Genomic DNA, 230,686 nt, shown 5'->3' with positions numbered 1-230,686 from the left:
CAGCATCCTCGGCACAATCACCGCCGGAGATACCGCAGCCACCACCGTACCTAAGATCAGCGCATCCAGGATACCCAGCCCCAAAAACCTCGGCGCCAGAAGCGTCACACCTAAGATTTCAAATACTGCAGGAACAAAGCACAGAAGCACTGCGGGTCTTCCCACCTTCCTAAGATCCTTAAGATCCAGGTTAAGTCCTGCCCTGGTGAGAATGATGATGAGCGCAATCTTTCTCAGTTCAGAAGAAATCCCCAGGATGCTCCCATCAATATAATTCAGCATATAGGGTCCAAGGAGCACTCCAGTGAGAAGCATTCCCAGGAGCTTTGGGAGTCCCAGTTTATCAAATATCTTCCCAAGAAGCATCCCCAGCAGAAAAATCAGGGCTAATGAAAATAACATAAAAATACACTCTCCATTCCTCTTCAGGGCATAAAAAAAGCCAATGCCCCTACGATTTTCGTCGTAGAAGTCATCAGCATACTTGCGGTTTTGGCAGCTATTGCCATGGAAGCACTTCATTTCCAGAAGTCTATCTTAGTACACTTCCTTCCATAGAGTCAAGGCTATTTTCTGTATTTCCTTATTATTTCAATCATCTGCTGATACTCCCGCTCCATATCAGAAACAAGCTTCATCTGATTTCGGGCTCTGTGAAGATTGTGCTCCGGATAGGAGATCTTGTAGTAGATGTCTCCCTCCAGATAATCCTTCAGAAATCTCATGCCGCATTCGTAGGTCATGATTTTTGCTGCAAAAGGGAGGTATTCAATCTCAAGGTCCGTCAAAAACTCTCCCTGACTGAAGTAGCCACGTACATAGGCTTCAAAAAGAGACAGGTCAAAATGCACCTTGCTGAGATCTTTCTCATCCTCCAAGGCTGTGGTGGCTCCAGACCGTATGGCATCTCCAAAATCATAAAGCGACACTCCCGGCATAACGGTATCGAGATCCACAAGACACACCGCTTCTCTGGTCTCATCATCAATCATGACATTGTTGTATTTCGTGTCATTATGGGTAACACGCACCGGAAGTCTTCCTTCCCGAAGCAGTCCATTGATGATCTTTGTGTCCTTCTCTCTCTCCAGATAGAACTGAATCTCATCCGCACACTCTATTGCGCGGTTGGCAGTGTTATCTTCTACAGCTTTCTGAAAGTCCACAAAGCGTTTCTCTGTGTTGTGGAAATCTTTGATGGTCTCATGGAGTGTCTCTCCCTCAAACTCTCCAAGCAGCCTCTGAAACTTCCCTAAGGCCTGACCGGATTTATAGAAATCCTCAGGACCTCCCACAATTTCGTAGGACCTCGCTCCTTCAATGAAGCGGTAACATCTGTAGAACTCCCCTTCATGAAGCACATGATGGGCTCCTTCTTTCGTATGGACCACTTGGAGCACTTCTTTATCCACATCTCCGCCTGCTTTTTCCACACATTCTTTCAGATACTCTGTGACTTTTACAATATTGTCCATGAGCGCTACAGGATCCTTGAATATGGAACGGTTGATTCTTTGGAGAATATACCGTTTTTCCAGGTCTTTATCCATATGGACACTGACGCGGTAGGTATCATTGATGTGTCCTTTTCCGTATCTGATGATTTCTATGATTTTTCCACCCTCTGAAAATGGAAGAAAAATCTTCTCTAGTTCCTCTCTCATACTTCCTCCCACAGATTTCGGGGATACTGCCCCTTTTGGACTTTCTCAAGAAGTCCTTCTGCTACATAATGTTTATCTTCCGAGTAGGTCATCCCCAACCAGGTTTCTTTACTTTCTCTCACCAGAACCTCCAGCTCTTTCCTGTCCACAAGAGCCTGAATGGCTTCTGGCAGCAGAAACTCTTTTTTCAGTTCTTGTCCTGAAGTTTTGAGAAACGCTGCGAATTCTTTCTCCAGCTGACTGAAAATGGTCGGATGAAATCCCCATACATTCATGGATACCGGCTGGCTGGGAAGCACTTTCAGATCCGCACATTCCTGAGAACAGATGTCTTCTCCCTCATAGGAAAGATCCTTGATTTCCCGCACATGAAGAAGCATGCCGTCTTCCTTCGCAGTGACGAGCCCCCGGGATACGCTGCCGAACCTGCTCATGGTTTTCTCCAGCTCATAAGAAACCAGCGCTCCCTGCTTTTCATCCAATCTATCCAGTATACCGGACATCTTCTCGAAGGTTTCTTCTCCGTAAAAATCATCGGCATTGATGACCATAAAAGGTCCGCTGATTTCGTGTCGTGCCGCATATACCGCCTGTCCTGTTCCCCAGGGTTTTTTACGTTCTGAAGACAGAGCGTCCTCACCAATCCCCTTCGGCACATCTTCTTTCTTCTGATAGGCATAGGCAATCTTTCCATAAGGATTCATTTTGTCCGCAAAGGCTTCTTCAAAGAGATGCTGATTCTCCTTGCGGATCATCAGCACAACTTTTGTGAATCCATGTCTGAACGCATCAAACATGGAGTACTCCAGAATGCACTCTCCGGATGGACCTACAGGGGTCAGCTGTTTCAGGCCGCCAAACCTTGAGCCCATGCCCGCAGCCATAACCAGCAGCGTTTTTTCTCTCTTTTGTCTGTTCATCCTTCCCCTCCTTAGCGTTGTGCCGCGTTATAAAGATAAAGATCTCCAAGAAGAAGGCCCAGGCCGAGGATCATGATCCCCAGACCTGCCAGACCTTGTATTCTATGACCTGTAAAGAGGAGCACCAGTCCTGCCAGGAAAACTCCTGTCATAAGAATCGTCTTACTCTTCATTTTTCTCCATCTCCATCCATCTGATCTCCTGGGGCGCTAGAACCGTCACGGTCTTTCTGCCCTGTTCATCATAGACTGCAGTTTCTTGCTCTATATCAGTATTGTTCACCAGAGCATATCTTCCAATCTCCGGATATCCATGCACTTCCACATAAATATTTTCGGCAAAAAGCTTATGAAGGTCCTCTTCCTTATGGGCTGCATAATACATGGACCTATGAAGGAGCCTTGCATTCTCAAAGTTGAAGGGAAGTCCTGCAATGTAGATGCCTCTTCCTTTCCCGAAGTCATGGGCAGAGAGCTCCACCTGACCGTCATGGTAGCTTAAAATTTCGGTGTCTTTTCCTAAAGCATAAATATTTTTCATGCCTTCACCAAAGTCCAGTGAAGATTCTATCCCCTCTGTGATGAAATGCTTCTCTTTGGCTGTGTGGAAGTATTTGTCTGTGCTGAGACTGAAGCCCAGCTCTTTGTCCACGCCAAGAATGTCTGCCAGCTGGAAGTATCGTCCGCCATGATGCACCGCAGAAGGTTCTCCCACCCCGATGAATCCGCCGCCTTCATGGACCCATTTTCTGATGGTGGTGACAAGCTTCTCATCCAGCCACTCCTCTCCACCAGAAAATGCAGTTCCTGCATCCCCTGCATTGAGAATAACGTCCACATCCTGTGGCACGCCATTGGTTTTCACATCTTCGAAAGACAGGAAGGATACTTCGACGCTGTCTCCACTTAAGGCTTCCAAAATACCCAAGTAGGAGTAGATCTGCTTATACCACAGTGCATGGGCTACCATATGGGTCTGCCAGGACCTGAGGGTACCCCAGGAATTTAGAACCGCTACTTTGAGTCCTGTGTATGGTTTTTTTCCTTTAATGTTGTCGTAGATTTCTCTAAATTCATCTGTAACCTTTTCGATATAATCCACAAAATTAGGGAACTGATAGGCAAGAGAAAGGTATCCGCCGTATCCAATCCGGTCCACAGGCTTTCTCATGATGGCACGTCTGGCCATTCTCCAGTTTTCTTTAGCTTCGATGGTAGGATCATTGCCTTCCCGGAAGGTATCCGGGAAAAAGTACGGCAGGAATCTTCCTTCCGTGTACTTTACTCCTGGAATCTCGGAAATCATCCGAAGGGTTGCTCCCCCGCCTACGGAGCCGACCACAGCATCTAACCCGATTTTCGGGAAGTACTTGCCGTAGGGCTCTGTGCCAATCCAGTTGTCTCCCAGGAACATCATGGCTTCTTTTCCGTGCCTGTGCACCTCATCCACCAGTTTTTTCGCCTGGTCTGCCACATAAGCGCTCTGGAAGTCAATAAAGTCCAGATACTCCTTTGTGGGCACTCGGAAAGCTGTATTATAGTATCCTTTGTCCACAATATGCTCTGGGCGGAGTCTGTAGCCCTTTTCCTTGGCAAAGGCTTCTAAAGCATCTACAGAAATGCTGGCGCTGTATCCGAACCAGTCCACAAACTTCTCTTTTCCAAGATCATTGAACACCAAAGTGAAATGATAGAAGAAAGTGGTGAATCTTACGACGTCCGTTCTTGGATTCTCTTCCAGCCACTTGGTCATGTAACTATGGATGTATTCATTGGAGTGCTTCTTTCTCACATCAAAGGGAATGTCGTGCTCTTTGTCTCCCCAGTTGTTGGTGATGTGGTTGTACATCTGGGTGGGATCCCAGATGGCTTTCACCAGGAAAGACACGGTGTACTCATGGTAAGGCGTGATATCTTTCAAAATCACCTCATCACTTTCAAAGGAAAGTTCCCAGTTCTCCAAAGGTACGACTTCATCCATGGTCCGGTCTATGACTTCCCAATAGACTTTGGGGTCATGAACGTAATCCGGCGTCACCTGCTGGCGGAAATATCCGTCCATAAAAGAAATGCGGAGAGTGGTGTCCACCGCTAAAGTATGGCGGCTCATGAGATACATGGACTGGGTTTCATCCATATGATTTCTTGAAAAATCATTATGTCCTCTGCTGACAAAATAGGTTGTGTAGATTTTGGCATCCAGGTTTTTCAGATCTTCTGAAAGCTTTGTGCCGTCACTGTCTCTGATGGCATCAGCGCCCCAGCGCTCCATCATTTCCTTGGTTTCTTCCAAAAACCCCGTTTCACTTGGCAAGGTCACTCGACCTTTTGTTTTACTCATATTATCCTTTCACTCCTCCAACAGTCATTCCTTCAGTTAGTTTCTTTTGTACAAGCACATAGAGAATCAAGGTCGGCAGCATCACCAGCACAAGACCAGCGTACATAGGACCATAGTTTGCCGCACCTCTTTGGGACTGCATCAGATTGATCAGTCCCACCGGCAGCGTTTTGGTGCCGCTGGGCATTAGAGTCAGGGCAATAATATATTCATTCCAAAAGGCCAGGAAGTTGAACAGAATCACCGTGATGATGCTGGGTTTTGCCATGGGTATCATAATAGACACCATGGTTTTGAAGTGGCTGGCTCCATCCACACTGGCCGCTTCCTCAAACTCCTTGGGAATGGTTCTGAAATAATTGGACAGAAGATATACAGTAAAAGGAATGGCTGTGGCTGCATACACCAGGGCCAGCACAAACCGGTTGTCCAGGAAGAATCCTCTGTCAAAGCGTCCCCGAAGAGCGATGTCCCAATCAAGAAGCATCAGAAATATCGGTACGACGATGTAGTTCACGTTGATAAAAATCCCCGCCTGAAAAATGCCCGAGAGGATTTTCCGTCCTTTAAACTCAAATCTTGCAAGAGCATAGGCACAGGGAATAGAGACCAGAAGAAGAATGCCAATGGCCAGGGCCGTCACCACAATGGAGTTTGTGAAGTACTCTCCCATATTGGCAATCTCCACCGCTTCTTTGAAGTTCTCCCAGCGGATGGCTTTAGGCAGGCTCCAGGGATTTCCGTAAAACTCCTGATTGTCTTTGACGGAAGCCATGAAAACCCAGAGAACCGGAACGATGATACTGACTGCAAGGGCAATCAGTGCACTATAGATGAAGAGCTTATAGAGATTGATCTTTTTCTTTTTCATCCGTTCCTCCTATTAATACTGGTACTGTTCCCGTTTCGTCAGCTTGTTCACAAGAAGAGACAAGAGGAACGAAAAGAGAAAGATCACAACACCAATGGACATACCATATCCGTAACTGGAATTGGTATACGCCTGGTTGTACATATAGTTCAAAATTACATTGGAGGCACCGTCAGGTCCTCCGGAGGTCATCACCTTCACAAAAAGAAAACTCAGATTGATGGAGCTGATGACATAAAAGGTCAAGGTGGTCCTCACCGTATCCCACACGAGAGGCAAGGTGATGTTGAAGAACTGCTTGACTTTGCCAGCGCCCTCAATATCTGCCGCTTCGTAAAGATGGACCGGGATGCTGCTCATACTGGCCATGTACATGACCATGTAGTAGCCCACCGCCTGCCAGATCATGGCCACGATGATGGCATAGAGCACGATTTTCTGATTGCCCAGCCACTGGATGTTCTCAAATCCCTCTCCACGGATGCCTCTTAATAGTCCATTGAGAAGTCCCATACTGGGGTCATAGATGGCCGAGAAGATGGAAGAAATTACCACCACTGACAGGATATTCGGTATGTAGAACACAATTCTGAAAAAATTCTGCCCTTTGATCTTTTCCCGCACAAGAATAGAGGCGAAGATCATGGCCACAGAAAGCGTCACCATGGTGACAAGGACAATGATCATCAGGGTGTTCTGCAGGGACCGTATAAAATTGGTGTCCTTTGTGAGTAGAAGAAAATTATTCAGTCCAACGAAGGTCTTGTTTCTCGAGAGACCTCCCCATTTGTATAAAGACATGATGAAGACATTCAGCGTAGGATACGCCATAAATACAAGAACAAGGATCAAGGCCGGCGCAATGCAGGCAGCGATGAATCTTTTCTTTGCTCTGTCTTTCATTCATATCACCCCTTTCAAAAATGAACGGTGGAAGAGTTTTCTTCCACCGTGGTCATCCGTAAAATCAACTCATTAGTTGTTCATTGCTGCACTGATTTTGGTCACTGCATCCACAACTTCCTGATGCCATGTATCCACTGTCTTATCTCCTGTGGCTACAGAATTGATGGTGCCAAAGAGAATTCCGGTGCTGCTCACAAGATCTACACCTTCCACTGCTGGCGCAGACTGGAAACCGCCCATGGCTGCCTTTGCTCCATCGTCATATACAGAATAGTAAAGCTTGTTTGGATCCTCATCCGTCATGAAGGAGGAGGCTGTAGTCACAGGCATAACTGCACCGGACTTCTCATAGATGATCTTTGCTGCTTCATCTGAGTACATGTACGCAATGAACTCTTTTGCAAGATCTGCTTCTTTTGCACCTTCAGGAATGTACATCTGTTCAAAGAATGTATAGGAGTAGCGGTCTCCACCCTTTTCCACTGCTGGCAGTGCGGTGAATCCCCACTCAAAGCCTTCTGCTCTTGGTGCTTTTTCCATTTCTCCTGGCAGCCAGGTACCGTTTGGAATAAACAGTGCTTTGTTGTCCAGAATCAGCTGCTGGTTCTTGGTGAATCCTTCATTGTTTGCCTGGGCCACTGTGTCAGGATGATTGTAGGAAACAAGTTCACCAACGATAGCGAAAACTTCTTTCATGGTATCGCTGTTCCAGGTTTCCACATCAAAGGTCATGGCCTTGTTGAAGAAGTCAGCACCACCCACCTCATTGACCAGTGCATAGAAGAACGCATCAAAGTATCCTGTGGTAGGATAGGTGAACAGGGAGCTTCCATTGGCTTTTGCTGTCTCATTCAGTGCAAAAAGCTCTTCAAAGGTTTCTGGAAGGGCATAGGTCTTTCCTTCTCCCACCAGACCGCTGTTATAGAACAGTCCTGTTGGTCCATAGAAAAGAGGTGCCAGGTAAGTCTTGCCATCTCCATAAGGATTGGTGATCAGCGTATCGGTAAAGCCTGGGATGATTTTTTCACCAACGGTGACTTCTTCTCCAGGAACTTTCATGGAGAGCACATCTGTGATATCCACAACAGCATTTTCTTTGATGAGAGTTTCTGTCATCATACCTTCACGGCCTACAGAGATATACATAAGATCCGGTACATTCATGGCCTGAATCTGAGGTCTCAGAACATCTTCGATGTTCTTTTCCAGTGTCAGTTCCACAGTAACGCCAGGATTGTTTGCCTCAAACTTCTCGGCAACGGCCATCCAATGCTCTTTTCCGTATCCTCCCTCTAGACCCGCAATCTTCAGGGTTCTTTCTTCGGTTTCGCCAGGGGTTTCTGATGGTGTTTCTGTACCTCCTGGAGTAACAGGATCATCTTCAGTTTTCTGACCGCAGGCTGAAAGGCCAACGACCAGGGTAATGGACATAAGAAGTGCTAAAATTTTCTTCATGGGACCCTCCTAGTTAATCATTGCTCTACGCAACTTGTTATCTTTAGTATAAATTTCGGTAAACGTTTTTAGTATCATTATCTTGTGATGAATTATCATTATATTGCTATATCAGATAATTGTTTTATAATAAGGTAAAAGGATTACATGTCCAGAGGAAAGGAGCTGCCAGTTTGTCCAATATTGTCTATAAGATCATCAACCACAACAACGAACGGATTTCCGCCAGTCTCATCTATGTCTCCAAGGCACGCTACGAAAAAGACTGGCACTCCACCATGCACAGTCATCCCTTCACAGAACTTTTCTATGTGGTGAAAGGATCCGGGAACTTTCTCATTGAAGACAAAACCTTCCATGTGGTGGAGGATGACCTTGTCATAGTCAACGCCAATGTAGTGCATACAGAGTCCTCCAAGGATGCGAATCCATTGGAGTATATTGTGCTGGGCATCGACGGGCTCTCTTTATCCCTTCAGGAGACAGGCCATTCTCAGGAAGAGAGTCTTTACAGTTTTCATAATTACCGCAAGTACCGGGAAGAAATCCTGACCGTATTCCAGTCTCTCATCAGTGAGGTGGAAAAGAAGGAGGATGCTTATGAGTACATCTGCCAGAACTACCTGAACATCCTGCTCCTTAATCTGGTTCGAAGGACCAAAGCACCTTTGAGGCTCGCACCACAGAAAAACACCACCAAAGAATGCACCTACATCAAGAACTATATTGACATCCACTACTCAGAGCCCATCACCCTGGACACTTTGGCCAATGAGACCTATCTTGATAAATACTATCTGGTCCATGTGTTCAAAAAGCACTTTGATACGACGCCTATCCATTATCTCATAGACAAAAGAATTGAGGAATCCAAACACCTTCTGGAAACTACACATCACACCATCTCACAGATTTCAAACATCGTAGGCTTCAATTCTCAGTCCTATTTTACCCAGACCTTCAAGAAAAAGCTGGGGCGCACTCCTGCAGAGTTCAGAAAAGAAGCGCGAAAAAACAGCACCCTAACAAAATAAGCGGTGATTCTTTGGAATCACCGCCATTTTTATCCTCTAGAACAGCCCCACAATATTTCCTTCTTCGTCGATGTCCATGAGATTTGCTGCAGGTACCTTTGGAAGGCCCGGCATGGTCATGATGTCACCGGTGAGGCATACAATAAAGCCTGCGCCGTTACTGAGTTTCACTTCATTGACTTTCACTTCAAAGTTCTTGGGTGCCCCCAGAAGCTTCGGATTATCGGATAAAGAGTACTGGGTCTTGGCCATGCAGATGGGTTTTTTATGGAGTCCCATGGCTTCAATCTCTTTGATGGTTTTCTCAGCCTGTGCGCTGTAAGCCACAGAGCTTCCACCATAAATCTCTTTTACAATGGTCTCTATCTTTTCTTTGATGGATTTTTCCACGTCATACAGCGGTTTATAGGTTCCGGATTTTTCAGCAACTTCCACAACTTTATGCGCAAGAGCCTCTCCGCCTTCTCCGCCCTTTTCCCATACTTCCGTAAGAGCCACATTCACGTGGATATTGTTTAGGAACTCTTCAATGAACTGAAGCTCCTCCACGGAATCGGACATGAATCTGTTGATGGCAACCACAGGCTCCAGATTGAACTTTCTGATGTTCTCAATCTGTTTCTCCAGGTTCACAATTCCTTTTTTCAGCGCATCCACATTAGGTGTGGAAAGATCTGCTTTCAGAACACCGCCGTGATGTTTCAGGGCTCTTACCGTGGCCACGATGACCACAGCACTTGGGTTCAGCCCACCGAATCTGCACTTGATGTCCAGGAACTTCTCTGCGCCAAGATCCGCACCAAATCCAGCTTCTGTTACTACATAGTCTCCAAGCTTCAGTGCGGTCTGAGTGGCCAGGATGCTGTTGCAGCCATGGGCAATATTCGCAAAAGGTCCACCATGGATGATGGCGGGTGTGTTTTCCAGGGTCTGGACAAGGTTTGGCATGATGGCATCTTTCATGAGAAGCGCCATGGCTCCCTGCACTTTCAGGTCTTTGGCAAATACCGGCTCTCCCTGAAGATTATAACCAATCATGATCTCACCCATTCTTTCTTTCAGGTCTTCCAAAGAAGTGGCAAGACAAAGAATGGCCATGACTTCAGAAGCAACGGTGATCATAAATCCGTCTTCTCTCGGGAATCCGTTTGGCTTTCCGCCAAGTCCTACATTCACCTGTCTTAAGGATCTGTCGTTCATATCCATGACTCTCTTGAAAAGAATTCTTCGGATATCCAGGTTCAGCGCATTTCCCTGATGAATATGGTTGTCGATGGCTGCTGCCAAGAGGTTGTTCGTGGTGGTGATGGCGTGCATATCTCCAGTAAAATGAAGATTGATGTCTTCCATGGGAACAACCTGGCTGTATCCTCCACCTGCAGCTCCGCCTTTTACACCAAAAACGGGGCCTAAAGATGGTTCACGCAATGCAATGACTGTCTTCTTGCCGATTCTGTTCAGCGCCTGACCAAGTCCTACGGTCACGGTGGACTTTCCTTCCCCTGCAGGAGTGGGATTGATGGCAGTGACAAGAATTAGCTTGGCATCTTCCTTGTCCTTGTTTCTCTTCAGCACATCCAAAGAGATCTTGGCTTTATACTTGCCATAAAGGTCCAGGTCATCCTCAGAAAGACCTATCTTCCCTGCCACATCTCTGATGTGGAGCATGGTGGATTCTTGAGCGATTTGAATATCGGTTTTCAACAATATGTACCTCCCAGTTCTATATATTAATTTAAGAGTTATGCAATTTATCCATGAACTTCTGCCGGTTCACAAGAACTCTCTCATGATGCGCTTCTCCCAGAAGATGTTCCTTTTCAAAGGCCAAGAGATGAAACTTCACTTTCTTCCCAGATGCCTCCGTAATCTTTACCTTCAGCAAGACGTCTGCACCAACAAGGCTGGCTCTCACATGTTTCATTTCCATAGAAATGCCCACCGTGGTCTCTTCCGAAGATAGATATGGCGCAAGGCATTCCTTCGCCCCATATTCCATGAAAGCAATGAGTCCCGGTGTGCCGTATACCGGTAAATCTCCGGATCCTAACATCTCAGCGGTATCTTTTTCTTCTACAGACCGTCTAAATTCTTTTTCCAGTCCAATGAGTTTTTCTGTCAAATGAACACCTCCAATCCATTTAATTATAGCACCCCTTCTCCATTCCCGAAACATGGAAAGGTGAAGTTTCTGTAATCATTTACATAAATTCCCAAAAGAAAAGGCAGCTTCACTGCCTTTTCTGACTGCTCTGTTTCAGCTTGAACTACACCTGTTTTCAAGCCTCTGTCAGAGGATTGCCTGTAAAGTTCTCTTCTTTGGTATCTTCTTCTTTGGAGATCTCTTTCTCTGCTTTTTTTACAGAGTCATTCTTCTTCTCCAAAGGCATCTCTCCATGGGTACGTTTGGTGATGTTCCCAGTGGTGAAGAGTTCTTCAAACTCTTCTGCTTCAATCTTCTCAAATTCCAGAAGTTTTTCAGCAAGAAGATGGAGCTTGTCGATGTTCTCTTTCAGAATCTCTTCTGCTCTCTTATAGGAGTTATCCACCAGCTCTTTCACTTCATCATCGATGAGTTCTCCCATCTTCTCAGAGAAGTTCTTAGACTTTGAAAAATCACGTCCCAGGAACACTTCCTGATCTTCTCCAAAGGAAATAGTCCCCACCTTTTCACTCATACCATATTCAGTAACCATGGCTCTTGCGATTCTGGAAACGCGGTCGATGTCATTTTTGGCTCCTGTGGAAATATCCTTCAGAACCAGGGACTCCGCCACACGTCCACCTAGTAGCGCAACCATGCTGTCCATCATTCTGGATTTACTCATATAAGAGCGGTCTTCCGTCGGCATATGCATGGTGTATCCACCTGCCATCCCTCTTGGAATGATGCTGATCTGATGGACTGGATCCATATTGGGGAGGACTCTGCCGATGATGGCATGCCCGGCCTCATGATACGCAGTAAGTCTTCTTTCATGGTCAGAAACCACTCTGGATTTCTTTTCTGTTCCAGCAATGACTCTGGTGATGGCTTCATCCAGTTCACGCATGGTGATGAACTTTTTATTGGCACGCACCGCAAGAAGTGCCGCTTCATTGGTGAGATTTTCAAGATCTGCGCCTGTAAATCCGCTGGTCATCTTCGCCAGGGCTTCCAGATTCACATCTTCTCCAAGAGGCTTCTTGCGTACATGAACCTTGAGAATCTCTTCTCTGCCCTTAGCATCGGGATACCCTACCGCAATCTGTCTGTCGAAACGGCCTGGTCTTAGGAGTGCATTGTCAAGGATATCCGGTCTGTTGGTGGCTGCCACCATGATGATGCCTTCATTGATGAAAATGATACATGGTGCATTTTTCTTAGCCTGTTCAAACATGTCACGCACTCGGGAAGCTCCGACACCGACAAACATTTCAACAAAGTCTGAACCTGAAATACTGAAGAACGGTACCCCAGCTTCTCCGGCTGCTGCCTTTGCAAGAAGGGTTTTACCGGTTCCTGGAGGTCCTACAAGCAAAATCCCCTTAGGAATTCTAGCGCCAACTTCAAGATACTTCTTGGGGTTTCTTAAAAACTCCACCACTTCCTGAAGTTCAAATTTTTCTTCTTCTGCTCCAGCCACATCTTTAAATGTGACGGTTTTATTGTCCGGGTTTGCCATTTTGGCTCTGCTTTTACCGAAATTCATGGCATTCCGGTTGCTGGAGCCCATATTCTGGTTCTGCTTGTTCATAAAGAAGATGAAGAACACCACACCACCCAATAGAAGCAGCGGTGTAATCACCGTCCAGATGGAGAAATCAGATCTTGGGGCATAGCGTTCCACAACAGCCTCATTATTGTTTTCATTTAAAAACTGTGCCAGTCTTTCTGGTGCTGCTACCGTTGTGAAAATGGTGTCATCGGTCATTACGCCCCGGATGGTCATGCCATCAGAAGCTACATTGATCTCTTTTACCTTGTTTTCAGAATAAGCCGTGGTGAACTCATTGAATGATATGGAATTTTTTTGCGCATCCAAATCGCTGAAATAGATCATAGCAATGACAAGCAGCATGATCACAGCGATGAAGCTGAAAAGATTTGGTCCTCTTTTAGTCGTATTCATCGTATTATCAGGTAAACTGAATTACCCGCTCCTTTCCTCTGTTACTTTGTATTATGAAGCAGAAGCCTCAATTAAATTGTATGCTACTTATTATACTCCATAAACCTTAAACTTAACATTATTTTTTTGCCTATTTTTTGTAAACTTCATCCTTGAGAGACGCTACGTATGGAAGATTTCTGTACTTTTCCGCATAGTCGATGCCATAGCCAATGATAAACTCATCCGGCACTTCAAATCCTACATAGGTCACAGGGATATCTCTTACTCTTCTTTCCTTTTTATTGAGCAGGCACACAATGTCCGTTCCTGCTGCTTTTCTTGCTTTCAGGTATTCTACAAGATAGCTTAGGGTGAGTCCTGTATCTATGATATCTTCTACGATGAGGATGTGTTTCCCCGTGACGTCCTCATCCAGATCCTTGATGATTTTTACGACGCCTGAGCTTTCTGCTCCAGACCCATAGCTGGATACTTCCATGAATTCGATATTGCAGGGTATGGTGATTTCTTTCATAAGATCTGTCATAAACACCACAGAGCCCTTGAGAATTCCCACAAGAACAAGTTCCTTGCCTTCATAGTCTTTACTGATTTTCGCACCCAGTTCTTTACATTTGTCCGCCAAAGCTTCCCGACTGATCAGGATATCCTTCACATCATTTGCAATCATTTCATTTCCTCCTCAAATATCCCGATTTCCAGGATTCTCTCTGTTTTCTCTCGTACTTTATAGTCTTCACTGATCATCATGTGACCAATGTAGATGATGTCTTTTTCATACTGGAACACCAGAAGCTCTTCCCGGTCCTCCCGGCTGACCTTCCTGTCAATGAGAATATTCTTCAGCTTCCGGTATCCATTCATACCGAAAGGTCTCATCCGGTCCCCCTCATCTCTGTGTCTCACAAGGATTTCCCCATTGATGAGATCCCCATTGAAGAACCGGAGCTGTTTGTCTTTTTTCATCTCTTCCCGTTCAATATAACGGAGTGTGATTTTCTGGCCTTTTACATGATAGGTTCCTGGTATACTCAGCACTTCGTGCAGCATCGAATTTTCCCTTTCTGTCTTTTCTTTTTTTATTTCAATCAGGAGGTCTCCATAGTCATTTCTTCCCTGTATTCCTTCTTTGATATCCAGTTTTTTTCCTGTCTCCTTCAGAAATAGCTGAAGAAGATCTCTGATATGGACCTCTTCAATATCCCTGAGATTTCCTTTCACCCTTTGGACTGCCTCCATGAGAAGCCTGGAGGAAATGGCATATGGAAGATCCTTCACCTTTTTAGAAAACCGAACCTGGTCACCTGCTTCCTGGAGGAAAAGCTCTTTTGCCTTTTCCACTTCCCCTTCAATGAATTTCAGATCTTCCACAAGAAGCCCTGTCATCCTGGAGATGCTTTCTGAAACGTCTGCATTGAAGTGCTTTTCCAGATAAGGCAGCACTTCATTTCTGATCCGGTTTCTCTGATACTCCACTTCATCGTTGGTATGGTCATGACGGAATGAAATCTGATTCTTTTCAAGATACGCCAAAAGCTCACTCTTCTTATAGGAAAGCAGCGGTCTCACATAACGGCCACGAAGGGGAGAGATCCCCGTAAGGCCTTTTAATCCCGTGCCTCTCATAAGATTCAGAAAAACCGTCTCCACCTGATCATCCAAATGATGGGCGGTGGCACATTTTGAGAATCCTTTTTCCTTCATCACTTCTTCAAAGAAGGCATATCGGAGTGTTCTTCCGGCCATTTCAAAGGAAACCTTCTCCGCTTTCGCATAGGCTTCCACATCCATTTTTCTGGAGAAAAATGGTACTTCCTTTTCTTCACAAAAACTTCTGCAGAAGGCCTCATCGGCATCCGCATTCTCTCTATAACCGTGATTGAGATGAGCAGCTCCTAGCCTTAATCCAAAAGACTCTCTCACTTCGAGAAGAAGGTTTAAAAGCGCGACAGAATCTATCCCGCCCGAAAAGGCAACAAGTATCTTGTCTCCTTGTACAATGATTTCTTCTTTCATGAGTGTTTCCCGAAATTTATTTGTCAGCATTTCATACTCCCAAGGACTTATTTTGCTACTCTTACTAGTTTACCTTCTTTTTTCTTTCATATCAATTGAAAAGGCAAGGATTTCTCCCTGCCTCTCTTTCTCAGTTCTTCAAAAAATATCTTCCGGTAGATTGAGATCCACCACTGTGTCCGCTTTCTGGGACGGATCCTCATGGATGTCTTTCATGCCCCGCATGGTGTTCAGAGATTTACAGCTCTGACATTCATAGCCTCCCTCTACAGGAATGAAATAAGTGATTTTTTCACAGTTCACGCAATATGCATCTTTTGCTTCCAACATGTTCACCATCCCCTTTCCAGTTGATTTGTAGTTACATTATACAAACATCTTCTGAGACGCTCATGAAGACTTTAGAAAAAAACTGTGAACATTATGAATTAGGCCGACGAAATGCTCAGAGCAAAGTTCAATGAAGTTTCTAAGGAATCAGACTTAAGAGCGATTCTCCCTTTAGTTCCTCTTTACTCCATGGAATCATCACAAAACGTCCTTCCATCTCTTCGTAGACCCGATTGGCCCATTTACGCTCTTCTTTCTGTTTCTCTCGGACAAAAAGGGAGTGATCAGAGAGCTGCTCTAGCGTCTGATTGAGAATCCAGCTGTCCACATGAATTCCTGCTCTAATGAGGTCTTCCTTCAACCTCTTCGCTTCATAAAATGGAGTGGGTTCAGGAAGTGATACAATGAACACTTTGGTCTCTTTCTTATTTCTAAGTCTGGGCAGAAGTGTTCTTACCGCTTCCGGAATTTCTCCCTGGCTTCTCTCTACTTCTTTATGGTAACTCTCTGTGCTGTCCAAAAGGAGCAAAGTATGCCCCGTTGGTGCTGTGTCAATAATCAGAAGCTCTTCTCCGCTTCCATGAACAATCTCTGCAAACTTCCTGAAAATGGCAATCTCCTGGGTACAGGGACTTCGAAGGTCTTCTTCTATATAAGCAAGATCTTCTTTTGAAGCTCCCTCCGCTTTTTTCAGGACCTCTTCTTTATATCGCCTAAGCTCTTCTTCTTCATCGATAAAGGAAACCTTCAAGTTCTCCGATGCATCAACCGTTTCCGTCAGATGATTCGCTGGATCTGTTGTTGTCAGATGCACTTTCACTCCATTTTTTGCAAAATACATCGCCATAGCCGAAGCTACAGTTGTCTTTCCAACTCCTCCTTTCCCCATGGTAAAGAGAACTCTGGTGCCGTCTTTTCGGATCTCTTCCAGCAGCAGCTGAAAATCCATGGAAGAATGAGCTTCATGTTCTTCGTTCACATACCTTCCTGAAGTGCTTGTAAGCATTCTTCTGATGTTTTCCACTGAATCCATAGCATAAGACCTTAGGGGAATATAGAAAGTTTCCATATTCTCAAGTTCTTCTGGTTTCTCATGCCAAGCGTGCTCCTGCTTCAGCTTCATCATCTCCAGGACACCTTCTGGACGTTCCTCTGTGATGAGCCCATTGACGAGAAGAAGCTGATTTCTGACGCCAAGCTCCTTCAGTTCTTTCGATGCTCGGGAAGCCTCCAGAAGTGGTGCTCTGTCCGGTCTTGTGACCAGCACCATCCTTGTCTTTTTCTTGTCCTTTAATACTTCTACCGCTCCTTTATAGACCTCCCTGCTTTCTGTGAGCCCTGACAGCTGCCCTAAACAGGATGCCCCTGAGGTGTTTTGGTCCAGAAAACTGGTCCAGGCAGAGGGCAGCTCCAGCATTCTTAACGTATGACCCGTTGGTGCTGTATCAAACAGAATGTGATCAAACTCTTCCTGGATCGTTTTATCTGCCAGAAGCGTGGTGAACTCATTGAATGCAGCCACTTCCACAGTGCAGGATCCAGAAAGCTGCTCCTCCATGTTCTGGATAGCAACGTCTGGCAAGATGCCCCGGTAAGGAGCTACTACAGATTCCTTGTACCTTTCAGCAGATACAATCGGATCAAGATTCATCAGGTACAGATTTTTCACACTCTCCACTTCTGTCTTCTCATTGGAAGCTTTGAGCTCAAAAAGATCCTGAAGATTTGAGGCGGGATCCGTACTTACCAGAAGAACCTTCTTTCCAATCTCAGCCAAAGCCACTGCTGAAGCCGAAGCTGCAGAAGTTTTGCCGACTCCCCCCTTGCCTGTGAAAAAAACATACTGATAGGATTGCAGGTCTTTCGGATTGTATACTCTCATAACGGCACCCTATAGGGTCAGCAGCTTGTCATTGCTGCCTTCAAGGTCTTCTTTTTGAACTCCAGTCCATGTGGAAAGCTCCTCAGTGCTTGGATACTGGCCTGTCTTCACAATCTCTCCATTCAATAGTGTAACAGGAAGCACGCCCATTCCTTTTTCCTTCATAAGCTGCGTCAAAGCTGTATTCTTCGCAAACTCCATGGGATGCATAGATAGATTGTAGCGTCTTGCTCCAAATCCTTTTTTATTCAGCCCCCTTATAACGGTGGTGATTCTTAGAAGCTCCGGATCCACCGAAGGACCACAGACGCCAGATTCACAGCACAATGCTTTTTCATAGATTTTGATTTCGCAGTTTTCATTCATATTAAACAATCCTCTCTTCATTCATAAACAGCAGCACATTTTCTTTCAGAGACTCACAATTATAGTTTTTCACTCTATACTCTTGAAGTCTCTTCCGATCCTCCTCATAAAGCTTTTCCTCTTTCAAAGATTCAATCATAGAGGTTATAAACGGATAGGCGTTCAACGTCTCCCTTTTCAGCCTGTAGTAACTGTACTTGGCGTCCTTCCTGAAATCTGTCACAAGGGCTTCATTCAGCTTCGCCAAGTGCCTGGAAACATTGGACTGGCTCATGGAAAGGATCCCTTCCAGTTCGCAGGCACATAGTTCCCCTTCTGACAAAAGATGTAATATTCTCAACCGGTTTTGGTCTCCCAAAGCCTTTGTGATCTTTAACACATCCAGATTCTTTCGCCTCCTTCATATTATCATATTCAATTATAATCATATGACATTGCTCCAAAGATTACAATACCTCGCAATGATTACCACAAATTTCTCTTGGGGATTCCGTCACAATCCCTTGAATGTTTTTCTACCTTAGGCTATAATTAGTAATGTTCATCGGGGTGTAGCGCAGATGGTAGCGTGCTAGACTGGGGGTCTAGAGGTCGCAAGTTCAAGTCTTGTCACTCCGACCATAAGAGCTTTTTCCATAGCATTTGGAGAAAGCTCTTTTTTCTTTCGATATAGAGGAGCTACTGAATAAAAAGAACCGGATGCCTTCATTTGAAATGAAGAAATCCGGTTCTTTCTCTAAAAACTAGGCTCCCCCAAACATCACAAGGCTTGCTGCCATGACCATCATGCCAGAGATGAGTCCATAAATGGCAATATGGTGTTCTCCATATTTCTCAGCTGTGGGCAAAAGCTCATCAAGAGAAATATAAACCATGATCCCTGCCACAATGGCAAAGATAATACCAAACATGGATTCCGAAAGGTAATTCCGCAGCAGGAAATAACCAATGATGGCCCCCACCGGCTCAGAGAGTCCTGATAAAAAGGAATACTTGAACGCCCGTCTTCTGCTGCCTGTGGCATGATAGATGGGCACAGAAACTGCAATCCCTTCTGGGATGTTATGGATGGCAATGGCCACGGCAATACTGATTCCCATGGCCGGGTCTTCCAGGGCACCAATGAATGTGGCGAGCCCTTCCGGAAAATTATGGGTGGCAATGGCCAAAGCCGAAAACATCCCCATTCTCATAAGGCTATGGTTTTCTCTGGCTTTCTTCGCCTCTTCGAGATCTTCAATATCCCTCATCTCGTGGGGATTCTCCGCCTTTGGCACCAGTTTGTCTATGAGGGCGATGATAAAGATTCCCCCGAAAAATGCCACAGTAGTATACAGATACCCTTTCTCAGATCCGTGAACTGCCTGCAGAGAATCTTTCGCTTTTACGAAAATCTCAATCATGGAGACATAGATCATGACTCCTGCAGAAAAACCAAGAGCAGCGGACAAGAATTTTTTGTTGGTCTGTTTTGTATAAAAGGCCATAAGGCTTCCTACACCCGTTGCAAGACCTGCAAATACCGTGAGCATAAAAGCAAACAGTATACTGCTTACGTCATATTCCACATAGATCACCTCATTTTTCATATGCTTTTTATCTAGTGTAGCAAAAGAAGCCCTGCTTTTATAGTCAAATAACCTAAAAAAGGCAGATTCCTCCGTTTATTGAGGGGTCTGCCTTTTAATCTTTTTTTATAGTTGTTTTTGCCTTATATTCTCTTCAGATTTCTTTCCACTTCTTCCACGCTCTGACAGTATACATCCGCCCCCGTTTCTGTAGCCACATTCCCTACATTGAGAAAAGCTCTTCCTCCAATAATAATGGTGGGGGTCTTGGTCCCAAACTTCTGTTTGATGACATCAATGAGAAGCTTCGCTGAATCAATGTGATAGGGCATGGTGACGGAAAGTATGATGGCATAAGGCTTTTTGTCCTTAATCGCCTGGACAATATTATCCGTGGGAATCATATTCCCAAGATACATGACATTGTGTCCATTGGACTCGAGAATATCTCCTACCATTTTCAATCCGATATGATGCTGCTCCGCTCCTGGCGTCAGAAGTAGAATCGGTCTTTCTCCGTCCCCTTCCTGGAACTTTCTTCTTTTCACCAGCGCCATATTCTCCAGGGAGATCTCTGAAATAAAATGCTCTTTCCAGATGGGCATTTCTCCCTTTTCCCAGAGCTCCCCTGTTTCTTTCAGTGAACGCTCGATGTAATCATGATAAATCACTTTGGATGGAACACCTTTCTTCAGCAGATGGAGAAGAATCTTCCGCACCATCTTCTTATCCCCTTCCAGAAGGCTTTTCATATAAAGCTCATAGGGATAATCTTTGGAATCCTCTGCTTCTTTGTTCTCCGCTTCTTTTCTCACATACTGATCATCTCTGCCTAAAAGATAATCTACAGATACTTTGTAGAGATCGGCAATCTCCGATACTTTAGAAAGATCTGGAACTCTTGTGCCATTCTCGTAGTTCGCAATGGTGGTCTGTCCGATGCCCAAAGCAGATGCGGCATCCTTCTGGGTCATACCATATTTTTTTCTCAATTCTTTAATACGGGATGAAAACTCTTTGCTCATGCTTTATGGTACACCGAAACCCTTGTGTACCAACCCTCCTTTCACTTTGTTCCAACACACAATACGTGTTAATTATTGTTTTCTTACTTATTTAAATACATTAAATCACGTTTTGTGATAGACTGCAAGTTATTCAATTCAATTGTTTGCAATATTTCATTACGTGGTATATTATTGTTGTAAGAAATAACTAATTGAACAAGAGGTGTGTTATGAATCAGCATTTAGAAGAATTTACCCAACTGCTGGAACAAGAAAACAGAAATGAAGCCCTTACATATATCCTGTCCCTTCTAAAACAGGGAACGTACAGTCTTATGGAAGTCTATGAAGAAATCCTTGCTCCATCCTTAAATACAATGAAGAGTACAGGAAACGAAGAGCAGGATATTTGGAAAGAACACGTCAGGACCTCCATCATCCGCACCATTGTGGAAAACTGCTTCCCTTATGTGATGAAGGAGCGGGAAGAAAAATACGGTGTCACCAGTCCTAAAACGGTGGCTGTGGTTTGTCCTCAGGACGAACATCACGAACTGGGTGCAAGAATGATCACAGACTACTTCACCATGCTTGGCTACAACGCAGTCTTTGTGGGCAGCAATACCCCGAAAGAAGTCTTCGTGGCAGGACTGAAATCCCAAAAACTGGACTACATCGCTTTAAGCATCACCAATCCGTATCACTTGGTTTCTGCAAGAAACACCATCGCAAAGATCCGGGAAGCAAGTAAAGAGACCAAAATCATCGCAGGCGGCTACGCCATCTCAAAACTTGGCGAGAAGAGAGAAAGCCTCGGTGCTGACTATTATATGACAACATTCCATGACATTATTTCCATCTCTGGAGGGGACATAAAATGAAACTAGCATTTCAAATCGCAACCCGATTTTTAAAGTCCAGTAAAGGACAGACCATACTCATTGCCCTTGGTATCGCCATTGGTGTTTCGGTTCAGATTTTCATCGGTTCCCTGATTCAAGGCCTTCAGAAATCTCTGGTGGATACCACCATCGGCAACCAGCCTCAAATCACTTTAACCTCGAATAATGAAGAAAAACTCATTGCAGACTATGAAGAAATCGTGGAAAGAATTTCTGAAAATGAGGAAGAAGTCATCAACCTTTCCGTGGCTGCAGACGGTCCCGCACTGATTTCAAAAGATGAGGAGACCTACAGCATCCTTCTTCGGGGATTCAACATTGATGATGCAGACAAAATCTTCAATATCAAAGAAAGCCTTGTGGATGGAGCTCTTCCTGAAAAGGAAGGTGAAGTGCTCCTCGGTGTGGACCTCAAAGAGGAAGCCGGCATCTCCATCGGCGATAAGATTGAGCTTCTGGCAAACTTTGGAGACACTTCAACTGTTACAGTCACCGGATTCTTCAACTTAGGTGTCGCTTCTTTAAACAAGTCCTGGACCATCACAAACCTTGAAACGGCTCAGAGTATCTTCTCCTATGACGATCAGGTCACCAGCATCAACATGCAGCTGAAAGATGTCTTTTTAGCGGATACGGTGGCTGATTCCATCAAAGAGAGAGAAACCTCCGAGACCTTAATAGTAGATAACTGGAAAGCCCAGAATGAAGATCTTTTAAGCGGTCTCAACGGACAAAGCGTATCCAGCATCATGATCCAAGTCTTCGTCATGATCTCTGTGCTCCTTGGCATTGCCAGTATCCTGGCCATCACTGTGGTGCAGAAATCCAAGCAGATTGGTATATTGAAAGCCATGGGCATTAAAGATAAAGACTCCAGTCTCATTTTTCTCTTCCAGGGACTCCTCCTGGGGGTACTTGGCGCAATACTGGGTGTAGCTCTAGGCCTTCTTCTGGCCTTCACCTTCACAAAGTTTGCCCTGAATCCCGATGGAACTCCTGTAGTGCCACTATTCATCGACCCCGTCTTTATTACATTCTCTGCAGTGATTGCTGTGGCAGCTTCTGTCATTGCTGCCCTTATCCCTGCAAGAACCTCCAGCAAACTAAGTCCAATAGAGGTGATCAGAAATGCCTAATAATGTAATTGAACTGAAAAACATCAATAAAATATACGGAACTGCAGTAAAGACCCAGGTACTCTATGATTTGAACCTAGAGATCAGAGAAGGAACTTTCAACTCCATCATCGGACAATCCGGCTCCGGTAAGAGCACCCTCCTGAACATCGTGGGCACCCTGGATAAGCCCTCCAATGGAGAAGTGTATATCGGCGGAAAAAGAACGGACCAGATGAACAAGGAAGAGCTGGCGGTTCTTCGAAATGAAACCATGGGATTCATTTTCCAGTTCCACTACCTGCTCCCTGAATTCACAGCCTTTGAAAATGTTCTGATGCCTTATAAGATTCTGCATGGGAAAGTGACAAAGGAAGCGGAAAAAAGAGCCCACGAGCTGATGAACCTGGTGGGTCTTGAAAAAGTAAAGAACAATCTGGCCACCAACATGTCCGGAGGTCAGCAGCAGAGAACAGCCATTGCAAGGGCGCTCATGAACAACCCAAAGATCATCCTTGCGGATGAGCCCACGGGAAATCTCGATTCTGACACCACGGAAACCATCTATAATCTGTTAAGAGACATCAACAAGAAATTTAACACCACCTTTGTGATCATCACCCATGATCGAAGAATTGCAGAAAAAGCAGACCGTATCATCGAAATCAAAGACGGACGTATTGGTATGGACGTTTAACTATAGAAGGAAGGAAGATTGAAACATGATTCATAAGGAGCGGATAAAGCGCCTCAACGAGGTAAAAGAAACAAACGGAGACTATGTGCTGTACTGGATGCAAGCCTCACAAAGGCTTCACTACAACCCTGCATTTTTATATGCGCTTCTTGAATCAGAACGCCTTTCTCTTCCTCTTGTGGTGTATTTTGGACTCATGGACCACTTCCCTGATGCAGCACTGCGTCACTATCAGTTCATGGTGGAGGGGCTTCTGGAAGTAAAAAGAGAGCTTTCCAAAAAAGGAATCCGTTTTGTGGTGGTCCATAACTCTCCTGAGATTGGCGCTTGGAAGCTTTCTGAAAATGCCGCAGTTCTTGTGACAGACAGAGGATATCTTCGGATTGAGCGTGAGTTTAGGAGCCGGATCAAAGAAAAGGTTTCTTGTCCTTTCATCCAGGTGGAATCCAATGTGGTGGTTCCCGTGGACACGGTCTCCCAGAAAGAGGAATATGCCGCTGCAACCATCCGAAGAAAAATCGAACGGCTGCTTCCAGAATTTACGCACCCCATGAAGTTTCCGTCTTATGATTTCCCAGAATATACAGGAGCATTTCCTGTGGAAGAGATGGCCTTTGAGAACCTTGCCGAAATCCTAGCTGCCCTGGACATAGATCGGAGCGTTTTTCCAGTCTCTCACTATTTCCGTGGGGGATACTCCGAAGCTAAAAAGCACCTTCAGAGGTTCCTCCAGGAAAAATATACGAACTTTGCCTCTTTGAGAAATGATCCTGCTGTGGATGCCGCTTCGAACCTTTCTCCCTATCTTCACTTCGGGCAGATTTCCCCCTTGGAGATCTACCTTTCGCTACCTCAGGCTCCTTCAGAAAACAGAGCCTCAATGGTAGATGAACTCATTGTAAGACGGGAACTGGCCATGAACTTTGTAGAGTATAATCCGCAGTATGACACCTTTGGGTCCATCTCTTCTTTTGCAAGAGAAACACTTCTCTCCCATAAAAACGATCCACGGCCCTATCTTTACACAAAGGAAGAGCTAGAACAGGCAAAAACCCACGACCCTTACTGGAATGCTGCTCAAAGTGAAATGGTGGTAAAAGGAAAAATGCATGGCTACATGAGAATGTACTGGGGAAAGAAAGTCATCGAATGGACATCTTCACCGGAAGAAGCCTATGACATCCTTGTTTATCTTAACAACAGATACAGTCTAGATGGCCGTGATCCCAATGGCTATGCGGGCATTGCCTGGTGCTTCGGAAAGCACGACAGAGCCTGGAAAGAACGGGCGGTATTTGGAAAAGTCCGGTATATGAACGACAAAGGCCTTGAAAGAAAATTCAGTATCGGTACTTATGTGAACAATGTGGATGCACTGAAACAGGGGGAGGATTCGAATGGATAAAATCAATGTCATCGTTCATGACAAAGCACCCCTGGGCATCACAGATTGTGATTATGAACTTCATAGAACCAAACTTTCTTCAGAAGGATTAGAAGGCATTTCAATCCTTATCCTGGATAAAAACAGTGAAACTTCCCCACCCTTTGTCCTTGGTGAGGTTAAGGAGCTGGATGAAGCCTATTTTGTTCCTATATCTACTTTCGAGGATCCACTCAAGCTATGGGACCTCAAAAGAAGAATCCTTGCTTACCACTGGATGAAAAGTGTTCCACTGCCCCACCGTCAGAGCCTTTTTGAAAGCTGGTATATCCTGAAATTTCTTTGCCAGGAGCTCAAGAATGTGGACGCAAGGCAATTGGGACGGGACATTGCCGCTCTTCAGTCTGATGCAGGTATAGAGGTTCTAGAAGAGTTTCGCGGAAAGATCCTTTCTCTTCTCCAGTACCCTTCCACACCAGAAAAAATACGCGGAAGTCTTTGGAAAAACTACACCAATCAGCTGAAGAAGACCCATCACCCTCTTTCTGAGATCAAGGATCCTAAAGATGGTGTCTTTGAAGACACCTTGGTCCATGAGCTTCACCTTCTGGAAGAAGAAGCCATGAAAAAGCATATTTTCTTTGGCACATCTCCAGTCCTCTATAAGGAAAAAAAGCCTGTAATATCAAGCCAAGCTTGAAAATATAATAGATTGTTCAACCTTAGCGCCCTTGAATAAAGTACAATAATAGTAACAATAGACAGGAGGTATCATCATGCAGTTTTTGAAAGTCTATGCCCTGACCTTAGTCATCTTCTTTCTTGTGGACATTGTCTGGCTGGGAGTCATTTCCAAGAAGCTCTATAAGGAGTATCTGGGACATCTCATGGCACCAAATGTCAACTGGGCCGCAGCACTGGTCTTTTATTTTCTCTTCATTGCAGGCCTTGTTTTCTTTGTCATTATGCCTGCTATTGAAAAGGGCGATCTCATGTATGCCATTACCCTTGGTGCCTTCTTTGGACTCATCACCTACGGAACCTATGATCTTACCAATCTAGCCACATTAAAAGACTGGCCACTGAACATCACAATTATTGATCTCATCTGGGGTACTTTCTTAAATGCAGCAACCTCAGGGATCACCTACTTTGTAGCCACCAGCCTTTTAAAAATGTAACAGTCAAAGGAGAAATCTTTATGAGTATTCAGTATCTGGACAGCGAAAAACTTTACTATTCTTTTCTCTCCGGGGCCCAAGAAGTCATCCGGAACAAAAGAATCCTAAATGAAATCAATGTGTTCCCCGTCTCTGATGGAGACACAGGGAGCAATCTCGCCCACACGATGCATTCCATTCTTCAGGAAGCCCAGATCAAACCCACTGTGAAAGATACCATGAACTCCATCGCGGATGCAGCCCTTACCGGTGCCCGCGGAAACTCCGGTATCATCATGGCGCAGTACATCAACGGAATCTTCATGAGCCTTCCCAAAGAAGAATCCATCACCATGTCCGGATTCTCAGAAATGGTCAACGGTGCTGTGCCTCATGCCTATCATGCCATTGCGAACCCCGTGGAGGGTACCATCATTACGGTGATCAAAGATTGGGCTTCAGCCATTCACCGGTACAAAGACCATGCAAAAGACTTTCATGAGCTCCTTTCCTCTTCCGTCAACGATGCCATGACTTCTCTGAAGCATACCCCGGAGAAACTGAAGGTATTGGAAGACGCAAAGGTCGTGGATTCAGGAGCAAAGGGTTTTGTGTGCTTTCTGGAAGGTTTTGCATCTTTCTTAAGTACAGGACTCTTCAAATCCGATCAGAATCTTTCAAAGGAGACCATCGATTTCACAGAGTATCCTGGTCATGACCATGACGAGATTCACGAGAGATACTGCACAGAAGCACTGATTTCAGGAGAAAACCTTGATTTAGATGCACTTCGGGCGGAACTCTCCTCATTGGGCGATTCTCTCATCGTTGCAGGGAACCCCAATAAAGTGAAAATCCACATTCACACCAATTCTCCTGTGGATTTCTTCCAGAAACTGAAAACAAAAGGGACCATCCTGCAGCAGAAGGCCGACGATATGATCCGCCAGAATGAAGCAGCCTATAAGAGAAAATATCCCATCGCCCTGGTCACCGATTCCATCGCGGATCTTCCTCTATCCTATCTGGATGAGGAGCAGGTTCATATGCTGCCCTTGAACCTTGTGTTTGAAGGCACAACTTATCTGGACAAAGTCACCATGACGCCGGATGTATTTTATCCTCTTCTGGATGAAGCTTCAGAATATCCAAAATCAGCTCAGCCTAATCCGAAGACTGTGGAAGCCTTCTTAGGCAGTATTGCCGCACATTATGACGAGATCCTTGTGATCACCGTGGCAAAAGTACAGAGCGGCACCCACAACGTCTTTGAAAAAGCTGCAGAAAAGCTGAGAACTGAAGGAAAGAAAATTTATGTGGTGGACTCCAAGCAGAACTCCGCCGCCGAGGGTCTTCTTGTGATGAAGGCTTCAGAACTGATAAAAGAAGGAAAACCCTTTGAAAAGATCGTAGAAACCATTGAAGCTTTACGGGATCAGACAAAAATCCTCGTCAGCGTGAACACGCTGACGTATATGGTACGATCCGGCAGGCTCAGTAAAGTCACAGGATTTGCCGGTAAAATCATGAACCTGAAACCCGTGGTCTCTTTAGACTCGGAGGGAAAAGGCTCCATTGCCGCCAAAGCCTTCAGTGAGAAGGCAAATACTCAGAAAATCATAGATATTATGAAAAAAGACCATGAAGAAAGCGCAATCACACGCTACAGTATTGTCCACGCCAACGACGAAAAGCGGGCTTTGGCCATGAAGGCCAAATGTCAGGAGTATTTGGGATTTGAACCCCTATACATCATGAACATTTCAACCATCGTAGGCATGAGCGCCGGTGTAGGTTCTGTAGCATTATCATACATGCGCGAGAAAGGAGATCTTCTATGAATCCCTATGTAGGCACAGCATTGATGCTGCTGGTATTTTTTACATTACTTTTTATTCTTGCACAGTACCTGGAGAACAATTCCATCGTGGACAGTTTCTGGGGTCCTTCTTTTCTGCTGATTGCACTTTACACCCTGATCACCGCTGAAAACCCAGGACTTCGTCAGAATCTCTTAACCGCAGTAGTGGCCCTTTGGTCCCTCCGGCTCTTTTATTACATCACACTTCGGAACTGGAACAAGCCTGAGGATTACCGTTATGTGAATATGAGAAAAAGATGGGGCACAAAACTGCCAAGGCTGAAGGCTTACGCCAATGTATTCCTTCTTCAGGGAGTACTCTCCTATCTGGTGGGTCTTCCTCTTATCAGAGGAAACAGCTCTGATGTTTCTTCCCTGAGTCTTCTGAACTATGTGGGAATTGCCCTCTTCGCCATTGGATTTTTCTTCGAAGCCGTAGGGGATGCACAGCTGAAAAACTTCAAAAAAGATCCTGCGAATAAAGGTAAACTCATGACCACCGGACTCTGGGCTCTGACCAGGCATCCGAACTATTTTGGAGAATCTGCCATGTGGTTCGGTTTCTACCTGATTTCCTATTCAGGTCTGAAGGATCTGCCCTTTGTGTTCAGTCCCATCCTCATGACCCTTCTCCTCCTCTTTGTTTCTGGAGTGCCACTCCTGGAAAAGAAATATAAGGACAGAGAAGACTTTAAAGCCTATGCCAGAAGAACCAGCAAGTTCTTTCCCTGGTTCCCCAAAAAAGTATCCTGAATCTCTATCCAGCCATTGGTGAATAACCGATGGCTGCTTTTTTTTGATATGCTTTCAGCCAGATTGCTTTCATCACAAAGATTCTGTTTCAGTCGGCGTGAGAAACCTCTATAATATGAAGTGGAGGTGGAATGATGAAACTGCTAAATTCCATGCATTTGAAACTGATTGCCCTGATTACCATGATCATTGACCATACAGGTGCTATTTTCTTTAGTGGACAAGATCTCTATCGGATCATAGGCCGTCTCGCCTTTCCCATTTACTGTTTCCTTCTGGTGGAAGGCTTCTTTCACACAAAGAGCAGAGAAAAGTATGCAGCAAGGCTTTTCATTTTCGCCCTGATCTCAGAGCTTCCCTTTGATTATGCGTTCTTTGGCGGTTTGAATGGCAGCCATCAGAATATATTCTTCACTCTGTTTCTTGGGCTTTCGGGAATTTGGATCTCAGAAAGCTTCCGGTATAAAATCCCTCTGGTTTCTATTGCTGGTTTTGTAGGTGCCGCGGTGCTGGCAACACTTCTGAACACCGACTACACCATTCTCGGCATCCTCTATATTCTCATTTTCTACTTTGCAAGGAGCATGCCTCATGGTCTGAAAGAGATCTATATACTGCTGGCAATAGGCACTGCAACGTCTTTTCTCTCGGGCTCCATTCAGATGTACGCCATATTTGCTGTGATTCCAATCATGCTCTATAATGGCAAACCAGGCCTTGGAAGCAGACTGATCCAATACGGCTTTTATGCGGCTTATCCGGTACATCTCATGATTCTTTACCTGATACAAATTTCGATGAACTGAAGATTTCCATTAATAAAGGAGAAGGATCCATCGTGTTGATAGATCCTTCTCCTTATTTCTAGTTCTTTGATTTCTTATTGAGGAACATGCCTGCTTCCAGGATATCCATGACTTTTTCCACCACTTCATCCAGATTGTCATCCTTGTCTTCATCAAACATCACATATTTCAGTCCAATGAAGTTTGAAACCCCCATGAGGAAATAGCTGAGGATCGTGGTGTCCACATCCACGACTTCTCCTTTTTCCTGGGCTTTCACAAGACCTGTGGCATACCGTCCTGCAAAGTCCTCATAGTACTCAATAAACAGTGTCTTGTCGATGTAGAGTGACTCCCAGATGATATTGTAGACATGTTTATGGTCTCTGATATACACCAAAAACGCCTTCAGACCTATTTTTTCCGCTTCGAATCTTGTATGGCTTGGCTTGATATCCAAAGCAATGGCTTTTCTGATATCGTGGCTGTAACTTAAAAGCAGAAATTTATACAGACTGTATTTGTCCTTAAAATAAATATAGAAGGTGCCCAGAGCAATATTGGCTTCGTTGGTAATATCGATGATGGAAGTGGCATGGTAGCCCTTCTCAAAGAAAAGCTCCTCAGCCGCACGGACGATATTATCTAAAGTCTTCTGTCCTCTTTTGGTTTTTGGTAAATTTACAAACTCTTCCAAAGTATCTCCTAACTGCCAGTCTTACTCTTTTGGGTCTTTGACTGGTCTCTTCAAATTATATCATTTCGATTTTATCACAACAGGAACAATTATGAAACACTATCATTCTCAAAAGATTATAGTACTGTCATTTCTAAATCGGAAGCATTGATATAACCTAGAGTCAGCGCGGTAAAAAGTGCTGGTCTTTCATACATGGAGCCGTGTCCTGTTTTTGGCAGCATCACATAGTCAGAGTTCACAAGAAGTTTATGAAGGGCTTCCTGTTCCTCTTTCGGCGTGATGAAGTCATTCTCGCTGCTCACAATGAGTGTTCTGGTTCTGATGTCTTTCAGATCCTCTGTCACATCATGGGTCTCTGCGCTTCTTGTCAGGCGCACCATGGCGTCCATAAAGTTTTTGTCACTGAATACAGTGGCTGTAAGAAGTTTCTTCCGGTTCTCCATCCATTCCCTGTTCCGGTTGTAAAACTCAGGGGAATAAATCACAGGAATGGTAGTGAGGTAGTAATCCAGTGCATTGTCTCTACTTAAGTTCCACGCATCTCCGATGTCTTTCAGCCAAGGGCTGGTTCTGTGGGACGTATTGAACAGCACAAGTCTGTCCACCAGACCCTCATACTTTGTGATGAATCTTAGTGCAACTTCTCCACCATAGGAGATACCAAGAAGATTCACTTTATCGTAGTTCAGCTCTTTGATGAGCGCATTGAGCACTTCCACCTGGAGATCTTGGGTGTACTCTTCTACTACTTTATCAGACTGTCCCTGATCCAGAAAATCCAGAAGGATCAGTCTGTTGTTTGCACTGAAGGCATCTTTGAAGATGCCCCAGCTCTTTGTGGACATCATGATGCCATTGAGGAGAATCAGGGGTTTTCCTTCACCATGGGTTTCATAATATACGTTTTTCCCCTGAAATTCAAAAAATGCCATTTCTTCACCTACTTATCAAAAATCAGGCCCAGCTCATGTGCTTCCTTGAGGATCTCATCTCTGAAATCAGGGTGTGCAATGGCAATGAGTCTTTCGATTCTTTCTCGGACATTGGTGCCACGAAGATGAGCGATGCCATATTCTGTAACGACCATATCCACATCGTTTCTGGAAAGGGTCACAATGGCTCCTGGTTTCAGGAATGGCACAATCTTTGATTTCTCTTCTCTTTCACCAGTTACTGGATTTTTTACCATGGCTGTGGAGTAAAGGGCAATGAAGCTTCGGCCATTCTTGGCATTCTGAGCCCCAACAGCTGTGTCCGACTGTCCACCTGTACCAGAGAACTGAATATGTCCAATGGACTCTGAGCACACCTGGCCGGTGAGATCCACTTCCAAGGCGGTATTGATGGAAACCATGTTGTCATTGAGTCCGATGACCGCAGGATCATTGACATACTTTCCGTTGAGAATCATGACAGAAGGATTGTTGTTGATGAAGTCATAAAGCTTCTGATTGCCTAGAGCAAAGGTCGCCACATGCTTGCCTTTATGAAGCGTCTTCTTCTTTCCTGTCACAGCACCGCATTCAATGAGCTCCACCATGCCAGAGGTCATCATCTCCGTATGGATGCCAAGATCCTTCTTTCCCTTCAGCGCAGATGCCACGGCGTTGGGGATACCGCCGATGCCCAGCTGCAGCGTATCACCATCATGGATGAGGTCTGCAATGTACGCCCCAATTTTCAGGTCCTTCTCATTGGGTACTGTGTCTGGAAGTGAAGGCACCTTATAATCCGCTTCAATGAAATAATCAATGTCCGAATAATGAATCTCCACATCCCCAAAGGTTCTTGGATAATTGGGGTTGATCTCCAGAATCACAATCCCTGCATTCTCAATCATCTGGGATTCATAGGTATTGGAAGTGGATAGAGAGATGAATCCATGCTCATCGGGCATGGAAGCGGTACCGACAAAAATATCAGGCTTCACATGGTCCAGTCTCTTCCATCCTGCCAGATGGAGATGATTTGGTATAAACGATACATTTCCATTTTTGAATGCTCTACGCAGTGGTGGGGAGAAGAACCATCCGTCGATGTTGAATGCATCTACGTATTCTTCTTTTAGAAATTCCCCACTGGCCATGGAAAGGCAATTGGTGATGGTGACATTCTTCACTCTGTCTGCGATGGTGTGGATATTATTCATAATAAGCTGAGCTTCTCCCGCACCAAGACCTGTTACTACATTCATATCGGATTGGATCATAGCTAATGCCTGTTCCAGACTGATCACTTTTTCTTTATAGGACATAATTAGGCGCCTCCTGATTTATTTTTTTAAAAAAGGGCAGGTCTTCACCTGCCCTTTATGACCATTATGTTTTCCCTTTGATACAGGTTTCCTGTTACTAGAATAGGATATTTAAAACTTTGATGATAGGGGATTTTAAAATGTTTGCATCTTTTAGGAAATCATATCGTCTATGTGACTTTACTCTATTTTCCTAGAAGGGAATCCATGGACTGAAGTCCGTCTACTGGCACCCAACCTGGTGCATTTTCCACCAGACCAACCTTGGACAGGTTCATTTCCTGTGTACCTGCTCTCAGACCGTCTGCATAGTTGATTTCTCCACCAAATGGGTTCTTGATTGGAGCGCTTTCCAGTGCATCCATGTACTTGTCCCATGTAACGGTTCCTTCTACTCTCTTCAGACCTTCTACAAAGAAGTGTCCAGCGATCCATCCAGTCATTGCATATACGTTAGTAGCGTAGTCTGGAGCCCATTCAGCAAATGCTGCAAGGTTGTCTGCGTTTTCTACAAGGTCAACCCAGCCCAGTCCGTATACATCAAACTTGCCGTTGATTTCATTGATGACAGCTTCAGAGATGACTGGGGATACATTCACGTAGGTGGTGATGACATCTTTGTTTACGTTCTGAGCAGCCAGTTCCTTCACGATGGTAGGAATGGTTGCCTGAATTGCAGCACCGATGATGAAATCTACATTGGCATTCTTGATGGAAGTCACTGCGGAAGAAACGTCTGTTGCACCAGCAGCTACCTGCTCTGCAACGATTTCTACGCCAAGTTCCTTCGCTTTTGCCTCTACACCAGCATAAAGATCCTTACCAGCATCGTCGTTGGTGTAGATTACACCAATCTTCTTCGCTTCGAAGTCACCTACAGCTCTTGCTACCATGATCTGTCCTTCAGTCTTGTAGATTGGCTGTACAGGGAAGATTCCTCTGTCTTTGCCTTCAGCCTTGTCATTGTATAGCTGACCGATACCTGTTGCAAAATAAACTGCTGGAATTCCATATTCCTTCACGTCTTCGATGGTTGCGCCAACTACTGGTGTGCCAAAGTGTCCAACAAGAGCGAAGATCTTTTCATCTTCAACCAGTGTGGAAAGAGCAGCCTTACCCTTCACTGGATCAAATTCATCATCAATATGCTTGAATTCAATCTTTCTTCCGTTCACGCCACCTGCTTCATTGATCATCTTGAAGTAAGCTTCGATACCAGCGTTGAATGGTACACCAACAGGAGCATAGTTTCCGGATGTGGCAGCAGAGTTACCAACGACGATTCGATCATCGAATACACCCTGAGCTGGTTCTTCATCTTCTGGCTCTTCTGATGGAGTTTCGGTACCAGGTGTTTCAGTTCCTGGGGTTTCTGGGGTCTCTTCCTTTGCGCCACAAGCCGCAAAAGATGCAACTATTGCTAGGGATGCCAGCATAGCAACGATTTTTTTCATGTAGTGTTCCTCCTTAAATTACAATGATGATTCATTGTTTTAAACTTAATAATGGTAACTTGGGTTGGTATGTTGTGTTGTTTAGGTTCTGGTATGTTGTATGTTGTTTATTTAAGTACAAAAGTACCTTAAATATAAGATTAGTGTTTGCCCAGGTAGGCTTCCACAAGTTTAGGATCATTGGCAAGATCGCTGGCTTTCCCATGAGTGTTCACAAGGCCCAGCTCAATGACGTACCCGTAATCTGCAATTTTCAGTGTCTGTGCAGCATTCTGCTCCACGATGATGACGGTGGTACCCTCTTCCTTGATTTCCTTCACGATGTTCATGATATCCTGCACAATAAGTGGTGCAAGACCTAAGGAAGGCTCATCCAGAAGAAGCACTTTTGGACTGCTCATAAGAGCTCTTCCGATGGCCAGCATCTGCTGTTCTCCGCCGGATAAGGTGGAGGATACTTGGTTCTTTCTTTCCTTCAGCACTGGGAAGTATCTGTATACTCTGTCAAAATTCTTCTGAATGGTCGCTTTGTCCTTTACAGTAAAAGCACCCGCTTTCAGATTCTCTTCAACTGTAAGATCTCTAAATACCGCTCTTCCCTCAGGAGACATGGAAATACCAAGTCTTGCAATCTTTTCAGGTTCCATCTTCGTGATGTCCTGACCATAGAGCTCTATGGATCCACCTTCACTTTCGATGATTCCGGATATTTTCTTGAGCGTCGTGGTCTTTCCTGCTCCATTGGCTCCGAGAATCGCCACTACATCTCCCTCATATACCGTAAGGTCAATGCCTTTCAGTGCTTGAATGGCACCGTAGCTCACTTTGAGATTTTTGATCTGTAATGCTATTTTCTTATCACTCATACTACTCCACTCCTAAATATGCTGACTGGACAGCAGGATTTTGCTGTATCTCCTTAGGGGTGCCGATGGTCAGGAGTTTTCCGAAGTTGATGGCGCAAATGCGGTCACAGATATCCATCACAAGTCTCATATCATGTTCCACCAGAAGGATGGCACAGTTGAACTCATCTCTGATCTTCTTGATCAGTTTCGCAAGTTCCAGGGTTTCACTGTCATTAAGCCCTGCAGCAGGTTCATCCAGAATGATGAGTTTAGGCCTTGCCATAAGAGTTCTTGCCATCTCCACCTTCTTCAGGATTCCGTATGGTTGACCTCCGACAAGCATATCCTTTCTGTCGAGAATGCCTAAGTTTTCAAGGATTTTCTCAGCTTCTTCCCTGTACTGCTTCTCTTCTTTTCTCGCCTTTGGCAGTCTCAGCGCCTGAGAGAATGTATTCGCCTTGAAGTCGATATGACCTCCGATGAGCACATTGTCGATGATGCTGAGCTCTCTGATGAGCTCTACATTCTGGAAGGTTCTGACCAGTCCCAGCTTGATGATGTCATGTACAGGCTTTGTCGTCAGTTCTGTTACCTGATCGCCGTGCCCTCTAAACAGGATTTCTCCAGTATTCGGCTTATAGAACTGTGTGATGCAGTTGAACACAGTGGTCTTTCCTGCTCCATTAGGTCCAATCAGCCCGAAGATTTCTTTTTCTTTGATATCGAAAGAAAGATTGTCAACAGCTTTCAGCCCGCCAAAGGCAATGGAAAGTCCCTCGACACTCAGTACACGGTTCTCCATCTTACTCATCTTTCTTTCCTCCTTTTCTCAGTTTTCTGAAGAGTTTCTTGATGTCATAGCCAATCCCCACCAGTCCGTTCGGATAGAAGATGATGACCACGATGATCAGAAGTCCATTCAGTACGTAGGACAGATTCTCAAAATAAGGAATCTGCTTCAGGAAGAGGTCTGGTACTGCAAAGACGATGAATGCCCCAAGTACTGTTCCGTAGATGGACCTTAAACCGCCTATGATGATGATGGCCAGGAAGTCCAAGGAAAGCTTCAGGATCCAGGTGCTGGGATAGGAGAATTTAATGAAGTGCACATAGAGTACCCCTGCAATACTGGCAAATACAGTAGCCAGTGCGAATGCGATGAGTCTGTGGGTAAGAAGATTCACACCCATGGCCTGAGCCGCTGCTTCAGAACCTCTCATGGCGTTCAAAGCACGTCCAAGCTTTCCGTTCATCATGTTATAAGTAAGGATCATCACAATGACCAGAATGGCCACGATGAAGTAATACGTTGTTGTTCTGTCGAGTTCGAATACACCAAGGAGCGTTGGATAATCCGCAGATTTTCCACTGAATCCGCCAGTAAATGGCACCAGCTCTTCAAAGGTCTTTCTAAGAACCTCTGACACAGCCAAGGTTGCTATGGCCAGGTACAGTCCTTCAATCTTCAGGGAAACCAGTCCAACCAAGATGCCAAGAAGTGTTGGAATCAGGACCGCCAGGATAAATGCCGCTTCAAAAGGAAGCTCCAGGTCTATGGTCAGGTAAGCAGAGATATAGGAAGCCAGTCCCATAAATCCAGCTGTACCCAGAGAGATCAGTCCGGACCACCCCAGAAGGATATTGAGTCCAAGAGCTGCAATGGCATAAATGAGTGTCCCACCGATGGTGGTGATGTATCCATTCTTTAAGACTCCTGCTTCCGCCAGAGGTGGAACCAGAGCCAGAACAGCGCCAAAAAGAATCAGGCCTAGAATCGGATATTTCTTTAAAATGTTTTTCTCTTTCGTCATACTCTTCATCCTACACCTTCTTCACAATCTTTTTCCCGATGAGTCCATATGGTCTGAAGACAATGAACACCAGGATCAGAATATAGAGAATCTGTCCGCCCCAAACGGAGGACACATAAAACAGCAAGAGGTTTCTTACGATACCCATGATATACGCACCTATAACCGGTCCGTGGAAGGTTTGGAATCCACCAAGAACACAAGCAACCAGGGCTGTGATCTGTACTTCATCCATGAGATTCAGCGTAACTGAAGTCATTGGCGCAGTCATGACACCAGCTATGACACCCAGAACTCCCGCAACTCCCCAGGCTGCCATGGTGACATTCTTTGTAGGAACCCCCATGAGCCTTGCCACATATTCATTGGAAGCTGTGGTCCTGATGGCAAGTCCCCATTTTGTCTTCTGCAGGATATAAAACATCAGAAGCATGATGGCCAAGCCCAAAGCAATATTGAAAAGCCCATTATAGGAGATAGATGCCCCAAGAAGGGAAAGATCTCCTGATTCAATGAGTCTTGGAAGTCTCAGCGGATCCACCCCAAAGAAGATGGGTGCAAGTCCAAGGACAATCATGATGAGGCCTAGCGTAATAATCTGCTTTGCCACCGGAGACACATTTTTCGTATGTCTTAAGATCAGCACATCGATGAGAAATCCCATGAGGATAGCACTTAAGATCCCACCGATGACCGCCAGCCATAGAGGCAGTCCGAACTTATTGAAGAGGAAGGTCACCACAAAGGTATTGAACATGGCCACGGCTCCCTGAGCAAAGTTCGTGGTATAGGAGGTTCTGTAGATGATGATGATACCTAACGCAGCAAGTGCATAGATGCTTCCTGTTTCCAAACTTCTAAGAATAATTTGTATGAAAGTACTCAATTAGCTTTCACCCCATTTAATGACATTGGCAGCCCACACATAGCCGATTCCTGCTGCCACCATGCTTACAACGCTTCCGTCCTGAACCTTTCCTTCCTGGAGAGCCAGGTGCAGAGACAGAATCTGATCCACCTGTCCGATATGTCCATAATCTTCCAGATAGATGGACTGGTCTTCCCTAAGCCCCAGTTCATTCAGCATGGCCACGTGGCCGGATCTCTTCATATGAAGAATTGCCAGATAGTCAATATCCTTTCTTTCAAGATCTGATTTTCTTAATGATTCGTCGATGCACTTGTACCAGTTGGGCATCGATACCTCATTCAGTCTGTCTTTCATCTTCTTGGCATCCATGAGTCTCAGACTCTTATAAGCCTCGTCTCTGTTTTCAGGAGTGATCGGATTGCAAGTGCCTCCGATCTCCACTCCGGCAGTTCGGGCCAAAGATCCGTCTGCAATGATGTGGGATCCCAGAAGAAGGTTCTTACCATAATTTTTCTTGAGGATGATGGCACCGCCGCCAGCCCCCAGATTGAACATCATAGACATATTTTTGTCGCTGTAGTCTACAAAGTCTCCATTTCTGTATCCGCCTGCAATGAGGATGGTGTTGATGGAGTCATCGTTCATGAGCATATCCTTTGCAATCTTCATCGTAGATACAGTGGTGCAGCATCTGTTGGCAAGGTCTATGCCCCAGGCATTCACTGCGCCGATTCTGTCCTGGATATACAGCGCTGATGTCGTCAGTGGATACTCTTTCCACTCTTCTCCGACACAGAGAATCACATCAATATCCAGAGGATCGGTGCCAGTATTCTTCAGTGCATCCAGCGCTGCCAGAGCCCCCATTTCCTGTGTGCCGTCCTGTGCTCCAGGGATCGGTTTCTTTCTGATGCCAAGCTTGTCCACCACAGCCTCTTCAGACCAGACACCCATGGTTTTCTCAGAGATTTCCTTCCCCGTCATAAAGGATTCTGGAATATAAATCCCAGTTCCTACAATTCCTACATTCGTCATGCTAAACCTCCTTACAGTCTCATGCCTCCGTTGACAGACAGATTGTGACCTGTTACGTAAGAAGATTCATCGGAAGCCAGGAACAGTGCAGCGTTTGCAATTTCCTCAGGCTGAGCCAGTCTTCCAAGCATGGTCTGTGCAGCAAATTTGTCCAGAAGATCCTGTGGAACAGTCTTCAGGATATCTGTCATGGTGTAGCCAGGAGAGATGGCATTGACTCTTACCTGTGCACCCTTCATAGCAAATTCCTTGGCCCAGGTCTTTGTCATTCCAATGACACCTGCTTTTGTCGCAGCATAGTTAGCCTGTCCGATGTTTCCGAATTCTCCTACTACAGAAGAGATGTTGATGATGGATCCCTTGCCGTTTGCCTGCATCTGTGGTCCTACGTGTCTTGTGAGATTGAATACCCCCTTCAGATTCACGTCTATCACCAGATCCCACATCTCATCGGTCATTTTTCTTGTGAGGGCATCTCTTGTGATTCCAGCGTTGTTCACAAGAATATCAATTTTACCATACTTCTCTGTAACATAATCCACAAATGCCTTACAAGCTTCACCATCTGCAACATTCAGCTTATAGCCTTCCACATTTGGATTCTCATAAGCTAAGTCGCCCATATCCGCAGCAATGACTTTAGCACCTTCCTTCACAAAAAGCTCAGCCATGGCCTGTCCAAGCCCACGAGCACCACCTGTAATTACTGCAACTTTGTCTTGTAATCTCATTTTTCTACCTCCATTATTTTCCCTATTTCATATCGTTTCATTTGACCCTCTACTGTGCATAAACAGAGAATCAAATACCAAGATATGAAACATGAATCAATCTTCATGTTCAGAATAAATGATAAGGTTTGCAAAGTCAATCAATTTAACAAAACAAAGACATAATTAATTATCCGTTTAAAAATAGTGAACAGTTCTATAATTTATTTAATAAAATAAGCTTTTATCTGATAAATCGTTGATTTAGATGTAAACAAATGAAAAGGTTGTCATTTAGGTTTCTTGTGTTTTGTTATTTTATTATCATAAATTGTATTGTATTAATACACATTTTTGACCTTGAAAGCCAAGTTGTTTTCGTATTTCCAACACATGCAATCATCCGTAAGGAGTACACAGATCTCTTACACTTTCGCCATTTATTGTGATGAAATTGCCAACATGTCAATACTTGTCCATTTGCTGTTTTCTTTTTGTTATTTCATCTACAAGTTAATTTTTGTCAGGATTGACAGAAATGTTCGCTTTTACCATGGAGTGCCCTGAAAACATCCTGTATAATAAAAGTGGTTGTATTATTTCTTGAAAGGCTTGTTTCCTTGTCTTCCAAGTTCAAAATTCATTTTCGTTAAATTAATAACAAAACTTTCTCCAAATCTATTGTATTTTCTAAACGAAGGAATATAATAGAATTAAACATGAAAGGTTCATCATGTTAAACAATTACACGCGAACCTTTCGTTATTAAATTATCATATGGAGGTTACGATGAAAGGAAAAACCATTCACGATATGAGAATCGGTGATCAGGAATCCTACGAAAGAACCGTCACAGAAACAGACGTTGTTCTATTTGGCGGTATTTCCGGTGATCTGAATCCCGCACATTTCAATGAGACCTATGCGAAAGAAACCATGTTCAAGGGAAGAATTGTCCATGGCATGCTCACTGCCTCTTATTTTTCAACAGTTCTTGGCACTCTTCTTCCAGGACCAGGCACCATTTATCTTGGACAGGACTTAAAATTCACGAAGCCAGTGCGGTTTCAGGATACCATTAAAGCTGTGGTGACTGTATCAGAGATTATCGAAGAGAAAAATATCGTCAAACTGGATACCATTGCATACAACCAGCATGGAGACGTTGTGGTGAAAGGCACCGCTACCGTCATGCCACCAAAATAGGAGGACCGTATGAATTTTGAACTAAGCAAGAAACAAGCCCTTTCTCTGAAATTATTTAAAGAATTCTCCCTGAATGAAGTGAAACCTTTGGCACAGGAAGTTGATGAGCTGGAGCGATTCCCAGTGGAAACTGTAGAAAAAATGGCAAACATAGGAATGCTGGGCATACCAGTCCCTGAGAATTATGGGGGCTCAGGCGGTGACAACCTGACCTATATCATGGCCGTAGAAGAGCTTTCCAAGCATTGCGCCACCACAGGCGTCATTGTATCCGCTCACACTTCATTGGCCTGCGCTCCCCTTCTCGCCTTCGGTACAGAAGCGCAAAAAGAAAAATATCTGCTTCCTTTGGCTTCCGGTGAAAAACTTGGCGCATTTGGCCTGACAGAACCCAATGCCGGGTCCGATGCTGCCATGCAGCAGACCACAGCAGTGAAGGAAGGAGATTTCTATAGAATCAACGGCTCCAAGATCTTCATCACCAATGGCGGATTTGCGGACACCTTCATCATCTTTGCCATGACCGATAAGCAGAAAGGCACCCGTGGCATCTCTGCCTTCATTGTAGAAAAAGGCATGGAAGGTTTTTCCATCGGAAAGACAGAACATAAACTGGGCATCAAAGGAAGCTCCACCACGGAGCTGATCTTTACAGATCTCATGCTGCCCGCGGAGAATCTTCTGGGTCAGGAAGGAAAAGGATTCGGCATCGCCATGAAGACCCTGGATGGTGGAAGAATCGGTATCGCAGCGCAAGCTCTTGGTATTGCCCAGGGCGCTCTGGATGAAGCCATCAAGTACATCAAAGAGCGTAAACAGTTCGGAAAACCCCTTTCTGCTTTCCAGAACTCACAGTTCCAGATTGCAGATCTTCAGACGAAAATTGATGCTGCAAGGCTTCTTACATACCGTGCTGCTGTTCTGAAGGATGAGGGAAAGCCTTATTCCACAGAAGCTGCCATGGCAAAGCTTTACGCCTCTGACATTTCCATGGAAAGCACAAGAATCTCCCTCCAGCTTCTGGGCGGTTACGGTTATACCAGAGAATATCCTCTGGAAAGAATGTTCCGTGACGCAAAAATCACCGAGATCTACGAAGGCACATCTGAAGTTCAGAAGATGGTCATCGCAGCATCTTTACTGAAGTAAAGGAGAGAAATGATGAATATTGTAGTACTTTTAAAGCAAGTTCCAGATACCACAGAAATGAAGATAGACAAGGAAAAGGGCACGCTCATCAGAGCCGGTGTCCCCACCATCACCAATCCAGATGATCTGGCCGGTCTTGAAGCAGCTCTTCAGATCAAGGACAGACAAGGCGCTAAAGTGACTTGCGTGACCATGGGGCCTCCCCAGGCAGAATCTATGCTGAGAGAACTTTACGCCCTCGGCGCCGATGAGTGTGTGCTCATCAGTGATGGAAAGTTTGGCGGTGCTGACACCTGGGCAACTTCCAATACCCTGGGTGCTTACCTGGCAACGATTCCTTATGATCTGATTATTGCAGGCAGACAGGCCATCGATGGCGACACCGCCCAGGTAGGTCCTCAAACCGCCGAAAAGCTGAACCTGCCACAGATTACCTATGTGGATGAGATTCTCTCCATCTCAGAAGAGAAGATCAGAGTACGCAAAGCGCTGGAAAACCGCTATGAAATCCTGGAGTCTGAGATGCCTTGCCTCATCACCACACTCAGTTCCATTGCAAAACCACGCTATATGCATGTACGTGAAATCATGAAGGCTTTTGATAAACCTGTGACGGTCATCACCAATGAGCACCTGCAGCTGGAACAGAAGGACATTGGCCTCAAGGGCTCCCCCACAAAAGTAAAGAAGACCTTCACCAAGGAAGTCCATAAAAATTCAGATGTGCTGACTTTAGAGCCAAAACTGGCTGCGGCAAAAATTCTGGACGTGCTTCTAGAGAACCAGTTTATCGGAAAGTAGGAGGAAGTAGAATGAACATACAGGACTATAAAGATCTTTATGTATTCATCGAACATGAAGAGAATAAAATACACGAAGCGAGTTTAGAACTTCTTGGAGAAGCCAGGAGACTGAAAGAAGACAGACCCTCTCTCAACTATCAGGTGGTTGCCGTTCTTCTGGGAGAAGTAAGTGAAGATCTCCTTTTTGAGCTTGCCGCCCGCGGTGCAGATGAAACGGTATATCTCCACCACAAGAAACTCAATGAATACAGTACACTTCACTATACCCATCTTCTCCATCAGATGATTGAGGAAAGAAAACCTGATATTTTCCTCATACCTGCAACAGTTTTAGGCAGAGACCTGGCACCAAGACTGGCCGCCAGATGTGATACCGGACTTACAGCAGATGCAACAAAGCTGGAGTTTGATCCGGAAAATCCAGACTCTTCCCTCCTTTATGTCACAAGACCGGCCTTTGGCGGAAATCTTTTTGGCACCATCATCAATGAGACCAAAAGACCCCAGATGACTACCATAAGACCTGGCGTCATGGATAAAATGCAGAGGAATACCGCTCTTACCGGAAAAGTGTCCATGCAGGATGTAAGCCTTGATGGACTGAAAGATCCTGTAAGCATTCTGGAAGTGCTGAAGAAGGACCACATGGCCGTGGACATCGCCAAGGCAGATATCCTCATCTCCGGCGGAAGAGGCGTTGGCGACAGATTTGATCTTCTGCGGGAGTGTGCTGATATGATCGGTGCTGAAGTGGCAGGCTCCAGAGCCGCTGTGGATGAAGGCAGAATCGAAAAGGACTACCAGGTAGGACAGACTGGAAAAACTGTAAAACCTAAAGTCTATATTGCCTGCGGCATTTCTGGCGCTGTACAGCATCTGGCAGGTATGGAAAAATCAGATTACATCATCGCCATCAATAAAGATCCGGATGCACCGATTTTCCAGGTAGCAAACATCGGACTTGTCGGCAATGCTTTGGAAATCCTTCCGCTCCTCACAAAAGAAATCAGAAACTACCGGGAAAGGCCTTCATAGGCCTTTCCTTTCCTTTGAGAAGAGGGCTATAGAGTTCTCTTTTCGCCGTAACTGTTTACAAAACTATTGCACTTGCGATAGAATACCCATAAATAACCCATGAAAGGACGGTTTAGCAGTAATGAAGACTTATCCCAAGAAAGACATTCAGACAAGCAGGCTGAAAATCTCCTACCTGGAAGCAGGGAATGAAGAGAAAGAGCCTCTTCTTCTCCTCCACGGAAACACCTCCTCCAGCCTCTTCTATGTGCCTACCATGGAGATCCTGGAAGAGCATTTCCATATTTACGCTCCAGACTTACGAGGCTACGGCTATACAGAAAAGCTTCCCATCGATTCCACACTAGGCATGAAAACCTGGTCTGAAGATATCAGAAGCTTTGTGGATGCTCTCTCCATCAAAAATCCTCATATCATCGGCTGGTCCATGGGTGGCGGTGTTGCCATGCAGTATACGCTGGACTACCCGGAAGAGGTAAGAAGTCTTGGACTCATCAATCCACTATCCCCTTACGGATTCTCTGGTACAAAAGATGCAGACGGAACCATCACCACAGCATCTCATGCTGGTACCGGTGGTGGTTTTGTGAACCAGCAGTTCGTAGAAAATCTCAGAACTAAAAATAAGGATCTCAATGATCCCACTTCCGCCCCTAATGTACTGAAGGGTCTCTTCGCTCCCACCTTTACCCTTTCAGAAGAAATGAAGAACCTCTTTGTGGACTCCATGTTTCTCATGGAGATTGGGGAAGGGTTCTATCCTGGAAGCTCTCAGCCCGCCCCAGAGTGGCCCTTCCTAGGCCCTGGCACAACAGGCATCGGCAACACCATGAGCCCGAAATATGTCAATTTGTCCGGCATCAGTAACCTTCCTGTAAAACCCCCTGTAATCTGGTTTAGAGGCGTTCAGGACAAGATTGTCTCTGATCAGTCCTACAGCGATGTGGGATTCCTTGGGCAGCTGGGCATTCTCCCAGGCTGGCCTGGACTGGAGGTTTACCCTCCACAGCCTATGGTTTCCCAGACAAGAAGCGTCTTTGAGGAATATCAGAAAAATGGCGGCCGCTTTGTAGAAGCTGTATTTGAAAACTCGGGTCACAGCCCTCAGATTGAGGAGCCTGAAAAATTCGTAGCGGATTATCTTGCATTTTTACGAAAATAATCCATTTTTTAGAATACTCTACGGGCGTATATGATATACTGATTTTTGAAGAAAAAATGCATCCTCCACTTATGGAACCTGATGCTTATGAAAGAGGTATATCATGGAACTGAAAGAAATGCTAAGAGCTCTGCTCTTTATCACCGCTGCTGTTTCCTTCGGCATCTCTGTTCTCAGCTTTTTCACTTACGTGAAACTGAAAAAGGTACCGAAGAAAGAAAGAAATCTCATGGAGTTCCAGAAGGTGAACCAGTATGTGAAACTGGGCCAGGTCTCCCTGGGGATTGCCACCGCAGCACTTTTAGCCGCTCTTTGGCTGTCATAATAAGAAGCAAAAAGAACGCAGCAAGGATTTCGTCCTGCTGCGTTCTTTTTCTATCTTCTTAATAGAGGTCTTTTTTAAGTTTTTTCTCCATGGGCACAAAGGAAATGCCATAGATCTCCTGGACCTCCTCTTTCAGCGTAAACCCCAGGGCTTCATAAAAGGGCATTGAAGACAGCGTGGCATTGAGCCTGATGACTTCTCCCTCTTCCATCCGGCTTTTCAGAATCTCCTCATAGTACGTAAAGAGGGCTTTCCCAATCCCTTCACCTCTTCTTTGTACGTAGAGATGGGTAAGAAAGAATCCTTCTGCACAAAGAACGCCAACAAGAGCCAAATCCTCATCAAAAGCCCCCAGAAAAACAGTTTTCTCATCGGACAGAATTTGCTGAAAAGCATCTCTGGTCTGCATTTTCAGGAAGCTGTCCACTGCACGTTGAGAAAGTCCTCTTGACTCCGTTTGAAGAAACACTTCACGAATCAGAAGAAACGCTTTCTCCACTTCATGGCTATGAAGAAATCTCACGTTCATCAATACCTACCCCCAAAAGTTCAAAAGCAGGCTCTCTTCATGAAGCCTGCCTGAAATGCGATTTGTTTGATCAGCTCTCCTTGGTCCATGACTTGGGCACAAGAAGGGCAATGATGGTGAAATGCTCCAGTCTGCCTAGAAGCATCACCAAAGAGAGAAAGATTTTTGTAAAGTCCGAGTAGTGTGCAAAAGTCACTGTAGGTCCCACAGCACCAAACCCAGGGCCGATGTTATTCAGCGTTGCGGCCACCGCAGACATGGAGCTCTCCATGGTGCCTCCTTCGAGTGAAACCACAAGAGATCCTATGGTGAAGATCACCAGGTGAATGGCTGTGAAACTGTTGATCCTCGCAATGATCTCATTGGAGACAATTTTTCCGCCCACCTTGATGGGAATCAGTGCCCGAGGGTGAAAAATCTTTGACACCTCTCTTTTGATGAGTTTCAGCACAATCATAATTCGGATGACTTTCATTCCACCGGCAGTGGATCCAGCAGACCCTCCCACAAACATCAGAAAAAAGAGAATCATTTTGCTGAAGGTGGGCCATACGTCAAAGTCCACTGTGCTGAATCCTGTGGTGGTCATGATGGATGAAACCTGGAAAAAAGATTCCCGGAGCCTCACCAGAGCATCTCCACCAAAGGTCATAAAAAGATTCCATGCAATCAGCACCACGGAACTTCCCACAAAAAAGAGATACAGCCGAAGCTCACGGTCCTCAAGAAAGTCTTTGTATTTCTTTCGGAAGAACAGGAAGTACAAAGAAAAATTCACGCCGGACAGCACCATGAAGATGCCTGTCACCACCTGAACATAAGGGCTATAGCTTGCCAGACTGTCATTTCTCGGACCGAAACCTCCCGTCCCCACTGTACCGAAGGTAATGACAAAGGCGTCCAGAAGACTTACCCCTCCGAGTAGTAGAAACAGCACCTGCATGGCGGTCAGAAGAATATAGGAGATATAAAGAACCCTCGCGGTATCTTTCATACGGGGCACAATTTTCCCGGCCACGGGGCCCGGAGACTCCGCCTTGAAAATCTGGAGGCTTCCTACGCCAAGGGCTGGAAGAAGCGCCAGGGTAAACACAAGAATCCCCATCCCACCGATCCAGTGGGTCATGGAGCGCCAGAAGAGGATGCCTTTATCGAGGCCGTCCACATTGGCAATGACAGAGGCTCCTGTGGTGGTAAATCCAGATACGATTTCGAACACGGCATCAATATAAGTAGGGACGCTCCCCGATGTCCATAAAGGTATGGCACCGAACAGGGAGATCATCACCCAGCCCAAGGCAACAATGACGATGCCGTCCTTTGCCCGGATATGGTGATCATTTTTCCGTCTTAACTTTGCCATGAGGATACCCAGTATCACCATGACCACAATGGTCCAGATGAAGGGATGATGAGCATCCCCGCCATAAGCATAAGAAATAAAGATAGAAGGGGACATAAGAAGGGCTTCAATCAGCAGAATACTCCCTAGCACCTTTATCACGATTCCATAGTTCACTAAATAGTCCTCTCTTTCCTGGAATAAACAGTTTCTTTAAGTTCTCTGTGTCCTCCGCCAAGGAGAAGACAACGATACGGTCATTGGGACGAATCACGGAGGACCCCTTTGGAATAATCACTTCCCCATTGTGTACAATGGCACCAATGATGATCCCTTTCGGCAGGTGCAGATCCTTCAGCGGTTTCCCAAGGTATGGCATATCCGGTGTCGCAATGATCTCTGTCACTTCTCCATCGCCCCCCAGGAGCAGAGAAACAGAAAGGACTTTTCCGCCACGCACAAACTTCAGAATATTGGATGCAGTGATGTTCACAGGATTCAGCGCTGCGTCAATATCCAGTTTATCGATGATTTTGGTATAGTTTCTTCGGCTCACCTTCGCGATGCACTTTTTGACACCATACTGCTTTGCCATAAGGGCCATGAGAAGATTCTGCTCGTCATACCCGGTGGATCCAATGAACGCATCCATCTGGTCGATGTTCTCTTCCTCCAGTATGTTCACATCTGTTCCATCCCCATGAATGATCAGCACGTGCTCCAATGTTTCCGCAAGTTTCAGCGCACGGACTCTGTCCTGCTCAATGAGGGTAACACCAATACGGGCTTTCGAAAGCTCTTTTGCCAGGTAGTATCCCACATTACCGCCACCGATGATCATCACATTATCCACATGAGTGTCCGGAGTGATCAGTTTATGCTTTTTGCTGAGCTTCAGAAGATCCTCTTCTTTTCCAATAATATGGACCACATCATCCGCTGCAATCTCTGTATTTCCGTTTGGAATAATCAGTTCGCCCTCTCTTGAAATCGCTGTGATGATGAGCTTGTCAAAATCTTCCAACTCAAAAAGCTTTTTGCCAACAAAAGTGCTCTTATAGGAACACTTGAAATCAATCATCTTTACGCGGCCATCTGCAAAATCTCCGGAATAGAACATGATATTTTTAAGCAGATACTTTGAAATGGACGTTGCAGTGGCAAGATCCGGATTCATGATAAGATCTATCCCCAGTTCATGACGTACGAAAGTAAGCTGCTCTGTATATTCCGGATTTCTGATTCTTGCAATGGTCTGATTACAGCCCAGCTTTTTTGCAAAGGTGCAGATCACTGCATTGGTCTCATCATTCTCTGTACAGGCAACAATAATATCATATTCCTCTATATTCATTTCCTTCAGCATGGTGATGCTGATTCCACTGGCCACAACCGTCAGCACATCCAAATGCTCATTGATCTTCTCAATAACTTTTGCATCACTGTCTACCAGAGTAACATCCATATTTTCTACGGTCATAGCTTCAGCAAGCTTTACGCCAAGCTTACCCGCGCCTACGATCATTACTTTCATAACTCCTCCAATAACGTTTATTAGAGATATTGTAACATAAGAATGGAGAAAACATTCAAAAAATACCGATCATTTCCGTGATCGGTATTTTCAGCTCTTAGATCATATAAATCTGCTATATTTTATTCTATAGGAAGCTCAATTCTTGTCAATAAATCTTCTGCACTCTTCACATCCATGGGAGAGTTATAGTAGATCTCATAAGCCATTCCTTTTGCCTTGTACCCATGGAGACTCATATAGGCATTCATTTCGTCATAAACTGCACTCATTTTCTCATAGGGTCCTTTGTACATACAGGACACCATATTCCCCTGAACCATCTCTGAAGGGCACAAATCTCCTTCACCAGGAAGCACATCTTCTACAGGAAAACCAATCTCCACATCCAAATGCTCCATATCCAGATTATAGTAGCAGACAAAAGGAGGCCCCGCGGGGTTCACATCCATCTCTTTCAGAAACAGCATGATTCTTTCATAGGTTTCACCGATGAGCTGTGGAAGCTTACTTACGGAAGAAATTGTTCGGACACTCATGACAGGCTGAAAGTGCTGCTCTCTGACTTCAATGGCATATTTTGTTTCTGTCATTTTAATCTCTCCTTCCATTTTTCGGAAATAGTTTAACATAAAATCTTTTCACTTTCGTGAAGTTTTTGTCAAGTGATGTTCATAACATGAAAAAAACAGCCTAACATCGTTAGACTGTAATTAATGGTAGCGGGGGCAGGACTTGAACCTGCGACCTTCGGGTTATGAGCCCGACGAGCTGCCAACTGCTCCACCCCGCGATATTCAATAACTTGGTGCTGAAGACCGGAATCGAACCGGTACGGTGTCGCCACCGCAGGATTTTAAGTCCTGTGCGTCTGCCAGTTTCGCCACTCCAGCGTATAAATAAAAATGGTAGCGGAAATAGGACTTGAACCTACGACCCTTCGGGTATGAACCGAATGCTCTAGCCAGCTGAGCTATTCCGCCACATTTGATGCCGCCTTATCTTCGCGACAAAATTAATTATATAGCATGGTAAATGCCTTGTCAACAACAAAAGTAAAAAATAATGCCCAGAAATCTGGGCATTAAAGCGTCTTCAGCGAAATGTATTGAGAGCCATCACTTAGCTTCTTCTGCTCTTTGTTCTGACTTCCTGTTTCTTTTTGTAATCAGACATCACTTCTTCACTTTCCTTCATGAATTTGGACATGATGTCTTCAAAATTGTTGGAAGCCGGCTTCTTCTTTTCAGGCGCACTCCACTCCACCTCAGCTGGTCTGCTGCTTCTCTTAGGAGCAATCTGGACACCCTGTTTGATGGATAAGCTGATTTTGCCGTTATCGTCAATTCCTAAAACTTTGACCTGTACCTTGTCGCCTTCTTTGATAAATTCTTTGATATCCTTCACGTAGGTGTCAGCCACCTCGGATATGTGCACGAGCCCGGTTTTACCGCTCAGATCAATAAAAGCGCCAAAGTTCGTGATATTTACGACAGTTCCTTCTACAATGTTTCCTACCTCTAAGGTCATGTTAATAAGAATCCTCCTTAAAATTAAAAAAATATATGTACTAACCCAATCAGTTGACTGACGAGTCAATTACCGGTACTTCTCCTGGTCTCAAAAGACCAAGTCTCGTTCTGGCACTCCTTATAGTATAATCTTCAGTGCCTATGCTGTCCACTATATTTGCCAGTTTTTCATTCTCTTCCATGACCTTTTCCAGCTTAACGGATTCTTCTTTCATATTTTCCCTGATGTGTGCCATCATCACCTGCTGTTTATACACAGTCAAGGAGATGACCCCTACAAAAAGGATCAGAAGCAATCTGATTAGAACTTTCCCCCATCTCATGGCAATCCTCCTAGCGTCGGAAAGGATTTTTACTCCTCTTCGTCTGTATCTTCTTCCCCTTCCAGGATTTCGTACATCTTGGAAGCATCGTCTTTTCTTACATGTTCTGCAATGTTCAGGATCTTTGCTTTGATGCTCTTATCCTTATACGCAATTTCAATGATGTCTCCTTCTTTGACTTCTGTGCCTGCTTTTGCAATCTTACCGTTGATGGATACTCTTTTTCCGTCGCAGGCTTCCTTTGCCACAGTCCTTCTTTTTATAATTCTGGATACCTTCAGATATTTATCTAGTCTCAATATGATCACCTCAGTCGTCACAATGCTTGAAATATTTTTATAAGTTCATCCATTGTGTATATTATATATTTTGATGGAACTAATGTGAAGCAAAACTTTGATATTTCAGTAACTTAGACCATTATATAGTATAAAAAAATAAGAGGGCAGAAGAAATTCTTCTACCCTTCCTATCATGACTACTTATTTCTTCTTCTTAGGAGCAGCCTTCTTCTTCTTAGGAACTACGTTTACTTTTTCCTTGAAGTCTTTACCAGGCTTGAAAACTGGAACCTTGGATGCAGGAATCTTAATCTCTTCCTTGGTTCTTGGGTTTCTTCCAACTCTTTCTTTTCTTTCTCTTACTTCGAAGGTACCAAATCCAACGAGTTGAACTTTTTCACCCTTCTCAAGAGTTCCTACCACAGTGTCAAGAAAAGCCTTCAGGAAAGCCTCAGAGTCTTTCTTGGTAAAACTGGTAGATTCAGCCAATGCAGCGATTAATTCAGCTTTGTTCACAATAAATTCCTCCTTAATATTGTTTAATAATGGAATCTACAGTTATTATTCTACAGAAAACTCTGAAACCCTTTATTTTAAAGCATTTTTTTTAGAATTTTTCTTCTTTTTTTGCTTTTTCCCAGTATTCATCCAGTTCTTTCAGTGAAAGATCCTGAAAGACCTTCAGATCAGCCTCTAAGAGCTCCTCCATCCGGGTAATTCTCCTAATGAATTTATCGGATGTTTCATTGATGGTGATTTCAGGATCCGCCTGAAGGAACCTTGCAAGATTCACCACCGCAAACAGCAGATCCCCAAGCTCTTTCTTCACATGTTTCTCATCCTGATCCATCAATGCCTGCCGGATTTCAAGAAGCTCTTCCTCTACTTTCAGGAACACATCTTTGATGTCATCCCAGTCAAATCCGTATTTCCGTGCTTTCTTCTGGATTTTTTCAGCTCTGGACAGGCCTGGATAATATTTAGATATGGCCCGGAGAGAATCACTTAAAGTCTCTTCCCCTTTTTCTTTCTTCTTTAAGGCCTCCCACTGGATCAGCACCTCATCTGAAGTCATATCCCTGTCTTTCTGGAATACATGAGGATGACGGTAGATCATTTTTTCAGAAACCACCTTCATCACTTCGTGAATGTTGAACTCTCCTTCCTCTTCCGAGATGGCACTGTGGAGCAGCACCTGTAGCATCACATCTCCAAGCTCTTCCCGAAGCGCATCAAAGTCTTCAAGATCAATGGCTTCCAAAGCCTCATAGCTCTCCTCAATGAGATAGGGCTTCAAGGACTCATGGGTCTGCTCTTTATCCCAGGGGCATCCGCTATCCTTATCCCGTAACCTTTTCACAATGTTCATGAAGTCATAAAAGCTGTATCTTCCTTCCATGGGCGGCACATAAACACTGGTCAGATCATCCGCATCTCTTTGGCGGTCCAGCTCATAAAGTGGAATCCTTCTGATGACTTCCTCCTCCGTACCCGCAGCTCGTATATAGATGATTTCATCCTCATCATTCAAATAGGCATTGAGAGCAATCTTCACCCTACTGGCGATATATGGAGAAAACACCTGAGTGATGAGCGTACCTTTGTGATAGTCCGGCACCTCTTCTTCAATGCCCAACGCATCCACGATGCGGAATCCATTGATGGGATCCACTTCCAAAGCTTCAAAAACCGCATCCACAAAGCTCACCGCGGGGTGGATCTCATAGGGAATGCCTTTCTCTTTGCATTTTTCAATAAGCAGAAGAACAGACTTCTCCGCCACCAGCGGATGCCCAGGAACTCCATAGACAAAGGTTTCCTTCTCCCCTTTACTGCTCAGAAGGTCTGCTATGGTGCTGTACACCTCATCAAAAGTCTCCGATTTTTCATAGACAGAATCAAAAGCTTCATAGGAAATCCCTTCCTCCACCAAGAAAGAGACCGTGGGATGTTTTTCTGTTCTGAGAAATACCGAATGGCTTTTCAGCGCTTTTAACGCGCCCAAGGTAAGTGCATCGCTCTGTCCTGGTCCGAGACCAACAATATGAATCATAATTTCACCTCAACTACTAAACTTAGTTTTATTATAGCACAGCCCCCGATTGGGTACTAAAAAAGAAAAAAACCCGGGATTTCTCCCGGGCACATGGATCCGATTAACGGATTTTATCCTCATAAACTTTGACATTCAGCTCTTTCTTCCATTCTTCCATGGTGGAAAGATACTTCTCGCTCTTTTTGTTTGCTGTAAGTGTGGAAGTGATGGTTTCCTTCACATCCTCCAGCGGCTTCTGCACTTCTTCTGCTTGAATGCCATCTACTTTAATGATGTGATATCCAGCTGTGGACTTCACAACGTCAGAGATTTCATCTTCCTTCAGCTTCTTCACATGGTCCATGAAATCAGCATAAAGCTCTGTGTTCTCATAGCCATAGTATCCAAGAAGTCCGCCGGCCTCTGCAGAAAGATCTTTTCCGTACTCTTCTGCCATCTCAGCAAAATCTTTGCCTTCTTCCTTGATGAGCTTCAGAACTTCTTCGCCCTTAGCCTTAGCTTCATCATCGTTACCGAAGTAAATATGATAGATATTGGCACCTGCTGGTGTCACATAGTTCTTCTTATTGTCCTCATAGTACTTTTCGATGTCCTCGTCGGAGACGGTCACGTCTGCCACGATGCTCTCATAGTACTTGCTTCTGACAATGTCTTCCTGCACAAAAGTCTTATAGGTCTCTTCATTGAATCCAGCTTCTTCCAGAGCTGCCAGATACTTTTCATCATCGCCATAGGTCTTCTTCACCTGGTCAATTCTTTCTGTCACTGCCTTGGTGATCTCTTCTGTATCAGTCTCCATACCGGATTCTTCAATCTTCTTGTCTAGGATTCTCATCTCCACAAGACTGTTCAGAATATCCACCTTCAGATCCTTGATGACCTGCTTTCCTTCTTCCTGTTCGAGAATTTCTTCTCCATACTGTACCTTCAGGCTGTCGATGTAGGATTTCGCTTCAGTATCCACATCTTTCTGGGTGATCTCCACATCTCCTACTTTTGCAAGGACAGTGGCATCAATGGATTCCTGTGTTTCCTCCACAAGGCCGCATCCCGCAAGGACTGCAGTCAATACGGAAGCCGCAAGGACCGTAACTACTTTTTTCTTTAAAGTGATCAAGTTTTTTCCCTCTCTTTTACTCTCGATTTCAGTTCCAGACTCATCATATCTTTTCTTTGTTACAATGGTGTGACACATTTCATAATTATATAGTCTTTAAGCCACTTTTGCAACTTTTAGAGCGTACTGAGCTCTTTCATCATTTTTGTCAGGAACATGATGGTTTCATCCCGGTCTTTTTCCAGGTTTTTCACAGAAAAACCGGGGGTGCTTCTGATAAACTCCACACGTTTGCTGTATTTTTTCATCAGATGTGATACTTTTTCTTCTGTGAGCTTTTCAGAGCTGACAAAAGTCACCAGGATATCTTTCATGCGGTCCTTAAGTTCAAGAACCCCTGCTCTATTGGCATAGAACTTCAACCTGGCGATATCCATCAGATTGTAGAGTGAATCCGGAATGTCGCTGAACCTGTCCAGCAGCTCTTCCTTAATGTCTTCGTAGTCTTCTTCACTCTCCATGGATGCAATTCTTTTGTAGACCTCAATTTTATGCATCTCATCGCTGATATAACTGGAAGGTATATAGGCATCCACACGGATGTCGATGGTGGTATCGACTTTTTCCTCCTGAATCTCCCCTGTGAGCATTTTGATGGCGGTATCCAGCATTTTCACATAAAGATCATACCCCACCACAGACATCTGCCCATGCTGGGCTTTCCCCATGAGATTGCCCGCGCCTCTTATTTCCAGATCCCGCATGGCAATTTTAAAGCCGGACCCCAGTTCTGTGAAATCCTTCAGGGCTCTTAGCCGCTTCTCCGCAATTTCTGTGAGCACCTTGTCTTTCTTATAGGTCAGGTAGGCATAAGCGATTCTGTTGGTTCTGCCTACTCTTCCACGGAGCTGGTAAAGCTGAGAAAGTCCAAGCTTGTCCGCATGGTCCACAATGATGGTATTGACGTTCTGAATGTCCATGCCTGTTTCAATGATGGTGGTGCTGATGAGGACATCGGTATGTCCGTCCATGAAATTCTTCATGGCATTCTCCAGCTCTCTTTCATTCATCTGACCATGAGCCACATCAAATATCACTTCAGGAACAAGCTTCTGGAGATAACTGTGCATCACATGAATGTCATCCACTCTGTTGTGGACAAAGTACACCTGCCCGTTTCTGGCCTTTTCTCTTAAGATTGCATCACGGACCAGCTGCTCATTGAACTCCACCACATAGGTCTGAATGGGATACCGCTCTTCCGGCGGAGTTTCAATCAGAGAAATGTCCCGGATTCCGGATAAAGACATATGAAGCGTTCTTGGAATCGGTGTTGCAGATAAAGTCAAGACGTCCACATTCTTCTTGGCGGATTTCAGCTTTTCTTTATGGGCTACACCAAACCTCTGCTCCTCATCCACAATGAGAAGACCCAGGTCTTTAAACTGCAGGTCTTTTGAAAGGATCTTATGGGTTCCGATGATGATGTCCACATTTCCTTCTTTCACCCGCCGCATGGTTTCCTTCTGCTCTTTTGGACCCCTAAATCTGGAGATCATATCAATCTTGATGGGGAACCCCTTAAAACGGTTCCTGAAAGAGTGATAATGCTGCTCCGCAAGGATGGTGGTAGGGACCAGCACCGCTACTTGTTTTGAGTCCATCACCGCTTTAAACGCCGCTCTCATGGCCACTTCTGTTTTTCCATAACCTACGTCTCCACAAAGAAGACGGTCCATGACCCGCTCCCGTTCCATATCTCTTTTGATTTCCTCTGAGGAGCGCAGCTGATCTTCTGTCTCATCATAAGCAAACTCATCCTCAAACTGTCTTTGCCATTCAGTGTCTGGCGTGAACGGATAGCCTTTGACCTTTTCCCGCTCTGCATAGAGCTTCACCAGGTCTTCCGCAATCTCGTCCACAGAGCGTTTTACCTTGGCTTTGGCTTTGCTCCACTCCTGGCCACCCAGCTTATTGATTTTGGGCTGTTTTCCTTCTGTACCGATGTAGCGCTGGATCATATCCAGCTGCTCCACCGGGATAAAGAGCTTATCGTTCTTGTCATAGGAGATTTCTATATAATCCCGGACAAGACCCGAGGACTCCAGCTGTTTGATGCCAAGAAAAACCCCGATGCCATGATTCACATGAACCACGTAATCGCCCTTTCTCAGCTCTGTGAAGCTCTGGATTTTTGTGAGACCCTTGCCCTTTTTCGGCGCTTTCCGCTTCTTTCTTTTGGCCTCACCAAACACTTCCTTGTCCGAAATCAGAGAAAGCCTGATGTCTGGAAACTCAAATCCACGGAGCTGGTTTCCGAAGGTTATGATAACATCAGAATAATCCAGGGTGCTTAAAGTATCCTTATAGACAGACTCAATGTCCTTGTCTCTCAATATATCTACAAGTCTTTCTCCTCTAGGTCTTGTACCCGCAAGGATCACCACTTTGTATCCTCTTCGTTTTCGGTCTTTGATGTCATCAATGAGAAGATCCAGCTGTCCCTGATAATTGTAGATGGTAATCTGATTGAAATTCACAAGGCTTCTTGGGGGCAAAAACCGCTCCGTCTTCTGGAACTGGTTCAGTGTGATCACGTCTTTGTTTTTTAAAGTCTCCAGGAGCAGGTCTTTCTCCAGCATGAGACTGCCTTGGGAAGGCATAATCTCTCCACGGTGAAGAAATGCATCATAATCCTCCTGAAACTCCTGATAGACAGACTCCAGCTTTCCTAGTGAATGCGCTGTGTCATCCACAATGATTTTGGCCTCTCCCATGAAATCGAAAAAGCTGGATGGGTTTTCAAAAAAGAAGGGCAGATAGGCATCAATGTTTTCAAAGAACACGCCTTCCTTGAGATATTCCAGATTGCTCGAAACATGACTCTTCAGCTTTTCAAAAGCTTCGTTGTCATAGGCCTTGCGCTTCTTCTTATCCTTCAGGATATCCTGAAACTCTTTTTCAATACGCTCCGCTCCTTCTTTCATCCGCTCCTCTGTAAGAATGAGCTCTTTTGCTGGAAAGATCTCAAAGGACGGCACCTGCTCGATGCTTCTCTGGTTTTCCGGATGAAAGGTTCTGATAGAATCAATCTCATCTCCAAAAAGCTCCACACGGTACGGCTGGGCGCTGTCAGGTGGGAAGACATCCAAAATGCCCCCCCTCAGTGCATATTCTCCTTTACCCTCTACCAGCTCCACTCTTACATATCCAGAGCTTTGGAGTCTTTTGCCCACTTCTTTGAGATCAATCTCCATACCCTTTTCCAAGGAAAAATGATAGGCTCTGAAATACTCATAGGGCGCATATTTCGCAGTCAGCGCATCAATGGTGGTGACAACGATTTTCTTCTTGCCGTTCTGGAGCGCTTTCATGACCTTTAAACGCTCCCACCGGAGGTCTCCGGAGATGGCATCAATGTTATAGAACACCAGATCCTTTGCTGGGAAATAATACACCTCATTCTCATAAAGAAGAAGATCCTCATAAAGATTCTTCGCATCCATATCCTTGGATGTGAAAATGAAAATGCTGTCTTTTTCCTTTCCGAAGAGTGTAGAAATGAGGTAAGCCCTTGCGGACTCTGATACACCAAATACTCCTACTGGGAACTTCCTCTCTTTGATACTTTTACGGAGCTCTTTGAACGAACCATCCTCATAAAGCCTCTGTCTTAGTCCTTCTAATCTCACATTATTCACCTACTCCGCTCTAAACCCGTTATACTCACTGATGGCTGAATCGATCCCATGATCCAGGATAGCATGCACTGCATCCACGGCCGCAGAGATGGTTTTCTCCATCTTCTCTTCTTCATCCTCCTGAAACTTTCCGAGCACATGATGGACGAGATCATGCTTCGGGGCTCCAACGCCCACTTTAATTCTGGGGAAGTCTTCTGATGCCAGATGAAGGATGGTGCTTTTGATGCCATTATGACCTCCTGCGCTTCCTTTTTTCCGGATTCTCAGTTTCCCCACATCAAGGCTCACATCATCAAAAATCACCAGTACTTCTTCATTGGGAATCTTATAAAAATCAGCCGCTTCCACGATGCTCTCCCCAGAGAGGTTCATAAAAGTCTGCGGTTTCAGAAGAATCACTTTCTTTGTGCCGATTCTTCCTTCTGCCACCTTGCCTCTGAATTTATTTTTATCAAACTGAACATTCAGCTTCTTAGCCAGTTCATCCAGGACCATAAATCCTGCGTTATGTCTGGTCTTCTCATATTCTTTTCCTGGATTGCCAAGGCCAACGATCAAATGCATCACCCAGCTCCTCCTTTATCACGCTAAAAAACGGTTCTTTTTCATATCCTATACATTATACTATTTTATCCACTTTTTGTTTACAAAAACCTTACTCCAGGAATCTGAACTTCCATGTAGAACACCTGCAGCAGTCAGATCCATAAAAAAAAGAGAACTTCACGTCCTCTTTAGTCCACACTGGTCCCGTATAGGGTGGCTTCCACTTCAATGATTTCTGAAACCCTTCTGAAACGGATTTTTACAACATCCCCCACTTTTCTGGTTTTGATGTACTCTTCTATGGTGGTGCTGGTTTCGATGGGCAGATTGTCTATGCTGAGAATGATGTCGGTGGGTCTTAGACCCGCACGGTCAGCAGTGCCTTCTGGTGCAATTCTCTGCACATAGAATCCGCTCTCTTCCCCTTCCACTTCAGGAACAAGGTCCCCATAGACCCCAATGAAGGGAACCAGGTCTTCTCCTGAATTGATGAGGGATCTTGCAATATTTCTTGCCTCATTGGCCGTGATGGCTGCGCCAAGACCGCTTCTGGATGAGCTGGAAAGCCTCAAGCTGTTGAAGCCCACCACTTCTCCGTTCATATTAAGAAGCACTCCTCCGCTGTTGCCCGGCGTTACTTTGGCATCTGTTTCGATGCCGAACACCTTCACATCCCGGTTGTCATAAGAAAGGATGGGATACGCTTTATTCACAGTGGACACCACACCAAAGGTCAATGTCCCCCGATCACTGTCTCCGAAGGGATTGCCCATGGCGATGACCGACTGGGCCACTTTCACTGTACTGGAATCGGAAAACTTTGGTGGTCTTAAACCTAACCCTTCCACCTGAAGTACAGCCAGGCCGGAAGCGGTATCTCGCCCGACAACCTCAGCCTGATAGATTCTGTCATTGTCACGGTCTGTTCTGATAAAAATTTCTGAATCCGTCAGATTTGTCACATCATAGGGCACAAGTATGTATCCTTCAGAGTTCATCACAACGCCCGTATAGACGCCTTCATAACTGTCTCCGTAGAAGAGCTCCGGATTATTGGCTACACCAACCAAGGAAAGGGACACTTCCTTGTAGATCTCCCTGATCCGGGTTCGGTCGTAAAAGGCATTCCCAAAATTATCCAGGGACTTACGGATCATCTGGGAAAAATTGCTGTTGTCATCAATGACCAGAGGATTCTCCTGAATTTTTCTGGACACATAGGTTGCTGTGGTCACTGAGGTCACAATGACCACAATGAACAGCGTAATCAGTTGGAAGGCTCCATTCTTGATTCTTGATTTCTGGTCCAAACGGTACCGGATCTCTCCAGATTTCGCATGGTCCTTCTGTCCGTTATTCTCTATTTTATTGTCTCTGTCCAGATTGTTTTTATCTTCCATGTTTTACACTCCTAGGTCATGCTGAGGGTAAATGTGAACTGAACCCCTTGCTGTTTGTTCTCCACCCAGATATCTTCACCAAACTGCGTGATGATGTTTCTGACAATAGGAAGTCCAAGTCCTGTGGACACTTTATTGGTCCTGGATTTATCCCCTTTGTAGAATCGGTCCCAGATATTTTTGATATCGTGGTCCGGAATGGCATTTCCATCATTATAGACACTGACAAGGACCTTCTTTCCTTTGGTCCTGGTCTGAACTCTGATGTTCCCATTATCCGGGCAATGCTTGATGGAGTTGTCAATAAGGTTCGTCATGACTTGGATGAGGCGGTCTCTATCCCCGGCGGCATAAAGGTGGTCTCCCTCCAGGGTGACATTCACTTTAAGCGCCTTATCATCAATCTTTGTTTCAAACCGGGTGATGCACACCTTCACAATCTCATTGATGTCCAGCTCTGTCAGCTTGAAAGAGAATTTTCCCGATTCCATGGCTGAAAGATCAAGAAGATCATTCACAAGACGTGTGAGCCTCTGGATCTCATCATAGACAATCTTCAGGTAATACTTCTCCTTGTCCATGGGGATGATTCCATCCAGAATCCCTGCGATGAACCCACGGATAGATGTGATAGGAGATCTCAGCTCATGGGATATATTGGACAGGAAGTCACGACGGTTCTTATCCGTTTCCTCGAGAGACTCCGCCATGGAATTGAACGATTCTGAAAGCTGGCCGATTTCATCAGAAGAAGTCACAAGAACTCTTTGCGTCACTTCACCCTTTGAAATCTTCCTGGCGATGGTGTTCAGCTCTGCCAGAGGCCTGAACAGCATCCTTTGGGCAAGATAATAAATGAATATAATTGACAAAATCACAGCAAACGCTGTGATACTCCAAATTCTGAGATAAATCTCACGTAGAGGTGCTTCTATGGACTTCAAGGGTGTATACACCACAATCGCTCCCTGATAAACGCCATTGTTCTGAATAGGCTTGATATAAAGAGACATCTCCTCTTTTGTGACGGGGTTCATCTCCCCATTGATTTCAATAGAATTGCCCTCTACCAGCCGGTCCCTGTCAGGAAAACTGAATCTTGTGAACATGAGACTTTCATAAGCCTCATTGGTCACAAAGAAAATATACCCGGAAGCGTCCACCAGGAGAATATCCCCTTTTTCAACACCTTTCACGAGAGACAGGTTTCGCATGAGCTCCGTATCATCAATTTCCTTATTAAGATATAAAGGGACACTGGAAGAGGCAAGAATTGCTGTCTCCTCCAGGTCCGCCCTGTTCTTTTCCAGAAAATAATTTTGGAACCATAGTGAAAGAACAACAGCTATCAGAACATACCCTACAGTTACAACCATGGCAAAGGTTGCAACGAGTTTTGTTACAAGAGAACTGTTTTTCATAGTTATTACTCCCTACTATTTGACTTCAAACTTATAGCCAACGCCCCATACGGTCTCCAGCTGCCAGTTCGGTCCACCGTGAAGCTTCTCACGAAGACGCTTGATGTGCACGTCCACTGTTCTGGAATCTCCTGGATAGTCATATCCCCATACCTCACAGAGAAGCTGCTCTCTGGTAAATACACGGTTCTTATTGGAAGCCAGATGATAAAGCAGCTCGAACTCCTTCGGTGGCATTTTCACATCCTGGCCTTTATAGACCACATTGTAGGAATTGACATCGATGTTCAGTTCCGGGAAATTGAGCACTTCTTTTCCGCCGCCGTCTGTGTTGAATCTTCTCATGACCGCTTTTACTCTGGCCACAACTTCCTTTGGCTCAAAGGGCTTCACCATATAGTCATCCGCTCCCAGTTCAAGGCCCAGAACCTTGTCAAAGGTGTCTCCCTTAGCCGTAAGCATAATCACTGGAGTGTCATAGTCTTTTCTAATCCATTTTAGAACATCCACACCATCTATATAGGGCAGCATGATATCCAGAAGCACCAGATCCGGTTTGTAATCCACAAACACTTCCTGGGCTGCTTTTCCATCTGCTGCTACACGGATATCATATCCTGAGCTTTGGAGATACATTTTAAGGACTTCGCTGATGTTCTCATCGTCATCGACTACCAGAATTTTACCAATTTTACCTTCCATGTTACATTCCCCTTTCTCCTTTAGATTCAGCTCATGTGAATCAATCTAACTCTATGATAGTATAAAAAGGGCTTAAAATCTCGCTCTTCATAATTATTTCACGTTATCCCCCTGAATATTAACAGATTATACTTATTCTAATGTATTAACATTCAAGGGGCATCCTTTATCACTGTCATGAACATCCGGTTCATGAGGATATCCATGTTCTGATTTTTGCATATTTTTACCTGTTTTTAATGTGGAATACACATGAATACGATATAATAGTTGAAAAATTAACAGACTGAGGTGAGCCTAATGATAATTGAAGTGTCCAATCTGAAAAAAAGCTACGGTCCTCTTGTGGCCGTAAATAGCCTCTCTTTTCATATCGAAGAGGGGGAAGTCTTTGGACTTCTCGGCCCCAACGGCAGCGGAAAAACAACAGCCATCAACTGTATGCTGTCTCTTTTAGATTTTGAGGAAGGGAGCATCCGGATCTTTGGCAAGGAGATGCAGCCCGATGCTTATGATCTTAAAAAGGACATCGGCGTTGTCATGCAGGAAGTGGCGGTTTTCCACGAACTCACTGTGTACGAGAATATCGATTACTTCTGCGGTCTTTATGTCTCGGATAAAGCAGAAAGAAAAAAACTGGTGGAAGAGGCACTGGACTTCACAGGACTTCAGGAGTTCAGAAAGTTTTTGCCAAAAAAACTTTCCGGGGGACTTCTCCGGAGGCTGAACATCGCCTGTGGTATCGCCCATAAGCCAAAGCTCATTTTTCTGGATGAACCCACCGTGGCTGTAGACCCTCAAAGCAGAAACAGTATCCTGGAAGGGATTTTAAAACTGAACAAGGAAGGCTCCACCATCGTCTACACCTCCCACTATATGGAGGAGGTGGAAACCATCTGTTCCAGAATCATGATCATCGATAAAGGGGAAGCCATTGCCACAGGTACCAAGGAAGAACTGAAATCCATGATCCATCTGGGCAGTAAGATTTCCTTCGATGCTTCTACCATAGATGACGAGCAGCTGCGAAACCTCTCCTCTCTGCCTCATGTGACGGAAGTGAAGAAAAGCGGAAGCTTTGTCACCCTAAGGGCCTCTGAGGAAAATGGAACACTAGAGAGCATTCTGGCATTTTTAAAAGCAGAGCAGATTCCCTACAACAATATCCATTCAGAGATGCCCACTCTAAACGACGTGTTCCTGGAAATCACCGGAAAAGAACTCCGGGATTGAGGTGATGGAAATGTTTATGCATGTTTATAAATACAGGCTGAAAAAGCTTCTCCGGACAAAGGAGATGATTTTCTGGACCCTTGCTTTCCCCATTCTCCTCTCTGTGTTTTTCCATCTGGCCTTCCAGAACCTGGACCGTGCAGAAGCCTTTGACCCCATCGCTACCGCCGTAGTGGCGGACGCTGCCTACCAGGAAAACAGCTTCTTTCAAGAGGTTCTAAAGGAAGTTTCCAGTGGCCAGGAGCCCCTTTTGACATACCGCGAGGTATCCTTGGAAGAAGCAGAAGCACTCCTTGGAAGTGGAGACATCTACGGTTATTTTCTGGCGGGGGATCCCATCGCCATGACCGTAAAAACCTCCGGCCTCTCCCAGAATATCCTGCGTCTTTTCCTGGACCAGGTGAACCAGCGCTTCTCGATGATCAAAAGCATCTCTATGGTAAACCCTGAATCCATGGAGAGCTTCGTGAAAGCTTTGGGAGAGTCCGTGACCTATACCATTGAAAAAGAAAAGAGCACAGCGCCACCCAGTCAGATCCTCAATTATTTCTATTCCCTCATCGCCATGGCTTGTATGTACGGCGCATTCTTCGGCAGCGATGAAATCACAGACATCGAGGCAAACATCAGCATGCGGGCAGCAAGAATCCAGGTGGCTCCTGTACACAAGCTCAAGGCTTTTGCGGCCAGCTCCCTGGCGTCCTATACGGTGCTTCTTGTGAACACGTCCATTTTGCTCCTGTTTCTCTCCTACGTCCTCGGCATCGACTTTGGAGAACGGGCTTTTTACATTGTGCTTACAGCCTTTGCCGGCACCCTCACAGGCATCACTTTTGGCTCCTTCATCAGCAGTCTCGTGAAGAAAAATGAGAACATAAAAGCTGCAGTCATTGTGGCTGTGACCATGGGGGGCTCTTTCCTGGCTGGCATGATGTATGCTCAGATGAAATACATCGTTTATGATAAAGTCCCGGTGCTTGCCTACCTGAATCCAGTAAACCTCATCACGGATTCTTTCTACTCTCTTTACTATTTCACAGACATGGGCAGATACTTCCAGAACCTCGCCCTTCTTCTTGTGATGACCGTCGTCTTTGGACTGGGCACTTATCTATCTTTAAGGAGGCGCCGCTATGCAAGTATTTAACGTCAGCATGAAAGTATTAAAGAGAAATGCGCCTTCCATCCTCATCTATCTTGGCATTTTCCTGGGTCTTTCCTTGCTCTTTGCCTCAAACTCCTCAGAGCAGGAAGCAGAGTATGCTTCCTTTGAAACCGTAAAAACCCCAGTGGCTCTCTTTCTGGAAGAGGATACCCCTCTGACAAGGAGTTTTGAAGAGTATCTAAAAGAGAATGCCTATCTAGTAACGGTGAAGGATGAGGAAAAGACTCTAGCAGATGCCCTGTATTTTCGCATTGTCACCTACGTCATCAGAATCCCGGAAGGGTTCACGGATAGTTTTCTAAATGGAGAACCTCTCCCCATTGTAAAAGAGACACTGCCAGATGCCATCACGAACATCTACACGGATCTTTCCATAGAGAATTTTTTCAACACCGCAAGAGTCTATAGAGAAAGCCTTCCGGATGCCTCTCTTTCGGATGTGCTGGAAAAGACAAAAGCCACACTTTCATTGAAAACCCCCGTACAGGTGGAAACCTATGGTGGAGAAAAGCCCAGCAGCTATACGAGATTTTACTATAACTACATGTCCTATTCCATGGTATCGATCCTGGTCCTAGGCACCAGCATCATCATGCTTCTTTGGCGTGATCTTCCTCTGCGAAGGCGTACAGAAGTCTCTCCTTTAAGAAAGTCTTCCATACAGCTCCAGAAAGTGCTGTCTTTAGGGGTCTTTACGCTCCTGACCTTTGTGCTTCTCAATGTTTTTTACTTTCTGGTGAACAGAAATGCCGTGCTGGATGACAAAACACTGCTGCACATAGGGAACTCCTTCATCCTGGCCTTTACTTCTATGGGGATGAGCTTTCTTGTGGGTACCCTGCTGAAAAGCAGAAATGCCATTACCGCTGTCAGCAATGTGGTTTCTCTAGGACCTTCATTCATCAGCGGAGTGTTTGTGCCTCAGGCGCTTCTTGGCGAAGGTGTGCTCACCTTGGCAAGGGTCACGCCAACCTACTATTATGTCACCGCCAATGAACTCATCGCGACCCTCGGAAACACCATGAATGAGAAGATTTATACCAATATGCTGATTCTTTTTGCTTTTGGCATCGCTTTCTTCCTTCTTGCTTTCTATTTCGGACAAAGGCGCAAGACAAAAGTATCAGACTAAAGTGGAACCCCGACAAAAAACCCCTTGCATCCTACGAGCAAGGGGCTTTTATTTATAAATTTTGTTTCTTAATCAAACAGTTTGGACAGTGGCACATCATCGGTGATTCTCTTGATGGCCTCTGCAAATAGTGGAGCTACAGACAGACAGGTGAATTTTTCCATGTCATCTCTCTTTGGCTGTGCGATGGTATCCAGCATCACCAGTTCCTTGATGGCACTCTGGTTGATTCTGTCAATGGCAGGTCCGGAAAGTACCCCGTGGGTGCAGGCAGCATATACTTCCACAGCGCCAAGGTCCATCAGCGCGTTGGCCGCATTGGAGATGGTTCCTGCGGTATCGATCATATCATCAATGAGGATACAGGTTTTGCCCTTGATGTCTCCAATGATGTTCATGATTTCAGATACATTGGCCTTGGGTCTTCTCTTGTCGATGATGGCCATAGGCGCATGCAGTCTTTCTGCAAGTTTTCTGGTTCTTGTAACAGAGCCCAGGTCTGGAGAGACGATGACAACATCAGGATTTTCCATAAATCCTTTCTTGATGAAGTAATCAGCAATGATTGGCATACCCAGCAGATGATCCAGAGGAATATTAAAATACCCTTGAATCTGTGCCGCATGAAGGTCCATGGTCAGCACCCGGTCTGCACCTGCTGTGGTCAGAAGGTCTGCAACAAGCTTTGCGGTAATTGGATCTCTGGACTTTGCCTTACGGTCTTGTCTTGCATAGCCGTAGTAAGGAACCACTGCATTGATTCTTCCAGCGGACGCTCTCTTGAAGGCATCAATCATGATGAGAAGTTCCATGAGATTATCATTCACAGGATTGTTGGTGGATTGAACGATAAATACATCGCATCCTCGAACGGTTTCATTGGTTTCCACGAAAATCTCACCATCGGAGAAAGTGCCTACCTTGTTGTCTCCAAGTTTTACCCCCAGGATATCTGCAATCTGCTTGGCAAGCTCTGGATGGGAGCTCCCTGCAAACACCTTGAAATTGCTGTACTGCTTTAACATTCTTTTATCCTCCTAATATTTACCGCTTTCTTTTCTTTTTTGAACCCAGCCTTCTTTGTTGACCTGTTTTGCTCTTGCAATACCCAGGCCTTCTTTGGGGACATTCTCTGTGATGGTGGAACCGGCAGCTGTAAATGCACCTTCATGCACCGTCACAGGAGCCACAAGGTTTGTGTTGCATCCGATAAACGCATGGTCTTCCACTACAGTCTTATATTTGTTCTTGCCGTCATAGTTCACCACAACGGTGCCACAGCCGAAGTTCACATGTTCTCCTACCTCTGCATCACCAATATAGGTCAGGTGGGAAATCTTCGTTCCATTGCCGATGGTAGATTTCTTGATCTCCACAAAATCTCCGACCTTGACGTGCTCTCCTATGACGGAATCCGGTCTGATATAGGCGAATGGCCCTACTGTAGTTTTCTTTCCCACTTTGGAACACAGAATCACAGAAGAGGCAATGGTCACCTCATCTTCAATCACTGAATCCTCAATGCGGTTGTTTGGATGAAGAAGAACTCCTTTGCCAAGGACGGTCTTCCCTTCCAGTGTGTTATTGGGATAAATGATGGTGTCATTTCCTATGACAACATCCGCACCAATGTAGGTTGTCAGGGGATCGATGAGGGTTACCCCATTTTCCATATGGAACTCATTGATTCTCTTTCTCAGGATGGCTTCCGCTTCTGCAAGCTGAGCTCTGGAGTTCACGCCTCGTGTTTCATCAAACTCCGTGATGACCGCGCCAACTTTCAGATTCTTTCCTTTCATGATCTCAATGACATCTGTCAGGTAGTATTCCCCTTGGGCATTGTCATTCTTAAGAAGTAGAAGAGCTTCCTGAAGCTCTTTGGCATCAAAAAGATACATGCCTGCATTGATTTCTTTAAGCTTCAGCTCTTCCTCGCTGCAGTCCTTATGCTCTATGATCTTCTCCACGTCATTTCCTGAACGCTGGATTCTACCGTAGCCTGATGGATTCTCAATCACAGACGTCAGAAGGGTCGCGCTGTAGCCTCCCTCTTCGTGGCTTTTCAGCATTTCCTTTACCGTCTCTTCCCGAACCAGTGGCGCATCTCCTGTGAATATGGCAACAGTTCCTTCTTTATCCTGAAGAAACTCCTTTGCGCACAGCACAGCATGTCCTGTTCCAAGCTGCTCTTCCTGAACAGAGTAGCTCACATTTCTAGAGGAGGTTTTGTCCATCACCTGCTCTTTGCTTCTGCCAACGATGACATTGACATCCTCAAATCCTGCATTTCTCATGATGTCAATCACGTGATTGACCATTTCCTTGCCGCAGACCTTATGAAGAACTTTTGAAGTCTCGGACTTCATTCTCTTTCCTTCTCCAGCAGCAAGGATAAGTGCATATTTACCCATACTTCACCTCTTATTATATTCACCGACATGACAATGAGCTTTTGGCAGATCATACCAAAAGCCATACATTTTCTATTTTATTATAGAGTAGGTTCGTGTTTATTTCAACCAATCTCAGGGCATTCCACAAGAAGCACAGCATAAATGCATTAGTAGTCAAAAATAATGGCAATCCCTTTAAAAAAGTAAGGAAATAGATACAATCACCTATGAATTATCAATAAGTTACCGAAGGAACAGAGAAAACGAAAAATAACCCCGCAGGGTTATTTTCAAAGGTTAATCGATGGCAATGGGTTCATCCACAATGGGCTCCTCTTCCAGTCTTACCTTCTCATACTCTTTAAGAATGGAGGACTGAAGAGCTTCTCTTGTTTGTGTGTTGATGGGATGAGCGATATCCTTAAATTCTCCATCAGGTGTCTTTCTCGATGGCATGGCGATAAAGAGACCGTTCTGGCCTTCGATGACTTTGATGTCATGGACCACAAACTCGTTGTCAAAGGTGACTGAGACAATGGCTTTCATTTTGCCGTCCGCAGCGATTTTTCTGATTCGTACATCTGTAATGTTCATAAAGAACCTCCTTCGTTTGTCTTTTTCTTTACTGTCCTTGAAATCCGTTTTTGAATATTCAGAATTTAAGGATTATACCTCATTATAAACTGTAATGGATTACACACGCAACAGGAAAATGAAAATTGCGAAAATTATAGAAAAGCCATGATGCTTGGGGGTATTTCATTTCCAATCTCATGATTTCCCTGTCTTTTTTTGCGTTTTTTCTAACAAACATCCCTGTATTAACAGATTCTCAGCAAGGAGCGTCCTTTTTGCCAAGTTATCAGGCACGGTTTTTCCCATTTCACACTGAATTTCTTGTACAATAGACCCATACCACAATCTATTACAGGAGATTTCAAGCATGACTAAGATAAAACTCATATGCATCGATGTGGATGGAACACTCTACAACGACGATAAAAATATTCCAGAAGAAAATATCAAAGCGATACAGAAAGCCCATGAGAAAGGCATTCAGATCGCCATCACCACCGGAAGAATGTTCAATTATGGCAAGCTCTATGGCAGCCTTCTTGGGGTTCCTACCCTCACCATTGCTTCCAATGGGGCCTTTGTGAAGTACAAGGATCAGATTTTGAACCATCAGAGCATTTACTCAACAGACCTTCCATTCATGATTTCTGCAGTGAAAGACTCTGGTCTTTTTGCCCATTTCAATGCTTGGAACACACTTCTTTGTGAGGGGGACCTGGGGGATGGCAATGGGTATGTGAAAGCCAACGGACTGCTGCCAGATGGAGACCGGATTGAAATGATTGTCACAGAAGATCTGGAAAAGTCCCTGAAAGACACAGGAAACATCTTAAAAGCCATCGTCTTTTCAAAAGGGGACCAGGAAGCTCTTCTGAAACTTCGAAAAGTCTTTGAAAACCATTCAACGCTGCAGACGGTATCTTCGTCCAAGCACAACCTGGAGATCTTCAGAAAAGATGTGAATAAGGCTGTGGGCATTGAGAAGCTCATGGAGCATCTTGGCATCCGTCAGGAGGAAGTCATGGCCATTGGAGATGAGGAAAATGATCTGCCCATGATTTCCTTTGCCGGTCTTGGCATTGCCATGGGAAATGCCTCCCAGGCCGTAAAAGAAGCTGCATCATACATTACAGCCACCAACAATGAGGCTGGTGTGGCAAAAGCCATTGAGAAATTTTGTCTATAAGAGTTTTTACTGAAGAAACACGTAAAGGATAAAAATACATAAAAAGGAGCTTCTGCTATGGCTTATCTATGGACCACCATCCACGTGATCAATCTGAAAGAATCCATGTTATTTTATGCGAAAGTTCTGGGGCTAAAACCTGAACGGGAGTTTTCGCCCTCACCACACATGCACATTGCCTTCCTTGGAAATGGAGAGACCAAGATCGAGCTCATTGAAGCTTCTGATGCACCTTCTCCAAACTATGGACAGGACTTCTCCTTGGGTTTTTCCGTATCCTCTCTAGAAGAAATGATCCATTTTCTTGAAAGAGAAGGGATTCCAATTCTTTCCGGTCCACTTTCTCCCCATCCCGGCATCCGGTTTCTCTACATTCTGGATCCCAACGGGCTGAAGATCCAGCTGGTGGAGCCGCTGGGGAGCTAGTCCAGTTGCTTCTGCCTGTTGTAATTCCCCTATCAAATTCAAAAGGACTCCTTAACCCTAAGGAATCCTTTTTTTGTGTCTATAGCTTTCTTACCATCTTATACTCAATGGTAAATTCGATCTCCCGATCTCCATAATGCTCCGTATGAAGAAAAACTTTGCCTCCATTTCCTAAGCCCTTGGTTCTGACATAGAACGCTCCTTGCCCACCGGAAAGGGAGAAGAGCTTCGGTCCAAGAATCTCCACCGCTCCTTCTGTTTTGAGAAGGACAGGTTCAGTGGAATAAGAAAGCACATCTTCATGCTCGTCCAGAAGCTGTATGGAAATCATGGCCACATCATAGGTTTCTTCCACTGTAAGGATATTTTTCTGTGGCTTAACAACCATTTTATGCTCTCTTCTTTGCCCTCTTGTGACGGTCTTCACCTCTTTCCCGTCTTTATATCCCGTAAAGGTATAGGTAAGTCCTTCCTGCCCCCATCCTGCATAGTACTTACTGAAAAGCCTCACTGCATCTTCCATGCTCAGCTTGTATTTTAGAAGGATCATCCCCATGGTTGCCTTGTCGAAAAGGGGAAGATTGAGCCCATGGACTGCGGCGGATTTTAGAACTTTTTTAACTCTTTCCGCATCCCTTTTGGAAAATCCCTCCTCTTCCTCGAGAAGTCCGCCAATGAAGTCCTCCATGACAATGGGCGGATGCTTCAGTCCCTGGCCTTTTTGCTTCCCGTACTTCTTTACAAACTTTCCATTCTTATAAAGCTCCACATAATCACAGTTGGTGAATGCATACACTGTCCCTAGACTGCCCCCATCATGGTCCCCAATGTTCATAGAGGAGGAAACCATGAGAACCGGCTCATCCTCTTTCTGGCTGCTGTAAACATAGGCTGCCAGCTTCTTCTGACGGAACATATTAAGAACGCCATGATGACAGATCCGATCTCCGCTGCCAAAATCACCATGGGTGTTGTAATCCGTCATGCACCAGCCAATGGCTCCGGATATCTTGGTGCTTTCCATCATCTCCGAAAGGACTTTGCTGTGGCGCAGCGCATGAGACACTCGTCTGTCCTCAGGATCGCTGGTTTTTGTGGGAAACATGTGGCCATTGAATTCTGTCACAAGATACGGAGCCTTACGGGGGAGAACCTCCGTGGGATCGCTGAGCCCTCGGTTCTGCCCATTATGGATAAAATCATTATAGGTATAGACATCTTCAAGAAGCTCGCTCTTCTGGAAATTTCTGACGCCACCGGTGGGTCTCGTCTCATCATAAAGATGGGCAATCTTGTTCATTTCACTGTAAAAGGTGGTGTCATCCCGGGATTCATTGATTCTCACACCCCAAAGGATGATGGAAGGATGATTCCGGTCTCTTTTGATCATTCTCTTCAAGTTATATTTACTGATCTCCTTGAACTGCTCATCTCCTATATGCTGCCATCCTGGGATCTCTTCAAACACAAGGAGTCCCAACCTGTCACAGGCATCCAGGAACCATTTGGACTGAGGGTAATGGGAGGTCCTGACCAGATGGACACCAAGGTCCTTCTTCAGAATCTCTGCATCCAGCTCCTGCATGGATTTGGGCATGGCGTATCCCACATAAGGATAACTCTGATGCCGGTTCAGCCCTCTCAGTTTCAGCTTTTCTCCATTGAGATAGAATCCATCTTCTTTGAAAAGCGCCTCACGGAATCCGATCCTCACAATCCTTTCATCTAAAAGATCTCCATCTTCTCCCAGAAGAGACACCTGAACGAGATAAAGCTTCGGTGTGTCCATGGACCAAAGAGAGGTATTTCTCACCTTCAGTGTGTGTCTCATTTTCTGATTCTCCACAGATCTGATTCCAGAGCTCATGGTTTCTCCTAAGCTTCTTTTCTCTTCGTCCTCGAAGAGCTTGTAGACAAGAGTGCCTTTATGGTTTCCAGAAAGCCTGGTCTCTATAATAAGGTCCTTTTCCTCCTTCAGCACCTGCTGCCCGAAGGCAAACACATCCTCAATGAAATAACTGGGAAGCACATGAAGTTGAACTTCTCTGTAAATACCGCCAAAGGTCAGAAAATCCACTACATTGCCAAAGGGTGGTATATAGGGAAGCTCTCTAGAGTCCACCAGAACCTCGATGGTGTTTTTTTCTCCAAACCGAAGCTCACCAGAGATCTCTTTTGCAAAAGGCACAAAAGGACTTTCGCTGTGGAAACTCCTCTTCCCATTGATGTAGATCACCGCCATATTGGCGACTCCTTCAAACTCCAGAAAGATTTTCTTTCCCATGAACTGCTCCGGAATGTCTACGGTCTTCTCATAAAGATAAACTCCCTGATAGGAATGCTCATCAAAATAATCAAGGGGAAGTAGTTTCACCGTATGGGGTATATCTATTTTTTCTTTCTTCAGACTTTCCTTCTCCGCCTGGAAATTCTGCTCACTTCTGATTTCGCCATAAAATGTCCATCCATCATTCAGATGATACAGCTCTCTCATATGATTTCCTCCCTGTATGTTCCTTGTGTTCCGTGAAGCATCGTTCACCGATCTTTTCATTGGTTTCTGTTTTCATGTAAAACAAAGGCCTCTTCCTCAGAAAGAGAGCCCCTTGTTGTCCTCCACAGTACCCAGAAGTCCTATATTCTCCCGTTCTGCCATCACAGACAGGAACTCCTTGGGTGTGATTCCATATTCATTTTTGAAAGCCCGGAAAAAATTGGAGTAATCGCCAAACCCGCAGTTCTCATATACGGAAGTGATGGGCTGGCCTTCCAGGATGAGCCCTTTGGCTTTGATGAGCCTTTTCTGCACCACATAACGGTACAGCGTGGTTCCTGTGTACTTCTTGAATTCCCTGGAAAGATGATACTTGCTGATATAGAAATGGGAAGCCAGATCATCCATGGAGATTTCTTCCTCCAGATGTTCATTGATATAACTGATGACAGAATCAATGAGCTGATTTTTCTTGATTTGAGGAGGAAGTGTCTCCTCTTCCTCAAAGGACATACGGTTCAACTCCACCATCAGTTCCATGAGAAGCGCCTTCGGGAGCAAATCCTCCCCAAACCCCCGATGGGTTTCCTCCGCGTGGAGCTTATCCAGAATTCCTCTTAGAAGCTGCTGGTTTTCCATACTCATACGAAGAAGCGTTTTCTTGTTCTTGTCCAGAAAGCATCTTGTTAAATCCGTTTTACGGCTGGACAAGGATTTCAGATACTCTTTATTGATCCAGAGCACATACCGCTCATAGTTTTTTTCTGTTTGTCCGATGACGGCCTGGTGCAGCTCTTTATGATTCACAAGAATGATATCTCCGGGAAACAGATGGTAGTTGCGCCCTTCAATCTGGTACTCCACCTCACCGCTGACAAAATAATACACCTCAAAAAAATCATGGTGGTGCAGAGAGACGTTTTTGAACTGCTTGTGCTTATAGTAAAAAAGCTCATAGTCCGTTCGCTCCATATGTTGCCTTGTGGAATAATCATTGTTTCTCTTCGCCATGATTCTAACTCCCTTATCGTAGTACTTCCATCTTAATCTATAATGAGCAATATTTGCAAGTCCCATAGCAAGTATCATCATCTTCAGAAAACTCTTTTTTGTGGTACTATGGAAGAAAGAAAGCGATTTCTTATGGACTTCATGTTTATGAATAAAGCTTAAACAGTTTGTAAATCCTCCTTGGAATTTACAGTGTTCTGAGTTTTAGACAGACATTTGGCAGCATGACCCCATAAATAATAATGTACAGGAGTTGAATGGAATGAAATTATCTTTCCGATGGTACGGAGAAGACGATCCGGTGAAGATCGGCTACATCCGACAAATCCCCAATATGTATAGCGTTGTTACCGCCGTGTATGACGTTCCCGTAGGCGAAGTATGGTCTGTGGAAAGCATCGAAAAACTCAAGAAAACCACAGAAGACAATGGTCTTCACTTTGACGTCATTGAGAGCGTACCTGTTCACGAGGACATCAAGCTGGGACTTCCCACCCGTGAGAAGTTCATCGAAAACTACAAAGAAAACATCAGAAGACTCGGCAGTGCAGGCGTGAAAGTAATCTGCTACAACTTCATGCCGATATTCGATTGGACCAGAACACAGCTGGATTATGTTCTTCCAGACGGTTCCACTGCTCTTGTGTATTTCAAGAAGCAGCTGGAAAAGATGGATCCCCTCACTGGTGAACTTTCACTTCCAGGATGGGATGCAAGCTACACCAAGAAGGATCTCAACGACCTCTTCGAAAAATATAAGAGTGTGGATGAAGAGAAACTCTTCGAAAACCTGGAGTATTTCCTGAAGGCTATCATTCCTGTAGCGGAAGAAGCAGGGGTCAAAATGGCCATCCATCCGGATGATCCACCATACTCCATCTTCGGACTGCCAAGAATCATTACTGGTGAGGAGAATCTGGACCGCTTCCTGAAGCTTGTGGACAGCGAATATAACGGACTCACCTTCTGTACTGGATCCTTCGGTTCCAGCAACAAGAATGATGTTGTGGCTATGGTGGACAAGTATGCGGCCATGGGCAGAATCCACTTCATGCACATCCGTAACGTCAAGCTCTACGAAGACGACAGCTTCGAAGAAAGTGCCCATTATTCCACATGCGGATCTCTGGATATCGTAGCCATCATGAAGGCTCTTCATAAAAACGGCTTCGATGGGTATCTGAGACCAGACCACGGAAGAATGATCTGGGGCGAAACAGGACGTCCAGGCTACGGCCTCTACGATAGAGCACTGGGTGCCTCCTATATGACCGGCATCTGGGAAACCCTTGATAAACTGAAGTAATCTCTAAAAACCCTTCCCATACAAAAGGAGCATTCCACCCGGAATGCTCCTTTTCATTTTCTATGTTTCAATTATGGCCTTTTGGATGCTTCTACGCTTATGTTACCTTCTTCATCCACACCTCTGTAATCCACAAGTGACACATATCCTGTAGGCATCTTCTTGACTACTTCCTTGTTGTCCACAAGGACACCAATGCCCACCAGCTCTGAGTCAAACTCATTTAAGAGATCCGAGATTCCATGGACGGTGCCTCCAGCTCTCAGGAAGTCGTCAATGAAAAGACACTTGGAGGAGGACTTCAGTGTCCTCTTGGCAAGCCCCATGTTTCCAAGCCTTCCCGTGGTACCGGACACGTAGTTGATGGTGACGCTGGTACCCTCTGTCACTTTGGAGTTCTTTCTTGCGACGATGAGAGGCACGCCTAAATATCTGGCCACCTCATAGGCAAGAGGGATTCCCTTGGTTTCCACCGTGATCACATAGTCCGCTTTCACTTTAGCAAACTTAGAGGCCAGGATGATGCCTGCCTTGTGCACAATGGCAGGGTCCAGCATGATGTCCGTGATGTATAGAAAATTACCAGGAACAATCCTTGATTTATCCCTCAGTGTCTCACAGATGGACTCTTGAAAGGCCTCTTCCTCTTCTCTGCTCATTCGGGCCAGATAACGGACTCCACCAGTTGCCCCTGCAATGGTCTCTACTTTACCCATTTCCATGGCTTCCAGAATCTCACGGATCACAAGAATATCCTCACTGATGGTGGACTTTGCAGCATTGAGCATTTCTGAAAAATAATTGAGACTCATAATTTTATTGGGATTTTCGATTAGAATCTTGGTGATTGCACTGATTCGGCTGTTCCTCGAATACTTCTGCATGAACGGACCTCCTACTTAACTATTCTCATTCTATATTTTAGCTTAAAATCGAATGTTTTTCAACACATCTAACACGAATATTCGTATCAATACCGGGTGTTTTTTTATTATTCCTCTCTTCATTCCGAATAAAAAGCTCTTTCTGGCTCTTCTTTTTTGGTATATGATAGGTAAGGAAGGAAGTGTAGAAAAAATGTTATTTGATTTAAAAGAGTATGAGAATAAGAAGGTTCATTTTATCGGAATCGGCGGAGTCAGCATGAGCGGTCTTGCTGCCATCCTTCTGAACAATCAGGTAAAGGTCACGGGCTCTGATTTTAAAGAGTCCAAAAATACAGAGAAACTGAAAGAAAGAGGCGCCATTATTTTTTATGGCCATCATAAAGAAAATATCACAGATCAGGACATCGTCGTCTATACAGCTGCCATCCGGGAAGACAATGAGGAGCTGAAAGAAGCACGGGCAAAGGGCATCAAGACCTATGACCGGGCAGAATTCTTAGGTCACCTCATCAAGAACTTCACCAATTCCATCGCGGTGACCGGAACCCATGGAAAGACCTCCACCACCTCCATGCTCTCTGCCATTTCCCTGGCGGATGAAAAAGACCCCACCATACTTGTGGGGGCAAATCTCCCACTCATTGGCGGAAACTACCGTATCGGAGACAGCGATTTCTTTATAACAGAGGCTTGCGAATATAAAGCATCCTTTATGCAGTTCCCAGGTAAAGTGGCCCTGATCCTCAATGTGGAAGCAGACCATCTGGATTACTACAGAGATCTTCAGCACATTTTAGATACGTTCAAGGAATATATCACCGTTATGCCAAAAGAAGGTACTGTGGTTGCCAACGCCGATGATCCGAACATGGACTACATTCTTCAGGATGCTGAAGTGGAAGTCCTTACCTTCGGGATTCATAAAGGCAGACTGAAAGCTGAGAATATAAAGTTTGATGAGATGGGAAGAGCTTCCTTTGATGTAATCCTTGATGGAAAGCTTCTAATGCCCATCCATCTGAAGGTGCCAGGGGAGTTCAACATCTATAATGCGCTAGGTGCCATTGGCGCGTCCCTTTCTTCGGGAATCTCTATGGAAGGGATCAAAAAAGGACTGGAAGGGTATGAAGGGGTAGACAAAAGATTCCAGCACCTCTACACCAAGAACGGCATCATCGTGCTGGATGATTACGCCCATCATCCAGGGGAGATCAAAAACGCTCTGGACACCGTCTTAAAGATGAAGCACAATAAAATCCACGTGGTGTTCCAGTCCCATACCTACACCAGAACAAAAGCACTGTTCCAGGAGTTCTCGGAGTGCTTTGATGACATAGATACACTTCTCCTTCTGCCCATTTTTGCAGCAAGGGAACCAGACACCGGTCTTGTCTCCTCCGAAGAGCTGGGAGATGCCATCCGGGCGAGAGCCACTGTGAAAACCATAAATGTCACAGACTTTGACGAAGCAGCGAGGCACCTGAAAGAAGTTGCCCAGCCAGGGGACATCATCCTTACCATGGGTGCGGGTGAGTCTGTAAAAGTGGCAGAAGCTCTGGAACCATTGCTTCTTGACTAAAAGATATCGGAGGTGTGTATGATGAAGATTCATTGCCGAAGACTGGAACTTGAAGAATCCGGACGCATCCGGGAAATCAACGCTTCCCAGTATATCAGACGCGCCTACCGGGAAGTGGATGAAATCCGGCAGCTGGTGGATATCAACTATCAGGATCCTGATTTTCCGGAAGGTTTTGAAAATCATCTGGAAAGACTTCAGAAAACCATACGGTCCGGTGGATTTGCTTGTGGCGCTTTTCATGAGGATGGCGCTTTGGTTGGATTTATCACAGTGAATCCGGAAGTTTTTGGATCCACTTCAAGATATGTATTATTGGATCAGCTTTTTATTTCTCTCCCCCAACGGGGAAGAGGAATTGGCACCCTGCTCCTTCATCACGCCAAAGAGACTGCATCCTCCTGGGGTGCAGAAAAGCTCTATATCTGCGCAGGATCCGCCGAGGAAACCATCGCCTTCTATTTCGCTCAAGGCGCCGTGGAGGCTTCGGAAATCAATCCGGTGCTTTATGAAAATGATCCCCGGGATTTCCAGCTGGAGCTTTCTCTTTAGGTCAGCGCCTCGACCCCATAGCTTTCAATAAAGCTTTTCACCCCTTGTCAGTCAAGGGGTTTTGTTATATACTTAGGAAAGCACAAATGCTATATGCGAAGATGGGAAGAGTACAAAAGGAAACCTCTTGAAGAGAGCCGGGAATGGTGGAAGCCTGGCAGTAAGGACCTTTTCGAAAAACGACCCGTAGCATCCCTTTGGAAGGAAGAGTACAGAGGGACGGACCTGCCGTTATCGGATAAAGTTGACAGGGCATTGCTCTGTAAATTGGGTGGTACCGCGAGATCCTCGTCCCTTTGTGGAGACGATGGTCTTTTTTTATACACTAGAACAAATTGAAGAAAATAAAGGAGTGAAGTCCCATGGTAAAAGTAAAAGAACTTTATAGAAACGCACAGGACTATGAAGGTCAGTCTGTCCGCCTCAGCGGCTGGATCCGCACCTCCAGAGTGTCCAAATCTTTTGGTTTTATTGAACTGAATGATGGAGGATTCTTCAAGAACGCACAGATTGTTTTTGACGAGTCTCTGGAGAACTTTCAGGAAGTAGCCAAATATCACATTGCCACCGCCATCACTGTGGAGGGTACCGTTGTATATACCCCTGATGCGAAGCAGCCTTTTGAAATCAAGGCCAGCGAGATCCTTATGGAGGGATCTTCTTCCTCTGATTTTCCGCTGCAGAAGAAGCGTCATACCTTTGAATACTTACGAACCATCGCTCATTTAAGACCAAGAGGAAACACCTACTCTGCTGTTTTTAGAGTGCGCAGCCTTGCAGCCTTTGCCATCCACAAATTCTTCCAGGAAAGAGGCTTTGTCTATGTCCACACCCCCATCATCACTGGAAGCGATGCAGAAGGTGCTGGAGAAATGTTCCATGTATCCACACTGGATCCAAAGAACCCTCCTCTTAGCGAAGCAGGCGACGTGGACTATACCGAAGACTTCTTCGGTAAGATGGCAAACCTTACGGTATCCGGTCAGCTGAACGCTGAAGCCTATGCCATGGCCTTTAAGGATGTCTATACCTTCGGTCCTACCTTCCGTGCAGAAAACTCCAACACTGCAAGACATGCTGCAGAGTTCTGGATGATTGAACCTGAGATCGCTTTTGCGGATCTTAAGGACAACATGAAGCTTGCAGAAGATATGCTGAAATATGTCATCTCCTATGTCATGGAAGAAGCACCAGAAGAAATGGCTTTCTTCAACCAATTTGTCGATAAGACTCTTCTGGAGAGACTGAACTTTATTGTAAACTCAGAATTTAAAAGAGTCACCTACACCGAAGCTGTGGAGCTTCTGGAAAAGTCCGGCAAGAAATTTGAATACCCTGTCAAGTGGGGCAGCGATCTGCAGACCGAGCACGAAAGATATCTCACAGAAGAAATCTTCAAAATGCCGATCTTTGTCACCGACTATCCAAAGGAAATCAAAGCCTTCTATATGAGACAGAATGAAGATGGAAAAACTGTAGCCGCCATGGACTGCCTTGTTCCTGGCGTTGGTGAAATCATCGGTGGATCCCAGAGAGAGGAGCGCCTAGATGTCCTGGTGGAGAGAATCAAGGAACTGGGTCTTCATGAGGAAGATTACTGGTGGTATCTGGAGCTTAGAAAATATGGCGGTACAAAACATGCTGGTTATGGACTGGGCTTTGAGCGACTCATCATGTACATCACTGGAATGACGAACATCAGAGACGTAATCCCCTTCCCAAGAACCACAGGAAATGCAGAATTCTAAAAAGAGCCTTCGGGCTCTTTTTCTTTCGCATATCATTTCTAAATTTTCCGTTAAATTGTCTTAATTTTCAATATATTAGTGGTAAAATAGAAGCATAACCATAGACAAAGGGGGACTTACTGATGTTTAAAAATCTACTCGTCATCAAAGAACAGCTTCCTTACGACCATCACGTGCTTCAGTTTGCAAAGTCTCTGAAGTTTCTGGGTGCAGAAGAGATTACCCTTGCCAGCCATCTGCTTCCCCATCCAGAGAAGAGACACGATAAATACGACCCGGATGTGGTCACAAAGGATCTGGAAGAGCTGAAAGAAATGGGCTATACTTTGGAATCCATGGATCTCGAAGGACTCCCCGTAGAAAAAGTTCACGACCTTGTAGAGTATATGGAACCCTATGACTCCCTCATCCTTGCTGGCGCAAAAGTATCTTCAATCGGTAAGAGGATTTTTGATTCAGAGTTTGCTTATGAACTCATTCAGATGCCAAGTAAACCCATCCTTCTGGTCAGAGTGAAAGAAGAAGAGGACGGAAGTTTCACCTCCATCCCACAGGATGGCCTGAACGAAATGAGCCATGTGCTCTTCCCCACTGACTTTTCAGAAAATGCCTACCACGCATTCACCTACTTGGAGAAAATGGTCGAGAAAGGCCTGAAAAAAGTCACTCTGATGCACATTCAGGACATCGCAAAAATCAGCCCTTATCTGGACTATCGGATCATTGAGTTCAACCAGATTGATCGGGACCGGCTGGATGCTTTACGAAAACGCTTGGAAGAAAAAGGCGACGTGGAAGTGGATGTAGTCCTTGAAATCGGCAGGCCTTTTAGAGAAATCAACCGTGCCATCGATGAAAAGCACTTTGATCTGGTTATTTTAGGAAGACAGGGCAAAGGCATCATGATGGACCTTTTCATCGGCAGCAACAGCAACAACCTGGCAAGACGTGCCAAAACCTCCGTACTCCTGATTCCAAGAGCGGACGAGAAGTAACCTGTCGCATCGTAAAAATTCAAAGGATCCGGTGAAGAGTTCACCGGATCCTTTTACATTCTCTATTTTACGTATAGCTCTTTGGGATAGCTGTTCAGCACTTCATAGCCATCTTCTGTCACAAGGACAAGATCCTCAATACGGACACCAAACTTCCCTTCCAGATAAATCCCTGGTTCCACAGAGAAAATCATCCCTGGTTCCAGAAGACTGTCATTGGCTGAGGACACATCTCCTGTTTCATGGACCTCAATGCCAATGGAATGACCTGTACGGTGGGTAAAGTAAGGTCCATATCCTTTCTCCTCGATGACACTTCGGGCAGCTCTGTCGATATCACTGAATCTTACACCCGGTTTCACCAAAGAGATGGCTTTCTTATTGGCTTCCAGCACCGTTTCAAAAACTTCTTTCTCTTTTTCTCCCGCTTCACCAAAGAAAATGGTTCTGGTCATGTCCGAGCAGTAGTTGTTTTTTCTGCATCCAATATCAAGAATCACAGCATCCCCATGCTTCAGAAGTCTTCCTCCGTTCTCATGGTGCGGATTGGCGCCATTTTTATCAAAAGCGATGATGGGTGTGAAAGAAAATCCTTCTGCGCCCAGATCAAAATAAATCTTCTTCAAAAGATCCTCTGCTTCCAGCTCCGACATATTTTCTTCTAAGGATTCGATGAGTATATGCATGGCTTCATCATTGAGTCTGGAGGCTGCTCTCATGAGCTTCTTCTCCTCCTCATCCTTAACTGCTCTGATTTGATCCAGCAGAATGGATGAGTTCTCTACATCACTGGTACCCATGATTTTCATGAGTCCAATGAGAAATCCCGATGGCCAGTTCTTGTCCACTCCGATGGTTTTCCCCTTCTCCAAATGCTCTGACAAAATGCCGATGGCATCAGAGGTATCCTTCAGCCATACAAAATCAAGCTCCTCTGATTCCTTTTCCGGAAACAGTTCATTGATGAAAAGACAAGGTTTCCCCTCTTCCTTCACCAGGAGAACCAGGAGTCTTTCTCCCGCCTCAATCCACCTGCCTGTAAGGTAGAAGATGGACGCAGCGTCTGTCACCAGCACCTGGGACAGGGCACCCTCTTTCATCTTTCCTCTCAATGCTTCCAGTCTGTTCTGATACATGAAATCACCTCCAAATATTCTCCCTAAGATGGGGCTTAACAGCCGCCTTTGTTCTCACCCTTCACATAGTAGTAAAGAGTCTTCACAGGCATACCCGTCGCTCCCTTAGGAAGATATCCTCTGGCACTTTCAATGTCTGATGTGCCAGCGATGTCCAGATGTACCCATGGCTTTCCTTCCACAAACTCTTCAATGAAGGCCGCTGCTGTGCTGGCACCACCCCATCTTCCGCCGGTGTTCTTAAGATCTCCACGGTCTCCCTTGATGAGATTCTTATACTCTTTGGAAAGAGGAAGCTGCCAAAGGGGTTCTCCCGCTTCTTTTGCTGCTGCCTTGATCTTGTCAAGAAGCTCCTCATTGTTGGTGAATGCACCCGTATTGAATGCACCAAGCGCAACTACGCAGGCTCCCGTTAATGTGGCCACATCCACAACCTCAGCCACATGTTCATGGGTGATGGCATAGTAGACAGCATCCGCCAGGGTCAGTCTTCCTTCTGCATCCGTACTGTGGATCTCAATGGTCTTGCCCAGCATGCTTCCCACAACATCTCCAGGCACATAGGCATCCCCAGAAATTACATTGTCTGTGGCAAGAACCACTGCAGTGACATTCTTTTCCAGCTTGTTCAGTGCGATGGCCTTCATGGCACCAATCACTGCACCGGAACCACCCATATCCCCATTCATGGTGTACATGGATGGACCGGGCTTGATGGAGTATCCGCCTGTATCAAAGGTGACCCCTTTCCCCACAAGGCCCAGTGGTGCTTCATCTTGGCCACCCTTGTAGCGCATGATGATTCCTCTTGGTTCATTGGTGGATCCTTTGGCCACAGCCAGGAACGCTTTCATGTTGAGAGCTTCGCAGGCTGCTCTGTCTAAGATCTCCACTTCCACGCCTAGAGGCTCTAAAGCTTCCTTTGCTCTTTTGGCCAGTTCCACCGGCGTCAGGGTGATGGCAGGTTCATTGATGAGATTTCTTGTGAGGAACACCCCATCCATGAGATGATCCATTTCTTTCAGTCCTGGCAGAACTTTCTCTTCCTTTCCTTCCAAGAGTCCAAAGGAGACTTCCTCCAGATGGAACTCCTGCTTCTTGGAAAGATATTTGTCAAATCTGTATTCTGCATGGTAAAGACCTTCCGCAAAAGCTTTGGTGGACTTTTTATAGCACAGCTTTGTATGCTTCTTCAGTGATACAGAAGCTTTCTTCACTCTCAGCTTGGACAGCTCCTTTGCTCCCTTAAAAGCTACAAGCCTCAAAATCTCTTCGTCGACCTTTGCTTCTTCTCCCAGTCCCAGGAACACCAGAGTTTTATCCTCAGAAAGATTCACATAACTGTAAACCTCCCCTTCTTCTCCCTTGAAAAGATTCTTTCCCTTCAACTGTTCTACGATGTCTCCATAGGCATCTGAGACCAGGTCCTTAGAAACCAGAATCAGTTCTGCATCATATTGATTTCCGATGGTTATTTTCATGTATTGTACCCCTTTCAAAATTGATATCTATTCTCTATTTTACAATAAGCGCATGAGAAAAAGTATCAAAAACTGAAAAACTGCTCACGGAATACAAATCTCTGTACTTCAAAGTGCTTTTCCTGTGAGGTTTTTTCCCTTGCTGTTCACGGCTTCTTCATTGAATGCAATGGTTTCAGGTGTTATACTTTAGAAAAAGAACATTCTTTTGGAGGAAACTATGCAAAAAATCGCAATATTTACAGACAGCGCTTGTGACCTGACCGATGCGGAACTGAACGAATACGGCATCCGGTTCCTTCCGCTACAAATTATTTATAAAGACAATTCCTACAAAGACCGTGTGGAAATCAGTGCAGATGAAGTGTACGGCAATCTGGAAAAAGAAGTGCCAAAAACCAGCCTGCCCACGGGTACAGATATTGACGCTCTTTTCCTGGAGCTTAAGAAAGAAGGCTATACCCATGCCATTGGCGTCATGATCTCTGGAGGTCTTTCCGGTACTGCAAATTCCGTAAAACTCATGGCGGAGGAGCATCCAGAAATTGAAACTTATATATACGACACCAAAAATCTGTCCATCTCAGAAGGGATCATGGCATTGAAGGCTGCTAAAATGGTCAAAGACGGCCTCTCCTTTGAGGAAATCAAAGAAGCTCTGCCAGAGGAGAAAAAGAGCGTGGACACCTACTACTGCCTGGCCACCTTGGAGTATCTCATAAAAGGCGGAAGAATCGGCAAAGTTTCCGGAACCATCGGACAGATGCTCAGCATCAAGCCCATCATCTATGTCAACGAAGAAGGCGTCTACGTCACCTTAGATAAAGCAAGGGGAACCAAGCAGGCTTACATGAAGCTTGTGAGCATCCTGAAAGAAAACCTTGAGAGGACCAAGTGTAAAGTTTATGTCATGCATGGCGGCGCGAAAAAAGAAGCCCAGGACATGGTGGATAGAATCAAGGACCTTCCTGGCATTCTGTCCCTGGAGTTCAGACAGATTTCTCCTGCCCTTGGTGTGCATACAGGACGTGGACTCATCGGTATCGCCGTGGAGCGAATATTCGGTTAGGTCACTTCTTGACAAATAATAACAGTAATACTACAATAGAGCCATGGCTAGGGGTGCTTTCAACAAGCTGAGAGACAATATCATTGTCAACCCTGTTACCTGATCTGGTTAGTACCAGCGTAGGGAAGCGGATAAACGAATGTTTTAACTGCCTTACCCTAAAAAGTAAGGCAGTTTTTGTTTTTATCCTAGCCTTCGAAAAAAAGGAGGTATAATCATGTCCAATCTACTCGAAAGCGTAAAAGAAGCGCTTCAGTCCCTTGTCACAAATCCCACGTCCATCGGTGCCCTGGTGATTCTTTTCGCCCTCATCGTCTTTGTGATGGTGGTGAAAAAGGTGAAACTGACTCCACTGCTCATGGCTCAGATCAGTCTTTCTGTGGCCATTTGCGCGGTGCTGAACGCATTCCCTCTCTTCAAGATGCCCCAGGGAGGAAGTGTAACGCTGGCTTCAACTCTTCCCATCGTCATCATGGCCTTTGCCCATGGTCCCGAAGTGGGAATGCTCACAGGATTTCTTTTTGGTGTCGTGAACCTTTTCCTGGGGCCTTACATCATTCATCCGCTGCAGACACTCCTTGACTATCCGCTGCCCTTCATGCTGGTAGGTGCTTCCGGATACTTCAGGCAGCGCCACCTTGGTAGCATTGCGGGGCAGGTGCTGAGACTTCTCATGCATGTGCTGTCCGGCGTCATTTTCTTTGCTTCCTATGCCCCAGTTGGTCAGCAGGAGGGCCTCGGACTTTGGCTCTACTCCATCAGCTACAACGGAAGCTTCGTTCTTCTGGAAACAGTGATTCTTCTCGTCATCATCACGGTGCTGCCCTGGGAGAGATTCATGAAAACCTTGGGGAGCCGGAGGCAATTCACGCTGAAGAAACCTGAGACCCATGCACTATAGACCAGAACCTTTGGGAGCCTCGGGCTCCCTTTTTTGCTCTTTAAAAAAAAGACCATCCGGTTTCTCTCCAGATGGTCTTTTTTTCTATAGGAATGGAATGGTCTTTTTCTTCACTGCTTTATTTCTTGCATATATTTCCTGCTCATCATTTCGGAACGCTTCCATGATGACGTCATACTCTGGATTTGTTGCAGCGAATCTTTCCGCCTGACCTGCCTCCAGATGCTCACTGAAATCAGGGTTTATGGGAAGCTCCGCAAGAAGGGGAAGTCCCATTTTTTCCGCCTGGCTTTCTGCGGTGTTTCTTGTGAACACATTCATCTTTTCCCCACAGTGGTTGCACTTGATGTAGGACAGGTTCTGAATCACTCCCTTTACAGGGATCTCCAGTTTCTCTGCCATGTTCACTACTTTCTGCACAATCATGGAAACCATGTTCTGTGGAGTGGACACCATGACAAGGTAATCCACAGGGAACTGCTCCATGATGGTCATGGCTACATCTCCGGTTCCTGGCGGCATATCAATGAGAAGATAATCCAGTTCACCCCAGTCCGTATCTGTGAAGAGCTGCATGAGGACATTGCCAAGCACTGGACCTTTCCATAGAAGAGGTTCCTCCTCTTCTATCATAAAGTTCATGGAAATGGTCTTGATGCCTAGACCTGTTTCCACTGGAACAAACTTGAACACATTCTCCACATCTGTAGGTGCATATCCAGTTCTTTCCTTCTCCAGACCAAAAAATCTTGGCATGGATGGACCTGTGATGTCTCCGTCCAAGACGCCCACCTTATAGCCAAGCTTTCTCAGCTGAACTGCAAGCACTCCTGTGACGGTGGATTTTCCAACACCGCCTTTTCCGCTGATGACACCCACCACATGTTTGATCTTCCCATACTTAGGTTTGATCAAGTCACATTTCATGTCTTTGAGACATTTATTCTTTACTGCGCAAGTTGCACATTTAATCATAAGAACCTCCCTAGAATCCCTCCGGTTTAGTATCTGACAGAATCGTTTCCCATCCTGTCATTTCATTGGCATACTTTCCATAAACGTAGTACACCTTCGATGTATGGTCGCTTTCCACCTTTGCCGTCACTTCTGCTTTGTAAACGATGGTGGTATACCCTTGGGTCTTGACCTCCAAAACCACATCTGCTTTCTCTCCATGGGAAAGAATCACAGCGCCTTCTTTCAGGGCTTTCTCCCTGAAATCTTCGATGTCTCTGGAAAGCTGGTACTTTAGCGTCTCCACATCATTATAGAATTTTATGCCAATACTCTTCCCATTATACTCTTCTTTCACCATTTTGATAAGGTCCAGAAAAGACCCATAATAAATGTCCTCGAAGAACTTTGGCTTCCGGATGGCATAGAGGTTTTGAATGAGGTGGTTGTCGATACGGTCCGTCACGATGTACTTCTCATCCTCACTATAGAAATTGGCTTTCTTCTGATTGGACATACCGGCCACATAACTGTAGTACCGCACATTCCCGTCCAAATCATGGATTTCAAAGATATAGTCCGGCTCATGACTGATGATCTCATCTGCATGCTTCGCGGAAGAGAGGCTCTCATAAAGACCGTTGATGGTGCTTTTATCCGTGACGATGAACCGGAACCCCTTATCTCTTGTGCTTTGAATGATGATGGTGGAAATATCCGGGGACTTTAAGTATTCAAAATCCGTATTCTTGAACCCATACTTCACTTTCAGATCTTCCAGTCTGCCACATCCCGCAAAAAGAAGCAGTACGAGGAGCAGACTGAAAAAAACCGTCAGCCGTTTCCTCCTCTTCATTTCACTCTCTCCTTTATGACATTGGAAAGCTCTGCGAATTTCTCCACTGACAAGGTTTCCCCTCTGGCTTTCAGATCAATTCCCGCTGCCTCCAGCACCTCTTCAATGAACTCCCGGGTATATCCCATGGACTTCAGATTGTTAGAGAGGGTTTTTCTTCTCATGGTGAACACCATCCGTACGATTTTGAAGAACAGCTCTTCATCTTTCACATAAGCTCTTGGCTTTTCAAGCTTTGTCAGACGGATTACAGTGGAATCCACTTTAGGTCTTGGCATAAAAGATTCCGGCGGTACATTACGTACAATTTTTGTATCACAATAATACTGGACCAACACCGATAAGCTGCCATAGTCTTTGGTTCCTGGTACAGCATCCATTCTCTCTGCCACTTCCTTCTGGATCATGATGGTCAAAGAGGAAAAAGCCACCTTGTCATTTAAAATCTTCGTGATGATGGGCGTTGTCACATAGTACGGAAGATTTGCCACGAGTTTGATTTCTTTTCCTGGATAAACCGCGTCCAGCTGCACCTTCGTAGCATCGCCATGGATGAGATGAAAATTCTCATAGTCTTTCAGCTCTTCCTTTAGAATGGGCAGAAGCTTGTCATCCAGTTCTATGGCCGTCACGGAAGCTGCCTCTTTCAGCAGTTCCCTCGTAAGGGTTCCCACCCCAGGACCGATTTCAATGACGAAATCCTCTTTTGTCACTCCGGCACCTTTGACGATATCTCTAACAATGTTCTGGTCCACAAGAAAGTTCTGACCCAGACTCTTGGTGAACCTGAACTGATATTTCTCTACTAGTTCTCTTGTATTACTCATCCCTAAACTCCTCAAAATTATTCACAACCGCTTCCATAAACTCTTCTTTTGAAATCCTGAAAGAATTCAGTTTCGATAAGAAGGAACTGGAATTTCCATATCCTATGCCCAGTGCCTTTCCTAAAATCTGTCTTCTGTTTTTGGAGTCTTGCGCACCCGTCAGCTTGAAATACTGCATATCCCGTATGCTGAAGGTAATGACAGCATCTTCCATCACCGCTTTCGCTTTGGAGAGGGCTCTTAAGATCGCTTCAGGGGCAGCATTTTCCACACCGATGTCTCCATCTTTATAGCCTTCCTCCCGCATGATATAGGCATGCTTGGCCTCTGGCACTCTTTTGGCAATCATCCTCCTGATTCTTTCTCCTGCGTGATCCGGATCTGTCAGGATGATGACCCCGGTTCTTCTGGAAGCTTCTTTGATTTTGTCCATGGAGGCTTTATTGATGCCATATCCGCTGACAGAAATCACCTCTGCATCCACAGCCTTTTTCACCGCCGACACATCATCTTTTCCTTCAACCACAATTACTTCTTTAATCATTGTTTTTACTCACCTTCAAAATTTCTACCCTTTATTATAACAGATAATCTGAAACTTCCCAAAAAAAGGACCAAGAAGCATACTACTTCTCAGTCCTTTTGGAATGTCTTTGATGGAATTACTCCAGAATGTAAATGGTGACGGTTCTTCGTCCCCAACGGTAGGCTTCTGCCGTGCTGTTCACATAGATGTCGATCTTGTTGCCTTTAATGGCTCCACCTACATCTTCTGCGATGGCATATCCGTAGTTTTCTACATATACTTTTGTTCCCAGCGGAATGACATTTCTGTCTACCGCGATGGTGGACCAGCCGCTCGGATTTCTTACAGGTTTTGTACCTGTTGCTGTAATGCCGTGTCCCGCATAGGCTGTGGCTTCAACTCTAAACGCCTTGGAGTAGTTTAAAGAGCTTGGTATGGCTGAGCCTCTGGATGCATTGATAGAAGATGCCGATGGCTTCTTTCCATATACTGTGGTATTCTTTGTGCCCACATGAACAATCTTGTCTACAGCCTCTTTCAGCACTTCAGTGGATAGAACTTCTTCTGATACCTGAACGCCGTCTTCAAAGGTCAGCTTCTTGGTGACAACACGCTCACCCTTGACGCCTTCCTGCTTCACAACAGTCTTTCCTTTGTCTATGGTGCTGTCCTTCTTCTCTTGAACAGTAAATGCAATACTCTGGTTTTCCTCTACCACTTCAGTGGTGACACGGATGATGGTGATGGCCATCCCGTTTGCTATGGCATCTTCCATAGAAGAAGAAACTTTGTCGAGTTCATTGACTACCACTTCTTCAGCAGTAAAAAATGCACCTACAGTCTTTTCTGGAGTCAGATATGTAACTTCCTGTCCATCCGCGATGAGGGTCACACCAACAGCACGGTCAATGTTGACCTTCATGCCGCTTGTTACTTCATCTTCCAGGGATGCGGATACTTTATCCTTCTCCATTACAGCAATATTCTCAGTTTCAAAAAAAGCACCAACGGTTTTCTCTGGGGTCAGATATGAGGTGACAGTCCCGTCAATAGAAACCTGCACAGGAACTGCGCGGTCAATCTGGATCATATCTTTCTTTCCTAGGGTTTCGTTTGTATTTTTGCTTAATTTGTCTTTCTCAGCAATGGTGATTCCATTTTCTTCTAAAACTTCCTCAACAGTGTCTTTAAATGTTGATACTACTTGCTCTTTTCCATCGATAACAATTGTAATGTTCTTCATCATACTGTCTACAGCAATAACCACTGTCATAATTACAGCGGCTGCAAACAGGGCAATGAATACACTCTTTGAAAAATATCTTTTCATATTACCCTCCTTTGAGCTACGGACCTATTATATCCGCGCCTCAAATCGGTGTCAAAAAATAGCGATAATCATTGACGCTCAATAACTATCGCTATTAAATATTCTAAATATGAATAAATTGTTAACAGGATTCTTCACAAGTCCCAGTCTTAAATCTTGAAAAGTTTTCTCATGTTCTTTTCTGTTGCCAAAAGCACTTCTTCTTTTGTCATATTTTTGATCTCGGCGATCTTTTCTGCAACCCCATGAAGGTAATCAGAACGGTTTCTTTTTCCTCTATAAGGAACCGGAGCCATATAAGGGGCATCGGTTTCAATCAGAAGCCTTTCCAGGGGAATTTCTGCTACCACATCTGGAAGCTTTCTGGCATTTTTAAATGTCACCACACCAGATATCCCTAGATATCCTCCCATCTTCACAATCTCTCTTGCCATCTCCACACTTCCAGAATAGGAATGAAAAACAGACGTGACCTCTTTGTACTCCTTTGCCATGGAAAGCACATCCTCATGAGCTTCCCGGTCATGCAATATAATTGGAATCCCAAGGGTTTTCGCTATCTCATACTGAGCTCTTAAGGTTTTTTTCTGCACCTCTTTGGGTGGGTTCGACTCCCAGTAGTAATCAAGACCTACTTCTCCCACTGCAACAAATTTTTCTCCCTTTAGAATCTCCAGAAGTTCTTTCTCCACTTCTTCATTATACTCATCCGCATGCTCCGGATGGATCCCCACAGCACCGTAAATAAAGTCATGATTTTCCACCAAGTCCACAGTCTTTTGGACAGAGGCATAGTCGGAGCTCATATTTAAAATAGCTCCTACTCCATTTTCCTTCATTTCTTTCAAAAGCTGTTCCCGATCTTCATCAAACTGCTCGTCATCATAGTGTGCATGGGAATCAAAAATCTTCTCCATAACCTTCCTCCTGCTTCTCACTTGTGAAGTGAAAACTTTACATTCATGTACGAATTGTAAACATATTAAGCGAATGTTCATTATTTGTACATAATTATAAAAACCCATTGATTCTCAAGGACTTTTCCACTTGTAAAGGACTCTTCACAGCTATTAATTTTCTAAAACGTCTCTATTTCGTAAGTTTTTTGTCATAATTGGACCCTTTTTCGCACTGTTTTTTTACTTTTCTTGGTCGTACGCACTAAAAAATAAGTCCTTTTTCAGTGTATCATGAATTATTGTGCACATCAAAATCAAAAGCTGAAATTCACATCTCTCATTTCAACATTCATCCACAGTCTATCCTCTACATCCAGCCCTATAGCATGAAAAAGGAGGCTCTGCACATCTCTTCAACGTGCAGAACCTCCCTTCCTTATATATGTAGTGATAGGATTTAGCTCACTACTGTTCCTTCTTCCATTTCTTTATCCAGTGAGACGATGGATAGTGCATCCTCATCAGAGGCTGCCAGAATCATTCCTTGAGAAAGTTCTCCTCTAAGCTTCACAGGTTTCAGATTTGCTACCAGGACCACTTTTTTACCAATGAGATTCTTTGGCTCATAGTGTTCTGCGATGCCGGACACCACCTGACGGATCTCGTTTCCAAGGTCCACTTTCAGTTTCAGAAGCTTCTTGGCTCCCTTGATCGGCTCGCATTCCAGCACTTTTACCACCCGAAGATCAAGCTTTGCAAAATCATCAATGGTGATCTCTTCCTTCAATGGCTTCACTTCTTTCTTTGGGGTCTCGGGTGCATTTAGCGCATCCAGCTCTTCCAGCTTCTTCTCCACATCAATTCTTGGGAAGATGATTTCTCCCTTGGCTACAGAAACACCCGCTTTGGTTCCACCGAAGCTCTTCACGCTGTCAAAGGAAATATCTTCTGCGCCAATCTGCTCTTTGACCTTCTGCGCTGTAGTAGGCAGGAAAGGCTCCACTAGAGCTGCGACAATTCTTAAAGTCTCCACCAGGTTGTACAGTACGCCCCCAAGTCTTGCTTTCTTTTCTTCATCTCTTGCAAGGATCCAAGGTGTAGTTTCATCAATGTACTTATTCGCTCTGCCAATGAGGGTCCAGATATGGCTCAGCGCCTCTGGAATCTTCAGTGTATCGATGGCTTCTCCAACGAGTACACTGGTCTTTTCTGCAAGCTGCACCAGATCCTTGTCAAAGTCTCCTTCGTCACATCTCTCTGGAATGACTCCTTCAAAATACTTGTCCACCATGGAGACGCTTCTGGACAGAAGGTTTCCAAGATCATTGGCAAGGTCGGAGTTGATTTTCTTGATGAAGGTTTCATTGTTGAAAAGTCCGTCGCTGCCAAAAGGAATCTCTCTTAATAAGAAGTAACGCACCGCATCCACGCCAAAATGCTCTACAAGAACCACTGGGTCCACCACATTTCCTTTGGATTTGGACATCTTTCCACCATCCACAAGAAGCCAACCGTGGCCAAACACCTGTTTGGGGAGTTCGATATCTAAAGCCATGAGCATGATGGGCCAGTAAATGGTATGGAATCTTAGGATGTCCTTACCAATGAGATGCACATCGGCAGGCCAGTACTTCTTATATAAGGTGTCATCATTTAAACCATATCCCAAAGCTGTGATATAGTTGGAAAGCGCATCGATCCACACATAAACCACATGGCCCTCATCGAAGGTCACTGGAATGCCCCAGTCGAAACTGGTTCTGGATACACAAAGATCCTGAAGACCCGGTCTTAAGAAGTTGTTGAGCATTTCATTCTTCCGGGATTCTGGCTGAATGAAATGAGGATGATCCTCTATGTGCTTGATGAGTCTATCTGCATACTTGCTCATTTTAAAGAAGTAGGCTTCTTCCTTAGCCTTTTCTACTGCTCGTCCACAGTCTGGGCACTTGCCATCCTTCAGCTGTGAATCTGTCCAGAAGGATTCATCCGGTGTGCAGTACCATCCTTCATAAACACTCTTATAAATGTCTCCCTGGTCGTAAAGCTTCTTGAAAATATCCTGCACCACTTTGATATGATCTGCATCGGTGGTTCTGATGAACTTGTCATAGCTGATGTCCATGAGCTTCCAAAGGTCCTTGATGCCTGCAACAATATGGTCCACATACTCTTTTGGGGTCACGCCTTTGTCTTCTGCGAGTCTTTGGATTTTCTGGCCATGCTCATCGCTTCCTGTGAGGAACATCACATCAAAGCCGTCTTTTCTCTTGTACCTTGCCAGGGCATCTGCCGCCACTGTGGTATAAGTATTTCCGATATGCAGGTTTGCTGATGGATAGTAAATGGGGGTTGTAATGTAATAGGTTTTCTTCATGAATCCTTCCTCCTAAATCAGTTCAATGTTACAAATAAAAAAGTCTCTATGATCTGAATCCAGATCATAGAGACGTGTTTTACAACGTGTTACCACTCTACTTTGCAGCCGCTTCACAGCAAGACTGCCTCAAAAGGTGACTACTCATCACCCTGCCCTTTAACGGTGGCATCCGTGCATCCTGATTATTCAGATGCAAGACTCCAAGGCCATCTTCCAGAATTTCCTCTTTACCCCTCTTACACCAAACCGGAGGCTCTCTGAAAAGCATTCATTCTGTACTCTTCTCTTCTACGTCTATATATCGTACTTTATTCTAGCAAAGAAGATGAAAATATGCAATGATTCCTTCTTTTTTGTTCTTTTTCACTCTTCCTCCCGGCAGGACCTTGTAAAACCTCTGCTGTCCAAGGAAAAACCAGCGCTTTCTTTTGAAGGAGCATCTGCGATTCAAGGTTTTATCATGCTTTGAAGAATTTTTATCTCCTTTCCTATAGATATTTTCTCGTTCCTGTTATATAATATAATTTGTTTGGGGGCGTAGCTCAGCTGGGAGAGTGCCACACTGGCAGTGTGGAAGTCGTGGGTTCGAGTCCCATCGTCTCCACCATTCATTTTTTAACTGTCAGGAAATAAACCCTTGACAAAACCCTATGAACACTGATATAACAGTATAGTAGGTTTTAAACAGAATATGCAGATATGGCGGAATTGGCAGACGCGCTAGCTTCAGGTGCTAGTGGGGGAAACTTCGTGCAGGTTCGACTCCTGTTATCTGCACCACAAAGAATGATCTTTTCTATGAAGAGATCATTCTTTTTTTTACTTTCACTAACTCAAAATTCTACTTTAATAAATACACAAGACTATTCATCAAACAAGATAATCATACGATATTTGCTTACTAACTATTTTTGCGGGGTCTATATTGTTTAAAAACAGCAACAGCTAAATTTAAGCACATTTGAGCAGCCATACTTTGCATTTCTCTCTTTAGTGTTTATTAATTAATCTAACGCTTCATTGGACTTCGAGAAGCCCATAAAACTAAAGTGCTTATCCCAAGCCCAACATATGGGTCCTCTCTAATATTCTCAATATGGACTCTTTGTTAGTTGCACAGATTTAGAGTATCATCTTTATATATATATTACACAAGAAACTGTTTTTCCCGCATTTTTAACAAAGACAGTTCTGATGAAAGACATTCTGCTTTTTGAGAATTTTACTAACAGGACCAGCTCTTTCATAGCGTTGATAAGACTATATGCAACAGCAAGAATCGAGGCTTTCGCCTAATCGGCTATGAAGGACGAACTCTTTAAATGATCTAGTTTAATATAATCCTGAATTACTAGTTCTAGTTGTCTATGTTGCCACGTTTGCTGTAGTTTTTTAAAATATCAGGAGTATGTAACATCATTGAATTTATGATAATGCTATTGTGGGGACTAGTTCCCCAGTAGAACCTTCAATCTTGAGTACTACATGCCTGTTTCTATCCAAGAATTTTATCAGGTAGAAGAAGTCAACATAATTACAGTGATATTTTCAATAATAAGTCTTATAGCTGGTTAAGATCAGATTTTCCTCATAACTTGAGAATTTATGTAATATTGCACTGGCCATCAGCTAAACAAATAATAAGTCCCCATATTCTTCAAGGAAATCAAATAACTGAAGGGCAGAAAAACTGTTATCACCTCTCACAAGAATTGTTTCTTCCGTAACCGCTATCCTTTAGGAGAACAAAACAGAATCAATTAAGTTAATCATTCCAATAGAAGTATACTCGCATCCTTTACGGAGCATAAACTTCATAATATCTCTGGTAATTCACACTTAGAGAAGCATTGGATGCTACCCTTTAGTGTCGTAGTGATAGATATATATTTTTATATCATAATTTCCATAGATTTCAAAATTAGTGGGGTCTAAAACTAGGACGATTTACTATTTTTTAGAGGGGTTATGTGTCATATTATCGCAATGCTCTGGAATATCGTTGAACATCTTTATGTCATTCTGTTCGAAAGAGATCACGATTCTTAAATTGCGGGTTGTGAGGCTAGCGCTTCCTTCTCAAGTACCGCAGAAAACAGAGTATCGTAACGTTAATAATCGGCTACATCATCTACATGATAACCAGCTATGTTTATATTAATCAGCTGTTCAATAACAGAATCGAGGGAATGAACTTTTCTTCAAGCTATCGCGAAGTATTATTTAAGAAGGCAATCAACTCCGATATTATGATTAGATACTCTGATGAAGAGTAATCCGAGATCATAAGACAGATTACTACACCTGAAATCAAAATAGTATTATATTGAAGTGCGTACTACAGTAAACTCATCATGTAAAGAACTTATTTATATTTTATTTTGGTTTCGCAATAATCCTTAACAGAAATTCGAGTTCATTTAATTTATCATAATAGTCACAAAGCTAGTAAAAGATCTAAGCCCTTAAACTCATAGGTTTCCAATTATTTAGGTTAAATAATTGAATGATTTAAGTTCAATATACTTTTCACGTGTTTTTATCATTATAATATTTTACTAATCACTAATTGTTGCAATCTATAAATTTCCAATCAATTTATTATTCGTATATATAATTAAACACTTAAATAATATTGATAAATTATTGGACTTTAGTTATATCAATGGATTATTTTCAAAGTTTAATAATCGCATAATCGATGATTAATTTATTTAAAATACATACTATTAAGTGCATGAATTTTTCTTCTTCCACTTTTTCTTATACACAAATCATTATATAATCTAATATGAAAGGTGGGATGTAAAAGTGAAAGATATTAAAATTAAAGACCTTTATGCTGGAAAACCAGATGCAAAAGATGAGATTAAATTTGATGGTTGGGATAATTTTATTAAGACATTTGTTGTAGCAGATCACTTTAACCTACATCAGTTAACACATGGAACCCATTGCTTTGTTACAGGTTTTAAAGGAACGGGTAAAACTGCACTTTTATTCTACTTAGATAATGAACTAAAAACAATCGACCAAAGTACTTGCTCTTCATTTATTTTTTTTAAAGATGACTTTACAGACGCCAGAAGAAATGTACTTCAAGAATTTTCAAATCAGGTATTATCTTCTATAGTAGTAGAACAAGGAGCATTGATTGATGCTACAGAATTTGAATATGTTTGGCGTTGGATTTTGTTCAAACAAATAGTAAACGACAACGAAACATACGGAAGGAATCTATTTATTGATAACGAGCATTGGAGAAAATTTGAAAAAACTGTTGAGCAAATTAAAACCTCGAGTACCAACAGAAAATTTTCCTTGGCAAATAAAGTAAAACTTTCTATGCCTTATAGAGATGTTACTACTATGACAGAAGTATCGCCTGAACTTGAAGTTGATTTGCAAAATCCTAACAGTAAGCCTTATCATGACTTTGTGTCAATAGTAGATAAAGCTGAAGAAGCATTTTCTCATTTAACTCGTTCAGACATTCCATACTACATCTTTATCGATGAACTTGAAGCTTATTATGGTGATTTAGATGTTTTCAAGCGAGATCTATATATTATTCGAGATCTAATCTTTACTGTAAAGCGTTTAAATACAAATTTTGCATCAAATAATTTTGACAACACTAAAATAATTTGCTCAGTAAGAAGCGAAATTTTGACAGCAATATCACGATATATTGTAACAAAAGAAATCAATAAGGTGACATCCGGTTTTTCTGTCCCGCTTAATTGGAGTTATACTAATAGTAATTCACATGCTCATCCAATTATTCAAATATTGCTCAAAAGAATTGCCGTTTGTTCTGAAGTATATCCTAATGATAGTTTAAACATTTATCGTCAATGGTTTCCCGAGAAAATTCATGGAATGGAAGCAGCTAGCTATATCCTTAATAACAGTTGGTGTAAACCCCGAGATATGGTACGCTTAATAACCGTTGCACAAAGCAGTTTACATAATCAAACAAAAACATTCTCTCAAATATTGTTTGATTCCACTTCAAAAGTATATGCTGAAGATAGTTTACAAGAAATAAAAGAAGAGTTACGAGCGTTATATACGTCCGAAGAAATAAATGATATCATAACGTGTTTTACTGGATATCGTACAACTTTTTCTGTAAATGAACTATCTAAAAAAATATCCCAATTTTACTCAGGGACGGTTTTAGAATTAAAATTTAGACAAGTTATCGAAGATTTATATCGCTTAGGTTTTTTAGGTAACTTCCTTCCTGTGTCTCAAACCTATCGTTGGCAACATAAGGGAGATTCATCTGTTATTTTGACAGACGAGTGGAGACTATGTGTGCACTATGCTCTTCATAGCGCATTATCAATTGGAGCTCGTATTAATAAAGGACTAGACAAAGGACGAGATGTGCAAATTGGAGATATTATTCATGCCACAGTGTATGATGTAATAGATCACTTTGCATTAGTAGAGTTTAGAATGTACGGAAACACATACAATGGAAACATTCATATTTCTGAATTTGGAAAATTGGGGCATGGATATATAAAATGTTTATCAGACAAAGTTCATTCTGGAGACCAATATAAGGCTGTTTTAACTGAATATGATGAGAAACACTCAGCTTGGAAACTGAAAATTCAACCCATTGAAAAAGAAAAGTAATCTTACTTGTCATTTTTATTCATATCAAATAAAGCTAACCTAATATTTTTTGATATTTTAATTAATTATGGTAGCCAAAATAGTCCTCACAAGAATTAAATGCATGAACGATTAGTTCATGCATTTAATTCTTATTAACTTACTGCGAGAAACGCTTCTACCTCTTCAGGACGTATTGGAATGTCAATGGAGAGATTCTCCATACCGTCTTTGGTGATCAGGATGTCATTTTCCAGCCGGATGCCGATGCCTTCCTCTTCAATATAGAGACCCGGCTCCACTGTGATGACCATACCTTCTTCCAGGAGACCTTCTCTTCTGCCCACATCATGGGTATCCAGTCCCAGGAAATGGGAGGTATTATGATAATAGTACTTTCTCACCTCTTCATCTTTTTCGATGAGGCCCAGAGCCTTCAGTTCTTTTGCATAGATCTCATGAACCAGTTCATTGATTCTTGCATAAGGAACACCGGGTTTCAGCATCTTCAGCACTTCATCATGGGCTTTCAGAACGATGTCATAAAACACTCTCTGCCTTTCGGTGAACTTACCGCTGACAGGGAAGGTTCTTGAAATATCAGCGCTATAATAGCCATACTGTGCGCCAAGGTCCAGAAGCACCAGATCGTTCTCCTTCACTTCTGCGTCATTGGCCACATAATGAAGCACTGTGGCATTTTGCCCCGCGGCACAGATGGTGGTGAATGCAAAGTCCTTCACGCCATGACTCTTCAGTGTGAAATTGAAATGTGCCTCCAGCTGATATTCTTTCATGCCAGCCTTGGCATTTTTCATGAGATTTCCAATTCCTTCTTTAGTAATCTCAATGGCCTTCTTCATGAGAGCGATCTCTTCTTCTGTCTTATATACTCTCAGCTTGCAGATTTCATTGTAAATGTTCTTCACACGAACCTGAGGATACTTGGCTGTAATTTCTTTTGCAAACAGCACGCCCTTCGTATCTGGACTTCCATAACCGTCTTTCTCAAGGTCCAGATAGATCCTTGATAGATCATCTTTAAAAATACTCTGGTTGAGGAACCCTTCAAAGGTATCGAGGAATCTTACTTCCTCTACACCAGATACTTCCTTTGCTTTTTCTTCAGATATGGTTTCTCCTACCCATTTCACCAAAACCGGATCTCTTCTTTTGATAAAAAGAATCTCTTCCACTTTCCCCGGGGTTTTTCTCAGGGCTAAGATTACATGCTCCTCTTCTATGCCTGTCATATAGTAAAAGTTTCTGTTTGGTGTGAAGTCATAGGCTGCATCCGCAGACTTCTTAGGGGCTTCTCCTGCAAAAAGAAGCAGCAGAGATCCTTCTTTCATCCCATCCGCAATGCGGCTTCGGTTGTTCTTATGAAAATCTTTCATGACATCCTCCTCAAATATACGATAGTCTTCTTTCTTGATTGTATCACAGCTGAAAAAATCTAAAACCCAGAAAATACTGAAATCTGATATATTTCACTAAAAACTAGTACTGAACCCGTATGAATATAAGAGTTACTGTGCATCCTGATTTCTCCTTCTCAATTAATTGGGCTAAACTTAATCGCGCCTGTGTTATTTCTTGTGAAAATGTTGAAAAAGTCTTCCGGATTACATACAATGAAAGTAGGCAAAGTAGGTTGATGTGCGTTAAGTGCCAGATGGACGGGAAGTTGCCACTGGACGAAAAACTGCTTTACAAGTTTACGGTACATCATCCGCATTCCGTTGCCACACAAGGAGTCTTCTCTTTATGTGGTGAATCACCAATAATAAGGGAGGTCATTTTTTTGGAAAAAATGATGCACACAGTCAAGTTGTCCGCACAGGAGATGAGAAAAACCTCCGTGGTTACCATCGGTGGAGTCCTCATCGCCATCAGCGTCGTCTTATCTTTCTTTAAAGTCCCACTGGGTCCGACCCTGCAGATCAGTTTCGCCTCGCTGCCCATAGCCGCCGGGGGAATGCTCTTTGGACCATTTGTAGGCGCTGTCATTGGTTTTGTCAGCGATCTATTGGGATTCATCGTAAGACCAAATGGGTTCTTCTTCCCAGGATTTACCCTGAACGCCATTCTCATCGGTGTTTTCTATGGATTCTTTTTCTACAAAAGAAAGGTAACGCTTCTGAACGTCATTCTCAGTTCCTTACTGGTGACCCTTGTCATCAACCTGGGACTCACAACTCTTTGGCTCAGCATGATGTATGGAGATGCTTTCATTGTGCTTCTCGGTGCACGTGTCCTGAAAAACGTTCTTTTGTTCCCCATCGACACTGCGCTTCTTTTCATGATTTTAAAGGTCATGGAGGATCTAAGGCATCGCTTCAAGATCAGTTAGCTCCCGAACACACCACTTACCCAATGACGATTTCTAAGGCAGTTCATTTTTTGAACTGCTTTTTTATTTTATCAATCTTTCATGAAGTCTTCAGATTTTCATCAGTGGATATCCCCCCCTATATGTTATACTCTTTTTGATAATACTATTAAATCTTGTATACTATCCATCTTCAAAACTATATTGTCATAGAGGAGAGGTGTTCCGTGAAAAATAACTTACTCAGTAAACTGTTGAAAAAGCTTGCTGCAGCTGCAGGCATCCTATTGGCTTTCGTTCTCCTTCTTTCTCTTGCTGGTTCCTATGGCCGATACCAGGACCAGAAGAACACGAAAGAACTAGTTCTAGATCATCTTGATTTCCTCAATGATAGTATTGAAAGCGAGGACTATGAGAGAATTCTTGAGCTTGAAGGTGTACAGAAATTAAGGTACTGGAAAAATGATGGGGAAAGTCTTATCATAGAGTATTTCTGCAAAGGTGCAGGCATCGCACCTGGTGGCAGATATGCTGGATTTTACTACACCAGTGAGGATCAACCTGTGGGCTATGAGGGCACTGCCTCAAACTTTACCAAGGAAAAGAACGGGTGGAGATGGGAAGAGAAGAATGGTGACAACTATGAGTACACAGAGAGAATTGCAGACCATTGGTACTACTATGAAGCCGGATTCTAACCCTTACCCCCGTCGTCATTCTGTAGCCTCATATAGAACAACTGAAAAAACACAACAAAAAAGAGCACCCTCGTGCTCTTTTTTAGTGTGTTTATTCCACTGCCACCAGCTGGACAGTGATGATATACTCTTCTTTCTCAAAAATGTCCAGAAGCTCTTTCACACCAATGTTCATCTCCTGAGTATCGATGGTGAGATTCATGCTTGCCGCATTATTGATCGGAATATCCTGGTTGATGGTGATGATATTCGCATTGAACTGACGGAGGGTCTCCAGAATCTTGGAGAGAACGCCCGCCTCGTGGCTGATCAGGAATGAAAATGTCGCTTTTCTTCCCTTGCTTCCTTCTGAAAGAAGAAAGACATGATCTTTATATTTATAGTACGCACTTCTAGAAATACCTACTGCCTTTACACCTTCACTGATGTCTTTCACTTTTCCGGTGTGAATCAATGTCTTCACTTCCAGTACCTTTGTGAAAATCTCCGGCAGGATTCTGCTGTTGACTACATAGAGCTCATCGCCCATAAATTCACCTTCTTTCATGTTCCCTTACCTGTCCTTGATATTAAGCTTGATACGAAGCTTTTCCAGCATATCCTTGGTCATGGCTGCCAAGTCATACTCTGTCTTGAAGCCCCATTCTTCTATGGCAGCTGTGAAGTCAATGTTGTCCGGCCAATTGTTTGCGATGCCTTGTCTTACTGGATCCACCTGATAGGTCATGGTGAATTCAGTAATGTGTTTTTTGATTTCCGCTGCAATCATCTCCGGATCAAAGGACATGGCGGAGATGTTGAATGCGTTTCTGTGAATCAGCTTCTTAGGATCTGCTTCCATGAGCTGGATGATGGCATTGAGCGCGTCGGGCATGTACATCATATCCATGAAGGTTCCTTTGTCTATGTAGGATTCATAAGAACCTTTCTTCAGTGCATCGTAATAGATGTCCACTGCGTAATCTGTGGTTCCGCCTCCTGGTGGTGTCACATAACCGATGAGTCCCGGGAATCTTACCCCTCTCGTGTCCACCCCGAACTTCTGGAAATAATAATCACAAAGGAGTTCTCCTGCCACCTTTGTCACACCATAAATGGTGGTTGGTCTCTGAATGGTATCCTGAGGTGTATCCTTCTTTGGTGTGCTTGGTCCAAAAGCTCCAATGGAACTTGGTGTGAAAAAGCTCGTATTGTTCTCCCTTGCTACTTCCAGCGCATTCACCAGACCACCCATATTGATGTCCCAGGCAAACTTTGGATTTCTTTCTGCAGTGGCAGAAAGAAGAGCTGCCAGATGGATGATGGTATCCACCTTTTCATTCTTCACAATTTCCGCCATTTTCTGTCCATCCAGAACATCAAGCAGCTCGTATGGACCTTCCAGTAATGGTGAACCCTCTTCAGGTCTTCTGATGTCTGTACCAATGACGTTGTTTGCTCCGTAATGATCTCTTAAAACAGTGGTCAGTTCTGATCCCAGCTGGCCCATGGCACCTGTGATGAGTATTTTTTTCATAGTAGCTCTCCCTTATATTACGCCTAATTCTTTTCCAATTTTTTCATAGATTCTCACTGCTTCCAGAAGCATTTCTTTGGTATGCTGGGCTGTTGGCATATTTCTCACTCTACCGGTACCCATGGGCACGGTTGGGAAGACGATGGATTTGGCATAAACCCCTTCTTCGATGAGTCTTCTGGAGAACTTCTGTGTCAGTGTCTCATCTCCAATGATTACAGGTGTGATTGGAGTCGCAGACTCTCCAATGTTGAAGCCCAGATTCTTCAGTTCTTTCTTCAGAAAATCTCCGTTTTCCCAAAGCTTCTGATGAAGGCTTGGATCTTCTTCCATGATCCGGATGGCTTCAATACAAGCTGCCGCATTGGCTGGGGTGAGAGATGTGGAGAACAGGAAAGGTCTTGCACGAACCTTCAGCCAGTCAATGAGATCCTTGGTTCCTGCCACATATCCCCCGACGACGCCAATGGCTTTGGACAGTGTCCCCATCTGGAAATCAATGTTCTTGGCATGACCGAAATGCTTCACTGTACCAGCACCTTTTCCCATGACGCCTGATCCATGAGCATCATCGATATAGGAAATGATATCCAGCTCCTTGCATACTTCTACAATGCCATCGATGTTTGCCACATCCCCATCCATGGAGAAGACGCCATCACTGATGTACATGATTTTCTCATAAAGTCCGGAAGCAATGGCTTCCTTTGCTTTCGCACGGAGATCTTCCATATCCTGATGCTTCACACGGATGATCTTTGCACCGGATAGTCTGCAGCCATCTATGATGGACGCATGGTTGAGTTCGTCAGATAAGATGGCATCCTTCCTTGTCATCACCGCAGAGATTGCCCCCATATTGCAGTTGAACCCAGATTGGAAGGCAATGGCCGCTTCCGTTCCTTTAAATCTTGCAAGGGTCTTTTCCAGCTCATCATGAATGTCCATGGTACCATTGATGGTTCTTACCGCACCTGCACCTACGCCATATCTGTCTGTAGCCTCTTTAGCCGCCTTCTTCAAACGCTCATCGTTTGCCAGTCCAAGATAGTTGTTGGAAGAAAGATTAATCAGTTCTCTTCCTCTAATCTTTATCTTGGGTCCATTGGCCCCTTCCAGAATATCAATCTCATTATACAGTCCTTTGCTCTTCAGATCGTCCAGGTTCTCTGATAGGAACTTTTCTAACGCTTTACTCATTTCGACCTCCTGTGTACTTCGTGTATTTACAAATAGTTTTATTTGTCCGTATACTCAATTATAACAGAGGGGAATCAGTTAGAAAACCCTCCCCGTAAAATTGATTACTTTATAAGAAATCCTTTACATTCATCGATAATCTGATAAAAGAAAAAAGTCTACCCATACAATGTGATAGACTTTCTACTTATCCAGTTTATGAAGTTCTGACTGAATCTTGATGATCTGCTGCAGCTCTTTCACGGACAGATCCACTTCTTTGCTTCTGTGAAGAATACCATGACAATTATCACAGACGGGGATAAAATCTTTCTCCAGATCCAGCTCCTCCAAACTCTTGCCTTCACTGCCGATCTGGTGGATCTGGATGTAGCCCTTTGCCACATCTCCATAGATGTGTTCAAAGTTAAAACCGCAGATGCCACAGCTGACCCCATGGATTTTGAGAACCTTTAGCCGGACGTCTGGATCCAGCTCATAGCGGGCCTTCACTCCATAGATGAATTTATCCTCATGGAGCATATACTCCTTGGCATCCTTCTCCACTTCCTCTGGAAATATCACATCGGCTCGGAAGGTGAGCCTGTCCACCTTCTCCAAACGGAGAAGCGGTGCATTTTCTTCCCGGATGTCATACCCGTAGCTTTCATAAATATATTTTGATGCGGTGTTTCTCAGCTCTCTTGTAAGCTCTTTGCCCCACCGGAGCTTCCCTCGGAGTCTCTTGTAGTCATCCAGATACAGCACTCCATAGTAAAGGGAATGATGATAGGTGATTTCAATATCCCACCGGTCATGCTTCTCCATCTCATGAAAATGAAAAAAGTCCCGAAGATAATTGGGAATGCGGATTTCTCCATAGGTAAGAAGAGACTTGTCTATTCTTTTAATGATGATGTTTTCATTGATGATCTCAAAAGAATGTACTGTTTTTTCCAACCGCTCCCTCACCTCCATGGATAAAAATTAGCCCAGTATTTATCTGGTGTCTTCTGCATGAACTTCTTGAAGGTCCAGATTCAAATCTTCATGTTCATTCCAAAACCCTCATGGGAGAACTTTTCCAGACACCTTAAAACTGTTTGAAATTTCCCATTGGTCTAATTTTCAGTATATTATCTATTATAGGGGAAGGAGCATAATTTCTCTACCCACTTGAAAATCTTTTTTCCTTAGCCCCATAATCTTTATTGCATAAAATGCATCTTAGTGCTAACATAGGGAAGAATTATTCCTAAGGGAGGAACTCGTGTGAATTTAAATGAAGTCATGAAGTTTGTAGAAAGTGAATATATCATCATCAACAATACCCCTTGCGAACTCTGCGGTGGTAACTTTCTCACTGAATCGGTGGGTCTTCGCTTTGACAGCGGAAAGCCCGAAAATATCACCCTATGTATCTGTGAAGACTGTGGACATGAAAGAGAATTCTCTTTCAGAGCTCCTTTCATACATCCCATGAGTGGGGAACAGCAAGAAGAATTAAACTAGAGGTGTAGAATGAAAAAAGAAATACTGGATGCAATCAACGAAGACATCGAAGCAGCATTAACTGATGTAAGCGAAATGGAAGCCATTTTAACAGAAGATAGTGCAGAAGAAAAAATCAAAGAAAAATTCAGGATGCTGTCTCACAAAGTATCCAATCTGGAATCCCTGCTGAAAAAAGAAGGTATACTGGAATAGTAAAAACAGGATGCTTATGGTATCCTGTTTTTTAAGCTGTAGTGATTATCGACAAAAGGACAGGTGAAGCTATGCTGCTAGAAACTGGATGCAAGTGCAGCTGTGACAGCTGCAAGAGAAATGGAGTCTCCTGCGTAGATCAGATTACTCTTTTTGACTCCCTTACTTTTGAACAAAAGAGACTGATTTTGAGTAAATCCGTCCATAAAACCTTTGATAAAGGAGAACTCATCTTCTCTCCTGGTGACCCTGGGGACAATCTCTATATCATCAATATGGGAGAAGTGAAGATCTATAAGCTGTCCAGCCAGGGGAGACAGCAGATTCTCCACGTTCTTGGACCCGGAAGCTTTTTAGGTGAACATGCTCTTTTTGACAGTCAGCCCATCTTGAACACAGCGGAAGCCATGAAACGGACCAATCTCTGCATCCTAAAGGGACAGGACATCAAAGAGCTCATCCTCTCCCATCCGGAAATGGGGCTGAAGATTCTGGAGCAGTACGCTAAGAAAAATGTGCAGATTCTGGATATCGTAGAATCCATCGGGCTCTATGATGTGGAGCAGCGCATCGCCAAGTATCTTCTGGATCTTTCCAATGAATTCTCCATGAAAGCTTTCAAACTTCCTTTCAGTAAAGGAACTCTTGCCAGCATCATTGGTACTTCCCAGGAGACTTTAAGCCGTAAGCTTTCTGCTCTCCAGGATGAGGGGATCCTGTCTCTTCAGGGACAAAGAAACATCACCATTCTGGACCAAGAACGGTTGAAAGCCATACTGGACCGGGAATAGCTTTCCTTTAATCAACTAAGACCATGCAAAAAATGCATGGTCTTTTATTATATGATTGGAAATCTACTTTATAAAGAATATTCCATCAATATCAAGTATACTGTGTGTATACAGGTCAGATTACGGGTATCCTTACACAAGCCTTTGAACCCACATAAAGATATCCTTTTTTTATCATTCTGGTAAGCAATAAAGGGGGAAAACCATGATAGTTTTAGCGGTCATGCTCATGTCACTTGGATTAATAATGTTTTTCAAGACGGATTGGTTTTGGAGACTCACCGAGTCCTGAAAATCAGAGAAAGTCTCTGGTCCATCAGAGCTCTATGACATTAACATCAAATTTGGCGGGATCATGTGCTTCCTCGTGGGTTTGGCAGGCGTTGTAACGGAGCTGTTTTTTAGATAAGAAATAATACTGGATAACACAAAAGGGATTTGCTGCAAATCCCTTTTGTTATGCTTTCATTTTATACTTACTGATGATTTGTTTCTTGAAAAAGGCAGCTATATAAGGACACCCACGAGGTCATACTCCAGTGCCTCTATGATTTTCACGTCCACAAAAGATCCTACCATCAGGTCCTTCTGCGTTTCGATGATGATCATACCATCCACTTCCGGTGCCATTTCGAAGCTTCTGCCATAATAGCCGTCTTCTCCCATGCCCTCCACAAGGACCTCATAGGTCTTGCCTACTTTACGTTCCAGAATTCTTCTGCTGACTTCCTGTTGCCTTGCCATGATGAGGTTTCTTCTGCGTTCTTTGACATCCTTACGGATCTGCCCCTTCATGAGTGCCGCTGCAGTTCCTTCTTCTTTGGAATAGGTGAATACACCCAGCTTGTCAAACTCAATCTCATCCACAAAGTCATAAAGCTCTTTAAACTCCTCATCGGTCTCTCCCGGGAATCCCACGATGAGAGACGTTCTCAGCACCAGATCCGGAATTTCATGTCTCAGGGTTCTTAAGAGAGAAAGAAGATCCTCTTTTTTAGTTCTTCTGGCCATTCTCTTCAGAACACCATCACTGATGTGCTGGATGGGAAGATCCAGATACTTCACTACCTTCTCATTGGTCTTCAGCTCTTCAATGAGCTCCTCGGTGAACTCTTCCGGATACAGGTACAGCACACGGATCCACTTGATGCCTTCGATTTCCTTCAGCTTTCTTAAAAGCTCCGGCAGTGCCTTTTTCCCGTAAAGATCCGTTCCGTATCTTGTGGTGTCCTGTGCCACCACGATGACTTCCTGAACGCCTCCTTTGGCAAGGGTCTTCGCTTCTTCCAGGATCTTCTCCATGGGTCTGCTTCGATAGGTTCCACGAATCTTTGGAATGATGCAGTACGTGCAGTGATTGCTGCAGCCTTCTGAAATTCTTAAATAGGCTGTCTGTCCAAATCCAGTGGTGAGGATTCTTTCTCCTTCATTGATCCCAGAATCGAGATAATCCACTGCCATGATTCGCTCACGGGTCTTGATGAATTTTTCCACATACTGGTCCAGGAAGCCGTAGTTGTTCACCCCAAGAATGATATCCAGCTCCGGCATGAGTTTTAACAGCTCTTCCCCATAGCGCTGGGTGAGGCACCCCGTAGCCATGAGAAGCTTGCAGTTATGATCCTTCTTATACTCCGCCATCTCTAAGATGGTGTCAATGGACTCCTGCTTGCTGCTTTCAATAAAGCCACAGGTGTTCACTATGATGATGTCCGCTTCCTTGGGCTCTTCGGTGATCTCATAGGTGTTTTTCAGCATACCCAGCATGATTTCTGAATCCACCCGGTTCTTGTCGCAGCCGAGGCTCACAAGCCCTAATTTATATTTCTCCATACAATTCTCCCTTTATCCCATAAGTTTCCACTTTTTTACAACGTTACTATTATATCTTTAATTGGAAACCGTGCCAAGAGCATCACAACGAATGAAAAAACTTAGCCCACCTAGGATTTATCCATTCTCTTTGGAAGAGTCACATCCATTTTCCCATCTCTTTTTCAATGAAGGACAAAGCTTCTTTCATTTCTTCCTTCATATACTTATCTTTATGCCAGATCAGGTGGAAGGTTCTTAGGAAAGGTTCTCCTTCCATCTTTATTTCTCGGAGCAGCCCCAGCTTGATGGAAGGCTCCACGATGAAATGAGACAGCACGGCGACCCCTAGATTCTCTCTTGCAGCAGAAACCAAGGATTCATTGGTGCTGCTCTCCATGAGCACTGTGGGCTCTCCACTCATATTCCTGAACCGCTCATCCAGAAGATCTCTTCCAGCGCTTCCTTTCTCTCTTAACAGCAGCGGTTCTTCTGTAAGCTCCTGCCATGAAAAAATCCTATGGGAATCCAGATGATACTTGGGAGAACAGACTGGTACCAACCGGTCTCTTAGAATCACTTTACTGTCTATGGACGAGTCTAATGAAGGAATTTCAATGATGCCCACATCCAGAATATTCTCCTTGATTTTCCTTATGATGCTTTGGGAGTTCTCCACCTGCACCGAGAACTTGATGCTGCTGCTCTTCTCTTGGAGGAGCCTCACCACCTGAGGAAGAATATACGTACCAATGGTCAGACTGGATCCAATCCTCAGATGGAGGGTTTTTTCATGGTCTTTCATGGCCTCTTCCAAAGATTCTTTTTCATGGATCATGCGACGCGCATGATAAAGAAAAGTTTCTCCTGCTTCTGTAAGCAGTGTTTTTTTCCCGAAACGCTCAAAGAGCTGAACCCCATAAAGGTCCTCCAGCTGCTTTATGGTCCTTGAAACACTGGGCTGCGCCAGATACAGTTTTTCTGAAGCTTTGGTGAAACTGCCCGACTCCGCCACAGCAAGAAATATTTCCAGATCCCGTACTTTCATCTTCTCACCTCTATAACAGTTTCGTTATGATTATTCATAAATTATACTATTTCACTTATACATCTACAAGGAGTATCATGGAAGAAACAAAAAAGAGGAGGGATTCTCATGAAAGAACCACAAAATTTATATATAACCCTGTTCACCTCAACCTTTATGCTCAGCGCTTTTACCTTTGGCGGAGGTTATGTCATCGTGCCCCTCATGAGAAAGAAATTTGTAGAGGAACTGAAGTGGATCGACGATGAGGAAATGCTTAACATGATCTCCATTGCCCAGTCTTCTCCCGGCGCTCTTGCCGTAAACACCTCTGTGATTCTGGGGTACAAGCTGAAAGGCATCAAAGGAGCTCTTGTTACAGTACTCGGCACCATTCTTCCCCCACTTCTTCTGCTCTCTCTATTATCTCTATTTTATGCTTCCTTCCGGGACAATGCTCTGGTTGCCGCAGTCCTTTCCACCATGCAGGCTGGGGTTGCCGCCATCATCCTTCATGTGGTGTATACCATGACTAGAAGCATCCTGACATCGAAAAACCTGACATCTGCCTTGATTCTTTTCACAAGTTTACTCCTGGTGATTCTGTTTCAAGTGCCCATTCTGCCTGTACTCATTCTCTCTGCACTGGCTGGCTTTCTGCCAGATCTCTCCATAAATAAGGAAGGTGAATCCCATGATGCTGTATCTTGAACTGTTCCTCAGTTTTGCCCAAATCGGCCTCTTCAGTTTTGGTGGAGGTATGGCAGCCCTTCCCCTCATTGAAAACCAGGCGGTTCGGGTGAAGGGATGGCTGGCGCTTTCTGAATTTGTGGATCTCATCACCATTGCAGAAATGACTCCTGGTCCCATTTCTGTAAATTCTGCCACCTTTGTAGGCACCAAGGTGGCGGGACCGCTTGGTGCAATCTCTGCAACCCTTGGTGTCATCTTCCCCTCCGTTGTCTTAGTCCTTGTCCTTGCGTCACTGTATCACAAGTATAGAGATCTGCCTGTGCTAGCAAAAGTGCTTCGGGGGCTCCGTCCAGCTTCTGCAGCACTCATCGGTGCAGCAGGCTTTGCCATTGTAACGGTCGCTTTGAAAAAGACACCTCAGGAAGCTCTCAGCCTTCAGAACTTCAGTGGGTTCTCTCTGCTTCTTCTCATCGCTTCCTTTTTCCTACTGGTCCGTTATAAAAAGAGTCCCTTGTTCATCATTGGGCTCACAGGGCTCATTGGCGGCCTCTCCTACGTTCTCTTTTCCTGACGCACTGAAAGGATCCTATCTATATGAGCAGATGCTGCAAAAAGCACTCTACAGATGGTCGCCCATTCTATAGAGTGCTTTGCTTTTTTCTTCTTATGATTCCTTTTCGGAACTGTTTTTTCCTATTTTCAGTTTGTTTTCTTTCGGCAGCTGCACCTCAATCATGGTGCCGCCTTCTTTGCGACGTTCTGCCCTTATGGTGCCGCCATGGCAGTCTGTGATCCATTTTGCGATGGAAAGACCAAGGCCTGTGCCGCCATTGTTTCTGTTTCTCGCTTTATCCTCCCGGAAGAACCGGGTAAACACTTTATCAAGGTTCTCTTCCTTGATGCCCACGCCATTGTCCAGCACCCGAATGATGCCTTTGTCCTTGGAGGAGGTGATGGAAAGCTCAATGACCCCTTCATCCTTGGTGTATTTTAAAGCATTGTCCATGAGAATGATCAGAAGCTGATGAAGATTCTCATAGTTTCCTTCAATGATCACTTCTTCTTTGGGTGTATAAACAAACTTCTTGTTCTGAATGGCTGCAAACTCCCCATAAATAATGGCAATGTCATCGCCAAGCTTCCGAAGGTCAAACCTTTCCATTTTATCTAAAGTCGCTCCCGCGTCCGCACGGGTAAGGATCATAAGATTGGAAACCATTCTGGAGATTCTTCTGCTCTCCCGAAGAGCAGGCTCGATATACTCATACCGGTCAATGATCTTCTCTTCTGGATTCCGAAGAAGTCCCTCGAGTCTGCTTTGAATCACCGCAATGGGGGTTCTCAGCTCATGGGAAGCATCCTGAAGAAAAGCTCTCTCCTTCTCAATGGACTCTTTCATGGGCTTGATGGTCCTGTTGGCCAGCACATAGCTGATCATGATGGACGCAAAAATAATGAGAATACTTCCATTCACAAGGATGCTCTTTAAGCTGTTCAGAACCCTAATATCCGAATCGATGTTATAAAGCACCTGCACGTCCCGGACTTCTTCCCCCAGCATCAGCTGGAACCTGGTGGTCCTGTAGTGGCCCCCTTTATAGGCAACGGTTTTCACTTCATCCAGTGGAAATGCCTCAAACATCTTTAAAGACTCTTCATAAAACTCCGATACAGGAAATCTCATATCAAGCTTTCCATCTTCTTCTCGGACAATGGTGATAGTCTTAGGATTCAGCGGCAGTGCCACATGAAGGTCATTGTCATATACCCTTACAATTGCATTTTTAAAAAGCTGCAGGTCTGTATCCACCTTCTTCATCTGATTGTGGGACACAAACATAAAGATGCTCATGGAGAAAAGGCAGATGATCACAAAAAATATGGACGCATACGTCAGAAGAATCCTAAGCTTTTTCTTCTTCATCAGACTCTTCCTCCACAGAAAACATGTATCCTAAGCCCCGCACTGTCTTGATTGGTAAAGAATACCCATAGTTTTTCAGCGCTTTACGGAGATTAGACACATAAACTTCCACCACACTGACCATGGTGTCAGAATCAAAGCCCCAGATTCTGTCAAAGATCTGTTCTTTGGTGAGGATGGTGTCCTTATTGGAGATGAGATACTCCAGAAGATCATACTGCTTCCCTTGAAGGAAAATCTCCTTCTCTCTCAAAAATACTCTCTTGGTCTTCCTCTCTAAGGTGAGGTCCCGGTACTTGATGGTGGCAATATCCAGAAGCCTTCCGCTTCTTCTTAGGACCGCTTCCACTCTTGCCAGAAGCTCTTCTCTGAAAAATGGTTTCACAATGTAGTCATCGGCGCCCAGTTTCAGTCCTTTGATCTTGTCCTCCAGACCATCCTTGGCGGTAATCATGATCACCGGCGTGGAGATGCCTTGCTTTCTTAACGCTTCCAGCACCTCATAGCCATTCATTTCCGGCATCATGATGTCCAGAAGAATCAGATCATAGATATCTTTTTCCGCCTCATAGAGGCCTTCTTCGCCATCCTTGGCCAGGTCCACAGAGAAACTGTCCTTCAGATAGTCTTTGATGGATTCTGCCAAGAGCTTATCATCTTCAATGATGAGCATTTTCATTTTACTTTCACCTCTATATCCTTCCTGTCTCTAGAAAATGCAAAGATTTTCAGAAACCTCATGTTATAATGGATTATATCCTTTCATAATTAAACTTCTCTTAAAGGAGGCTCGCGCCATGGATTATCTCATAATACTGCTGGCTGTCATTGCTGTGGTGACGGTGCTTAAGATCGTAAAATCAGCATTTAAGTTTGTGCTCACCGCCATCATCATTCTTTTTGCACTGTACTATATGGACATGCAAGGATTCATCGATCTGGGTCCGTTCCTGGATGCTTTGGGCATCTAAGATATGAGAATCTAAAAGAGGACAGAACGCTTCACGCTTTCTCTCCTCTTTTTTCATCCCTATAATTTCTTCAGCACATCCTGTAAGGTTTTGGTTGCCTCATGAAGCTTCAGAAGATCATCTTCTGACATTTCCGAAAGCCTCTCTCCAAGCTTTTCTTTTGCTTTTTCGTGGAGCATATGGATGAACGCTTCTCCATCTTCTGTGATTTCCACCACCAGCTTTCTTCTGTCTTTCTGCGCTTCTTTCCGTATAATGAGCTTTTCTTCCAGCAGCCTGTCCACAATGGGCGTAAGGTTCGGTTTCGACACCTCCATGATCTTGGCCAGCTCGCTCATGGTTTTTTCTCCCATCTTTTTCAGGAAAAACAGCACCTTGATATGGCTGGGCGGAAGATCCGAGATCTTTGCCATGTTCTGAAAGTTCATGAGCTTGCTGTGCATCAGCATATTCACATGAAATATATATTCTCCTGTTTCACAGATGATCTCTTGCCTGTCCAACTGCCCATCTCCTTTTTTTCTTCTATACTCTATTATAAAGAAAAAATGTAAGACTTCAAGGTTTATTTATGAATTCATAATTATTATTGACTTATAACTTTCTCTAAAATATAATGAGTAAGATACAAAAAGAAGTAACAAATGAAAGCCAAAGGAGTGACCCGATTCATGCTGAAACTCATGCAGTTCCTTAAAAAATACAGCGTGCATATACTGATCATCATTGCACTCCTCTTTGCTCAGGCTTCTCTTGAGCTGTCGCTTCCGGACTATATGTCCAGAATCGTCAACGTGGGAATCCAGCAGGGAGGGATTGAAAAAACTTATCCTGAAGTCTTATCCGGAGAGCAAAGAGAGATTCTGACTCTTCTCATGTCTCCTGAAGATCTGACCTCTTTCAAGGAAGACTATGCACTCTATGATGGGGGAGATGCCTCATTAGAGAAGCTTTACCCCAATCTGGCCTCAGGCTCAGACTACGTGCTGGTAGAGGGAGAAACCTCCGAAGATAGCCTGTCCTACCTCACCCCTTACCTGGTCATGGCTTCCGGCCTCCAGGGAGAAACGGGAGAAAACAATCCCATTGCCGGGGATGCCTTCGCAAACCTTCCGGAAGGCATGACGCCGCTGGAAGCGCTGAAGATGATGCCAGAAGCCCAAAGGTCTGAGATCCTCGGTAAAATCACAAGCGCTCTGGATGCTCTGCCAAAAAGCATTCAGGACCAGACTGCAACACAGTTTGTCAAAGGAGAATACGAGACCCTTGGAAGAGACATCGGAAAGATCCAAACAAGCTACGTGATCACCGCTGGACTCCAAATGGTGGGTCTTGCGCTTCTAGCCATGGTGGTTGCTGTCCTGGTGGCTTATATTTCCAGTAAGGTTTCTGCCTACCTTGGCAGAGATCTGAGACTGTCTCTCTTTAAGAAAGTAGCTTCCTTCAGCAATGAGGAGTACAACGAATTTTCCACAGCCTCTCTCATCACAAGAAGCACCAACGACATCCAGCAGGTGCAGATATTCACCGTAATGCTTCTGAGAATGGTGTTCTTTGCTCCAATCCTTGGTATCGGCGGTATCATCAAAGCTCTAAGAACCAATCAGTCCATGGCCTGGGTCATCGCTGTTGGCGTTCTAGGCATTCTGATCCTTGTGGTCACCATGTTTACCGTAGCTCTGCCCAAGTTCAAATCCCTCCAGAAACTGGTGGATAAAGTGAATATGGTGGTCAGAGACTCCTTGGTGGGTCTCATGGTCATCCGTGCTTTTAACACAGAACGTCATGAAGAGAAAAAATTTGAGGAAGCCAATGAGAACCTCACCAAAACAAATCTCTTCATCTCCAGAATGATGTCTCTCATGCAGCCTCTCATGATGCTCATCATGAATGCCCTGGGTATTCTCATCGTCTGGGTAGGCTCTTATGAAGTGGACCTGGGCAATATGCAGGTGGGCGATATGATGGCGTATATCCAGTACACCATGCAGATTATGATGTCCTTCCTGATGCTTTCCATGGTCTCCATCATTCTGCCAAGAGCTTCCGTTTCTATGAACAGAATCGGAGAAGTTCTTGATAAAGATCTCAGCATCACAGACCCTCTCCAGCCCATGGCCATGGAAAAAGGTATGAAGGGAGAGATTGAATTTAGGAATGTCTCCTTCAAGTATCCAGGGGCAGAAGATTATGTGCTGGAAAATATCACCTTCTCTGCAAAACCTGGAGAGACCACCGCTTTCATCGGATCCACCGGTTCTGGAAAGTCCACGCTGGTGAATCTGATTCCAAGATTCTATGACGCCACCGAAGGAGAAATTCTTCTAAACGGAGTCAACATCAAAGATCTGATGCTGAAGGATCTGCGATCAAGAATCGCCTATGTGCCACAAAAGGGCATTCTGTTCTCCGGCACTGCGGAGTCCAACATCAAATACAGTGATGCCAATCTTTCTGATGAAGCCATGAAAAAGGCGGCAAGAATTGCCCAGGCGGAAGACTTCATCCTGGACAAAGAAGACGGCTATCAGTTTGGTATTGCCCAGGGAGGCGCCAATGTCTCCGGTGGCCAAAGACAAAGACTTTCCATCGCCAGAGCTCTGGCAACGGACGCGGAAGCCATCATCTTTGATGACAGTTTCTCGGCTCTGGACTATAAAACAGATTCAGCCCTGAGAGCTCAGCTGAAAAAAGAAGTGAACAACACGGTGCTCATCGTAGCTCAGAGAATCAGCACCATCAAAACCGCAGAAAAGATCATTGTACTGAACGAAGGAAAAATTGCCGGACAAGGCACCCATGAGGAGCTCATGAGAAGCTGCAGTGTCTATCAGGAAATTGCTTCCTCACAGATGACAAAGGAGGAGCTGGCATAATGCAAGATGAAAAAAGAAATACACAAATGAAAGCTCCCCGAGGACCTGGAGGTCCTGGCATGGGCCATGGAATGCCCATGGGAGATAAACCGAAAGACTTCAAGAAGACCTTTGGAAAGCTGAAAGACTTTCTGAGGCCCTACTTTTTACCTCTTATTTTAGTGGTATGGTTTGCCATCGGCAGCACCATCTTCGGCATCACCGGACCTAAAATTCTTGGAAATGTCACCACTAAGATCTTTGAAGGGCTTTTAAGCAAGATCACCGGAGGTCCCGGTATTGATTTTGAAGGCATCCAAAGAACACTGCTGCTCCTTTTGGGCGTCTATGTCATATCCAGCATACTGGGCTTTATCCAGAGCTATATTGTGGCTGGCGTTGCGCAGAAGGTCTCCTATAACTTAAGAAAATCCATCGAAGAGAAAATCAACCGGCTGCCTCTTAGTTATTTTGACAAGAACAGCCATGGAGATGTCCTCTCCCGCATGACCAATGATGTGGATACGGTGTCTCAGAGCCTGAATCAGTCTCTGTCCCAGATCATCACTTCCATCACCACCATCTTGGGTATCCTTGTGATGATGATTTCCATCTCTGTACCAATGACCCTCATCGCACTGCTCATTCTCCCCATCAGCATGGGACTCATGGTCACCATCATCAAGAGAAGCCAGCGCTTTTTCAAACAGCAGCAGGAGCTTCTTGGTAAAGCCAACGGATATGTGGAGGAAGCCTTTGGTGGACACATCATCCTGAAAGCCTTCAACCGGGAAGAAAAAGCGGTATCAGAGTTCACGGAGATCAACGAGGACCTGAAGGATTCCGCCTGGAAATCCCAGTTCTTCTCTGGACTCACTCAGCCGGTCATGATGTTTGTAGGTAACCTCGGATATGTGTTTGTTTCCATCTTAGGTGGGTACCTGGCCATCATCAAAGCCATTTCCGTCGGAGACATCTTAGCCTTTATCCAGTACATCCGACGTTTCACTCAGCCCATAGCTCAAGTGGCTCAGATTTCAAACGTTCTGCAGTCCACTGTGGCAGCATCAGAAAGAATCTTCGCCTTCCTGGAAGAAGAGGAAATTACAGAAGACGGCACTTTATCGCTCCGTCAGGAGGATGTGAAAGGTGAAGTCACCTTCCGCAATGTGCAGTTCGGATATAAAGAGAATGAACTCATCATCAAGAACTTCAGTCTTCATGTGGAGCCTGGCCAAAGGGTCGCCATCGTCGGCCCAACGGGTGCAGGTAAGACAACCCTCGTGAAGCTTCTGATGAGATACTATGAACTGAACAGCGGTTCCATCGAAGTGGACGGCACAGACATCAAAAACCTGAAAAGAAGGGATCTCAGAGACTCCATCGGTATGGTGCTTCAGGATACTTGGCTTTTCTCCGGCAGCATCATGGAAAATCTCCGCTACGGAAAACTGGATGCATCAGATGAAGAAGTCGTGAGAGCTTCCAAAGCTTCCTATGTGCATCACTTTGTAAAAACACTGCCCAACGGCTATGATATGGAGATTAATGAAGAAGCTACCAACATCAGCCAAGGCCAGAAACAGCTTCTGACCATTGCCAGAGTCTTCCTGAAAGACCCTGCCATTCTGATTCTCGATGAAGCCACAAGCTCTGTGGATACCAGAACAGAAGTACTCATTCAGGAAAGCATGGAAAAGCTCATGAAGGGCAGAACCAGCTTCATCATCGCCCACAGACTGTCCACCATCCGAAACGCAGATGTGATCCTCGTCATGAACGAAGGGGATATCGTGGAAACCGGAACCCATGAAGAGCTTCTTGCGAAGAAAGGCTTCTATGAGAAGCTCTATAATTCACAGTTTGAAGGCTGATAAGCTCCACTAAGAACCAAGATCACGATGAAAACCGTCCTTTTCCACTAAAGTGGGAGGACGGTTTTTTTATTGACAAATCCCATTCCATTGTTCAGTATGAAGATAGGATTAGATATAATTTTGTTATTATTTATCACAATAAGCAACTTATCCCCATACATTGCAACTCATCCAAGTTCCCTTGAAGCTCAATCTCTTTCAGGAATATACTGAGCACATAGAAAAACTTGGAGGTATCGATTATGTTTTATGTAATATGGATTCTGTTGCTTCTTTTGGAAACTGCTCTCTTTTATTTCAGCCTGAAACAGCAGAACAGACTGCTTCAGGAAAAGTGTATTGCCTACTCTGCTTTCACATTGGTTCTACTGCTTCTTTTTGGCGCAAAGATTCTCCCCTACAGCTTCCGATTTATCCCGCTGATGCTGTGGCTCACAGGAAGACTCCTTACAAATGGAGTCCTTCTCTTGAAAAAGAAGAAACGCCCTTTTAAGAAAGTAAAAGCCGGGATCCGCTACACCAGTGCAGTTTTCACACTTCTCCTTTCTCTGGTTCCGCTTCTTCTCTTCCCGCCTTTTGAACCCCTAGAGGCCAGTGGTTCCTATGAAGTGGAGACAAAGAAGTTCACTTATACAGACCAGAACCGGATGGATCCTTTCAGTGATGAGAAGTCGCCCCGCAAGGTCACCGTGGATTTTTACTACCCCAAAACGGAGAACGGGAAGTTCCCTCTCATTCTGTTTTCTCATGGTGCTTTCGGATTCAGCGGCAGCAACTTCTTCACCTTCCAGGAACTGGCTTCCCATGGATACGTTGTTGGAAGCATCAGCCACACCTCCCATGCTTTCTTTACACTGGATACCGTGAAGACCCTCACACTGGCTGATCCGGATTTTCTTCAGAAAGCCGTAGAGATCAATGGGCTGAAAGACACCAGCCGGGAAGAGGAGATCTTCCACATCACAAAGGAATGGATGAAGCTCCGAACAGAAGATACCCATTTTCTTCTGGATACCATCCTCGGTGAAACCAGAAGCATTACTCCAGGCCTTCCCTTCTCCCTCTTAAGCAGTGATGCCATCGGGCTCTTTGGTCATTCCCTGGGAGGAGCATCCTCCGCAGAGACAGCAAGAGAACGAAATGATGTGGATGCGGTGATCGTTCTGGACGGCACCATGCTGGGCGAAGAAGTGGACTTTATAGATGGACATGTGGTTCTTAATGATACCCCCTATCCAGTACCCCTTCTGAATGTATACGCAGAAGATCACTACGAAAGTGCCATGGAAACCCAAGGAGATGAATATGATAACTTCTATGCTTCTGCCCATGCCTTGGATGCCCGGGAGACGGTTTTCAGAGGTACAGGACATCTGAACTTCACAGACCTTCCCTTATTCTCCCCCATCCTTGCTGAAAAACTGGGGATTGGCCCCGCAGATGCAAGGTCTGCCATCGTCACCATGAATGAAATTGTGCTGGAATTTTTCAACAGCTATCTGAAAAATGAGGGTACGCCTCAGATTGAAAAGGAATATTTAGATGAAAGTACAAGTGCGGAAAATTAACGAGAAAGATCAGGAACAGCTTATCATTGAATGTGTGGAAGTCACAAAAGAGGTGGAAGAGATCAAATCCTTTGCCCTTTCAAAGGGGACCACACTCACAGGAACTCTTGAGGAAAGGATATTCACCTTTCCTCTCTCTGCTGTCTACTATTTTGAAGCGGTGGATGAACGGGTTTTCGCCTACACCAAAAACCACAGCTACGAGATGAAGGTGCGGCTCTATCAGATAGAAGAACTCTATAAAGAGTATCATTTCATCCGATGCGGAAAGTCCTTTGTCATCAATCTCCTGAAGCTTCAGAGCATCAGTCCGGCCCTCAATGGCCGTTTCACGGCGCACATGAAAAACGGGGAAAAGATCATGGTTTCCAGGCAATATGTGCCCTCTCTAAAAAAGGCCGTACTTGGAGGTGCGTTCTAATGGATTTTAAAACATTTATGATAAAACGAGTCATGATGAGTTTTTTCATCTCCGTGACTCTCATAACCTTCGCCATGGCCATCGTCGGACTGATCTTTGAGCCTCATATGACCTTTGGCTATGAAGCGTTTTTTTCTCCTCTTATTTTCGGAGCCATCGCTTCTTTTCCCATGATGGTCTTCTACAGTAACAAAGACCAGAGCATCAAAGAAGTCCTTCTGAGGTCACTTCTGCATTTTTTACTACTGGAGATTCTCATCCTCTCAAACCTGTATATTTTTGGAATCCTCACATCTCCATCCATGGCTTTATCTCTTGCACTCACCATTTTTATCATCAATCTGGCAGTACATCTGGTGTCCTATGTTCATGACAGACGAGTTGCTGAGGAATTCAACAGCGCTCTTAGGCTTCTTCAGGAAAAGATACAGGATACAGAACCTTAGATGGCTTAAAATAGAAAAAAGGAACAGCTTCATCCGATGCTGTTCCTTTTATGTTCTATGCAATTATTTTTCAGAGATTCTTAAAGGCTCGCTCCAAGCTTTTTCTCCACATTTTCTTCAATCTGATCTTTTCTCTCCTCACGGTACTGCAGTTCATCCCGATGGAGATTCTTCATTTCGGCGATGAGAACCACTGCGGTCACTGCGGTGGCAATGAAGTCCGCAATAGGCACTGCAGTCCAGATCCCCATGAGTCCAAAGAAATTCGGCAGAATGAGAATCAGTGGAATGAGCAGAATCACCTGTCTTAACATGGACAGGATGAAGGACTTCTGAGCCTTTCCTATGGCCTGGAAGAAGTTCGCACTGATGATCTGTGTTCCAATTACTGGCATCATGAGCATGAATCTTTTAATGCCTTCCACACCCATGGTCCTGATTTCAGGATCCTTGGAGATGAAGTTGATGAATACTTCAGGCATAATCTGTACAAACAAAAATCCAACGACACAAACTGCTGTTGCAGAAATCAGTCCCACATTCAGGGCTTCCCGGACTCTTCTGAAATTCTTTGCCCCGTAATTGAAACCAATGATGGGCTGAAGACCCTGATTCATACCAAAGATCGGCATAAAGAAAAGGGTCACCACAGAGTTGATGGCTGCGTAGGCACCAATGGCCAGAGAACCACCATAAGTGGAAAGACTCTGATTCATGAGAATTCCCACAACGCTTCCTGCCACCTGCATGGCAAAAGGTGAAGCTCCGATGGACATGATCTTCAGTACCAGTGAATTTGAATAACGGATGTACTCTTTCTTCAGTTTCAGTATGCTCTTCCCAGTGACAAAATAGGACATGGTCCAGACAAAGCTCGCAAACTGGGCAATGATGGTGGCCCAAGCAGCACCTGATACACCCATGTTGAATCCGTAAATGAGAATTGGGTCCAGTACCGTATTGGTGATGGCCCCCACCAGCATGGTATACATGGCAATCTTCGCATTTCCTTCTGCACGGATGATGTTGTTGAGTCCAAAGGCGATGGTATTGAAGATGTTTCCGTATAAGATGATCCTTAGATAATCCTTGGCGTATACTCGTATGGTATCATCTGCACCATAAAGATTGACAATCTGCTCCAAAAAGATCAGGCCAAAAACTGTAATGGCAACGCCAGCCGCCGCCAGCATAAAAAATCCTGCTCCGAAAATTCTCTCTGCGTCGTCTTTCTTGTTCTGTCCCAGCTTAATAGAAATATTCGCTCCGGAACCAATACCAAAGAGCATACCAAATCCCATGATGATAAAGGTGATGGGCAGTACTACCCCAATACCGCTGATGGCAAGTCCACCAACCAAAGGAATATTACCAATAAAAATTCTGTCCACAATGTTGTACAGGGACTGGACAATCATCCCTAAAATAGCTGGAATTGAAAACCTCAAGAACAGCTTGAAGATTTTCTCCTCTCTCATCAGCTTTGCACGATCTCCCATAATTTGAATCCTCCTCGGCCTTACGGCAAACTGCAACGCTAAAATATGTCTCACAGTTTTATTTTTTTTATTTAATCATTGTACCTTATTAGGCATAACCATTATGATATTACTTTTATCCGGTTCTGTACAGTCATTTTTTCATAGAAAGAGATACAGATTTGAAAAATCTGTACTGCTTCCAAACAAAAGGAAAAGACACACAGTCCTCACTGTGCATCTTAAGCCTTTTCTTCTATGATCTGTCTGAATGAGCGAGTCTACTGGCAGCTGCCGCAGCTAAAGCTGCAACAATATCATCCAGGAAGGTGTTCACATGGATGCCATGTTTTTCCTCATCCAGTTTTTTGATGATCCCGATTTTTTCTTTATCCAAATAACCAAAGTTTGTCAGTCCAATGCTTCCATAGACATTGACGATGGAAAGAGGCAGGATTTCATCTATTCCATAAAGCCCTTCATCACTTTCCACGATCTCCTGCAAAGGTTCCGGCAGAAGCTTTTTCTCTGCGATCTCATCGATGGCGATGCCCGTCAGTACCGCATGAATGATTTCACGCTTCCGAAGAACCGCTTTGAGATTTTCCACACACATTTCTTTGGTGAGGCCCTCATAGTATTTCTCCTGAAGAATCATGACGATATCTGCGATATCTTCTAACGTAACGCCACGTCTTTCCAGAGTCTTAATGGTCATCTCATGGAGCTCCTCCATGTTGTATTTATAAGCCATGGCACTCTCCTTCTTACTTCTTTACAGAGTCTCTTTCCACTAAGTAGTACTGAAGTACATACTGGTTGTCTTCCAGAGGCTTATTGTTTACAGCTTTGATGAGCATTCTCATACCTACAGAACCCATATCATACATTGGCTGTGCAATGGTGGTAAGCTTTGGATAGAATACAGCCGCCATGTTTACGTCATTGAATCCCATGACATCCACATCTTCAGGACAACTTAAACCCTTGTCTCTTAATGCGTTGATGGCTCCCATGGCCGCTTCGTCAGAAGCGCAGAACACCGCATCAATTTCATGGTTTTCCAAAATCACATTGATTCCGTTGTATCCATCTGCAGGTTTCAGATCCCCAAAGTACACAAGGCCTGGGTCCACTTCCATGCCGCTGTCCTTGAGCGCTTTCTCATATCCGTTATAACGCTTGGATACCGCGTTGTTTCTGTCTTTCTTGAGTCCGATATAAGCAACTTTCTTATTGCCTTTATCGATGAGATACTTGGTAGCATCATAGGCCGCCTTCTTGTTGTCGATGGTGACGCTTGGCAGCTTTCCACCTGAAATCTTGGTTTCCACAAGAACGGTCTTCAGCTCCAGCTCATCGATAAGATCCAGAATCTCCCCTTCCAGGGAAGAACTCATATAAAGCATCCCGTCTACCATTTTTTCCTTCAGCACACGGATGTACTCTTTTTCTTTTTCAAGATCAGAATCCGAGTTGCAAAGAATGATGTTGTAATCATAAATATTCGCAACGTCTTCTGCCCCTCTGACGACTTCTGGATAGAACTGGTTAGATACATCCGGAACGAGAATTCCGATGGTCTTTGTCTTTTGTGTCTTTAAGCTTCTTGCCACGATATTCGGTCTGTAGCTCAGCTTTTTAATGGCGTCCTGCACCTTTTTCTTTGTATCCTCATTGACTACATCCACATTGTTTAACACTCGAGATACGGTGGCGATGGAGACGCCCGCTTCTCTTGCAACATCCTTAATTGAAGCTGCCATTTTACCCACTCCTCATCTATTCATTTTCATTGATTTACATTTCACTTTCAGATTCACTTTGCGAATTTACCGGTTTCGTAAACCTTTCCAATTCTATTGTAATATAGATTTCATGAAATAATTTTGAATTTTTCATGAAAATGTAAACCGATACCAGTTTTACATTTAATGATACTATCATATCACCTTCCACTCCATCATGTAAAGGTTTCATGAAAATTATTTACATTCTTTACTGTATTTTCACTGTACAAAAAACCAGCTGCCTGTTAAGCAGCTGGTTTCCTTGAAAATCCTTAGATTACTTCACAACTTCTACTGCAATCTGAAGCGCTTCTCCATTGATGTTGAACTCCTCATAGGCATGCTCTTCACCATAGTGGAGCTCTTCTGTCAAAGTCTCCTTCTTCAGATGGTCTTCAAACTTCTTCATGATGCTTTCCAGTCTTTCATTCCCGGCAACATACAGTCTGATTTTATCTGCCACTTCAAAGCCTGTTTCTTTTCTGAGATTCTGAACCTTGGAGATGATTTCTCTCACATCCCCTTCTTCCTTCAGTTCAGGTGTCACATTGGTGTCCAAAATAACACCCAGTTCACCCTGACCTGCAAAGGCATAACCAGGCAGACCCTGCATGGTCACCAGTAGATTCTCGGCATTGAGGATGATTTCTTCCCCATCTATGTCCACAGGGACTTCCTGACCACCATTAATCTTGGATGCCAGATCCATCTGGTTCATGGCACCGATGGCCGCTCTGATCTTTGGAATCATCTTGCCGTAAGTCTTTCCAAGAACTGGAAGATTTGGCTTGATCTCGAAATTCACGTACTGGGACAAATCTGCACCTAGTACAACTTCCTTAATGTTCAGCTCTTCCTTGATGATGTCTCCATAGTACTCTGGAAGCTCCTTTTCAGAAATCAGCATCTGGGACAGCGGCTGACGGTTCTTCATATTGGAGGTGTTTCTTGCACTTCTTCCTAAAGCCACCAGACTGTAGGCAAGTCCCATCTCTTTCTCAAGATTCTCATTGATGAGACTTTCGTCTGCTTCAGGGAATCTGGTGAAGTGGATGGACTCTTCTGCTGTACTGTCCAGATTCACCACCAGGTTCTGGTACATGCTTTCAGCAAGGTATGGGATAAATGGCGCTGCCGTCTTCACTAGAGTCACCAGCACATGGTACAGGGTGGTGTAGGCACTGATCTTGTCCTCTGACAGTTCATCAGACCAGAATCTTGCTCTGTTTCTTCTGACATACCAGTTGGACAGGCTGTCTGTGAACTCTTCAATGGACAGCGCCGCCTGGGTGATTCTGTAGCCATCCAGGTCTTCCGTCACTTTCTTCACGAGAGAGTTCAGCTTGGAGAGGATCCATTTGTCCATGACATTGTCTGATACATGGTTCTTGTACTCCAGCGGGTTGAACTGATCCAGATCCGCATACAGTACATAGAAGGAGTAGACGTTATAAAGGGTCAGCAGGAACTTTCTCTGGCTTTCTGCCACATCATCTTCTGAGAATCTTGTGGGCAGCCATGGCATGGATGCTGTGTAGAAATGCCATCTGGTGGCATCTGCTCCCTGCTCGTTGATGACCTTCATCGGATCTACCACATTGCCCTTATGCTTGGACATCTTGATGCCCTTCTTGTCCAGAACGTGGCCCATAACAATGACATTCTCAAAAGGACTTCTGTCAAAGATGGCTGTGGAAATGGCCAGAAGAGTATAGAACCAGCCTCTGGTCTGATCCACTGCTTCAGAGATGAACTGTGCAGGGAAGTTCTCCTCAAACATTTCCTTGTTTTCAAAGGGATAGTGCCACTGGGCAAAAGGCATGGAACCTGAATCGAACCAGGCATCAATGACCTCGTGAGTTCTCTTCATGTCTCCGCCGCACTTTTCGCAGCTCAGGTGCACTTCATCGATGTATGGCTTATGAAGCTCGATGTTTTCCGGTACATGCTTGCCCTTTTTCTTCAGCTCTTCAATGGAACCGATGCATTCCTTATGGCCGCACTCGCATTCCCAGATTGGCAGCGGGGTTCCCCAGTATCTGTCTCTTGAAATGCCCCAGTCGATGACGTTCTCCAGGAACTTGCCCATTCTACCGGTTCTTACATTATCTGGATACCAGTTGACGCTGTTGGAGTTTTCCAGAAGTTTGTCTCTTAAGGAGCTCATTCTCACAAACCAGCTGTCTTTTGGATAGTAAAGAAGTGGTGTGTCACATCTCCAGCAGTGTGGGTAGGAGTGAGTGTACTTCTCTGTATGGAACAGCTTGTTTTCTTGTTCCAGCCAGTCCAGGATGGCTTTGTCTGCCTTTCGGACATCCATGCCCTTGAAAGGCTCCACTTCATCCACAAACTTTCCTTCTTCATTGACTAAATGGATGAATGGGATGTTGTTCTTCATACCCACCATATAGTCGTCTTCACCATAGGCTGGTGCGGTATGCACCACACCGGTACCGTCAGATAGGGTGACAAAGTCCCCGTGGATCACAAAGAACGCTCTCTTCTCAGGTGTATGGAAGGGCATCAGCTGCTCGTAATCGGTGTTTACCAGCTCTTCGCCCAGGAACTCTCGGACAATCTCATACTCTTTTCCTTCCAGAACTTTTTCGCAAAGCTCCTTGGCCAGAATGAGGATCTCCTCTCCCACTTTCGCTTCCACATACGTAAAGCTCTTATTTACAGCCAGAGCCGCATTGGATGGCAGTGTCCATGGGGTTGTGGTCCAAGCCAGAATGTACTTGTTTTCTGTGCCCTTCACTTTGAACTTTGCAATGGCGGTAGAGTCTTTGACGTCCTTATACCCCTGTGCAACTTCATGGGAAGAAAGACCCGTTCCGCATCTTGGGCAGTACGGCATAACCTTGAAGCCCTTATAGAGAAGATCCTTCTCCCACATGGTCTTCAGTGCCCACCACTCGGATTCGATATAATCATTTTTATAGGTGATGTAAGGATCTTCCATGTCTACCCAGAAACCGATCTTCTCAGACATTTCCTTCCACATGCTGGTGTACTTGAATACACTTTCCTTACATTCATTGATGAAGTTTTCTACGCCATACTCTTCAATGCCTTCTTTTCCATTGATGCCCAGCTTCTTTTCGATTTCAAGCTCTACAGGAAGACCATGGGTGTCCCATCCGGCCTTTCTTAAAACCTTGTACCCTTTCATCACTTTGTATCGTGGAATAAGATCCTTGATGACTCTTGTGAGCACGTGTCCTACGTGTGGTTTTCCATTGGCCGTTGGAGGGCCATCAAAGAAAGTGAACACTTCCCCATCCTGATTCAGTTTGTAGTTTTTTTCTACGATGTCTTTCTCATGCCACAGTTCACGGATCTCATCTTCCATGGAAACAAAAGATTTTCCCGCTTCTACTTTTTTGTACATGCTCTCAACAACTCCTTCTTTCCCTAATAAATAAAAAAGACCTGCCCAAATAGGGCGAGGTCTCGCTATACCACCTAAATATAAATCTTCGGATACAGGAAGAACATCTTCTTCTTTTATATCCTATTTCCGTAACGTGAAATCACGTATCTTCTTACTTTAAGGTTCAGAAGATCCGCTCCCAGGTGATTTTCTCATCTCTCCGCTTAAGGTTTTGCACCATCCAACCTCTCTCTGCAAGCGGCAATAAAGAAGATACTCTTCCTGATCACAGCGTTTGACCACATAATTATAGTATATGCCTTATACCTTGTCAAACAACTTATTTGACTGTTTAGCCCACCATCTGCCAGAACTTAGGATGGATTTTTACGTCCGAGATACGCTTTCATGGAAACTACATTTTTGTTCTCCAGCTTTTTCTTTGGATGATGGTCAAAGGAATACCCTAAATAGCTCCATCGGGCCACTTTATTCACATAATCCATGAATCTCTTACGGATGTCTTTGATGCTCTCCTTCTGACTCAGGGTGATACCGCTGAAGAACTCCTCCACAATGACCTCCGGATGAGGATGCTTTCTTGCCAGGTCCATGGTGAAGTTCAGGAACATCAGAAGGATCACCTCTTCCGGCACCTGATAGAAAAGGTCCTCTGTAAGCTCTTCTGAAACCTCGGCTTCTTCCATGGATAGATAAAGATCCATGAATTCCTCCTCATTTTCTACAAAGTCCGGATCTCCTGCCTGAAGGAGTTCTTCTCTCGTGAGGGGGCGATAGCCGTAGAGCTTTTCTTTCATTGAAATCTCGGTTAAGTCATAAAAGTCCTGATAATCCGCAGCTAGAATATACTCTGTATCACCGATGTCCACAGACTCATACAGCCCATCCAGGGTCAGTTTGTAGGACAGCACCCGATTGAAGAACGTGAAATCCATATTGCCGTGATTGGTATGAACCAGCTCAAAAAGCTTCTCTAGTGGCAAAGCGCCATAGTAATACAGTGCACCTTCCACCATACGGGCTGCTTCATCCAGATACCCCGCAAAGCTTCTTCTTTCCGGTTCCAGATAGGATTCAAATACAGAAAGGAACTCTTCACTGACAAATACATCCGCAAGCTCGCTATCCTCATCAAATTTTGAAGTCACGATGCAAAGATCCAGGAGTCTGTCCACTGCATCCATGAGTTCATGGTTTTCTTCATTCATATCCACAGTGATCATGCCGTTTGCTTTCTTTATTGTGTTTAGTAGAGCAAGGTCTTCCTGGGAAAGCATATAGAATGCTTCTGTAGGGTAGGCTTTCTGAGCTTTCTCGAGCTTCTCCACCAGGACTTCTCTAGGATCTTCCTCACTGAAGTCCTCATCAAAATGGTCCAGTGCAATGACAAGGTCCTCCATTTCACAGTGTAACAAAAGTTCTCTTATGGTCTTATATCTAAAATTCATCTGTTTCTCCTTTGACTTATACTGACTCCTTCATTATAAGGAATCTGTCTTCTTCTATTCATTATAACGGATAGATGTGAAAAGGGAGAGAAGATTCTTGTGAAATGGCAAAAAGAAAACCGCCAGGGAGGATTTCCTCTCCAGCGGTGCTTCACTATCTGATTTCTACCGTGATCCGATCTGTCTCTTCGGGAAGCTCCAGAAAAAGAGCCAACAGCGCTTCTCCATAAGATCCCAGATTTTCCAGGATGCAGTCCTTATGAAGAATAATAATGTCCGTATCTTTTCCAAGGGTGGTCAGAAGATCCCACAAAGCATCCAAGTTCTTTCCGTAATAATCCGGGAAATCAAACTTCCGTTTGAGATATGCGTGGGTCACTTCTTTTGAGATCATTCTTTTTCCGTTCAAATGCACTTTTTTCATGGTACTGCCCCTTCCGCATCATAGAGCTGAGTAAAGGACTCATAATGGTCTCCCGTATAATAAATGAGTCCATCGCTGGAATAAACAATCCTCTTCTCATTCCGGTATCCGCCAGCATAGTCGATGTCACACTCATACCACTTTCTGCCGCTGGCACTGGGAAGAAGCCCTTCCCGGTTCCCGAACCGGTCTCCTCCGATGCTCATCTTTTCTGTCACTTCCCAAAGATTCCCTTCACTGGCTTCCCAGCCAAGATCTTCCGCTTCCCTTTTTGTCAGGTAATTTCCTGGAAGCTTCCCGAAGGTATATAGATAAAGGGCCACCTCTTCTTTGCTGGTATAGAATCCCTCTTCTGTAATTTCCTTCACACTGGTTTCCGGGTGTTCTTCCTCCTCCGGCGACTCCACACCTTCAGACTCACCAGGGTTTTCTTCAGATACCCCCGGTGTATTTACCGCTTCCTCCACCACAGCATCGAGGATGCTGCATCCTGCAAAAAATGTAGACAGCAGAAGGACCAGCAAGAAGGAAAGACTTTTTTTACGGATTCTCTTCATTACTCCCAGTCTCCTTCCTTGTAGCCATCAAGGAGCCCTTTAATTTTCAGGCCGCATCGTCTTCCTCTGCATTCTCCTGTCATGGCTCCTGTCGCTTCACTGACTTTCATCACCGTATCTGCCCCTTGTCTTATGGCATCCTTTATTTTCCTTCTGGGAATGGCTCTGCAGATACAGACCTTGGTGATGTTGTCCATGATTTGTTCCTGTTTTTGATCGTCCATCAATATTCACCTGATTTCGTCTTTTTCTCTATTATAACTTTTTCTGGCAGCTACTACTACCTCTGAAATTATTCATAGGATTGTCATCCTGGCTTCATTGAGTTTCTTTCAGAATAATGTCATAATAAAACTAAGTTTTCCAAACATCGGAGGTGTTTTCAAATGGAAGATAAAATTCTTGTCGTCACCCACAGCATTCTGGACCAGGGTATGCTCCCAGTTGAGAAGAGATTTGGTATGGGACCATTGCCTGTGGTAAAAGATCTGATGGATTTATCTATGAATCTTGTGGCTTTGCCTAATGTGGAAAAGCAGTATGCGCTGTTCCAGAAAGATCAGACCGATCGGAATACAGTTGTGGAAGAAGACTATGAGAAATACATCAAAAGAAGCCTTGCCCCCCTGGTCAATGAGGTTATGGAAAGGGTTAAAAATGGAAGCACCTTTCTTGGCGTGCTTTCTTATCAAGGAGATGATACCCAGCGGGTGGAGCCGGAGACTTCCCCCATCATGATTGAACTGTTCCGGCTTTTTGACAGAAACTGCATGCTGACTCCTTATTTCGAGATCAGCGACAAAATCTCACAGGAAGAGATGGAACTTGTCATCTCAGACATTGTCCTCTCTCTCGGGATCTGACTATGAGACACCTTGTGGTGAAAAATCATATTGTCAATGAAGCCAACCTCATTGAAGTCAAGAAAGATGACCGGGTTCTCCGCCTGGAAGAATACATTGGAAATCCTGTTTGGAAAAACTGGGTCTACTGCCTGTCCCATGACACGCTAGCAGAAGGCTGGATTCCAAGAGCATATCTGAAAGACATTGGAGATGAGTCCATACTTCTGGAAGATTACTGTTCCAAAGAACTTACCGTCACCGTAGGGGATGTGGTGGAGCTTGTGAAATTCATCAACAGCTGGGCTTATTGCATTCATGAAAAAAGCGGCAATACCGGCTGGCTGCCCCTGGAGAGTCTTGAACCGATATTTATGTAAAAATGTAGGATACCTGAAAAATCAGGTATCCTTTTTTAGAATCGTTTATAGGTTTTTTGAAGATAGAACTCTTCGCTGACACTTACCAGTTTCTCTCCCTGAAAAGTAAGCTTCACAATATAAGGCATAAAATCGATGATCCTGAAGAAATCCTCCACCTGGAAGGCTGGATTGTAGTGATTGAGAATCATACTTAACGCCGTGCCATGGGTGCCCACAACAACAGTTTTCCCTGCTTCTTTTTGGAGAATCTCAGTTAAAGCTTCCAGGTTTCTTTTCTGAACCATGGTGAGGGACTCTCCCTCTTCTTCATGGAAATGGAAATCTTCCCAGCGCTTCCTGATCATCTCTTTATTATTCTCACTCTTTCCGTTTTCCCGCTCTCTCAGTCCGAAGTGCTCCTCTATTCCTATGCCTTTCTCCTCTGCGCTGCCCCGGATGGTGTCTTTACTCCGAAGATACGGGCTGGAATAGTAGACGTGCACTTCTTTCTCTTTGAAAAAATCTGTGACTTTCTTAGCATCTTCGTGACCTTCTAGGGTCAGGGGTCTTGTCCGGTCTTCTTTATGACCATGCACAGGCTCTGCATGCCTGACAAAATAAACCGTTGTGACTCTGTCTTCTCTATTTTCCAAACTTTTCAGCTCCTTCAAAATATCAGTCTCTCTCTCAATCCAACGGAAATGAAGGTCTTCTCCTTTTTGAAGCACTTTTTCATTGCCTGAAATGGCCTCCTCCAGGGATACCCAAACGGGAGTGAACTGAAGATCCAGCTCATACCCTTCCAGTGCTTGGACGCCTTGCTCTCCGGATATGCTGCAAAGATAATAATAAGATTCCATCTCAAAGGTGGTATCTTCCAAAAATTCATCTTTCTTCCGTTCCAGTACTTTCCCCAGATACGTTCCTACTTGTGAGAGGCAGAATCCAGTCTCTTCCATCACTTCTCGTCGAAGTGCCTCTGTATCTTCTTCCTCTTTCTTGACTCCACCTCCTGGAAACTTATAGTCTCCATTTTTCGTCTGAAGCATCAGAAGCTTCCCATTTTTCATGATCACCGCACGTACCGCTTTTCTATAGGTTTTTTGTCTATAAAGCGGCAGGTTTTGAGGTTCGTAGAGACGTTGAAAAAACATAGGCTCCTCCTTAACATGATTCCATACTACACAACATTCTCACTGAGACGGATGACACCATTTTTATATTCGGGCACCACTTCCAGAAGGTCTTTCTGGAAGCAGTAGGCAAGATCCTCTTCCAACTGAAGATTCTCGAGCACTTTATAATGCTTCGCCTCTTTCACATAACTGATTAGGTCCGGATGACTTTCATAGATGAAAAGTGAGGTCCTGGCAATATCTGTCAGCTCATAGGGCTTCTCCTTCAGCATCTCATGGATCAGCGCTCCTGTGGTGATGAAATCGTCCATACTGAACTGTCCGTTGGTTCCGGAGTTCACCACGATGATGTCCGTGTCCTCCCTTACAGCTTCCTTTGCCACAGCTGTAGCATTCAGAAGAGCTCCGATGAGCACTCTTTTGGCCGCACTGCTTCTGGTGATGGCCAGAGTCCCATTGGTGGTGGTCAGAATCACATTCTTATCATGGATGGCCGTATGGGTATATTCCAGAGGGGAGTTAGACAGATCAAACCCTTCAATCTTCTGGGCCTTTCTTTCACCGCCCAGAACCACCTGCTCCAGTTTTTTCTTTGTGAGAAGAGCCTCCTCCACAGACTGGACAGGAACCACGCTTTTTGCACCATTTTTCAGCGCCGTGATGATCACAGAGGTGGCTCTCAAGACATCCACCACCACTACAGCAGTACCTTTCACCTGTTCTGGGCTGACTTCTTTTCCCGTCAGAATCACATCAATCTTCATTCTTTTCTCCTGTTCCAAGCATTTCCGCTTCTTTTGTTTCTTTTTTTCTATAGTTTTTCCCCTGATAGAGATCATGGTCCACAAAGTACTGGTCAATGGCATTGAGCACTTCCCATTTCTTCAAGGACCACAGAGGTCCAATGAGAAGATCTCTGGGCGCATCTCCAGTGGTCCTGTGAATCACCACAGACTCCGGAAGCATGGCAATGGACTCCGCCACCAGGGATACGTACTCTTCCATGGAGAGAAACGTAAGCTTTCCCCGTTCATAAAGGTGCACCATGGGGGTATCCTTCATGAGATGAAGAAGATGGAACTTCACCCCTTGGATATCCTTTGCAGCCAGATAGCGCACCGTTTCTTTCATATCTTCGAGGCTCTCACCAGGGAGGCCAAAAATCACGTGGACCACCACATCTATGCCACTACTTCTCAGCTTCGACAGAGCCTCCTCAAACACCGGCAGATCATACCCTCGGTTGATTTTTCTGCCCGTCTCATCCGATACCGTCTGAAGCCCCAGTTCCACAAAGGTATAGACTTCATCCCGGAATTCCTCCAGCACTTCCAGCACAGGTTCTCCCAGACAGTCTGGTCTTGTGGCAATGGAAAGCGCCACCACCCCTTCCTTGCTGATGGCTTCCCGGTATTTCTCCCGAAGCACTTCCGGCTCTGCATAGGTATTGGTATAAGCCTGAAAATAGGCGATATACTTTCCGCTGTGCCATTTTTTCTCCATCATGCAGCGGATATCCTCAAACTGCCTTGTGATGCTGAAATTTCTGTCCCCGGCAAAATCACCGGACCCCCGCTCGCTGCAGAAAATGCACCCTGTGCCATGGATGGTTCCATCCCGGTTTGGGCAGGAGAATCCTGCATCCAGACTGATTTTATATACTTTATCCTGAAACTTCTCCCTTAAGAAGGCGTTCAGGCTGTGATATCTTTTGTTTTCCCAAGTTTTCATTCTGCACCATGTCTTTCTTCTTTCTATCTGAAACAAACATCTACTTAAAATTATACATCCTTTTGAGCTAAAAAAAAGAAAAACAGCACCTTCTGGCATAGAGCCCGGTACTGTTCACAATTCTAGCTAGGACTATTCTAAAGAAAAATACGCTTTGATCCCTTCTACCATACCTTCCACAAGTTTTGTCTGATAGGCTTCCTCGGAAAGAAGAACATCCTCCTCGCGGTTGGACATATACCCCATTTCAATGATGGTGGCAGGGACTTTAGACCAGTTTAGACTTGCCATATGGTCCATGGGTACTGCACCCACAGGATTTGCGCCTGTCTTCTCCACCATGGCATCATGAAGAAGCTCTGAAAGCCTTTGGCTTTCCACACTTAGATGAGAAACAAATGGATTGTCCTGGGATGGATAGATGGTGAGAATTCCTCTTTTCTTGCTGTTCTCACTTCCATTGGCATGGATGGAGATATAAAGATCCGCTCCCCAGGCATTGGCCAATTCTGCCCGTTCCTTGTTGCTGATGGAAACCTCATGGGATGTCCGAACCATTTTCACCAGGAATCCTTCTTCCAGCAGTCTCTTTTCCAGTTTCTCTGCCATGAGAAGATTCAGCTCATACTCGTAAATACCCGTGGCCACACCTCTGGTTCCAGAGGTTACACGGTTTTTGGTCTCACTGCTGCCAGGACCCAAAGGCTCCTGATTCTTATCCTGCACCTTCTGGTGCCCCGCATTGAGGACAATCAGCTTCTTGGGTTCTTCAGGTTTGTTCTTCTCTTCCAGAATGGTTTCATGAAGGACCAGAATGTCAGAATCTTCCCCTCTTAGCCTTTCATATTCTTTCAGAAGAGCCAGGGCCTCATCAAAGGCCTCTTTTTCCAGAAGCGTTTTTCCTTTGGTGAGAAACTCCTTTTTCATATCCTCCAGAAGAGCCTCTTTCAGGAGCACACCTTTTTCATCCTCCTGATGGACCCCTTCCAGAGATTTCAGCACCTCCTGGTAGTTTTCCTCCTCAAGGTAGGCTTCCGCTTTTTTCAGTGCATTTCTAGACGCCTCCAGAGTAATGGCATACTCCAGCTTCTCCATGAGGGTGATGCTGTCACTGTTTTCCTTATATAGAGCCTCAAAATACTCTACCGCTTCCCCATACTTCTCCGCCTGAAGGAGCACTTCTCCTTCTTTCATTTTTGTGTTGAATGCCTCTCTGCTGCTGGATTTGCATCCAGTAAAGAGCACACTGAGGGACAGGAGTAAGACCATGAGGAAAATCCTTTGTTTTCTTTTCATGACAATGTTTCCTTTCACCCCTTCTAGACCCTTTCAATATCACGATGCTGGGTCACTGCTGGGAATCCTTTTTCTTTGAGATACTCCGCAGTCCTTCTGGCAAAGGATACAGAGCGGTGCTTACCACCAGTGCACCCATACGCAATGACCAGCTGGCTCTTGCCCTCTTCTGTATAGAGAGGAATCAGGTACTCAATGAGATCAATGAGTTTCAGAAACAGACTCTCTGCCTGTTCTGTCTCCATGACATAATGAAACACCTCATCCTGTAGTCCTGTCTTCTCCCGAAGCTCTGGAACATAGTAGGGATTTGGCAGATACCGCAGATCAAAAACAAGATCCGCGTCGTTGGGAATTCCGTATTTGTATCCGAAAGACACTGTTTTGATCTGCATTCTGTGATTCCCTTCCACAGAAAAGAGATTATTCACTTCCTTCTTCAGCTTCTGGCTGGAAAGAAAGGTGGTATCCAAGATATAGTCTGCACGGCTTCGGATGGTTTCAAAGGAAGTCCGCTCCAGATCAATGGCTTTTTCCAGAGAGGTCAGCTCACTATCCATCAGTGGATGCTTCCTTCTGGTTTCCTTATACCGGTTCAGGAGCACCTCATCGGATGCATCCAAAAATAAGAGCTTATAGCGGATTTTATTCTCATCCAGAAGATTGATCTCCTCGTTGAGACTGGTGAAGACATTTTTGCTTCTGGCATCCACCACCAGCGCAATTCTGTCATTTTTTCCTTTTGTACCGATACTGAGCTGCGCAAACTGCAATAGGAACTGTGGCGGCAGATTATCCACACAGAAAAAACCCAAATCCTCCATAGCATTCACCGCAACTGATTTTCCAGCGCCGGACATTCCTGTGACGATGACAAGCTCCATGACGCACCTCCTGTTTCTGTTTTACATATCGATGTCGTTGACCCTTGTTATTTTGAGTCTTCCTTCTTTCTGATTTTTTCCCCTTCATAGAAATCCTTGGCGATATTCTTATAGCCCATTTCCTTCAGAACGCGGACCACGACACCTCGGATTTCATAGGTGGATGTAATGCCTTCTTCCCCTCGGACCTTACGGATGGTTTTCTCCACCTGATGGGAGATGAGATCCAGCTCCTTCTCGGTCACCTGGATTTCCGAATCTCTGGCGCTGTTGGCCACAGACACTTTGATGCGTTCCAGATCAAAATCAATAATTCTGCCGTCTCTTTTTACCACTTTCAGCATGATACTCCCACCTTTTATTATATTCTTGCCTTTATTATACTATAATCCTTGAAAATTATAAGGTTCTACAGGATTTTTACCCGGAAAAACCAGAAGATCCTCTTTATGGCACTTGAGATTATGAACCTGTCTTAAACATTCTAAGCAAACTATAAACCCTTAGATAATATACTTTAAATAATCTGTTTATTCCGCCATTTATTCTCCAGTGTGATGTATAATAATAATTGTCGGATGTCGGATATACGTTTGTATGAGGAGTGAGTGATTATGAGTAATACAGTATATCAAGTATCAAATCGAAGTGGTGTAAAAGCCAAAAAACTCAGAAGAGATGGGATTGTCCCAGGTGTTGTCTATGGAAGAGAATTCAAGGACTCCATCCCTTTGGAGATGAGTCTGTCAGAAGCCAACAAGCTTTTGAAGGAAAACACAAAGACATCTATTGTAAAACTGGAAGGTCTTGAAAAAGCTGTCACCGCCATTGTGAAGGAAGTCCAAAGAAATGGTGCCACCTTCCTGCCGGAACACATTGATTTTCAGGCCATCTCATTAAGAGAAGTCATTTCAGTGACCGTTCCTCTCCATATACTCGGTGAGGAAAGCCTGACCCACAGAAGACTTCTGTTCCAGCCGAATGTGCAGGAACTGATTCTGAAGGGCCCTGCAGAAGATCTGCCTGAAAAGCTGGAAATCGACGTCACAGGGCTGAACTTTGAAGATAAAGTGCACCTCAGTGCCCTCTCAATCCCTGAAGGAATTGAAGTAGAAGCCGAAGAAGATGTGCTGCTCGGAGTCGTTCTCTCCGCTCAGATGGCAGAAGTGGATGAAGATGCAGAAGAACCTGCAGAAGACAGCGCTGAGCCCAAGGTCATCGGTGAAGAAGAATAGCAACCTAGCTTATAGAGACTGTTCCCCTGCGGAACAGTCTTTTTCTGTGAAATGCATACTTTACATACCTTTCGTTCATGTTTCTTTCAAATTCTGTTCAATAATTTATTGTATAATAAGAACACTCATAGGAGAGGTCTTTCCTTATCCTAAAATGTCAGAATATTACGATTAATTTAGGAGGTATACTATGGCGTACATCGTTGCAGAAAGATTCCCGCATCCTATCATTGAAAACGGAGAGCCCCCTTTTGTTTCCATCTACATGCCTACCAGCAGACTAACCACTGAAACAAAGGATAATGAAATCCGCTTCAAGAATCTGCTGAAAAAAGCAGAAGATCTACTCGCTAAAAATTATCCCGGAAGAGCGGGAGAGGAGATATTAAGTGATTTAAAGACCCTTCTTGAGGATAAACCATTCTGGAGCTACCAGCTGGATGGTCTTGGCGTTCTGGCCAAAAGAGACGAGATGGTTGTGTACAAGCTTCAGCGTGACGTGAAAGAATATGTGGAAGTCTCGAAAAACTTTTATGTAAAACCTCTTTTGAATGCCTATCAGACCGATGACAGCTACCAGATACTGGCCCTCTACAAAACGAACTTCACGCTCTTTGAAGGAAACCGCTACGGCATCAGAGAAGTGGAGCTTCCTAAGGAAGAGCAGAAATCCCTGAAAGACGTGGTGGGCAGCTTTTATGAGGAAAACAGAACCCATGGCGTATCCATGGGCACCAGTGGTAAAACCATGTATGGCGGCGGCGGTGACAACCGGGATGAGGAAGCCGTGGACCAGGAGAAGTACTTCCGATGGGTGGACCGTTATATTCATGAGAACCACTCCAAGCGCACCGATCTTCCACTGATCCTTGCTGCACTTCCAGAGCACCATGCAGAGTTTCAGAAACTCAGCCACAACCAGTATCTTCTGAAAGACGGCATTAAAAAAGATCCCCAGACTGTCACACCAGAGGAGTTCATCTCCTTTGCCTGGAACCTGCTTTCTCCAAAATATACCGAGAACATCCGAAAGCTCCATGAAAAATATGAGTTCAATAAATCCAGAGAACTGGCTTCCGAGGATCTTAGCGAGATCGCACGGGCTGCAGCTACCGCCCGGGTGGATACACTCATTGTAAATCTCGATGCCACTGTGCCTGGAAGCATCAACAAAGATCTTGGTCACCTCAGCCATGAGGATACGGGCACCGATCTTCTCAACGATCTGGCTCTTCTTGCACTGGAGCAGAAAGCAAAAGTCATCGTGGTCTCAAACGGGGAGATTCCCTTAGAGACAGGCGTTAAATCCATCTTCCGTTATCCGGAGCCAAATAGAGCATAGTCTTTTCGGCAGCGGTGAATGAAAATTTCCTGCTGCCGAGTTTTCTTTACCCCTGAAAACGATGCCCTATGATATACTGACCTTGAAGAAAGTAGTTTCATATTTGGAGGTAAATTTTATGAAGTTATTTGTGACAGATTTGGATGGCACTCTTCTGGCTTCCGATCATACCCTTTCCCCCTACAGCCTTGCATCCCTGAACAGCGCCATGGAGAATGGTCTCCCTGTGTGCATTGCCACTGGAAGATCCTATTCTGACATTCTGGAGATCATCAAGGATTTTAAAATCAGACCTTATATCATTTCCAGCAATGGAGCCAGTATCTACGACAATAACGGGAAGAAAATCTACTCCATCTCCATTCCAAAAGATCAGGTGAAAGACATCATTCAGTATCTTCAGGGGCAAAACCTGGAGTACGAGGTGGCGGATGATGATTATACCTATATCACAAAGGAGAGTCTTGCGATTCTCCATAAAGAACTGGAGGATGTTGGAGCATTGGATTCTGCCAAAAAGAAAGAACTGGAGCAGGATATTCTGGGTCTTGTCTTATCTCAAGGAAACCTGAAAGTGGTGGAGGATATGGAGACTTTATTAAACTCCATTGACAGCGGAAACAGTGTGTCTTCCATCAGTGCGTACCTCAATAAAATACACAAAGCGATGGAGTATTTTACCATGGATAAGAGAATCCGGACCTTCAGCTCCTGGAAATATAATTTTGAGATGACCAGCAGCAAAACCAGTAAAGGCATCGCCCTGACCCATCTTTGTGAGATCCTTCAGATAGATCTTCAGGATGTGGCAGCCATTGGAGACAACTATAATGACCTTTCCATGATCAAAGTGGCCGGCATCAAGGGAGCCATGGGAAATGGCGTAGAACATATCAAAGCCATGGCAGATTACCTGGCCCCCACCAACGATGAAGATGGAGCAGTGAAGTTTTTACAGCACTTAACCGAAAAAGAATAAGGAGTCGATTGTTATGCGTGAATTAGGCGAATTCTTAGGTTGGTTTACCGTGGTTTTTTTCTCTCTTTCCTTTCTCAACCCTGTTGTGAAATATGTGCAGAAAACCTTTGGTAAGACCCTTCTTAAAAAAGAAACCCTCAAAAAACCCTGGCAGATGTTCATGAAGTTCATTGTAAAAAACCATAGACTTTTTGGCCTCATAGCAGCCCTGGGCGCTGTTGGACACTTCCTTGTCCAGTACAGCCGTTGGGGATTTGTTCTTAGTGGTGTCGTTCCGGCAGTACTGATGCTCCTTCAGGGAGCCCTTGGGTATCTGGTTTCCAAGGCGAAGAAAGAAACCAAGAAAACGCTGCTTCTCGTTCATAAAATCATCGCAGTACTGATGGTTCTTGCCATAGGTACGCATCTTATTCAGATGGGGTAGCTGCATCCTGAACGATATAACCAAATATGATGATTGCATCAGGTTCCCCTTTGGATTATAATGGGCTCAAATTATCATCCAAAGGGGGCTATTTTTATGTCATTTTTCGAACTAGATGGAATGAAGCTTTATTTTGAGCTGCGGGGAAATCCAGAGGGAAAGGAAACCATTCTTTTTCTCAATGGCGTCATGGCATCCACAAACAGCTGGTACGTACTGTCAAAACCTTTTGAGGACTCAGGTTACCGGGTGCTTCTCCATGACTTCAAGGGGCAGCTGAAGTCCGGCAAACCACAAGGACCCTATACGTTCAAAGAGCATGCGGATGAAACCGTGAAACTCATGGATCATCTAGGCATCCAAAAAGCACACCTGGTGGGCACTTCTTATGGGGGAGAAGTGGCCATGAGGCTTTCCATGCATCATCCTGAGAGAGTGCAAAGTATGGTGGTCATCGACTCCACCAGCGAGAAAACCGCCGTGGGCAGCTCCTTTGTCTCCTCCTGGAAAGCACCAGCTCTAGCAGGCGATGGGGAGTCCTTTTTCAACACCCTGATGCCTTCCATCTACGGAGAAAAGTTCATCAATGAGAACAAAGAGTTCCTGTCCCAAAGGGCAAAAGCCACTAAAGGCATCGGACAGGACTATCTATCCGGGCAGGTGACTCTATATGACAGCTTTCTTCAGGATGTACAGATGTCAAAAGAAGAGCTTCAGTCCATCAAAGCCCCTTCTCTCATTGTCTGCGGAGAACAGGACATCCTGAAAACACCGGAGGAGTCCCTTCGAATCCACCACCATATTTCCGGATCAGAATATGTGACCCTTCCGGAGTGCGGTCATGTATCCATCTTCGAGAAGCCCAATGAAGTGACAACACTTCTTCTAGGGTTCATTCTAAAAAACAAAGCGAAGTAGAATACAGCCACATCCATATAAAGCATCCATCCTAGAGGTTTTTCTTTAGGTATGGATGCTTTTTTCATTGGTTTGAAAAACCTCTGAAATTTCACAGATTCAAAGAGAAAACTATTTCATGCTTAAATTGTTTCAATTTATCAGTTAATTTACCTCAATTAATGAGGAAATCTTTATTATTTCTTTGTCTGTCAAAATGTATCTCTTTTGACAAAGAAAAATCAGAAGCGTAACATAGAAAACGTCGTTTTAGGAAAGAAAGGAGACTTTATGCAATTATTAATTCTTATTTTGAAAGATCTGGACTGTATCAGTACCCTTCTCACCTCCCTGGCAGAAGCCGGAGTGAAAGGCGGAACCCTACTGGAAGGAAAAGGTATGGCCAACATCCTCATGAAGCAGGAAGAAGTGCCGATTTTTGGTATGCTGAGACACCTCATGAATGACACCATTGAGGAAAAGAGCCATGTGCTGCTTTTCGTCCTTCAGGAAGAGCAGGTGCTGGCAACGAAATCCACCATCAAGCGTATCACTGGAGACCTCAACAAGCCTGGTGCAGGAATCATGTTCTCTATTCCCATCACTTCTGTGGAAGGGTTGGGTGAATAAACATGGAAAACAGTCTTTTTATACATTTGGGCATCGCTCTGATTCTGGCTCTTCTTTCCAGCAAGGTGGTGAAGAAGATGCACCTTCCAAACGTTACAGGATATCTTCTCATGGGCATCCTGGCAGGACCCTTTGTTTTGGGGATCCTTTCAGAAGAGTCTGTGGCGAGCTTTCATTCTGTCTCTGAGTTTGCACTGGGTTTCATCGCCTTTTCCATTGGTGCAGAATTTAAACTCAGTTATCTGAAGAAAGCGGGTAAAGCCCCCATCATCATCGCCATCCTGGAAGCCCTGCTTGCAGTGGTTTTCGTAGACGCCGCACTCATTGCCACAGGGCATAACCTTCAGTTCTCTCTCATGCTGGGTGCCATTGCTGCAGCTACTGCTCCAGCAGCTACCCTCATGGTGGTAAGACAGTATAAGGCCAAAGGGCCTGTAACAGAAACCCTCATGCCCGTGGTTGCCATTGATGACGCCATCGCCCTGATGCTTTTCGGCATCTCCCTGGCTGCAGTAAAAGCTCTTGGAGCTACAGGCACCAGCCCACTTTGGCTGACCCTTGTGACACCGGTTCTTGAAATCATTCTCGCTCTTTTACTCGGTGCTGCCATGGGTGTACTTCTGACCCTTCTTGTCAAATGGTTCTCCAATAAAGGAAACCGGCTTTCCATCGCCATCGCGATGATTGCGCTGACGGTAGGTCTTTCCAAGATGTTCGGACTTTCAGAGCTTCTTTCCGCCATGGCTATGAGCGCTCTATTTGTGAATCTCTCCAAGGATTCTGAAGCCATCTTCAGTATGGTGGACGGATTCACGCCTCCCATCTTTATGCTGTTTTTCTTCTTCTCCGGAGCAGACCTCAACATCGGTATTCTCCCCTCAGTTGGCGTAACAGGCCTCATCTATGTGCTCGTTCGGGTTCTAGGCAAGGTTTTTGGCGCAACCCTGGGTGCTACCCTATGTCATTCTCCTGAACCAGTAAAGAAGTATCTCGGATTCACCTTGATTCCTCAGGCTGGTGTAGCCATCGGTCTTGCGACCCTCTCTCTCACGGTGGTGCCGGAGTTTGGACAAACCATCAAGGTCATCATTCTCGCTGGCACAGTGATCTATGAACTGGTAGGTCCTGTGGCCACGAAGATTGCTCTGACCAAGGCTGGCGACATTGAACCTGCCATGAAAAAGAAATTGAATCCAGCTCTATAACAAAGAAGACCTGACAGATTTTGTCAGGTCTTCTTTTTATCTCTATGTTTCATCGTGATATGCTTTGAAAATCCCAAAACACATCCTCTTCATCTTTTTTGATGTTACTTCTTCGTGAGCTCCAGGAACTTCTCGATGTCTCTTTCTACAATCTTTAAAGAGTCTCTGAAAAAGTCCGGCTTTGTCACATCAATGTCCATGAGCTCTGCCACTTCTTTGATGCTCTTCTTTCCAGTCACAGAGAGCAGCGCATCATACTCTGGCACGAAGGATTCTCCACGCTTCAGATAGATGGCGTACAGCCCCTTGGAGAATAAGAGTCCAAAGGCATAAGGGAAGTTGTAGAAATTTCTGCCCGCAGAGTAGTAGTGGGTCTTATTGAGCCACATATAGGGATGCAGCACTTCCTCATCCAGTCCGTCTCCATAGGCTTCCTTCTGAGCTTCCAGCATAAAAGCGTTGAGCTCTTTCACAGAAAGAGGATGGTCTTTTCTTGTTTCAAAAAGCTTGGTTTCAAAGAGGTATCTGGAATAGATGTCCACGATGACCTGGGTGGCATCGGAGATGCTCTGCTCCAGAATGGTCACAGCCTCTCTATCGCTCATTTCCTTCAGCGCTGCCTGGACCACAATGGTCTCACAGAAGATAGACGCAGTCTCTGCGATGGGCATAGGGTAGCTGCTGTTTAAGATGGTTTCCTCTTTCAGGTTGAACCCATGATAGCCATGGCCCAGCTCATGGGCAAGGGTTGTCATGTTGCTGAAGCTTCCATCAAAGTTTGAGAGAATTCTTGATTCTCCGATGACATGAAGATTGGAGCAGAAGGCGCCGCCTCTTTTTCCTTCCCGAGGCTCCACATCCAGCCAGTTCTTCTCATAGGCTTCCTTGGCATACTGTCCGAGTTTCGGGCTGAAGGTGCTGAAATTCTTCACGATATAGTCCATGGCTTCCTCATAAGTGAACTGCATCTCACTTTCTCCCATGGGGGCAAAAAGGTCATAGAAGGGCAGTCCCTTTTCATGTCCAAGAAGCGCTGCTTTTCTCTTAAGATATTTTCTGAAGCTTGGCAGAGATTCTCTTATGGCGTCAAACATGGCGTCTAGAGTTTCCTTTTCCATACGGGACTGGAAAAGAGTTTCATGAAGGGGCGTCTCAAAGCCTCGCAGCTCTGACACTGTGAGCACTTCTCCTTTGATGCCGTTTAGGGCAGCAGCAGAGGACTCCTCCACTTTTTTGTAGGCAGCAAGCTCTGCCTCATAGGCAGCTTTTCTCACGGCAGGATCCTTGTCATAGGCAAGATTTCTTACAGCAGGAAGAGGCAGAGACACATTCTCTCCTTCCTTTTCCATCTCCACCAGCAGGGTGGAAGTAAGGATGTTCTGAAGATTCGTCCAGGCTTTGGAGCCTGTATTGGACATCTTTGCAATGAGCATTTCTTCCGCATCACTTAAGAGATACTGCCCTTCCTTTTTCGCTTCTTCTAAAAGAAATCTGTGCTCCGTCAGGAAGGTGCTTCCACGGATGATTTCTTCCAGATTCTCAAGTTTTTGCACGAACCTCTTAAAGAGGACTTCTGCCTTCGTAATGGCAGAAAGCTTCATGGCAATTCTTGAGAAATGTTCTCTGGCTGCTTCATTTCTCGCGTCCGTGGACATGGTGAGGTTTGCAAATCCCATGACCCTTGACACAAGATTTGACATCTCCATCTCATAGTGAAGATAGGTCTCAAGTTTCTCCTTGGCCCTCTCCACCTCCTGAAACTCATTCTCTGCGTAGGCATTCACTTCTTCAATGAGGGTGAGGATCCTTTTTGAATCCCTCAAAAATTCAGGGGATTCAAAGCTCTCATACAGTTCTTTCAGACTCCATTTCATAGTACTTCCACCTTTCTTTGTTCCATTTCGTTATTCCGATTATAACATTCACTTCAGAGAAACTGAAAAGAGAGCCGTCATTTCTGTACGGCTCTCCAAGATTCTGTGTCATTGGGTATAAATCGTTCTTTTCTGCAGCTCTTCCAGGGAAAGCTCCACAATCACTGCCAGAAGGGTCACAGGAATGGACCCCATGAGGATGAGGATCATATCAAAGGTCCTGACCCCGTTGACCACAAGAACCCCAAGACCACCAGCTCCTGCTGCCGCCGCTAAGGTTGCGGCGCTGATGTTGATTACCGTAGAAGTTCGGATGCCACCTAAAATGGCATTCATGGCCAACGGAATCTTCACTTTTCTATAGATCTCCGCTTCACTCATGCCCATGCCCTTGGCAGCCTCCACAACACTTTCCGGCACTTCTTCAATTCCCACCACCACATTGTAGACAATGGGCATCAGAGCATACAGGTACAGCGCAATGAGTGCACCCTTGAGGCCATAGCCCACCACGGGCACCACCAGAGCCAGAAGCGCTGCCGAAGGAAAGGTCTGTCCAAGGCTCACCAGTTTCAGAAGTGAATCTTTAAAGGGTGCTCCTACTTTCGTGGTGAGAAAGATGCCCAGAAAGATTCCTGAGGATATGGCCAAGGCACTGGAAATCACAACCATCTCCATGTGCTCGATAAAAAGCTGAGATAGTGGCGTTCTGGATCCTTCGGGAAACTTGGAGAGGAAATATCTGCCGAGAAACTCCTCAAACTCTTTGGGAAAGAGGAGAAGAAGCAGAAGAAGCACACTGAGAAGAAGTGCGGCATAAAGTCTACTCCTCTTCATGGCTCCACCTCCTGATGACCTCCATGATGGCTGCCAGCGTGATGCTGCCGCCACCAATGGGAAGTCTTCCTACGCCAAGAAGCATCATGGTGGAGAGGGCTTCTTTCAAGGTAGTCTCCTCTGGAAGAGGCTCCCCTGGAAGGGGCTTCTCTTCCCTGAAATCCATGGCTTTGAATCTGGTGAGAAGACTCAAGGTTCCTTCTTTACCAAAGAAGTCCTCCACAAAAGGGTCCTTGGGTCTTAGAATCACCTCTTCCGGTGTTCCTTCCTGAACGATGTTTCCTTCTTTCATGAGGCAGATCCGGTCCGCAAGAAGCAGAGCTTCCTCCACGTCATGGGTCACAAAAATAACGGTTTTCCCAAGCTTTTTCTGAATCTCCCGGAACTCTTTCTGAAGCCTTACCCTGCTGATGGGGTCCACCGCCCCAAAAGGCTCATCCATGAGAAGAATTTGAGGATCTGCCGCCAGGGCTCTTGCTACACCCACTCTCTGGGCTTCTCCTCCTGAGAGCTCCTTTGGAAGCTTCTTGCCATATACTTCCGGAGACAGTCCCACAAGCCTCAGCATCTCCTCTCCTCGTTTTCGGATGTCCACTTCCTTCCATTTGAGAAGCCGGGGCACCGTTGCGATGTTCTCCTCCACGGACATGTGCGGAAAAAGCCCGGTGCTCTGGATGACATATCCCATTTTCTTCCGAAGGGACTCCACTTTGAAGGCGTCCACAGGTTCTCCCTCCACAAAGATCTCCCCCGAGGTGCGGTCGATCATCTTGTTGATGAGTCGAAGCGTCGTGGATTTTCCACAGCCTGAAGGTCCCAAAAGCACATAAAGCTCTCCTTCTTTGACCTCTAGAGAGATGCCCTTCACCGCCTCATAACCTTCATAATTTTTCACAACATTTTGCAGTTTAATCACAATTCATCCCTCCTCAATCTCTTCACCAGCGCTTTCAAGGTGCTGTCCAGCGTAAGGGTCATGACCACAATGGGAATGACCCCAAGAAGCACAAGATCCGGCGATCCTTCTGCAAGCCCCAGGAACACAAAGCTTCCAAGCCCACCGCCCCCCACAAGGCCAGCCAATACTGCGCCTCCTAGGGTCTGGACCATGGCGATGCGAAGACCCGTCAGAATGATGGGCAGCGCCAGTGGGAAAAGGATCCGGCGGAATATTTCAGACCTGTTCATGCCCATGCCTCTGGCCGCTTCGATGACACTCTGATCCACCGTGGAAAATCCCACTAAAGTGTTTCGGCCGATGGGCAAGAGTGTATAGAGGGTGAGGGCAACAAAAGCCGGTGCCCATCCGATGCCGCTGACGCCAAGGGCTTTAAAAAATGGAAGTCTTCCCAGGGCAGCCAAAGGAACCAAAAGAACACCAAAAAGAGATAGGCTGGGTATGGTTTCCAGAATGGACAGAGGCACCATGACAAAAGACTCCAGCTTTTTTCTGCGGTATGCCAGATACCCCAGGGGAACTGCAAGGAGCATTCCTGCCAGCACAGAGCCCATGGAAAGGAACAGATGCTCCGTGAAGCTTGTGAAAAACTGGGCTCTTTTATTCTCAAACTCTTTCATGATGGAAAACACCTGAAACTGTCCGGAAGCAAGAAGAAAGACCACCACTGCACCGCTGAGAACAAGTCCCATGTAGATGAGATACTGCCTTCTGGGTTTCTTCGACAGCCCATGCCCTACGAGAAGATACACCATGAGAAGAATCCCGTAGAAGCCAGCGGAAAAGCTGAGCCTCATGGTAGGCGCATCTTTCGCCATCTCCAGAGAGACTCTGCCCAGCACAAAAAGGATCCCCGTAAAGAGAATCGCGGAAAGGATGCCGGAAACCACGGCCTTTTTTTCCGAAAAATCATAGGAAAGGAGCATCAGCACAAGAAAGCCCATGACAAAAATCATCATGGGCAACCCGGAAAGCTCATAGAGCCTATACCTTTCTCCTGGTGCAATACGGTTGGGCTTCACTTCGGATATATTCAGTAAAAGCAGTGCCAGCAGCCCTAAAAAGCTGTACACCAATTGGGGATAATCCAGTTTCTTCTTCAAAAGCAGCACCTTCCATCTCGTCTGTTATGGCAGCAGTTTATTTTCAGTGAGGAATTCCTTCGCCACATCCTTGGGGGATTTTCCATCCACGATGACGGCTTTGTTCATTTCCTGCAGATTTTCTTTCGTCAGGAGAGCAAATACTTCCTCCACGATTTCCTTCACTTCCGGATACTTGTCGAGGACTTCTTTCCGGATGATGGCAGAGGGCTCATAGACCGGCGGAATGGACTTTGGATCTTCAATGATCCTAAGCGCCAGATCCACCAGGGATCCATCTGTGGCATAGGCGAGAGCCACATTGACACCATCTGTTCCACTGGCGAGAGCTTTCAAAGTCTCTGCTGTGTTTCCATGGGGCAGAAGAATCAGCTGGCTTGGCTGCAGCTTGAATCCATAGGCTTTTTCCAGTCCCAGAAGTCCCTGCTCTTTTTCAGCGAAGAGCTGAGAGGTGATAAGCTTCACTTCCCCACCTTCATTGACATATCTTGCAAAATCTTCCATGGTGGCAATATCATTCTCTTCGGCAAAGTCCTCTTTCACTGCCAGAGCTTCCGTATTGTTTGCTTTGGCAGGAGCCATCCAGATGAGACTGTTCTCTTTTTCATCATAGGCTTGAATGGCTTCATAGCCCTTCACCGCATCCACCCAGACCGAAGGATCTATGCCTTCTGAGTAGAACTGTCCGTTTCCTGTATAGTCGATGCCAAGATCAAGTTCTCCTTGCAGAAGCGCATTTCTGTGCACATCCGGCGTTCCGAACTGCACTTTGTCTTCTATGAGATATCCCTTATTTTCCAGAGCCAGAAGCAGCATATTGCCAAGGATTCCCCCTTCCGTATCCACAAAGGAACCTAAGGTGATGGCATCCTCCGGATTCTTCACCTCTTCTCCAGTTTCAGGAGATGCACAGGCGGAAAGTATCCCAAGAACAAGGGTCAGAGACAACAGCAATCCAATTTTCTTTCTCATATCTATCTTCCTTTCGATCTTTCATTGTAGCGTAATCTTATCATACTTCTTTGTACTTACTATTATATCTTCTCCTTTACGACCAAATGTAATATTCCGTGAAGAATAAGGGAACAATACATGAACTTTTTACGATGAGATTTCAATGCAGATAAAAAGAAGAGTTCTCCTTGTGTATAACCTGCTAAAAAAGAATAGTTATCCATAGAAAAGGGTTTTTTATCCACAATCTGTGGATAAGCTGTGACGGAATCTTCTGACAATGCTCTTTTGTACTCTAAATCAGCGTAAAGAAAAAGAGCAGATCCCCGATGGTTTTCCACAGGTCCTGCTCTTCGTTTGTTGATAATTATAATGCTCTTTCCAATTTATGAAATTTTACCAAAGGAAGCACATCTTTTATGGGCACCTTTCTGACCTCTTCTTTCTCTCTGAAGCTCTGAAGCTCCACGGACCCATTGTTGAGGTTTTTGACTCTCCTCAAAAGGTTCTTTCCCTGTACAGAGACCAGCATAAAGCTTGTTCCTTGAATGTCCTTTGCTTCCACACCAAACAGAAGATCTCCCTTCCTGATGCCATAGCCTTTCAGATCATCACTTCCTGATTTCACAAGAAGCACCTTGTCCACGGGAAACCCTTCAATCTTTTTGCTTTCCACCACATATCCTTTATGGGAGATGGGGCTTTTCATGGATTCTTCAAACACTGGCACATTTTTGATGTTTTCGCCAAAAGCCTGGTTCCAAAGTTCATTCACCGGTGTTTGGGGAGCCACATAGACTTCTTTCTTGATGATTTCTTTGGTTCTTGCCACAGACTCCGTCTGAGCCGCTTCCTCCAGGGATCCCAGCCCCATGGTGCTGATGTTCTTGTCGAACACTTTGCTGAAGCGCTTCAGAAGATCCTCATTGACGACCTTTCTCCCTTGCTCCACTTCATTCACAAAGCTTTCAGAAACACCCAGCTTTTTTGCCACCTGTTTCAAGGTCATGTTGGCATCCAGCCTGTTTTTCTTCAGCTCTTCGCCTACTCTTGCCATCTTACTTTCACCCCAGTTTTTCCTGATACTGCGCCCGGCGTTCTTTTTCGATCTGACGGTTCTCTTCCCGTTCTTCCAGAAGATGCTCAATCATATAGTCAAAACGCCAGCTGATGTTGGTTTTTGTGATGAGGGCCATGATGGACCCAAACACATACTCTTTTCTGATTTTCGTGATCAGCTCTTTCAAATGATCATCCGCTTCAAAACCGCAGAAGATCATAATTTTCACAACGCCCAAGGGCTCTCCCACATGAGGAACTTCTTTGTTTTCAATAAGCTCTCCCAGCGTGCCTCCGGCATTTCCCTGATGGATTTCATGAAGATGAAGCCCTTCTCCTCGAAGATGGGCCATCTCCGTTTCACTGAGTCCATAAACCAGTATTTTCTTCTTTTCTGACATAGTTTTCTCCTACAAGTTATTTAACACACACTTGAAAGATGCTACAGAACCTCTGGTGCACCCAGGTCTTCTGCATGTTCTACTGTGACTTTTTCCATGATCTGGTCCACCCTTGGCATGTCTCTGTAGTCTCTGTCCACTCTGGCAATTTCCAGAGCCTTCTCCAGGCCTTCAATGACCGCACCAAATCCTGCATACTGTCCATCCAGATGTGGCGCATCTGCCACCATGAGGAAGAACTGGCTTCCAGCGGAATCATTGTGCTGGCTTCTTGCCATGGAAATGACGCCTTTTGTATGCTTCAGATCGTTCTGGAAACCATTGGCCCTGAACTCCCCTTTGATTCTGTGGCCTGGTCCGCCAATGCCGATGCCTTCTGGGCATCCACCCTGGATCATAAAGCCCGGGATGACTCTGTGGAACTTCAGTCCGTCATAAAACCCCTTGTTCACCAGAGACACAAAGTTCTTTACGGTGTTGGGCGCCAGATCTTTGTACAGCTCTATTTTAATTTCTTTTCCAGTTGCAAGCTTAATGGTTACGATTGGATTCATGTATAAAACACTCCTTTTTTAATTACATTGCCTCTCTATTATACCAAGAGTTCCAAAGAAAAGAAAAATATTCTTCCCTATTGACGTGAACACCTGTTTGTATTATACTTTAAACAGAACAAAGGTTCGTAGTGTCATCATCACTATCCGGCAGGAACATCTTCCCATGGGACTGCCCAGCTGAAGAGAATGTCAATCGTTCTTTTCCCTTTTTTTCATCTCATAACCCCATATGGGGGTTTTTTTTTGTGTACAATAAAAAATTCAGCCTTGACATCGGGAAATAAAAGACTTAGAATCAATCATAAATCAAACAGCAAAGGCTTTGATGGGAAAGAGTAATAAAAGTATGGCACTTAAAGAGAGTTTCCGGTGTGGTGTGAGGAAATAGGTCAGCTTCTATGAATACGTCCCTGAGCCAGGCACCGAAATGCGTAAAGAGTAGGCTGCCTCGGAAGACTGCACCCGTTACCGTGCTAGGGTATGAATGTACCCGATAAGTTTTCTCATGGCGACATGAGAGATAAATTAAGGTGGTACCATGGAGCTTACGTCTTCATCCTTTCAGAGAGATTCTGGAGGGATGGAGATTTTTTATTTTTGGCCAAAATAAAGAAAAGCCAGCAGTATAGAAGTATAGAAAAAAAGAAGCACAGAAGCACAGAAGCACAGAAGCACAGGCAGTATGGAAGCATGGAGAAGAACAGAAGGTTACGGAGTACGGAGAAAAAAAGTTAGGAGAATGATCGTATGGAAAACTTGGAACAATTGGACTCGATTCTGGCACTCATTGAAAAAGGGGCAGAGGAAGTCATCGGCATGGAAGAATTGAAGGAAAAACTGAAGCATGGCAGGAAACTGAAGGTGAAACTGGGGCTGGACCCCAGTGCACCGGACATTCATCTGGGACATACGGTGGTTCTCCGTAAACTGAAAGCATTTCAGGATCTCGGTCATGAGGTGCATATCATCATTGGAGATTTTACAGGAAGAATCGGAGATCCCACGGGAAAATCAAAGTCCCGGGTGGAACTCTCCAAAGAACAGGTGCTGGAAAATGCAAAAACCTACACAGATCAGATTTTTAAGATCCTGGACCCGGAAAAAACCGTGGTCCACTTCAACAGCACCTGGCTGGAGAAGATGGATCTTCAAGAAACCCTTCTCCTCATGAAAACCACCACCGTGGCGAGAATGATGGAGCGGGAGGATTTCAAAAAGCGGTTTGAATCGGGTTTCCCCATTGGCCTCAATGAGTTTGTCTATCCCCTTCTTCAAGGATACGACTCCCTCATGATAAAAGCGGATGTGGAGCTTGGGGGAACCGATCAGACCTTCAATCTTCTCATGGGAAGGACTCTGCAGAAGTCCAGAGGCCAATCTCCTCAGACGGTGCTCATGATGCCTCTTTTAGAAGGTCTGGATGGTGTGGAGAAGATGAGTAAAAGCCTCGGAAACTATGTGGGCATTGACGAGGAACCTAAAGTGATGTTTCAGAAAATCATGACACTGCCAGACAGTCTCATCCTGAAATACTTCACCTTAGTGACAGATCTCACACCAGAAGAGATCTTGCATATAGAGACCACCCTGAAAGAGGAGAATCCCAAAAATGTGAAACTTCAGCTTTCAAAACTTCTCACAGGACTCTATCATGGGGAAGAAGCTGCCAAGGAGGCAGAAGTTTATTTCACCACCGTGTTCACCAAAGAAGAGATTCCAGAGAATCTGCCGGAGCTTCTCTGGGAACCTTCCAGCATGACCTTGGCAGTTCTTTTAAGAGAAAGCGGCTATGTGGAAAGCCAGAATGCATTCAAAAGGCTGCTGGCGCAAAAGGGTCTTGCGGTCAACGGAGAAAAAATATCCAGGGAAGAGGAACTGCCCGCAAAAGGCAGCTTCACCCTTTCCATCGGAAAGCGGACCCATGTGAAAATCATATCCGCCTAAATTGTAATAAAGCTCCTTTTTTGCTAGAATGAATCTAGTATTTGTACCCCATTGAAACTACGCAGGAGGCGCTTTATGGCAAAAAGAGATCCCATCGGTTTTTTTGATTCAGGAGTCGGCGGCATCAGTGTTCTAAAGAAAGCCATGGATATTTTACCCCAGGAAGATTTTGTCTATTTCGGGGATTCCTTGAATGCTCCCTATGGTGATAAAGATCTGGCTACCATCAAAAAGCTCTCTTTTCAGGTGGTGGAGAAACTCATGGACTATTCCATCAAAGCCTTAGTTGTAGCTTGCAACACAGCCACCAGCGCTGCCATAGAAGATCTCAGACAGTCTTATCCCGATCTTCCTGTCATTGGTATTGAACCAGCCCTGAAGGTTGCGGTGGATCATACAGAGAAGGGAAACATCCTGGTTCTGGCCACAAAAAGAACTCTGGAGGAAAAGAAGTTCAAAAATCTTCTGGACCGCTATAAAGAAAACCGCAGTGTGGAAACACTGCCTCTGCCAGGCCTTGTGGAAATCATCGAAGAGGGCGGCAACTATCAGGAGAAAAGCTATCTTTACCTCGTAGAAGCGCTGAAAAGCGTAAAGAAAGAGATGAGTGCTGTGGTCCTTGGCTGTACACACTATCCCTTCATAAAACCTTCTTTAAGAAGAATTTACGGAGAGGGCGTCCTCATTGTGGATGGCAGTGAAGGCACCGCAAGGCATCTGAAAGAGGTGCTGTCAGAAAAGAACCTTCTCACGGACAAAAATGAAAAAGGAACCCTCCTTGTGCTGAACTCCAGCCCAGATGAGAAGCTCCAAGAGCTGTCCTTTAGGCTTCTTGAAGAGAGAAGTGACGACTAATCCAGAAAAAAATCATAGTGAAAGCCTACGCATCAAACCTTCTGTGATGCGTAGGCTTTTCCTTTTGTTTATTCCAGAATGAAAAGTTTCAGTGCCTCATCCTTTGTATACATGCCCAGTCTTTCCATTTCCTGAATGGCATAATTATCGATGGAACGCTTGGCTGTGTTCTTGATCTTTGTATCGATGAGCTTCACCTCATCCTTGTTCTTTTCTGTCACCTTCAGTTCATAATCCCTGCCGCTGAGGAGCTTGTAGTGATAGTACAGAACATTATTCTCCCCTTCCTGCTTGGTGGAAGCGTGAACCTCAGAGACATCCAGGTACGTGGACTCTCTGTTGGCAAAGATGCTTCTGTCGATGAGCTTCGTCTCTGTGAAGTCCACATAGCGGAAATAACTGGTAAAGCCGATGAAAGCAATGAGGATGCTCACAAGAATCGCAATGCCCTTCTGCTGCCCAGTGAGCTTTCCACGCTTATTAAACAGAGAAATGCTGGCGATGACCAGTAAGATCAGTGCCGCCGCAATCATGGCTGTGCCTACAGGAGGGATGAGCATTCCGCTCTTGGGCACGAAAATGAGAGAATCCTCTGCACGGAACACAGATCTTCTGATGGTTTCAGAGAGCAGCACCAGAATCAGCACCAAAGCTGCCAGTAATGCATACATCTGACCTTTCTTTGGTTTCTTGAAAGCCATGGACTTTTCTTCTTTCTTCACCAGAACCTGATCCGGTTCCACCACATTCTTTTTCTTTTCTTCCTGAAGATCCTTGGCCAGTTTCTTATCTGCCTGAACTTCCTCTTCTTTCAAAGGAAGGGGCGCTTCAAACTTTTCCTGACCTAAGGTTACTTTTTCCTTTTCATCTTTGTTTTTTCCATTAGTCATAAGACACCTCCCGCTTCTATTATGGTAAGTTCTTGCCGATGGATGCTTTGTAGACAGAGAGCCACTCTTCTGCAGTAAACTTAATTTTCAGCGCATCCACAGCATTTTTGATGCGGTCCAGTTTCCCGGAGCCCACAATGGGAAGAATCTTCGCCGGATGGCTTAGAAGGAAGGCGTAGGCTAGGGTATCCAGCCTTTCTTCCTCATATTTTTCACCAATGGAGAGCAGTGTGTTTTTCACATTCCTGATTCTCTCAGAGTCTCCTGTAAAAAGATCTCCTCCTGCAAGAGGCGACCATGCCATGGGATAGAGTCCTCTTGTCATGAGGCTGTCCATGGTGCCGTCTTCAAAAACCTGGAGATGAAGAGGTGAGATTTCCACCTGATTGGTCACCAGCGGGTAGGGCACATAGGAGCTGAGAAGTTCAAACTGAGAAGGCTTAAAGTTCGATACCCCAAAGTTTCTTACTTTGCCAGACTCGTAGAGTTCTCTAAAAGCTTCTGCCACCTCAGCAGGATCCATAAACGGTGAAGGCCTGTGGATGAGCAGAAGATCCAGATGGTCTGTTCCCATATTCTTCAGGGATCTTTCCGCAGACTGGATGATGTGCTTTCTGGACTGGTCATAGTGATGGCTCTTGTACTGGGGCCGGTTCTCACAAGGAAACACAATACCGCATTTGGTCACAAGGGTCAGTTTTTCCCGCAGGCTCTTGTCCAGCTTCAGTGCATCTCCAAAGGCTTCCTCGCAGGAAAACCCTCCATAGATGTCTGCCGTGTCAATGGTGCTCACACCAAGCTCCAGGACTTCCTTGGTAAAGGAAAGTAGCTCCTCTGGTGTCATCTTCCAGTCCATCAGCCGCCAGTGGCCGTGGATGATCCGGTCCATATTCATGGTATCTGAAATTCTTACTGAATCCATATGATCTCCTCCTGATTTTTCTGTCTTTTCTTCATTATATCCTGTTTTTTCCTGTTGTTACAAAGATTTTGAAAACTTCTTCCGGATCTCCCCTCATTTCTTCTGGTACTCTTCAAAGGAAAGTGATGCAAATAGAAAACTTTTCCTGAACCTTTCCTTCTGATATAGAAAAAGAACTGGTGCCATAGTATGATTGAGATACCACAGAGTACACAGAGAAAGGAAGTGCTGGCCATGGATGAAAAAAAGAAACCCGACGAGCTGAAATATGATGAAGCCTCTTCTCATTTTGAAGCAGAAAACCTCAACAAGTATGATGAGCTGGAGCTGAAAGAAAAGAACCTGGTCATCAGTGAGTTTGAAAAAGAGTACGTGGACCCCGTAACAGAAGAAGTGAAAAATGCCAAAGATCTTCCAGGGTATGATGAAGAAGAAGTGAAAAAGCACAACCCGGATGAACTGCTGAAAAAAGAAACCGAGCGTTAAAAAAGGAAACCGGAGACCTGTCAAAGGATCTCCGGTTTTTTATTATGATCTCATTATAAACTGGTGATTTCTTTAAAGAGCTCCATGGCCGCATCTCTAGGACCGCTCTTTTCTTTACCGGGTACCCCCAGCTGAGTGTAGATTTCTCCCACTTTGATGTTGTAGGAGAAGAGCTTGTCAAAGTAGTAGTCCAGAAGCTTGTCCGTTTCTTCCTGCTTCTGATATGGCCCGAAGGGATTGGCGAAGTAGGACTCCACAAGACCATTCTCCTGGGTGGTGCCTTTGGCCATTCTCTTTCCAGAACGGAAAACCTCTTTGGCCTCCTCCTGGTCCTTAAAGAATATAATGCCAGGCTCTCCAGGTTCCAGCACTTTGTAGTTGTTGGCGTACAGGAAGAGATCCACTTTGTATCCTTTGATGATTTCCTTATAAGTAGCCACAGGCATCACAAGTCTGGCGTTGGTTTTATCCGGGTTCATAAAGATGGACCGGTCAATTTCCTTGAAGGCGTAGCCCTGATCCAGATCATCCAGTCTCACGAAGGCGCCGATTTCAGTACCGTAGCCCACGATGGTGCCATCTTCATGGGTGAAAATACCCATATCATCAAAGACGATGGTCATGTCACTGATGTGGTCTTCTGAAAGGCTTCGGAGCGCTTCCAAAGACTCAGACTTTCCTGCACCGGAATCCCCAAGGATCACCACATTGGCAGACTTTCCGTTTTTCATGTTGATGTTCACCATGGCGCCATGGATGGGCAGATTCCCTCGTTTGATCATGAGAAGATTATGAAGGGTGAGACTCATTTTCTTCATATAGCCAAAGTAGTCAATCTCCTCACTGTAGGGAACAAAACCTGTCATGATGCCATTTTTATGGTCGTCATAAAACACATTGCCGATGGACTCGTCTGTGTTTTTTCCTCCAAACACATAAACGATATCTGGTATTCTGCCAACATACTCCTCTTCTCTTGCCATCTCAAAAAGATTGGACAAAGAGATGCCATGAGCCATGAGGTCTCTATGGAAATAGAGGAAGGCCACCAGTTTTCCGATCTTCGCAGGATAACAGAAGAAGTGGTCTTTATTGAGGTAGCAGTCCTCGATGGGATTCACGAAACTCTCTTTAAAGTACCCGCTTCTGGTATTCTTTTTGGGATAGGAGATGAAGGGGGAATCCATGAGGATGGTATTGATGAAGGGAATATCACTGAGAATCTCATACCCCTTTGGAATGGGCCAGATGATCTCCTGCAGGATGACCCCTGCATTGACACCGGCTGGAACCTGTCTGTAGACATTGGGTTCAATGCCCAGCACATTCTTCTCCACCTTCCTGTAGAGCTCCAGAATAAGGTTAGTGAACTTGTTGTTGGCTTCAATGAAGCTGGTTTCCGCAAGTCCTTCTGTATTTTTTCTGTTCTGGATGATGGAGTAGCGCTCCAATCTTCTCCAGTATCCATAAAAGTCCTCTATGAAGGCAACAAACCAGTCCGGATCTTCCAGAAGAGGGCTGTAATCTGCGCGAAGTTTTTTTACTTCATCTGCTCTGAAAATAGTAAGAAGCTTCATCACTTGAACCAGTCGCTCGGTGAGGTCTCTGATGGTGGTTTCCTCATAGAGGGACATGAGCTGCTTGTAATTTTTGGTATTTCTCCTGGCGATGGATTCCAGATAAGTCTCCGTCACCCTTCTGAAGGAATCTGATTCCAAGATTTTTTCGATGGTATCACAGTACTTGGCTGAAAAGTTGATCATAGCTTTGCCGCTGCTGAGTGAAAATTCTTTTTTCATGGGAGATGCTCCTTTTCTTCTGTATCGTCAGACATGGTAATTTATCCTATGTTATATAGTATACAACAGATTTTTTGATTTTACCTCATAAACAGATGTATTTATCAAAAATTTCACGTTCATTTTTATCTGGTTTTAATTAATTCTTCGTATGATGAGAACAACAGTAAAGAGAGGTGAACATACATGAATCAAAAAAAGCCCTTGACGAAATCTTCCCAGAACCGTTGGCTCTTCGGCGTTCTCGGTGGTTTTGCCGAGTACTTCAATATGGATGCCACCCTATTGAGAGTGGGATTTCTTCTGTTTTCCCTACTACCTGGGCCATCCATCATTCTCTATATCATCTGCGCCATCATCATGCCAAAGGATGAAACTCCATATGCCTGATATTTCATGGCATTTTAATCGTTCATCCTGTTAAAAAACCTTCTTCCCACATGGGGAGGAAGGTTTTTCTGTTTGTTTACTTCACGAACATTACGCTTTGCTGTTCATCTCCCGGACCCGTCTGATCCTCTCTTCTTCCTCCAGGATTTCACCGTCATCATCCACCGTCACATGATATCCTTCGTGGATTTCTGTCCTGAAGTTTCCTTTGGCCACACTGAACCCTTTGAGACCTGGTGCATCCAGAAGACCTTCTTTGATGGCCAGATAAATCACTTCCGGGTCAACAAGGGGATCTTCTACATCCTTCAGCTTGCTGATTTCTCCAAGAAGGTACCGCACTTCTTTTTTCAAAAACTCCAGTCTCTCTTTAAATCTTTTATCCTCATGGATGTTCTCCAGCAGCCCTTTATCCGCAATCTCCATGGATTTCTTCACCATTCGGACGCTTTCCAGGATCTCCACGCTGGTGGCCCTTTTCACCGCTTCAGAGTAAGACACCACATGGACAATGTCCGGTTTCAGGAAGGTGCCATAGAACATGGTGGAGGATATGAGGCCCTTGGCCTGGTCCATATCCGCAGGGTAGGCAAGAAGTCCGGTTCTCACCATACGGTAGATTGTAAAATTCTCGTCCTCTTCCTCGCCCATGAGATCGATCTTTGCCTGCATCTTTGCCAGGTCCATGAGAGGCGAAATAGAAGGGGGATTTGCCAGCATGTACTGCATGACCATCTCCTTCACACCCAGGTGCTTCGCCACCTTGGCGGTGATGACACTGATGGCCACTTCAATGACATCAGAGCAGTATCTTAAGGCCCACTGATGGGATTCATTCATTTCCACAGGAACACCCATCTCTGCATTATAAGCAATGGCCTCCATGTTTTCACGGATGGCCCGAAGAAGCTCTCTGTCAGAGCGCCTGTCCAGCTGACTGTACCAGGTGAGCGGAATGGCCGCCCAGGCATTGTTCACCGTATCCTTCAGAATTTTAGAGAAAGGATACAGATCTCTGGTGCCCGAGTAGCAGCGCATCATGGGGTAGTTTCCACGTCTGGTGGCTTCATACATCCATCTTAAATGCTCCTCATTTCTGATGGGGACCCCACCGGCGCCGTCTTCTCCTTTTGGCATCAGCTCCTGCTGGAAATAATGCTCCTGGGCATTCTGGTCCGGTGCTAAAGAGATCACATCCAGAAGCCTGCTTTCTGCAAGGATCTTGATGTGTTCATAGGTATCTTCTAAGGTTTCCAGTCCGATGTGGTGACGGATGATGGGAAATGGCTTTTTCCAAGCGATACGCTCTCCCAGGCTTTGGGGTGGAATCTCTTCTTCTGCGTGCTCCTTCTCCATATTCCTAAGATAAATGACGCTTTCTGAAATGTCCTCACTGCCATCAAAGACTTTCCGGATGTAGGAGAACTTTCTTGCCGCCTTAGCCGTCTCCACGGTGCCCCCGAAAATAAAAATGATATCCTCAAATCCCTGTTCACCGATGATTCCTTCCAGTTCTTTTAAAAGATAATACGCGCCTTCTTCTGAAAGGCGGTAGCTTAGCGCCACCACGTGGGGTTTGAACTCGATGATTCCGCCAACCAGTTCCTTGATGGGCACTGCTGAACCCATATATTCCACCTGATAGCCCTCTTTTCTTGCCAGCACACTGAAATTATAGATGCCTGCCGCATGGACACAATTGCCGATGGAGGCTACAATCATCTTGTTCTTCAATACTCCTCATCTCCTTTTTTGTTCTCTTCTTCAATGTCCTCCACTCTGACACCTCTCATGAGGTCCTTATAGTCAATATGAAGCTTCTCTGCAGTTCTTCCTGTTTCTCTGAAATTCTCTCCAAGAAGCGCATTGGCCAGATCAATGACGAGGCCTGTGTAGCGCATGGAAAGCCCCAAATCTTTCCCCATACTCTCCAGAGGAACCAGCCCAAAGGGAATATCCTCATAAATATAGCGGTAATTGAGATTTGCAGGCGCAAAGATCTCTCCATAGGATGGATTGCTCTGAATGCACTCATAAAGACTGGTGCACTCCAGACCATAGGAATGGGCCAGCCATTCTTTGGCGGAAATCACAGGATGCTTCAGAAGCTTTGCCACTTCCTGACGCTCCTTGTCGATGTTTTCAATGAAATCTGCCACGGTTCTGGAAATGCCTTCCCGGTAATACCGGAACTTATGACCAGACTCTACCCAGCCCGTATTAAGAAGCATGGGCGCACAGTGAAAGATCATGCCCACATTCCCGATGGAGGTCTCCACCATACTTTCTGCTGGGATATAGAACCTATTGAGTTCATCCGGAAGCCTTCTCAGAATTTCCGGAAGATCGATGCCAGCAAAGGTGGAAATGAGGACATCTCTCTTCAGGGCGATGATGTTCACTTTTCGCGGTGTGATTTTTCTGCAGGTATAGATGATGGTCTGGGTTTCCAGAATATCCACCTGATGAAAATTTCCGTGTTTCAGAAGCTCATCTTTAAAATCTATAGCTCCAAAGGTTCTTCCCGGATTCAGCACCACAATGTGGCCATCCCGAAGGTGAGGAGCCATAAGTCTTGCCAGATCATGATGTGACGTGGCGGGTGTCGTGACGAAAACCGCTTTGGCTTCCCGAATCACGTCCCCCATATCCGTTGTGACCATCTCCAGAGGAAAAGTGCCCACCAAAGCACCCATCGCTTCCACAGTTTTTTCTTCCACCAGTTCTTCTATATGCTCACCGCTGCGGTTCCATAAATAGACTTTATTTCCTGTAAAACTCATATGGGCTGCCATGGCAAGGCCCGAATTGCCTGACCCGATGATTGCCACTTTCATCTTTCTTCCCTCCCTTATTCTGACCGTATTTTTGTCAATATTGAGCTTTTGTTCATATTTTGTTGGCATTTTATCTATAGTTAATGGTTTTCACTTTAAAAGTGTTTGTACTTCATTATACTTTATGGATACTTCACAAAACCTTAAATTTTCTTGAGTTTACATATTTTTAGCTTTTGTTCCGATTTTTTCACATAGTAAAACCCTCCACCGGGAAGAAGCCTGAGCTGCCTTTGATGGAGGGACTCTATTTTAAAGTAGTCTATTTCAGTTTATGGTCTCCAATGAGACGGTTCAGATAGGAAATCATGATTTCTGCTGTGGTGATGTTGGTGGCAAAGGGGATCTTATGCACATCACATAGGCGAAGAAGAGCCTGGACATCCGGTTCATGGGGCTGGGCGGTCAACGGGTCTCTCAGGAAGATGACAAAATGAATCTGCCCCGCTGCAATGAGGGCTCCAATCTGCTGGTCTCCGCCAATGGGACCGGACTGCAGCCTGTGTACAGGAAGTCCTGTTTCATCAATGAGTCTTTTTCCGGTGGTTCCTGTGGCATATAACGTAAACTTACTCAGAATCTCCCGGTGCTTCTGGGCAAAAAGCACCATATCGTCTTTCATATTGTCATGGGCTATGAGGGCTCCATTCATTTTTCTTCTCTCCTTTAAACTGCTAATGTCTTCATCACTCTGATTATAGCACAGAGAAGACCGTTCTTTTCAGGGAAAAACTGTTCTGGTCCCTCTGAAGATTCACAATATTTTCATCTATCCCTTTTCTATTTGAGTATAATGGAAGTATCGAAGAAAAAGCAGTAAGGAGGCTATATTATGTCAAATATTCCAATATGGAAACTGAATAACGGGATTGAGATCCCCAGCGTCGGCTTTGGTGTTTTTAAAGTAAAAGAAGGGGACGAAGTTTACACTTCTGTACTCGAAGCATTAAAAGCTGGTTACCGGCTCATCGACACCGCCGCCATCTACGGCAATGAGGAAGGTGTGGGCAGAGCTTTAAAAGACAGTGGCATCCCAAGAGAAGAAATTTTCCTCACCACAAAGCTCTGGAACTCCGACCAAGGATATGAAAGTGCATTTAAAGCCTTTGAAGTGAGCCTGGAGAAACTTGGCACTGACTACGTGGATCTTTATCTTGTGCACTGGCCAGGAAAAGACAAATATGTGGAGTCCTATAAAGCCCTGGAGAAGCTTCTTCAGGAGAATAAAGTCCGAGCCATCGGTGTCTGCAATTTCCACATCCATCATCTGGAGAAGCTTATGGCAGAAACCAAGATCATTCCAGCCATGAACCAGATTGAGCTGCATCCTCTCATGAACCAGAAGGCCATCAGAGACTACTGCAGAGACAGAGGCATTCAGGTGGAAGCCTGGGGACCTCTTATGCAGGGAAAAGAAGATCTGGCAGCACCTGTACTTGTGGCTCTTTCTGAAAAGTACGGAAAGTCCCCAGCTCAGATCATCTTGAGATGGCATTTCCAGAATGGGGTTCTGGCCATTCCAAAATCCGTTACTCCATCCAGAATCAAGGAAAACATCAGCATTTTTGATTTTGAGCTGTCACAGGAAGATATGGCACAGATCGATGGGATGAACCAGAACAAGAGACTCAGCGCAGATCCCGATACGATGATGAATGGCTTTGAATAGCCTTTCGAAACTCTCCTAGAGAACGAATGGAAGAAAGTGCATCCCTAAACTTTTGGGATGCACCTTCTTTCTTATGGTTACTCATTCAATATCTCAAGTTTAGGAAGCGAAGGTCTCCATATAGAACTTCTTGATCTCTTCCTTCAGCTGGTTCTTGGCTTCCACATAGGCCTCTTCTCCCTGTTCCTTCAGGTTTGTGATAAAGTCCCATTCGATGACCTTGTCTGCAAACACCAGAGGACATCCGCCTTCATCGCAGCCCACGATGAGCGCGTAATCCAGATCAAAGTCCATATCAAACAGTGTTTTCAGCGTCAGGTTCTCTGTGGAGATCCCGTCTTCAGAAAGCACCTTTGTGACCATAGGGTCTAAGGTCTCCCCTTCCAGGCTTCCCACGGCAGAAATCTCTGCGTCTTTGAAGAATTCTCTTCCGATGGCTGCTGCCATCTGTGCTCTTGCACTGCTCCCATTACAAACAAATGCCATTTTCATAGTCCATTCTCTCCTTCTCTACTTCCTTTTCTTCTTTCTCTGATTTTATCATAGAAAGAGTTCCATCTCCACTATTCTAGAAGTCACTTGGATCGTCAAACATCATGGCGTCATCATCGTAGTAGTCCAGGTAGGAGTGCTTCTCCCCTTTTTTGTCTCTCCAGCCCACCACAGAATCCATCTGGATGTTCTCTTGAGATCTGAAGATGCACTTGTCCACGTCCTTGTTCTGGGCTTTGAGATTCTTGATGAGTTCCCGGATCTCGTAGCGCTTGTTGCCGATCTTCTTCGCAGCCACCATGCAGGCACAGTTCAGCGGCCAGATGCCAGCGCTCTGAATCCAGTTTTTGATGTGGTCCTCTTCTATAAGATACATGGGACGGATGATTTCCATGTTCTCAAAGTTCTGGGCCTTCAGCTTCGGCAGCATGGACTTGAAGGTTCCGCCGTAAATGACATTCAGCATCACGGTCTCGATGACATCATTGAAGTGATGGCCAAGGGCCAGCTTGTTGCAGCCAAGGCTCTGGGCATACTCATAAAGGGATCCTCTTCTCATTCGCGCACACATGTAGCAAGGATAATCCTGTGCAATCTTATCTATGACATTGAAAATACCAGACTCATAGATCTTCACGGGAATCTCCAGGAACTTGCAGTTTTCCTCGAGAAGTTTTCGGATCTCCTTGTGGTATCCCGGGTCCATGGCGATGAACTCCACTTCAAAATCCACTTTCTTGTGCTTTTTCAGCTCCTGGAACAGCTTCGCTAAAATGAGGCTGTCCTTTCCGCCTGAAATAGCCACCGCCACTTTGTCTCCCTCTTCCACCAGGTTATAATCATTGATGGCTTTGATGAACTTCCCCCATACATTTTTCTTGTAGGTGGTGGTGAGGCTTCTCTCAATCTCCTGCAGCGTCTTCCGCTCGCTGAAAGGAACGAGAATCTCACAACCTTCTCCTGCTATACTCATATCTATCTACACCTCTTATTAAAATCATTCATTGGAATACAGTGTTAAATTATAGCACAAAATCTTCCCCTGCAATAGTTTATTTTATAAAAAACCATGCGGCTCAAGGGGTAAAGGTCTTCACCCCAGAAGAAAAATGCCCTTTTTCGTTAAAAATATATTAAAACCCGCTCAAGGCAGAAAAACAGGTCTATAATGATATCAATAGTAAAAGATGGAGGAAAAAAATATGATTATCACAACAACCAATGCTGTCGATGGAAAGAGAATCATTGCTTATAAAGGAATTGTCTTTGGCGAAGTCATCTCCGGTGTCAATTTCATCAAGGACTTCACCGCTGGTCTTTCCGACCTCTTTGGCGGAAGAAGCAAAACCTATGAAAGCGAGCTCATCGATGCCAGAATCAATGCTTTAAGAGAGCTGGAAGAAAGAGCCTACAGCCTGGGCGCCAATGCCGTGGTAGGTGTGAAGATCGATTATGAGACCTTGGGTCAGTCCAATGGAATGCTCATGGTCACCGCTTCAGGCACCGCTGTGGTTGTAGAATAACTAAGAAGCTGAATCCTTACAAAGAGAAAGAAGGAGTTTATCCATGACCATGGAGACTCCTTCTTTTTTGCTTTTCAAGATGCTAATATCCTAAATGAAGATCCACTACATTCAGAAGCTTCTCTCCTTGTCTGAAACGCTTGATATTCTCTGCCATGAGCTCTACAGCCCGCCTGTTGGTCCCATCACTGAAACCTCCAAGATGGGGGGTAAGGAGCACATTCTCAAGATCCCACAGTGGACTCTCTTCCGGCAGCGGCTCTTTGTGAAACACATCAAGACCTGCTCCACGGATTCTGCCTTCTTTTAGCGCCCTGATGAGAGCTTCTTCCTCCACCAGCGGACCTCTCCCAAGATTTATGAGCACTGCTTCTTTTTTCATGCTCTGGAATGCCTCTTCTCCCACCATACCTCTGGTGTCTTTGGTGAGGGGAGCCAGGATCACAATATAGTCTGCCGTTTCCATGGCCGAAAGCATGTGCTCTAAAGGCAGCACCTGGTCAAAATACTGAAGCTCCTCCGGCGTTCTCTTCAGTCCCACCACAGTCATATCAAAGGCTTTGGCTTTCTTCGCCAGAAGCTGTCCGATGCTTCCTGCCCCCACAATGAGAAGCTCCTTTCCCCGAAGCTCTGTGAGGTGGTACTCGTAAGACCAGGGTCTTTCTTTCTGATGCCTTATGGCCGGCAGAAAATCCCTGGAAAAAGCCAGGATCATGCCCATGATGTGGTCTGTCATCTGGGGACCATGGACTCCGCGGGTATTGGTTAGGACGATGTCCTTTTCCTTCAGATAAGAGAGTGGATGGGTGTTGACCCCTGCGGAGAAAGACTGGACCCATTTGAGGTTTCTCATGGGCGCAAGATCTTCCGCTTTATACCGGAAAGGAGGAATCACGGCCTCCACCTTTTCATAAAAACCTTCTGCATCTGACATCTTTTCAAGGTCCACAATCTCTTCAGAAGAGAGTTCCCTGAGAAGATCCGCTTCTTCTTGGGACAGGACCGATCTTGGCATACAGTTGATGATCATCTTCATTTCCCTCCAGAACTTTTCTACTATTTTAACATAGTTTCTTTGACTTTCCTCAAAACTTTCCCCTAGTTATTCCATTCTTCATATACCCGCAAAAAAAGTTCACAGTTTTTCCATAAACTAGCCTATACTATAGATAACTCATTTATTGCCGGAGGATACTGTAAAATGCAAAATAAAAATGCGGGCTATCTGGCCGCGGTCAGCATGTCTCTCATCGTTGGTTTTTCTTTCTATTTCAGTAAAATTGCCCTTTCCTTTGCTTCTCCTTTGGAGGTTCTGGCCCACAGGTTTACCGCAGCAGCGGTTTTCTCTGCGGTGCTTCTTCTTTTGAAGGTACTGCCCTTAAAAATCACCCGGGAGGATTTCCTGAAGTTTCTTCCCTTTTCCATTTTCTATCCCATCCTTTTTTTCCTATTGCAGGTCATTGGACTCACCAGTGTCCAGAGTTCCCTGGCTTCCATCATCCAGGCAACCACACCGCTCTTCACCATGGTCCTGGCGGCTCTTCTCTTGAAGGAAAAGGTAGGCCGGAAGAAACTCTTTTTTCTTCTCCTCTCCCTCTCAGGGATCCTCTATATTTCCTTTCATAAGGGCATCAGTTTCGAAGCCTCCAGTGTTCTGGGATATGCCTTTCTTCTCTTCTCGAGCTTTTCCTCTGCTGCAAATTTCATTCTTGTGAGAAAATATGCAAGAAGCCTTGGATATCTGAAGATCACGATCATGGCCGTCTTTGCCGGTTTCATCTTTTTCAATGGTGCTCTGTTTATCCGAATGGGGCTGGGAGCCTCTTTGGGCTCCTACAAGATGGCTTTTGGCACTTATCGCTACCTTTTTCCCATTCTCTTTCTTGGGATTCCCTCCACGCTCTTTTCCTCCATGCTGACAAACTTCTCCCTCACAAAACTGGAGGCTTCCACCATGAGTGTCTTCCATCATCTGGGCACCTTCGTGTCCATTTTTGCGGGAGTAGTACTCCTGAAAGAGACACTGTTTTTCTATGAAATCATCGGCAGCCTTCTGATTCTTCTCGGGGTCCTCGGCATAACCTTCTCCGGAAGGAAGTAATCTCGCCTTTTGAATCGTCCTTTGTACTTGAACATCATCAGATCTTACTTCCATAGCTTCCTTGAATCCTGTAATAACATGACGAAAAGCAAAAAAAAAGAGTAGAGCGCTGCATTCTGGATGCGTCTTCCAGAGTGCGTTCTCTACTCTTGCTTTTTAGTTAAAACTGATCCGCGATGGTCTGCAGGATCACATAAGAGGACATGGCGCCGGGATCCTCATGACCGATGGAACGCTCTCCCAGATAGGAAGCTCTTCCTTTGGTCGCAATGATTGTCTTAGTGTATTCCACACCTTTACCCGCTGCCTCTACAGCCGCATCGAGTGCTTCTCTTGTGGAGGAACCGTTTGAAATGGCTGCCTTCAAAGCTTCCAGCGCTGGTTCCAGAGCATCCACCATGGTTTTCTCTCCCACAGTCGCTTTACCTCTGGCCTTTACGCCGTCAAGACCTGCTTCCAGCATCGCCTGAAAATCTTCCAGAGTGATGTCTTCCTTGCCGGCAACTGCTTTGCCCGCATTCATAAATGCAGTTCCATAGAGAGGACCTGCAGCACCGCCCACCTTGGAGATCAGGGCCATGCCCACTGCCTTCATCACATCTGATGGTGTAGCCATCTCAGAAGCTTCCAGCTTCTCCTTTGCCGCACCAAATCCCTTCGCCATATTGAGGCCATGGTCTCCATCGCCGATGGCGGCATCCAGCTGTGTCAGAAACAGTTTCTTTTCTTCAATCACCTGACCCACGGCCAGGATGACTTCCTTTACCTTTTGTGCATTTGCCATAATACGTGTCCTCCTTGCAGTAAATTATAGAGACTTCAGAGCTGGTGTATCTGCTGGAGCATCAAAGAGTTCCTTCAGTTCATCATCCAGTTTGAGAAGAGTCACAGAGAATCCTGCCATTTCAAGAGATGTCATATATTCTCCCACCATGGACTTGTATACTTTGATTCCTTTTTCTGCCAAGATCTCATGAACTCTCTTGTTGACGATATAAAGCTCCATGAGTGGTGTGGAAGCAAGGCCGTTCACAAGAACAACCACTTCACTGCCGGTGTAGTCGATGTCTGCCAGGATCTTTCCTACCAGATGGTCTACCATCTCATCTGCAGTCTTCAGGCTTTCTCTGTGGGTTCCTGGTTCGCCGTGGATACCCATACCTACTTCCATTTCATCCTCACCTAAAGTAAAGTTTGGTTTTCCAGCAGCTGGAACAATACATGGAGACAGCGCAAGACCCATGGATCTTACATTCTTGATGACTTTTTCAGCCACGGCTTTTACTTCAGGAAGCTCAGCGCCGGTTTCAGCCTTTGCGCCTGCAATCTTATGAACAAGAACGGTACCTGCAATTCCTCTTCTTCCTGTGGTCCAGGTGGAGTCTTCTACAGCTACGTCATCATTGACCACTACATAGTCTACTTTCAGATCTTCTGCTTCTGCCATTTCCTTGGCCATTTCAAAGTTCATGATATCTCCGGTGTAGTTCTTCACAACGAGAAGACATCCCTTAGGGCCTGTGACAGCTTTCACAGCTTCAAATACCTGGTCTGGAGTTGGGGAGGTGAAGACTGCTCCGGCTACGGCGCCGTCCAGCATTCCTTTTCCTACGAATCCGCCATGAGATGGCTCATGTCCAGATCCTCCACCACTTACAAGGGCTACTTTTCCTTCCACTGGGGAATTCTTTCTCACAAGGACTTCAAAACCATCCAGTTTTCTTACGTGGTCTGGATGTGCGTACACCATACCCATCAGCAGTTCGTCGACGACATTGTTTGGATTGTTGATTACTTTTTTCATGTTACCCTCCTTGGATATTTGTAAACCTTTACTTCAAAGTGCAAATAAAACTAGACAGTCATCCCATCTAGTATTTGAACCCTATACGTACATTGTGAAACCATTGATGAACAAAGTCAATTCTCTTTAGGTAAATATTTCATTAATATTTAGCATAATTAACCAATTGTTTTCAGGTATCACTCCACTAGACAACGGGTTTTTCTCTTTTCCTCCTGCAGATGTTCATTTCTCGAACATGACAACTTGTGATGTTCCTTGTTTTTATTTTGAAAACCTCGTCAGCAGAAGGGATGTTTTACTGTGAATCTTACAGCTAACTCGTCAGATGATAACTGGCATGAAGAAGCTGCTTCACTTCTTTCGTCGCTACAGTGCCATCCAGGAGAATGGAGATCCAGTGGTTCCTATTCATATGATATGCAGAATAGATCCCTGGCTGGCTTCTCAGGACAGAAATAAGTTCAGGATCGCACTTCACATTAAGCACATCCACAGGAGGATCCTGAGACAAACCAAACTTACTTCCTGGTACTTTCAGGAGAAGCCCAAACCACTTTCTGCTCCTTTTATGACGAAACACTGCATGTTCAGGACTTTTGAGAAATGGATAGTCCGGAAGGATTCCATATTCTTCCCTGATATAGTCCAGCACCTGTTTCCGATTCATCTGCCCATATCCTCCTTTAAGCTCTCCGCTGTTCTTTCTTGCCGTATCCAACTGCTTCAATATTCTCTTCTATCCTTTGACAGCAGCTTTCTTTCACCTATGCCATCAGCCAAGGAAGAAGTCAAGAATGACCTCTACCGCCTCTTTCAGATATCCGCCCAAAAATATGGCAGCCATGAGCGACCACGTGGCAAAAAGAACCAATAGAAATCCCAAGGTTCCATCGAACTTATAGTAGACTTCTATTGCCACTAACGCAATGAAAAGCCAGAAAAACAGAAAGGATAATTTTCTTTTCATCAGTACATCTCTCCTCCATACTCTTAGTTCCAATGTTGCCTTCTTTACGGTTTTACCAACAGCATTTCTTTCTTACAGAAGTTTTCAGATTCTATTTTTCAGATCATGTTTCAATATATCGCTTTATATATAGATTCAGTAAGGGATTGAAATTTCCTTATAAATAGTACTATGCTTCTATTATACCGGAATCTGAGGCAGCAGTTCATTTTTCACCTGGATTTCAGACAAAAATAAAAAAAAAGAAAGAACCTAAAACCCATCGTGGATTTGAGATCCTTTCTTAAAACTTATCTTCTTCTCTTCTGAGCAGCTACTTCAAACTTCGCTTTTCTGCCTGAAAGTTTCTTGCCATTGAGATTCTCGACGATTTCACGTTCTGCACCCTGCAGTACATCCACAAAGCTGAACTTTGTCATGATGTCGACGGTGCCAATGCTGTCTGGCTTTAACTTTGTATTGTAGGTGATGAAGTCAATGAGCTTCTTTGGTGTGAGCTTATCCATGGATCCTACGGTGACAAAGAGTCTTACATACTTCTTTGGTGCTTCCAGCACATTCACTTTATAGTCAAAGCTCAGTTCATCCTTATAGAGGGAATGCATGAGAGCCGCTGCGATGTCTTCCACATTGAAGGTCTCTTTCAGCTCTTCGATGATGGGATAGAATCTCTCGTAGCCCTTTTGTGACAGCTCTGCCACAACCTTATCCTTGAAACGGTCATTCTTTGCCTTGAAGATGTCTTCTACAGTTGGAATATCACGCTTCACGATCTTGCTCTTTGTGACCTTTTCAATCTGTCTCAGGAATCCGATTTCTCTTCCACTGACTAAAGAGTAGGCAATTCCTTCTCTCTTGGCACGTCCGGTTCTTCCGATTCTATGCACATAGGATTCAATATCCTGTGGCAGGTCATAGTTCACTACGTGGGACAGGTTGTCGATGTCAATTCCTCTTGCAGCCACATCCGTTGCCACCAGGAACTTCAGCTTACGTTCTTTGAACTTCTTAAGCGTTGCAATTCTTACGTTCTGTGTCATATCGCCATGCATACCTGCAGCGTTATAACCTCTTTCACCAAGACTTGTGACCAGGTCATCCACGCCACGCTTGGTTCTGCAGAACACAAGTACAGATTCCATATCTTCGGTATCCATGATTCTGCACAAAGTTTCCAGACGGTACTGTTCACGCACTTCATAGTAGTACTGTGATACGGTGGAAACGGTCATGGAGTTTACTGCGATCTTGATGTGCACACGGTCTTCACTCATGTACTTCTTGGAAAGCCTCTTGTATTCATCTGGCATGGTTGCAGAGAACAGCATGGTCTGCTTTTCCGCGCTGGTTCCAGCCATGATCTTTTCGATGTCTTCCACAAAGCCCATGTTGAGCATTTCATCTGCTTCATCCAACACCAGGAAATCCACATCCTGAAGCTTCAGTACCTTACGTTCCATGAGGTCAATGACTCTACCAGGAGTTCCTACAACGATGTCTACGCCTCTTCTTAGGGTTCTGATCTGAGTGTCGATGCTGGAACCGCCATATACTGCCAAATGCTTGAAACCCGTGAATTTTGCGATTCTCTCGATTTCCTCGCTGACCTGCATCGCCAGTTCTCTTGTAGGTGCCAGAATGATGGCACTGACACTGCTTTTCTTTTCCATCATGCTGAGCATTGGTGCTGAAAACGCAAGAGTCTTTCCGGTTCCTGTCTGAGCCTGTCCAATGACATCTTTTCCTTCCAGAATCACTGGAATGACTTCTCTTTGGATGTCAGAAGGCACCTCGTACCCCATGGCTGCGATTCCTTTTTCCACCGCTTCACTTAATCCCAACTGAACAAATTTAATTTCTTCCATATATACCTCTTTTCCTTTAGATTTTCTTTTTCTGTGCTGACTCCATAAAAAAACCTCGCAGTTTGTGCGCTGCAAGGTGTTGATAATCGAAACTTCTTTAAAATTTATGTACTATCCTAAACCACTGATGTATTATAGCACTAAAATCCTCGAATAGCAATGTATTTTGAAAAAGACTTCCAGAGGAGATTAGCCCAAAATTCCTCTTCTTACTGCCTTCCCGGTCCATGCCACGGATTCTTTTCAAGGCTCACGGTCTTTCTCCCTCTTCTTCTCTATTTCAGGATGCCGAAGGTGAATCCCGCCTCTTCAAACTCATCAATGAGATGGTCCAGATACTCCGGTGTGGCTTTTTGCACATCATGCATGAGAATCACCGCAACCTTACGGTCTCCATTATCCTTGAAGGTCTTCATGGCGTATTTTCCCATGGCTTCCGGGGTTTCTGGTCTTCTGTTTTTTGGCTCCGAGTCTCCAGACATAGCATTCCAGTCAATATCCACGACCCCCTGAGAAAGCAGCGTATTCTGTGCTTCTTCCATGTTCTTCCAGCTCATGGAGCCCCCCGGAAATCTGAAGACATGGGTATCAAAACCCTCTCCCAGATGTCCCCGTAAAGACGTTCTTGTTTTCTCATACTCTTCCAGAATCCGGTCCGCTCTGGCGGATCTTCCCGGATAAAGATAGCTGTAGTCATGGCTGTAGCTGTGCACCGCAATGCTGTGACCTTCCGTGATATACCTTTGAAGAAGCTCAGAGGTGCCATTCTTATCCACATTATCCCCCAGAAGGAAGAAGGTTCCCGGAACGCCGCGCCTTTTCAGGACATCCAGCACTTTCTCTGTATTCTTATGAGGGCCGTCATCGAAGGTGAGAAATGCCAGGTTCTTTTCACCCTCAAAGGCTTTCTTCCCCCGCATCCATGCTTTCACATCCGCTGTGTCATAGGCATAGGCGGAAGCTTCATAGGAGTGATTGGAGCCTTCCTTGAGCCTTTTGAGATCCTTCATTTCCGGCGCAGCTTTTTCCGCCGGGATCTTTTCTGCAGGTCTCTTTGGGGTGAACTCCTTCACTTCAGGGAGTTCTTCGACTTTCACGGTTTCCCCTGGATTCCCCGCTTCCGGTAGAGTAGCCTTCATGAAAGAATCTCCTACTTCCTGAATCTTTGGCAAAAGTGTACTTCTTAAAAACAAGCCTCCTGCTCCCAGCACCAGAATAGCACCTATACTGGAAAAGAAAATTTTTCTTCTCTTTCTCTTTTTTCTCAGCTTCTCTCTTTGATTCAAATTATGTCTTCTATAGATATGATCTTCCATGTTATTCACCGTTCACTTTCTATCTCATTTGTTTCTCTGTAAGAAATGAGCTCCAGAAGTCCTGTTTCAGCTTCACTGCTCCTCTACATGGCACTAGTCTAACACCCGTGTATAAAACTAAGGTTACATAAAGGTGGCAATCCGTTTACAAAAAATGAAAAACATAAAAAGAGAAAACACACGGAGCTACGCCTATTATTTTCAGAAAGGTTTACAAAAGAGTCATGGGATCCCCAGTTTTTTTTGCTATGATAAGAAGTAGAGAAAACCAAGCAGAAAGGAATGAAAGAATATGAAAGATTATAAAGGATATATCGGCTCTTACACAAGAAAAGAGAGCCGGGGTGTGCGTGCCTTCCGCTTCAATGAGGAGGAGTTTGTCATTGAAGACTTTTATGAGGTGGAAGACCCTTCTTATCTCGCTCTTAGCCCTGACATGAATATCCTCTACGGGTCCATGAGAGACGGCAGCAGCCACGGCGTCTTTTCCATGAACCTCACCACAGACATCGTGGATAAAGTGCTTTTTGAGAAAGAAAACACCCCTTGCCACATCTCCACTTTTGAAGACAGGCTGCTTGCCTCCAACTACCACCAGGGTCTGCTGGATCTTTATGCCTTAGAAGAGGGCATGGTGAGAAAAAGACTCGATCAGGCCGCCCATGAAGGCTCCGGTCCCAATGAGAAGCGCCAGGAAGGACCTCATGTGCATTTTGCCATGAAAAACCCCCACCATTCTGAAGTGCTTGTATGCGACTTAGGCACCGACAAGGTGTACCGCTACGAAGCTTTTGATGAGCTTAAAAAAGTCGGTGAACTTCTTCTTCCCAATGGATCCGGCCCAAGGCACATCGCTTTTTCTAAAAAGCATCCCTATCTTTATGTGTTCACCGAGCTCTCCTCGGAGATCTTCGTCTACGATTTTAAGGACGGCGACTATCATTTGAAGCAGGTGGTGAAGACACTTCCGGAGGATTTTCAGGGAGAGAACACAGGAGCTGCCATCCGGCTCTCTCCGGACGAGAAGCACCTTTATGTCTCCAACCGTGGACAGGACTCCATCTCCGCCTTTAAGGTCAAGGAAAATCATCTGCTGGAGAAAATCGCCACCTACCCAAGCGGTGGAGAACACCCCAGAGACTTCAACCTCAGCCCAGATGGATGTTTCCTTCTGGTAGCCCATATGATCACAAACGATCTTAGTCTCTTCAGAATAGATAAGCAAAATGGTGAACTGACGCTTCTAAAAAAGGGCATCCGAACACCAGAACCCATCTCCATTGTCTTTTTGGAGAAGGAGTCCTAGATTTTTCAGGATAACGGAAAGAGAAAATGAAGTTTACCCTAAAAAAGATGCACCCTCTCGTAAGAAAGGATGCATCTTTTCACTTATATGGAATATATAGGGATCGAGCTATAGCGCGGGGACGCTGTAGCCTTTAGGCGATAGCAGTAAGTACGAAGGAGAGCATAAAGAGTACGGTGATGATATAAAGGATTGGATGTACTTCTTTTCCCTTCTTCTGAAGAATCTTGGAAATGGCATAGAACAGGAATCCAAAGGCGATACCATTGGTGATGGAGTAGGAGAATGGCATGAAGGCAATGACCATGAATGCAGGAACTGCAACGGCCAGGTCGTGCCAGTCAATGTTCTTTAGACCTTCAGACATGAAGATACCTACCACAATCAGTGCAGGAGCAGTCGCTGCGCCTGGAACCATCAGTGCGATGGGAGAAAGGAAGAGAGAGATGAGGAACAGTACGCCTGTGGTTACAGAAGCAAGTCCTGTCTTTGCTCCCTGAGCGATACCAGCAGCACTTTCCACATAAGTGGTTGCATTGGAGGTACCGAGCAGTGCACCAATGGAGGTGGCAGTAGCATCTGCAAAGAGAGCCTTTTCCATCTTTGTGCTCATTCCCTTGGAGTTTTCAATGGAGTTAGCATCCGCTTCGGTGAAGATCCCTGCTTTTCTTCCAGCACCCAGGAATGTTCCAATGGTGTCGAAGGTATCGGTGAGGGAGAATGCGAAGACGGTGGTCAATGTGATAAACAGCTTGTCCGCTGCGAAAATGCCTTTAAAATCCAGCGCAAAAAGTGTTGGAGATAAGCTTGGCACTTTGAACATGTCTGCAGACAGTTCTGGCACATGGGTAACACCAAAGAAAATACCAAGGACTGTGGTGGACACGATACCGATGAGAATTGCACTTCTTACCTTCAGAAGAAGAAGCACTACTGTGATGATGAGTCCAATTAAAGCAACCTGAGCGGTTGGGTTTGTAAAATCAGTCAGCGCAGGGATGATGTCTGCGAACATTCCGCTTCCATCTCCGTTGTCGGTGATTCTGGAAACTGTTTCTGCAGTAAAGGTCAAAAATCCAGCCTGCTTGATGCCAAGATAAGCAATGAAAAGACCAATACCACCGCTGATGGCATACTGAAGGGATTCTGGAATCGCCTTCACGATCATCTTACGGATTTTTGTCACCGTGATGAAAATGTTGATCAGTCCACAGATGAATACCAGTGCCAGAGCTTGCTGCCAGGAGTATCCAAGAACAAAAACAACGGTAAAGGTGAAGAATGCATTCAGTCCCATACCAGGAGCCACTGCAAAAGGAACGTTTGCGACAAATGCCATGATGAAGGTTCCGATGGCTGCGGATAGAATGGTTGCGGTGAACACTGCACCCTGGTCCATTCCAGTGAGAGCCAGAATCTGTGGATTAACAAAAATAATGTAGGCCATGGTCAGGAATGTGGTGAAGCCACCCAGCACTTCGGTTTTTACATCTGTGCCGTTTTCCTTCAGCTTAAAGAGTTTTTCCATTTTACACCTCGTATGAATATTTAGTATGATTACTTCTCTATTCTATCCGAACATTAAGGAATAAGCAATATTTTTTATTCGTGATTTTGAACTCTTCACAGTTTTGAGAATGGAAACGGTTTTCTTTGGTCTTTTCTGCTTTTTTAGTGGATTTCTCCCTCAATATCCGTATTTATCCATATGATATCCACAGCTGTGCATAACATCATTCGGTCTTTCACGCTGCATCCCGGGTGCTTTTATGATAGAAGGTATACGTACATCCGGAGACCTTTTCCCATATATTTCGTATTTTATTTCCTTTCTTATTCGTAAAAAGACCCCAAGCATCTGCCCGAGGTCTTTGAATCTGCTGTTTTCAGCTTTTTTATACTTTGTAAATGGTGGAAGCGGTATTACCGCCCTCTCCACTCCAGTTGTGGTGGAAGAACTCCCCTTCTGGGCGGTCCACTCTTTCATACATATGGGCTCCAAAGTAGTCTCTTTGGGCCTGAAGAAGATTCGCCGGCAGGTTTTCTGTATGGTACCCGTCATAGTAAGACAGGGCAGAGCTCATGGCCGGCATGGCGATGCCGTTTCTTATGCCAAGGATCACCATCTCTCTTAATCCCTTCACAGCTTCTTCCAGTTCACTTCTGAAGAAAGGCGCCACCATGAGGTTCTTCAGCTCCACATTCTCTTCATAAGCATTTCGGATGTCATTGAGGAAAGCGGAGCGGATGATGCAGCCGCCTCTCCAGATGGAGGCAATCTCTCCCAGCTTCAGCTCCCATCGGTAGTGGTCCGACGCTGCCTTCATGAGGGAGAACCCCTGGGCATAGGAAATGATCTTTGCCGCATACAGGGCTTTTTCCAGAAGATCCACTGTGTCCTTCTTCTCTGGAAGGCTTCTTGGTTTCTCCACACCTTTGGCCGCTGCCACTCTTTCTGCCTTCATGGAGGAGAGGATTCTCGCATAAACTGCTTCCGTAATGAGGGTCACCGGTTCTCCCTCTTCCAAAGCGGAGATCACTGTCCATTTACCGGTTCCCTTCTGCATGGCTTTATCCAGGATGTAATTCACGATATACTCTCCGTGTTCATCCTTTTCATTGAGAATCTCGGAGGTGATCTCCACCAGATAGCTCTCCAGTCTTCCTTTATTCCAGGCAGAGAAGATTTTCGCCATCTCCTCATTGTCTACACCCACCACATCCCGCAGGATGGCATAGACTTCTGAGATCAGCTGCATGTCTCCATATTCAATGCCGTTGTGTACGGTTTTTACATAGTGGCCGGAGCCTCCGTTTCCAATCCAGGTAGTGCAGGGCTCATCTTCATTTGCGCCAGCCTTGGCGGCAATGGCCATGAAAATGTCCTTTATTCCTGCCCAGGCTTCTTTGTTCCCGCCGGGCATCATGGAGGGTCCATAGAGAGCGCCCAGCTCTCCGCCAGAAACACCGGAGCCGATATAATAGATGCCTTTTTCCTCCAGGTACTGCACTCTTCTTTCGGTGTCCTCATAATTGGAGTTTCCTCCATCTATGATGGTATCTCCTGGTTCCAGATAAGGCAGAAAGTTCTCAATGGTGAGATCCACCGTTTCTCCAGCCTTGATCATCAACATGATTTTTCTGGGCTTTTCTAAAGAAGAGGTGAACTCTTCGATGGAATAGGCGGGAATGAACTTCCCTTCCTTACCCTTTCCTTCCATGAACTCCCGGATGACTTCCACGCTTCGGTTGCCAATGGTCACCGGATACCCTTTAGACTCTATATTTCTCGCCAGGTTTTCTCCCATGACACGAAAACCATAAATACCTATTGCACCTTTCATTTCCTAACCTCCATGGGGCAGATTCCCGCCCAAATCAATTTGATACAAGTTAATCTCTTTCTTCTTATTATCATGGTTTCCATGTTTTTTTTCAAGGGGCAACGGAAACTTCGTGCAAAAAGTAAAAGGGAGCAGAAAAGATCCCTGCTCCCGTTAAAATGATTGCTTCTATTCTTCTGTATCTTTCAGAAGGTCCACATAGCTGATTTCCAGACCTTTGGCGATTCTTTTCAGTGTTTTAATGGACGGATTTGTTCTTCCGATTTCCATGTCCGAAAGATATGTATTTGATATTCCTACAATGTCTCCAAGTTCTTTTTGTGTCAGATTCTTCTTTTTTCGGTATTTGCGTATATTATCTCCGATAGTGACCACTCCTCCACCCCCTATAAGATTATTATACGTTCAAACCGAAATAATTCAATGGATTTTACGCCCTTGGCGTAATTTATCTTTCCTGTAACTTCTTCCCTGTTTTTCATTGTAAAATAAACGTAAAATACCAAAATTTACGGAATTTGGAGGATCTTATGAGCATTGGTGAAAAACTGAAAGCAGCCAGGAAACAAAAGAGACTTACTTTGAAAGAAGTCGCCAGTGTCACAAACCTTTCCATCTCCTATATCAGCGATATAGAGCACGGGAAGAGTTTGCCCCCCATCGATACCCTGACAAGCCTTTGTAAAGCGCTGGACATCTCCATGTACACCTTTTTCAAAGAGGAGGAGCCCATGTTTCTCCGGGAGACCACCCTGCAGGGCGAGCTGACGGAGCTTCTTCGGGATTTTCCGGACTGGAGTCCTGAGGATAAAGAAGAGCTCATCCGCTACCTGAAAGCGAAAAAAGTGGTGAGAGAGGGCCAGGACTAAAAGATAAACATAGCAGAAAAAGATGGAGCAGCCACTTACGCTGCTCCATCTTTTTTCTGTTTCCAGAAGGTTTCTTTGTCATAGTCTGAGAGGCTTTCAGAAAACTTCTTCTTGATTTCCAAAAGCCGCTGAAGATCCCTTATGTACTGATAAAGACTGGACCGGTTCTCAAACTCTTCTCTGGTTTTTGGCAGGTCCTGTCCTCTGAAGATCTCCAGATAATCACAAAGATCATCCATGAGCTCTTTTGCGGTGTTCAGCTCATGGAACTGATCACTGACCAGTTCTGAAAGAGACGCCACCAGACGGTTCTGTTCATAGTACCTGGTCACATGGTTCAGATGGTCGCTCATGATTTTCAGCACTTCGTACTGCTTGATCCGCATTTCCATATAGCGCACATAATACACAAAGCTTTCGGAGAGGTAGTTGGAGGCAAGCCTCTGGGCTTTGTCCATACCTCTTTTTAGTGTCGCATCCAGCTTTTGAAGCAACACTTCTTCCTCCGCATCCTTCTTCTGGGTGAGAATGCTTCTGGAGAAGCTGAGAAGAATGGCCCGGAAAAGCTCTTCCACTTCCTTCTGCGCAGCTCGGATGTCCTTTTCCACACTGGGCATATAGGTATTGAGTAAAAGGGCAATGCCTGCGCCTATAATGAGAATGCCATACTCATTGAGGATCCAGGAAAAAGCCACGGACTCCTCTATGAGCAAATGAGTCACAAGGACGGTGCTGGGTACAATGCCCTCGTTGAGGTTCAGCGCCGCTGCCGTGGGGATGAAGAGGAGAAGGTAAATCCCAAAGCTCCAGGCAGAGTAGCCAAAGAGAAGAAACACCCCCACCGCCACCGCCAGGGCAAGGGTGGTGGAACCCAGTCTCCGAAGAGCGATCTCAATGGATTTTCTCTTGGTGCTCTGGACACTGAGCACCGTGATGACCCCGGCAGAAACCGCGTAGGAAAGCCCCACATACTGAGCGATGAGGACTGCCAGGGTTGCGCCTATGGCCGTTTTAAAGGTTCGGTATCCTACATATTTACGGAGCTTCATGTTCATCCAGCCTTTGCATTTTTTTCAGAAGAGTGATGAGGGTTTTCTTTTCGTCCTCGCTGAGGCCCTCCATGGACTCTTTCATAATGGAAAGATGCTTCGGGAACACCTCTTCCATGACATCTTTTCCTTTTTCAGTGAGACTCAACTGATAAGACCTTCTGTCTCCAGGAGTGGCTTTTTTCACCACATAGTCTTCCTTAAGAAGGTTTTGTATGACCACAGTCATATTGCCTCCACTGGTTAAAATCTTCTCTGTGATCTCGCAGACCCTCATGTCTCCTTTGTGATATAAAACCTCCAGTACCATAAATTGCGAGGGGGTCAGTCCAGAGTCCTTCATGTTCTTCATGGTCTCCTTATGGACCATGGAAAGGCTCCGGCTGAGTGAGATCAGCAGTTTCAGATTGAGATCGTGTTCTTTGCCATAACTTTTTTTCTTCGTTTCCATACCTTTACTATAATCGAAATCCCGTTTCATTTCAATTGCATCCAATTGAAATGAAACGGGATTCTTTTTCACACGCTCTGCATCTGCTGTTTTTCCAAAGAAAAAAGTGCTGTCTCCAGCACCTTTTCCTGTAGTCAAATGAATTATTTGAGGTTCTCCGCAGCATGCTGTCCTGCGATTCTTCCGCTGGTCAGCGCAAACTGCACTGCGGATCCGGACATGTACACCTGATTGTAGAGAATTTTGTTGGCATTTTCTCCTGTGGCATAGAGGTTCTCGATGATGCTTCCATCTTCTTTCAGCACCTGGAAGGAATCATTGGTCTTTACTCCGCCAAAGGTCCCCATGGTCACTGGGTAGAACTTGATGGCATAGTAAGGGGCTTTTTCCACAGATACCAGATAGTCCTTGGACTTGCCCATGGCGTCCACACCGGACTTCACGCCCTCATTGAAGGTCTTCATGGTTTCTTCTAGTGTTTCCACTGGAACCTTCATATTTTCAGCCAGTTCCTTGAAGGTTTCTCCCTTCACCACTTCCTCAGAAGGCATGGCCGCTTCTAAAGCCTTCACAAGATCCGCATTGGCTTCTGTGGAATCCACCAGGAGCCAGGTGCCCTTTTCTTCAATGAGCTTGTTGGTGGCGATGGAGTAGTGCACTTCCTCGTTCATGAATCTTTCACCCTGGTAGTTCACATAAAGCCTTGTCCAGTCCATGCCTAGGGCTTGGGTCCCTGGAATCTTGCTGCCGATGCCAAGGCCAATGATCCAAGGCTCCTCATATAGCGCCGCCCCGAGCTTTTCTGCCATGACGATGCCGTCTCCGGTGCTTCCTACAGAAGCCCAGCTAAGAGCGGAGGTGCCTTTGGCTTCAGGCACAAATCTCTCCAGAAGCTCTTCACTCTTGGCAAAGCCTCCTGCTGCGAGAATCACTTTATCCGCATGGACAATGACCTTTCCGTTCTTGTCTTTTGCTTCCACGCCGATGACTTTTCCGTTTTCATCCACCAGGATGTCCACTACTTCGGTTTCCGTTCTGATTTCCACGCCTTCTCCGGTGATGAAATTCTTGATGTTGTTGGTTAAGGTCGTTCCACCTTTCGTGGTGGCGTCGCTCTTGGCAAAATGAAGTCTTCTCACTGGATCCAGTCCGAAGCCCATGATGGCAGAGTATTCATGCTTCACCGTATCCACCAGCCACTCCGTGGTGACTACAGCGGCATCCATGAACCGGTCCACAAAGTCGTAATCCGGATACACCCCTTCTTTATTGGACGCGTCCTGGCGCTCTTTCCAAAGCTCCATCCAGGATTCCTTCGAGTCTTCAATGCCTTCTGCTCTTTGGAACTTGGTGTCTGTGGCGGAAATCCCTCCACCAGACAGGGCAGTGGAACCACCTGTGGCAGCGAGCTTTTCCAGCACGATGACTTTGGCGCCATGCTCTTCTGCCGATGCGGCGGCCACGAGTCCAGCACCGCCTCCGCCGACTACCACCACGTCCGTGGTGATCTCAGTGACCTTGGTTTCTTCTTCCTTGTCTGTGGCTGCTTTCAGCTTTTCCGCATCCCCGCCTGCTTTTACAATGCAAGCTTCTACTGCGGCCAGGATGGCCTTGGAAGTTACCGTGGCTCCCGCAATTGTATCCACAGCCAGCGTCTGTCCATCCACAATCTCTTCAGGGATTCTTTCGAGTGGTGCATCGCTGATCCCTGCAGATTCTTTGTGGGACAGCACCTTTACGGATACGATGGCATCCTTGGACAGTTCCACAGAGACCGTCAGGTCTCCATTATGTCCCTGGACGGTTTCTTCATAGGTGCCTGCTGTATAAAGTCCCTTTTCTTCTTCTTTTGGTGCATCGCTTTTCTGGCATCCGGCAAAGCTCATGATCATAAAGACCAGTAGAAGCCCTGCATACCATTTCAGATTTCTCTTTTTCACTTCTGTTTCCTCCCGCATTTTGTTTGATATTTTTCAAACTTATATGATTATGTTAAATTATCGTCTTTTGTCCATGTCAACAGGAAGATTCAGCGGATTTTCTGTAAAATAACAAAAAACCATGGTCTTGACTCCATGGTTTTCCTGATGATTCATTCTTCTCTTATATGGCTTCTAAAACAATGCTACTCTTCCTCTTTCTTCCATGAATCACCTTCTGATAAAGAGGTTTTCCCAGAAGATACGGATCTTCTGGATTCTCCTGAAAGGCTGGCCCCAGTGAAGATTCTTTTACCATCTGAAGACCTTGCGTCTTCATCTTCTCTGAAAGATAATGCTCCTCATATCCTTTTCCTTCAAGGCGAAGCTCTGACTTTTTTACCTCTGCATAAAGAGACGCCCCCACGTAGTCTCCTTCCTCCTTTAAAAGTGGCAGCACCGGAGTTAGAAGACACTTGCCTGTTTCTTTTTCAAAGTTTCGCACCATGCCAAAATCCACCAGAAGATCCACACTTTGCTCCTTCAATGGAAGGTAGTCATAATCGCAGCAGAGAAAGAGAAATCTATCGTGCTTCGCATAAGTTTCCAGATTTCTTTTCAGCTGAAGGATCCTCTCTAAGTCGTAGTCCACCAGAATATAGGTGGTTTCCTCCCGAAGCTCTTTCAGGTACTGCTGAAGGAAAAAGCCCACACAGTTGTTCATCTCCATCATATAAGGAAGAGGCGCTTTCACCTCATGGATCCGCTCCATCATAAGACCCATGGTCTGGTAGATATGATTGATGTAGGTATGGCTGGAGCTTTCAAGAAACTCCTCTTTGGTCTGCATTTTTCTGCCACAGTTCATCTTTGTCCGGACAGAAGGCTCATAGACAAAGACTCCTGCACTGACCTTGGCTTCATAGCCGCAGCCGCACAAAAAGTCCCCTTCCACCACCATATGATCCACCAGATCCCCTCTTTTTAGTGGAAGCCTTTCCCCGCAGGAGGGACAGGCAAGGATGGAGAGGGCTTCTAAAGGAATTCCCAAAACCCGGTCCTTCTTCTCCTCCTTTTCTACTGTCTCAATCTTTTCCTGAAGGATTCTTTCCAGGCTTTCGGCTTTCTTCCGCATGGCAAAAACCTCTTCCTGCTGCACTCTCAAATGTTTCAGATACTTTTGTCTATAGAGAGCCGAGTCTTCTCCGCTGAGCCTTTTGAGGGTCATAAGTTCCAGGATGGCGCTGAGGGAAAACTGCAGCCCTTTCAGCGTTTTAATGGTCTCCAGATCTTCTCCGTCTGAAGTAGTGAAGTAATACTGTTCTCCCCGCTTATGAGCCACCAAAAGACCCTTCTCCAGATAAAAACGCACTGCATCCTGCGTCACCTGATGTTTTTTAGAAAATGCCCCAATTCTCATCTCTTTCCCCCACTGTATCTCATCGTTTAGAAATAAATCACTTCTATTCTACCTTACTGTGAAAGATGTGACAATTCAAAGGTGAACCCTTTTAGATGGATCCTTCCTCAGATTCCACTTTCTGTTTTCTTTGACAAAATTAAACAATGTCATTCTTTTGATACGTTTCCTCTTCTCTCCTAAAGTACGCTAAAGTTATGAACCTGTGTGCGTATGGAGATTCCATACAGCAACGGAGAATACCACGAATGTGTAGTGAGGTGAACATAGATGAAAGGAAAGATCCTTCTCCTGGAAGATGAACTGAGAATTGCAGAAGCCATAGCCTATGGCCTGGAAAAAGAAGGTCTCACGGTGAGGATGCTTCATACAGGACAAGGCGCTCTAAAAGCCATCGAGGACTTTCAGCCCGATGTGCTTCTTCTCGATGTGATGCTGCCCGGCATGGACGGTTTTGAGATCCTCAAACGGCTTTCCTATGACAAGTCTTTCGGAGTCCTCATGCTCACGGCCAAGGGAGAAATCATCGACAAGGTGCTGGGGCTGGAGCTGGGCGCGGACGACTATATGACAAAACCCTTTGACATGAGGGAGCTTCTTGCCAGAGTCAAATCTCTTCTGAGGCGGGTGGAGGATCTGAAGAGCCGGGAAAAAGCTTCATCTTGTGTCGAGATCCGCGGAGTCAGGCTCTATCCTAAGGAGCGGAAGGTCTATGCGGGAGAGGCTCTTTTAGATCTGACGCCAAAGGAATATGACCTTCTTTCTACCCTCTTTCTTCATCCGGACCGGGTCTATGAAAGGGAGCAGCTACTGGATCTTATCTGGGGCATGGACTACGTTGGAGGCACAAGAACCGTGGACCTTCATGTGGGCAGGCTCCGGAAAAAGCTTGGGTCTGACTATTCTGATGTCATTGAAACCAAGCATGGCGTGGGATATAAGGTTTCGGGTGGCGCTTTATGAGAAGCAGCATCAAAATGAAATTCAGCTTGTTTCTTCTGATCCTTCTTCTCCTTACTGTGATTCTTCTACGAGTCTTTATTCTGGACGGCATCCGGGAGAATCAGAAAGCGGAATATGAAAACTATCTGAAGCAGCAGACGTTTCTTTCAGAAGCTTATCTTCGTCAGAGCTTTCTCTCCAGTGAGGAGGTTCTCCCGGAAGTGTTTCTGAAAAAAACTGTAGTGGAGCTTACAGGGAGCCTTGCAGGCTATACAGGTCAGGAGACGGCCCTCTTTTCATTAGAAGGCACCTTGCTCAGTCCCAGAAAGGAAACGCTCAATGAAGAAACGCTTAAGGAGCTTCTGCCTTTAGCTCTGGAAGGAAAGACTCTCTACCAAGCGAAAGGAGATGATCTTTTCTATCTGACCCCTTTAAGCATTGAGGGTCAGCGGGTGGGGATTCTTGCTTTCTACTACTCCCTCCGGAATGAAAACAGCTTCTATGAAAACACTGCCAACCGCTTTCTCTATGTGGGTGCTGTGGTTTTTCTTGTATCGTTTCTTGCAGCGTATCTCTATTTCAGATCCTATGCTTCAGATATTGTGAAACTGAACGAGGCCGTAGAAAAAATAGAGACTGGATCCTATGACTTTAAAGTTTCCGGAAGAAACGATGAAATCGGCTCTCTCAGCCAGGGGGTCTATCATATGGGACAAAAGATCAAAGCCACAGTAGAAGACATGCAGGAGGAAGAAAAGAAGCTTACAGATGCGGTGAAGAAACTGGAAATCCTTGAGAAACAGCAAAAAGAATTCATCGGTGCTGTCACCCATGAGTTCAAAACTCCGCTGACCTCTGTCCGGGCATATCTCGATCTTCTTTCCATGTATCCGGAAGATCCTGTACTTCTTAAGAAGGCCCTTCCTGCCATAGAAGAGGAGACCAGAAGGCTCTATGACATGGTGGAGAAAACCCTGGAACTTTCAAAGTTGGAGCATTATGAGCCTCATACCGCCCTCTCCCCTTTGAAGCTCTCTGTGCTTGTGGAGGAGGTTCTCCACAGCCTGAAGGGAAAAATGGAGAAGTTTGGTCTCACCCTTAGTAAAGAGGTGGAAGAAGTGGAGATTCTAGGTGACCGGGAAGCTCTCCTCATTGTTCTCATGAATTTACTGGACAATGCCATCAAATATAATAAGCCTCAAGGAAAGATCTTCCTCCGGATTTATCCAGAAGAGCATTTGGGCATCCTTCAGCTGGAGGATACAGGCATCGGCATCCCCATGGATCTCTCCCAGAGGATCTTTGATCCCTTCTACACCGTTGACAAAAACCGTTCCAGAGAAACCGGCGGAGTGGGCCTTGGCCTTTCTCTTGCCAAAAAGTATACGGAGCTTCAGGGTGGCACCCTGACTCTTCTTGCTTCCTCAGATGAGGGTACCGCCTTTCAGCTTTCTTTCCCTTTGGCGCTGGAATCCGATGGATGACCCTTTGTTCATTTATTGTTTTCATTTGAGTGAACCATGGATACAATCGGATATTCTATGGAAACATCCGGCGGGTATGATGAGGGTAATCAAAAAAGGAGGTACCAATCATGAAAAGAAAAAACATCGCACTTACACTACTTGCAGCAATGGTACTGACAGCTGTTACCGGTTGTGCCAGCGGAAAAGCGCCTGATGCTTCTCCAGGGGAGAAGCCAGGGGAGGATATTGTCATCATTGGAGAGGAAGGAGAAGAAACATCTGCAGAGGTTGCTGTAAAGGCTATCGAGGCTCTACAGGGTATGGAGATCACCGGATGGCTCAATGAGCATACCGTGGTTCTTTCCAAGGAGAATAAGGATCTTCCAAAGCTAACCTTGGAAGAATATCAGGGTCTTCACCCAAGAAGTCTGTATACCTATGACCTGAATACCAAGGAGTTCACTCTTCTTCAAGGAAAGGCTGACTGGAACTTCTGGGGCGCTGAGCTTTCGAAGGATAAGAAGAATATCTTCTACTATGAATACACCTTAGGAGACCCTGCGTTCTTCATGATGCCTGTGGCTCCTAATGGAACCGGCACCCTCATTGAGGAAGCCATGAGCGGAGAATGGACCTCCGATAATATTTTGGTTGGACCATCCTATCAGGGCGGTGTCTTCATGAAGGTTCCAGGCGGTGCTGTTGAGCATATCGAGGAGCTGAAAGAGATGAATGTGGTCCATGCAGTGAAAATCAAGGATGCCATCCTCTTTACAGAAATCAGCTCTACTTCTTTAAAGAAGTTTGATCTGAATACGAGAGAGATCACCACCCTTCCTCTGGAAAATGTGTACAGCATTCTTCCTTCTCCAAGCGGCACACACTTCACTGCCATCCTGGGTGATGGCGCAAAGAGCACCTTGATTCTCAGTGATGCGGATGCTGCCACAAAAACGGTTCTGGCGGAAGGCATTTCCATCAGCGCAGCAGCTTGGTCGGAAGATCAGCGGATGATTTCCTACTACCTGAAGAAGGATGTCAACGGAGCTTCCAATGAAGGGCTCTATGTGTATGATCTTCTTTCCGGCACCACCACTCTGGTGGCTGTGGATGGAGAGATCCAGAGAAGCGTCTTTAGCCTCTCAGGTGAACAACTCTCTTACACCAAGTACACAGAAACGGGTGCGGACAGCACCATCCTTACACTGACTCTCCCTGCAAAGAAGTAGCTGTATCTCTAACGTAGGATGAGGATCAGTCATAAATAAGGTGCATTTTCTTCAGAAGAACCTTTCGGGGTTCTTCTTTTCTGATTGTGTCACTTTAGTGTGTTTGAAACTGAACATCATGAGTAAAATACTTTTTGAATAGGTGAACGTAAATTCATATATGCATAAGTATCTTGGTGATAGGAGTCCTTATGCAGTTTTTTCAACATTTGAAGGTTATATTTTCTAAAAAAATGCTTGATGATTACATCGCGCCTGATGATATTGTTATGATCTCTCCAACTAAACCACGACTGAACCAGAGGCATCACCTATGTCTAATTTAGTAGGGTCCCAAGAGTGGAGGTTACTCTTACAATTAGGGTGAAAGAAATAAAAAAATAAAAACTAAAAACTAAAATGTTAAGGATTCCATTGACATCAAAATTGTACTGTGATAGATTGATAAATATAAAAGACACGCGGAGTGTTACTGATACGATCAGGCACCACCAAATAGTATGACGATGGTTTGTCATATGTTTGGTGTTTTTTTGTATCCAAAATTCCAGAATATATTTTAGAATCGGAGGTGAGATTAATTTATACAATCGTTAGGTCCCTGAATAACAATTTGGTTCTTGCCCAAGATGTTCATCATGAAGAACTTGTATTATTTGGGACGGGTATTGGTTTCAAAAAGAAAAAAGGTGATTTTATATCTGATGAATATGTCACTAAGGTTTTTCAAATCAAGACTTCAGGCGAGAATACATCAAAGATTCTTGATGGCATTTCTCCTGAAATGCTCTCACTTGCTGAGAAAATCATCAGTCTTGCAGATAACAAGCTACAGAAGGCATTTAACGGCAGCTTGCTCATTGCATTAGCAGATCACATTCAATCTGCTATCGAAAGAATTTCTGAAAACATGACACTGAACGAAAGCAATCTTCAATGGGAAATTCCATTCTTATATCATAATGAATATGAAGTTGGGACAAATGCACTAAAACTCATTAAGGCAGAGACTGATGTGGACTTACCTGATATAGAGGCATCATTTATTGCACTCCATTTAGTGAATGCTCAACAAGCGACAGACTCCATGGATGAAACTATGCATATTACAAAAATTACAAAGAGTATTGTAATGGCCATCCAATCATATTTCAATATTTCACTGAAGAAGGATACAATCGATTATTCCAGGTTTGTTACCCATATCAGATACTTCATGAATAGACAGCTGCGAAAAATACAAAGCAATTCATCTCCTAACGATGAACTTTATGGAATTATTGAAAAGCAATATCCTGATGCATTCTTATGTGCTCAAAACTTAAGAACAATGCTCCAACGAGAGTACAGTATTACCGTCAATAATGATGAAATTATCTATTTAGTTATCCATATTCAAAGAATTCTACAAATAACAAAATAAACTATAAGGTGTGTTACTTTTACAGGCATTAACCTAAATACTCAGACAGAAAGATTCTGTTTGTTTATTTAGGTTTTTTATTTTATAAAAAGGAGATTGTATCATGTCAAATGACAAACTGGCTAAAGCACTAATAACAAATATTGGAGGAGTTGAGAATATAACGCAAGTCTGGCACTGTATTACTAGGCTGCGCTTTAACATTAAAAATAATGATCTGGTGAAAATGGATACTATTAAAAAAATGAATGGAGTACTTGGAGCACAGTTTCAAAGTGGACAGCTTCAGGTAATTATTGGAAGTGAAGTCGCTGATGTGTTTCGTGAGGTTGAATTGCTTACTTCCGGGAAAATTAATCTGGAAGCTGCTGAAGAAAAATCCATGAATGTGGTGGAAAAGGTATTTGATGTCATCTCCGGAATCTTCACCCCTATTCTTCCTGCAATAGTTGGAGGAGGTCTGTTGAAGGGAATCATGGCAATTCTTTCAGCAACAAACATTCTTTCAGCATCAAGTGAAACCTATATGATTCTTAATGCAATATCAGATGCTGTATTCTACTTCCTGCCTTTTATGCTTGCTTATTCCGCGTCAAACAAGTTTAAAACAAGTACCGCATTGTCCTTAACTCTAGCAGGTATCTTGATGTACCCTACCTTCGTAAATCTAGCCACAGCCGGTGAAATCACCAAGTTAAGTTTTATAGGGATCAATATTCCGGTAAACAACTACTCCAGTTCTGTTATCCCAATTATTCTAGGCGTATGGCTGCTAAGTTATGTGGAAAGACTTGCGAAGAAATTTGTTCCAAAGTCATTGAATATCGTTTTTGTTCCACTTATTATGCTGCTTGTCACTGCTCCAATCGTACTCGCTCTGATTGCTCCAGCAGGATCTTTCCTTGGAGTTTATCTTGAAAGGATATTTACAAAGATATTTACCGTTGCTGGACCATTTGGCGGTGCTCTAATGGGTGGACTCATGCCACTTATCGTAATCACTGGTATGCACTACGCATTTTTCCCAGGCACTTTCGCCAGCTTTGCTAAGGTTGGATTTGATGTAATGCTTCTTCCTATGAATCTTGTGGCAAACCTTGCACAAGCAGGCGCTACCCTTGGTGTATTAATCAAAACAAAAGATAGTAAAATGAGACAGATTGCGTTCTCAGCATTGATTCCAGCTATATTCGGCATCACAGAACCCGCTATATACGGTGTTACAATGCGACTGAAAAAGCCATTCTATGCAAGCCTCATTGGCGCGGCAATTGGTGGTGCAACCCTTGCAGGGCTTAGTGTTAAAGCATTTAGCTTTACAGTACCAGGCATTCTAGCCCTTCCTACCTATATTGAACAAGGAACTTACAACTTCATGTTTGCCGTTTTTGGTGTTGTATTAAGTTTCGGAATCGCACTCATACTGACTTTGGTCATGAAATTTGACTTAGGCGAAGAAAAAACAGAGGTTTCCCCCACTACTGTGATCTCAGTAGAAACTGTGAAGAGTACCCCCATTCGTGTAGCAGCACCAATAACTGGAGAAATAAAGCTTCTATCGGAGTGTCCTGATAAAACGTTTGCTTCAGAAACCATGGGTAAAGGAGTCTGCATCATTCCTACGGAGGGAAAAGTAGTCTCACCTTTTGATGGTAAAGTGATTCTTACCACTCCAACAAATCATGCCATAGCTGTACTCTCTAATGATGGCGTAGAAGTACTAATTCATGTGGGATTAGAAACCGTTGAGCTCGAAGGTGAGTTCTTCGAGCTCAAGGTTAGTGAAGGCGACATCGTGAATAAGGGAGAGGACCTTCTGTTGTTTGACTTAACTGAAATGAACAAAAGAAAGATTAATCTGTGCTCCCCTATTGTCGTAACAAATACTGCTAACTATTTAGATGTATTAGTTACTAAAAACACCGGATCCACTGTGTCATCTAGTAGTGATGACATACTAATGGCAGTAAATTAATTTAAAAGGAGAATGATATATGACTAACTTAAACAAAGGATTTCCAGAAAACTTCCTGTGGGGTGGTGCTACTGCAGCAAACCAGATTGAAGGTGCTTACAATGAAGGTGGAAAAGGACTTTCCACTTCAGACTATGCAGCATATAAAGATCCATATGCAAAAGGTAAGGTCGATAATTTCACTTTCAATGTAACTTCAGAAGAACTTAGGGAATACAAAACCAATCCAGGCAACTACATCTTCCCAAAAAGATGGGGTATTGATTTTTATCATAGATATAAAGAAGATATTGCTCTATTTGCAGAGATGGGATTCAAGACCTTTAGACTTTCAGTATCCTGGGCAAGGATATTTCCTACAGGGATGGAGCAAGTACCTAATGAGGAAGGGCTGAAATTTTATGATGATGTATTTGACGAGTGCATAAAGTATGGCATTGAGCCACTTGTAACCATGTCTCATTATGAGATGCCAATTGCACTAACAGAAAAATACAATGGATGGGTAAGCAGAGAATTAATTCCGTTATTTCATAATTATGCAAAGGTTATTTTTGAAAGATACAAGAGTAAGGTGAAGTACTGGATTACATTTAATGAAATGAATATGAATCTGAATAGCCTATATACAGGTGCAGGGGTACTTGAGGACTTACTTGAAGGAAGTGCTTTAGAAGCTGCGTATCAAGCTTCTCACCATCAGTTCCTTGCAAGTGCATTAGCAGTTAAGGAAATAAGATCAATCATACCTGATGCTAAAATTGGCTGTATGATCAATCAAATCGAGTCCTATGCCATGACGACAAAGCCTGAAGATCAACTGCAAGCAGTGAAGTCCAATCAGCTGAATATGTTCTATCCAGATGTTCAGACACGAGGCTTTTATCCAGCCTATATGAATAGATATTTTAAAGAAAACGAGATATCTGTTAAGATGCATCCAGAAGATGCGAGTATCCTTAAAGAAGGCACTGTTGATTTTGTAGCGATTAGCTACTATATGTCACATGTTACTGAGCACCGAGAAGATGCTGCGAAACTAGCCGGTTCTTTTGACAGCCCGATTAAAAACAAGTATTTAAAGTTAACTCAATGGGACTGGCCAATTGATCCAATAGGTCTTAGAATTTCCTTGATCAAGCTCTATGATAGATACCAGAAACCGCTGTTTGTATGCGAAAACGGATTAGGCGCTAGAGATGTACTTTCTGAGGATAAAAAAATACATGATGACTACCGTATTGACTACATCAAGAAGCATGTGGAGCAAATGAAAGAAGCTATAATGGATGGAGTCGAACTAATGGGATATACAACTTGGGGCTGCATTGATTTAATCTCATGTGGTACGTCTCAGATGTCAAAGAGATACGGATTCATTTACGTAGATCAAGATGATGCAGGTAATGGGTCTCTTAAGCGATATAAGAAAGATTCATATTACTGGTACAAAGATGTAATCGAAAGTAACGGCGAGAAACTTTAGCACTAAACTCCTTATTCTAGACTTTAAAAATTAATATGAAGATAACCGTTGAAAACAAAGGCTTTCGCTTTACTGTTTCATCAGCGGTTATTTTGTTCTTGATTCTTCTTTTTCCATTACACCAGGTTGTACCAAGGGATCATCCAAGAACTTGCTGTTGATGAATTTCTTTCTAATTTCTGTTATGATTTTTCTAAATGGTGTCCAAGTTTTACAATCTGGCTAATAGGGGGTCAATATTCACTGTAAATCCTGGGCAAATCTACTTCCATGTACTTAAAGCGGAGGCTTTATGCTTAGTATTATGATTGTTACACCAAAAACTGCACTCCCCTCTTATTATGAGAGCGCGTCCAAGGAGTATATAAAAAGACTGAAGAGATACTGCACGCTATCTCTTCAGTCTTATGATGATTCAATTTCTTTAGAAAACCTGCTCTCTGGATACTACACCATTCAGGTGTCTACCAAGGGACTACCTAAAGATTCTGTGGAGTTTTCTCAGCATCTTCAAGAGCTTTCTCTTGGTGGCAGTTCTAAGATTGCATTGTTACTGGATGTTCCTTTTGATTCGGATGATTCGCTGAGCTTGTCATCGCTATCACTGAGTCCTGAGCTTTCTTTTGTCTGTATGCTGGAGCAGCTCTATCGGGCGTTTCGGATTTGGAATCATGAGCCGTATCATAAGTAAATATGGTTACGAATTATACCCTACTTCAAGCAGTTCTTAATTAAAAGGAATAAATTATGATGATACTCAGAAAGTTCGAAGTACTTTCTTTCTATCATTAATTACATCCCCTATGGGGTTTCAACTGGTGGGACTATGCTATCTATTGAATCACTCTCTGCAGGTAAATCAATCCACTCAATCTCATACTCAATATTAAGATGCTTTCCTAGGTTCATCACATATCCTTCTAGAAGTGTCTTGACTCTATCCCTTGCACTTTTCATTAGTGAGGTATCCTGCATTGCTGTATCAAGCATATTTTGTTCGGCTACAGCAAATGCTGTGTTCTCATCTTGAGCAGTAACTTTAGCAGATCCATCCTCAACAATGAATGCATCTTCAGTGAGTGATTTCGGGTCTACCTCAGAGTCTAGAATCTCAGCTGCTGGCAAATAGATTTTAACATCAGTATTATTAACCTCTAACTTCAGCTTTGAAACATCAATACCTAACTTCACTACACCATTGTATTCTATCCAAAAATGTTTGTCTTTCTTCCAGAATAAAAACCCTGAAACATCTTCCTCTTTGAATTTCGCTACATTATTGTAATAACATTCCATCACTGCAAGTTCTGCAATAGCTCTCATTTGTGATGCCTCTAAGACATCCTTAGGCTTCTCGGGCACACCACATGAAGTCAGCACGAGTGTACAAAGTATGAGAACAGTTCTCATAGGTAATTTGTGAACTCTCATCATTTTTCTCCTCCAACAACAACTTCAAAACTGTACTTACTATCTAATGAAGATAGAAATGGTCTTACAAGTGCTACCATAACATTCTTAGCATTCTCTTCTGCAAGTTGATACATTTCTGTATTTTGATTACTTTCAACTATTGCGTCGTCTATACATGCCTGATATGCTTCTGCGCTAACAGAACTATTATTAATCTTTTTATTCTGGAAAATATAATCGAGTGAAGCGATATCTACGATGGGGTCAAACATTTTCATCTCTGGCAATATTAATGTTATTGCTCTGCTTTGATCATCTATCTCAATGATACAGTCTTTAGGGTCAAATCCTGCATTCACTTTTGCATTATATGATACATAATAATCAATTTTCTCAGGATTCTTTTTGTTGTAAATTTCAGCTACTCCATTATAAACAGCCTGAAACATTGAAAACTCTTCGATATCAATAATCTCTTCTAATGTTGAACGTGTTACGATTTCCGCTTTCTGCTCCTCTTTCCCAAGAAGTTTGGGTACGATGATTACACTAGTAGCTATAACCAGAACCGCTAATATTACAATAATGATTTTGCTTCTTTTCCCGTTCATAATAACTCTCCCTCTTATTACTTATTAAGTCAGTGACATTTCCAATATTAATCAACCCTTTTGAATATTCCAGGTCAATTTGATTATTACCTCCTCTAATAATGGGTCTGTTATTTTTGCGGGTTTAAACACTTTCATATTTCTATTTATTCAAGTGCAAAATCCCAGAACTCAAAAGTGCTTTTTTTTAAAGTTACCACTATGCCCAATGTTAAATAAAAATACAACAACTGTGACTCTCTATTTTTCATATTGTCCAAGAAAACACTTATAGTAATTTAGAGATATCCAATGAAGTACTTAAAGCATCACCTTTCAAATCCACCGAATAGACAATCACCTGATATTTTCCTTGAACATCTTTAAGCACAATCGTCTGTTTAACTGGTTGAACCTCATCAAAAGATGGATAGATCAGCGCAACTTTATCCACCCCATAGATTCTTGAATATGCATAAACCTGATACAAATCTGAACTATTTATATTTTTATACGCTCCATTTTCATAACCAGGATTTTTATACTTCGCATCTACGACAATAGCTGTTTTACCGTCTTTTTCCAGTATAATATCCGGTCTAACCATCATCAAAGAATCTCCCGAATCAAAATATGCAAATCGATGTTTATTCTGATACCGCACCTGATATTTACCATTTTCTTGAAAGAGTTTGTAAAGATACTGTTCAAACAGCTCGTTAACAGGCACCAAAAAGGAGAATACAGACTCCTCTCCTTCATAATTCTGTGGTTGAAGGTTCAGAAAGAACATCCTCGCCATTTCATAAACCGTTTTAAAGTCTTTGTTTAGCCTGGTAAATCTTACAGAGTTCAGAAGATTTAAGGATAAATCAATCTTTCTTGCATCTTCAAGAAACAGCAGGGCTTTCTTAAGTTTCGCTCTTATTTCCTTACTCTTTGAAACACCCAACAATCTCAGAATTACTGTTTTTACTACATTATTAATGACATTGTCCTGTTCAAAACTCTGATAGCTGATGATATGTTTGTCTTTTCTAATGAGATTCTCTCTAATCGTCTCGGGTACTTTTATTTTTCCTCTTATAAATGAGGAGTTCTCATCAATCTCAATATACTCTCGATACATTCTTGATGAATATGTCCGGAAAACTTTATCAGCAAAAATCTCAATGAATATCTCTAAAAGATCCTGTTCCAATAACTTGGAATCAATCTTTTCTGGTAGCTGCAGTACCTTATTAAATGATGAATACCTGATCATTTTATATAGAACAGCCATGGATTCTTTTATCTCTTCATCGTTTGAAATCCCGCTTTTCTCATAGATTTTAGGCAATATCTGTACACATGTATTCCCCTTAGAGATAAACCCCACATAATGTATAATCTTTAAGGAACCATCCATATCCAATCTAAGATTACGCTTTCCAATGATAGAGCGCATTTGATCAAGATCATGAATCTGTTCCTGACTCAATGATACTTTCGTTGCACGGTCCTCAAATATCGTTATTACTGAGTTTTTCATCCTTGGAATTCCTTCCCATAAATATCCATAAGAGCACTCTCAAACTCTGAAACACCAATGTTATTTGGGGCAAGGCCTAGAAGGGAAATTTCACCTGTCTTTTTATTGATAAACTTGCTTCCTACAATATCCTCCACTTGAGAAATATCATTGTAAAAATACTCCATTAAGAGAGGCATGATCTTGTAATACCAAACATAGTGAAGGTCTTCTTTTGTAATTAAATCTTCCCCCATAAAATAGCTGTGTCCGATTCTGTGATCGCGGTCTATCTTTTCTACAATTCTCTGGTTGAGTGCAGTAAGAAGTTTAGATGGTGAGACATTGCCTCCAACAGTGGGTGACACACTTTCTATGAGTTTAGGATCTGGGTTCACTTCCACAAACGCAAATCTTCTTCTGAGTGCCGTGTCAAGAAGAGCAATGGATCTATCACTTGTATTCATTGTCCCGATAATATAGAGATTCTTTGGTAGTGTAAACTCTTGTGATGAGTAGGGTAAATGACATGAAAGTACTTCCCGTTTGTCTTTTTCGATTAAAGTGATGAGTTCACCAAATATCTTTGCAATATTCCCTCTGTTGATCTCATCGATAATCAAATAATAAGGCTTTACAGGTGTCTCCACATCATCCTCATCTTCAATAAGCTTAAGTGCATCCCCAGCGGAGATTTTCAGCTCATATAAGGACGATAATGTCATCTGCTTTTCCTGATTGAGATTATAAATATCCACCGGATTCTTCTCAAAGTTACCGATCCATTCTACTTTCCTTCGATGTCTGTATTTAATACCGTCATCCACATAAAGATAGTCGGATACTACCACGCCAATGAGTCTAATGGTTCTAAGAGAATTGAATATAAAAACAAGATCTCCTATTTGCATTTTACTTCGAAGAGTTTTGAGCATCCCCGATGGATCTGCACCATCAATAACTTCATCAGTCCATTCTTCAATACTTTCAGTTGGAGTGGATCCAATGGCAATCTGGTTCAAATCCCTTAGTCTCTCATAAACATCTTCTTCAATGTTTTTTCTTCCCAGTGAAACTTTCCATACTTTACTCTCTCCTGTAGTGTGAGCTAAAGCTTCTTTCTGAAAAATTTGCTTCTTCTCTTCTACTCTGCAATCTTCCGCAAGTCTTTTCAATACTCCTGATTTGATATCGTACTTGATATTTCCTGCCTCATCTGTAACCGGACGAAGACCTTCTACAAACTCTTCATAAGAAAAAGCTTGATGGAAAGTAATAAATCTTAGTCTTCCTTCATCTTTCACCTGATGAAACGACGACTTGTATCCTAACTTCTCTTCAAACGCTTCAATAATTTTCATAGCCCCATAGGTCTTTCCAGTACCAGGTGGTCCATAAAGTATGATGTTAGGATTAAGCTCTAAAAGCTTCGCATAGGTCTCATACTCTGAAAGGTCATTTGACTCATCAGGATCAACCACATCAGCTGGAGTCTTTACTCCAGTTTTTGGTTTTACATAGGTCTTTTTTCTGCCCACAATGACATTATCGTAGAGAGCTACCGCATTATCAGCAATAAAATACTTTTCTGATTCAAGAGCACCTATAAGGCTGAGGATGTATTTATACTTTTTAGGTGAATTGTCTTTCGATGGTTTTGCATAATCCAGAAGCTCATGGAGTGTGTATTCCGATTTTCCATGTTCGATTTTATCTTGATAAAGAGTCCATGTTGCTTCATGCCTTTCAAAGGATTTTCCGTTGAACTCAAGAATATCCTTAACTCTGCCCTCTTTAAGGCTGCTGATTACAATACAGATATCCTGCGGCTTCACAAATGTTAGTGAAGTCAATGCTTCTTCTAGAACTACAATGAACTTTCTCTGAGATTTTTCAAAATCAATCTCGGGTATCTCAGGACAGTTTTTTTCAAGGCTGATTTCAAAAAAGCCCAATCCTTTTGTGGATTTTACTGTTTTGTTCCATAAATTCATATCGGGAACAAAGTATTTGCAGTTGGTGATATTGCCAGCGTAGGTAAGATCCTTGGGATATGTTTTTACCACATCAAAGGTGGCATGAATAGATTCTTGCTTTTCTTCAAACCCCTTAAATTTAAGCAGTTTCCCCACATAAGTGCCGTGACTTGGGAGTACATAATCCCCCTCACTTAAACTATTGAATACCCCTTTATCCTTCTCATCATCGATCTTATAATAATTGTTTTCATACTGATCTTTAACAGTGAATTTCCCAATAAACAATTTTTGCATTCTACTTACTTTTCCCCTTTACCTTATGAATATTGAATCAATGTCTCTATAACGCATTTGAGTTTGCACGGACTCTTCTCTTTATTGATCACAATGTGCAACTCGTCTAGATATACATCAATAAAAAGTTTCCTAGACTTTCGACCTAACTCCATTCGTTAAATCCACAATATATCTTTGTACAGATTCTAAAAAAGCTCTTGTGTTCAAATTCTCATTCTTCACCTTTATAATTTCGGAGTTACATCTATAGTACGACATACTTTATCTCCTTCTTCACTTAATATTGTGAACTGTTCCGTACAACTTCTTCAGAATACGTAAGTCATCAATTCTCAAGTATCATCGCTAAAAAAGCGTTAAAATCTCAGATTCAACAACCACTCCTGTTCCCATATCCAGTTCATAGCGAGTTGTTGGATACGCCATCCAGTACATCCTATTTGGTTCTCTTTCATGAAAAAATTTATTCAGAAAACCATCCAGTGCCTTTTCATCATCATTCCACATGATTTTCCGCGGCCCATCCATCTCCCCCTCATGATCTTTCCAAACCATGACCGGTTCAGAGTCAATGTAGTTTCTTAGCTCCAAAAACACGGTCTCTTTTCCACGGGCATCTGCTGCATGATACCTCTCATAGTAATCTTCAAGAACTGGATTGTCCTCAAAAGGAATCCATGACGCAGAATCCCCATTGCCATACTTGATGTTTTTGACAGCAACACTTTTAAGGTTGTTTAATGTTGAATACTCACTCAACAGTACTTCTTTGCAAGCATTAAAATATTCGTCCAAATCCTCCTGCTTGAAAACAATGTCCTCCTCAAAAAACTCCTCTTCATCTGAACGATAAAACTCATCCACATAAAGCCGCTCATAAAGAATGTCCATCAGTTCCTCTATATCCTTAATCTGAGAGATTCTCTTTTTTTCATTGTCGCCATAATAGAATCCTTCTTCATCACAAGGTATATGTAGCTCTATGCCAGAGGCTTCCTCTGGATGAACCAGAAACTGGATGGTTTGAGTATCTCCTTCTATTGGAATACAGTCAATCTCCACAATATAACTGGCACTGGATGAGTTCGTCACAAAATCTGTTCGGTATTTCATTTCTAAACCCCCTCGATGCTTCGCATTTGATCATTACAGAGTATAATCTCAGGCATCAGTGGACACCCTCCGAGACATAAGGATTTCTTTGAGCAAAGCTTACAGGAACTCTTTAAGATTCTTCTGAACTTCTCAAAAGCATTGCTGTTCCAGGCTTCTTCAATGGTCATTTCTCTAAGGTCAACACTATACTTTCCCCTAACATCAAAACTGCAGGGCACCATGTTCATATCTGCACTGATATAGCAGCTGAAGCGTCCTCCTTCACAGGTGTCCAGTGATTCTGGAACAATTCTTTTGCATCTTTGAATCGTTCCAGGCACTGTGCAGCTGTCCATGCCTACTTTAAAAGGATGAGGATGCTCCATGAGTCTAAAAAACTCATCAAGCTTAGAATCATAAGCATCTAGCACGTTTTCTCCAGTGCCTTGCCCTGCCGGTTTATGAAGAAGAAAGATTACAGCGTTGATTCCTTTGGGGAAATCATTATTCTTCAGTCTTACGACAGCTTCCTCTATCGTATGCTTTCCTAGTACATAGTGGACATTGGTCTTTACCCCAGCTTCTAGTAATGTAACAATGGCTTTTATGGTATAAGGACTGCGGTACCAGCTTACAGCAACAGCACCGCAGTATTTCTTTGAAATCGTCGCAATCCTTTCATTAAGACCATATCCCGAGGTAGTATAGTTTGGTACCAAATGATTCTCGACAGAAATTCTAAGAATCTCCTCAAAAGCCTCATGCTGATCTGGATCCCCTCTGCCGCCTAATGCCAACTGATTGCATCGTCCTCGGCTTTGCTCAGCGATTTTTCTAAAATCATCCACAGACATATTGGCTTTCTCCACAAAAAGCCCGTTTTGATAACACTCTATGCCTGCCTTTACACAAAGTCCTGTCTTTCCATGAATGCAATGCCCCATGATGCCAACATCTATGAGATGAGGATAAGAAGCCATAAAGGGATCTTCTCCTGTATCTTTCCCTTTATCATCCAAAATACCCGTTCGAACATAGGCTCCGGATTTGGTATTGAATGCTGTTTTAAATCGGTACTTTGTATCATGTATGATGTACTTCAATCTCTCATCTCCCTATAATCATTTGTCTCTTAACATACTCATTACTTGAGAAACGAGTCATCCATTGGAATCTGAATATCCTCCCAACCTTTCATGGCTTCTTCCATAGCACTTACTCTAGTCGTTCTAGAATCATCAGGAATGATATACAGTTCTTCTGCATAGGGATCAAAAACCTTCAATAATAGGTTATTATGTTCATCAACTTCGAGTTCTAATGTAACTTCTTTATAATTCTTATCAATTGGCACCATCTTCCAATAGTCTTCTATTCCCTTTGAGTAGTCTTTAAAAATATCGTAGATCTTTTTGAGTCTCGCATAATAGATTTCTATTTCATCAACATCCATAATTATTTTATTGTCGACAATACCATTAGAATTATTATCTTCAATCTCAATGGCACCAGGATTTGCGGCTGAACCATCAGAATCTCCTGTAGAATCCGGATCAAAGTAAATACGTAGATTATAATCCTTCGCGAGTTTCTCAGCCTCGGCTAGTGCTTCGTTATAGACACTCCAAGGGATTCCATCCTTTAACTCCATATAGAAAGACATGTTTAGAACTTCCCAATCCTTAATATGTTTATACTTATCAAATGGGTGTTTATCGATGTAGCCTCTCATAAGCTCTCCGTCTACCTCAGTAAAAACATAAGCAGTAAGCGCATCCTCTTGTTGCTCATTCGCAAAATAGGTTACATATCCTTTTAGTTTCTCATCTAATAGGATTCTAAATCTGCTGATACTGTAGTAATAAAAGTAAAAGAAAAACCCAGAATACTCTAAGTTCACCGAAATGTTTTCATGAAACTCAAGGTTTTCAATTACTTTACGCATCCCCTCTTCAGTAAACTGGAGACTTTCTAGTTTTATGACACCTTTACGATAATCTTCCGCAATATAAGTCCCAATAATCACCTTATCATCCACGGACAACTCCATTGAAAAGTTATAAAAGCTCTCGATTCTGACTCCCTGAAGAAAATCCTGAATATACTTTTTTACTGAAATTGTAAAAGCTCTGGTATCTTCATTCACATTTTTTATTGTAATAGCTTCTTTTGCTCTCATATAGTAGGACATTCTCTTCACTCCCTCACTACCTATTGGTTCACTACCGGAATAAATGTTGTCATCTTACCTGTGCAGCTCACACTCAGCTCTTTTTTAGCTCTCGTTGCTGCGACATAGAGAAGCAGTTTCTCCTGAAGCATGAGCTCTCTCTTCTCCACACCACTTTCAGCACTTTCTAGTGTTTTCTGATTCGGCATATTATTTTGATTCATGCCCATGATCATAACGCAATCAAACTCCAATCCTTTCGCACGGTGCATAGTGCTAAGCCTCACACCGCTTACGGTTTTATCATCTTTGTTGCTCTGCTTGATCTCATAGCTTCGGATACCCTTACTGGCAAGATATTCCTTAATAGAAGTAAGCTCATTCTTTGTTCTCGCTAAAATACAGATGCTTCTTTCTAATGTACCCAAAGCAGTCCACTTTTTAACCGTATCTGCTATATAGGCCAGTTCTTCCTCTTTTCTGAGAAACTCTGAAACGCTAGGAACCTTTCCTTGAGTATGGCTGATGACAGGATCAGGAGAGAAATTCTCTTCCAGAAGTAGCGGAACATCCTGAACAATCCCTTGAGCAAACCTTGCGATTTCTCCCGTGGTTCTATAGTTATGCAGAAGCTTGAACACACGATTTCCAGAGTCGATGTCCTCATCAGCCTTCTCTTCCCTCTTCTGATAAATGCGCTGCATCTGATCTCCCACCAGGTATAGGTCATTTCTCTTTTGCTCTCCTGCTATGGCTCTTAGTAGTGCTAAGGACATTTTCCTGAAATCCTGAACTTCATCGGCAATGACGCATCTGAAAAGCCCTCCGGGAAAAGACTCTTTTATATATCCTGCAAGTTTTTTCTCTGCACTGGGCGCGTCCCATTTTCTCAGTTCTTCACATCTCACTTGATACGCTTCTACCAAGGACCAGATCTCTTTCTTCTCTTTCCGGCTCAGCCCAACTCCTCTACCAATCCTTGAATGGCTGAAGTACTTAGAAAGACTTTCAACTCCTTCCTCCACAATGATTTCTTCATACTCTGTCTTCAGGAAATTCTCACTGTACTTTCCCTTGAAGCCATTTTCTGTTAGAAGTCCTTTCCATACGAAAAGCACCTCATCACCATACATGAGCTTCTGCTGTGGGAAGTAGGTTTCCAGAAGCTGTGAAATGATTTTATCCAGATTCACTACCTTAAGTCTTGAGAACCCTTGAGCTGTGAGCATTCCCTTCATCATTTCTTCCAGATCCGCCGAAAGGTTACTGGAGAAAGTAGTAAAAAGAACCTTCTCTCGTGAATCTGTATATAAGGTTTCCAGCAGATACTTCGCCCGGTGCATAGCGACCACTGACTTTCCTGTACCTGGTCCTCCAATGATCCTTACGGGTCCTTCATAATCTGCTTCTACATACTCCCTTTGTTTCGGATGTAGAAAAACCCGCCAGGAGTCAATCTCTCCATGAAGAAACTGCCTCGCCAGTTCTTCATCCTCTTCAGAAATCGAAACAAAAAACCGGTCTCTATTGATGGGCTCAGTAAGCGCATCTTCCAAACTGATTTCCTCAGCGGACTCTTGATATTCCTGATAGAGCGCATAAACTTCTTCAAACGGAATCTCTTCTAGTAGATACACTAGGTTTTCATACACCGGTGCTGGAAAAAATCGCTTAATTCCATCAAGCTGTTCTCTATTTTCCACTGCTCGAAGAGTAAATAGAATCTCTTCTTCTACACCCAGTGCTTTCAGCTGTTCATTCTCATACTGATGGAATACGCCCTTAAATCTAATTTCCTGAGGTTCTTCTCTACTCCTTTCTTCTTCCACAGTTTCTCTTGTTTCTACTAAAGTAACGGCATTGGTAGTTCTGTCATGGGTGATTCTTTTTCTTTTTGCCCATTCATAAGCGTCATCATGAGCATCCACCCAGAGTAAAAAATAGGTATTAGGAGCACTTTCATCCGGAATCCGGACAATGGCTCTGTAAGAGCCATTGACACGGACAGAACGGAGTGAAGGGTCTACTGTATTGATTTTTTCATAGTTGAGCCCTCTGGACGTAGGGTCTTGGAGGAATCTGTTGATAAAGCTGAACACGTCATCCTTCACTCTTGAAGGCAAACTTTTCGTAGATTCAAAGAAAGTCTCAGCATAGGAAATTGCTGGTCTGTTTGTTAGTACTACCATTTCTTTCCTCCAGATCTCGCCTTAAGTTCTTTCAGCAGGTGATCTTTATCCATCTCGTTTACTACAAAGATATTCCATCCGGATTCTTTAAAAGCATTCCTGCATTCTGGTGTCGCCTCTTGAGGAAGCACCGCCACCTTTTTATCATGCCAGATCATTTCTGCTTCATAACCCATGACTCCAGTTTCTTCTGATACCAAAGGGTAACCGACTTCATCAGGTGCATTAATAGTACCCTCTTTCACCATATCCCAGGCCAGGTCATAGAAATCTGAAGTGAGAAGATCTAAAGTTTCTTCCCATTCTTTTGTCAGCTTCTTCTCCTCTGGCACTTCTTTCTGTTTCTGAGACACATCACTATGCTGACTGCTTAAGAGCCACTCCAGGTAACTCTTGGCAAGACCTCTGGCCAGTACATCATGCTCCATCTGATTGCCGTAAGAACGCAGGCAGCCGTAGCAAGTGGTTTCCTTTCCACAACCGCAGTGTCCATCCACCCGTTTGAATGCTCCCTTAAGAACACTTTCCAGATTCTGATGGATCCTCTTCACGTGACCTGCACCTCCAGAGGCTTCATCAAAAAGGATCAGCACAGGATATCCATCGGACCAGTCCACACAGCCATTGATGTCGCTTCTTGAAATGCCCAGCACATCGGAAGCACCCTCCAAAATGGCATATAGGAGCGTGCTCCATTTGTCTTTTCCATCCTCATAACTGGTTGCATCAATGACTTTGTTCGGAAATCTAAGCTTCAAAACATCACTAAGAAACATGTGTCCTAGGGCTGCATTGGTGGCAAAACCATTGGGACAGTCTTTACCGAACTTATTTTTATGGGGGAATGGCTTTGTGTAATCTGTGGCGAAGCCGCATAAACTGCAGACCGCAAGTCCGGTATTGTTTTTCCCACGGTTTAGGACCACAAGTTTGCCTTGAGGTGAATACAGTGTATGAATCTCATTGCCCCCTATGGTGACCAAATCTTCTTTTCGTTCCACTTCCTCAAAGACATCCAAGTGCCCGAATCCTCCGAACTGAATCTTAGTGGAGTAGTACCTCTCAGGTCTTGTCTCTCCAACATTCTTTGGCTTTTCGCCATACATGGTGGAGAATCCAAAGATGGGTACATAGAACTTCTTTGGTTTCAAAGGATGATTGCACATACTGCAGATTTTTTCTTCCTCTTCCTCTTCCGACACGGCAATGGTATTGTCTTCCGGTATTTCTACTCTCCTGCAATAAGTGCACTCATAGTAGCGATAGCTGGGCCATTCTTTTCCTCTGACCTTGTTGAGAGCATGACTGGTCCAGATTTTTCCTGCCGCGATGATGTCACTTCCGGGGGCATATTCTGCTATGGCAAGCTTGAGATCTCTTGAAAGATCCACATCAACTGATGTATCCCGATCGTTCAGGATATCCAGCTTCACCACGTCTACTGGGAAGCCATATTTAGGAAGTACCCCAGAGCTTGCCAGAAAACTCAGTACCGATTCCGACAGAAATGTATGGATGGTACGTTGGATGGCATCGGTCTTCTTCCCTTCTTTATAGTTTCTGTCTTTTATTTCGCTTAGCATCTCGATGTCACTTTTCTTCTCTAAAATGGCATTGGTCAGCACACCTTCTTCTCCTACAAGACGGTCGATAAATGCCCATTCCTGAACTTCCAGCTTTTTGCAGAGAGTTTCGCCCAGTGCTTCTTCGATGATCACGAGAAGTTCCTCAGGCTTTTTAAGCAGCTCTTCTTTCAGGACCGTTACAACATCAATCCCTGCTTCCTGATCTTCCTGATACCCTATAAGCTGACTGACCTGTCCGTTAAAAAAGTATGGATGGTCTTTGAAAAACCATGCCATAACAATGGAGTTCAGATGTCTGTCTGCAATCTTCTCATTGGTCAGTTCAATATAAGGCGACTTGATTTTTCCGCTGATGATCTCCTGGGGATTGGCAAAATAATGAAGGTCATGGCTGCTTCTTCTGGCATAGGTGACAGAGAAGGCAGTTGAAGACGTTCGTCTTCCTGCTCGTCCTGCTCTTTGAACGTAATTGGCTGTCTCCGGTGGTACATTACGCAGAAGAATCGCTTCCAGCTGGCCCACGTCCACACCCATTTCAAAGGTAGTGGAGCAGCTGAGCACATTGACTTTCCCGCTTTCAAACTCCTTCTGGAGCTCTCCAGCCCGCTCTTTGTTCAGCTGCGCGGTATGTTCTTTCGAAATCATAGGAATGACTTTCTGATTCTGATAAATTTCCTTATAGTATGGATCATTCCTGTATTCTTCTGCAGATATGGATATCAAAGAGCCACTGCATCTGAATTCCGGACAGATATCCAGTACATTCACATGGGCAATCTTTCCACACTTCCCGCACTTGTAGATGTGATCTTGATCTTTAAGATACTCAACACGCCAGTTCTTATAGGATAGTTGATGTACCGTCCCGGCAGCTCCTTTATTCTTCGTGGAAAGCAGTCTAGATGCGAGAGGTCCATCGAGCAGGTCACAAATTTTCACAAGCATTTCAGCAGATATTTCCTTTGCTTCTTCTTCCGAATATCCTTTCTTGAGAAGCAGCTTCAGAAGGTAATCCAAGCGACGATTTCTGTGACCTGTCTTTGGAACAAAGCTCATGATGGTGCCATCTACGGTAGAACCCCCATCGTAACGGTTGAAATAGACGCTTCGGTTTCTTGGCGCAAATACATCATCGGAAGGGTCCAGAATCCCCGGGAAGCTCATGGCTCCTCCCAGTCTTAGTGTATCCAGCATCACAGAGAATACGGACTTCATTTCTTCTCCCGTCAATAAATCTTTATACCCAGGAAACCTTGGTGGCAGTTCCGGAGAGAATCTCACATAACCGCTGCCCTCTAACCCCTGGTTTCGCTCAAAGGCAAGCAGCTCTTTCATCACGAAGGTCTGAATGATCTGATCCTTTTCACCCGATGTAGGATTCTTCAGCCCTTTGAAAAGCCCAAGATCCTCAGCAGGTCGTTTCAGTTTGAGCATCAGGTCCTGTATTTCCTCTTCCCGCCCTAAGTCTCTCAGCTCCCTTAGGATGAGTCTTCTCCACATGAGCTGGTTGTATTTATTGTCCATATAGGCAGCAAAAAAAGCTGCTTCCTGTCGGTTGTCAGAGAAGACCAATAGTTTTCTGCCGATTTCTTCTGACTCTTCCTGGGACTGGCTGCCAAATAGGAACTCTTCATCAAAGAAGAACTCCTCTTCTGCCACCCTTTTCTTCACTTCTGCTTTTTCTGGCGGTATCATGCTGTAAAGACTGCTGGCTACCACATAGGTGGCTGGCTGATTCGCTGTCATAAACCTTTTGATGATGCTATTTGAAACAGCTCCGCAGGAAGTGCAGGTATTAGGGACGTGCTTTTTTGAAATCATTTTATAGACTTTAACAAGTTTTCCCTGATCTGCGACTTCGCAGCAGCGAGGTCTCTGTTTTAAGTTCGCCCGGTGCAGAGTCCCGCAGGCTGTACAAAGCTCGTATTCTTCCATGTTCTTCACATTGGCCTCAGTAAAGGCTGTCTCATCGTCATCGTATTCCAAATCGGAAGAAACCTCTTCATTTGTGAGAAGATAATACTCTGTCTTCTCATCCATCTTTGCAGGTTTCAGCTTGTTCTGCTTAGAAACACCCACCAGATACTCCTGTCCACAGTTCTGGCAGTTTGCCAGTTCAAAGACGGGCACTTCTTTTCCTTGAACCTCATCCAGTTCTTTTCTGTCCAGAAAGGTTCTTCGGTTGGGATACAGTGCAATATAGACTCCTTCCAAAGCCTTTACAAAAAGATGGTATCTCGCGGGAAGAAGTGCTGCACTATCTCGGTCTTTCTTCGCAAGAACCCCCAGTTCAATGAGAAGGATCATGCCTTCAAGTCGTTTACTCTCCTCTTCAATATCCTGAAAAACAAGATCAGCGACTTTATCCAGTGCTTTGGGCTTCGCTTCCAGCGCTCGAATCACTTCACCGATTCGAAGGTCTATGGACAGTTTGCTGTAAAGAAACTTTCCAGCCTCTTCCTGATCCATGGTCCCTGCTTTTTCTTTATAAGACTTGTAGTCTTCAAGAGTGCCTTTGACTTTCATCTCCAGGATATCAATCTTCTTCCGTTCAGAGGTGATGATATCTGATACAGTAAACTCTTCATCAAAAATATCCGACGCAAATTTGGCTAGGTCAGGAAGTGCTTCTTTATTTCCCAAAGTAGCACTGGTGGCCATACACTGGATCTTTCCCTTTTGATTATGCACAACCCTCTGTTTTAATCTACGAAGAAGCAGTGCGATTTCTGTTCCCGTTGCCCCTTTATAAGTATGAGCTTCATCTAATACAATGAACTGCCATTTGTCCGCATCTGGTCCATCAAAGAACACATTGTCCGATGGTCTGATCAGAAGGTACTCCAGCATGGCATAGTTGGTCAGAAGAATATGTGGTGGGTTCTCCCTCATCTTTTCTCTTGAAAGCCTTTCATTCTCCAGTGGCATCAAGTCCTTCAGATGGTAATCTTTTCCCTGCACGGCATAGGGATTGTTCGAACGGATTTCTTCCTCTTTCTTTTTCTTATAGGTATCCACTGCATGGGCTTCTTTCTCGATGGTTTCTCCAGTATAGCGTCCGAAGGTAATGTCTGGATAGGTTTCCAAAAGTTCCCGAAGCCTTTTCATCTGATCATTGGCCAGGGCATTCATGGGATATAGAAGAAGTGCCCGAACACCAGGACTTAAGGTGCCTTGTTCTTTTTCTCTAAGGAGGCTGTTTAAGATGGGATAAAGGAAAGATTCCGTCTTTCCGCTTCCAGTACCAGTGGCAACAATGATGTTCCGGTGATCTGTTGCTACTTTTCGGAATGCTTTCTCCTGATGGGTATAAAGGGGTCTGTCCAAATCAATGGAATGGGACATGGATCCAAACTCAGATGATGCGATTCCTTCTTTCATAAGATCTCTCAGAGTCCCTCCAGAGACGTAAGGGAGTGTCGCTTCCAAATAAGGACCTTTTACAAATCTATGACTTTTCAGCGCTTTGTATGTACTTTTCGTAATTTCTGCATCTTTAACTTTTAGGATGGACTGGAGATAGTTCTCATAGTCTCCTTTGATTTTTCGTGTAGTCTCAATGGGATTCATCGGCATATCTAGTATCTCTCCTTCAGTTGAATTTCATATACAGTTCAGAAATAATCAGATCTCTCATGACCAGTTTAGGAAATGCTCTAAAAGCATGATCCCAGAACCTATGGATCTTCCTCAAATCAGACTTTACTGGTGTATCTTTCTTGCCAGAGGCTTCCAGCATTGCTCCAACCCCTACAGAGTAGAAGAAATGGTGAGGACTTCCTGTTCCTCCATCTGTTCGTTTTTGAAGAACTTTCAATATCATTTCTTCACTTTTCATCACTTTTCTTGATAAGTCCCTCACAGGCTGTGAGAAGTTCATGGCAAGTTTCCAATGCTCCTTCTCTTTATAGTATTTATCATTCAGCCAGTGATGGCAGAGGGCTAGATAATTGGTTCCCAAAAAATCATACCCATCCGTGATCATTTCACTGAGTTTTTTCAGCTGCACTTCGTTTTTAAACGTGACGATGGCATCACCAAAATCTTCAATATTTCCCCAGAATTTTTCGGTGGCTGGAAATCCTGAATGAGGACAGCTGCATTTTCCTGTAACCACATGTTCAAAACAGTCCATCCAGCTGCTTGTTCTGCAATTCCCTCCAGGTTTGAACTGAATAGTCTTCTGAATCATCGGGGCGTTCAGGTGAAGTAGGATTTTTTGTGTATCTGCACCTGTCCGTTCTGTTCCTCCTCTAAGTGAAACAAGAATGGCCAATTTCTCATCCAGCTGCCAGAGTTTTCTTACTTCCTCTCTAGATAAAAGTGCTTTATCATTTTTCTTGACCAGGAACAGTTGGAGACTGTATTCCATTTTGATGAATTCTTCCTTGCTGATCTGTCCTTGCAGCACTCGTTTAAGCAGCAGTGCCCGATCTTCTGGTTCTATGAACCGTACATTCACTTCTGTGAAAAATTCCTGAAGTATAGATGAAGTATCTTTATCCAGATACTTTGAGTTTTGCACAATACTAACCAGTCTGTAAAATACTTCTACGTCGCTCTCCTGGAAGATATATTCTTTGCTCCTGATGCTATACATGAATTTATCATGTACTTTTTCTGTTGTTATAGGATCTCCCAAGTTTGTAAGATAGACTTCCACCCATTGGCCAATGGTCGTAAAAGACTCCAGTTTTGGTTCTTCATTTGCCTTAACATGTAGAAATTTATCCGGGTCTACAACGATGACTTTTTCTTCTTCAAAGAAAAAATCATCTTCTTCCTCTTCTACCTCCACCATATAGAGGCCACTCTCTGGGATTTTCGCACTCTTTATACCATACTTTATGATGGGTTTATTGGGATTTTGTTTGTTGGGAAACTTCAGGCTGATTATGTCGTCAGCCTCTAGGATCAAATCTTCTGCGCCAGGATTTGAAACAGAAATGAGCTTGATGGTCTTTCCTTGAACTTCCGCCTGATTTTCCCAGATTAAATAGAAGTATTCACCTTTCTTGCGATAAGTCAGATTCTTCAGCACAGCAACTTTACGGATCACTGCAAGACATAAGGGCAGATCATTTTCACCGATATAGCACATGATTCTTTGAGGGAGCTTTTCCATACGCATGGTGTCATAGAATCCATTCACCTGAATTTTCATGGATCCTTTCGGATCTTTATAGATCCTCTTCTCCTGATGAATCTCTCCTTGTCCAGATTCTAAGGTCACGCGGACATACTCTTCATCTCCATATAGGGAAAGATAGCACATCCAGTTGCCGTTGAAAACTTCAGTATCTTCAAAGTAGTGTTTCCCATAGGAAGTTTCAGCGTTGTCAGTTTCATTCCAGAATTTCCATTCAATTTTTCCGGTACGCTTCCTGAAGGGAACCTGTATTGATTTTTGATTGGACGGAAGCTGTACTATCATTTTTCCACGGATAAATGCTTTTGCACGAATGCCTTCTATCCTTAACCACCGCTGACCTCTGATATCAATGGTTTCTACCCTATATTCTCTTTCAAACTCAAACCGGACACCTTCCTTTTCCCGAATCTTCAAGGACAGGCTGTTGAGATAAGGGTTTTTTACATCATGAATGAGTTCTCCCTGATATATTATTTCTGGCACATAGTAGAAATGCAGTACACTCAGACTTCTTCCCATCTGGAGCCTCAGTTCATACTCTCCATAGCGATTCTCAAGACTTTTCTGAATATTTTTCGGGAAGCTGAACCTTGTGACATCTTCATAGTACTTCGGAATGCACTCTTCCAATGGAAATTCTTCTTTATGGTTTGTGGTTCTGTTCCTGATGGTGAGTTTCCAGGTTTTATAATGCATGGATTCGAGACTGGTCCTTTGTTCTGCCACTTCAATCATCGGAAGTGACACATACACAGGCACACCAACGTCTTCGTAGTCCTCATCAAAAAGAGTGGAAAGCTGTACCAGACTGACATCTATCATTCGCTTCACGTCCACTTGACGGAATTCGCCATCATATCTCAGTTGGACCTTTAATAGTTCTTCTTGGGGCATGACAAATTCTGCCCGATAGTCCTTCCACTTTAGCGGTAAGTCCAGCTGTTGGTGAATCGTGAGGGATTCTTTTCTATCAATGACTACCTCTTTATGATGTAAGAAGATGTTTCCTTTTTGAGTAAAATAGAGCTGCTGTGTAGATTTGGCATCTCCTGAAAAGATAAGAGAAGGAACTTCATCATGCAGACCAGAAATGGTCCACGGTCTGTATACTTCAGAGGCTGTATTATCAGCATTGTACATGGTGACAGTATAGGATGACGATGGAGGTACTGGAAGGATGTGTTCTTCAATCTTGTACACTCTATTTTCCATGTATACTGGGGACATGATCTCCATGATTTCTTCCGTGTCTTCACATTCAATTTTCCAGAGCACCACATCGATGCTTTCATCGCTGATGTTTTGTGGAGGCAGCTTGATACAGACGCCTTTAAGTTCATCAAAAACAAGCTTGGGAGAAATATAATATAAGTTTTTAGAATCAACGCCTTTTCCTTGCGTCTTTCTGATTTTTTTCCAATGGAAAAACTCCTCCAGATAACGCGGATTGAATTCATGATCTGCTGGATATTCTTCTAGAGCATCATACTCATCTGCTGCTTCAATAATATTTCGGATTTCGTTGATAAACTCCAACGCCATTTGGGTATTCTTGAAATAACGAACACTCGTCATATCGAAGATGCTTGTTCTGGTTCTTACCTCATCACAGAACTCCTCTTCACTGAAGTATGGTGAGCCGATGGTATAGTATAGAGCGTCATACATTTTTCTCACAGAGAAGTTCGGCATTCCAGCCTGATATAGGATCGGTGTAATGTATTTCAGACCACCATCTTCAACAATTTCAAGCTTCTGGACTTCAAAAATATACTTGATAAATGAACCAATTTTTGACTGTATGGGTCCAGTATTATCAACGCCAAACTCTTCGAACCATGGTGCCCAGACGGCACTGCCGTCATAGTCATAAAGTACAAATCGAATAATATCCGTAATAAAACAGTACGGATATCGTCTGAACATATTGTAAAACTCTCGATCCCCCTCTTCTTCTTTAACATAAGCAAGGAGCAGTTCATGCACTTTATCATAGTCTTCTTTGGTGTATGGCAGATCACCCCAAAGACTGCAATCATCTACTAGACTTTTTATGTTTTTCTCCAATAGCTTTATAGCGCTGCTTGTTCTCGAAATGGTTCCATGTTCCAACATTTTCTCCCCCTTAATTATTTGTAAACGAATACATAGTGATTAAAAAAATTGAGTACGTATACTTATTGTGATATACCCACTCTATCAAATTAACTGTCCATTTTTCAGTACAGATCTATCGCCATTTCTTACATCGGTACATAAAAAAACTCCTGCTGATTCCAGGTACGGATCAGTAAGAGTTCTCTATGTTTTGTGCAAACATGATTCTAATAAAATATGATCCATAACTCTTCTGATTATTTTACTCTAGTAAGAGTTACTCTGAGTTCTTCAGAAAGCTCATTCTAGATATATTTTAATTCAGTTAATCATATTTTATAATATTTTGACTATTTTTACAACGCGGTTAGCGATAAGTCTATTGGAATTTAGATGCTAGATTAGATCTTTACATTATCTAATCTAGCATTCAATCAATTCTCTTCAGCTATGGTCATTTAGGATATGATACGGTGAACCGTACCATAAATAAGTGCGGTTATTACTTTTCAACCTAGATTATTCACGTGATAACTCAATACCATCTAATAAGTTAGTTAAATCGCAAAAAACTGCTAATCTCACTCAAGTATCTTGACTTCCCCCGAAGAGTTGATAAATACCAATTTGGGATCACCTTGTAAGTTTTGAGCTTTTAAAACAAAGTAATTTGCAGGAATCACAGTACTAAAATAAATGCCATTAAGTGAAATTTCTTTGTGGTTTTCGTTATCTATTTTCACAATTTCATTATGCCAATTATTACTCAAAATTCGATAAATATTAAGCTTGTCACCAAATAACTCAAAAATATCTTTTTGGATTTCTTCACTAACTTGGTACCCAAGGATAATACCAGTAATTGCATCTTTAAAATCATGTAAGTAATACTCTACTTCCTTTTCTTTAAAATGAAGCGCAATACGATACTCATCCTCACCTCTCCATGATAGGGATTTAGTAAAGAAGAAGTTATCATAATACTTCATTGTTTGATTTTTCATTATCTCATTCAGTCCATGAAGACTAATCTGATGAAATGATACCGCAAAAGGATCTTCCATTTTGTTGAAGTAATTATTCGAATACGTTACACTTCCATGAAATACATTAAACTCACTTAATTTAGAAAGACTATTCATCAATTTTTCATGGTCAAAAATGATACATATCCCTTTATGTTTATCCCCATATTGATCCCACATTCGCATATCAAAATAAGCACGATCAAATTCATTAATATCTGTTTCATAAGTGATATGTGGTTCATTTTTAAAACAAGCGATTAACCAATATGATTTAACATACCTGTCGATTTCTTCAAAAATACTTGAGTTTATTCTAAGATAACTAGTATCAGTTACTTCATCATAGAATTTAAAAGGCCAACTACTTGCTTCCTTAGGATCATTCATGTTATATAAGTTATTAAACTTTAATCGATTATATTTTAAAATATAGTTTAATAAAGTATCCACAGAAGTAAAATGATATAGATTTTTATTGTTTAATGACATATATTCACCTCAATACGGCCCCCCGAAATACCCTCATTTAATTTCAGACCATCAGTATACTTACTACTAAAGCCTAAATAACTATGACATAATCAGTTTTTTAGAAGGTGTTTATTACGTTGCACTAACTGGAACATACCATTTCTCAGATATTTTAGCATTATGGCTATCTGTAGGCGGATTAGCTCGTTCAAATTTTGCAAGAGTGGGTAGATTAATTGCACTACCAAATATTAATGCATTCCCTGTTTGTAAATATGTTAGCCGATTAATAATCCCCTCACTAATATATGGTACCATTCTAGAAATATAACTGAGATCATCAGGATTTTGAACTCGATGAATAATAAAATTACTACACTGAGAAACTACCGTCTTTGATAACTCACTGGGGCGCTGAGACGAAATTCCAAGAAGCAGACCGTATTTTCTTCCTTCTTTAGCTACTCTTTCAAAAATATTATAGTTCAATGCTCCAGAGTGACTTTCATTCCGTACAAACCTATGAGCTTCTTCAATGATTAAATTTATAGGCATATCGGCTTTCCTAATCATTTTCTTCAGAAAATCGAAAATTAGTTTTGTAATAACTTTTACTACTACTTCACTTGAAGAATCATCTAGGTTGCTAATATCAATATTCACTATCTGATTTCTTCCCAGAATACTTTTTATATAACCTTCAATACTAGTATGTTGAGTCTTCGTTAGTATTCTACCTTGATCACTATCAATCAATGATTGTAGCCTAGTTGTGAGAGTTGCTGTATATTCCTGTATTCTTTGAGAACTTATACTTCCCTCATACAAGACTGCAAAATTGACCGCCTTACTAAAATCATTAATATCATAAATAACATTTTTTGATTTCGATAGAATCTCACCAACATTGTCAACAATCATTTCTTCACAGAATTGTTGAAGACTCTCAATATCCCTAAACTTTCCAAAATCAATAATTAGTAAATCTCTAATGCTTTTATTATTTTCTCCAATAACTGTATTCAAATTGAACTCCGTTGTTGAAAAAGTAGTTATTATTGATTTTAGCTTATCGCTCTTAGAGGGTGATGAATCTGAGCTATTGAGAACTCCCATTATTGTCGATGCAAGTATATGGTTTTTAAGAATATTGTCTTTATTTTCAGGATCATAAAATATTCGGGCTAATTCAATAGCTCTTTTAATTATGGGTATCTGCGTTTTTTCAGAAGCATTTAATAGGACTGCCCAATCATCGACACTTAACGCCCATACAGGCAACTCAAGATATTTTCCTTCTACACTCTCAGCATCTGTTGTAAGGCAATTAATTTCAATGTCAGGATTATTACTATTCAACTCGCATATTGAGGATTCATACTCGCCATTCGAATCAATTACTATGAACTTGGCTCCATAAGCAGAATTACTTTGCTTTTGAAAAACATTTTGAATTATTCTTGCAACAGTATTAGATTTACCTGCCCCTGTATTTCCAAATACTGAAAAGTGAAATCCAAAAAACTTATCTATATTAATCTTAACATCATAATCCGGGAATATTACGGAAGATCCCAATGTTAATGAAGTAGCCCTCGTAAGGTTTTTCTCTTCATCAATGACAACTTCATGATTATCAATCTCCAGCATCTTCCAAAGATCAGACTCCGTAATAATACTTATCTCTGAAAAGATAAAAGGCATTTTTGAAACACCAAATACAAACTCATCTCCTGATATCTCACCAATAAGATTCAAGTTTACCAGCCTATTACTATTAGGCTTACTCATTTTTTCAACACCAATGAATTTCTTCTCATCTATTGAGATAATCTCAGCAATAATTTTACGATCTGTTTCTTCGATCGAAACGTAGGAGCCTATCTCACCAACAAATCTAATGCCATCTACAGTGTTCACATAGTTACCAATATTGGGATACAACTCTGCGACAATCCAATTGCTACTGATAGTAACAACTCGACCAATATTACGATTTGTCATATCAACTATCTCCCTTTATAACTGACTCAATTACTTTGAATTTCTCCTGTAGTTCAACATGTTCTTTTATGTCATCTTGTATATCAGGCAGCAATTTTTTAACAAAGTTATCAAAATAATGAATTTTTTCATTAGAATTAATAATCCATATTCTACTATCGTTAACTGATATTAATTTTTGAATATTTTCTCCACTCCCTAGTATAACCAATCGAAAACTAGGTACTGATAACATATTTAAAATTATTCTATTAATATGATCATCAGAAAAGCTATATCCTAATGTTATTAAGATGCTATTATTTTTCATAAGACATTGTTGCATATTTCTCATCAAATCAGAATATGGAGTCATAAGTGTTGTTCGATCTTTTAGTGGTGTTGGGTAAATCATAACTGTTTCGTCCGTAATGTTCTCAATTGGTTTTTCGATTACAACAGAATCTTTATTAACCCAATTAATTGATCCATGGATTTTATACAAATTATAAAAATTAGAGATCCGATCCCATACATCACTATTTAGGTTCATATTTTCCACAAAAGCATAGTTGTATGAAATGGGATTAAACTTGCGTTCATATGTTCCAGTAAAACCATTATTATAAAAGAATCCTAGCTCATCGAGTGCTCGCTCTGTATATAAATCATAATTAGTAGTGAAAATGTTAATTGGACTACGTCTATTTTTCCTTAAAATCTTAAGGTAGAACTCTTTGTATATGTCGTTAGTATCTTCGCATTTCATACCTTCAACAATTTGAACTCGAATAAATTCTTGAACCAATTTAATTTTGGCATCTATCTCACGCTCAATCTCACTAACATGATTGACTGAACGAACAGAAATCATGTAGTCAATCATACTTTCAAGATTATCTTCAAAATGATGCTGCAACTTTTCTCCTTGCACTGAAAAATCACTATTTGATTCAAAAAAACGTTTAGCAAGCGTAAACATTGTTGGAATTGATTTCTCTTCGCCATCAACAACATAGCTCGAACAACCCGAGCCAATAAGAAAATTTAGATTCTCAATTTGAAGACATTGTGCGATTTCTTTTTTCATTGCATCAATTGAAGCTACGGTTTTATGCTTACCCCTGTAAAATACTATTTCTTCCAAATCAATCCCCCCTAAGCTTGGTCTTAATACATGTCCATTTGTATTGTTTATGACATCTTTCAATATCGTTTAACAGCATTTCAACAATTGTTACTTTCAGTACAATTGCTACTGTAATGATTTAATCAAGTTACATGCCTCATCATGGAAAAGATCTGTAGTAACTGATATAGAATATGGATCGAGCTCTTCAACAAACTTAATAACGTTCACTTCTATCTCATCACTTGGTTCTAGAAACAAAAGCGGTTCATCCATAGTATCATCAAAATCGGTAATGAAATCAGTGTTAATTCTTGTTGTAGTATATTTCTTCAACCCATTTTCTAGCATCTTGAGCTCGACAATATCAAGTAATACTTCATCTTCATTTTGAATAAGGTGTACTTCAACAATCTCAGGTTTTAGATATTCACTGTACTTATTTCTTAACAGTTGTAAAAACTCGATTGAACAATATTTCTCTGACATATTTATCCCCCATTTCATTTTACTCAATTGTCTTAATTTTTAAGATCTAAGTTTATATTTATACAACTTAAGTATCTATTGAATTCACTAGTCCCTTGAGTTCCTTTACTTCTTCTAGGTTTAGTGTGCTTTCTTTACCCATCTTCTCTTGTTTTGGAGAACACACACGTATATCGTATTCAGTTCTCTATCATTCCAACTAATCAAATTCATATCCTTAGTTCATCCTTTGGGACTTTCTGAAAGTACTCCAAAGGTTTCTTTGGTTTCAAACTTAATATCAGGCATTAACTTATCTCTTCCTTTTCATAATTCTATTTTGGGGAAATCGTAGAGATTTTCCCACTCGAGATGTATATTCACCTATTTACCAACTTCTTTGTAAAAGGTAACATCTCTTCTATCTTATCAACAATCCGTTTTTGTTCTTCTAATGGTGCTAATGGGAAAAGAGCTAGTTTACCATCTTCTGTTCCTAGCCTTGGCATCTTTACTCCATAAGAACACTTAACTGTATAGTTGATAAAATAAGGACTCATAAGTACTATCTGAGCATACTTATTAAAAATATGCCTTCCAAAGTCTAGTGGTAAAATTTCCGAGGTAGAATATCCATCTTCATCAGCAACAACGACCTTATTTAAATACGGACGTAGCTTACTGTATAAAACATCACCTTTTTTAAAGATGTGTTTACTACTTGTAGACTTCAAGTCTTTCATAGTTTTCTTATTTATGATTCTTCCCGAGTCTTTCTCGATATCTTCTAAATCAAGAATCCATGCATCTTTAGGAATGTTCTTAGCTGATATTGAGTTGCACTTCCCATAATCGCATAAATCTCCTAACCTAATCCATTTCCAATTCTCTGGAATATCAAATGGAATCTCATCCTCTGTTATCTCAGGAAGCGCTTTGGTAGTTTTAATCTTGCCTTCCTTAATCAACTTTTTGTTCTCTTCTTGAATCTGCTTATAAAGGTCTTCTGCAGTTCCATCTTCTTCTCGCTGCTCCACTAGCTTGCCTTGCATAGCATATTGCAAAATAGACTTTTGCATATTTTCAGGGAACTTTTTATTCAGCTCCTCCACTTCAGAATAGGCTACATCGTATTTATCTACATAAGGCATCAGCTCTTCAATCTTTGCTACGATACGCTTTTGTTCTTCTAGTGGAGGTAGGGGAACGACTGTTAGACTAAACTCGTTGCCAGATATTTCCTTGAAGGTAGTACCGGAAGCTCTACTGATAATCTCGTTAGTTCTTGCAATTAAGCAGTAGTATATATACTCATTAATTCTGGGTTCATATGGCACGAAAGACTTAAATCCTTGGTTTGTAGCAAGAGCATTATTTGAGATTGCAATATATCCTATAGGCGCACGACTCGAGTATATAATTGTTCCTTTTGGCATTAATTGTGCAGAGGACCCTTTTAACCCTTTTTCAGTGATAAAGCGTTCTCCATTTTCAACATACTTACCTAATACAAATTTCATATCAGCAGGAGTCAACCAAGGAATATTTCCTCCGTTCCAAAACTCACAATTTCCAGTTTTAGGCGTTCCCCCTCCAACTATCTGTCCAATTTCGCCTAACCTAACCCATTCCCAACTTTCTGGAATATCAAAAGGAATCTCGACTTCTTTGATTTCAGGAAATGCTTTCTGCTTTTTAATTTTACCTTCTTTAATTAGCTGCTTATTTTCAGCTTCTATCTTTTTTAATAGTTCCTTCGCAGTACCTTCCTCTTCACGCTGTTCTACAAGCTTTCCCTGTATGGCGAGTTGAAGAATGCTTTTCTTTAAGTCCTGTGCATTCATTTAATTACCTCCAAGCATAGAAGTAATCTGTTCTAGTACGTGATCAATTTCTGCATTGAGGGATGTTCTCTTCTCTTGATATTCTAGAATCAAGTCCATTGGTTCAAGGATTACATCTTCCTCATGAGGGAAACCGCAAAGATCAATGTTGTAGTTTCTTTCTACAATTTCATCAACTGTGTATCGCTTTGCTTTAGGGAATCCATCCACTTCGATTTCTTCTCTGCCCTCCCACCAGCTTAAGGCATCATTGAAGTGCTCCAGCTTCATTGGTCTGGTTTTGGAGAAGTTCTTGTAACCTTCCGGCATATCCAAGCGATAAAACCAAGTTTCTTTTGTAGGCTCTGTATTATCAAAGAATAGGATATTTGTTCTAATTGATGTGTAAGGTGCAAAGACGCTATGTGGCATTCTCACCACTGTATGAAGATTAAACTCATCAAACAGTTTTTTCTTGATATTGAATTTCCCATTATCTGTACCAAACAAGAACCCATCGGGAATGATTACAGCACATCTACCATTTTTCTTTAGCCTATACATGATCACATTCATAAACAGATCTGCTGTTTCAGAGCTTCTTAACTCAGTTGGGAAGTTAGACTTCACGCTATCTTTTTCACTTCCACCGTAAGGAGGATTCATCAGTATAACGTCGAAAGGTTCCATCTTTCTCATATCTTTGTAATCCATCTCTAGTGCATTACCATGTAAGATATTAGGATCATCAATATCGTGAATCAGCATATTGGTAACACATAGCATATGTGGAAGCGCCTTCTTTTCAATACCATACACAGACTTATTGTAGATTTCTCGATTCTCCAGTGAGTTTTCTACTTGAGTTTCTAGCTCCTTTAAAGCGGAAGTCAAGAAACCACCGGTACCACAGGCAAAATCTGCAATCTTATCACCAAGGACAGGTTTCACCACTTTCACCATAAAGTCTGTCACCGCTCTTGGTGTATAGAACTCACCTGCATTACCGGCACTCTGAAGATCTTTCAGGAAGGACTCATATATAGTACCAAACTCATGACGTTCCTTGTATTCTGTAAAGTCAATCTCATCAATGATGTTGACCACTTGTCTCAGTAGCACCCCATCCTTCTGATAGTTGTTGGCATCCTCAAAGGCATAGCGGACAATGACTTGACTCATGGGTGTGTTTTCATCAATCTCCAGATTCTTAAAGGTTGGGAATAGGGTGTTGTTGACAAAATCAAGGAGAGCATCTCCTGTGAGTGCCTCCCCATCTTTTCTATCCACTGCCCAATCTCTCCACTTAAGCCCTTTTGGAATAATGGATGTATAGTTATCATTTAACAGTTCCCATGTTTCTTCTTTTGCATCATATATTTTCAGAAACAGAATCCAAACAATCTGCTCAATTCTTTGGGCATCACCATTGACACCTGAGTCATTTCTCATCACATCTTGGATTCTTTTTACAAAGTTACTAATCACCATTTTATCTTACCTGCTTTCTCAATTATGCATAATATATTTCGTTTTCTAATTCCTGTACTGCCTTTTGGTAAGCTTCTTTTCCACCAAAGGCTTTCACAATTTTCATCGGACTTCCGATCTTTGCAAACTCTTTAAGCTGAAGCACCTTTGTATCTTCAATTTCTTTAATCCCATCATTGGCATACTTATCCAGTAGTGCTTCAATGACTTGCTTTGCTATATCGGAGTACTTGTAGAGATAATGTCTTTTCTTAACATTCTCTGCACGTTCCTTCTTGGTTAGCGGGGCTTTATCATAGGCTATATGGCAGATGAGATCAAAATCATCAAGCTCCGTTTTCCCGAGCTCTTGCTTTACAGCTTCCAGAAGTACTCCATCATCCTGCAGCTCATCAATGATGGCTTGTTTCTTTTCAGCTTCTGTCCAAGTACGGAGGAACTCATCCAGCCTTGAATACTGCTCAAGGATGTTTTTCTTCGTATAATCAATAAGGCTTTCTGTAATAAGCTTTCCGTCTTTATCTACGTACTGAACACGTTCAGACAGCACTTTTACAAGCACATCACCCACATAGTATTTTCTTGGCTTGCCATCCCATTCACCATCACCTCCGCCGTCTCCTCCACCATCGCCATCTTCAGGTATCTCTCCATCAGGATTGTCAGGGTTATCAGGATTGTCTGTGGGATCATCAGGACCAACTGGTGGATCTTCTACTGGATCCTTCTCATCAAGATCAATGACAACTTCTGGTTTTCCGTCAAAGGCAGGATCCGCAAAAAGTCTACTAGCATTCCTAAAATCCATGATAGTGAAGTAAGTCTTACCATAATCCTCTAGAAGACGTGTACCTCTACCTATAATTTGCTTAAACTTAGTCATCCCATTTTCACCAAAATTATTTTCAAGCACTATTAACTTACACATTTTTGCGTCTACTCCAGTTGTCATTAATTCACTTGTCACAGCAATAACCGGATAAGCGCTTTCTTCATCAATGAAGTTTTCCAGTTGCGCCTTTCCTATATCATTGTCACCGGTAATACGCATGATGTATCGGTCATTCTCGGCATAGAGATCCTTGTTTTCATTAATCAGTGCTTGACGCATACGTTCAGCATGTTCAATATCCACACAGAAAACAATCGTCTTACTAAATCGATCGGTGTTTTTTAAGAATTCGGTAATCTTCGACGCTACCACTCTTGTTCTATCATCAATGACCAAGTTTCTGTCATAGTCCTTGGCATTATATTCCCGATCCTCAATCTCATAACCGTATTTATCAACCTTACCAGCTTCTGGTCGATAGCCTTCAAGGTCTTTATCAAGACCTATGCGAATCACTTTATAAGGTGCTAGGAAACCATCTTCAATCCCCTGCTTCAATGAATACTCATATATTGGCTCTCCAAAATAACTAAAACTGGAAGCTTCTTTTGTTTCTATAGGTGTCGCTGTTAACCCTACATGTGTTGCTGAAGAAAAGTAATCCAGAATTTTTCTCCAGGCTGAATCTTCTTTCGCACTTCCCCTATGACATTCATCGATAACAATCAAATCAAAGAAGTTCGGCTGAAGCTGTAGGAATGCTTCTTCACCATTATCACCTGCTAACTGCTGATACAGTGCAAGATAAATTTCATAGGAGCTATCAAGATTCTTGTTTTGTACCTTGGTCATCTTACCACTAAATGGTTTAAAGTCTCCAGTCATGGTCTGGTCAATCAACACATTACGATCAGCTAAGAATAGGATCTTCTTCTTTATCCCTGCTTTCCAGAGTCTATAAATAATCTGAAAGCTCATGTACGTTTTTCCGGTTCCGGTTGCACAAACAAGTAATGCTCGATCTCTCCCTTTAGCTACTGCATCTACAGTCTTATTAATGGCGACTCGCTGATAATACCTTGGAGTTTTGTAATTGGGTATGTAGTAATAGGGCTCCAGCATGACCTTCTCTTCAATCTCATCAATCCCTTTATCGATACGATACCTTTGGTACAAGCTTTCTGGTGATGGAAAATCTTCAAGACTCAGCTCATTGACCTCACCAGTTATGAGGTTCTGTTCCACAAATCCGTCACCATTGGATGCATAGACATATGGAATGTCAAGTATTCTGGCATAATCAATAGCTTGCTGAAGTCCTGCGCCTAGAGGTTGTTTATTGTCTTTTGCTTCTACAATAGCCAACGGAAAGTTGTTCTTGAATGACAAGAGATAGTCTGCACTTTTCTTTCTACCCCTAGCTGTTATATTACCACGTAAGATAATACGCCCAGCGGTAAAAGCGTACTCCATTCGTATCTGCTTGTTATCCCATCCTGCATTCTGAATGGCAGGTGTGATATACCTTAATTTAATATCTTCTTCGGACAAATGACTTTTCCCCATAAACTTTCGCCCCTTTCATTTTATTCAATCGAGTTTAAGATCTATGAAGCTCTTTTTGAAACACGAAGGTACCTGTAGATTCTACTCTGGCTCTCCATGCCCAACAAATCTTCTTTATTAAAAACAGAAATGATACAGTAAGCATTTGCACCCCAGTCATTACAGATCAGCTCTGCGCTTCATCTCTACTACCAATAGCCCCCATGTTTTTCATAGTTAATTACCATAAGAACCGTATCCCATGATGTATGCCATAGTTAAGAATATTGTAACATATTACTTAACAAATCTGATGAGAAACCTTACATTATCACCTGATTGAGCATCATCTCATCTACACCTTTACTTATTCTGGTAAATATATTCATGACATCTCTATTACCAATTCTCCCCTACTCATCGGAATCTTAGTTTTTTATGAAACTAGTAGTTTTCTCTAATCTTATCCTATCAGTTCCACTGTCCATTTTTCAGTACACCCTGAATCAAACTACCTCTTCAAATATATATTATTCCTTTGATTAAGCATGAGTAGGAAGTACACAGAGCACACTTCTACTACTTTGCTCATGAAAAAATGACTGGAGGAAAGCCATGATTAAACTACTACACGTATCAGACACATCTAAGATTTCTCACCTGGAGGAAGAAGTCCAAACTTACGCCCTAGAAGCGCTCACTATTCTGGATGAAGAATACGGGACAGACCGAGATCCTATCACTGACCTTGGTGGCTATGTAACCATTCTAGAAAATCCAGACGATATTCAGGAACTGGAAGAACTTCACAACATCGACCTTACAAAGAACCCTAGTCCTGAATTTGTAGACTTCATCTATCCAGAGAGAGGCCCTCGTTATACTGCTTCACTCTTTCTACTCAGCTCCGACTATGGAATCATCATCATCCTTCCCTATAACATGACTCCAAAAGAAATACTGAAAAAGTAAACGGACATGAACCTTCTAATGAGGCTCATGTCCTATTTATGTGAAAGGAGAAAACTATGCCAAACAAAACTGAACTCATCAAAGACACCAAGTACTGCGAGATCCATAATCAAGGAAGATACGTGGACAACAACTACACCTACTGTATTGAGAAAATCTATGTGAAGAAACTGAAGCGATTCGAAATCAGATTCAGTCTCTACAAAGACTTCACTGGACATCCAGAAAAATATATTGCAAGATCTCTGGACGTGACTGAACTGGAATTCATCTCACTACTGAAAGACGCTATTGAGAAAAACGTATTTACCTCTGAAATGATTGATGAAATGTCAAAACTTCTAAGTTCCTCTAAGAAGAATTCATTGCCAAAAAGCCCTAAATCAAAAGAGCATAAACCAACCCAGAATATACCTTTATCAATAGAATCAAAAAATGCTCAAAAGGAGATTGCATAACATGAGCTATACAACACGAAATCATCAAAGAAATCACCATAACCTCTCAGAAAATCCCGTTTTCCCGTCCAAAAGAGTAGAAATTGTAAAAATCAAGTTGGTGAGAGAATCCAGTTTTCTATACGGGAAACGAAGGGTGAACTGCCCTGTAGATGCATATGAACTAGGTAAAGTTTTCATGGAAGAAATTGATCGGGAACAGCTTATAGTATGTTGCCTTGACACAAAGAATCAACCACTAAATGTCCATGTAGTCTCCATGGGATCTCTCAACACTTCAATCATTCATCCAAGAGAAATATTCAAAACTGCGATACTAAGTAATGCAGCATCAATAATCCTCTACCACAACCATCCATCTGGAGACCCAACTCCTTCTTCAGAAGATCTCAGTGCTACAGGAAGAATCCATGATTGCGGAAAGCTTATGGGGATTGATCTATTAGATCACCTCATCCTTGGAGACGATTCCTATTACAGTATGCGAGAGAAAGGAGATCTATAATGTTTGACAAAACAAAATATCTTACAAGAGGTGTTCAAGAACAGCTTACGATTCCTCTTCAGAGAGCACTCTGGGAAATGATTGATCTTCTCACTATAGAGAAAGACTACTTACAGATTTTTGAGCTGACTCAGATTTCTGAATCACAGATACACATCCTACATAGACAAGAAGTTCCAGGCTTCTCTTCAGAACTGTCCATACATGGAAATTTGCAAAAAGAGAAGCTGAAGATTTACGTCATAGATGATGGAGATTACAGTACTATGCTTCTTGCAGAAGAATATTAGGGGAGGTGGAAAAATGAATCTATTGTCTTGGGCCAAAAAGATTGGCACTGTCATTTCTGTAGTTGCAGACATCATTGATAGAGATAACTAAATAACAAACAGGGCTCAAAACGAGCCCTGAATATTTTTTTATGTTCAGATTTCCATTGCCGAAAAACCACTATTACATTAGAGTATTAAGTGAAATAATAAGACAAATGCAGGAGATGAACCTATGAAAAAAACCACATATAGTTTCTATGATGTAGCTCAGAAACTTTATGATATCGATCCAACTAAAATCGAAAATGCCTCTGATCACTTTTTAGATTTCAAAGACGGTAAGAAAAAGCAGTATCGTCGTTTACACGAAAAAACCGGTATCCCAAAATATGCCCATAGGAATGAGCTTTGGGAAAAAAGCTTTACGAAAGACAAGTACATTGAGACTCTTTTTACCCTCTATGCATTCTCAGAACCTTTCTTTAAAAAGCTTAGATTGTTCAAAGAACCAAGCTTCGAAGATATCCAGAGCATCACAGCCAAATGTTATGATTTTTTAACCAATCATATGAGTGACACTTTATCGATTGAAGAAATAGAATGGCATCATGAACTATTCATCCTTCGTTCTGCTCTTCATGAAACAGAGTTTTACAACAACTTAAGATCCATATTTAGTGAATACCCTGAAATAACTGAAGATATGATCAACTGGTTTAACCCTAAACCTCAAAAAGCAGATCTTTATAGGCTAAAACAGATGAACCGGGCAACTTCACAAGCACATTCTTTTGAAGAAGTATCGAACATTCTAGAAGAGTTTAGCACTCCGTATAATGAAAAGTCGCAAGTATCCTATATCGGTTTATGCCGAGATCACGATCGTTTGTTTTTGCTACGTAAATATTACGAAGCTGCCATTGAACTATACACTACACACTCGGCTACTGAACCAGACTTCGAAAAACAACTTTTGGCGTTGAATGAAAAGTATCGGTATATCATTTCTACGTTTCTAGAAATTAGGAACGCTGAAGTTGACGACATCATCCACGAAGAATTTTATAATTCTTCTATTAATGTACATAGTGATGAATTTACCGATATTACTCAGGGAAGAATCGCAAGTGAGATTATGTCAGATGAAGACACCTTTCAAGAAGCTCTACAAGAATATTGGGATAGAGAGCATCGCATTAACAATCCAATAACTTTGACCGAAGAGGAAATAAGAGAAACAGAGGAAGCTCTAAACAACTTCTTTAAGCATCGGAACGAGTAGCCTTAACCAAATACAATTCTAGTTTTTGAGGAACCTGCATTGATGTAGGTTCCTTTAAATTTCCGATTTTTAAATTTGTCCCCCATCGTAATTTCTTGAATGGACTTATACTACAATCAATGAGCTCATAAATTACACAGGAGGACAAGAAAATGCAAAAATATCAGATTACTCAAATGAAGACACACACTTTAATCACATTCATGAAGAAGAGAGCCCTTATAGCACAACAAATTAAGACAGGAGGTGACAATTATGGCCTTCAGAATTAACAGAGGGTTCGTCCCTGGATATAACCTAGTAGAAATCCTTCAAGCCGAAGTTGGAAAGTTAGTTGGCTATGATGCATTGGCTTTAAGATGTCGTAACGAGTTCGATATGGAGAATACATTTTACATTTTCCTCAACGACATTCATATCCTCAACCAGCTAATGGCACTCACTTTCGAGAGCTATACCTATGATGAAATCATAGATGAGCACGACTTTGAAGGTCTGGTTCTTTATTTATACCTAGAGCCCAAGGACAAATACATGAAGATTACGAAGTTTAAGGAGTATGTTGCAGATGAAACCAGTGTTTAGAGAAAGCCAGTCAACACAATACCATAGAGAATTTTACACCACAGATGAAAAAGTGATGCAACGATGTAGTAGGGACACTGTAAGGTCAGTGTCCGACTATATCAAAATCAGCAGCATAGAGCATAACATCGACTCCAATGATTACCTCGGAAACATCACCTATAAAGCTTTTGGTGAACTAAAGACTCTTACGGTGCCTAGAAGTACATATTTGCAGAGAAGAAGGCTACTGGATTTACAAAACCAAGGGCTTGACGTGACAGAAGAGAATGCCACCCTTCTTGTGAAGTACTTTAAAGAAGAGGAAGAGTGTTTAGTAGGTGCGATAAGAGCTACACACAATACTCTAGGCTTCTCTACCCATAATGGAAAGCTGATTTTTAAACACTACAATGCCATCGGAATAGAGTCCACCTATTCAGGACCTTACGATGTAAGACCTCGTGGTTCTGATAAAGACTACCTGAAGATGATTAAAGAGGAAGTTCTAGGTAATCCTTTGATGGAATTCATCCTTGTGTCTGGACTCTCTTCTGTCATTCTTGCTTATCTCTCTGATGAGTACAGCTTAGATAGTCTTATTATCCATATTGCTTCAGATTCAACCACAGGCAAGTCCACTGCTTTGAAATTGGCTGCCAGTCTCTGGTCTGTTACAGATGTAAAAGCAGATTCTCTTTTCTCGTCCTACAACGGCACCAATCAAGCCCTCATAAACAAGATCTGCGGATTTTCCGGGATCCCGTATTGCCTCGATGAAATTTCCATGTCAAGCATGCAAAACTTCACCTCTTTCATCTATACCCTCGTCAATGGTGTAGAAAAAGAAAGACTCACGAAGGATTCTAAACTCATGGAAAAGAAATCCTGGCTGGTCACTCTTCTATCCAATGGGGAGCGATCTTTAGTAGGTCTAGCATCAAAGAATAAATGTATTGCTGCCAGAGTCTTTGAAATCAAGAATGTAACTTTTACAAGAGATGCTGAGAACGCCGAGAATATTCAGAGAGCCATTCAGAAAAACTACGGCCTTTTAGGCCCGAAGTATGCTGAGTACATTATGACTTTAAAGAAAGAAGATATCTGCAAGCGTTTCGAAGAAGTACGTGAAAATTTTAGCGCTTTAGTAAAGACAACTCAAGCTACCGATGAACTTTTTGAAAGAAGAACTTTAAAGTTTGCTGTACTACTACTTACAGCTGAGTACTTTGAAAAATTTTCCAGGTTTACTCTGAACAAGGATGCCATCACAGAATTACTCATGAGTATTGAAGCGGAGTCAACCGGAACCAGAAATAACCATGCCAATGCCATGGACTATATCAAAGATTACATCACCATAAATGCAGCCGCTTTCGGTCTAGGCGGCAACGGTCATAACTTAAATTATGGTACTGTGACCCCAAAAAGAGACTATACCGAGGTCGTTGTCTATAAGCCTTCCTTTAATGAAATGCTCAGAAAAGGTAACTATGAAGACTCCAGCATCGTACTTCGAGAACTTAAATCCAATGGTTACCTAGACTGCGATGCTGATAGATATACACGATCCAGAAAGAACCACAACGGTATTCGACAAGATGTGTACGTCTTAAAGCTTTACAACTACCCCATTCAAGAAGTGATTACTGATTCACCAACTGAAGGAGATGAAAAACATGAATAACCTGAAAATCGATGAGCTTTTTACTATGATCTGTGAGGTGCTTGATGAGCACCTCTCCCATCCCCTGACAAATACAAACACTACCATAAATAGAAGCGAGGTTATTGAAGCATGAAAAAACAAGAATACATTATCGTCACAGATACCCGTACAAACTCAGACCCTATCCCTTCCTTACATGCTTTGGAGGTAAGCACCTCACCAATCTCTACTGAGGCTGGTAAGGTTTTATGCTTACGAGAGTCATCTCCTTCCAGGAACTCCTATGTTGTTCTTCCTGGAGAAGTAATTCCTTTTGAGAACTATATCGACATTCAAGCGGATCTATTGTATCTTAAATTCTTTGAGGTCGTTGACAAGATACTCCCCAGAGATACTCGGATAGATTCCATCAACTATATCATCGATGTTTCAGGGCCTTCGAAAGCATCTATAGAAAAACTCTTCTACTCCACTCCAACTCCTGAAGACATCAGACCTGTTACCTATGGTTGCATCTCCTGCGATGATTTCTATAACCTTTACACGAAAGAAGATTTCAGCTATGGGATTCTTGTGGAGATTACTGACGAAGAAACTTCAGGATTGAAAGATCTTGGTTACATTCTCCGATGCCTTCCCTGGCCAATCTTAAATGTATCTGCTGATGATGAGAAGCTCTCCCTTCTCTTGAAGGTGCCTAATTTAGAATTTAGACCTAGTCCTAAGAAAGTATTAGAGCTCATCACCTATTGCCATAAGCGTGTTTCTTTGGTGCTTGGTATGCTTGACATCAAGTCATTTCGATTGGTCCTATTAGATCTTCAAGCGGAAGGCAAAAAACATGAACTCCTTGGGGCATAGCATGCCCTCATGCCTTTGCCCCAATGAAGAAATGAAGCCCGATATAGCAGAACGTGTAAAACAACCCATAGTAAGAGTGGCACTGTACACAAGAGTATCCACTACCGAACAGGCTGAAGAAGGCTACTCCATTGATGAGCAGGAACACCTGCTTCGTGAATACTCTTTTAAGCTCAATTGGCTAGTTGTTCATTGTTATTCAGACCGTGGGATCAGTGGTAAGGACATCAAGCACAGGCCAGCACTGAGAGAACTATTAAATGATGCCAGCGAAAAGAAGTTTGATATGGTGCTCTCCTGGAAGATCAACCGTATCAGCAGAAAGCTCAGCGACGTTCTGAAGATTGTAGACCATCTGGAGAAAAACAATGTCACCTTCAAGTCCTACTCTGAACCCTTTGAGACCAGTACCCCTGCTGGAAAGATGCAGTTTCAGATGATGGCCCTCATTGGTGAATTTGAACGAGGCACTATTGCTCAGAACGTAAAGATGGGTATGAATGCGAAAGCAAAAGCTGGAGAATGGTGTGGCGGTATTGTCCTTGGATATGACCTTATACCCATCCCAGAGGAAGGCACCAAGAAAAAGCGGACAGAGCTCATCATCAATGAGAAGGAAGCGCAGATTGTCCGGAGAATCTTCAAAAGCTTCATCCAGGGAAACGGATATAAATCCATCACCAATCAGCTGAATAAAGAAGGACTCAAGACGAAGAAAGGAAACTCCTTCTCCGTGTCCAGTGTGAGAGATATTCTTCTGAACCCTCTCTATGTAGGGAAAATCCGTTATAATGTCCGACAAAACTGGGCTGAAAAGAGAAGAAAGAACATCAATGCGAATCCGATCCTTGTAGATGGTATCCATAAACCCATCATTGATGAAACCACATGGAGTCAGGTCCAAGCACTCTTTGAGTCTTCCCAGGGTAAACCAGCTAGAATCTATGATGGCCAGTATCCTCTCACCGGAATCTTAAAGTGCCCTGAATGTGGTGCTGGTATGGTCATCGCCAGAACCCTGAATACCCTGAAAGATGGAACGAAACGCAGGCTTGTCTACTATGCTTGTGGCAACTGGAAGAATAAAGGCACCAGTGTATGTCACAGCAACACCATCCGAGTAGATAAGGCCAATTAGTACGTGTTCTCTAGAATCACAGAACTGATCTCCTCTGAGAAAATGGTGAGGAGTATCGTGACAAAGCTCAATACAAACAGAAAAGACAAAATCAATCCTGCCAAGAAGATCTTGGAGCAGATTTCTAAAGATCTTCAGCAGCTGGAAAGAAGAAAGACCAAGCTTTTTGATGCGTATAAAGATGACATCATCAGCCAAGAGGACTTTAGAAAAAGAAATGATGAGCTCAATGAGAGAATGAGTACCTTACGCATCATGAGAAATGAGTAGGAGATCATCCTGAACCAGGAGAAGGCAGTGAAGTATCCTATGAACTGGTGAAGAACACCCTACAGAAGTTCAGTGACATCATGACCATAGATATGACGAGGCAAAAGCAGAAGAGGCTTCTCCATATGATCATCTCAGAAATCACCATCAATGAGAAAAGAGAGGTGGACAGCATCAACATTAAACTGACGGACCATCTCATCAATTACCTGAAGACTGAAAGAGGAGTATCCGCTAGTGATGCTCCTCTTTCTCCGTCTCCTGATTTACATATTCAGCAGAGAGAGGATATCAGGTTTTCTATTTAGTAAAGGGAAGAGGAGGTTTATAAGCCTTCTTTTATTGATTTTTGCACTTGCCCTAATAGCCTCAAACCAGACATACAAAGGATAAGAACTAATATCTGACTTTGTTGAAATAAAATTCTATTTAACTTGCTTTGCATTACATCTTGTATTCTATTCCTGTCAATAATCAATATTTCAAGTTAAGTTCACGTAATCTTTTCAAATCATACTCCCACTCAAAAATGGCGCTTCTATAATCTCTGTGTCTATCTTTTTTCTTGAGTTTAATTAACCATAAAATATGACTCTCCACTGATTTCATGCCAAACAAGGGAATGGCTTTTTCTATGAGTATCCTCCATCGTTCATCTCTTGACAGTTTAATACTATATCCTAAAGCACCAAGTTTTGATTGAGCTTTAAGATTTATCTCATATGTTGAATCTGACTTGCACCTTAATTCATGTTTTGATACATTTTGTGGTTTAACCTCCAAATCATTCAGTTGAGCAACAAATTCTTTACTAGGAATGAAAATTGGAACTCTACGTTGACTATCTACCTCTAAAAACTGTAATCTACTTTGCATATCTTCATTTCTATACCGAGTCTTAAAAACACCAAAATCAGAGATATCTATAGTGCTCTCATACTCCAGTGTTCTCTCAATTATAATAATTAGTTTGTTATATAAAGTCTCACATGCTTTAAGACTTAACCCCGTATTTTTTGAAATTACCGAGAACATTTCATATTTCTTCAAAATTTCACCTTCCTTTTATGCTAATGAGTTGATTAAATAGCTCTTTTAGTTCAATTATAATACAATTATCTGTTTTGTGTATCTAAAGTATACTTCAATTTCTATAGTTTCCCGTACGTGAAACTATGATGTGCAAAGACATCCTTATCCTATTAAGTCTTCTCTATTCTTCAAGAAGTTAAAGAAGACCAATAATTTTTGATCGAAAGTCACGTAGGGTGTTAAACATTCTAAACTTTCTCCGATTATTTATATATGAGCAATAAATCAAAGAAGATACCAATTACTTGGTTTATCAGAAATCTATAAGAATTGCATAATTGGTGCTGATATCACAGTTAAGGTTATCATGCACAAGTCCGATGGATAAAGACTCTCCATCGAATCTCTCAAACAGAACCCAATCGTCCGGGGAAATGTTTAGAAACAAAAGGACGCTAATAACGGTAATAGGCCGAGCTGATCATAGGCTTGTTATAAATTCATGTGAATACGGAAGTTCACAGTCAAATTCAAGGAGGAAAAAAATGAGAATTAACAACAACATTTCAGCAATGAACACTTACTCAAGACTGACATCCGCTCAGGGTGCTCAGGCTAAGTCCCTGGAAAAGCTTTCTTCAGGTCTCAGAATCAACAGAGCTGGAGATGACGCTGCAGGTCTTGCTATCTCCGAAAAAATGAGAGGTCAGATCAAGGGTCTTAATCAGTCCGTTAGAAATGCACAGGACGGGATTTCTCTGATCCAGACAGCAGAAGGTGCTCTTAATGAAACACACTCCATTCTGAACAGAATGAGAGAACTTGCTGTACAGAGTTCCAATGACACCAATACTGACGATGACAGAGTTGAAATTCAGAAAGAAATGGACCAGCTCTCATCTGAAATTACTAGAGTAGCAGATAACACTGAATTCAATACACAGAAGCTACTAAACGGAACCTTTACTGATAAAAAATTCCATATCGGTGCTAATGAAAATCAGGCCATGGAAATTTCAATCAGCAATATGAAAGGAACAAATCTAGCTGTTGAAAAGACATTCACCGCAGCTGGAACCGGTAGTGGTACAGCAACACTAGCAGATGGAACAAATACATTTACCTACTTTGATAAGGATGCAACTTTCACTGTTGGTGGTGAAACAATTACCGCAAGAGCTAATGGTTACTATGATACTACCAGTGGAATCCTTAGATTGGAATCAGACGAAATCACAGCAGGAGAAACAAAAGCATTAGGAATCAATGTGACTACACAGCCTTCAGCAGATTCTGCAATTACAACAATTGATAATGCTATTACATCCGTATCTGCAGAAAGATCCAAGCTTGGTGCTGTTCAGAACAGACTGGACCATACCATCAACAACCTGACAGCAACATCTGAGAACCTCTCTGCTGCTGAATCCAGAATCAGAGACGTAGATATGGCTAAGGAAATGATGGAGTTCACAAAGAACAACATCCTGAACCAGGCTTCTACTGCTATGCTGGCTCAGGCTAACCAGATGCCTCAGGGAGTACTTCAGTTACTCGGCTAATAAGTTTATAGAAACGGTAGCTATTTCATAATATCTGCCGTTTTATATAAAACATAACACCTATAATCATCAGCGAATACGGAAGTTCGCAGTCAAATTCAAGGAGGATAAAAAATGAGAATTAATAATAATATTTCAGCAATGAATACTTACTCAAGACTGACATCCGCTCAGGGTGCTCAGGCTAAGTCCCTGGAAAAGCTTTCTTCAGGTCTTAGAATCAACAGAGCTGGAGATGACGCTGCAGGTCTTGCTATCTCCGAAAAAATGAGAGGTCAGATCAAGGGTCTTAATCAGTCCGT

211 protein-coding genes, 6 tRNA genes, 3 pseudogenes, 3 riboswitches and 4 other annotated features (1 of these 227 cut by a window edge) are annotated in these 230,686 nt (G+C 43.7%); of the genes and pseudogenes, 85 read left to right on the top strand and 135 right to left on the bottom strand.

The window, feature by feature from the left end; genetic code table 11:
- The 8 genes from DEF30_RS05675 to DEF30_RS05640 all read right to left on the bottom strand — a co-directional run.
- Positions 1-402: the start of a cation:proton antiporter gene (locus tag DEF30_RS05675; RefSeq protein ID WP_294097336.1), read on the bottom strand. It extends 783 nt beyond the left edge of the window; 402 of the gene's 1,185 nt are visible here — the first part of the coding sequence; its start codon is at positions 400-402; its stop codon lies beyond the left edge, outside the window.
- Between the two features lie 57 nt (positions 403-459).
- Positions 460-535, bottom strand: a riboswitch (Fluoride riboswitch).
- 31 nt (positions 536-566) lie between these two features.
- Positions 567-1,664 carry an aminoglycoside phosphotransferase family protein gene (locus DEF30_RS05670; protein ID WP_294097334.1) on the bottom strand — a complete coding sequence of 366 codons (1,098 nt, stop codon included), beginning with the start codon at positions 1,662-1,664 and terminating at the stop codon, positions 567-569.
- On the bottom strand, positions 1,661-2,584 hold the full coding sequence (locus tag DEF30_RS05665) for a sugar phosphate nucleotidyltransferase (protein ID WP_294097332.1): 924 nt from the start codon (positions 2,582-2,584) through the stop codon (positions 1,661-1,663). Before DEF30_RS05665 ends, DEF30_RS05670 begins: the two co-directional genes overlap by 4 nt.
- 11 nt (positions 2,585-2,595) lie before the next feature.
- Complete coding sequence (locus DEF30_RS05660) at positions 2,596-2,757, bottom strand: hypothetical protein (RefSeq protein ID WP_294097330.1); 162 nt, start codon at positions 2,755-2,757, stop codon at positions 2,596-2,598.
- Positions 2,747-4,924, bottom strand: a complete 2,178-nt coding sequence (gnpA, locus tag DEF30_RS05655) for a 1,3-beta-galactosyl-N-acetylhexosamine phosphorylase (protein ID WP_294097328.1) — start codon at positions 4,922-4,924, stop codon at positions 2,747-2,749. Before gnpA ends, DEF30_RS05660 begins: the two co-directional genes overlap by 11 nt.
- A gap of 1 nt (position 4,925) precedes the next feature.
- Positions 4,926-5,795, bottom strand: coding sequence for a carbohydrate ABC transporter permease (locus DEF30_RS05650; protein ID WP_294097326.1), 870 nt, complete (start codon positions 5,793-5,795; stop codon positions 4,926-4,928).
- Between the two features lie 12 nt (positions 5,796-5,807).
- A complete protein-coding gene (locus DEF30_RS05645) occupies positions 5,808-6,698 on the bottom strand; it encodes a sugar ABC transporter permease (protein WP_294097324.1) in 891 nt (296 codons plus the stop codon).
- 72 nt (positions 6,699-6,770) lie between these two features.
- The gene (locus tag DEF30_RS05640; RefSeq protein WP_294097322.1) at positions 6,771-8,156 is read right to left on the bottom strand and encodes a carbohydrate ABC transporter substrate-binding protein; all 1,386 of its coding nucleotides are present in this window, start codon (positions 8,154-8,156) and stop codon (positions 6,771-6,773) included.
- Positions 8,157-8,329: 173 nt separating this feature from the next.
- Between DEF30_RS05640 and DEF30_RS05635 the strand changes: the two genes are divergently transcribed.
- Positions 8,330-9,190 (top strand): AraC family transcriptional regulator, encoded by an 861-nt coding sequence (locus DEF30_RS05635; protein WP_294097321.1) that lies wholly within the window; start codon positions 8,330-8,332, stop codon positions 9,188-9,190.
- A gap of 36 nt (positions 9,191-9,226) precedes the next feature.
- Here DEF30_RS05635 and DEF30_RS05630 read toward each other — a convergent pair whose 3' ends face one another.
- The 9 genes from DEF30_RS05630 to DEF30_RS05590 form a co-directional block, all read right to left on the bottom strand.
- Positions 9,227-10,894 carry a formate--tetrahydrofolate ligase gene (locus DEF30_RS05630; protein ID WP_294097358.1) on the bottom strand — a complete coding sequence of 556 codons (1,668 nt, stop codon included), beginning with the start codon at positions 10,892-10,894 and terminating at the stop codon, positions 9,227-9,229.
- A 31-nt stretch (positions 10,895-10,925) separates the two neighbouring features.
- Positions 10,926-11,312, bottom strand: a complete 387-nt coding sequence (locus DEF30_RS05625) for a thioesterase family protein (protein ID WP_294097320.1) — start codon at positions 11,310-11,312, stop codon at positions 10,926-10,928.
- Between the two features lie 157 nt (positions 11,313-11,469).
- Positions 11,470-13,302 (bottom strand): ATP-dependent metallopeptidase FtsH/Yme1/Tma family protein, encoded by a 1,833-nt coding sequence (locus DEF30_RS05620; protein WP_366409426.1) that lies wholly within the window; start codon positions 13,300-13,302, stop codon positions 11,470-11,472.
- Positions 13,303-13,432: 130 nt separating this feature from the next.
- The gene (gene hpt, locus DEF30_RS05615; RefSeq protein WP_294097318.1) at positions 13,433-13,975 is read right to left on the bottom strand and encodes a hypoxanthine phosphoribosyltransferase; all 543 of its coding nucleotides are present in this window, start codon (positions 13,973-13,975) and stop codon (positions 13,433-13,435) included.
- Positions 13,972-15,351 carry a tRNA lysidine(34) synthetase TilS gene (gene tilS / locus DEF30_RS05610; RefSeq protein WP_294097316.1) on the bottom strand — a complete coding sequence of 460 codons (1,380 nt, stop codon included), beginning with the start codon at positions 15,349-15,351 and terminating at the stop codon, positions 13,972-13,974. Before tilS ends, hpt begins: the two co-directional genes overlap by 4 nt.
- A 108-nt stretch (positions 15,352-15,459) precedes the next feature.
- Positions 15,460-15,651 carry a hypothetical protein gene (locus DEF30_RS05605; protein ID WP_074911728.1) on the bottom strand — a complete coding sequence of 64 codons (192 nt, stop codon included), beginning with the start codon at positions 15,649-15,651 and terminating at the stop codon, positions 15,460-15,462.
- Positions 15,652-15,790: 139 nt separating this feature from the next.
- A complete protein-coding gene (arsA, locus tag DEF30_RS05600; RefSeq protein ID WP_294097310.1) occupies positions 15,791-17,533 on the bottom strand; it encodes an arsenical pump-driving ATPase in 1,743 nt (580 codons plus the stop codon).
- Positions 17,534-17,542: 9 nt separating this feature from the next.
- Complete coding sequence (gene arsD / locus DEF30_RS05595) at positions 17,543-17,899, bottom strand: arsenite efflux transporter metallochaperone ArsD (protein WP_294097309.1); 357 nt, start codon at positions 17,897-17,899, stop codon at positions 17,543-17,545.
- A gap of 1 nt (position 17,900) precedes the next feature.
- Positions 17,901-18,278 carry a metalloregulator ArsR/SmtB family transcription factor gene (locus tag DEF30_RS05590; protein ID WP_294097307.1) on the bottom strand — a complete coding sequence of 126 codons (378 nt, stop codon included), beginning with the start codon at positions 18,276-18,278 and terminating at the stop codon, positions 17,901-17,903.
- A gap of 166 nt (positions 18,279-18,444) precedes the next feature.
- On the opposite strand from DEF30_RS05590, the gene DEF30_RS05585 reads away from it, so the two are divergent.
- Positions 18,445-18,520, top strand: a tRNA-Pro gene (locus DEF30_RS05585).
- 122 nt (positions 18,521-18,642) lie between these two features.
- Here DEF30_RS05585 and zupT read toward each other — a convergent pair.
- A complete protein-coding gene (gene zupT / locus DEF30_RS05580) occupies positions 18,643-19,488 on the bottom strand; it encodes a zinc transporter ZupT (protein WP_294097305.1) in 846 nt (281 codons plus the stop codon).
- Between the two features lie 122 nt (positions 19,489-19,610).
- On the bottom strand, positions 19,611-20,492 hold the full coding sequence (locus DEF30_RS05575; RefSeq protein WP_294097303.1) for a helix-turn-helix domain-containing protein: 882 nt from the start codon (positions 20,490-20,492) through the stop codon (positions 19,611-19,613).
- Between the two features lie 212 nt (positions 20,493-20,704).
- Between DEF30_RS05575 and DEF30_RS05570 the strand changes: the two genes are divergently transcribed.
- The 9 genes from DEF30_RS05570 (at position 20,705) to DEF30_RS05530 (ending at position 29,152) form a co-directional block, all read left to right on the top strand.
- Positions 20,705-21,355: a B12-binding domain-containing protein gene (locus DEF30_RS05570; RefSeq protein WP_294097301.1), complete on the top strand. Its 651-nt coding sequence runs from the start codon at positions 20,705-20,707 to the stop codon at positions 21,353-21,355.
- The gene (locus tag DEF30_RS05565; RefSeq protein ID WP_294097298.1) at positions 21,352-22,512 is read left to right on the top strand and encodes an ABC transporter permease; all 1,161 of its coding nucleotides are present in this window, start codon (positions 21,352-21,354) and stop codon (positions 22,510-22,512) included. Before DEF30_RS05570 ends, DEF30_RS05565 begins: the two co-directional genes overlap by 4 nt.
- Complete coding sequence (locus DEF30_RS05560) at positions 22,505-23,188, top strand: ABC transporter ATP-binding protein (protein WP_294097296.1); 684 nt, start codon at positions 22,505-22,507, stop codon at positions 23,186-23,188. The genes DEF30_RS05565 and DEF30_RS05560 overlap by 8 nt, the downstream gene beginning before the upstream one ends.
- A 25-nt stretch (positions 23,189-23,213) precedes the next feature.
- Positions 23,214-24,593 (top strand): deoxyribodipyrimidine photo-lyase, encoded by a 1,380-nt coding sequence (locus DEF30_RS05555; protein WP_294097294.1) that lies wholly within the window; start codon positions 23,214-23,216, stop codon positions 24,591-24,593.
- The gene (locus DEF30_RS05550) at positions 24,586-25,272 is read left to right on the top strand and encodes a hypothetical protein (protein WP_294097292.1); all 687 of its coding nucleotides are present in this window, start codon (positions 24,586-24,588) and stop codon (positions 25,270-25,272) included. Before DEF30_RS05555 ends, DEF30_RS05550 begins: the two co-directional genes overlap by 8 nt.
- A gap of 76 nt (positions 25,273-25,348) precedes the next feature.
- Positions 25,349-25,753 carry a DUF2177 family protein gene (locus tag DEF30_RS05545; RefSeq protein ID WP_294097290.1) on the top strand — a complete coding sequence of 135 codons (405 nt, stop codon included), beginning with the start codon at positions 25,349-25,351 and terminating at the stop codon, positions 25,751-25,753.
- A gap of 20 nt (positions 25,754-25,773) precedes the next feature.
- Positions 25,774-27,573, top strand: coding sequence for a DegV family protein (locus DEF30_RS05540; protein WP_294097288.1), 1,800 nt, complete (start codon positions 25,774-25,776; stop codon positions 27,571-27,573).
- Positions 27,570-28,346, top strand: a complete 777-nt coding sequence (locus DEF30_RS05535) for a DUF1295 domain-containing protein (RefSeq protein WP_294097286.1) — start codon at positions 27,570-27,572, stop codon at positions 28,344-28,346. The genes DEF30_RS05540 and DEF30_RS05535 overlap by 4 nt, the downstream gene beginning before the upstream one ends.
- A 131-nt stretch (positions 28,347-28,477) precedes the next feature.
- Positions 28,478-29,152, top strand: coding sequence for a TraX family protein (locus DEF30_RS05530; protein ID WP_294097284.1), 675 nt, complete (start codon positions 28,478-28,480; stop codon positions 29,150-29,152).
- Between the two features lie 58 nt (positions 29,153-29,210).
- Here DEF30_RS05530 and DEF30_RS05525 read toward each other — a convergent pair whose 3' ends face one another.
- The 10 genes from DEF30_RS05525 to fabG all read right to left on the bottom strand — a co-directional run bounded on the left by DEF30_RS05525 (position 29,211) and on the right by fabG (position 38,835).
- On the bottom strand, positions 29,211-29,828 hold the full coding sequence (locus DEF30_RS05525; protein ID WP_031574823.1) for a TetR/AcrR family transcriptional regulator: 618 nt from the start codon (positions 29,826-29,828) through the stop codon (positions 29,211-29,213).
- Positions 29,829-29,944: 116 nt separating this feature from the next.
- Positions 29,945-30,763, bottom strand: coding sequence for an alpha/beta hydrolase (locus DEF30_RS05520; RefSeq protein ID WP_294097279.1), 819 nt, complete (start codon positions 30,761-30,763; stop codon positions 29,945-29,947).
- Positions 30,764-30,771: 8 nt separating this feature from the next.
- On the bottom strand, positions 30,772-32,085 hold the full coding sequence (locus tag DEF30_RS05515; RefSeq protein ID WP_294097277.1) for an acetyl-CoA hydrolase/transferase C-terminal domain-containing protein: 1,314 nt from the start codon (positions 32,083-32,085) through the stop codon (positions 30,772-30,774).
- A gap of 185 nt (positions 32,086-32,270) precedes the next feature.
- On the bottom strand, positions 32,271-33,539 hold the full coding sequence (locus DEF30_RS05510; protein ID WP_294097275.1) for an ABC transporter substrate-binding protein: 1,269 nt from the start codon (positions 33,537-33,539) through the stop codon (positions 32,271-32,273).
- A 140-nt stretch (positions 33,540-33,679) separates the two neighbouring features.
- Complete coding sequence (locus DEF30_RS05505; RefSeq protein WP_294097273.1) at positions 33,680-34,405, bottom strand: ABC transporter ATP-binding protein; 726 nt, start codon at positions 34,403-34,405, stop codon at positions 33,680-33,682.
- A gap of 1 nt (position 34,406) precedes the next feature.
- Positions 34,407-35,198 carry an ABC transporter ATP-binding protein gene (locus tag DEF30_RS05500; protein ID WP_294097271.1) on the bottom strand — a complete coding sequence of 264 codons (792 nt, stop codon included), beginning with the start codon at positions 35,196-35,198 and terminating at the stop codon, positions 34,407-34,409.
- Positions 35,191-36,198 carry a branched-chain amino acid ABC transporter permease gene (locus DEF30_RS05495; RefSeq protein WP_294097269.1) on the bottom strand — a complete coding sequence of 336 codons (1,008 nt, stop codon included), beginning with the start codon at positions 36,196-36,198 and terminating at the stop codon, positions 35,191-35,193. Before DEF30_RS05495 ends, DEF30_RS05500 begins: the two co-directional genes overlap by 8 nt.
- A 10-nt stretch (positions 36,199-36,208) precedes the next feature.
- On the bottom strand, positions 36,209-37,084 hold the full coding sequence (locus DEF30_RS05490) for a branched-chain amino acid ABC transporter permease (protein ID WP_294097267.1): 876 nt from the start codon (positions 37,082-37,084) through the stop codon (positions 36,209-36,211).
- Complete coding sequence (locus DEF30_RS05485; protein ID WP_294097266.1) at positions 37,085-38,104, bottom strand: 3-oxoacyl-ACP synthase; 1,020 nt, start codon at positions 38,102-38,104, stop codon at positions 37,085-37,087.
- An 11-nt stretch (positions 38,105-38,115) separates the two neighbouring features.
- The gene (gene fabG, locus DEF30_RS05480; protein ID WP_294097264.1) at positions 38,116-38,835 is read right to left on the bottom strand and encodes a 3-oxoacyl-ACP reductase FabG; all 720 of its coding nucleotides are present in this window, start codon (positions 38,833-38,835) and stop codon (positions 38,116-38,118) included.
- A gap of 768 nt (positions 38,836-39,603) precedes the next feature.
- Here fabG and DEF30_RS05475 point away from each other — a divergent pair.
- The 6 genes from DEF30_RS05475 to DEF30_RS05450 all read left to right on the top strand — a co-directional run bounded on the left by DEF30_RS05475 (position 39,604) and on the right by DEF30_RS05450 (position 44,494).
- Positions 39,604-40,020 carry a MaoC family dehydratase gene (locus tag DEF30_RS05475; RefSeq protein WP_294097262.1) on the top strand — a complete coding sequence of 139 codons (417 nt, stop codon included), beginning with the start codon at positions 39,604-39,606 and terminating at the stop codon, positions 40,018-40,020.
- A 9-nt stretch (positions 40,021-40,029) separates the two neighbouring features.
- Positions 40,030-41,169 (top strand): acyl-CoA dehydrogenase, encoded by a 1,140-nt coding sequence (locus tag DEF30_RS05470; RefSeq protein WP_294097260.1) that lies wholly within the window; start codon positions 40,030-40,032, stop codon positions 41,167-41,169.
- A 9-nt stretch (positions 41,170-41,178) separates the two neighbouring features.
- Positions 41,179-41,970 (top strand): electron transfer flavoprotein subunit beta/FixA family protein, encoded by a 792-nt coding sequence (locus DEF30_RS05465; RefSeq protein WP_294097258.1) that lies wholly within the window; start codon positions 41,179-41,181, stop codon positions 41,968-41,970.
- 11 nt (positions 41,971-41,981) lie between these two features.
- Positions 41,982-43,007, top strand: a complete 1,026-nt coding sequence (locus tag DEF30_RS05460) for an electron transfer flavoprotein subunit alpha/FixB family protein (RefSeq protein WP_294097256.1) — start codon at positions 41,982-41,984, stop codon at positions 43,005-43,007.
- Between the two features lie 121 nt (positions 43,008-43,128).
- Positions 43,129-44,169, top strand: coding sequence for an alpha/beta hydrolase (locus tag DEF30_RS05455; RefSeq protein ID WP_294097255.1), 1,041 nt, complete (start codon positions 43,129-43,131; stop codon positions 44,167-44,169).
- Between the two features lie 103 nt (positions 44,170-44,272).
- Positions 44,273-44,494, top strand: coding sequence for a hypothetical protein (locus DEF30_RS05450; protein ID WP_294097253.1), 222 nt, complete (start codon positions 44,273-44,275; stop codon positions 44,492-44,494).
- Positions 44,495-44,552: 58 nt separating this feature from the next.
- Here the strand turns inward: DEF30_RS05450 and DEF30_RS05445 are convergent, their stop codons facing one another.
- The 18 genes from DEF30_RS05445 to DEF30_RS05360 form a co-directional block, all read right to left on the bottom strand.
- The gene (locus DEF30_RS05445) at positions 44,553-45,023 is read right to left on the bottom strand and encodes a GNAT family N-acetyltransferase (RefSeq protein ID WP_294097251.1); all 471 of its coding nucleotides are present in this window, start codon (positions 45,021-45,023) and stop codon (positions 44,553-44,555) included.
- A gap of 70 nt (positions 45,024-45,093) precedes the next feature.
- Positions 45,094-46,527 (bottom strand): TrkH family potassium uptake protein, encoded by a 1,434-nt coding sequence (locus tag DEF30_RS05440; RefSeq protein WP_294097248.1) that lies wholly within the window; start codon positions 46,525-46,527, stop codon positions 45,094-45,096.
- On the bottom strand, positions 46,493-47,899 hold the full coding sequence (gene trkA / locus DEF30_RS05435) for a Trk system potassium transporter TrkA (RefSeq protein ID WP_294097246.1): 1,407 nt from the start codon (positions 47,897-47,899) through the stop codon (positions 46,493-46,495). The genes DEF30_RS05440 and trkA overlap by 35 nt, the downstream gene beginning before the upstream one ends.
- 122 nt (positions 47,900-48,021) lie before the next feature.
- Positions 48,022-48,492: a GyrI-like domain-containing protein gene (locus DEF30_RS05430; RefSeq protein ID WP_294097244.1), complete on the bottom strand. Its 471-nt coding sequence runs from the start codon at positions 48,490-48,492 to the stop codon at positions 48,022-48,024.
- 124 nt (positions 48,493-48,616) lie between these two features.
- Positions 48,617-48,692, bottom strand: a tRNA-Met gene (locus DEF30_RS05425).
- Between the two features lie 13 nt (positions 48,693-48,705).
- Positions 48,706-48,792, bottom strand: a tRNA-Leu gene (locus DEF30_RS05420).
- A 13-nt stretch (positions 48,793-48,805) separates the two neighbouring features.
- Positions 48,806-48,882: transfer RNA gene (locus DEF30_RS05415), tRNA-Met, on the bottom strand.
- 139 nt (positions 48,883-49,021) lie between these two features.
- Positions 49,022-49,429 (bottom strand): S1 domain-containing RNA-binding protein, encoded by a 408-nt coding sequence (locus tag DEF30_RS05410; protein WP_074911698.1) that lies wholly within the window; start codon positions 49,427-49,429, stop codon positions 49,022-49,024.
- A 49-nt stretch (positions 49,430-49,478) separates the two neighbouring features.
- Positions 49,479-49,754: a septum formation initiator family protein gene (locus DEF30_RS05405; protein WP_294097240.1), complete on the bottom strand. Its 276-nt coding sequence runs from the start codon at positions 49,752-49,754 to the stop codon at positions 49,479-49,481.
- A gap of 29 nt (positions 49,755-49,783) precedes the next feature.
- A complete protein-coding gene (locus tag DEF30_RS05400) occupies positions 49,784-50,053 on the bottom strand; it encodes an RNA-binding S4 domain-containing protein (RefSeq protein ID WP_031574875.1) in 270 nt (89 codons plus the stop codon).
- A gap of 183 nt (positions 50,054-50,236) precedes the next feature.
- Complete coding sequence (locus tag DEF30_RS05395; protein WP_031574878.1) at positions 50,237-50,551, bottom strand: HU family DNA-binding protein; 315 nt, start codon at positions 50,549-50,551, stop codon at positions 50,237-50,239.
- A 91-nt stretch (positions 50,552-50,642) separates the two neighbouring features.
- A complete protein-coding gene (gene mazG / locus DEF30_RS05390; RefSeq protein WP_294097235.1) occupies positions 50,643-52,088 on the bottom strand; it encodes a nucleoside triphosphate pyrophosphohydrolase in 1,446 nt (481 codons plus the stop codon).
- Positions 52,089-52,191: 103 nt separating this feature from the next.
- A complete protein-coding gene (locus DEF30_RS05385; protein WP_294097233.1) occupies positions 52,192-53,208 on the bottom strand; it encodes a peptidyl-prolyl cis-trans isomerase in 1,017 nt (338 codons plus the stop codon).
- A gap of 116 nt (positions 53,209-53,324) precedes the next feature.
- A complete protein-coding gene (mfd, locus tag DEF30_RS05380; protein ID WP_294097231.1) occupies positions 53,325-56,840 on the bottom strand; it encodes a transcription-repair coupling factor in 3,516 nt (1,171 codons plus the stop codon).
- A gap of 9 nt (positions 56,841-56,849) precedes the next feature.
- On the bottom strand, positions 56,850-57,416 hold the full coding sequence (pth, locus tag DEF30_RS05375) for an aminoacyl-tRNA hydrolase (protein ID WP_294097356.1): 567 nt from the start codon (positions 57,414-57,416) through the stop codon (positions 56,850-56,852).
- Between the two features lie 170 nt (positions 57,417-57,586).
- Complete coding sequence (locus tag DEF30_RS05370) at positions 57,587-58,798, bottom strand: S1C family serine protease (protein WP_294097228.1); 1,212 nt, start codon at positions 58,796-58,798, stop codon at positions 57,587-57,589.
- An 11-nt stretch (positions 58,799-58,809) separates the two neighbouring features.
- A complete protein-coding gene (locus DEF30_RS05365) occupies positions 58,810-60,219 on the bottom strand; it encodes a HAMP domain-containing sensor histidine kinase (RefSeq protein ID WP_294097227.1) in 1,410 nt (469 codons plus the stop codon).
- A 15-nt stretch (positions 60,220-60,234) separates the two neighbouring features.
- The gene (locus tag DEF30_RS05360) at positions 60,235-60,921 is read right to left on the bottom strand and encodes a response regulator transcription factor (protein WP_031574897.1); all 687 of its coding nucleotides are present in this window, start codon (positions 60,919-60,921) and stop codon (positions 60,235-60,237) included.
- A gap of 300 nt (positions 60,922-61,221) precedes the next feature.
- Here DEF30_RS05360 and DEF30_RS05355 point away from each other — a divergent pair, with 300 nt between their 5' ends.
- The 3 genes from DEF30_RS05355 to DEF30_RS05345 are packed head-to-tail and all read left to right on the top strand — an operon-like array spanning position 61,222 to position 64,451.
- A complete protein-coding gene (locus DEF30_RS05355; RefSeq protein WP_294097222.1) occupies positions 61,222-62,154 on the top strand; it encodes an ABC transporter ATP-binding protein in 933 nt (310 codons plus the stop codon).
- Between the two features lie 16 nt (positions 62,155-62,170).
- Complete coding sequence (locus tag DEF30_RS05350; protein WP_294097220.1) at positions 62,171-63,301, top strand: ABC transporter permease; 1,131 nt, start codon at positions 62,171-62,173, stop codon at positions 63,299-63,301.
- Positions 63,288-64,451 (top strand): ABC transporter permease, encoded by a 1,164-nt coding sequence (locus DEF30_RS05345; protein WP_294097218.1) that lies wholly within the window; start codon positions 63,288-63,290, stop codon positions 64,449-64,451. The genes DEF30_RS05350 and DEF30_RS05345 overlap by 14 nt, the downstream gene beginning before the upstream one ends.
- Before the next feature lie 68 nt (positions 64,452-64,519).
- On the opposite strand, the gene DEF30_RS05340 is transcribed toward DEF30_RS05345, so the two are convergent.
- The 3 genes from DEF30_RS05340 to spoVG all read right to left on the bottom strand — a co-directional run bounded on the left by DEF30_RS05340 (position 64,520) and on the right by spoVG (position 67,438).
- Positions 64,520-65,476, bottom strand: a complete 957-nt coding sequence (locus tag DEF30_RS05340; protein ID WP_074911687.1) for a ribose-phosphate diphosphokinase — start codon at positions 65,474-65,476, stop codon at positions 64,520-64,522.
- A 12-nt stretch (positions 65,477-65,488) separates the two neighbouring features.
- Positions 65,489-66,862 (bottom strand): bifunctional UDP-N-acetylglucosamine diphosphorylase/glucosamine-1-phosphate N-acetyltransferase GlmU, encoded by a 1,374-nt coding sequence (gene glmU, locus DEF30_RS05335; protein WP_294097216.1) that lies wholly within the window; start codon positions 66,860-66,862, stop codon positions 65,489-65,491.
- Between the two features lie 279 nt (positions 66,863-67,141).
- A complete protein-coding gene (gene spoVG / locus DEF30_RS05330) occupies positions 67,142-67,438 on the bottom strand; it encodes a septation regulator SpoVG (RefSeq protein WP_074911685.1) in 297 nt (98 codons plus the stop codon).
- A 349-nt stretch (positions 67,439-67,787) separates the two neighbouring features.
- Between spoVG and DEF30_RS05325 the strand changes: the two genes are divergently transcribed.
- Positions 67,788-68,606, top strand: coding sequence for a Cof-type HAD-IIB family hydrolase (locus DEF30_RS05325; protein ID WP_294097210.1), 819 nt, complete (start codon positions 67,788-67,790; stop codon positions 68,604-68,606).
- A 57-nt stretch (positions 68,607-68,663) separates the two neighbouring features.
- Positions 68,664-69,032, top strand: coding sequence for a VOC family protein (locus DEF30_RS05320; RefSeq protein WP_294097208.1), 369 nt, complete (start codon positions 68,664-68,666; stop codon positions 69,030-69,032).
- 79 nt (positions 69,033-69,111) lie between these two features.
- On the opposite strand, the gene DEF30_RS05315 is transcribed toward DEF30_RS05320, so the two are convergent.
- Together DEF30_RS05315 and DEF30_RS05310 are read right to left on the bottom strand one after the other, a co-directional pair.
- Positions 69,112-71,526 (bottom strand): glycoside hydrolase family 2 TIM barrel-domain containing protein, encoded by a 2,415-nt coding sequence (locus DEF30_RS05315; protein WP_294097206.1) that lies wholly within the window; start codon positions 71,524-71,526, stop codon positions 69,112-69,114.
- Between the two features lie 96 nt (positions 71,527-71,622).
- Positions 71,623-72,618 carry a helix-turn-helix domain-containing protein gene (locus tag DEF30_RS05310; RefSeq protein WP_294097204.1) on the bottom strand — a complete coding sequence of 332 codons (996 nt, stop codon included), beginning with the start codon at positions 72,616-72,618 and terminating at the stop codon, positions 71,623-71,625.
- Positions 72,619-72,799: 181 nt separating this feature from the next.
- On the opposite strand from DEF30_RS05310, the gene uxuA reads away from it, so the two are divergent.
- Entirely contained in the window at positions 72,800-73,843 is a 1,044-nt protein-coding gene (uxuA, locus tag DEF30_RS05305) for a mannonate dehydratase (RefSeq protein WP_294097203.1), read from the top strand.
- 71 nt (positions 73,844-73,914) lie between these two features.
- Here uxuA and purR read toward each other — a convergent pair whose 3' ends face one another.
- Complete coding sequence (purR, locus tag DEF30_RS05300) at positions 73,915-74,727, bottom strand: pur operon repressor (protein ID WP_294097202.1); 813 nt, start codon at positions 74,725-74,727, stop codon at positions 73,915-73,917.
- A gap of 193 nt (positions 74,728-74,920) precedes the next feature.
- Between purR and murC the strand changes: the two genes are divergently transcribed.
- The 4 genes from murC to DEF30_RS05280 all read left to right on the top strand — a co-directional run bounded on the left by murC (position 74,921) and on the right by DEF30_RS05280 (position 79,604).
- Complete coding sequence (gene murC / locus DEF30_RS05295) at positions 74,921-76,309, top strand: UDP-N-acetylmuramate--L-alanine ligase (protein ID WP_294097200.1); 1,389 nt, start codon at positions 74,921-74,923, stop codon at positions 76,307-76,309.
- Positions 76,310-76,327: 18 nt separating this feature from the next.
- Positions 76,328-76,861, top strand: a complete 534-nt coding sequence (locus DEF30_RS05290; protein WP_294097198.1) for a GNAT family N-acetyltransferase — start codon at positions 76,328-76,330, stop codon at positions 76,859-76,861.
- Between the two features lie 89 nt (positions 76,862-76,950).
- Positions 76,951-77,160: a binding site (T-box leader), on the top strand.
- 63 nt (positions 77,161-77,223) lie between these two features.
- Positions 77,224-78,609, top strand: a complete 1,386-nt coding sequence (gene asnS, locus DEF30_RS05285; protein ID WP_294097194.1) for an asparagine--tRNA ligase — start codon at positions 77,224-77,226, stop codon at positions 78,607-78,609.
- A gap of 122 nt (positions 78,610-78,731) precedes the next feature.
- Entirely contained in the window at positions 78,732-79,604 is an 873-nt protein-coding gene (locus DEF30_RS05280) for a universal stress protein (protein WP_294097191.1), read from the top strand.
- 62 nt (positions 79,605-79,666) lie between these two features.
- On the opposite strand, the gene DEF30_RS05275 is transcribed toward DEF30_RS05280, so the two are convergent.
- Both DEF30_RS05275 and DEF30_RS05270 read right to left on the bottom strand, forming a co-directional pair.
- Positions 79,667-80,740, bottom strand: a complete 1,074-nt coding sequence (locus DEF30_RS05275) for a Xaa-Pro peptidase family protein (RefSeq protein WP_294097189.1) — start codon at positions 80,738-80,740, stop codon at positions 79,667-79,669.
- A gap of 35 nt (positions 80,741-80,775) precedes the next feature.
- Complete coding sequence (locus DEF30_RS05270) at positions 80,776-82,221, bottom strand: leucyl aminopeptidase (RefSeq protein ID WP_294097188.1); 1,446 nt, start codon at positions 82,219-82,221, stop codon at positions 80,776-80,778.
- Between the two features lie 220 nt (positions 82,222-82,441).
- Here DEF30_RS05270 and DEF30_RS05265 point away from each other — a divergent pair, with 220 nt between their 5' ends.
- Both DEF30_RS05265 and thiT read left to right on the top strand, forming a co-directional pair.
- Complete coding sequence (locus tag DEF30_RS05265) at positions 82,442-83,290, top strand: DegV family protein (protein WP_294097186.1); 849 nt, start codon at positions 82,442-82,444, stop codon at positions 83,288-83,290.
- A 39-nt stretch (positions 83,291-83,329) separates the two neighbouring features.
- Positions 83,330-83,433: riboswitch (TPP riboswitch) on the top strand.
- 74 nt (positions 83,434-83,507) lie between these two features.
- Positions 83,508-84,191: an energy-coupled thiamine transporter ThiT gene (thiT, locus tag DEF30_RS05260; protein ID WP_294097184.1), complete on the top strand. Its 684-nt coding sequence runs from the start codon at positions 83,508-83,510 to the stop codon at positions 84,189-84,191.
- Positions 84,192-84,275: 84 nt separating this feature from the next.
- On the opposite strand, the gene DEF30_RS05255 is transcribed toward thiT, so the two are convergent.
- The 7 genes from DEF30_RS05255 to metG all read right to left on the bottom strand — a co-directional run bounded on the left by DEF30_RS05255 (position 84,276) and on the right by metG (position 91,960).
- The gene (locus tag DEF30_RS05255) at positions 84,276-85,118 is read right to left on the bottom strand and encodes an Mrp/NBP35 family ATP-binding protein (RefSeq protein ID WP_242943527.1); all 843 of its coding nucleotides are present in this window, start codon (positions 85,116-85,118) and stop codon (positions 84,276-84,278) included.
- 58 nt (positions 85,119-85,176) lie between these two features.
- Positions 85,177-86,001: a hypothetical protein gene (locus tag DEF30_RS05250; protein ID WP_294097179.1), complete on the bottom strand. Its 825-nt coding sequence runs from the start codon at positions 85,999-86,001 to the stop codon at positions 85,177-85,179.
- Positions 85,998-86,828: a 16S rRNA (adenine(1518)-N(6)/adenine(1519)-N(6))-dimethyltransferase RsmA gene (rsmA, locus tag DEF30_RS05245; RefSeq protein ID WP_294097177.1), complete on the bottom strand. Its 831-nt coding sequence runs from the start codon at positions 86,826-86,828 to the stop codon at positions 85,998-86,000. The genes DEF30_RS05250 and rsmA overlap by 4 nt, the downstream gene beginning before the upstream one ends.
- A complete protein-coding gene (gene rnmV / locus DEF30_RS05240) occupies positions 86,821-87,372 on the bottom strand; it encodes a ribonuclease M5 (protein WP_074911667.1) in 552 nt (183 codons plus the stop codon). The genes rsmA and rnmV overlap by 8 nt, the downstream gene beginning before the upstream one ends.
- A 118-nt stretch (positions 87,373-87,490) precedes the next feature.
- A complete protein-coding gene (locus DEF30_RS05235; RefSeq protein WP_294097174.1) occupies positions 87,491-88,684 on the bottom strand; it encodes a ubiquitin-like domain-containing protein in 1,194 nt (397 codons plus the stop codon).
- A 149-nt stretch (positions 88,685-88,833) separates the two neighbouring features.
- Entirely contained in the window at positions 88,834-89,601 is a 768-nt protein-coding gene (locus DEF30_RS05230) for a TatD family hydrolase (protein ID WP_294097172.1), read from the bottom strand.
- A gap of 439 nt (positions 89,602-90,040) precedes the next feature.
- A complete protein-coding gene (metG, locus tag DEF30_RS05225; RefSeq protein ID WP_294097170.1) occupies positions 90,041-91,960 on the bottom strand; it encodes a methionine--tRNA ligase in 1,920 nt (639 codons plus the stop codon).
- Between the two features lie 65 nt (positions 91,961-92,025).
- Positions 92,026-92,263: a binding site (T-box leader), on the bottom strand.
- Between the two features lie 231 nt (positions 92,264-92,494).
- Here metG and DEF30_RS05220 point away from each other — a divergent pair.
- The 3 genes from DEF30_RS05220 (at position 92,495) to DEF30_RS05210 (ending at position 96,616) form a co-directional block, all read left to right on the top strand.
- Positions 92,495-92,570 (top strand) — tRNA-Ala (locus DEF30_RS05220).
- Between the two features lie 86 nt (positions 92,571-92,656).
- A tRNA-Leu gene (locus DEF30_RS05215) sits at positions 92,657-92,743 on the top strand.
- Between the two features lie 2,031 nt (positions 92,744-94,774).
- On the top strand, positions 94,775-96,616 hold the full coding sequence (locus tag DEF30_RS05210; protein WP_294097168.1) for a hypothetical protein: 1,842 nt from the start codon (positions 94,775-94,777) through the stop codon (positions 96,614-96,616).
- A 134-nt stretch (positions 96,617-96,750) separates the two neighbouring features.
- On the opposite strand, the gene DEF30_RS05205 is transcribed toward DEF30_RS05210, so the two are convergent.
- Positions 96,751-97,992 carry an aminopeptidase P family protein gene (locus DEF30_RS05205; protein ID WP_294097166.1) on the bottom strand — a complete coding sequence of 414 codons (1,242 nt, stop codon included), beginning with the start codon at positions 97,990-97,992 and terminating at the stop codon, positions 96,751-96,753.
- Positions 97,993-98,238: 246 nt separating this feature from the next.
- Positions 98,239-98,342: riboswitch (THF riboswitch) on the top strand.
- A gap of 66 nt (positions 98,343-98,408) precedes the next feature.
- Here DEF30_RS05205 and DEF30_RS05200 point away from each other — a divergent pair.
- Positions 98,409-98,948 (top strand): folate family ECF transporter S component, encoded by a 540-nt coding sequence (locus DEF30_RS05200; RefSeq protein WP_294097355.1) that lies wholly within the window; start codon positions 98,409-98,411, stop codon positions 98,946-98,948.
- Positions 98,949-99,154: 206 nt separating this feature from the next.
- Complete coding sequence (locus DEF30_RS05195; protein ID WP_294097164.1) at positions 99,155-99,625, top strand: hypothetical protein; 471 nt, start codon at positions 99,155-99,157, stop codon at positions 99,623-99,625.
- Positions 99,626-99,716: 91 nt separating this feature from the next.
- On the opposite strand, the gene DEF30_RS05190 is transcribed toward DEF30_RS05195, so the two are convergent.
- The 4 genes from DEF30_RS05190 to DEF30_RS05175 form a co-directional block, all read right to left on the bottom strand.
- The gene (locus tag DEF30_RS05190; protein ID WP_031574984.1) at positions 99,717-100,154 is read right to left on the bottom strand and encodes an ACT domain-containing protein; all 438 of its coding nucleotides are present in this window, start codon (positions 100,152-100,154) and stop codon (positions 99,717-99,719) included.
- Positions 100,155-100,178: 24 nt separating this feature from the next.
- The gene (locus DEF30_RS05185; RefSeq protein ID WP_294097162.1) at positions 100,179-101,141 is read right to left on the bottom strand and encodes an L-threonine 3-dehydrogenase; all 963 of its coding nucleotides are present in this window, start codon (positions 101,139-101,141) and stop codon (positions 100,179-100,181) included.
- A 12-nt stretch (positions 101,142-101,153) separates the two neighbouring features.
- Positions 101,154-102,341, bottom strand: coding sequence for a glycine C-acetyltransferase (locus DEF30_RS05180; protein ID WP_294097160.1), 1,188 nt, complete (start codon positions 102,339-102,341; stop codon positions 101,154-101,156).
- 183 nt (positions 102,342-102,524) lie between these two features.
- On the bottom strand, positions 102,525-103,280 hold the full coding sequence (locus tag DEF30_RS05175) for a hypothetical protein (RefSeq protein WP_294097158.1): 756 nt from the start codon (positions 103,278-103,280) through the stop codon (positions 102,525-102,527).
- Between the two features lie 312 nt (positions 103,281-103,592).
- Here DEF30_RS05175 and DEF30_RS05170 point away from each other — a divergent pair, with 312 nt between their 5' ends.
- From DEF30_RS05170 to DEF30_RS12130, 4 genes and pseudogenes are all read left to right on the top strand, one after another.
- Complete coding sequence (locus DEF30_RS05170; RefSeq protein ID WP_074911657.1) at positions 103,593-103,832, top strand: hypothetical protein; 240 nt, start codon at positions 103,593-103,595, stop codon at positions 103,830-103,832.
- A 9-nt stretch (positions 103,833-103,841) separates the two neighbouring features.
- Positions 103,842-104,027 (top strand): hypothetical protein, encoded by a 186-nt coding sequence (locus DEF30_RS05165; protein ID WP_294097155.1) that lies wholly within the window; start codon positions 103,842-103,844, stop codon positions 104,025-104,027.
- Between the two features lie 71 nt (positions 104,028-104,098).
- On the top strand, positions 104,099-104,818 hold the full coding sequence (locus tag DEF30_RS05160) for a Crp/Fnr family transcriptional regulator (RefSeq protein WP_294097152.1): 720 nt from the start codon (positions 104,099-104,101) through the stop codon (positions 104,816-104,818).
- Between the two features lie 205 nt (positions 104,819-105,023).
- A pseudogene (locus tag DEF30_RS12130) lies at positions 105,024-105,227 on the top strand (DUF6199 family natural product biosynthesis protein).
- A 98-nt stretch (positions 105,228-105,325) separates the two neighbouring features.
- On the opposite strand, the gene rimO reads toward DEF30_RS12130, so the two are convergent.
- Both rimO and DEF30_RS05150 read right to left on the bottom strand, forming a co-directional pair.
- Positions 105,326-106,651, bottom strand: a complete 1,326-nt coding sequence (gene rimO / locus DEF30_RS05155; protein ID WP_294097150.1) for a 30S ribosomal protein S12 methylthiotransferase RimO — start codon at positions 106,649-106,651, stop codon at positions 105,326-105,328.
- A gap of 139 nt (positions 106,652-106,790) precedes the next feature.
- Positions 106,791-107,678, bottom strand: coding sequence for a LysR family transcriptional regulator (locus DEF30_RS05150; protein ID WP_294097147.1), 888 nt, complete (start codon positions 107,676-107,678; stop codon positions 106,791-106,793).
- Positions 107,679-107,786: 108 nt separating this feature from the next.
- Between DEF30_RS05150 and DEF30_RS05145 the strand changes: the two genes are divergently transcribed.
- Positions 107,787-108,368: a chromate transporter gene (locus tag DEF30_RS05145; RefSeq protein WP_294097145.1), complete on the top strand. Its 582-nt coding sequence runs from the start codon at positions 107,787-107,789 to the stop codon at positions 108,366-108,368.
- Entirely contained in the window at positions 108,352-108,921 is a 570-nt protein-coding gene (locus DEF30_RS05140; protein WP_366409400.1) for a chromate transporter, read from the top strand. The genes DEF30_RS05145 and DEF30_RS05140 overlap by 17 nt, the downstream gene beginning before the upstream one ends.
- 93 nt (positions 108,922-109,014) lie before the next feature.
- Here the strand turns inward: DEF30_RS05140 and DEF30_RS05135 are convergent, their stop codons facing one another.
- Entirely contained in the window at positions 109,015-110,274 is a 1,260-nt protein-coding gene (locus DEF30_RS05135) for a HAMP domain-containing sensor histidine kinase (RefSeq protein WP_294097143.1), read from the bottom strand.
- Positions 110,255-110,953, bottom strand: a complete 699-nt coding sequence (locus DEF30_RS05130) for a response regulator transcription factor (RefSeq protein ID WP_294097141.1) — start codon at positions 110,951-110,953, stop codon at positions 110,255-110,257. The genes DEF30_RS05135 and DEF30_RS05130 overlap by 20 nt, the downstream gene beginning before the upstream one ends.
- A 118-nt stretch (positions 110,954-111,071) precedes the next feature.
- Here DEF30_RS05130 and DEF30_RS05125 point away from each other — a divergent pair, with 118 nt between their 5' ends.
- The gene (locus DEF30_RS05125; RefSeq protein ID WP_294097140.1) at positions 111,072-111,245 is read left to right on the top strand and encodes a hypothetical protein; all 174 of its coding nucleotides are present in this window, start codon (positions 111,072-111,074) and stop codon (positions 111,243-111,245) included.
- 59 nt (positions 111,246-111,304) lie between these two features.
- Here DEF30_RS05125 and DEF30_RS05120 read toward each other — a convergent pair whose 3' ends face one another.
- Entirely contained in the window at positions 111,305-111,748 is a 444-nt protein-coding gene (locus DEF30_RS05120; RefSeq protein ID WP_294097138.1) for a MarR family transcriptional regulator, read from the bottom strand.
- Between the two features lie 168 nt (positions 111,749-111,916).
- Here DEF30_RS05120 and DEF30_RS05115 point away from each other — a divergent pair, with 168 nt between their 5' ends.
- The 5 genes from DEF30_RS05115 to DEF30_RS05095 all read left to right on the top strand — a co-directional run bounded on the left by DEF30_RS05115 (position 111,917) and on the right by DEF30_RS05095 (position 118,412).
- Positions 111,917-114,121 carry an ABC transporter ATP-binding protein gene (locus tag DEF30_RS05115; RefSeq protein ID WP_294097353.1) on the top strand — a complete coding sequence of 735 codons (2,205 nt, stop codon included), beginning with the start codon at positions 111,917-111,919 and terminating at the stop codon, positions 114,119-114,121.
- 26 nt (positions 114,122-114,147) lie between these two features.
- A complete protein-coding gene (locus DEF30_RS05110; RefSeq protein WP_366409435.1) occupies positions 114,148-115,974 on the top strand; it encodes an ABC transporter ATP-binding protein in 1,827 nt (608 codons plus the stop codon).
- 245 nt (positions 115,975-116,219) lie between these two features.
- Positions 116,220-117,545 (top strand): hypothetical protein, encoded by a 1,326-nt coding sequence (locus DEF30_RS05105; RefSeq protein ID WP_294097136.1) that lies wholly within the window; start codon positions 116,220-116,222, stop codon positions 117,543-117,545.
- Positions 117,520-117,966, top strand: coding sequence for a LytTR family DNA-binding domain-containing protein (locus DEF30_RS05100; RefSeq protein WP_294097134.1), 447 nt, complete (start codon positions 117,520-117,522; stop codon positions 117,964-117,966). Before DEF30_RS05105 ends, DEF30_RS05100 begins: the two co-directional genes overlap by 26 nt.
- On the top strand, positions 117,966-118,412 hold the full coding sequence (locus DEF30_RS05095) for a hypothetical protein (protein WP_294097132.1): 447 nt from the start codon (positions 117,966-117,968) through the stop codon (positions 118,410-118,412). Before DEF30_RS05100 ends, DEF30_RS05095 begins: the two co-directional genes overlap by 1 nt.
- Before the next feature lie 80 nt (positions 118,413-118,492).
- Here DEF30_RS05095 and DEF30_RS05090 read toward each other — a convergent pair whose 3' ends face one another.
- From DEF30_RS05090 to DEF30_RS05055, 8 genes are all read right to left on the bottom strand, one after another.
- Positions 118,493-119,911 (bottom strand): MATE family efflux transporter, encoded by a 1,419-nt coding sequence (locus tag DEF30_RS05090; RefSeq protein WP_294097130.1) that lies wholly within the window; start codon positions 119,909-119,911, stop codon positions 118,493-118,495.
- A gap of 235 nt (positions 119,912-120,146) precedes the next feature.
- The gene (locus DEF30_RS05085) at positions 120,147-120,644 is read right to left on the bottom strand and encodes a phosphatidylglycerophosphatase A (RefSeq protein WP_294097128.1); all 498 of its coding nucleotides are present in this window, start codon (positions 120,642-120,644) and stop codon (positions 120,147-120,149) included.
- 13 nt (positions 120,645-120,657) lie between these two features.
- Positions 120,658-121,656 carry a LacI family DNA-binding transcriptional regulator gene (locus DEF30_RS05080; RefSeq protein ID WP_031575047.1) on the bottom strand — a complete coding sequence of 333 codons (999 nt, stop codon included), beginning with the start codon at positions 121,654-121,656 and terminating at the stop codon, positions 120,658-120,660.
- 301 nt (positions 121,657-121,957) lie between these two features.
- Positions 121,958-125,071 carry an isoleucine--tRNA ligase gene (ileS, locus tag DEF30_RS05075; protein WP_294097124.1) on the bottom strand — a complete coding sequence of 1,038 codons (3,114 nt, stop codon included), beginning with the start codon at positions 125,069-125,071 and terminating at the stop codon, positions 121,958-121,960.
- A 47-nt stretch (positions 125,072-125,118) separates the two neighbouring features.
- Positions 125,119-125,352 (bottom strand) — a binding site (T-box leader).
- A gap of 75 nt (positions 125,353-125,427) precedes the next feature.
- Positions 125,428-126,522 (bottom strand): hypothetical protein, encoded by a 1,095-nt coding sequence (locus DEF30_RS05070; RefSeq protein ID WP_294097120.1) that lies wholly within the window; start codon positions 126,520-126,522, stop codon positions 125,428-125,430.
- Between the two features lie 154 nt (positions 126,523-126,676).
- Complete coding sequence (locus tag DEF30_RS05065) at positions 126,677-126,946, bottom strand: barstar family protein (RefSeq protein ID WP_294097118.1); 270 nt, start codon at positions 126,944-126,946, stop codon at positions 126,677-126,679.
- Positions 126,943-127,503, bottom strand: a complete 561-nt coding sequence (locus tag DEF30_RS05060; protein WP_294097116.1) for a ribonuclease domain-containing protein — start codon at positions 127,501-127,503, stop codon at positions 126,943-126,945. The genes DEF30_RS05065 and DEF30_RS05060 overlap by 4 nt, the downstream gene beginning before the upstream one ends.
- Positions 127,503-127,727, bottom strand: a complete 225-nt coding sequence (locus DEF30_RS05055; protein ID WP_294097114.1) for a bacterioferritin-associated ferredoxin — start codon at positions 127,725-127,727, stop codon at positions 127,503-127,505. Before DEF30_RS05055 ends, DEF30_RS05060 begins: the two co-directional genes overlap by 1 nt.
- Positions 127,728-127,889: 162 nt before the next feature.
- Here DEF30_RS05055 and DEF30_RS05050 point away from each other — a divergent pair, with 162 nt between their 5' ends.
- Together DEF30_RS05050 and DEF30_RS05045 are read left to right on the top strand one after the other, a co-directional pair.
- Positions 127,890-128,366: a hypothetical protein gene (locus DEF30_RS05050; protein ID WP_294097112.1), complete on the top strand. Its 477-nt coding sequence runs from the start codon at positions 127,890-127,892 to the stop codon at positions 128,364-128,366.
- 14 nt (positions 128,367-128,380) lie between these two features.
- Positions 128,381-128,725 (top strand): hypothetical protein, encoded by a 345-nt coding sequence (locus tag DEF30_RS05045; RefSeq protein WP_294097110.1) that lies wholly within the window; start codon positions 128,381-128,383, stop codon positions 128,723-128,725.
- A 35-nt stretch (positions 128,726-128,760) separates the two neighbouring features.
- Here DEF30_RS05045 and DEF30_RS05040 read toward each other — a convergent pair whose 3' ends face one another.
- From DEF30_RS05040 to DEF30_RS05015, 6 genes are all read right to left on the bottom strand, one after another.
- A complete protein-coding gene (locus DEF30_RS05040) occupies positions 128,761-129,861 on the bottom strand; it encodes a histidine phosphatase family protein (RefSeq protein ID WP_294097108.1) in 1,101 nt (366 codons plus the stop codon).
- A gap of 26 nt (positions 129,862-129,887) precedes the next feature.
- Positions 129,888-130,607 (bottom strand): 2-phosphosulfolactate phosphatase, encoded by a 720-nt coding sequence (locus DEF30_RS05035; protein ID WP_074911632.1) that lies wholly within the window; start codon positions 130,605-130,607, stop codon positions 129,888-129,890.
- A complete protein-coding gene (locus tag DEF30_RS05030) occupies positions 130,597-131,574 on the bottom strand; it encodes a TIGR01212 family radical SAM protein (RefSeq protein ID WP_074911754.1) in 978 nt (325 codons plus the stop codon). The genes DEF30_RS05035 and DEF30_RS05030 overlap by 11 nt, the downstream gene beginning before the upstream one ends.
- Positions 131,575-131,706: 132 nt before the next feature.
- Positions 131,707-132,870, bottom strand: coding sequence for an N-acetylmuramoyl-L-alanine amidase (locus DEF30_RS05025; RefSeq protein WP_294097103.1), 1,164 nt, complete (start codon positions 132,868-132,870; stop codon positions 131,707-131,709).
- Positions 132,871-132,893: 23 nt separating this feature from the next.
- Complete coding sequence (gene rapZ, locus DEF30_RS05020; RefSeq protein ID WP_074911630.1) at positions 132,894-133,754, bottom strand: RNase adapter RapZ; 861 nt, start codon at positions 133,752-133,754, stop codon at positions 132,894-132,896.
- A 47-nt stretch (positions 133,755-133,801) separates the two neighbouring features.
- Positions 133,802-134,098 carry an ATP cone domain-containing protein gene (locus tag DEF30_RS05015; RefSeq protein ID WP_083422672.1) on the bottom strand — a complete coding sequence of 99 codons (297 nt, stop codon included), beginning with the start codon at positions 134,096-134,098 and terminating at the stop codon, positions 133,802-133,804.
- 270 nt (positions 134,099-134,368) lie between these two features.
- Here DEF30_RS05015 and DEF30_RS05010 point away from each other — a divergent pair, with 270 nt between their 5' ends.
- From DEF30_RS05010 to DEF30_RS04980, 7 genes are all read left to right on the top strand, one after another.
- Positions 134,369-134,989 carry a 50S ribosomal protein L25 gene (locus tag DEF30_RS05010; RefSeq protein WP_074911629.1) on the top strand — a complete coding sequence of 207 codons (621 nt, stop codon included), beginning with the start codon at positions 134,369-134,371 and terminating at the stop codon, positions 134,987-134,989.
- A gap of 190 nt (positions 134,990-135,179) precedes the next feature.
- Positions 135,180-136,331, top strand: a complete 1,152-nt coding sequence (locus DEF30_RS05005; RefSeq protein WP_294097097.1) for a hypothetical protein — start codon at positions 135,180-135,182, stop codon at positions 136,329-136,331.
- Positions 136,332-136,449: 118 nt separating this feature from the next.
- The gene (locus DEF30_RS05000) at positions 136,450-137,310 is read left to right on the top strand and encodes a Cof-type HAD-IIB family hydrolase (RefSeq protein WP_074911627.1); all 861 of its coding nucleotides are present in this window, start codon (positions 136,450-136,452) and stop codon (positions 137,308-137,310) included.
- Positions 137,311-137,323: 13 nt separating this feature from the next.
- On the top strand, positions 137,324-137,734 hold the full coding sequence (locus tag DEF30_RS04995) for a hypothetical protein (protein WP_074911626.1): 411 nt from the start codon (positions 137,324-137,326) through the stop codon (positions 137,732-137,734).
- A 96-nt stretch (positions 137,735-137,830) separates the two neighbouring features.
- A complete protein-coding gene (locus DEF30_RS04990; protein ID WP_294097090.1) occupies positions 137,831-138,652 on the top strand; it encodes an alpha/beta hydrolase in 822 nt (273 codons plus the stop codon).
- 270 nt (positions 138,653-138,922) lie between these two features.
- Positions 138,923-139,261 (top strand): hypothetical protein, encoded by a 339-nt coding sequence (locus tag DEF30_RS04985; RefSeq protein ID WP_294097089.1) that lies wholly within the window; start codon positions 138,923-138,925, stop codon positions 139,259-139,261.
- A gap of 2 nt (positions 139,262-139,263) precedes the next feature.
- Positions 139,264-140,466 carry a cation:proton antiporter gene (locus DEF30_RS04980; RefSeq protein WP_294097087.1) on the top strand — a complete coding sequence of 401 codons (1,203 nt, stop codon included), beginning with the start codon at positions 139,264-139,266 and terminating at the stop codon, positions 140,464-140,466.
- A gap of 104 nt (positions 140,467-140,570) precedes the next feature.
- On the opposite strand, the gene DEF30_RS04975 is transcribed toward DEF30_RS04980, so the two are convergent.
- The 8 genes from DEF30_RS04975 to DEF30_RS04940 all read right to left on the bottom strand — a co-directional run bounded on the left by DEF30_RS04975 (position 140,571) and on the right by DEF30_RS04940 (position 148,206).
- Entirely contained in the window at positions 140,571-142,340 is a 1,770-nt protein-coding gene (locus DEF30_RS04975) for a M3 family oligoendopeptidase (protein WP_294097086.1), read from the bottom strand.
- Between the two features lie 108 nt (positions 142,341-142,448).
- Positions 142,449-143,177, bottom strand: coding sequence for an ABC transporter permease (locus DEF30_RS04970; protein WP_294097085.1), 729 nt, complete (start codon positions 143,175-143,177; stop codon positions 142,449-142,451).
- Positions 143,164-144,093 (bottom strand): ABC transporter ATP-binding protein, encoded by a 930-nt coding sequence (locus tag DEF30_RS04965; RefSeq protein ID WP_294097083.1) that lies wholly within the window; start codon positions 144,091-144,093, stop codon positions 143,164-143,166. The genes DEF30_RS04970 and DEF30_RS04965 overlap by 14 nt, the downstream gene beginning before the upstream one ends.
- Entirely contained in the window at positions 144,090-145,238 is a 1,149-nt protein-coding gene (locus DEF30_RS04960) for an ABC transporter permease (RefSeq protein WP_294097081.1), read from the bottom strand. The genes DEF30_RS04965 and DEF30_RS04960 overlap by 4 nt, the downstream gene beginning before the upstream one ends.
- Positions 145,239-145,262: 24 nt before the next feature.
- Complete coding sequence (locus DEF30_RS04955; RefSeq protein ID WP_294097079.1) at positions 145,263-146,210, bottom strand: glycine betaine ABC transporter substrate-binding protein; 948 nt, start codon at positions 146,208-146,210, stop codon at positions 145,263-145,265.
- A gap of 349 nt (positions 146,211-146,559) precedes the next feature.
- Positions 146,560-147,249: a helix-turn-helix transcriptional regulator gene (locus tag DEF30_RS04950; protein ID WP_294097077.1), complete on the bottom strand. Its 690-nt coding sequence runs from the start codon at positions 147,247-147,249 to the stop codon at positions 146,560-146,562.
- Between the two features lie 7 nt (positions 147,250-147,256).
- Complete coding sequence (locus DEF30_RS04945; RefSeq protein WP_294097075.1) at positions 147,257-147,652, bottom strand: DUF3783 domain-containing protein; 396 nt, start codon at positions 147,650-147,652, stop codon at positions 147,257-147,259.
- 41 nt (positions 147,653-147,693) lie between these two features.
- The gene (locus tag DEF30_RS04940; RefSeq protein ID WP_294097073.1) at positions 147,694-148,206 is read right to left on the bottom strand and encodes a peptidylprolyl isomerase; all 513 of its coding nucleotides are present in this window, start codon (positions 148,204-148,206) and stop codon (positions 147,694-147,696) included.
- A gap of 316 nt (positions 148,207-148,522) precedes the next feature.
- Positions 148,523-148,773 (top strand) — a binding site (T-box leader).
- Positions 148,774-148,956: 183 nt separating this feature from the next.
- Here DEF30_RS04940 and tyrS point away from each other — a divergent pair.
- Positions 148,957-150,153: a tyrosine--tRNA ligase gene (tyrS, locus tag DEF30_RS04935; protein WP_294097071.1), complete on the top strand. Its 1,197-nt coding sequence runs from the start codon at positions 148,957-148,959 to the stop codon at positions 150,151-150,153.
- Positions 150,154-150,228: 75 nt separating this feature from the next.
- The gene (murI, locus tag DEF30_RS04930) at positions 150,229-151,008 is read left to right on the top strand and encodes a glutamate racemase (protein WP_294097070.1); all 780 of its coding nucleotides are present in this window, start codon (positions 150,229-150,231) and stop codon (positions 151,006-151,008) included.
- 68 nt (positions 151,009-151,076) lie between these two features.
- Here murI and DEF30_RS04925 read toward each other — a convergent pair whose 3' ends face one another.
- Together DEF30_RS04925 and DEF30_RS04920 are read right to left on the bottom strand one after the other, a co-directional pair.
- Complete coding sequence (locus tag DEF30_RS04925) at positions 151,077-151,898, bottom strand: hypothetical protein (RefSeq protein WP_294097069.1); 822 nt, start codon at positions 151,896-151,898, stop codon at positions 151,077-151,079.
- A gap of 19 nt (positions 151,899-151,917) precedes the next feature.
- Complete coding sequence (locus DEF30_RS04920; protein WP_294097067.1) at positions 151,918-152,820, bottom strand: aldo/keto reductase; 903 nt, start codon at positions 152,818-152,820, stop codon at positions 151,918-151,920.
- Positions 152,821-153,009: 189 nt separating this feature from the next.
- On the opposite strand from DEF30_RS04920, the gene DEF30_RS04915 reads away from it, so the two are divergent.
- Entirely contained in the window at positions 153,010-153,306 is a 297-nt protein-coding gene (locus tag DEF30_RS04915) for a hypothetical protein (RefSeq protein ID WP_294097065.1), read from the top strand.
- Positions 153,307-153,359: 53 nt separating this feature from the next.
- Here the strand turns inward: DEF30_RS04915 and DEF30_RS04910 are convergent, their stop codons facing one another.
- A complete protein-coding gene (locus DEF30_RS04910) occupies positions 153,360-155,105 on the bottom strand; it encodes a phosphoenolpyruvate carboxykinase (protein WP_294097063.1) in 1,746 nt (581 codons plus the stop codon).
- A gap of 186 nt (positions 155,106-155,291) precedes the next feature.
- Between DEF30_RS04910 and DEF30_RS04905 the strand changes: the two genes are divergently transcribed.
- On the top strand, positions 155,292-155,495 hold the full coding sequence (locus DEF30_RS04905; RefSeq protein ID WP_294097061.1) for a PspC domain-containing protein: 204 nt from the start codon (positions 155,292-155,294) through the stop codon (positions 155,493-155,495).
- Between the two features lie 90 nt (positions 155,496-155,585).
- On the opposite strand, the gene DEF30_RS04900 is transcribed toward DEF30_RS04905, so the two are convergent.
- The 3 genes from DEF30_RS04900 to mgsA all read right to left on the bottom strand — a co-directional run bounded on the left by DEF30_RS04900 (position 155,586) and on the right by mgsA (position 158,984).
- On the bottom strand, positions 155,586-157,229 hold the full coding sequence (locus tag DEF30_RS04900) for a cobalamin-dependent protein (RefSeq protein WP_294097059.1): 1,644 nt from the start codon (positions 157,227-157,229) through the stop codon (positions 155,586-155,588).
- Positions 157,226-158,332, bottom strand: a complete 1,107-nt coding sequence (locus DEF30_RS04895) for an NAD/NADP-dependent octopine/nopaline dehydrogenase family protein (protein WP_294097057.1) — start codon at positions 158,330-158,332, stop codon at positions 157,226-157,228. The genes DEF30_RS04900 and DEF30_RS04895 overlap by 4 nt, the downstream gene beginning before the upstream one ends.
- 262 nt (positions 158,333-158,594) lie before the next feature.
- A complete protein-coding gene (mgsA, locus tag DEF30_RS04890; RefSeq protein ID WP_294097055.1) occupies positions 158,595-158,984 on the bottom strand; it encodes a methylglyoxal synthase in 390 nt (129 codons plus the stop codon).
- 180 nt (positions 158,985-159,164) lie between these two features.
- Between mgsA and DEF30_RS04885 the strand changes: the two genes are divergently transcribed.
- Complete coding sequence (locus DEF30_RS04885) at positions 159,165-160,001, top strand: aldo/keto reductase (RefSeq protein WP_294097053.1); 837 nt, start codon at positions 159,165-159,167, stop codon at positions 159,999-160,001.
- Positions 160,002-160,100: 99 nt separating this feature from the next.
- Here the strand turns inward: DEF30_RS04885 and DEF30_RS04880 are convergent, their stop codons facing one another.
- The gene (locus tag DEF30_RS04880; RefSeq protein ID WP_294097051.1) at positions 160,101-160,493 is read right to left on the bottom strand and encodes a hypothetical protein; all 393 of its coding nucleotides are present in this window, start codon (positions 160,491-160,493) and stop codon (positions 160,101-160,103) included.
- A gap of 76 nt (positions 160,494-160,569) precedes the next feature.
- Positions 160,570-161,466, bottom strand: a complete 897-nt coding sequence (locus tag DEF30_RS04875) for an ATP-binding protein (protein ID WP_294097049.1) — start codon at positions 161,464-161,466, stop codon at positions 160,570-160,572.
- Between the two features lie 229 nt (positions 161,467-161,695).
- On the opposite strand from DEF30_RS04875, the gene DEF30_RS04870 reads away from it, so the two are divergent.
- Entirely contained in the window at positions 161,696-162,016 is a 321-nt protein-coding gene (locus DEF30_RS04870; RefSeq protein ID WP_031575158.1) for a putative heavy metal-binding protein, read from the top strand.
- Positions 162,017-162,098: 82 nt separating this feature from the next.
- Here DEF30_RS04870 and DEF30_RS04865 read toward each other — a convergent pair whose 3' ends face one another.
- Positions 162,099-163,046, bottom strand: a complete 948-nt coding sequence (locus tag DEF30_RS04865) for a D-2-hydroxyacid dehydrogenase (protein WP_294097041.1) — start codon at positions 163,044-163,046, stop codon at positions 162,099-162,101.
- A 171-nt stretch (positions 163,047-163,217) separates the two neighbouring features.
- Here DEF30_RS04865 and DEF30_RS04860 point away from each other — a divergent pair, with 171 nt between their 5' ends.
- On the top strand, positions 163,218-164,117 hold the full coding sequence (locus DEF30_RS04860; RefSeq protein WP_294097039.1) for a DMT family transporter: 900 nt from the start codon (positions 163,218-163,220) through the stop codon (positions 164,115-164,117).
- A 160-nt stretch (positions 164,118-164,277) separates the two neighbouring features.
- Here DEF30_RS04860 and dhaL read toward each other — a convergent pair whose 3' ends face one another.
- The 6 genes from dhaL to DEF30_RS04830 all read right to left on the bottom strand — a co-directional run bounded on the left by dhaL (position 164,278) and on the right by DEF30_RS04830 (position 170,072).
- Positions 164,278-164,901 carry a dihydroxyacetone kinase subunit DhaL gene (gene dhaL / locus DEF30_RS04855; RefSeq protein ID WP_074911599.1) on the bottom strand — a complete coding sequence of 208 codons (624 nt, stop codon included), beginning with the start codon at positions 164,899-164,901 and terminating at the stop codon, positions 164,278-164,280.
- 24 nt (positions 164,902-164,925) lie between these two features.
- A complete protein-coding gene (gene dhaK / locus DEF30_RS04850; RefSeq protein ID WP_294097036.1) occupies positions 164,926-165,921 on the bottom strand; it encodes a dihydroxyacetone kinase subunit DhaK in 996 nt (331 codons plus the stop codon).
- 316 nt (positions 165,922-166,237) lie between these two features.
- Positions 166,238-166,651 (bottom strand): MmcQ/YjbR family DNA-binding protein, encoded by a 414-nt coding sequence (locus DEF30_RS04845; RefSeq protein WP_294097032.1) that lies wholly within the window; start codon positions 166,649-166,651, stop codon positions 166,238-166,240.
- 45 nt (positions 166,652-166,696) lie between these two features.
- Positions 166,697-166,891, bottom strand: coding sequence for a hypothetical protein (locus DEF30_RS04840; protein WP_294097030.1), 195 nt, complete (start codon positions 166,889-166,891; stop codon positions 166,697-166,699).
- A 290-nt stretch (positions 166,892-167,181) separates the two neighbouring features.
- On the bottom strand, positions 167,182-168,756 hold the full coding sequence (locus DEF30_RS04835) for a DEAD/DEAH box helicase (RefSeq protein WP_294097028.1): 1,575 nt from the start codon (positions 168,754-168,756) through the stop codon (positions 167,182-167,184).
- A 275-nt stretch (positions 168,757-169,031) separates the two neighbouring features.
- Entirely contained in the window at positions 169,032-170,072 is a 1,041-nt protein-coding gene (locus tag DEF30_RS04830) for a polysaccharide deacetylase family protein (protein ID WP_294097026.1), read from the bottom strand.
- A gap of 292 nt (positions 170,073-170,364) precedes the next feature.
- On the opposite strand from DEF30_RS04830, the gene DEF30_RS04825 reads away from it, so the two are divergent.
- A complete protein-coding gene (locus DEF30_RS04825; RefSeq protein ID WP_294097024.1) occupies positions 170,365-171,378 on the top strand; it encodes a lactonase family protein in 1,014 nt (337 codons plus the stop codon).
- Positions 171,379-171,511: 133 nt separating this feature from the next.
- Here DEF30_RS04825 and DEF30_RS04820 read toward each other — a convergent pair whose 3' ends face one another.
- From DEF30_RS04820 to DEF30_RS04810, 3 genes are all read right to left on the bottom strand, one after another.
- Positions 171,512-172,906, bottom strand: coding sequence for an NCS2 family permease (locus DEF30_RS04820; protein ID WP_294097023.1), 1,395 nt, complete (start codon positions 172,904-172,906; stop codon positions 171,512-171,514).
- Between the two features lie 367 nt (positions 172,907-173,273).
- Positions 173,274-174,722 carry a decarboxylating NADP(+)-dependent phosphogluconate dehydrogenase gene (gene gnd / locus DEF30_RS04815; protein ID WP_294097022.1) on the bottom strand — a complete coding sequence of 483 codons (1,449 nt, stop codon included), beginning with the start codon at positions 174,720-174,722 and terminating at the stop codon, positions 173,274-173,276.
- A gap of 168 nt (positions 174,723-174,890) precedes the next feature.
- Positions 174,891-175,097, bottom strand: coding sequence for a helix-turn-helix transcriptional regulator (locus DEF30_RS04810; RefSeq protein ID WP_074911589.1), 207 nt, complete (start codon positions 175,095-175,097; stop codon positions 174,891-174,893).
- Between the two features lie 155 nt (positions 175,098-175,252).
- Between DEF30_RS04810 and DEF30_RS04805 the strand changes: the two genes are divergently transcribed.
- Entirely contained in the window at positions 175,253-175,591 is a 339-nt protein-coding gene (locus DEF30_RS04805; protein ID WP_294097017.1) for a helix-turn-helix transcriptional regulator, read from the top strand.
- A 35-nt stretch (positions 175,592-175,626) separates the two neighbouring features.
- Here DEF30_RS04805 and DEF30_RS04800 read toward each other — a convergent pair whose 3' ends face one another.
- The 4 genes from DEF30_RS04800 to DEF30_RS04785 all read right to left on the bottom strand — a co-directional run bounded on the left by DEF30_RS04800 (position 175,627) and on the right by DEF30_RS04785 (position 180,430).
- Positions 175,627-176,640: an aromatic acid exporter family protein gene (locus DEF30_RS04800; RefSeq protein WP_294097015.1), complete on the bottom strand. Its 1,014-nt coding sequence runs from the start codon at positions 176,638-176,640 to the stop codon at positions 175,627-175,629.
- Complete coding sequence (locus DEF30_RS04795) at positions 176,627-177,229, bottom strand: MarR family transcriptional regulator (RefSeq protein ID WP_366409384.1); 603 nt, start codon at positions 177,227-177,229, stop codon at positions 176,627-176,629. Before DEF30_RS04795 ends, DEF30_RS04800 begins: the two co-directional genes overlap by 14 nt.
- A gap of 5 nt (positions 177,230-177,234) precedes the next feature.
- On the bottom strand, positions 177,235-179,031 hold the full coding sequence (locus tag DEF30_RS04790; RefSeq protein ID WP_294097013.1) for an FAD-dependent oxidoreductase: 1,797 nt from the start codon (positions 179,029-179,031) through the stop codon (positions 177,235-177,237).
- 163 nt (positions 179,032-179,194) lie between these two features.
- Positions 179,195-180,430, bottom strand: a complete 1,236-nt coding sequence (locus tag DEF30_RS04785) for a MerR family transcriptional regulator (protein WP_294097012.1) — start codon at positions 180,428-180,430, stop codon at positions 179,195-179,197.
- A gap of 270 nt (positions 180,431-180,700) precedes the next feature.
- On the opposite strand from DEF30_RS04785, the gene DEF30_RS04780 reads away from it, so the two are divergent.
- From DEF30_RS04780 to DEF30_RS04750, 7 genes are all read left to right on the top strand, one after another.
- Complete coding sequence (locus DEF30_RS04780; protein ID WP_294097010.1) at positions 180,701-181,393, top strand: response regulator transcription factor; 693 nt, start codon at positions 180,701-180,703, stop codon at positions 181,391-181,393.
- Positions 181,390-182,856, top strand: coding sequence for a HAMP domain-containing sensor histidine kinase (locus DEF30_RS04775; protein ID WP_294097008.1), 1,467 nt, complete (start codon positions 181,390-181,392; stop codon positions 182,854-182,856). Before DEF30_RS04780 ends, DEF30_RS04775 begins: the two co-directional genes overlap by 4 nt.
- Before the next feature lie 110 nt (positions 182,857-182,966).
- On the top strand, positions 182,967-184,067 hold the full coding sequence (locus DEF30_RS04770) for a hypothetical protein (protein ID WP_294097007.1): 1,101 nt from the start codon (positions 182,967-182,969) through the stop codon (positions 184,065-184,067).
- Positions 184,068-184,638: 571 nt separating this feature from the next.
- Positions 184,639-185,490: a PRD domain-containing protein gene (locus DEF30_RS04765; RefSeq protein ID WP_294097006.1), complete on the top strand. Its 852-nt coding sequence runs from the start codon at positions 184,639-184,641 to the stop codon at positions 185,488-185,490.
- 103 nt (positions 185,491-185,593) lie between these two features.
- Positions 185,594-187,465, top strand: coding sequence for a beta-glucoside-specific PTS transporter subunit IIABC (locus tag DEF30_RS04760; RefSeq protein ID WP_294097004.1), 1,872 nt, complete (start codon positions 185,594-185,596; stop codon positions 187,463-187,465).
- A 19-nt stretch (positions 187,466-187,484) separates the two neighbouring features.
- Entirely contained in the window at positions 187,485-188,951 is a 1,467-nt protein-coding gene (locus tag DEF30_RS04755) for a glycoside hydrolase family 1 protein (protein ID WP_294097002.1), read from the top strand.
- A gap of 292 nt (positions 188,952-189,243) precedes the next feature.
- Positions 189,244-189,642, top strand: coding sequence for a 23S rRNA (pseudouridine(1915)-N(3))-methyltransferase RlmH (locus DEF30_RS04750; RefSeq protein ID WP_294097000.1), 399 nt, complete (start codon positions 189,244-189,246; stop codon positions 189,640-189,642).
- A gap of 110 nt (positions 189,643-189,752) precedes the next feature.
- Here the strand turns inward: DEF30_RS04750 and DEF30_RS04745 are convergent, their stop codons facing one another.
- The 18 genes and pseudogenes from DEF30_RS04745 to hsdR all read right to left on the bottom strand — a co-directional run bounded on the left by DEF30_RS04745 (position 189,753) and on the right by hsdR (position 219,820).
- Complete coding sequence (locus tag DEF30_RS04745) at positions 189,753-190,385, bottom strand: DUF4230 domain-containing protein (protein ID WP_294096998.1); 633 nt, start codon at positions 190,383-190,385, stop codon at positions 189,753-189,755.
- Positions 190,382-190,975, bottom strand: coding sequence for a DUF4230 domain-containing protein (locus tag DEF30_RS04740; RefSeq protein WP_294096996.1), 594 nt, complete (start codon positions 190,973-190,975; stop codon positions 190,382-190,384). Before DEF30_RS04740 ends, DEF30_RS04745 begins: the two co-directional genes overlap by 4 nt.
- Before the next feature lie 268 nt (positions 190,976-191,243).
- Positions 191,244-192,362 (bottom strand): hypothetical protein, encoded by a 1,119-nt coding sequence (locus DEF30_RS04735; RefSeq protein WP_294097350.1) that lies wholly within the window; start codon positions 192,360-192,362, stop codon positions 191,244-191,246.
- A gap of 119 nt (positions 192,363-192,481) precedes the next feature.
- Positions 192,482-194,737: an AAA family ATPase gene (locus DEF30_RS04730; RefSeq protein WP_294096995.1), complete on the bottom strand. Its 2,256-nt coding sequence runs from the start codon at positions 194,735-194,737 to the stop codon at positions 192,482-192,484.
- 348 nt (positions 194,738-195,085) lie between these two features.
- On the bottom strand, positions 195,086-195,853 hold the full coding sequence (locus DEF30_RS04725; RefSeq protein WP_294096993.1) for a hypothetical protein: 768 nt from the start codon (positions 195,851-195,853) through the stop codon (positions 195,086-195,088).
- A gap of 2 nt (positions 195,854-195,855) precedes the next feature.
- Positions 195,856-196,938 carry a radical SAM/SPASM domain-containing protein gene (locus tag DEF30_RS04720; protein ID WP_294096991.1) on the bottom strand — a complete coding sequence of 361 codons (1,083 nt, stop codon included), beginning with the start codon at positions 196,936-196,938 and terminating at the stop codon, positions 195,856-195,858.
- Between the two features lie 41 nt (positions 196,939-196,979).
- Entirely contained in the window at positions 196,980-198,014 is a 1,035-nt protein-coding gene (locus DEF30_RS04715; RefSeq protein ID WP_294096989.1) for a hypothetical protein, read from the bottom strand.
- A 32-nt stretch (positions 198,015-198,046) separates the two neighbouring features.
- Positions 198,047-200,194, bottom strand: coding sequence for a 3'-5' exonuclease (locus tag DEF30_RS04710; protein ID WP_294096987.1), 2,148 nt, complete (start codon positions 200,192-200,194; stop codon positions 198,047-198,049).
- On the bottom strand, positions 200,188-205,356 hold the full coding sequence (locus DEF30_RS04705; RefSeq protein WP_294096985.1) for a DEAD/DEAH box helicase: 5,169 nt from the start codon (positions 205,354-205,356) through the stop codon (positions 200,188-200,190). Before DEF30_RS04705 ends, DEF30_RS04710 begins: the two co-directional genes overlap by 7 nt.
- Positions 205,357-205,372: 16 nt before the next feature.
- Complete coding sequence (locus DEF30_RS04700; RefSeq protein ID WP_294096983.1) at positions 205,373-209,047, bottom strand: hypothetical protein; 3,675 nt, start codon at positions 209,045-209,047, stop codon at positions 205,373-205,375.
- Between the two features lie 563 nt (positions 209,048-209,610).
- Entirely contained in the window at positions 209,611-210,546 is a 936-nt protein-coding gene (locus tag DEF30_RS04695; protein WP_294096981.1) for a DUF2971 domain-containing protein, read from the bottom strand.
- 114 nt (positions 210,547-210,660) lie between these two features.
- A complete protein-coding gene (locus DEF30_RS04690; protein WP_294096979.1) occupies positions 210,661-212,532 on the bottom strand; it encodes a DUF87 domain-containing protein in 1,872 nt (623 codons plus the stop codon).
- 1 nt (position 212,533) lies between these two features.
- Positions 212,534-213,658 carry an SIR2 family protein gene (locus DEF30_RS04685; protein ID WP_294096977.1) on the bottom strand — a complete coding sequence of 375 codons (1,125 nt, stop codon included), beginning with the start codon at positions 213,656-213,658 and terminating at the stop codon, positions 212,534-212,536.
- Positions 213,659-213,766: 108 nt separating this feature from the next.
- Positions 213,767-214,129, bottom strand: a complete 363-nt coding sequence (locus DEF30_RS04680) for a hypothetical protein (RefSeq protein WP_294096976.1) — start codon at positions 214,127-214,129, stop codon at positions 213,767-213,769.
- Between the two features lie 67 nt (positions 214,130-214,196).
- Positions 214,197-214,417, bottom strand: a pseudogene (locus DEF30_RS04675) (hypothetical protein).
- 71 nt (positions 214,418-214,488) lie between these two features.
- Complete coding sequence (locus DEF30_RS04670; RefSeq protein ID WP_294096974.1) at positions 214,489-215,952, bottom strand: restriction endonuclease subunit S; 1,464 nt, start codon at positions 215,950-215,952, stop codon at positions 214,489-214,491.
- On the bottom strand, positions 215,953-217,422 hold the full coding sequence (locus DEF30_RS04665; RefSeq protein WP_294096972.1) for a class I SAM-dependent DNA methyltransferase: 1,470 nt from the start codon (positions 217,420-217,422) through the stop codon (positions 215,953-215,955).
- Between the two features lie 22 nt (positions 217,423-217,444).
- The gene (gene hsdR, locus DEF30_RS04660; RefSeq protein ID WP_294096970.1) at positions 217,445-219,820 is read right to left on the bottom strand and encodes an EcoAI/FtnUII family type I restriction enzme subunit R; all 2,376 of its coding nucleotides are present in this window, start codon (positions 219,818-219,820) and stop codon (positions 217,445-217,447) included.
- A gap of 594 nt (positions 219,821-220,414) precedes the next feature.
- On the opposite strand from hsdR, the gene DEF30_RS04655 reads away from it, so the two are divergent.
- The 12 genes from DEF30_RS04655 (at position 220,415) to DEF30_RS04600 (ending at position 228,098) form a co-directional block, all read left to right on the top strand.
- Positions 220,415-220,771: a hypothetical protein gene (locus DEF30_RS04655; RefSeq protein ID WP_294096968.1), complete on the top strand. Its 357-nt coding sequence runs from the start codon at positions 220,415-220,417 to the stop codon at positions 220,769-220,771.
- Positions 220,772-220,827: 56 nt separating this feature from the next.
- A complete protein-coding gene (locus tag DEF30_RS04650) occupies positions 220,828-221,229 on the top strand; it encodes a hypothetical protein (RefSeq protein ID WP_294096967.1) in 402 nt (133 codons plus the stop codon).
- 1 nt (position 221,230) lies between these two features.
- Entirely contained in the window at positions 221,231-221,734 is a 504-nt protein-coding gene (locus DEF30_RS04645) for a JAB domain-containing protein (RefSeq protein ID WP_294096965.1), read from the top strand.
- A complete protein-coding gene (locus DEF30_RS04640) occupies positions 221,734-222,024 on the top strand; it encodes a DUF960 family protein (RefSeq protein ID WP_294096963.1) in 291 nt (96 codons plus the stop codon). Before DEF30_RS04645 ends, DEF30_RS04640 begins: the two co-directional genes overlap by 1 nt.
- A 214-nt stretch (positions 222,025-222,238) precedes the next feature.
- On the top strand, positions 222,239-223,288 hold the full coding sequence (locus tag DEF30_RS04635) for a hypothetical protein (protein WP_294096961.1): 1,050 nt from the start codon (positions 222,239-222,241) through the stop codon (positions 223,286-223,288).
- Positions 223,289-223,543: 255 nt separating this feature from the next.
- A complete protein-coding gene (locus DEF30_RS04630; protein WP_294096959.1) occupies positions 223,544-223,873 on the top strand; it encodes a hypothetical protein in 330 nt (109 codons plus the stop codon).
- A complete protein-coding gene (locus tag DEF30_RS04625) occupies positions 223,857-225,539 on the top strand; it encodes a DUF927 domain-containing protein (protein ID WP_294096957.1) in 1,683 nt (560 codons plus the stop codon). Before DEF30_RS04630 ends, DEF30_RS04625 begins: the two co-directional genes overlap by 17 nt.
- Positions 225,532-225,654, top strand: coding sequence for a hypothetical protein (locus DEF30_RS04620; RefSeq protein WP_294096955.1), 123 nt, complete (start codon positions 225,532-225,534; stop codon positions 225,652-225,654). Before DEF30_RS04625 ends, DEF30_RS04620 begins: the two co-directional genes overlap by 8 nt.
- Positions 225,651-226,382, top strand: coding sequence for a hypothetical protein (locus DEF30_RS04615; RefSeq protein ID WP_294096953.1), 732 nt, complete (start codon positions 225,651-225,653; stop codon positions 226,380-226,382). The genes DEF30_RS04620 and DEF30_RS04615 overlap by 4 nt, the downstream gene beginning before the upstream one ends.
- A gap of 31 nt (positions 226,383-226,413) precedes the next feature.
- Positions 226,414-227,520 carry a recombinase family protein gene (locus tag DEF30_RS04610; protein WP_294096951.1) on the top strand — a complete coding sequence of 369 codons (1,107 nt, stop codon included), beginning with the start codon at positions 226,414-226,416 and terminating at the stop codon, positions 227,518-227,520.
- Between the two features lie 57 nt (positions 227,521-227,577).
- Positions 227,578-227,790, top strand: coding sequence for a hypothetical protein (locus DEF30_RS04605; protein ID WP_294096949.1), 213 nt, complete (start codon positions 227,578-227,580; stop codon positions 227,788-227,790).
- A 47-nt stretch (positions 227,791-227,837) separates the two neighbouring features.
- On the top strand, positions 227,838-228,098 hold the full coding sequence (locus DEF30_RS04600) for a hypothetical protein (RefSeq protein WP_294096947.1): 261 nt from the start codon (positions 227,838-227,840) through the stop codon (positions 228,096-228,098).
- Between the two features lie 166 nt (positions 228,099-228,264).
- On the opposite strand, the gene DEF30_RS04595 is transcribed toward DEF30_RS04600, so the two are convergent.
- Entirely contained in the window at positions 228,265-228,840 is a 576-nt protein-coding gene (locus tag DEF30_RS04595; protein ID WP_294096945.1) for an HU family DNA-binding protein, read from the bottom strand.
- Positions 228,841-229,367: 527 nt separating this feature from the next.
- Here DEF30_RS04595 and DEF30_RS04590 point away from each other — a divergent pair.
- Positions 229,368-230,384, top strand: a complete 1,017-nt coding sequence (locus DEF30_RS04590; protein WP_294096943.1) for a flagellin — start codon at positions 229,368-229,370, stop codon at positions 230,382-230,384.
- Positions 230,385-230,498: 114 nt separating this feature from the next.
- A pseudogene (locus tag DEF30_RS04585) lies at positions 230,499-230,686 on the top strand (flagellin); the annotation flags it as partial.

Origin of the sequence: Proteiniclasticum sp. (assembly GCF_003514505.1) — a bacterium.
GTDB lineage: Bacteria > Bacillota > Clostridia > Clostridiales > Clostridiaceae > Proteiniclasticum.
This window is presented reverse-complemented; position numbering and strand designations above follow the sequence as displayed.

Bases quoted from the DNA above. Each gene is read 5' to 3' on its own strand.
- DEF30_RS05270 (WP_294097188.1), bottom strand. From the start codon at position 82,221: ATGAAAATAACCATCGGAAATCAATATGATGCAGAACTGATTCTGGTT.
- DEF30_RS04680 (WP_294096976.1), bottom strand. From the start codon at position 214,129: ATGTCAGAGAAATATTGTTCAATCGAGTTTTTACAACTGTTAAGAAAT.
- gnpA (WP_294097328.1), bottom strand. From the start codon at position 4,924: ATGAGTAAAACAAAAGGTCGAGTGACCTTGCCAAGTGAAACGGGGTTT.
- DEF30_RS04780 (WP_294097010.1), top strand. From the start codon at position 180,701: ATGAAAGGAAAGATCCTTCTCCTGGAAGATGAACTGAGAATTGCAGAA.
- DEF30_RS05180 (WP_294097160.1), bottom strand. From the start codon at position 102,341: ATGAGTAAAGCGTTAGAAAAGTTCCTATCAGAGAACCTGGACGATCTG.
- DEF30_RS04670 (WP_294096974.1), bottom strand. From the start codon at position 215,952: ATGAATGCACAGGACTTAAAGAAAAGCATTCTTCAACTCGCCATACAG.
- rsmA (WP_294097177.1), bottom strand. From the start codon at position 86,828: ATGAGTAATACAAGAGAACTAGTAGAGAAATATCAGTTCAGGTTCACC.
- hsdR (WP_294096970.1), bottom strand. From the start codon at position 219,820: ATGGGGAAAAGTCATTTGTCCGAAGAAGATATTAAATTAAGGTATATC.
- DEF30_RS05135 (WP_294097143.1), bottom strand. From the start codon at position 110,274: ATGAAGAAGAAAAAGCTTAGGATTCTTCTGACGTATGCGTCCATATTT.
- metG (WP_294097170.1), bottom strand. From the start codon at position 91,960: ATGAAGAAAACCTATTACATTACAACCCCCATTTACTATCCATCAGCA.
- DEF30_RS04940 (WP_294097073.1), bottom strand. From the start codon at position 148,206: ATGAATCCAATCGTAACCATTAAGCTTGCAACTGGAAAAGAAATTAAA.
- DEF30_RS05070 (WP_294097120.1), bottom strand. From the start codon at position 126,522: ATGAATTTTAGATATAAGACCATAAGAGAACTTTTGTTACACTGTGAA.
- DEF30_RS04800 (WP_294097015.1), bottom strand. From the start codon at position 176,640: ATGAAGCTCCGTAAATATGTAGGATACCGAACCTTTAAAACGGCCATA.
- arsA (WP_294097310.1), bottom strand. From the start codon at position 17,533: ATGAGAGTATACAATCCGAAAGACCTGCAATCCTATCAGTATGTTTTT.
- mazG (WP_294097235.1), bottom strand. From the start codon at position 52,088: ATGATTCATATTGTTGGTCTCGGACCAGGACAGAGCGATGCACTTACC.
- DEF30_RS05150 (WP_294097147.1), bottom strand. From the start codon at position 107,678: ATGAAAGTACGGGATCTGGAAATATTTCTTGCTGTGGCGGAGTCGGGC.
- DEF30_RS04985 (WP_294097089.1), top strand. From the start codon at position 138,923: ATGCAATTATTAATTCTTATTTTGAAAGATCTGGACTGTATCAGTACC.
- DEF30_RS05310 (WP_294097204.1), bottom strand. From the start codon at position 72,618: ATGATGATACTTGCTATGGGACTTGCAAATATTGCTCATTATAGATTA.
- DEF30_RS05320 (WP_294097208.1), top strand. From the start codon at position 68,664: ATGGCTTATCTATGGACCACCATCCACGTGATCAATCTGAAAGAATCC.
- DEF30_RS04880 (WP_294097051.1), bottom strand. From the start codon at position 160,493: ATGAAAATGGCATTTGTTTGTAATGGGAGCAGTGCAAGAGCACAGATG.
- DEF30_RS05265 (WP_294097186.1), top strand. From the start codon at position 82,442: ATGCAAAAAATCGCAATATTTACAGACAGCGCTTGTGACCTGACCGAT.
- DEF30_RS05040 (WP_294097108.1), bottom strand. From the start codon at position 129,861: ATGTTTTTTCAACGTCTCTACGAACCTCAAAACCTGCCGCTTTATAGA.
- pth (WP_294097356.1), bottom strand. From the start codon at position 57,416: ATGCATTTGATCGTTGGCCTTGGCAATCCAGGAAAAGAATATGAGAAG.
- DEF30_RS05255 (WP_242943527.1), bottom strand. From the start codon at position 85,118: ATGAAATGTGACTTGATCAAACCTAAGTATGGGAAGATCAAACATGTG.
- DEF30_RS05025 (WP_294097103.1), bottom strand. From the start codon at position 132,870: ATGAAAAGAAAACAAAGGATTTTCCTCATGGTCTTACTCCTGTCCCTC.
- DEF30_RS04805 (WP_294097017.1), top strand. From the start codon at position 175,253: ATGAGCATTGGTGAAAAACTGAAAGCAGCCAGGAAACAAAAGAGACTT.
- DEF30_RS05115 (WP_294097353.1), top strand. From the start codon at position 111,917: ATGCTGAAACTCATGCAGTTCCTTAAAAAATACAGCGTGCATATACTG.
- DEF30_RS05565 (WP_294097298.1), top strand. From the start codon at position 21,352: ATGAAACTAGCATTTCAAATCGCAACCCGATTTTTAAAGTCCAGTAAA.
- DEF30_RS05485 (WP_294097266.1), bottom strand. From the start codon at position 38,104: ATGACGAATGTAGGAATTGTAGGAACTGGGATTTATATTCCAGAATCC.
- DEF30_RS05545 (WP_294097290.1), top strand. From the start codon at position 25,349: ATGCAGTTTTTGAAAGTCTATGCCCTGACCTTAGTCATCTTCTTTCTT.
- DEF30_RS04950 (WP_294097077.1), bottom strand. From the start codon at position 147,249: ATGGCAAGAGTAGGCGAAGAGCTGAAGAAAAACAGGCTGGATGCCAAC.
- DEF30_RS05340 (WP_074911687.1), bottom strand. From the start codon at position 65,476: ATGTTAAAGCAGTACAGCAATTTCAAGGTGTTTGCAGGGAGCTCCCAT.
- DEF30_RS05460 (WP_294097256.1), top strand. From the start codon at position 41,982: ATGAACATACAGGACTATAAAGATCTTTATGTATTCATCGAACATGAA.
- DEF30_RS05530 (WP_294097284.1), top strand. From the start codon at position 28,478: ATGATGAAACTGCTAAATTCCATGCATTTGAAACTGATTGCCCTGATT.
- DEF30_RS04645 (WP_294096965.1), top strand. From the start codon at position 221,231: ATGAGCTATACAACACGAAATCATCAAAGAAATCACCATAACCTCTCA.
- DEF30_RS04610 (WP_294096951.1), top strand. From the start codon at position 226,414: ATGAAGCCCGATATAGCAGAACGTGTAAAACAACCCATAGTAAGAGTG.
- ileS (WP_294097124.1), bottom strand. From the start codon at position 125,071: ATGTACAAAAAAGTAGAAGCGGGAAAATCTTTTGTTTCCATGGAAGAT.
- DEF30_RS05065 (WP_294097118.1), bottom strand. From the start codon at position 126,946: ATGAAAAAAGTGCATTTGAACGGAAAAAGAATGATCTCAAAAGAAGTG.
- DEF30_RS05230 (WP_294097172.1), bottom strand. From the start codon at position 89,601: ATGGAGAAGATTTTTGATTCCCATGCACACTATGATGACGAGCAGTTT.
- DEF30_RS05280 (WP_294097191.1), top strand. From the start codon at position 78,732: ATGTTTAAAAATCTACTCGTCATCAAAGAACAGCTTCCTTACGACCAT.
- DEF30_RS04945 (WP_294097075.1), bottom strand. From the start codon at position 147,652: ATGTCAGAAAAGAAGAAAATACTGGTTTATGGACTCAGTGAAACGGAG.
- DEF30_RS05165 (WP_294097155.1), top strand. From the start codon at position 103,842: ATGAAAAAAGAAATACTGGATGCAATCAACGAAGACATCGAAGCAGCA.
- DEF30_RS05360 (WP_031574897.1), bottom strand. From the start codon at position 60,921: ATGGAAGGTAAAATTGGTAAAATTCTGGTAGTCGATGACGATGAGAAC.
- hpt (WP_294097318.1), bottom strand. From the start codon at position 13,975: ATGATTGCAAATGATGTGAAGGATATCCTGATCAGTCGGGAAGCTTTG.
- DEF30_RS05520 (WP_294097279.1), bottom strand. From the start codon at position 30,763: ATGGCATTTTTTGAATTTCAGGGGAAAAACGTATATTATGAAACCCAT.
- DEF30_RS05645 (WP_294097324.1), bottom strand. From the start codon at position 6,698: ATGAAAGACAGAGCAAAGAAAAGATTCATCGCTGCCTGCATTGCGCCG.
- DEF30_RS04745 (WP_294096998.1), bottom strand. From the start codon at position 190,385: ATGATGAGAGTTCACAAATTACCTATGAGAACTGTTCTCATACTTTGT.
- DEF30_RS05350 (WP_294097220.1), top strand. From the start codon at position 62,171: ATGCATGTTTATAAATACAGGCTGAAAAAGCTTCTCCGGACAAAGGAG.
- DEF30_RS04635 (WP_294096961.1), top strand. From the start codon at position 222,239: ATGAAAAAAACCACATATAGTTTCTATGATGTAGCTCAGAAACTTTAT.
- DEF30_RS04630 (WP_294096959.1), top strand. From the start codon at position 223,544: ATGGCCTTCAGAATTAACAGAGGGTTCGTCCCTGGATATAACCTAGTA.
- DEF30_RS05015 (WP_083422672.1), bottom strand. From the start codon at position 134,098: ATGCTGAAAGTGGTAAAAAGAGACGGCAGAATTATTGATTTTGATCTG.
- DEF30_RS05060 (WP_294097116.1), bottom strand. From the start codon at position 127,503: ATGAAGAGAATCCGTAAAAAAAGTCTTTCCTTCTTGCTGGTCCTTCTG.
- DEF30_RS04650 (WP_294096967.1), top strand. From the start codon at position 220,828: ATGCCAAACAAAACTGAACTCATCAAAGACACCAAGTACTGCGAGATC.
- DEF30_RS04770 (WP_294097007.1), top strand. From the start codon at position 182,967: ATGAAAAGAAAAAACATCGCACTTACACTACTTGCAGCAATGGTACTG.
- DEF30_RS04970 (WP_294097085.1), bottom strand. From the start codon at position 143,177: ATGAAGAGGAGTAGACTTTATGCCGCACTTCTTCTCAGTGTGCTTCTT.
- DEF30_RS05355 (WP_294097222.1), top strand. From the start codon at position 61,222: ATGATAATTGAAGTGTCCAATCTGAAAAAAAGCTACGGTCCTCTTGTG.
- DEF30_RS05450 (WP_294097253.1), top strand. From the start codon at position 44,273: ATGGAACTGAAAGAAATGCTAAGAGCTCTGCTCTTTATCACCGCTGCT.
- DEF30_RS04905 (WP_294097061.1), top strand. From the start codon at position 155,292: ATGAATCAAAAAAAGCCCTTGACGAAATCTTCCCAGAACCGTTGGCTC.
- DEF30_RS05365 (WP_294097227.1), bottom strand. From the start codon at position 60,219: ATGAAAAACAGTTCTCTTGTAACAAAACTCGTTGCAACCTTTGCCATG.
- DEF30_RS05130 (WP_294097141.1), bottom strand. From the start codon at position 110,953: ATGAAAATGCTCATCATTGAAGATGATAAGCTCTTGGCAGAATCCATC.
- DEF30_RS04975 (WP_294097086.1), bottom strand. From the start codon at position 142,340: ATGAAATGGAGTCTGAAAGAACTGTATGAGAGCTTTGAATCCCCTGAA.
- trkA (WP_294097246.1), bottom strand. From the start codon at position 47,899: ATGAAAGTAATGATCGTAGGCGCGGGTAAGCTTGGCGTAAAGCTTGCT.
- DEF30_RS04990 (WP_294097090.1), top strand. From the start codon at position 137,831: ATGTCATTTTTCGAACTAGATGGAATGAAGCTTTATTTTGAGCTGCGG.
- DEF30_RS05455 (WP_294097255.1), top strand. From the start codon at position 43,129: ATGAAGACTTATCCCAAGAAAGACATTCAGACAAGCAGGCTGAAAATC.
- DEF30_RS05495 (WP_294097269.1), bottom strand. From the start codon at position 36,198: ATGACGAAAGAGAAAAACATTTTAAAGAAATATCCGATTCTAGGCCTG.
- DEF30_RS04665 (WP_294096972.1), bottom strand. From the start codon at position 217,422: ATGGTGATTAGTAACTTTGTAAAAAGAATCCAAGATGTGATGAGAAAT.
- DEF30_RS04785 (WP_294097012.1), bottom strand. From the start codon at position 180,430: ATGAGAATTGGGGCATTTTCTAAAAAACATCAGGTGACGCAGGATGCA.
- DEF30_RS04775 (WP_294097008.1), top strand. From the start codon at position 181,390: ATGAGAAGCAGCATCAAAATGAAATTCAGCTTGTTTCTTCTGATCCTT.
- DEF30_RS05570 (WP_294097301.1), top strand. From the start codon at position 20,705: ATGAATCAGCATTTAGAAGAATTTACCCAACTGCTGGAACAAGAAAAC.
- DEF30_RS05090 (WP_294097130.1), bottom strand. From the start codon at position 119,911: ATGGGAGATCGTGCAAAGCTGATGAGAGAGGAGAAAATCTTCAAGCTG.
- asnS (WP_294097194.1), top strand. From the start codon at position 77,224: ATGGTAAAAGTAAAAGAACTTTATAGAAACGCACAGGACTATGAAGGT.
- tyrS (WP_294097071.1), top strand. From the start codon at position 148,957: ATGGAAAACTTGGAACAATTGGACTCGATTCTGGCACTCATTGAAAAA.
- DEF30_RS05125 (WP_294097140.1), top strand. From the start codon at position 111,072: ATGGATTATCTCATAATACTGCTGGCTGTCATTGCTGTGGTGACGGTG.
- DEF30_RS05345 (WP_294097218.1), top strand. From the start codon at position 63,288: ATGCAAGTATTTAACGTCAGCATGAAAGTATTAAAGAGAAATGCGCCT.
- uxuA (WP_294097203.1), top strand. From the start codon at position 72,800: ATGAAATTATCTTTCCGATGGTACGGAGAAGACGATCCGGTGAAGATC.
- DEF30_RS04700 (WP_294096983.1), bottom strand. From the start codon at position 209,047: ATGTTGGAACATGGAACCATTTCGAGAACAAGCAGCGCTATAAAGCTA.
- tilS (WP_294097316.1), bottom strand. From the start codon at position 15,351: ATGCTGACAAATAAATTTCGGGAAACACTCATGAAAGAAGAAATCATT.
- DEF30_RS05250 (WP_294097179.1), bottom strand. From the start codon at position 86,001: ATGAAGAGGAGGAAACGGCTGACGGTTTTTTTCAGTCTGCTCCTCGTA.
- DEF30_RS04740 (WP_294096996.1), bottom strand. From the start codon at position 190,975: ATGAACGGGAAAAGAAGCAAAATCATTATTGTAATATTAGCGGTTCTG.
- arsD (WP_294097309.1), bottom strand. From the start codon at position 17,899: ATGAATGAAAACTGCGAAATCAAAATCTATGAAAAAGCATTGTGCTGT.
- DEF30_RS04725 (WP_294096993.1), bottom strand. From the start codon at position 195,853: ATGAAATACCGAACAGATTTTGTGACGAACTCATCCAGTGCCAGTTAT.
- DEF30_RS05465 (WP_294097258.1), top strand. From the start codon at position 41,179: ATGATGAATATTGTAGTACTTTTAAAGCAAGTTCCAGATACCACAGAA.
- dhaL (WP_074911599.1), bottom strand. From the start codon at position 164,901: ATGGCAAATGCACAAAAGGTAAAGGAAGTCATCCTGGCCGTGGGTCAG.
- DEF30_RS04920 (WP_294097067.1), bottom strand. From the start codon at position 152,820: ATGGATTCAGTAAGAATTTCAGATACCATGAATATGGACCGGATCATC.
- rnmV (WP_074911667.1), bottom strand. From the start codon at position 87,372: ATGATTAAAGAAGTAATTGTGGTTGAAGGAAAAGATGATGTGTCGGCG.
- DEF30_RS05620 (WP_366409426.1), bottom strand. From the start codon at position 13,302: ATGAATACGACTAAAAGAGGACCAAATCTTTTCAGCTTCATCGCTGTG.
- DEF30_RS05110 (WP_366409435.1), top strand. From the start codon at position 114,148: ATGAAAGCTCCCCGAGGACCTGGAGGTCCTGGCATGGGCCATGGAATG.
- DEF30_RS05430 (WP_294097244.1), bottom strand. From the start codon at position 48,492: ATGACAGAAACAAAATATGCCATTGAAGTCAGAGAGCAGCACTTTCAG.
- DEF30_RS05535 (WP_294097286.1), top strand. From the start codon at position 27,570: ATGAATCCCTATGTAGGCACAGCATTGATGCTGCTGGTATTTTTTACA.
- DEF30_RS05275 (WP_294097189.1), bottom strand. From the start codon at position 80,740: ATGTATCAGAACAGACTGGAAGCATTGAGAGGAAAGATGAAAGAGGGT.
- DEF30_RS05010 (WP_074911629.1), top strand. From the start codon at position 134,369: ATGAGTAATACAGTATATCAAGTATCAAATCGAAGTGGTGTAAAAGCC.
- DEF30_RS04640 (WP_294096963.1), top strand. From the start codon at position 221,734: ATGTTTGACAAAACAAAATATCTTACAAGAGGTGTTCAAGAACAGCTT.
- mgsA (WP_294097055.1), bottom strand. From the start codon at position 158,984: ATGAATGGAGCCCTCATAGCCCATGACAATATGAAAGACGATATGGTG.
- DEF30_RS04980 (WP_294097087.1), top strand. From the start codon at position 139,264: ATGGAAAACAGTCTTTTTATACATTTGGGCATCGCTCTGATTCTGGCT.
- DEF30_RS04955 (WP_294097079.1), bottom strand. From the start codon at position 146,210: ATGAGAAAGAAAATTGGATTGCTGTTGTCTCTGACCCTTGTTCTTGGG.
- DEF30_RS05235 (WP_294097174.1), bottom strand. From the start codon at position 88,684: ATGAAAAGATATTTTTCAAAGAGTGTATTCATTGCCCTGTTTGCAGCC.
- DEF30_RS04885 (WP_294097053.1), top strand. From the start codon at position 159,165: ATGTCAAATATTCCAATATGGAAACTGAATAACGGGATTGAGATCCCC.
- DEF30_RS05640 (WP_294097322.1), bottom strand. From the start codon at position 8,156: ATGAAGAAAATTTTAGCACTTCTTATGTCCATTACCCTGGTCGTTGGC.
- DEF30_RS04710 (WP_294096987.1), bottom strand. From the start codon at position 200,194: ATGGTAGTACTAACAAACAGACCAGCAATTTCCTATGCTGAGACTTTC.
- zupT (WP_294097305.1), bottom strand. From the start codon at position 19,488: ATGAAAAATGAGGTGATCTATGTGGAATATGACGTAAGCAGTATACTG.
- DEF30_RS05560 (WP_294097296.1), top strand. From the start codon at position 22,505: ATGCCTAATAATGTAATTGAACTGAAAAACATCAATAAAATATACGGA.
- DEF30_RS04655 (WP_294096968.1), top strand. From the start codon at position 220,415: ATGATTAAACTACTACACGTATCAGACACATCTAAGATTTCTCACCTG.
- DEF30_RS04860 (WP_294097039.1), top strand. From the start codon at position 163,218: ATGCAAAATAAAAATGCGGGCTATCTGGCCGCGGTCAGCATGTCTCTC.
- DEF30_RS05145 (WP_294097145.1), top strand. From the start codon at position 107,787: ATGAAAGAACCACAAAATTTATATATAACCCTGTTCACCTCAACCTTT.
- DEF30_RS04825 (WP_294097024.1), top strand. From the start codon at position 170,365: ATGAAAGATTATAAAGGATATATCGGCTCTTACACAAGAAAAGAGAGC.
- rimO (WP_294097150.1), bottom strand. From the start codon at position 106,651: ATGGAGAAATATAAATTAGGGCTTGTGAGCCTCGGCTGCGACAAGAAC.
- DEF30_RS04865 (WP_294097041.1), bottom strand. From the start codon at position 163,046: ATGATCATCAACTGTATGCCAAGATCGGTCCTGTCCCAAGAAGAAGCG.
- DEF30_RS05665 (WP_294097332.1), bottom strand. From the start codon at position 2,584: ATGAACAGACAAAAGAGAGAAAAAACGCTGCTGGTTATGGCTGCGGGC.
- DEF30_RS05470 (WP_294097260.1), top strand. From the start codon at position 40,030: ATGAATTTTGAACTAAGCAAGAAACAAGCCCTTTCTCTGAAATTATTT.
- DEF30_RS05475 (WP_294097262.1), top strand. From the start codon at position 39,604: ATGAAAGGAAAAACCATTCACGATATGAGAATCGGTGATCAGGAATCC.
- spoVG (WP_074911685.1), bottom strand. From the start codon at position 67,438: ATGAACATTACAGATGTACGAATCAGAAAAATCGCTGCGGACGGCAAA.
- DEF30_RS04730 (WP_294096995.1), bottom strand. From the start codon at position 194,737: ATGCAAAAATTGTTTATTGGGAAATTCACTGTTAAAGATCAGTATGAA.
- DEF30_RS04995 (WP_074911626.1), top strand. From the start codon at position 137,324: ATGCGTGAATTAGGCGAATTCTTAGGTTGGTTTACCGTGGTTTTTTTC.
- DEF30_RS04925 (WP_294097069.1), bottom strand. From the start codon at position 151,898: ATGACTAATGGAAAAAACAAAGATGAAAAGGAAAAAGTAACCTTAGGT.
- DEF30_RS05085 (WP_294097128.1), bottom strand. From the start codon at position 120,644: ATGGCTTATAAATACAACATGGAGGAGCTCCATGAGATGACCATTAAG.
- DEF30_RS05315 (WP_294097206.1), bottom strand. From the start codon at position 71,526: ATGAGAGAGCTGTATCATCTGAATGATGGATGGACATTTTATGGCGAA.
- DEF30_RS04615 (WP_294096953.1), top strand. From the start codon at position 225,651: ATGAAAAAACAAGAATACATTATCGTCACAGATACCCGTACAAACTCA.
- DEF30_RS05540 (WP_294097288.1), top strand. From the start codon at position 25,774: ATGAGTATTCAGTATCTGGACAGCGAAAAACTTTACTATTCTTTTCTC.
- DEF30_RS04690 (WP_294096979.1), bottom strand. From the start codon at position 212,532: ATGACAAATCGTAATATTGGTCGAGTTGTTACTATCAGTAGCAATTGG.
- murC (WP_294097200.1), top strand. From the start codon at position 74,921: ATGTTATTTGATTTAAAAGAGTATGAGAATAAGAAGGTTCATTTTATC.
- DEF30_RS04870 (WP_031575158.1), top strand. From the start codon at position 161,696: ATGATTATCACAACAACCAATGCTGTCGATGGAAAGAGAATCATTGCT.
- DEF30_RS04755 (WP_294097002.1), top strand. From the start codon at position 187,485: ATGACTAACTTAAACAAAGGATTTCCAGAAAACTTCCTGTGGGGTGGT.
- DEF30_RS05650 (WP_294097326.1), bottom strand. From the start codon at position 5,795: ATGAAAAAGAAAAAGATCAATCTCTATAAGCTCTTCATCTATAGTGCA.
- DEF30_RS05515 (WP_294097277.1), bottom strand. From the start codon at position 32,085: ATGTCCTATAAAGAAAAAGTGATCAGTCTGGAACAGGCATTAGCTATG.
- DEF30_RS05050 (WP_294097112.1), top strand. From the start codon at position 127,890: ATGGAAGATAAAATTCTTGTCGTCACCCACAGCATTCTGGACCAGGGT.
- DEF30_RS04750 (WP_294097000.1), top strand. From the start codon at position 189,244: ATGCTTAGTATTATGATTGTTACACCAAAAACTGCACTCCCCTCTTAT.
- DEF30_RS05185 (WP_294097162.1), bottom strand. From the start codon at position 101,141: ATGAAAAAAATACTCATCACAGGTGCCATGGGCCAGCTGGGATCAGAA.
- DEF30_RS05030 (WP_074911754.1), bottom strand. From the start codon at position 131,574: ATGAAAACTTGGGAAAACAAAAGATATCACAGCCTGAACGCCTTCTTA.
- DEF30_RS04910 (WP_294097063.1), bottom strand. From the start codon at position 155,105: ATGAAAAAAGAATTTTCACTCAGCAGCGGCAAAGCTATGATCAACTTT.
- dhaK (WP_294097036.1), bottom strand. From the start codon at position 165,921: ATGAAAAAAGTAATCAACAATCCAAACAATGTCGTCGACGAACTGCTG.
- DEF30_RS04830 (WP_294097026.1), bottom strand. From the start codon at position 170,072: ATGGAAGATCATATCTATAGAAGACATAATTTGAATCAAAGAGAGAAG.
- DEF30_RS04820 (WP_294097023.1), bottom strand. From the start codon at position 172,906: ATGGAAAAACTCTTTAAGCTGAAGGAAAACGGCACAGATGTAAAAACC.
- DEF30_RS04625 (WP_294096957.1), top strand. From the start codon at position 223,857: ATGAAACCAGTGTTTAGAGAAAGCCAGTCAACACAATACCATAGAGAA.
- DEF30_RS05100 (WP_294097134.1), top strand. From the start codon at position 117,520: ATGAAAGTACAAGTGCGGAAAATTAACGAGAAAGATCAGGAACAGCTT.
- DEF30_RS04620 (WP_294096955.1), top strand. From the start codon at position 225,532: ATGAATAACCTGAAAATCGATGAGCTTTTTACTATGATCTGTGAGGTG.
- DEF30_RS05140 (WP_366409400.1), top strand. From the start codon at position 108,352: ATGATGCTGTATCTTGAACTGTTCCTCAGTTTTGCCCAAATCGGCCTC.
- DEF30_RS04895 (WP_294097057.1), bottom strand. From the start codon at position 158,332: ATGAAAGTGGCAATCATCGGGTCAGGCAATTCGGGCCTTGCCATGGCA.
- DEF30_RS05095 (WP_294097132.1), top strand. From the start codon at position 117,966: ATGGATTTTAAAACATTTATGATAAAACGAGTCATGATGAGTTTTTTC.
- DEF30_RS04760 (WP_294097004.1), top strand. From the start codon at position 185,594: ATGTCAAATGACAAACTGGCTAAAGCACTAATAACAAATATTGGAGGA.
- DEF30_RS04840 (WP_294097030.1), bottom strand. From the start codon at position 166,891: ATGAAAAGAAAATTATCCTTTCTGTTTTTCTGGCTTTTCATTGCGTTA.
- purR (WP_294097202.1), bottom strand. From the start codon at position 74,727: ATGCAGAAGTATTCGAGGAACAGCCGAATCAGTGCAATCACCAAGATT.
- DEF30_RS05205 (WP_294097166.1), bottom strand. From the start codon at position 97,992: ATGAAAGATTTTCATAAGAACAACCGAAGCCGCATTGCGGATGGGATG.
- DEF30_RS05670 (WP_294097334.1), bottom strand. From the start codon at position 1,664: ATGAGAGAGGAACTAGAGAAGATTTTTCTTCCATTTTCAGAGGGTGGA.
- DEF30_RS05200 (WP_294097355.1), top strand. From the start codon at position 98,409: ATGATGCACACAGTCAAGTTGTCCGCACAGGAGATGAGAAAAACCTCC.
- DEF30_RS05445 (WP_294097251.1), bottom strand. From the start codon at position 45,023: ATGAACGTGAGATTTCTTCATAGCCATGAAGTGGAGAAAGCGTTTCTT.
- DEF30_RS05290 (WP_294097198.1), top strand. From the start codon at position 76,328: ATGATGAAGATTCATTGCCGAAGACTGGAACTTGAAGAATCCGGACGC.
- fabG (WP_294097264.1), bottom strand. From the start codon at position 38,835: ATGAGATTACAAGACAAAGTTGCAGTAATTACAGGTGGTGCTCGTGGG.
- DEF30_RS05160 (WP_294097152.1), top strand. From the start codon at position 104,099: ATGCTGCTAGAAACTGGATGCAAGTGCAGCTGTGACAGCTGCAAGAGA.
- DEF30_RS05555 (WP_294097294.1), top strand. From the start codon at position 23,214: ATGATTCATAAGGAGCGGATAAAGCGCCTCAACGAGGTAAAAGAAACA.
- DEF30_RS05575 (WP_294097303.1), bottom strand. From the start codon at position 20,492: ATGAGCAAAGAGTTTTCATCCCGTATTAAAGAATTGAGAAAAAAATAT.
- DEF30_RS05660 (WP_294097330.1), bottom strand. From the start codon at position 2,757: ATGAAGAGTAAGACGATTCTTATGACAGGAGTTTTCCTGGCAGGACTG.
- DEF30_RS05080 (WP_031575047.1), bottom strand. From the start codon at position 121,656: ATGGCAGCTTCAATTAAGGATGTTGCAAGAGAAGCGGGCGTCTCCATC.
- DEF30_RS05510 (WP_294097275.1), bottom strand. From the start codon at position 33,539: ATGAAAAAAATCGTTGCTATGCTGGCATCCCTAGCAATAGTTGCATCT.
- DEF30_RS05500 (WP_294097271.1), bottom strand. From the start codon at position 35,198: ATGAGTAAGATGGAGAACCGTGTACTGAGTGTCGAGGGACTTTCCATT.
- murI (WP_294097070.1), top strand. From the start codon at position 150,229: ATGGCAAAAAGAGATCCCATCGGTTTTTTTGATTCAGGAGTCGGCGGC.
- DEF30_RS04695 (WP_294096981.1), bottom strand. From the start codon at position 210,546: ATGTCATTAAACAATAAAAATCTATATCATTTTACTTCTGTGGATACT.
- DEF30_RS05505 (WP_294097273.1), bottom strand. From the start codon at position 34,405: ATGAGTGATAAGAAAATAGCATTACAGATCAAAAATCTCAAAGTGAGC.
- DEF30_RS05370 (WP_294097228.1), bottom strand. From the start codon at position 58,798: ATGGAAGATAAAAACAATCTGGACAGAGACAATAAAATAGAGAATAAC.
- DEF30_RS05405 (WP_294097240.1), bottom strand. From the start codon at position 49,754: ATGAGATGGGGGAAAGTTCTAATCAGATTGCTTCTGATCCTTTTTGTA.
- DEF30_RS04835 (WP_294097028.1), bottom strand. From the start codon at position 168,756: ATGGAAGAAATTAAATTTGTTCAGTTGGGATTAAGTGAAGCGGTGGAA.
- DEF30_RS04715 (WP_294096989.1), bottom strand. From the start codon at position 198,014: ATGAGAGCAAAAGAAGCTATTACAATAAAAAATGTGAATGAAGATACC.
- DEF30_RS05105 (WP_294097136.1), top strand. From the start codon at position 116,220: ATGTTTTATGTAATATGGATTCTGTTGCTTCTTTTGGAAACTGCTCTC.
- DEF30_RS05550 (WP_294097292.1), top strand. From the start codon at position 24,586: ATGGATAAAATCAATGTCATCGTTCATGACAAAGCACCCCTGGGCATC.
- rapZ (WP_074911630.1), bottom strand. From the start codon at position 133,754: ATGGAGCTTGTCATCGTCACAGGAATGTCCGGCGCTGGAAAATCAGTT.
- DEF30_RS05055 (WP_294097114.1), bottom strand. From the start codon at position 127,727: ATGGACGATCAAAAACAGGAACAAATCATGGACAACATCACCAAGGTC.
- DEF30_RS05000 (WP_074911627.1), top strand. From the start codon at position 136,450: ATGAAGTTATTTGTGACAGATTTGGATGGCACTCTTCTGGCTTCCGAT.
- thiT (WP_294097184.1), top strand. From the start codon at position 83,508: ATGTCCAATCTACTCGAAAGCGTAAAAGAAGCGCTTCAGTCCCTTGTC.
- glmU (WP_294097216.1), bottom strand. From the start codon at position 66,862: ATGGGTAAATATGCACTTATCCTTGCTGCTGGAGAAGGAAAGAGAATG.
- DEF30_RS04735 (WP_294097350.1), bottom strand. From the start codon at position 192,362: ATGGATGGTTCCTTAAAGATTATACATTATGTGGGGTTTATCTCTAAG.
- DEF30_RS04915 (WP_294097065.1), top strand. From the start codon at position 153,010: ATGATTGAGATACCACAGAGTACACAGAGAAAGGAAGTGCTGGCCATG.
- DEF30_RS05605 (WP_074911728.1), bottom strand. From the start codon at position 15,651: ATGTTGGAAGCAAAAGATGCATATTGCGTGAACTGTGAAAAAATCACT.
- DEF30_RS05005 (WP_294097097.1), top strand. From the start codon at position 135,180: ATGGCGTACATCGTTGCAGAAAGATTCCCGCATCCTATCATTGAAAAC.
- DEF30_RS05325 (WP_294097210.1), top strand. From the start codon at position 67,788: ATGACTAAGATAAAACTCATATGCATCGATGTGGATGGAACACTCTAC.
- DEF30_RS05035 (WP_074911632.1), bottom strand. From the start codon at position 130,607: ATGAAGATTGATGTGATTCTGACGGGAAAAGAAGTCAGCCCAGAACAG.
- gnd (WP_294097022.1), bottom strand. From the start codon at position 174,722: ATGAAAGGTGCAATAGGTATTTATGGTTTTCGTGTCATGGGAGAAAAC.
- DEF30_RS04875 (WP_294097049.1), bottom strand. From the start codon at position 161,466: ATGAGTATAGCAGGAGAAGGTTGTGAGATTCTCGTTCCTTTCAGCGAG.
- DEF30_RS04705 (WP_294096985.1), bottom strand. From the start codon at position 205,356: ATGCCGATGAATCCCATTGAGACTACACGAAAAATCAAAGGAGACTAT.
- DEF30_RS05190 (WP_031574984.1), bottom strand. From the start codon at position 100,154: ATGGGCGATGAGCTCTATGTAGTCAACAGCAGAATCCTGCCGGAGATT.
- DEF30_RS05410 (WP_074911698.1), bottom strand. From the start codon at position 49,429: ATGACCTTAGAGGTAGGAAACATTGTAGAAGGAACTGTCGTAAATATC.
- DEF30_RS04590 (WP_294096943.1), top strand. From the start codon at position 229,368: ATGAGAATTAACAACAACATTTCAGCAATGAACACTTACTCAAGACTG.